This is a genomic window from Salinicoccus carnicancri Crm, assembly GCF_000330705.1.
GTDB classification, from domain to species: Bacteria; Bacillota; Bacilli; order Staphylococcales; family Salinicoccaceae; genus Salinicoccus; species Salinicoccus carnicancri.
The window spans coordinates 1-230,686 of record NZ_ANAM01000001.1 but is presented as its reverse complement, the minus strand read 5'-3'; the positions used below and the strand labels follow the sequence as shown (position 1 = coordinate 230,686).

229 protein-coding genes, 2 tRNA genes, 1 other RNA gene, 3 pseudogenes and 4 riboswitches (1 of these 239 cut by a window edge) are annotated in these 230,686 nt (G+C 45.7%); of the genes and pseudogenes, 127 read left to right on the top strand and 108 right to left on the bottom strand.

The window, feature by feature from the left end; genetic code table 11:
* A protein-coding gene (locus C792_RS0101170; protein WP_017547610.1) for an L-lactate MFS transporter crosses the window boundary here: on the bottom strand, window positions 1-942 show its 5' portion. The gene continues 330 nt to the left of window position 1, outside the view; only the first 942 of its 1,272 coding nucleotides appear in the window; its start codon is at window positions 940-942; its stop codon lies beyond the left edge, outside the window.
* A 152-nt stretch (window positions 943-1,094) separates the two neighbouring features.
* Between C792_RS0101170 and fdhD the strand changes: the two genes are divergently transcribed.
* On the top strand, window positions 1,095-1,892 hold the full coding sequence (fdhD, locus tag C792_RS0101165; RefSeq protein WP_017547609.1) for a formate dehydrogenase accessory sulfurtransferase FdhD: 798 nt from the start codon (window positions 1,095-1,097) through the stop codon (window positions 1,890-1,892).
* 25 nt (window positions 1,893-1,917) lie between these two features.
* On the opposite strand, the gene C792_RS0101160 is transcribed toward fdhD, so the two are convergent.
* The 4 genes from C792_RS0101160 to C792_RS0101145 all read right to left on the bottom strand — a co-directional run bounded on the left by C792_RS0101160 (window position 1,918) and on the right by C792_RS0101145 (window position 3,926).
* Window positions 1,918-2,706: an N-acetylglucosaminidase gene (locus C792_RS0101160; RefSeq protein WP_017547608.1), complete on the bottom strand. Its 789-nt coding sequence runs from the start codon at window positions 2,704-2,706 to the stop codon at window positions 1,918-1,920.
* 76 nt (window positions 2,707-2,782) lie between these two features.
* Window positions 2,783-3,316: an NADPH-dependent FMN reductase gene (locus tag C792_RS0101155; protein ID WP_017547607.1), complete on the bottom strand. Its 534-nt coding sequence runs from the start codon at window positions 3,314-3,316 to the stop codon at window positions 2,783-2,785.
* A gap of 110 nt (window positions 3,317-3,426) precedes the next feature.
* Entirely contained in the window at window positions 3,427-3,609 is a 183-nt protein-coding gene (locus C792_RS0101150) for a hypothetical protein (protein ID WP_040608666.1), read from the bottom strand.
* Between the two features lie 137 nt (window positions 3,610-3,746).
* Complete coding sequence (locus C792_RS0101145; protein WP_017547605.1) at window positions 3,747-3,926, bottom strand: hypothetical protein; 180 nt, start codon at window positions 3,924-3,926, stop codon at window positions 3,747-3,749.
* Window positions 3,927-4,137: 211 nt separating this feature from the next.
* Between C792_RS0101145 and C792_RS0101140 the strand changes: the two genes are divergently transcribed.
* Window positions 4,138-5,496 (top strand): aldehyde dehydrogenase, encoded by a 1,359-nt coding sequence (locus C792_RS0101140; RefSeq protein ID WP_017547604.1) that lies wholly within the window; start codon window positions 4,138-4,140, stop codon window positions 5,494-5,496.
* Here C792_RS0101140 and C792_RS15140 read toward each other — a convergent pair.
* The 4 genes from C792_RS15140 to C792_RS0101120 all read right to left on the bottom strand — a co-directional run bounded on the left by C792_RS15140 (window position 5,474) and on the right by C792_RS0101120 (window position 9,717).
* Window positions 5,474-5,734, bottom strand: coding sequence for a hypothetical protein (locus C792_RS15140; protein ID WP_017547603.1), 261 nt, complete (start codon window positions 5,732-5,734; stop codon window positions 5,474-5,476). The genes C792_RS0101140 and C792_RS15140 overlap by 23 nt on opposite strands.
* Before the next feature lie 35 nt (window positions 5,735-5,769).
* On the bottom strand, window positions 5,770-7,140 hold the full coding sequence (locus C792_RS0101130; RefSeq protein ID WP_017547602.1) for an MATE family efflux transporter: 1,371 nt from the start codon (window positions 7,138-7,140) through the stop codon (window positions 5,770-5,772).
* A 68-nt stretch (window positions 7,141-7,208) separates the two neighbouring features.
* The gene (locus C792_RS0101125) at window positions 7,209-8,519 is read right to left on the bottom strand and encodes a Na+/H+ antiporter family protein (protein ID WP_017547601.1); all 1,311 of its coding nucleotides are present in this window, start codon (window positions 8,517-8,519) and stop codon (window positions 7,209-7,211) included.
* A gap of 202 nt (window positions 8,520-8,721) precedes the next feature.
* Window positions 8,722-9,717, bottom strand: a complete 996-nt coding sequence (locus tag C792_RS0101120; RefSeq protein ID WP_017547600.1) for a YeiH family protein — start codon at window positions 9,715-9,717, stop codon at window positions 8,722-8,724.
* A 101-nt stretch (window positions 9,718-9,818) separates the two neighbouring features.
* Here C792_RS0101120 and C792_RS0101115 point away from each other — a divergent pair, with 101 nt between their 5' ends.
* Entirely contained in the window at window positions 9,819-10,715 is an 897-nt protein-coding gene (locus tag C792_RS0101115; protein ID WP_017547599.1) for a LysR family transcriptional regulator, read from the top strand.
* On the opposite strand, the gene C792_RS0101110 is transcribed toward C792_RS0101115, so the two are convergent.
* Window positions 10,710-11,024 carry a DMT family transporter gene (locus C792_RS0101110; protein WP_017547598.1) on the bottom strand — a complete coding sequence of 105 codons (315 nt, stop codon included), beginning with the start codon at window positions 11,022-11,024 and terminating at the stop codon, window positions 10,710-10,712. The two genes, C792_RS0101115 and C792_RS0101110, sit on opposite strands and share 6 nt — an antisense overlap.
* A gap of 2 nt (window positions 11,025-11,026) precedes the next feature.
* Window positions 11,027-11,362: a DMT family transporter gene (locus C792_RS0101105; RefSeq protein ID WP_017547597.1), complete on the bottom strand. Its 336-nt coding sequence runs from the start codon at window positions 11,360-11,362 to the stop codon at window positions 11,027-11,029.
* 47 nt (window positions 11,363-11,409) lie between these two features.
* A riboswitch (guanidine-I (ykkC/yxkD leader) is annotated at window positions 11,410-11,507 on the bottom strand.
* Window positions 11,508-11,602: 95 nt separating this feature from the next.
* Here C792_RS0101105 and C792_RS0101100 point away from each other — a divergent pair.
* Complete coding sequence (locus C792_RS0101100) at window positions 11,603-12,118, top strand: cysteine hydrolase family protein (RefSeq protein ID WP_017547596.1); 516 nt, start codon at window positions 11,603-11,605, stop codon at window positions 12,116-12,118.
* A gap of 25 nt (window positions 12,119-12,143) precedes the next feature.
* Here C792_RS0101100 and C792_RS0101095 read toward each other — a convergent pair whose 3' ends face one another.
* From C792_RS0101095 to C792_RS0101085, 3 genes are all read right to left on the bottom strand, one after another.
* On the bottom strand, window positions 12,144-13,220 hold the full coding sequence (locus tag C792_RS0101095; protein ID WP_017547595.1) for a YkvI family membrane protein: 1,077 nt from the start codon (window positions 13,218-13,220) through the stop codon (window positions 12,144-12,146).
* 110 nt (window positions 13,221-13,330) lie between these two features.
* A complete protein-coding gene (locus C792_RS0101090; RefSeq protein WP_017547594.1) occupies window positions 13,331-14,071 on the bottom strand; it encodes an alpha/beta hydrolase in 741 nt (246 codons plus the stop codon).
* Complete coding sequence (locus C792_RS0101085; RefSeq protein ID WP_017547593.1) at window positions 14,068-14,337, bottom strand: hypothetical protein; 270 nt, start codon at window positions 14,335-14,337, stop codon at window positions 14,068-14,070. Before C792_RS0101085 ends, C792_RS0101090 begins: the two co-directional genes overlap by 4 nt.
* A gap of 103 nt (window positions 14,338-14,440) precedes the next feature.
* Window positions 14,441-14,537: riboswitch (SAM riboswitch) on the top strand.
* Window positions 14,538-14,609: 72 nt separating this feature from the next.
* On the opposite strand from C792_RS0101085, the gene C792_RS0101080 reads away from it, so the two are divergent.
* Together C792_RS0101080 and C792_RS0101075 are read left to right on the top strand one after the other, a co-directional pair.
* Window positions 14,610-15,887: an O-acetylhomoserine aminocarboxypropyltransferase/cysteine synthase family protein gene (locus C792_RS0101080; protein WP_017547592.1), complete on the top strand. Its 1,278-nt coding sequence runs from the start codon at window positions 14,610-14,612 to the stop codon at window positions 15,885-15,887.
* Window positions 15,888-16,820 carry a homoserine O-succinyltransferase gene (locus C792_RS0101075; RefSeq protein ID WP_017547591.1) on the top strand — a complete coding sequence of 311 codons (933 nt, stop codon included), beginning with the start codon at window positions 15,888-15,890 and terminating at the stop codon, window positions 16,818-16,820.
* 115 nt (window positions 16,821-16,935) lie between these two features.
* On the opposite strand, the gene C792_RS0101070 is transcribed toward C792_RS0101075, so the two are convergent.
* Together C792_RS0101070 and aroF are read right to left on the bottom strand one after the other, a co-directional pair.
* The gene (locus C792_RS0101070; RefSeq protein WP_017547590.1) at window positions 16,936-17,232 is read right to left on the bottom strand and encodes a chorismate mutase; all 297 of its coding nucleotides are present in this window, start codon (window positions 17,230-17,232) and stop codon (window positions 16,936-16,938) included.
* A gap of 20 nt (window positions 17,233-17,252) precedes the next feature.
* On the bottom strand, window positions 17,253-18,290 hold the full coding sequence (gene aroF, locus C792_RS0101065) for a 3-deoxy-7-phosphoheptulonate synthase (protein ID WP_017547589.1): 1,038 nt from the start codon (window positions 18,288-18,290) through the stop codon (window positions 17,253-17,255).
* A gap of 412 nt (window positions 18,291-18,702) precedes the next feature.
* On the opposite strand from aroF, the gene C792_RS0101060 reads away from it, so the two are divergent.
* Window positions 18,703-19,566 carry a prephenate dehydrogenase gene (locus C792_RS0101060; RefSeq protein WP_017547588.1) on the top strand — a complete coding sequence of 288 codons (864 nt, stop codon included), beginning with the start codon at window positions 18,703-18,705 and terminating at the stop codon, window positions 19,564-19,566.
* Between the two features lie 40 nt (window positions 19,567-19,606).
* On the opposite strand, the gene guaC is transcribed toward C792_RS0101060, so the two are convergent.
* A complete protein-coding gene (gene guaC / locus C792_RS0101055; protein ID WP_017547587.1) occupies window positions 19,607-20,590 on the bottom strand; it encodes a GMP reductase in 984 nt (327 codons plus the stop codon).
* A gap of 242 nt (window positions 20,591-20,832) precedes the next feature.
* Between guaC and argF the strand changes: the two genes are divergently transcribed.
* Entirely contained in the window at window positions 20,833-21,831 is a 999-nt protein-coding gene (gene argF, locus C792_RS0101050) for an ornithine carbamoyltransferase (protein ID WP_026090168.1), read from the top strand.
* Window positions 21,832-21,869: 38 nt separating this feature from the next.
* Here the strand turns inward: argF and C792_RS0101045 are convergent, their stop codons facing one another.
* The 3 genes from C792_RS0101045 to C792_RS0101035 form a co-directional block, all read right to left on the bottom strand.
* A complete protein-coding gene (locus C792_RS0101045; protein WP_040608662.1) occupies window positions 21,870-22,511 on the bottom strand; it encodes a hypothetical protein in 642 nt (213 codons plus the stop codon).
* A gap of 81 nt (window positions 22,512-22,592) precedes the next feature.
* The gene (locus tag C792_RS0101040) at window positions 22,593-23,417 is read right to left on the bottom strand and encodes an SDR family NAD(P)-dependent oxidoreductase (protein ID WP_017547584.1); all 825 of its coding nucleotides are present in this window, start codon (window positions 23,415-23,417) and stop codon (window positions 22,593-22,595) included.
* A 339-nt stretch (window positions 23,418-23,756) separates the two neighbouring features.
* Window positions 23,757-24,548, bottom strand: a complete 792-nt coding sequence (locus C792_RS0101035) for a MerR family transcriptional regulator (RefSeq protein WP_017547583.1) — start codon at window positions 24,546-24,548, stop codon at window positions 23,757-23,759.
* 670 nt (window positions 24,549-25,218) lie between these two features.
* Between C792_RS0101035 and C792_RS0101030 the strand changes: the two genes are divergently transcribed.
* Window positions 25,219-26,313, top strand: a complete 1,095-nt coding sequence (locus C792_RS0101030; protein WP_026090167.1) for a PLP-dependent transferase — start codon at window positions 25,219-25,221, stop codon at window positions 26,311-26,313.
* Between the two features lie 2 nt (window positions 26,314-26,315).
* Window positions 26,316-27,443 carry a trans-sulfuration enzyme family protein gene (locus tag C792_RS0101025; protein WP_017547581.1) on the top strand — a complete coding sequence of 376 codons (1,128 nt, stop codon included), beginning with the start codon at window positions 26,316-26,318 and terminating at the stop codon, window positions 27,441-27,443.
* A 46-nt stretch (window positions 27,444-27,489) separates the two neighbouring features.
* Here the strand turns inward: C792_RS0101025 and ssuE are convergent, their stop codons facing one another.
* The 5 genes from ssuE to C792_RS14095 form a co-directional block, all read right to left on the bottom strand.
* Window positions 27,490-28,029: an NADPH-dependent FMN reductase gene (gene ssuE / locus C792_RS0101020; protein WP_017547580.1), complete on the bottom strand. Its 540-nt coding sequence runs from the start codon at window positions 28,027-28,029 to the stop codon at window positions 27,490-27,492.
* A 30-nt stretch (window positions 28,030-28,059) separates the two neighbouring features.
* Window positions 28,060-29,397 carry an LLM class flavin-dependent oxidoreductase gene (locus tag C792_RS0101015; protein ID WP_026090166.1) on the bottom strand — a complete coding sequence of 446 codons (1,338 nt, stop codon included), beginning with the start codon at window positions 29,395-29,397 and terminating at the stop codon, window positions 28,060-28,062.
* 43 nt (window positions 29,398-29,440) lie between these two features.
* Window positions 29,441-30,112, bottom strand: a complete 672-nt coding sequence (locus C792_RS0101010) for an amino acid ABC transporter permease (RefSeq protein WP_017547578.1) — start codon at window positions 30,110-30,112, stop codon at window positions 29,441-29,443.
* A gap of 14 nt (window positions 30,113-30,126) precedes the next feature.
* Window positions 30,127-30,909: an amino acid ABC transporter ATP-binding protein gene (locus tag C792_RS14100; protein WP_017547577.1), complete on the bottom strand. Its 783-nt coding sequence runs from the start codon at window positions 30,907-30,909 to the stop codon at window positions 30,127-30,129.
* Between the two features lie 101 nt (window positions 30,910-31,010).
* Complete coding sequence (locus C792_RS14095; protein WP_017547576.1) at window positions 31,011-31,925, bottom strand: LysR family transcriptional regulator; 915 nt, start codon at window positions 31,923-31,925, stop codon at window positions 31,011-31,013.
* A 173-nt stretch (window positions 31,926-32,098) separates the two neighbouring features.
* Here C792_RS14095 and C792_RS0100995 point away from each other — a divergent pair, with 173 nt between their 5' ends.
* The gene (locus C792_RS0100995; RefSeq protein WP_017547575.1) at window positions 32,099-32,599 is read left to right on the top strand and encodes a ferritin; all 501 of its coding nucleotides are present in this window, start codon (window positions 32,099-32,101) and stop codon (window positions 32,597-32,599) included.
* A gap of 46 nt (window positions 32,600-32,645) precedes the next feature.
* On the opposite strand, the gene C792_RS15080 is transcribed toward C792_RS0100995, so the two are convergent.
* The gene (locus C792_RS15080; RefSeq protein ID WP_281166607.1) at window positions 32,646-32,777 is read right to left on the bottom strand and encodes a hypothetical protein; all 132 of its coding nucleotides are present in this window, start codon (window positions 32,775-32,777) and stop codon (window positions 32,646-32,648) included.
* Between the two features lie 83 nt (window positions 32,778-32,860).
* Between C792_RS15080 and C792_RS0100985 the strand changes: the two genes are divergently transcribed.
* From C792_RS0100985 to C792_RS0100960, 6 genes are all read left to right on the top strand, one after another.
* A complete protein-coding gene (locus C792_RS0100985; RefSeq protein ID WP_017547573.1) occupies window positions 32,861-33,622 on the top strand; it encodes an arylamine N-acetyltransferase family protein in 762 nt (253 codons plus the stop codon).
* A gap of 20 nt (window positions 33,623-33,642) precedes the next feature.
* The gene (locus C792_RS14825; RefSeq protein WP_017547572.1) at window positions 33,643-33,804 is read left to right on the top strand and encodes a hypothetical protein; all 162 of its coding nucleotides are present in this window, start codon (window positions 33,643-33,645) and stop codon (window positions 33,802-33,804) included.
* Window positions 33,805-33,921: 117 nt separating this feature from the next.
* Window positions 33,922-34,281 (top strand): PadR family transcriptional regulator, encoded by a 360-nt coding sequence (locus C792_RS0100975; RefSeq protein ID WP_017547571.1) that lies wholly within the window; start codon window positions 33,922-33,924, stop codon window positions 34,279-34,281.
* A complete protein-coding gene (locus C792_RS14585; RefSeq protein WP_017547570.1) occupies window positions 34,247-34,945 on the top strand; it encodes a DUF1048 domain-containing protein in 699 nt (232 codons plus the stop codon). The genes C792_RS0100975 and C792_RS14585 overlap by 35 nt, the downstream gene beginning before the upstream one ends.
* 228 nt (window positions 34,946-35,173) lie before the next feature.
* Window positions 35,174-36,217 (top strand): ABC transporter permease, encoded by a 1,044-nt coding sequence (locus C792_RS0100965; protein WP_017547569.1) that lies wholly within the window; start codon window positions 35,174-35,176, stop codon window positions 36,215-36,217.
* 1 nt (window position 36,218) lies between these two features.
* Complete coding sequence (locus tag C792_RS0100960; RefSeq protein ID WP_017547568.1) at window positions 36,219-36,923, top strand: ABC transporter ATP-binding protein; 705 nt, start codon at window positions 36,219-36,221, stop codon at window positions 36,921-36,923.
* A gap of 40 nt (window positions 36,924-36,963) precedes the next feature.
* On the opposite strand, the gene mqo is transcribed toward C792_RS0100960, so the two are convergent.
* The gene (gene mqo / locus C792_RS0100955) at window positions 36,964-38,475 is read right to left on the bottom strand and encodes a malate dehydrogenase (quinone) (RefSeq protein WP_017547567.1); all 1,512 of its coding nucleotides are present in this window, start codon (window positions 38,473-38,475) and stop codon (window positions 36,964-36,966) included.
* 337 nt (window positions 38,476-38,812) lie between these two features.
* Between mqo and C792_RS14820 the strand changes: the two genes are divergently transcribed.
* Window positions 38,813-38,989 (top strand): hypothetical protein, encoded by a 177-nt coding sequence (locus C792_RS14820; protein ID WP_017547566.1) that lies wholly within the window; start codon window positions 38,813-38,815, stop codon window positions 38,987-38,989.
* 28 nt (window positions 38,990-39,017) lie between these two features.
* On the opposite strand, the gene C792_RS0100945 is transcribed toward C792_RS14820, so the two are convergent.
* Window positions 39,018-39,347, bottom strand: a complete 330-nt coding sequence (locus C792_RS0100945; RefSeq protein WP_017547565.1) for a hypothetical protein — start codon at window positions 39,345-39,347, stop codon at window positions 39,018-39,020.
* A 75-nt stretch (window positions 39,348-39,422) separates the two neighbouring features.
* Window positions 39,423-40,088 carry an HAD family hydrolase gene (locus C792_RS0100940; RefSeq protein ID WP_017547564.1) on the bottom strand — a complete coding sequence of 222 codons (666 nt, stop codon included), beginning with the start codon at window positions 40,086-40,088 and terminating at the stop codon, window positions 39,423-39,425.
* A gap of 172 nt (window positions 40,089-40,260) precedes the next feature.
* Here C792_RS0100940 and C792_RS0100935 point away from each other — a divergent pair, with 172 nt between their 5' ends.
* Entirely contained in the window at window positions 40,261-40,701 is a 441-nt protein-coding gene (locus tag C792_RS0100935; RefSeq protein WP_017547563.1) for a YtoQ family protein, read from the top strand.
* Here the strand turns inward: C792_RS0100935 and C792_RS0100930 are convergent, their stop codons facing one another.
* Window positions 40,702-41,610, bottom strand: coding sequence for a LysR family transcriptional regulator (locus C792_RS0100930; RefSeq protein ID WP_017547562.1), 909 nt, complete (start codon window positions 41,608-41,610; stop codon window positions 40,702-40,704).
* Window positions 41,611-41,727: 117 nt separating this feature from the next.
* On the opposite strand from C792_RS0100930, the gene C792_RS0100925 reads away from it, so the two are divergent.
* Window positions 41,728-42,831 (top strand): 5-methyltetrahydropteroyltriglutamate--homocysteine S-methyltransferase, encoded by a 1,104-nt coding sequence (locus C792_RS0100925; protein WP_017547561.1) that lies wholly within the window; start codon window positions 41,728-41,730, stop codon window positions 42,829-42,831.
* A gap of 49 nt (window positions 42,832-42,880) precedes the next feature.
* Here C792_RS0100925 and nadA read toward each other — a convergent pair whose 3' ends face one another.
* The 3 genes from nadA to C792_RS0100910 are packed head-to-tail and all read right to left on the bottom strand — an operon-like array spanning window position 42,881 to window position 46,337.
* Window positions 42,881-43,981 carry a quinolinate synthase NadA gene (gene nadA / locus C792_RS0100920; protein ID WP_017547560.1) on the bottom strand — a complete coding sequence of 367 codons (1,101 nt, stop codon included), beginning with the start codon at window positions 43,979-43,981 and terminating at the stop codon, window positions 42,881-42,883.
* Window positions 43,982-44,815 (bottom strand): carboxylating nicotinate-nucleotide diphosphorylase, encoded by an 834-nt coding sequence (gene nadC / locus C792_RS0100915; RefSeq protein ID WP_017547559.1) that lies wholly within the window; start codon window positions 44,813-44,815, stop codon window positions 43,982-43,984.
* Window positions 44,766-46,337, bottom strand: coding sequence for an L-aspartate oxidase (locus C792_RS0100910; protein ID WP_017547558.1), 1,572 nt, complete (start codon window positions 46,335-46,337; stop codon window positions 44,766-44,768). The genes nadC and C792_RS0100910 overlap by 50 nt, the downstream gene beginning before the upstream one ends.
* 84 nt (window positions 46,338-46,421) lie before the next feature.
* Between C792_RS0100910 and C792_RS0100905 the strand changes: the two genes are divergently transcribed.
* Window positions 46,422-47,516: a cysteine desulfurase family protein gene (locus C792_RS0100905; RefSeq protein ID WP_017547557.1), complete on the top strand. Its 1,095-nt coding sequence runs from the start codon at window positions 46,422-46,424 to the stop codon at window positions 47,514-47,516.
* Window positions 47,513-48,037 (top strand): transcription repressor NadR, encoded by a 525-nt coding sequence (locus C792_RS0100900; protein WP_017547556.1) that lies wholly within the window; start codon window positions 47,513-47,515, stop codon window positions 48,035-48,037. Before C792_RS0100905 ends, C792_RS0100900 begins: the two co-directional genes overlap by 4 nt.
* Before the next feature lie 51 nt (window positions 48,038-48,088).
* Here the strand turns inward: C792_RS0100900 and C792_RS0100895 are convergent, their stop codons facing one another.
* The 11 genes from C792_RS0100895 to C792_RS0100845 all read right to left on the bottom strand — a co-directional run bounded on the left by C792_RS0100895 (window position 48,089) and on the right by C792_RS0100845 (window position 58,749).
* Entirely contained in the window at window positions 48,089-49,441 is a 1,353-nt protein-coding gene (locus C792_RS0100895) for an alanine/glycine:cation symporter family protein (RefSeq protein WP_017547555.1), read from the bottom strand.
* A gap of 140 nt (window positions 49,442-49,581) precedes the next feature.
* A complete protein-coding gene (locus tag C792_RS0100890) occupies window positions 49,582-50,604 on the bottom strand; it encodes a PTS sugar transporter subunit IIC (RefSeq protein WP_017547554.1) in 1,023 nt (340 codons plus the stop codon).
* Window positions 50,605-50,643: 39 nt separating this feature from the next.
* The gene (locus tag C792_RS0100885; protein ID WP_026090165.1) at window positions 50,644-51,831 is read right to left on the bottom strand and encodes a M20 family metallopeptidase; all 1,188 of its coding nucleotides are present in this window, start codon (window positions 51,829-51,831) and stop codon (window positions 50,644-50,646) included.
* 244 nt (window positions 51,832-52,075) lie between these two features.
* The gene (locus tag C792_RS0100880) at window positions 52,076-52,894 is read right to left on the bottom strand and encodes a MetQ/NlpA family ABC transporter substrate-binding protein (protein WP_017547552.1); all 819 of its coding nucleotides are present in this window, start codon (window positions 52,892-52,894) and stop codon (window positions 52,076-52,078) included.
* Between the two features lie 26 nt (window positions 52,895-52,920).
* Window positions 52,921-53,607 (bottom strand): methionine ABC transporter permease, encoded by a 687-nt coding sequence (locus C792_RS0100875; protein WP_017547551.1) that lies wholly within the window; start codon window positions 53,605-53,607, stop codon window positions 52,921-52,923.
* Window positions 53,600-54,337 carry a methionine ABC transporter ATP-binding protein gene (locus C792_RS0100870; RefSeq protein ID WP_017547550.1) on the bottom strand — a complete coding sequence of 246 codons (738 nt, stop codon included), beginning with the start codon at window positions 54,335-54,337 and terminating at the stop codon, window positions 53,600-53,602. Before C792_RS0100870 ends, C792_RS0100875 begins: the two co-directional genes overlap by 8 nt.
* Window positions 54,338-54,480: 143 nt before the next feature.
* The gene (locus C792_RS0100865; RefSeq protein ID WP_017547549.1) at window positions 54,481-55,236 is read right to left on the bottom strand and encodes a hypothetical protein; all 756 of its coding nucleotides are present in this window, start codon (window positions 55,234-55,236) and stop codon (window positions 54,481-54,483) included.
* On the bottom strand, window positions 55,220-56,593 hold the full coding sequence (locus C792_RS0100860; RefSeq protein WP_017547548.1) for a sensor histidine kinase: 1,374 nt from the start codon (window positions 56,591-56,593) through the stop codon (window positions 55,220-55,222). Before C792_RS0100860 ends, C792_RS0100865 begins: the two co-directional genes overlap by 17 nt.
* A gap of 4 nt (window positions 56,594-56,597) precedes the next feature.
* Window positions 56,598-57,275, bottom strand: a complete 678-nt coding sequence (locus C792_RS0100855; protein ID WP_017547547.1) for a response regulator transcription factor — start codon at window positions 57,273-57,275, stop codon at window positions 56,598-56,600.
* Window positions 57,276-57,426: 151 nt separating this feature from the next.
* The gene (locus tag C792_RS0100850; protein ID WP_017547546.1) at window positions 57,427-58,050 is read right to left on the bottom strand and encodes a PepSY domain-containing protein; all 624 of its coding nucleotides are present in this window, start codon (window positions 58,048-58,050) and stop codon (window positions 57,427-57,429) included.
* Between the two features lie 123 nt (window positions 58,051-58,173).
* On the bottom strand, window positions 58,174-58,749 hold the full coding sequence (locus tag C792_RS0100845; protein ID WP_017547545.1) for a thymidine kinase: 576 nt from the start codon (window positions 58,747-58,749) through the stop codon (window positions 58,174-58,176).
* Window positions 58,750-58,974: 225 nt separating this feature from the next.
* On the opposite strand from C792_RS0100845, the gene C792_RS0100840 reads away from it, so the two are divergent.
* From C792_RS0100840 to C792_RS0100810, 7 genes are all read left to right on the top strand, one after another.
* Window positions 58,975-59,979 carry an MsnO8 family LLM class oxidoreductase gene (locus C792_RS0100840; protein ID WP_017547544.1) on the top strand — a complete coding sequence of 335 codons (1,005 nt, stop codon included), beginning with the start codon at window positions 58,975-58,977 and terminating at the stop codon, window positions 59,977-59,979.
* A gap of 241 nt (window positions 59,980-60,220) precedes the next feature.
* Window positions 60,221-60,745: an immunodominant staphylococcal antigen IsaB family protein gene (gene isaB / locus C792_RS0100835; protein ID WP_017547543.1), complete on the top strand. Its 525-nt coding sequence runs from the start codon at window positions 60,221-60,223 to the stop codon at window positions 60,743-60,745.
* A gap of 181 nt (window positions 60,746-60,926) precedes the next feature.
* Window positions 60,927-62,354: an aldehyde dehydrogenase family protein gene (locus C792_RS0100830; RefSeq protein ID WP_017547542.1), complete on the top strand. Its 1,428-nt coding sequence runs from the start codon at window positions 60,927-60,929 to the stop codon at window positions 62,352-62,354.
* Between the two features lie 82 nt (window positions 62,355-62,436).
* Window positions 62,437-63,399, top strand: a complete 963-nt coding sequence (gene dhaK / locus C792_RS0100825) for a dihydroxyacetone kinase subunit DhaK (RefSeq protein ID WP_017547541.1) — start codon at window positions 62,437-62,439, stop codon at window positions 63,397-63,399.
* Between the two features lie 15 nt (window positions 63,400-63,414).
* Window positions 63,415-63,999: a dihydroxyacetone kinase subunit DhaL gene (dhaL, locus tag C792_RS0100820; RefSeq protein ID WP_017547540.1), complete on the top strand. Its 585-nt coding sequence runs from the start codon at window positions 63,415-63,417 to the stop codon at window positions 63,997-63,999.
* Window positions 63,992-64,354 (top strand): dihydroxyacetone kinase phosphoryl donor subunit DhaM, encoded by a 363-nt coding sequence (gene dhaM, locus C792_RS0100815; RefSeq protein ID WP_017547539.1) that lies wholly within the window; start codon window positions 63,992-63,994, stop codon window positions 64,352-64,354. The genes dhaL and dhaM overlap by 8 nt, the downstream gene beginning before the upstream one ends.
* Before the next feature lie 134 nt (window positions 64,355-64,488).
* Entirely contained in the window at window positions 64,489-64,881 is a 393-nt protein-coding gene (locus tag C792_RS0100810; RefSeq protein WP_017547538.1) for a hypothetical protein, read from the top strand.
* Between the two features lie 52 nt (window positions 64,882-64,933).
* On the opposite strand, the gene qoxD is transcribed toward C792_RS0100810, so the two are convergent.
* Genes qoxD through qoxA form a run of 4 tightly spaced genes read right to left on the bottom strand, consistent with a single transcriptional unit; the run spans window position 64,934 to window position 68,827 of the window.
* A complete protein-coding gene (qoxD, locus tag C792_RS0100805) occupies window positions 64,934-65,311 on the bottom strand; it encodes a cytochrome aa3 quinol oxidase subunit IV (RefSeq protein WP_017547537.1) in 378 nt (125 codons plus the stop codon).
* Window positions 65,312-65,917, bottom strand: a complete 606-nt coding sequence (gene qoxC, locus C792_RS0100800; protein WP_017547536.1) for a cytochrome aa3 quinol oxidase subunit III — start codon at window positions 65,915-65,917, stop codon at window positions 65,312-65,314.
* Complete coding sequence (gene qoxB, locus C792_RS0100795; RefSeq protein WP_017547535.1) at window positions 65,910-67,856, bottom strand: cytochrome aa3 quinol oxidase subunit I; 1,947 nt, start codon at window positions 67,854-67,856, stop codon at window positions 65,910-65,912. Before qoxB ends, qoxC begins: the two co-directional genes overlap by 8 nt.
* A complete protein-coding gene (gene qoxA / locus C792_RS0100790; RefSeq protein WP_026090164.1) occupies window positions 67,856-68,827 on the bottom strand; it encodes a cytochrome aa3 quinol oxidase subunit II in 972 nt (323 codons plus the stop codon). The genes qoxB and qoxA overlap by 1 nt, the downstream gene beginning before the upstream one ends.
* Before the next feature lie 406 nt (window positions 68,828-69,233).
* On the opposite strand from qoxA, the gene C792_RS0100785 reads away from it, so the two are divergent.
* Window positions 69,234-69,584, top strand: coding sequence for a hypothetical protein (locus C792_RS0100785; RefSeq protein ID WP_017547533.1), 351 nt, complete (start codon window positions 69,234-69,236; stop codon window positions 69,582-69,584).
* Window positions 69,585-69,623: 39 nt separating this feature from the next.
* Here C792_RS0100785 and C792_RS0100780 read toward each other — a convergent pair whose 3' ends face one another.
* Entirely contained in the window at window positions 69,624-70,163 is a 540-nt protein-coding gene (locus tag C792_RS0100780) for a recombinase family protein (RefSeq protein ID WP_017547532.1), read from the bottom strand.
* 110 nt (window positions 70,164-70,273) lie between these two features.
* On the opposite strand from C792_RS0100780, the gene C792_RS0100775 reads away from it, so the two are divergent.
* The 3 genes from C792_RS0100775 to C792_RS0100765 all read left to right on the top strand — a co-directional run bounded on the left by C792_RS0100775 (window position 70,274) and on the right by C792_RS0100765 (window position 72,764).
* Complete coding sequence (locus C792_RS0100775; RefSeq protein ID WP_017547531.1) at window positions 70,274-71,728, top strand: SulP family inorganic anion transporter; 1,455 nt, start codon at window positions 70,274-70,276, stop codon at window positions 71,726-71,728.
* Between the two features lie 18 nt (window positions 71,729-71,746).
* Window positions 71,747-72,160, top strand: a complete 414-nt coding sequence (locus C792_RS0100770; protein WP_017547530.1) for a universal stress protein — start codon at window positions 71,747-71,749, stop codon at window positions 72,158-72,160.
* Window positions 72,161-72,350: 190 nt separating this feature from the next.
* Entirely contained in the window at window positions 72,351-72,764 is a 414-nt protein-coding gene (locus tag C792_RS0100765; protein WP_017547529.1) for a universal stress protein, read from the top strand.
* A 33-nt stretch (window positions 72,765-72,797) separates the two neighbouring features.
* Here the strand turns inward: C792_RS0100765 and C792_RS14085 are convergent, their stop codons facing one another.
* Complete coding sequence (locus C792_RS14085; RefSeq protein WP_017547528.1) at window positions 72,798-74,297, bottom strand: bifunctional ADP-dependent NAD(P)H-hydrate dehydratase/NAD(P)H-hydrate epimerase; 1,500 nt, start codon at window positions 74,295-74,297, stop codon at window positions 72,798-72,800.
* A 99-nt stretch (window positions 74,298-74,396) separates the two neighbouring features.
* Here C792_RS14085 and C792_RS15135 point away from each other — a divergent pair, with 99 nt between their 5' ends.
* The gene (locus tag C792_RS15135; protein ID WP_425413710.1) at window positions 74,397-74,498 is read left to right on the top strand and encodes a CysS/YqeB C-terminal domain-containing protein; all 102 of its coding nucleotides are present in this window, start codon (window positions 74,397-74,399) and stop codon (window positions 74,496-74,498) included.
* Between the two features lie 196 nt (window positions 74,499-74,694).
* On the opposite strand, the gene C792_RS0100755 is transcribed toward C792_RS15135, so the two are convergent.
* Both C792_RS0100755 and C792_RS0100750 read right to left on the bottom strand, forming a co-directional pair.
* Window positions 74,695-75,000, bottom strand: coding sequence for a monooxygenase (locus tag C792_RS0100755; RefSeq protein ID WP_017547527.1), 306 nt, complete (start codon window positions 74,998-75,000; stop codon window positions 74,695-74,697).
* A gap of 12 nt (window positions 75,001-75,012) precedes the next feature.
* Window positions 75,013-75,942 (bottom strand): DsbA family oxidoreductase, encoded by a 930-nt coding sequence (locus C792_RS0100750; RefSeq protein WP_017547526.1) that lies wholly within the window; start codon window positions 75,940-75,942, stop codon window positions 75,013-75,015.
* Between the two features lie 139 nt (window positions 75,943-76,081).
* Between C792_RS0100750 and C792_RS14080 the strand changes: the two genes are divergently transcribed.
* The gene (locus C792_RS14080) at window positions 76,082-76,432 is read left to right on the top strand and encodes a TetR/AcrR family transcriptional regulator (protein ID WP_342661867.1); all 351 of its coding nucleotides are present in this window, start codon (window positions 76,082-76,084) and stop codon (window positions 76,430-76,432) included.
* Between the two features lie 363 nt (window positions 76,433-76,795).
* Here the strand turns inward: C792_RS14080 and C792_RS14815 are convergent, their stop codons facing one another.
* Window positions 76,796-76,966, bottom strand: a complete 171-nt coding sequence (locus C792_RS14815; RefSeq protein ID WP_017547525.1) for a hypothetical protein — start codon at window positions 76,964-76,966, stop codon at window positions 76,796-76,798.
* Window positions 76,967-77,330: 364 nt separating this feature from the next.
* Here C792_RS14815 and C792_RS0100735 point away from each other — a divergent pair, with 364 nt between their 5' ends.
* The 4 genes from C792_RS0100735 (at window position 77,331) to C792_RS0100720 (ending at window position 80,531) form a co-directional block, all read left to right on the top strand.
* Entirely contained in the window at window positions 77,331-78,944 is a 1,614-nt protein-coding gene (locus C792_RS0100735; RefSeq protein ID WP_017547524.1) for a BCCT family transporter, read from the top strand.
* A 121-nt stretch (window positions 78,945-79,065) separates the two neighbouring features.
* Window positions 79,066-79,971, top strand: coding sequence for an acetamidase/formamidase family protein (locus C792_RS0100730; protein ID WP_017547523.1), 906 nt, complete (start codon window positions 79,066-79,068; stop codon window positions 79,969-79,971).
* Between the two features lie 46 nt (window positions 79,972-80,017).
* Window positions 80,018-80,206 (top strand): hypothetical protein, encoded by a 189-nt coding sequence (locus tag C792_RS0100725; protein WP_017547522.1) that lies wholly within the window; start codon window positions 80,018-80,020, stop codon window positions 80,204-80,206.
* 25 nt (window positions 80,207-80,231) lie between these two features.
* A complete protein-coding gene (locus C792_RS0100720; RefSeq protein WP_017547521.1) occupies window positions 80,232-80,531 on the top strand; it encodes a TIGR04104 family putative zinc finger protein in 300 nt (99 codons plus the stop codon).
* A gap of 52 nt (window positions 80,532-80,583) precedes the next feature.
* Here the strand turns inward: C792_RS0100720 and modB are convergent, their stop codons facing one another.
* From modB to C792_RS0100695, 5 genes are all read right to left on the bottom strand, one after another.
* Complete coding sequence (modB, locus tag C792_RS0100715) at window positions 80,584-81,267, bottom strand: molybdate ABC transporter permease subunit (RefSeq protein ID WP_026090161.1); 684 nt, start codon at window positions 81,265-81,267, stop codon at window positions 80,584-80,586.
* Window positions 81,248-82,033 (bottom strand): molybdate ABC transporter substrate-binding protein, encoded by a 786-nt coding sequence (gene modA, locus C792_RS0100710; protein ID WP_017547519.1) that lies wholly within the window; start codon window positions 82,031-82,033, stop codon window positions 81,248-81,250. Before modA ends, modB begins: the two co-directional genes overlap by 20 nt.
* Before the next feature lie 85 nt (window positions 82,034-82,118).
* Complete coding sequence (locus tag C792_RS0100705) at window positions 82,119-82,733, bottom strand: LysE/ArgO family amino acid transporter (RefSeq protein WP_017547518.1); 615 nt, start codon at window positions 82,731-82,733, stop codon at window positions 82,119-82,121.
* An 86-nt stretch (window positions 82,734-82,819) separates the two neighbouring features.
* Window positions 82,820-83,149, bottom strand: coding sequence for an antibiotic biosynthesis monooxygenase (locus C792_RS0100700; RefSeq protein WP_017547517.1), 330 nt, complete (start codon window positions 83,147-83,149; stop codon window positions 82,820-82,822).
* Window positions 83,150-83,258: 109 nt separating this feature from the next.
* Window positions 83,259-83,807: a tubby C-terminal domain-like protein gene (locus C792_RS0100695; RefSeq protein ID WP_017547516.1), complete on the bottom strand. Its 549-nt coding sequence runs from the start codon at window positions 83,805-83,807 to the stop codon at window positions 83,259-83,261.
* A 139-nt stretch (window positions 83,808-83,946) separates the two neighbouring features.
* Between C792_RS0100695 and C792_RS0100690 the strand changes: the two genes are divergently transcribed.
* The 13 genes from C792_RS0100690 to C792_RS0100630 all read left to right on the top strand — a co-directional run bounded on the left by C792_RS0100690 (window position 83,947) and on the right by C792_RS0100630 (window position 101,952).
* Entirely contained in the window at window positions 83,947-84,714 is a 768-nt protein-coding gene (locus C792_RS0100690) for a 2OG-Fe dioxygenase family protein (protein WP_017547515.1), read from the top strand.
* Window positions 84,715-84,830: 116 nt separating this feature from the next.
* Window positions 84,831-85,475: an SDR family oxidoreductase gene (locus C792_RS0100685; protein ID WP_017547514.1), complete on the top strand. Its 645-nt coding sequence runs from the start codon at window positions 84,831-84,833 to the stop codon at window positions 85,473-85,475.
* A 120-nt stretch (window positions 85,476-85,595) separates the two neighbouring features.
* Window positions 85,596-86,459 carry a LysR family transcriptional regulator gene (locus C792_RS0100680; RefSeq protein WP_017547513.1) on the top strand — a complete coding sequence of 288 codons (864 nt, stop codon included), beginning with the start codon at window positions 85,596-85,598 and terminating at the stop codon, window positions 86,457-86,459.
* Window positions 86,460-86,575: 116 nt separating this feature from the next.
* A complete protein-coding gene (locus tag C792_RS0100675; protein WP_017547512.1) occupies window positions 86,576-87,097 on the top strand; it encodes an acyl-CoA thioesterase in 522 nt (173 codons plus the stop codon).
* Between the two features lie 18 nt (window positions 87,098-87,115).
* Entirely contained in the window at window positions 87,116-87,478 is a 363-nt protein-coding gene (locus tag C792_RS0100670) for a hypothetical protein (protein ID WP_017547511.1), read from the top strand.
* 319 nt (window positions 87,479-87,797) lie between these two features.
* Window positions 87,798-88,562 carry a general stress protein gene (locus C792_RS0100665; protein WP_017547510.1) on the top strand — a complete coding sequence of 255 codons (765 nt, stop codon included), beginning with the start codon at window positions 87,798-87,800 and terminating at the stop codon, window positions 88,560-88,562.
* A 170-nt stretch (window positions 88,563-88,732) separates the two neighbouring features.
* On the top strand, window positions 88,733-90,361 hold the full coding sequence (locus C792_RS0100660; protein WP_017547509.1) for a BCCT family transporter: 1,629 nt from the start codon (window positions 88,733-88,735) through the stop codon (window positions 90,359-90,361).
* Window positions 90,362-90,546: 185 nt separating this feature from the next.
* Entirely contained in the window at window positions 90,547-92,478 is a 1,932-nt protein-coding gene (locus C792_RS0100655; protein ID WP_017547508.1) for a fructose-1,6-bisphosphatase, read from the top strand.
* Window positions 92,479-92,733: 255 nt separating this feature from the next.
* On the top strand, window positions 92,734-95,376 hold the full coding sequence (locus tag C792_RS0100650) for a cation-translocating P-type ATPase (protein ID WP_017547507.1): 2,643 nt from the start codon (window positions 92,734-92,736) through the stop codon (window positions 95,374-95,376).
* Window positions 95,377-95,439: 63 nt separating this feature from the next.
* On the top strand, window positions 95,440-95,928 hold the full coding sequence (locus C792_RS0100645) for a CHAP domain-containing protein (protein WP_017547506.1): 489 nt from the start codon (window positions 95,440-95,442) through the stop codon (window positions 95,926-95,928).
* A 42-nt stretch (window positions 95,929-95,970) separates the two neighbouring features.
* A complete protein-coding gene (locus C792_RS0100640; RefSeq protein WP_017547505.1) occupies window positions 95,971-98,229 on the top strand; it encodes an ATP-binding cassette domain-containing protein in 2,259 nt (752 codons plus the stop codon).
* A 130-nt stretch (window positions 98,230-98,359) separates the two neighbouring features.
* On the top strand, window positions 98,360-101,311 hold the full coding sequence (gene fdhF, locus C792_RS0100635; RefSeq protein ID WP_017547504.1) for a formate dehydrogenase subunit alpha: 2,952 nt from the start codon (window positions 98,360-98,362) through the stop codon (window positions 101,309-101,311).
* Window positions 101,311-101,952 carry a helical membrane plugin domain-containing protein gene (locus C792_RS0100630; RefSeq protein ID WP_017547503.1) on the top strand — a complete coding sequence of 214 codons (642 nt, stop codon included), beginning with the start codon at window positions 101,311-101,313 and terminating at the stop codon, window positions 101,950-101,952. The genes fdhF and C792_RS0100630 overlap by 1 nt, the downstream gene beginning before the upstream one ends.
* Before the next feature lie 34 nt (window positions 101,953-101,986).
* Here C792_RS0100630 and C792_RS0100625 read toward each other — a convergent pair whose 3' ends face one another.
* Window positions 101,987-102,463, bottom strand: a complete 477-nt coding sequence (locus C792_RS0100625; protein ID WP_017547502.1) for a nucleoside deaminase — start codon at window positions 102,461-102,463, stop codon at window positions 101,987-101,989.
* 123 nt (window positions 102,464-102,586) lie between these two features.
* Between C792_RS0100625 and C792_RS0100620 the strand changes: the two genes are divergently transcribed.
* The 3 genes from C792_RS0100620 to C792_RS0100610 all read left to right on the top strand — a co-directional run bounded on the left by C792_RS0100620 (window position 102,587) and on the right by C792_RS0100610 (window position 106,802).
* Window positions 102,587-104,188: a glycosyltransferase gene (locus C792_RS0100620; protein ID WP_017547501.1), complete on the top strand. Its 1,602-nt coding sequence runs from the start codon at window positions 102,587-102,589 to the stop codon at window positions 104,186-104,188.
* Complete coding sequence (locus C792_RS0100615; protein ID WP_017547500.1) at window positions 104,181-106,313, top strand: bifunctional glycosyltransferase/CDP-glycerol:glycerophosphate glycerophosphotransferase; 2,133 nt, start codon at window positions 104,181-104,183, stop codon at window positions 106,311-106,313. The genes C792_RS0100620 and C792_RS0100615 overlap by 8 nt, the downstream gene beginning before the upstream one ends.
* Window positions 106,314-106,526: 213 nt before the next feature.
* The gene (locus C792_RS0100610) at window positions 106,527-106,802 is read left to right on the top strand and encodes a 4a-hydroxytetrahydrobiopterin dehydratase (RefSeq protein WP_017547499.1); all 276 of its coding nucleotides are present in this window, start codon (window positions 106,527-106,529) and stop codon (window positions 106,800-106,802) included.
* 52 nt (window positions 106,803-106,854) lie between these two features.
* Here C792_RS0100610 and C792_RS0100605 read toward each other — a convergent pair whose 3' ends face one another.
* Entirely contained in the window at window positions 106,855-107,526 is a 672-nt protein-coding gene (locus C792_RS0100605) for an RluA family pseudouridine synthase (RefSeq protein WP_017547498.1), read from the bottom strand.
* A 729-nt stretch (window positions 107,527-108,255) separates the two neighbouring features.
* Here C792_RS0100605 and C792_RS0100600 point away from each other — a divergent pair.
* The gene (locus C792_RS0100600; protein ID WP_017547497.1) at window positions 108,256-109,752 is read left to right on the top strand and encodes a flotillin family protein; all 1,497 of its coding nucleotides are present in this window, start codon (window positions 108,256-108,258) and stop codon (window positions 109,750-109,752) included.
* 93 nt (window positions 109,753-109,845) lie between these two features.
* A complete protein-coding gene (locus C792_RS0100595; protein ID WP_017547496.1) occupies window positions 109,846-110,919 on the top strand; it encodes a C45 family autoproteolytic acyltransferase/hydrolase in 1,074 nt (357 codons plus the stop codon).
* 25 nt (window positions 110,920-110,944) lie between these two features.
* On the opposite strand, the gene C792_RS0100590 is transcribed toward C792_RS0100595, so the two are convergent.
* Window positions 110,945-111,691, bottom strand: coding sequence for a sulfite exporter TauE/SafE family protein (locus C792_RS0100590; RefSeq protein WP_017547495.1), 747 nt, complete (start codon window positions 111,689-111,691; stop codon window positions 110,945-110,947).
* 377 nt (window positions 111,692-112,068) lie between these two features.
* Here C792_RS0100590 and C792_RS0100585 point away from each other — a divergent pair, with 377 nt between their 5' ends.
* Both C792_RS0100585 and C792_RS0100580 read left to right on the top strand, forming a co-directional pair.
* The gene (locus C792_RS0100585) at window positions 112,069-112,758 is read left to right on the top strand and encodes an aggregation-promoting factor C-terminal-like domain-containing protein (RefSeq protein WP_017547494.1); all 690 of its coding nucleotides are present in this window, start codon (window positions 112,069-112,071) and stop codon (window positions 112,756-112,758) included.
* Window positions 112,759-113,070: 312 nt separating this feature from the next.
* Window positions 113,071-113,820, top strand: coding sequence for an aggregation-promoting factor C-terminal-like domain-containing protein (locus C792_RS0100580; RefSeq protein ID WP_017547493.1), 750 nt, complete (start codon window positions 113,071-113,073; stop codon window positions 113,818-113,820).
* Between the two features lie 81 nt (window positions 113,821-113,901).
* Here the strand turns inward: C792_RS0100580 and C792_RS0100575 are convergent, their stop codons facing one another.
* Entirely contained in the window at window positions 113,902-114,324 is a 423-nt protein-coding gene (locus C792_RS0100575) for a universal stress protein (protein WP_017547492.1), read from the bottom strand.
* 193 nt (window positions 114,325-114,517) lie between these two features.
* Between C792_RS0100575 and C792_RS0100570 the strand changes: the two genes are divergently transcribed.
* The 4 genes from C792_RS0100570 (at window position 114,518) to C792_RS0100555 (ending at window position 117,799) form a co-directional block, all read left to right on the top strand.
* Window positions 114,518-115,144 (top strand): NAD(P)H-binding protein, encoded by a 627-nt coding sequence (locus C792_RS0100570; protein WP_017547491.1) that lies wholly within the window; start codon window positions 114,518-114,520, stop codon window positions 115,142-115,144.
* A gap of 34 nt (window positions 115,145-115,178) precedes the next feature.
* Window positions 115,179-116,801: an FMN-binding glutamate synthase family protein gene (locus C792_RS0100565; protein ID WP_017547490.1), complete on the top strand. Its 1,623-nt coding sequence runs from the start codon at window positions 115,179-115,181 to the stop codon at window positions 116,799-116,801.
* A 168-nt stretch (window positions 116,802-116,969) separates the two neighbouring features.
* Window positions 116,970-117,413 (top strand): LytTR family DNA-binding domain-containing protein, encoded by a 444-nt coding sequence (locus tag C792_RS14075; RefSeq protein WP_017547489.1) that lies wholly within the window; start codon window positions 116,970-116,972, stop codon window positions 117,411-117,413.
* Window positions 117,410-117,799 (top strand): DUF3021 domain-containing protein, encoded by a 390-nt coding sequence (locus C792_RS0100555; RefSeq protein WP_083854806.1) that lies wholly within the window; start codon window positions 117,410-117,412, stop codon window positions 117,797-117,799. Before C792_RS14075 ends, C792_RS0100555 begins: the two co-directional genes overlap by 4 nt.
* A gap of 103 nt (window positions 117,800-117,902) precedes the next feature.
* Here C792_RS0100555 and C792_RS0100550 read toward each other — a convergent pair whose 3' ends face one another.
* The 5 genes from C792_RS0100550 to C792_RS0100525 form a co-directional block, all read right to left on the bottom strand.
* On the bottom strand, window positions 117,903-119,606 hold the full coding sequence (locus C792_RS0100550) for an ABC-ATPase domain-containing protein (RefSeq protein WP_017547487.1): 1,704 nt from the start codon (window positions 119,604-119,606) through the stop codon (window positions 117,903-117,905).
* Between the two features lie 145 nt (window positions 119,607-119,751).
* On the bottom strand, window positions 119,752-120,084 hold the full coding sequence (locus C792_RS0100545) for a branched-chain amino acid transporter permease (protein WP_017547486.1): 333 nt from the start codon (window positions 120,082-120,084) through the stop codon (window positions 119,752-119,754).
* Window position 120,085: 1 nt separating this feature from the next.
* Window positions 120,086-120,793 (bottom strand): AzlC family ABC transporter permease, encoded by a 708-nt coding sequence (locus tag C792_RS0100540; protein WP_017547485.1) that lies wholly within the window; start codon window positions 120,791-120,793, stop codon window positions 120,086-120,088.
* A gap of 22 nt (window positions 120,794-120,815) precedes the next feature.
* Window positions 120,816-121,370 (bottom strand): helix-turn-helix domain-containing protein, encoded by a 555-nt coding sequence (locus C792_RS0100535; RefSeq protein ID WP_017547484.1) that lies wholly within the window; start codon window positions 121,368-121,370, stop codon window positions 120,816-120,818.
* Window positions 121,371-122,067: 697 nt separating this feature from the next.
* A complete protein-coding gene (locus tag C792_RS0100525; protein ID WP_017547482.1) occupies window positions 122,068-122,841 on the bottom strand; it encodes an SDR family NAD(P)-dependent oxidoreductase in 774 nt (257 codons plus the stop codon).
* Between the two features lie 111 nt (window positions 122,842-122,952).
* On the opposite strand from C792_RS0100525, the gene C792_RS0100520 reads away from it, so the two are divergent.
* Both C792_RS0100520 and C792_RS0100515 read left to right on the top strand, forming a co-directional pair.
* The gene (locus C792_RS0100520) at window positions 122,953-123,834 is read left to right on the top strand and encodes a LysR family transcriptional regulator (RefSeq protein WP_017547481.1); all 882 of its coding nucleotides are present in this window, start codon (window positions 122,953-122,955) and stop codon (window positions 123,832-123,834) included.
* 114 nt (window positions 123,835-123,948) lie between these two features.
* The gene (locus C792_RS0100515; protein WP_017547480.1) at window positions 123,949-124,635 is read left to right on the top strand and encodes an SDR family oxidoreductase; all 687 of its coding nucleotides are present in this window, start codon (window positions 123,949-123,951) and stop codon (window positions 124,633-124,635) included.
* 246 nt (window positions 124,636-124,881) lie between these two features.
* Here C792_RS0100515 and C792_RS0100510 read toward each other — a convergent pair whose 3' ends face one another.
* From C792_RS0100510 to C792_RS0100490, 5 genes are all read right to left on the bottom strand, one after another.
* Complete coding sequence (locus tag C792_RS0100510; protein WP_017547479.1) at window positions 124,882-125,265, bottom strand: DUF2255 family protein; 384 nt, start codon at window positions 125,263-125,265, stop codon at window positions 124,882-124,884.
* Window positions 125,266-125,300: 35 nt separating this feature from the next.
* Window positions 125,301-126,041 carry an SDR family oxidoreductase gene (locus C792_RS0100505; RefSeq protein WP_017547478.1) on the bottom strand — a complete coding sequence of 247 codons (741 nt, stop codon included), beginning with the start codon at window positions 126,039-126,041 and terminating at the stop codon, window positions 125,301-125,303.
* A gap of 15 nt (window positions 126,042-126,056) precedes the next feature.
* Window positions 126,057-126,464: a cupin domain-containing protein gene (locus C792_RS0100500; RefSeq protein ID WP_017547477.1), complete on the bottom strand. Its 408-nt coding sequence runs from the start codon at window positions 126,462-126,464 to the stop codon at window positions 126,057-126,059.
* 36 nt (window positions 126,465-126,500) lie between these two features.
* Window positions 126,501-126,821: a carboxymuconolactone decarboxylase family protein gene (locus tag C792_RS0100495; RefSeq protein ID WP_017547476.1), complete on the bottom strand. Its 321-nt coding sequence runs from the start codon at window positions 126,819-126,821 to the stop codon at window positions 126,501-126,503.
* A gap of 166 nt (window positions 126,822-126,987) precedes the next feature.
* Window positions 126,988-127,872 (bottom strand): LysR family transcriptional regulator, encoded by an 885-nt coding sequence (locus C792_RS0100490; protein ID WP_017547475.1) that lies wholly within the window; start codon window positions 127,870-127,872, stop codon window positions 126,988-126,990.
* Between the two features lie 532 nt (window positions 127,873-128,404).
* Between C792_RS0100490 and C792_RS0100485 the strand changes: the two genes are divergently transcribed.
* Window positions 128,405-129,259, top strand: a complete 855-nt coding sequence (locus C792_RS0100485) for a GIY-YIG nuclease family protein (RefSeq protein ID WP_017547474.1) — start codon at window positions 128,405-128,407, stop codon at window positions 129,257-129,259.
* 27 nt (window positions 129,260-129,286) lie between these two features.
* On the opposite strand, the gene C792_RS14070 is transcribed toward C792_RS0100485, so the two are convergent.
* Entirely contained in the window at window positions 129,287-129,700 is a 414-nt protein-coding gene (locus C792_RS14070) for a putative immunity protein (RefSeq protein WP_156811605.1), read from the bottom strand.
* 319 nt (window positions 129,701-130,019) lie between these two features.
* On the opposite strand from C792_RS14070, the gene C792_RS0100475 reads away from it, so the two are divergent.
* The 3 genes from C792_RS0100475 (at window position 130,020) to C792_RS14580 (ending at window position 133,356) form a co-directional block, all read left to right on the top strand.
* On the top strand, window positions 130,020-130,697 hold the full coding sequence (locus C792_RS0100475) for a TVP38/TMEM64 family protein (protein ID WP_017547472.1): 678 nt from the start codon (window positions 130,020-130,022) through the stop codon (window positions 130,695-130,697).
* A gap of 190 nt (window positions 130,698-130,887) precedes the next feature.
* Entirely contained in the window at window positions 130,888-131,646 is a 759-nt protein-coding gene (locus C792_RS0100470; protein ID WP_017547471.1) for an SDR family NAD(P)-dependent oxidoreductase, read from the top strand.
* A 300-nt stretch (window positions 131,647-131,946) separates the two neighbouring features.
* Window positions 131,947-133,356 (top strand): vWA domain-containing protein, encoded by a 1,410-nt coding sequence (locus C792_RS14580; RefSeq protein ID WP_017547470.1) that lies wholly within the window; start codon window positions 131,947-131,949, stop codon window positions 133,354-133,356.
* 270 nt (window positions 133,357-133,626) lie between these two features.
* Here the strand turns inward: C792_RS14580 and rlmH are convergent, their stop codons facing one another.
* Window positions 133,627-134,106 carry a 23S rRNA (pseudouridine(1915)-N(3))-methyltransferase RlmH gene (gene rlmH, locus C792_RS0100460; RefSeq protein ID WP_017547469.1) on the bottom strand — a complete coding sequence of 160 codons (480 nt, stop codon included), beginning with the start codon at window positions 134,104-134,106 and terminating at the stop codon, window positions 133,627-133,629.
* A gap of 156 nt (window positions 134,107-134,262) precedes the next feature.
* On the opposite strand from rlmH, the gene C792_RS0100455 reads away from it, so the two are divergent.
* Window positions 134,263-134,844, top strand: a complete 582-nt coding sequence (locus C792_RS0100455) for a hypothetical protein (protein WP_156811604.1) — start codon at window positions 134,263-134,265, stop codon at window positions 134,842-134,844.
* Window positions 134,845-134,992: 148 nt separating this feature from the next.
* On the opposite strand, the gene C792_RS0100450 is transcribed toward C792_RS0100455, so the two are convergent.
* From C792_RS0100450 to C792_RS0100420, 7 genes are all read right to left on the bottom strand, one after another.
* Window positions 134,993-135,781: an MBL fold metallo-hydrolase gene (locus C792_RS0100450; RefSeq protein WP_017547467.1), complete on the bottom strand. Its 789-nt coding sequence runs from the start codon at window positions 135,779-135,781 to the stop codon at window positions 134,993-134,995.
* 5 nt (window positions 135,782-135,786) lie between these two features.
* Window positions 135,787-136,563, bottom strand: a complete 777-nt coding sequence (gene yycI, locus C792_RS0100445) for a two-component system regulatory protein YycI (RefSeq protein WP_017547466.1) — start codon at window positions 136,561-136,563, stop codon at window positions 135,787-135,789.
* A complete protein-coding gene (locus C792_RS0100440) occupies window positions 136,564-137,877 on the bottom strand; it encodes a YycH family regulatory protein (protein WP_017547465.1) in 1,314 nt (437 codons plus the stop codon).
* Window positions 137,870-139,711, bottom strand: coding sequence for a cell wall metabolism sensor histidine kinase WalK (walK, locus tag C792_RS0100435; RefSeq protein ID WP_017547464.1), 1,842 nt, complete (start codon window positions 139,709-139,711; stop codon window positions 137,870-137,872). The genes C792_RS0100440 and walK overlap by 8 nt, the downstream gene beginning before the upstream one ends.
* A gap of 16 nt (window positions 139,712-139,727) precedes the next feature.
* Window positions 139,728-140,429 carry a response regulator YycF gene (yycF, locus tag C792_RS0100430; protein ID WP_017547463.1) on the bottom strand — a complete coding sequence of 234 codons (702 nt, stop codon included), beginning with the start codon at window positions 140,427-140,429 and terminating at the stop codon, window positions 139,728-139,730.
* Between the two features lie 133 nt (window positions 140,430-140,562).
* Window positions 140,563-140,635: transfer RNA gene (locus tag C792_RS0100425), tRNA-Asp, on the bottom strand.
* Window positions 140,636-140,659: 24 nt separating this feature from the next.
* Window positions 140,660-140,731 (bottom strand) — tRNA-Glu (locus tag C792_RS0100420).
* A 251-nt stretch (window positions 140,732-140,982) separates the two neighbouring features.
* Here C792_RS0100420 and C792_RS0100415 point away from each other — a divergent pair.
* A complete protein-coding gene (locus tag C792_RS0100415; RefSeq protein WP_017547462.1) occupies window positions 140,983-141,708 on the top strand; it encodes a phosphoadenylyl-sulfate reductase in 726 nt (241 codons plus the stop codon).
* A 63-nt stretch (window positions 141,709-141,771) separates the two neighbouring features.
* Here C792_RS0100415 and C792_RS0100410 read toward each other — a convergent pair whose 3' ends face one another.
* The 16 genes from C792_RS0100410 to dnaA form a co-directional block, all read right to left on the bottom strand.
* On the bottom strand, window positions 141,772-143,058 hold the full coding sequence (locus C792_RS0100410; protein ID WP_017547461.1) for an adenylosuccinate synthase: 1,287 nt from the start codon (window positions 143,056-143,058) through the stop codon (window positions 141,772-141,774).
* 115 nt (window positions 143,059-143,173) lie between these two features.
* Complete coding sequence (gene dnaB, locus C792_RS0100405; protein WP_040608654.1) at window positions 143,174-144,544, bottom strand: replicative DNA helicase; 1,371 nt, start codon at window positions 144,542-144,544, stop codon at window positions 143,174-143,176.
* A gap of 39 nt (window positions 144,545-144,583) precedes the next feature.
* Window positions 144,584-145,030, bottom strand: a complete 447-nt coding sequence (gene rplI / locus C792_RS0100400) for a 50S ribosomal protein L9 (protein ID WP_017547459.1) — start codon at window positions 145,028-145,030, stop codon at window positions 144,584-144,586.
* Entirely contained in the window at window positions 145,027-147,003 is a 1,977-nt protein-coding gene (locus C792_RS0100395) for a DHH family phosphoesterase (protein ID WP_026090155.1), read from the bottom strand. Before C792_RS0100395 ends, rplI begins: the two co-directional genes overlap by 4 nt.
* A gap of 5 nt (window positions 147,004-147,008) precedes the next feature.
* A complete protein-coding gene (locus tag C792_RS0100390) occupies window positions 147,009-147,929 on the bottom strand; it encodes a DUF2232 domain-containing protein (protein ID WP_245537498.1) in 921 nt (306 codons plus the stop codon).
* Between the two features lie 62 nt (window positions 147,930-147,991).
* Window positions 147,992-149,269, bottom strand: a complete 1,278-nt coding sequence (gene serS / locus C792_RS0100385) for a serine--tRNA ligase (protein ID WP_017547456.1) — start codon at window positions 149,267-149,269, stop codon at window positions 147,992-147,994.
* A 301-nt stretch (window positions 149,270-149,570) separates the two neighbouring features.
* Window positions 149,571-150,800: an imidazolonepropionase gene (gene hutI / locus C792_RS0100380; protein WP_017547455.1), complete on the bottom strand. Its 1,230-nt coding sequence runs from the start codon at window positions 150,798-150,800 to the stop codon at window positions 149,571-149,573.
* Entirely contained in the window at window positions 150,800-152,458 is a 1,659-nt protein-coding gene (gene hutU / locus C792_RS0100375; RefSeq protein WP_017547454.1) for a urocanate hydratase, read from the bottom strand. Before hutU ends, hutI begins: the two co-directional genes overlap by 1 nt.
* Window positions 152,459-152,603: 145 nt before the next feature.
* A complete protein-coding gene (hutH, locus tag C792_RS0100370) occupies window positions 152,604-154,094 on the bottom strand; it encodes a histidine ammonia-lyase (protein WP_017547453.1) in 1,491 nt (496 codons plus the stop codon).
* Window positions 154,095-154,196: 102 nt separating this feature from the next.
* Window positions 154,197-154,643 carry a histidine utilization transcription antiterminator HutP gene (gene hutP / locus C792_RS0100365; RefSeq protein WP_017547452.1) on the bottom strand — a complete coding sequence of 149 codons (447 nt, stop codon included), beginning with the start codon at window positions 154,641-154,643 and terminating at the stop codon, window positions 154,197-154,199.
* 140 nt (window positions 154,644-154,783) lie between these two features.
* Entirely contained in the window at window positions 154,784-157,348 is a 2,565-nt protein-coding gene (gyrA, locus tag C792_RS0100360) for a DNA gyrase subunit A (protein WP_017547451.1), read from the bottom strand.
* Window positions 157,349-157,366: 18 nt separating this feature from the next.
* A complete protein-coding gene (gene gyrB / locus C792_RS0100355) occupies window positions 157,367-159,286 on the bottom strand; it encodes a DNA topoisomerase (ATP-hydrolyzing) subunit B (RefSeq protein ID WP_017547450.1) in 1,920 nt (639 codons plus the stop codon).
* Between the two features lie 14 nt (window positions 159,287-159,300).
* The gene (gene recF / locus C792_RS0100350; RefSeq protein ID WP_017547449.1) at window positions 159,301-160,398 is read right to left on the bottom strand and encodes a DNA replication/repair protein RecF; all 1,098 of its coding nucleotides are present in this window, start codon (window positions 160,396-160,398) and stop codon (window positions 159,301-159,303) included.
* Window positions 160,395-160,610, bottom strand: coding sequence for a S4 domain-containing protein YaaA (gene yaaA / locus C792_RS0100345; protein ID WP_017547448.1), 216 nt, complete (start codon window positions 160,608-160,610; stop codon window positions 160,395-160,397). Before yaaA ends, recF begins: the two co-directional genes overlap by 4 nt.
* A gap of 193 nt (window positions 160,611-160,803) precedes the next feature.
* Window positions 160,804-161,937: a DNA polymerase III subunit beta gene (gene dnaN / locus C792_RS0100340; protein ID WP_017547447.1), complete on the bottom strand. Its 1,134-nt coding sequence runs from the start codon at window positions 161,935-161,937 to the stop codon at window positions 160,804-160,806.
* Between the two features lie 166 nt (window positions 161,938-162,103).
* Complete coding sequence (dnaA, locus tag C792_RS0100335) at window positions 162,104-163,435, bottom strand: chromosomal replication initiator protein DnaA (RefSeq protein WP_017547446.1); 1,332 nt, start codon at window positions 163,433-163,435, stop codon at window positions 162,104-162,106.
* A gap of 462 nt (window positions 163,436-163,897) precedes the next feature.
* On the opposite strand from dnaA, the gene rpmH reads away from it, so the two are divergent.
* The 14 genes from rpmH to rpsR all read left to right on the top strand — a co-directional run bounded on the left by rpmH (window position 163,898) and on the right by rpsR (window position 174,637).
* On the top strand, window positions 163,898-164,035 hold the full coding sequence (gene rpmH / locus C792_RS14710) for a 50S ribosomal protein L34 (protein WP_082099208.1): 138 nt from the start codon (window positions 163,898-163,900) through the stop codon (window positions 164,033-164,035).
* A gap of 111 nt (window positions 164,036-164,146) precedes the next feature.
* Complete coding sequence (rnpA, locus tag C792_RS0100330; protein WP_026090154.1) at window positions 164,147-164,482, top strand: ribonuclease P protein component; 336 nt, start codon at window positions 164,147-164,149, stop codon at window positions 164,480-164,482.
* A 16-nt stretch (window positions 164,483-164,498) separates the two neighbouring features.
* The gene (jag, locus tag C792_RS0100325; protein ID WP_017547444.1) at window positions 164,499-165,338 is read left to right on the top strand and encodes an RNA-binding cell elongation regulator Jag/EloR; all 840 of its coding nucleotides are present in this window, start codon (window positions 164,499-164,501) and stop codon (window positions 165,336-165,338) included.
* Between the two features lie 15 nt (window positions 165,339-165,353).
* Window positions 165,354-166,733, top strand: a complete 1,380-nt coding sequence (gene mnmE, locus C792_RS0100320; RefSeq protein ID WP_017547443.1) for a tRNA uridine-5-carboxymethylaminomethyl(34) synthesis GTPase MnmE — start codon at window positions 165,354-165,356, stop codon at window positions 166,731-166,733.
* A gap of 13 nt (window positions 166,734-166,746) precedes the next feature.
* Complete coding sequence (gene mnmG, locus C792_RS0100315) at window positions 166,747-168,630, top strand: tRNA uridine-5-carboxymethylaminomethyl(34) synthesis enzyme MnmG (RefSeq protein WP_017547442.1); 1,884 nt, start codon at window positions 166,747-166,749, stop codon at window positions 168,628-168,630.
* Entirely contained in the window at window positions 168,627-169,340 is a 714-nt protein-coding gene (gene rsmG, locus C792_RS0100310) for a 16S rRNA (guanine(527)-N(7))-methyltransferase RsmG (RefSeq protein ID WP_017547441.1), read from the top strand. Before mnmG ends, rsmG begins: the two co-directional genes overlap by 4 nt.
* Window positions 169,341-169,356: 16 nt before the next feature.
* Window positions 169,357-170,169: a ParB/RepB/Spo0J family partition protein gene (locus C792_RS0100305; RefSeq protein ID WP_017547440.1), complete on the top strand. Its 813-nt coding sequence runs from the start codon at window positions 169,357-169,359 to the stop codon at window positions 170,167-170,169.
* A gap of 135 nt (window positions 170,170-170,304) precedes the next feature.
* On the top strand, window positions 170,305-171,129 hold the full coding sequence (locus tag C792_RS0100300) for a ParB/RepB/Spo0J family partition protein (RefSeq protein WP_017547439.1): 825 nt from the start codon (window positions 170,305-170,307) through the stop codon (window positions 171,127-171,129).
* 15 nt (window positions 171,130-171,144) lie between these two features.
* On the top strand, window positions 171,145-172,071 hold the full coding sequence (locus C792_RS0100295) for a mechanosensitive ion channel family protein (RefSeq protein ID WP_040608631.1): 927 nt from the start codon (window positions 171,145-171,147) through the stop codon (window positions 172,069-172,071).
* Between the two features lies 1 nt (window position 172,072).
* Window positions 172,073-172,267 carry a DUF951 domain-containing protein gene (locus tag C792_RS0100290; protein ID WP_026090152.1) on the top strand — a complete coding sequence of 65 codons (195 nt, stop codon included), beginning with the start codon at window positions 172,073-172,075 and terminating at the stop codon, window positions 172,265-172,267.
* A 12-nt stretch (window positions 172,268-172,279) separates the two neighbouring features.
* Window positions 172,280-173,380: a redox-regulated ATPase YchF gene (gene ychF / locus C792_RS0100285; protein WP_017547436.1), complete on the top strand. Its 1,101-nt coding sequence runs from the start codon at window positions 172,280-172,282 to the stop codon at window positions 173,378-173,380.
* 116 nt (window positions 173,381-173,496) lie between these two features.
* Window positions 173,497-173,796, top strand: coding sequence for a 30S ribosomal protein S6 (rpsF, locus tag C792_RS0100280; protein WP_017547435.1), 300 nt, complete (start codon window positions 173,497-173,499; stop codon window positions 173,794-173,796).
* A gap of 25 nt (window positions 173,797-173,821) precedes the next feature.
* Complete coding sequence (ssb, locus tag C792_RS0100275) at window positions 173,822-174,328, top strand: single-stranded DNA-binding protein (protein ID WP_017547434.1); 507 nt, start codon at window positions 173,822-173,824, stop codon at window positions 174,326-174,328.
* Window positions 174,329-174,394: 66 nt separating this feature from the next.
* Window positions 174,395-174,637, top strand: a complete 243-nt coding sequence (gene rpsR / locus C792_RS0100270; RefSeq protein ID WP_156172405.1) for a 30S ribosomal protein S18 — start codon at window positions 174,395-174,397, stop codon at window positions 174,635-174,637.
* Window positions 174,638-174,697: 60 nt separating this feature from the next.
* Here rpsR and pruA read toward each other — a convergent pair whose 3' ends face one another.
* Entirely contained in the window at window positions 174,698-176,242 is a 1,545-nt protein-coding gene (pruA, locus tag C792_RS0100265; RefSeq protein WP_017547432.1) for an L-glutamate gamma-semialdehyde dehydrogenase, read from the bottom strand.
* Between the two features lie 246 nt (window positions 176,243-176,488).
* On the opposite strand from pruA, the gene C792_RS0100260 reads away from it, so the two are divergent.
* Complete coding sequence (locus C792_RS0100260) at window positions 176,489-176,869, top strand: VOC family protein (protein WP_017547431.1); 381 nt, start codon at window positions 176,489-176,491, stop codon at window positions 176,867-176,869.
* A 42-nt stretch (window positions 176,870-176,911) separates the two neighbouring features.
* Here the strand turns inward: C792_RS0100260 and C792_RS0100255 are convergent, their stop codons facing one another.
* On the bottom strand, window positions 176,912-177,937 hold the full coding sequence (locus tag C792_RS0100255) for a general stress protein (RefSeq protein WP_017547430.1): 1,026 nt from the start codon (window positions 177,935-177,937) through the stop codon (window positions 176,912-176,914).
* 353 nt (window positions 177,938-178,290) lie between these two features.
* Here C792_RS0100255 and C792_RS0100245 point away from each other — a divergent pair, with 353 nt between their 5' ends.
* On the top strand, window positions 178,291-178,902 hold the full coding sequence (locus C792_RS0100245) for a YfbU family protein (RefSeq protein WP_017547429.1): 612 nt from the start codon (window positions 178,291-178,293) through the stop codon (window positions 178,900-178,902).
* Window positions 178,903-178,930: 28 nt separating this feature from the next.
* Here the strand turns inward: C792_RS0100245 and C792_RS0100240 are convergent, their stop codons facing one another.
* Complete coding sequence (locus C792_RS0100240) at window positions 178,931-179,320, bottom strand: general stress protein (protein ID WP_017547428.1); 390 nt, start codon at window positions 179,318-179,320, stop codon at window positions 178,931-178,933.
* A gap of 152 nt (window positions 179,321-179,472) precedes the next feature.
* A riboswitch (purine riboswitch) is annotated at window positions 179,473-179,573 on the top strand.
* Between the two features lie 79 nt (window positions 179,574-179,652).
* Here C792_RS0100240 and guaB point away from each other — a divergent pair.
* From guaB to C792_RS0100220, 4 genes are all read left to right on the top strand, one after another.
* Window positions 179,653-181,122 carry an IMP dehydrogenase gene (gene guaB / locus C792_RS0100235; protein ID WP_017547427.1) on the top strand — a complete coding sequence of 490 codons (1,470 nt, stop codon included), beginning with the start codon at window positions 179,653-179,655 and terminating at the stop codon, window positions 181,120-181,122.
* 18 nt (window positions 181,123-181,140) lie between these two features.
* Complete coding sequence (gene guaA, locus C792_RS0100230; protein WP_017547426.1) at window positions 181,141-182,685, top strand: glutamine-hydrolyzing GMP synthase; 1,545 nt, start codon at window positions 181,141-181,143, stop codon at window positions 182,683-182,685.
* Window positions 182,686-182,949: 264 nt separating this feature from the next.
* On the top strand, window positions 182,950-184,872 hold the full coding sequence (locus C792_RS0100225; protein ID WP_017547425.1) for a site-specific DNA-methyltransferase: 1,923 nt from the start codon (window positions 182,950-182,952) through the stop codon (window positions 184,870-184,872).
* A 2-nt stretch (window positions 184,873-184,874) separates the two neighbouring features.
* Window positions 184,875-187,610, top strand: coding sequence for a DEAD/DEAH box helicase family protein (locus tag C792_RS0100220; protein WP_017547424.1), 2,736 nt, complete (start codon window positions 184,875-184,877; stop codon window positions 187,608-187,610).
* 142 nt (window positions 187,611-187,752) lie between these two features.
* Here the strand turns inward: C792_RS0100220 and C792_RS0100215 are convergent, their stop codons facing one another.
* Entirely contained in the window at window positions 187,753-188,691 is a 939-nt protein-coding gene (locus tag C792_RS0100215) for a helix-turn-helix domain-containing protein (RefSeq protein ID WP_017547423.1), read from the bottom strand.
* A 154-nt stretch (window positions 188,692-188,845) separates the two neighbouring features.
* On the opposite strand from C792_RS0100215, the gene C792_RS0100210 reads away from it, so the two are divergent.
* The 10 genes from C792_RS0100210 to C792_RS0100165 all read left to right on the top strand — a co-directional run bounded on the left by C792_RS0100210 (window position 188,846) and on the right by C792_RS0100165 (window position 197,524).
* Complete coding sequence (locus tag C792_RS0100210) at window positions 188,846-189,208, top strand: hypothetical protein (protein WP_017547422.1); 363 nt, start codon at window positions 188,846-188,848, stop codon at window positions 189,206-189,208.
* Window positions 189,195-189,788: a hypothetical protein gene (locus C792_RS0100205; RefSeq protein WP_017547421.1), complete on the top strand. Its 594-nt coding sequence runs from the start codon at window positions 189,195-189,197 to the stop codon at window positions 189,786-189,788. Before C792_RS0100210 ends, C792_RS0100205 begins: the two co-directional genes overlap by 14 nt.
* Window positions 189,778-190,566, top strand: a complete 789-nt coding sequence (locus C792_RS0100200) for an FtsK/SpoIIIE domain-containing protein (protein WP_017547420.1) — start codon at window positions 189,778-189,780, stop codon at window positions 190,564-190,566. The genes C792_RS0100205 and C792_RS0100200 overlap by 11 nt, the downstream gene beginning before the upstream one ends.
* Window positions 190,567-190,658: 92 nt before the next feature.
* Window positions 190,659-191,441 (top strand): rolling circle replication-associated protein, encoded by a 783-nt coding sequence (locus tag C792_RS14060; RefSeq protein WP_017547419.1) that lies wholly within the window; start codon window positions 190,659-190,661, stop codon window positions 191,439-191,441.
* Between the two features lie 81 nt (window positions 191,442-191,522).
* Window positions 191,523-191,735, top strand: coding sequence for a DUF3173 domain-containing protein (locus C792_RS0100190; protein WP_017547418.1), 213 nt, complete (start codon window positions 191,523-191,525; stop codon window positions 191,733-191,735).
* The gene (locus C792_RS0100185; RefSeq protein WP_017547417.1) at window positions 191,722-192,930 is read left to right on the top strand and encodes a tyrosine-type recombinase/integrase; all 1,209 of its coding nucleotides are present in this window, start codon (window positions 191,722-191,724) and stop codon (window positions 192,928-192,930) included. The genes C792_RS0100190 and C792_RS0100185 overlap by 14 nt, the downstream gene beginning before the upstream one ends.
* A gap of 473 nt (window positions 192,931-193,403) precedes the next feature.
* Window positions 193,404-194,930 (top strand): IS21 family transposase, encoded by a 1,527-nt coding sequence (gene istA, locus C792_RS0100180; RefSeq protein ID WP_017547416.1) that lies wholly within the window; start codon window positions 193,404-193,406, stop codon window positions 194,928-194,930.
* Window position 194,931: 1 nt separating this feature from the next.
* Window positions 194,932-195,492: an ATP-binding protein gene (locus C792_RS14055; protein WP_017547415.1), complete on the top strand. Its 561-nt coding sequence runs from the start codon at window positions 194,932-194,934 to the stop codon at window positions 195,490-195,492.
* A 170-nt stretch (window positions 195,493-195,662) separates the two neighbouring features.
* Window positions 195,663-196,499, top strand: a complete 837-nt coding sequence (istA, locus tag C792_RS14050) for an IS21 family transposase (RefSeq protein WP_017547414.1) — start codon at window positions 195,663-195,665, stop codon at window positions 196,497-196,499.
* Window positions 196,500-196,564: 65 nt separating this feature from the next.
* Entirely contained in the window at window positions 196,565-197,524 is a 960-nt protein-coding gene (locus C792_RS0100165) for an IS30 family transposase (RefSeq protein ID WP_017547413.1), read from the top strand.
* A 20-nt stretch (window positions 197,525-197,544) separates the two neighbouring features.
* On the opposite strand, the gene C792_RS0100160 is transcribed toward C792_RS0100165, so the two are convergent.
* Window positions 197,545-199,500, bottom strand: a complete 1,956-nt coding sequence (locus tag C792_RS0100160) for a restriction endonuclease (protein ID WP_017547412.1) — start codon at window positions 199,498-199,500, stop codon at window positions 197,545-197,547.
* A gap of 233 nt (window positions 199,501-199,733) precedes the next feature.
* On the opposite strand from C792_RS0100160, the pseudogene C792_RS14705 reads away from it, so the two are divergent.
* A pseudogene (locus tag C792_RS14705) lies at window positions 199,734-200,685 on the top strand (IS3 family transposase).
* Between the two features lie 79 nt (window positions 200,686-200,764).
* Here the strand turns inward: C792_RS14705 and C792_RS15130 are convergent.
* Window positions 200,765-200,845: pseudogene (locus C792_RS15130) on the bottom strand (site-specific DNA-methyltransferase); the annotation flags it as partial.
* 453 nt (window positions 200,846-201,298) lie between these two features.
* Here C792_RS15130 and C792_RS0100140 point away from each other — a divergent pair.
* The 7 genes from C792_RS0100140 to C792_RS0100110 all read left to right on the top strand — a co-directional run bounded on the left by C792_RS0100140 (window position 201,299) and on the right by C792_RS0100110 (window position 207,271).
* On the top strand, window positions 201,299-202,009 hold the full coding sequence (locus C792_RS0100140; protein WP_017547409.1) for a GntR family transcriptional regulator: 711 nt from the start codon (window positions 201,299-201,301) through the stop codon (window positions 202,007-202,009).
* Window positions 202,010-202,025: 16 nt separating this feature from the next.
* A complete protein-coding gene (locus tag C792_RS0100135) occupies window positions 202,026-203,081 on the top strand; it encodes an NAD/NADP-dependent octopine/nopaline dehydrogenase family protein (RefSeq protein ID WP_017547408.1) in 1,056 nt (351 codons plus the stop codon).
* 77 nt (window positions 203,082-203,158) lie between these two features.
* Window positions 203,159-203,920 carry an amino acid ABC transporter ATP-binding protein gene (locus tag C792_RS0100130; RefSeq protein ID WP_017547407.1) on the top strand — a complete coding sequence of 254 codons (762 nt, stop codon included), beginning with the start codon at window positions 203,159-203,161 and terminating at the stop codon, window positions 203,918-203,920.
* A 19-nt stretch (window positions 203,921-203,939) separates the two neighbouring features.
* Complete coding sequence (locus tag C792_RS0100125; RefSeq protein WP_017547406.1) at window positions 203,940-204,791, top strand: transporter substrate-binding domain-containing protein; 852 nt, start codon at window positions 203,940-203,942, stop codon at window positions 204,789-204,791.
* 91 nt (window positions 204,792-204,882) lie between these two features.
* A complete protein-coding gene (locus C792_RS0100120; protein ID WP_017547405.1) occupies window positions 204,883-205,593 on the top strand; it encodes an amino acid ABC transporter permease in 711 nt (236 codons plus the stop codon).
* 3 nt (window positions 205,594-205,596) lie between these two features.
* The gene (locus C792_RS0100115; RefSeq protein ID WP_017547404.1) at window positions 205,597-206,286 is read left to right on the top strand and encodes an amino acid ABC transporter permease; all 690 of its coding nucleotides are present in this window, start codon (window positions 205,597-205,599) and stop codon (window positions 206,284-206,286) included.
* A 28-nt stretch (window positions 206,287-206,314) separates the two neighbouring features.
* Complete coding sequence (locus tag C792_RS0100110) at window positions 206,315-207,271, top strand: L-threonine 3-dehydrogenase (RefSeq protein WP_017547403.1); 957 nt, start codon at window positions 206,315-206,317, stop codon at window positions 207,269-207,271.
* A 186-nt stretch (window positions 207,272-207,457) separates the two neighbouring features.
* Here C792_RS0100110 and C792_RS0100105 read toward each other — a convergent pair whose 3' ends face one another.
* The gene (locus C792_RS0100105; RefSeq protein WP_017547402.1) at window positions 207,458-208,318 is read right to left on the bottom strand and encodes a DMT family transporter; all 861 of its coding nucleotides are present in this window, start codon (window positions 208,316-208,318) and stop codon (window positions 207,458-207,460) included.
* A gap of 347 nt (window positions 208,319-208,665) precedes the next feature.
* Between C792_RS0100105 and C792_RS14035 the strand changes: the two genes are divergently transcribed.
* Window positions 208,666-209,325, top strand: a complete 660-nt coding sequence (locus C792_RS14035) for an ABC transporter substrate-binding protein (RefSeq protein WP_083854802.1) — start codon at window positions 208,666-208,668, stop codon at window positions 209,323-209,325.
* A gap of 224 nt (window positions 209,326-209,549) precedes the next feature.
* On the opposite strand, the gene C792_RS0100095 is transcribed toward C792_RS14035, so the two are convergent.
* Window positions 209,550-210,527, bottom strand: coding sequence for an alpha/beta hydrolase (locus tag C792_RS0100095; RefSeq protein WP_017547400.1), 978 nt, complete (start codon window positions 210,525-210,527; stop codon window positions 209,550-209,552).
* Window positions 210,528-210,641: 114 nt separating this feature from the next.
* Here C792_RS0100095 and C792_RS0100090 point away from each other — a divergent pair, with 114 nt between their 5' ends.
* Together C792_RS0100090 and rpsN are read left to right on the top strand one after the other, a co-directional pair.
* A complete protein-coding gene (locus tag C792_RS0100090; protein ID WP_017547399.1) occupies window positions 210,642-211,079 on the top strand; it encodes a MerR family transcriptional regulator in 438 nt (145 codons plus the stop codon).
* A 62-nt stretch (window positions 211,080-211,141) separates the two neighbouring features.
* Window positions 211,142-211,356 (top strand): annotated as a pseudogene (rpsN, locus tag C792_RS14700) (30S ribosomal protein S14); the annotation flags it as partial.
* 229 nt (window positions 211,357-211,585) lie between these two features.
* Here rpsN and C792_RS0100085 read toward each other — a convergent pair.
* The gene (locus C792_RS0100085) at window positions 211,586-212,074 is read right to left on the bottom strand and encodes a GNAT family N-acetyltransferase (RefSeq protein ID WP_017547398.1); all 489 of its coding nucleotides are present in this window, start codon (window positions 212,072-212,074) and stop codon (window positions 211,586-211,588) included.
* Window positions 212,075-212,264: 190 nt separating this feature from the next.
* On the opposite strand from C792_RS0100085, the gene C792_RS14940 reads away from it, so the two are divergent.
* The gene (locus tag C792_RS14940) at window positions 212,265-212,423 is read left to right on the top strand and encodes a hypothetical protein (protein ID WP_017547397.1); all 159 of its coding nucleotides are present in this window, start codon (window positions 212,265-212,267) and stop codon (window positions 212,421-212,423) included.
* A 191-nt stretch (window positions 212,424-212,614) separates the two neighbouring features.
* Here C792_RS14940 and C792_RS0100075 read toward each other — a convergent pair whose 3' ends face one another.
* Window positions 212,615-213,148, bottom strand: coding sequence for an isochorismatase family protein (locus tag C792_RS0100075; RefSeq protein ID WP_017547396.1), 534 nt, complete (start codon window positions 213,146-213,148; stop codon window positions 212,615-212,617).
* A 442-nt stretch (window positions 213,149-213,590) separates the two neighbouring features.
* Between C792_RS0100075 and C792_RS0100070 the strand changes: the two genes are divergently transcribed.
* The 4 genes from C792_RS0100070 (at window position 213,591) to C792_RS0100055 (ending at window position 219,711) form a co-directional block, all read left to right on the top strand.
* The gene (locus C792_RS0100070) at window positions 213,591-214,277 is read left to right on the top strand and encodes a phosphoribosylaminoimidazolesuccinocarboxamide synthase (protein WP_017547395.1); all 687 of its coding nucleotides are present in this window, start codon (window positions 213,591-213,593) and stop codon (window positions 214,275-214,277) included.
* Between the two features lie 302 nt (window positions 214,278-214,579).
* A complete protein-coding gene (locus tag C792_RS0100065; RefSeq protein WP_017547394.1) occupies window positions 214,580-215,515 on the top strand; it encodes a hypothetical protein in 936 nt (311 codons plus the stop codon).
* Between the two features lie 69 nt (window positions 215,516-215,584).
* A complete protein-coding gene (locus tag C792_RS14030) occupies window positions 215,585-217,723 on the top strand; it encodes an SNF2-related protein (RefSeq protein ID WP_017547393.1) in 2,139 nt (712 codons plus the stop codon).
* Window positions 217,724-218,079: 356 nt separating this feature from the next.
* Window positions 218,080-219,711: a BCCT family transporter gene (locus tag C792_RS0100055; RefSeq protein ID WP_017547392.1), complete on the top strand. Its 1,632-nt coding sequence runs from the start codon at window positions 218,080-218,082 to the stop codon at window positions 219,709-219,711.
* A 92-nt stretch (window positions 219,712-219,803) separates the two neighbouring features.
* Here C792_RS0100055 and C792_RS0100050 read toward each other — a convergent pair whose 3' ends face one another.
* A complete protein-coding gene (locus tag C792_RS0100050) occupies window positions 219,804-220,694 on the bottom strand; it encodes an SAP domain-containing protein (RefSeq protein WP_017547391.1) in 891 nt (296 codons plus the stop codon).
* A 113-nt stretch (window positions 220,695-220,807) separates the two neighbouring features.
* On the opposite strand from C792_RS0100050, the gene C792_RS0100045 reads away from it, so the two are divergent.
* From C792_RS0100045 to recR, 10 genes are all read left to right on the top strand, one after another.
* Entirely contained in the window at window positions 220,808-221,206 is a 399-nt protein-coding gene (locus C792_RS0100045; RefSeq protein ID WP_017547390.1) for a hypothetical protein, read from the top strand.
* A 97-nt stretch (window positions 221,207-221,303) separates the two neighbouring features.
* A riboswitch (PreQ1 riboswitch) is annotated at window positions 221,304-221,347 on the top strand.
* The gene (locus tag C792_RS0100040) at window positions 221,346-221,810 is read left to right on the top strand and encodes a QueT transporter family protein (protein WP_342661869.1); all 465 of its coding nucleotides are present in this window, start codon (window positions 221,346-221,348) and stop codon (window positions 221,808-221,810) included. Its footprint overlaps the riboswitch before it by 2 nt.
* A gap of 386 nt (window positions 221,811-222,196) precedes the next feature.
* The gene (locus C792_RS0100035) at window positions 222,197-223,108 is read left to right on the top strand and encodes a carboxypeptidase-like regulatory domain-containing protein (protein WP_017547388.1); all 912 of its coding nucleotides are present in this window, start codon (window positions 222,197-222,199) and stop codon (window positions 223,106-223,108) included.
* A gap of 177 nt (window positions 223,109-223,285) precedes the next feature.
* Window positions 223,286-224,737, top strand: a complete 1,452-nt coding sequence (treP, locus tag C792_RS0100030; protein WP_017547387.1) for a PTS system trehalose-specific EIIBC component — start codon at window positions 223,286-223,288, stop codon at window positions 224,735-224,737.
* 21 nt (window positions 224,738-224,758) lie between these two features.
* Window positions 224,759-226,402, top strand: coding sequence for an alpha,alpha-phosphotrehalase (treC, locus tag C792_RS0100025; protein ID WP_017547386.1), 1,644 nt, complete (start codon window positions 224,759-224,761; stop codon window positions 226,400-226,402).
* A gap of 57 nt (window positions 226,403-226,459) precedes the next feature.
* Window positions 226,460-227,191 (top strand): trehalose operon repressor, encoded by a 732-nt coding sequence (treR, locus tag C792_RS0100020; RefSeq protein WP_017547385.1) that lies wholly within the window; start codon window positions 226,460-226,462, stop codon window positions 227,189-227,191.
* Between the two features lie 42 nt (window positions 227,192-227,233).
* Window positions 227,234-227,500: signal recognition particle sRNA large type (ffs, locus tag C792_RS14695), an RNA gene on the top strand.
* Between the two features lie 126 nt (window positions 227,501-227,626).
* The gene (dnaX, locus tag C792_RS0100015) at window positions 227,627-229,270 is read left to right on the top strand and encodes a DNA polymerase III subunit gamma/tau (RefSeq protein ID WP_017547384.1); all 1,644 of its coding nucleotides are present in this window, start codon (window positions 227,627-227,629) and stop codon (window positions 229,268-229,270) included.
* 74 nt (window positions 229,271-229,344) lie between these two features.
* A complete protein-coding gene (locus C792_RS0100010; RefSeq protein WP_017547383.1) occupies window positions 229,345-229,668 on the top strand; it encodes a YbaB/EbfC family nucleoid-associated protein in 324 nt (107 codons plus the stop codon).
* Between the two features lies 1 nt (window position 229,669).
* Window positions 229,670-230,266, top strand: coding sequence for a recombination mediator RecR (gene recR / locus C792_RS0100005; protein ID WP_017547382.1), 597 nt, complete (start codon window positions 229,670-229,672; stop codon window positions 230,264-230,266).
* Window positions 230,267-230,686 lie beyond the last annotated feature (420 nt).

Here is a 230,686-nt window from a genome sequence, read left to right as displayed (position 1 = left end):
GAACAAGAGTGCATGGCCTGCAGACGGCAGAAGCAGGAACAGGACAATCTGGATGATGAAGAACAGCGAGTATAGATTGGGCCTGCCGATGTAATCGGAAATCGATGCCCACACCAGGCGCCCGCCGCCATTGAATACGCCCATTATGCCCACCATTACAGCCGCAGCGCCTGCAGAAAGTCCGGCAATTTCCTGTGCCATTGGACTCGCTACTGCAAGTATCGCTATGCCGCACGTCACATTCAAAAACAGCATTATCCACAGGAAATAAAAGCGCCGTGTCCTGACTGCTTCATTCGCCGTCAACTGTACCACATCTTTTTTGGCTGTCATTTTCTTATCCAGGTCCACACCGGGTGGCGTGTAGCCTTCGGGCGGACGTTCCAGGTAGTGGCTTGACGCAAACATCACTGCAAAATAGATGGCGGCAAGAATATAGAAAGTTCCGGAAATGCTGACATTCACAATTAACCATTCCATTGCCGGGCTGGCGATCATAGCGGCGAATCCAAATCCCATGATGGCAAGTCCGGTGGCCATGCCGCGCCTGTCAGGAAACCATTTGACGAGTGTTGAGACCGGTGTTATATAGCCGATTCCAAGCCCGATCCCGCCAAGCACCCCATAGCCGGCGTACATTAGTGCAAGGCTCTCCAGCTGTACCCCCACCCCTGAAAGCGCCATCCCCGAAGCGAAGAACAATGTTGAAACAAGACCTGACACCCTTGGTCCCCTGGCTTCCACAAAATGCCCCATGAAAGCTGCAGAGAGGCCAAGGAATAAAATCGCAAGACTGAACGTGAAGGAGACATTGCTCAGACTCCATCCCATCTCACTCTGCAACGGTACTGTAAATACACTCCAGGCATATACGGAACCTATCGAAATATGTATCCCCACTCCTGCCAATGCAATAAGCCAGCGATTTTTCTTTGTTTTCAAATCATTTCCCCCGTTTTAATTTATTGACGTAACAAACACTGAATCATGCTATAATATATGCGCGGTCATATGCTGAAGTTCGGTTAATGAATATTATATTGAACAAATAAAGCGCTTTCAATATATAATCTGCAAAAAAGGAGGTCGTTATTTTGGACATCACTTCAGAAAGGAAAATCGTCAGATATGACAACGGGGCATTCGAGGAGACGAACGATGCAATTGCTGAAGAATTCCCTATGACGATCTATATAAATAATATCGAGTTCGCTACACTTGTCTGTTCTCCCGACCATTTGGAGGAACTCATCATGGGCTTTTTGGCATCTGAAGGCGCCATCCGAAAATACAGTGACATCAAGTCGATGAACCTGGATGACCACGGGGGATTCTGTCATATAGAACTGAGCAGCCATGTCCCGACCGATCATTTTACGTATTCCAGGAGAATACTCGGATCCTGCTGCGGGAAGAGCCGGCAGTTCTATTTCCAGAGCGATGTCGATACCGCCAAAGTATCGATGTCAAAAACAACCGTAACGCCGGAGCAATGCACTGCACTGATGAAGGAAATGCAGGACACCAGCACCATTTTCAAGAAGACCGGAGGCATACACAATGCAAGCCTTGGTACCGCCCGGGAGATGATTGTGCACCGCGGAGATATCGGCAGGCATAACGCACTGGACAAACTGTACGGCTACTGCATTGAAAACAGGATACCCGTCTCTGACAAGATACTCGTATTCAGCGGGCGCATCTCTTCAGAGGTGCTGACAAAAGCAGCCAAAATCGGTGTGGGCATCGTCCTCAGCAAATCGGCACCTACAGACCTTGCCATCAGGCTTGCAGAAGACCTGAACATTACGGCAGTCGGCTTCATACGGGGCAGTTCATTCAATATTTACAGTCATCCGTGGCGCGTTGTCCCAACCGGTGACAGCATATAGAAAAGCACTCCGTCTGGAGTGCTTTTTACTCTTTTGTATAATAATCCTTGTGGAATTCACCCGCTGACAATCCGCGTGCATTATAGTGACTCTCCATGATATTTCCGATTTTGACCGCCCAGTGTATATCCGTGGCGTACAGGTGCTCCCCCGGATTTTCAGGATTCCACCGCATCGTGTAAAGTGTATCCTGCCCGTTCGACACATAATTTTCACTTATGAAACGGGCACCTCCCATGATAGCCTTCTCAGGGGTTGACCAGTCAGATTCAGCTGCATAACCGGAGCCTTCCGACACAGCTTTTTTATCAAATGCACCTATGCCGAAGAAATTGTAATAAGTGGTATCCCCCACTTCGATCCCTCCTGCAAGGGAGGACCTGCCATTCCCGGTTTCTATCTGCGCATGGCTGATCAGATACAGGGCATTCAGGCCATATTGTTCCTGTGCAGCGTGGAAGGTCTCTCCCAGTCCTTCGAGGATTCCCTTGCCCTCAAGGGATTCATTCAGCTGTTCAGGTGTCAGATCCGCTGTTTCATCCAGTTTCAGGAACTGGAAATCGGTGCTGCTCCGTCCGATATCCATTGCATTTCTGATATCCTCCTCATCTGCTTCGACTGCACCGTCACCCTCAAGCTTCACATCCTGAGTACTGCTCTCCAGCTGAGCATCCACCGCCGATTCAAAGCTATGGATATATTTTTCCTCCCTGTCCATAAGAGTCGTCTCAGAAATCAGGAAGGCGACGAAGAACACCACCATCACACCCAACAATATAAGGATCGGAATATCCTGCTTCGTTTTTTGTTTCATTTTTCATTTTCCCTTATTTTAAGTTCACTCATTACACCATTCTAGCCCATAACCCTAAAAAAAGTAAGCACCCTGTTCAGATGCTTACCGTTTCCGAATATGTCTGTTTTACAAGTGTGTCTATCATTATGCTCAGACGTTCTCTAATCTGCTCATTTTCGAGGATAAGCCCCTCGTCCGTTTTCACAAAATCCGAGTCGCACGTCGAAGCCTGGGTGGGTATCACCATTGCATGGACGCCTCTCATCACCATTCTCAGCTGCGTAAGTGGATCGGAATTCCTCATGCCGCCGCTGTTGCAGAAGAGGCCGACCGGTTTCATTTCAAATTCATTTATCGAAAGATGATCCAGAGCATTCTTTAAAATGCCCGAATAGGAAGTATGATAATTCGGTGTTCCAATCATCATTGCGTCCGCTTCATATGCAAGACGCTTCAGTTCCCCGACATCCACTGTTTTCCCCTGGCCGAGAACCGGGATGTCCCAGCCGCATAGATCGACCAAGGTCACTTTATGTTCAGGCTGTTCAACCAGGGATTCTATAAGACGGGCAACCGCATTGGTGTGGGAGCCGGGAAAGGCGCTCCCGGATATGACAAGCAGGTTCATTGAAAGTCTCCTTTTCATAGGTTGCTGATTAAATCAATCGTATCATCCCGCAGTTGGCTTTAAAACCATCTAAAGTCGTAATAAAAAAGCTGAGCCCCCGGCCCAGCTGATCAGTTGTTCAATTTATCACTTAACGTCTTGAGTTTTTCAACTGTTTCTTTATCCAACTCTTCATGATCTATTTCTTTATCGATGATTGATTGAGCGTCATCTATGGAAATATCCACCGCACGACTGATCTGATATGCTGTCAGTTTTTCAGTCAGCAATTCTAAATTCAAACCTGTATCCATAATTTCACCTTCCCCCAATCAATTCTCCTGAAGCAAGTTCAATTATACCACATGATGAATTATTGACAATGAAAACGAAAACAAGGGACTGCTACCCAGATCAGAAACCACATGTCCCCCTTTCGAAAAGCGGGACTTTACTGGCCGAACAATGCCTGTTCCAGCATTTTGGCCCTGTCTCTTACCTCCTGATCCAAATCATCGATTTTCAGTTTTTCTTCCAACAGATCGCTTGCCGTCTCAATGCATATCCCCAGTGCCTCACTGATCTGATACGCCGTCAGCCTGCCCTCTGTAATCCTGGATTCCGTCTCCATCACATCACCCGCTTCACATACATAATTCAGTTATATGGAGAAACGGAAAATTTGCAATGTTTTTTCACTAAACCTGTCTTATACCCCGGCATTGAAGGTTTTTCTGCCCTCTGACGGGAACGGTGACTTGCAACACATGCAAACCAAAGGTATTTTACAACATTAAAAGCAGAAGAAATGGGTACCAGTTTACTGTGAGGAGTGGTAAATGATGTATGAATCAATCTATGCCAGACAAAAGCAATTCTATCAATCAGGAAAATCAAAGGATGTAAAGTTCAGGATAGATGCCCTGAAACAGCTGAAGCGCGGAATTAAATACTATGAGAATGAACTGGCCGAAGCTATGCTTGCTGATTTCAACAAACAGAAACCCGACACATACATGACTGAAATTGGCATCGTCTACACTGAAATCAACCACGCAGTAAAGCACCTGGAAGACTGGGCTGGAACAACGAAAGTGAAGACTCCCATCACCCACATCGGCTCAACATCGGCTATATATAAAGAACCCTACGGGGTGACCCTGATCATCGCACCATGGAACTATCCGTTCAATCTGACAATTTCACCTCTGATTGGTGCCATCAGTGCAGGAAATACTGCCGTTCTGAAACCTTCCGAACACACGCCCATGGTCGCAGAAGTCATCACCAGGATCATGGAACGCATCTTTCCTTCCGAATATATATATGCTGCCGAAGGCGGCATAGAAACCAACCAGGCATTGCTCAAACTGCCTTTTGACTATATATTCTACACAGGCAGCACCCATGTTGGTAAGATTGTAATGAAAAATGCTGCAGAAAACCTCATTCCCGTCACGCTTGAACTCGGTGGAAAATCGCCGGCGATCGTCACTGCGAATGCGGATTTGAAACTTGCGGCCAAGCGGATTGCCTGGGCAAAATTTTCCAATGCCGGCCAGACCTGTGTGGCACCGGACTTCGTGTATGCCGAAGAATCCATAAAAAATGCACTGCTGGAGCACTTGAAGTACTATACTCACAGATTCTACAATGAGGATTTCCGGCACGGCAGATATATGAGCATAGTGAACGGCAGTCATTTCGACAGGATCAAACGGCTGATTCAAGGGGATATCGTATACGGTGGCCGCACAGATGCCGTAAACCGTAGAATCGAACCCGCGATAATTGACAATGTGGAATTCGACCATCCGTCAATGCAGGAAGAGATTTTCGGTCCTGTACTGCCTGTCCTTTCCTACGGCAGTCTGGATAAAGCAGTGCTGGATCTGCGTGACATGCAGGATCCGCTTGCATTATACATTTTCAGCGAAAATGAATCTGAAATCGAAACCGTCATCAAGGATGTACCGTTCGGCGGCGGTGCAGTGAATGATGCCATGTTCCACCTGGCCACACCATACCTGCCGTTCGGCGGACGCGGTAACAGCGGGATGGGAAAATATCACGGCAAATATTCGTTCGACACATTCACCCATGATAAAAGCATACTGAAGCAGACCACACGGTTTGATATACCCTTCAGATATCCTGATGCAAAAATCTTCAGGAAGCTCATTCGGTTGATGATGAGATAGAAGAATCCTCCAACAAGAAGTTGGAGGATTCTTTCGTTACTGATTGATCGGTGTCCCGCCTGTAATACCATACACCTGCCCTGTCGTGAAACTCGCACTGTCCAACGCGAACAGCATATGACTCCTCGCCGCAGTCGGGCACCGGATGCATTTTATTCTGCACACCCGGATATGGCTGTTCCTGCTTTTCAAACTTGCCATCGTAATGCTTATATAAAGGGTTACTCATTTCAGCCATTCAAGTATCCCTCCTATATGATACAGAGTACTCTACTATTGCGCGCTTTCCCCCTGTCCAAACATATTTCTTTTCTCAATGGTAAAGAGCCGCATGAAAAATCCGGCAGCTGCACATGTCAGGCCGAGTGAAATGCCAATCCAGAAACCATACACCCCAAGTGCTGTGTATGCCGCCAGGAGATATCCTGCGGTGAGGCCGACGGGCCAATATGAGACGACCGCAATAACGGACGGGATGATGACATCCTTATATCCTCGGAGCACACCGTGGAACAGGGCCTGAAGAGCATCCGACACCTGGTAGATGATGGCGAATAGAAACAGCGGTGAAGCAATGGCCACCACTGCCGGATCATCAGTGTAGAAATATGAAATCTGCTCCCTGAAGATGTACAGCAGCAGGGAAGAGGCAGAAATCAAGGCGAGGCTTGTTGCGAGCCCCATCATTTTATAACGCCTGGCATCATGGAACCTGCCCCCTCCTGCACTGAAACCGATCACGATGGTCATTGCCATCGATATACTCAGCGGCAGCATGAAAAGCATTGTCGTGAAGTTGAGGACAATCTGGTTCGCGGCAATGATATCAGTTGTGAACATGATGCCGATGAGAAGTGTCATCAGTGAAAAAATGCTCGTTTCCACAAATAGAAGCACACCGATCGGGATGCCGATCTTCAGATGGTGGATCATCACTTCCGGTGATGGCACTGCCATCCTCCTGAACAGTTTAAATGCCGCAAGCATTTCAACTTTGAAAGTCATGAATACGGCGATGAAAAAAATGAGCCAGTATGTGATGGCTGTCGCATATCCCGCTCCGATACCACCGAGTTCCGGGAACCCGAAGTTCCCGAAAATCAATGAATAATTGAAGAAGACATTGAGCGGAAGAGACATGGAAATAACGTATAGCGATACTCTTGTAAGCCCCTGCGCATCAATGAAATTCCGCAGCACACTGAACAGGAATAACGGTATTATACCGGTGGACAGTCCAATGAGATAATGATAGGAGATATCATGTACGTCCGCAGCAAGATCCATCATCCTGAGCAGGTCATCAAGGAAGAACAATCCCGAGAGCAGTACGATCACTGCAATGGCCACTGCAATATACATCGCCTGCGTTACAGTATTGTGCACCTTCTCTTTCTCATCCGCCCCCATCAGATTTGCAACGATTGCTGTCACCGCAAGCAGTATGCCGTTGATGCCTGTGGAAACCGGCGCCCAGAAACTGGACCCTATGGCAACTCCTGCAAGGTCTTCGACACTTGCACGGCCGGACATCATCGTATCGATCATATTCATGGAATAAAGGAGTATCTGGGTGATGAGTATGGGCCATAGTATACGCATAAGAATGGCGTACATTTCCCTTTTTGAATCTGTATGATACATTTTTCTGCTCCGTTCCGGTATTTTTCACTAATAGATCCATTACCGCGGTAATGGATCTGTATGTCCGATCATAGGACAATCCCTGCTATGAAACCAGTCACCAGTACAGGAATATTCAAAAATATGAAGGTTGGGACACATGTGTCCCAAATATGATCATGTTGTCCATCCGCATCGAGACCGGCTGTCGGGCCAAGGGTGGAATCGGATGCCGGGGAACCTGCATCCCCGAGAGCTCCTGCCGTACCGATGATTGCAATGATTGCCGGAATAGAAAGTTCCAGCTCTATGCCCATGGGAACGAATATACTTGCAATGATCGGTATCGTCGCAAAAGATGAACCGATTCCCATCGTTACTACCAGTCCGACCAGCAGCATGGAAATGACAATCATTATTTTCTGGCCGGCCAGGGCTTCCGCTATCCCTTCCACCAGTGACATGACATGTCCCGTTTCAGTAATGACTGTGGCAAAACCGTTGGCTGCAAGCATTACTATGCCTATATATGCCATCATCTGTATGCCGTTTATCAGTTCGGCATCCAGACTTTTCCACTTAAACCTGAACGACAGGAAGAATATCATGATTCCGGCGAGCGCCCCGAATATCATTGAATCCGTCATAATCTGGACGGTGAATGTTGCCAGTATGGACAACACTGCCGTAATGACTGTTGCGGTACTGACTTCCCTTTTCTGGTGCGTGGCAAGCTGAATCGTTTCATAATTCCTTTTCTTCCTATAATAAAACAGAGCAATGACGAGACCGATAACAAAGCCGCTGGCGGGAAGGATCAGGTTCGGGGCGACATCACCGAATGCAATGTCTACCCCGACTGTATCAAAACTCGTCACTATCGTATTTTGGAATATCTGACCGAAACCGACCGGCAGTAAGACATACGGAAATGTCAGTCCGAATGTCAGAACGATGGCAATCAGACGCCTGTCGATTTCCAGTTCATTCATCAGACTGAGTATCGGAGGTATGAGGATGGGTATAAAGGCAATGTGTACCGGAATCAGATTCTGGCTCATCACCGCAACTGTGAGCAGTGCGGCAATGATGGAGACCTTGGCGATAATCCTCGCTTTTTTCGACCGGTCTTTATTCAAAGCACCGATGATGAAATCGACCAGTACTTCAGTGATGCCACTGTATGCAATCAGTGCTGCAAATCCACCGAGGAGTGCATAGCTCAGCGCAATTTCAGCACCACCGACAATGCCCCCGGTGAATGTAGTGATGACATCCGCAACCGGCATACCCGCCGTGAGCCCTCCTGCGAGCGCACCGATGAACAGGGCAAGCACTACATTCAGCCTGAGCAGACTCAGGACAATCATGACCAGAACAGCGATTAATACTGCATTCATGATGTTTCCACCTTCCATTTTAATTCAAGCATAATATTGTAATACTAATTATTCAGGGGCCATTTGTCAATCTCAAAAAATATGAATATGCAATGGATAAAGGCAAAGTGTTCCTTATCATGACAAACAATGAAAATGTTGAACAGTACCTTAGATAAGTGACAGTATCAAAGGCCGCTCCCCAAAACCGGGAGCGGATTTTTTATATCATCACGAAAACAAATATTGACAGCATGACAGATACAGCCAGTATCACTGCAAAAGGTTTTGAGGCACGGTGTACCGTATCCTTCAGATCGATGTTCAGCCCGAGAGCGGTCATTGCCATGGCAAGCAGCAGCGAGGTTATGCCTGAAATGCTCTCCATGACCTTTTCGGGGATTGTGATGTAGCCCCCCAGTACATAGCTGTTCAAAATGCTCATCAGCACAAAACCGATGAGGAAATAAGGGAATGGGAGTTTTTTGACACTCTCTTCCCCCTCCCTTTTTCTCATGACGAAAATCAGTACGAAACACAGTGGAATCAGCAGAAATACCCTCGATAACTTTGCAAGCAATGCGATGGCTAATGCGTCGGTCCCGGCAGGTTCTGCTGCGAGGGCAACATGGGCAAGCTCATGCAGACTGAGACCTGCCCAAGAACCGTAATCTTCCGCTGCCAACGGGAGGTAGGGTCTCAGGAAAATGTAGGCGATTGAAAAAAGCGTTCCCATCAGTGCTATGATGCCGATGCTGATTGCTGTATCCTCATCCTTGGATTTGAGTATCGGGGCGACAGCGGCTATTGCCGCCGCACCGCAAACCCCTGTACCGATCCCCAGCAGCATGGAGATATTCATGTCTGCCCTCATCATCTTCGCCAGAATGAATGACATTACAATTGAGAAGATGATGACGATGACAGACTGGGCAAGCAGCGTCAGCCCCTCTGAAAGTATGACATCTATATTCAGCTTGAGACCATATAGTATGATGGCCGCCCGAAGCAGGATTTTTGAAGAAAATTGCACTCCGGATGCAATTTTATACGGATATCCAAAGATCTGACGGTACAGAAATGCAAGTATTATTGCGGTTGCCAAAGGTCCGATGTACTCGAAAACAGGCAGTTCGGCAAGCAGGATTCCGAATACGGCAATCATCAGTGTGAATGATACACCCGCTATGAAACCTTTTGATTTAACAGTTCTCATCATAATAGCACCTCCATAATTCATGATAGCGCCATATGAAAGATAAGTTAAATAGTATATAATAATGACATCTATAACCGTTAAGTTATGAAAGGGGCATGCAGATGATAAACCAGACACTTAAAGTATTCGTGACGGTCGTCGATAAGAAAAGTTTCACCCTTGCCGCAGAATCGCTGCATATGACCCAGCCTGCCGTCTCAAAATATATCAGGAAACTGGAAGAGGAATTCGGCGTCACGCTCATCGACAGATCAGGGAAAATGGTCAGATTGAATCCTGCCGGAGAAATCTATTACCATTATGCCAAAGAGATGATCGGCATCGATGAAAGGATGCAGCATCTTATACAGGACCTGCAGAATGAGTCCAGGGGCCCTGTACACATCGGCGCCAGTTATACATACGGCGAATACATCCTTCCCAAAATCATTGCACAGCTGATTGGAAAATATCCGCGAATCAAACCTGAAGTATCGATAAGCAACTCATCGTCAATCATCAGGATGGTCAATTCGCACGATCTGGATATCGGTATCATAGAAGATGAAGAGCGTGAGACCGATAAAAACCTCAACATCACCCGGCTTATCAGGGACCGGATGTATATCATAGGCAACTGTGACATGCCGGACTCCCTTGATGATAAAGCACTCGGGGCGGCCACCTGGATTGTCAGGGAAGATGGTTCCGGCACAAGAAGCTATCAGGATCAGCTGTTCACCTCACTCGGCATCAGCCCAAAAACCATCACCCTGAGCAGTACCCAGGCTGTAAAAAGTTCCGTGACGAACGGCCTCGGCCTTACCCTGCTTTCACACCACACCATCGGAGAAGAGCTGAAAACAGGTTCTCTCAAGATCATAAACCGGGAAAGCACGGAGCTCTCCCGTTATTTTCATCTGCTTACTCCGGATGTCAAATTCCATTCCAAAAGTACGCGCACGCTGGTTGATATGTTCAATGAGGACAGCATAGAAACCCATCATTTCAAATCATGAAATCAATTTCAGCCCGACGACTGCGAAAATGATGAGCAGGATGAATGCAACCCGCTTCCAATCCCTGGATTCATCATAGAAGAACATGCCCAGAAGCGCCCCGCCGGATGCACCGATACCTGTCCAGACTGCGTAGGCAGTCCCCATCGGCAATGTCTGGAGCGCATAGGCAAGGAACAGGAAAGACAGACCGAAGCTTGTGAGCAATATCAGCAGCGAAGAAATATTTTTATCCCTGTGAAGTTTATTGATCGATAATACACCGGTGACCTCAAACAATCCTGCAATGACCAATGAGAACCATGCCATGATTACTGTACCTCACTTTCGTTGTCATCCGTGACCATCTTAAGTCCGATTACACCCGCAAGAATCAACGCTATCAATATTATCTTCAGCGGTCTGAACGGCTCGCCGAACAATATAATTTCAGACAATACTGTGCCGAATGCCCCAAGACCGACGAACACTGCATAGACTGTACCAACCGGCAGGTATTTCCCGGCGTCGATCATCAGATAGAAACTGGCGTATATTGCGACAAGTGTGAAAACCCATTCATACCAGCTGCCTGCATGGGTCAGGCCGATGACCCAGCCGACTTCGAAGATGCTTGCAGTGACGACTTTTATCCATTGCATATTCATAAAGACCCTCCATAATAATATAAAAAGCCCGGGATGAGAATATAATTCTCTCCCGGGCTTTTTTCCCTCCGTGACATGGCAGCATGCCATGAGCCCCCTCTCGGACCTGGCCTGCAGAAGCAGCGGAACCCTAGGGGACATTTGGTATTCACTTAGTTTCATCTTAATATATTTTCTTTAGAAATACAAGATAACGGGTACCTTATATTAAGAACGCATATAAACAGGAGTGATATATAGATGCTTATTGCCATAGATTTGCAGAATGACACATTTGACGAATCCGGCTCAAGCTACAGTGAGTGGACGACCCGGATAAAGTCCGGGATAACTGAACGCATACAAAAGGCGATTGCTGAGAATGAATCCATAATCTACACTAAGAATCTCTATCCCGAATTCGAGCATGGCAACAGGACAACAGGGAGCATACGGTTTGATGAGGAAATCCATTCCGACTTTTCTGCCCTTCTCGATAAATACGGAGATGAATACGTAAAGACCTTCTACGGAATCCCGCCGGAGGAATCAAAGAAAATACAGGAAACATATATTGAGGAAGTGGAAGCCAATCACATCATTGAATTTGTCGGGGTCGAAACAAATATTTGCATACTCGCCAATATCATGGTCATACAGAATATATTTCCTCATGCAGATATCACTATCGATAAAGGACTTGTCGCCAGCTCGAATTCGTATCTCCATGATATGACCCTTGAAATACTTTCCAACATGCACATAACCATAAAATGAGTCACACCCGGAAGGTGTGCCCGGATCAGACTCTGGTTCTGTTCTTTTTATTGCCGAGAAGGGCAATCCATTTGACGAACAATCCGGCGCCCAGCAGAAGTCCAACATATCCCATGACCGGATAGACTGTCCCCACCAGATCCGCAAAGCCGGCAAAGCTCAGAATATACCCAAGAACAAGCGACACGGGCAGGAGGATGCTGTAACCTCTGCTTTTGGGGGCAAGAAACCTGATCAGGAATGGGTACAGCATCCCAACAGCTGTATTATAGATGACAAGCAGCATCGCTATGCCCAGCAGAATGCCGAGTGCAGGATGTATTTCGCCACCCAGCAGAAGCATAGGCAGCTCGACGTCATTTACAGCGTCAAGCCGTGACAGTATCCCCAGATTGATCATAAGCATCAGTACAAGGATTATGATGCTGCCTGCGATACCGCCATAGCCGGCCACCTTGCGCGATTTGGAGTCAGCGCCCATCATCGTCAGGAAGCTGAAGGCAACCGCGATGGTGAATCCGCTGTAGGTGATTGCATCCCACCACCAGGCACCGTCGACGGTAAGCTCCGGTTTTGCAAACCGGTCCGCTTCGGATAAAGGCATCGGAGAGTTGAAATATGTGACCAGCGCGATGATGATGACGACCACCAGAAGATACGGTGTGACAACACCTAAAGCGATTACAATTTTATTGAAATTCAAATTCAATGTGATATATACAGCAATAACAAGTATGAGTGAGCCCAGCCATGGAGGCGTGCCGAAACTTTCATAAAAGGTAGATCCGGCTCCGGCAATCATTATGACCGCCACTCCGTAAAGGAAAAACGCCAGTATGTAATCTATGAGACGGCCGAAGAAAGGGCCGAATGTGTTCATGATTGAATCCACATGGGATTCGGCTTCGAGGTCGTAACCTACGTCAGCCGTCCATTTTCCCGTGAACAGTATGAGGAATCCTGATAAAAGAACAGCAATAATACTGATATAACCATTATTCGTAAAGAATTGGAGAATCTCCTGTCCGGTGGAAAAGCCTGCCCCGACCACAACACCGGTGTAGGCAAAACCTATTTTAAGGACATCCTTAACATTCGCCAAAATAACCACTCCGTATGAAATTAGAATTTTTTAAATAATAATTTAATGGTACACTTCTTTACTAAACTTTACAAATATCAAACTAAAAAATAGCACTGCCTGCAGCAGTGCTATGCTTCTATGGAATCCAGGAAATGCAGTATATCTTTAAACAGCAGTTTTTTATCCTTCCCTTTCGTCATAAGATGACCGGTATTCGGATATACTTTCATATCCTTCGCCTCTGAACCAGTATTTTCGTATATATGATCTGCACTCTCTTCATACAATGGAGCATCCTTACCGCCATATTTCACTGCCAGTGGCACTGTGATTTCGCCAAGCCTGCTGTGCACTTCCTCAATCAGTGATTCAAATTCCGGCAGGGATGCCATGGGTTCCCTTTCCAGTTCCTTCAGTCGCGCATCGATCTCTGCATCATTTCTGCCGACGAATTCCATGAAATTTTCTGTATAGGATACCACCCTCTTATTGAGGTCTTCGATATCCTTGCCCTGCGGTACAGACATCACAACAGCACCATTTATATCGTCCAGTGAGTAGGCCGCCTTCAGGGACAATATACCGCCGAGCGATACACCGGCGATGAAAATTCTTTCATACCCTTCATCCTTCAGCTTTTCATAACTTTCGACAACGTTATCCCACCATTCGGAAGGGCTTGATTCAACAAGGGCATCCGGCCCCATGCCATGACCTTCAAATATCGGTATGGACACTGCGTAACCGTTCGTATTCAGGTATTCCCCAAGCTCTTTCATGTCTCTTGTAGTACCGGTAAAGGAATGCAGTAGAATGACTGCTTTATCCCCCTCCTCCAGGTATACCGGGTCAGGCTGTGTTATTTTCATCTGTTTTCCTCCTTCTCTTTCATCGCTCTATCAAGCAGGTATGCCGCTTCCCGCTTTCCGAGATTGAAATCCTGCATCAATTTCTCAATTGTTTCATACTTTCCTTTACCTTGCCTGTCATACTCCCAAACCTTCCTGATCATTTCACCGAGACGATCTTTTCTTGTTGAAGACTTCCTGATGTTTGCCAGCACTCCCCGGCTGAATATAAACAGGACTATTACGAGTAACATGAGCAGAATGATTATAAAATCCAGATTTTCCATATCGTCTCCCTCTGTAAACTTACACAAAACTCATTTGTCTTAATGTTTAAAAGTGTTTGACAAATCTGAAAGAAGTTAGTAAGATGATATTCAATTAAATAATTACTTATCAAGAGCGGTGGAGGGACTGGCCCTGAGAAACCCGGCAACCTTTTCAGTAAGGTGCTAACTCCAGCAGGTTTTTTCCTGAAAGATGAGTGACACGGGAGTCTCCTTATCTTTAAAAAGGAAGGCTCTTTTTTATTATTTAAAATTATATGGAGGCGTTAATGATGACTGAAGATTTCCGTTTTGAAACCAAGCAACTGCATTCCGGCCAGGAAGTGGACCCCGCTACAAATTCACGTGCCCTTCCAATCTATCAGACGACATCCTACACTTTTGATGATACCAAACATGCAGCCGATCTGTTCGGTTTGAAAGATGCAGGAAATATATATACAAGGCTTATGAACCCGACAACAAATGCACTTGAAGTACGCGTTGCAGAACTTGAAGGCGGCGTTGCAGGGGTAGGTGTTGCATCGGGTATGGCTGCAATCACCTATGCCGTGCAGGCTGTTGCAATAGCCGGGGACCATGTCATTTCAACATCCAGCCTGTACGGCGGCACCCACACATTGTTTACACACACACTCAGAAAATTCGGCGTAGAAACCACACTCACAGACACTAAAGACCCGGAGAATGTTTCACGTGAAATAAAGGAGAATACTAAAGCGATATTCGTCGAGACCATCGGAAATCCTGAAGGTAACGTAGAAGACATCAAAGCACTCGCCAAAATTGCAGATGATAACGGCATCATCCTTATCGTAGACAATACTTTCGCCACCCCTTATCTCTGCCGGCCTATTGAGCACGGCGCACATGTTGTTGTACACTCTGCCACCAAATTCCTCGGTGGCCACGGAACTTCCATCGGCGGTGTCATCGTTGATGGCGGCAACTTTGACTGGTCTAACGGCAAGTTTCCGGGACTCACGGAACCGGACCCTTCATATCATGGTCTCGTGTTTACAGAAGCATTTGGTCCTGCGGCGCTTGCTTACAAGATCAGGACCACTCTGCTCCGTGACACAGGGGCCGCCCTTTCACCATTCAATGCCTTCCTTCTGACCCAGGGCATTGAAACACTCTCACTGCGCATGGAACGCCATGTTGAAAATTCACAGAAGGTGGCCGAATTCCTCGAGCAGCATGCAAAAGTGGAATGGGTCGATTATGCAGGACTTCAATCCAGCCCGTACCATGAACTGCAAAAGGAATACCTTCCCAAAGGAGCCGGAGCAGTTTTCACATTCGGTGTCAGCGGCGGGTATGATGCAGGCATAAAATTCATAGAATCACTGGAGCTCTTCTCCATGCTTGCCAATGTAGGGGATGCTAAATCACTTGTTATCCACCCCGCTTCAACGACGCACTCACAGCTGACGGAAGATGAGCAGCAAAAAGGTGGAGTAAAACCTGAAACAGTGCGCCTTTCCGTCGGTTTGGAACACATCGACGACATTCTGGATGATCTAAGAAAAGGTCTGGATGCGATATAAATGCCTATTAAAGTAATCGAGGGGTTGCCTGTAAGGGAGCTCCTCAAAAAAGAAGATGTCTATACCATTGGGGCGTCTAGAGCGCACACCCAGGACATCCGTCCGCTCCGGATGCTCATATTGAACCTTATGCCCAAAAAGGAGGAGACCGAACTGCACCTCCTCCGTCTCCTGGGAAATACTCCTCTGCAGATTGATGTCGAATTCCTGTATATGTCCACCCACCGGAGCCGCAACACACCGACAAGTCATCTTCAGAAATATTATAATTCCTTTGATGAAATCAGGAATCAGAAATTCGACGGTATGATCGTCACCGGTGCGCCGGTTGAAAAACTGGAATACGAACAAGTGGATTATATCGATGAATTAAAAGATATCATCAACTGGGCACAGACCCATGTATATTCCCGCTTCTTCATATGCTGGGGTGCACAGTTTGCACTAAACCACTATTTCGGCATTGGCAAACAGGAACTCCCCGCCAAGCTGTTCGGTATTTTTGAATACAGCAATATTTATCCGGATCATCCTCTGCTCCGGGGATTTGATGATATATACAGCGTTCCGCAATCACGGCATACAACGGTGGATTGGAATGCTCTCAGAAATACACCGGACCTCGACGTCCTTACTGAACACCCCGAATTCGGACCGGACATCACTGCATCAAAGGAGAGAAGGGATCTGTTCATATTCGGCCATCTCGAATATGAACGAGATACTTTGAAACAGGAATACGAACGTGATATATCAGACGGTCAGCATATAGACCTCCCCCACAATTATTTCCCTGGGGATGAATCCTCCCGCCATCCCGTATTCAACTGGAAAAGCCATGGCCATATACTGTTCAACAATTGGATAAATGAAACATACCAGAATACGTATTACGACCTTGAGAATATGGTAAAGCAGAAACACTGGCCATGATAGAATGAAAAAAGATACCCCGATATGACAACACCTTCGTTGCTGTACAATGTCCATGTACCCGTCCGAAGGTGTTTTTGTATATTAAAAAGCCGGGCTCGGCCCGGCTTCCTCACTATATATTGTTAATGGGAGATTTGTAATTTTTGTGATTTTCATGCTGTCTTTTCCTGGAGAGTGCCATCAGATGTCTGAAAAATGAATCTGCATGCCGTTCCAGAGTTTTGTCTGTCAGTCTTCCCACATTCTTCTCAACGACTTCCTCTTCCCTTGCTTCATCGAAGATTGGAATATCATTCTTCTGTTTATACTCCGCTATCTCCGAAGATACACGCATTCTGGCCTCAAACAGCTCCACAAGTTCCCGGTCGATGTCATCAATCCTGGTCCTGAGTTTGTCATGCGATTCCATTGGCATCCCTCCTTCAATTCCTATTTCTGAACGATCGCTTCCATACCGGTCTTCTTTTTCTCGATTTCAAGAAGCATGTTGATGGTTGTCATCAGTTCATCGAACTCATCAGGTGTCAGGCACTGCTGGCCGTCACTCCATGCATTTTCAGGATCCTGGTGCACTTCTATCTGCAGGCCATTCGCACCGGACATCACTGCTGCCTTCGCCATGGAAGGGATGATGTGTCTGATTCCCGCAGCATGGGATGGATCTATCACTATGGGAAGGTGGGATTCTTTCTGGATTACCGGCACTGTCTGCAAATCGAGCGTGTTTCTTGTTGCCGTTTCAAATGTACGGATTCCGCGCTCACAGAAGATGACATTTTCATTTCCGCCCGCCATGACGTACTCGGCGGACATCAGCCACTCTTTCATCGTTGCTGACATGCCGCGCTTCAACAGGACCGGTTTATCCGTCTTACCTATTGCCTTCAGCAGGTCGAAATTCTGCATATTGCGTGCACCGATCTGGATGACATCCACCATTTCGACAAAATCATCGAGGTACTCCGTTGACATCAACTCAGATACTACCGGCAGACCTGTTTCCTGCTTGGCAGTCTGAAGAATGCGCAGGCCTTCAACTCCAAGTCCCTGGAAAGCATAAGGGGATGTCCTCGGTTTGAATGCACCGCCTCTTAATGTATTCGCTCCGGCAGCTTTCAGGCGTTTTGCGAGAGCCACCGTATCTTCTTCATTCTCTACTGAACATGGGCCAGCACATACCATGAAATTCTCAGCCCCTACTTTCACACCATCTATATCGATTATGCTGTCGTCTTCATGAAAATGGCGATTCGCCTTTTTGTACGGTGCCGAAATACGGTGTGCATCCTCTACTATCTGGAATCTCTTCATGTCGTTTTCTGTAATTTTCGAAGTATCGCCGATCAGCCCGATGATGGTACGGTTCTTACCGTCTGAACGATGGACCTCGAAACCTGCCTCCTCAATATTTGCCGTCAACTCCTGAATCTCTTGTTCCCGTGCGCCCTGCTTTACGTGAATAATCATAAAATAAAACCTCCCATTAAATTTTGATAATAATAAAACCGCCACTTATATCTTAAATAAGTGGCGGTGGAGTTTATAAAATAATATACAGGTACTCTAGCCACTTATTTAGGATAAATGGCTAGACATCACAAAATGCTTTAGCCATCACTTGATACAAACATAAAGGTTCGTTTTACGTTTGTACTCAATGTGATGGGTACAAACGGTATCAAAAATAGCTAAAGTAAAATCGATTATGCTGTTGTTGTTTAGTGAGTAACATATATAATCGCCTCTTTTGAGATGTGTTGAGAGCAATTATATAGCAGCCATATTGCTTTGTCAATGCAGAATTGTCAGAAATATTGCATTGCGCATAAATTTGTTTACGTTTATACTAATCTAATACATTGGAAGTGGAGGTTCATTCATGAAAATAGTAATTGCAGGACTCGGAAACATCGGGGGCTCATTCGCCCTTGCCATAAAATCGAATGCACCTGAACATGAAGTATATGCCATTGATATCGATGCTGAATCGCTCAGGAATGCTGAAGACAGCGGGTTGATCAAAAAAGGCTATGAAACGCCCGAATCAATCATCCCGCATGCCGACCTGGTCATTTTTTCAGTCTATCCCATGATCCTGAAATCCCTGGTCGCCGAATATGCTCCCTATTTCAAGGAAAATGTCATACTGACGGATGTAACGGGAGTCAAGCGCTCCATCATTGAAGAAATCGAACCACTACTGTCTGATAATGCCGATTTTGTCTTTGGACATCCCATGGCAGGCCGGGAGAACAGAGGTCTTTCATTCGCAAGCGGTGAAGTATTCCGGGGCGCGAACTACCTGTTCACACCCACGCCCGGGAACAAACCGGAAAACATTGAAATGCTATCTTCATTCGTCAGGGAAATCGGTTTTAGGAATGTGACATCCATTACGCCGGACTTTCACGATGAAGTTATCGGCTTTACCAGCCAGCTGGCGCATGTCATCGCAGTATCCCTCATCAACAGTGATGATACGAACCGGGATACGAAAGCGTATACCGGGGACAGCTACAGGGATCTTACACGCATCACCAACATCAATGAGAAATTATGGCCAGAGCTCTTCATCATGAATAAAGACCATCTTCTCAATCATATCGACGGCTTCAAAGAGCAGCTCGACCAGCTGACAAAAGCCATTGAAAACGAAGATGTGGAGACGATGCAGGAAATGATGATAGAATCACGGCACCGCTATCATGACCTTCATAACCTGGATGAATCAGACTGGACATAAGAAACGGGGATTGGCTAAAGCCAGTCCCCGTTTCTTCATATCAATAGACTTTATCCCCATTGAAAATGGAGTTTTTAACCATTACATAATCCACCGTACGGATCGCCTCAAGGGTGTTTCCCCCTGCATAGGAAATCGATGACTGCAGATCCTGCTGCATTTCAACCAGTGTATCTTTGAGGGGCCCTTTATAATCCACGAACATCTTTTTCCCTTCGACGTTTTTCTTCTCGCCTTTTTGGAATTCAGATGCTGAACCGAAATATTCTTTGTATTTCCTGCCATCCCTTTCAACAGTCTCTCCCGGCGATTCCTCATGGCCTGCAAACAGAGAGCCTATCATGACCATCGAAGCACCGAAGCGGACCGACTTGGCGATATCCCCATGTGTCCTTATGCCCCCGTCGGCAATGATCGGTTTTGTGGCAGCCTTTGCACACCAGCGCAGGGCAGCAAGTTGCCATCCACCCGTGCCAAAACCGGTTTTGACCTTGGTAATACACACTTTGCCCGGTCCAATGCCTACTTTTGTCGCATCCGCACCTGCATGTTCCAGCTCACGTACCGCTTCAGGTGTGCCGACATTTCCGGCAATGAGGAATGTTTCCGGTATGTGTTCTTTGATGTATTCGATCATCCTGATTACAGCATTCGAATGGCCGTGTGCGATATCTATTGTCATATACTCAGGGACGAGTCCTTCCGATTGAAGCTGATCGATAAATGCATACTCCTCTTCTTTGACGCCTACACTGATTGAGGCTATCAGATTTTTGGAGTGCATATCATTTATAAAATTGATGCGATCCTCCGGCTGGAAACGGTGCATTATATAGAAATAGCCTTTTTCAGCCAGGGTCAGGGCAATCTTTTCATCAATGATGGTCTGCATATTTGCCGGCACGACAGGAAGTTTGAAAGTATGGTTTCCAAGCGTTATGGATGTATCACATTCCGAACGGCTGTTTACGATACACTTATTAGGAATCAGCTGAATATCTTCATAATCAAATACATTATCCATGGTTTTTACCCCTTTAATACGAATATTATGGCTATAATCATTAATATTTGTTCGCCATTCGGTATTTTAGGTCATTTCCAGGATAAAGTCAATCCATAGCATATATATAATTATTCCCAGTTTTTAATATAATTTTTATGCAATATTTTAAATATTTATTTGATTTTCAGTGTTTTTATTGTATAATAATTTTTAATTACTTTTTTAGGAGATGATTTCTTGGGGCGGCAAAACAATTAAAACTGGTTAACTTTCAAAGCAGAAACTTTTTAAAGGAATATGACTTTGATAAAGAAGAGCTTGAGACGCTTATCGACTTCGCGGAACATCTTAAAACTAAAGAGAAGCACGGTATCCCGCAGCGATTCATGAGCGGGAAGCAAATTGCACTTATTTTTGAAAAACAGTCCACGAGGACCAGATCCGCTTTCACTGTAGCTGCCGGAAAGCTCGGGGCCACTGTTGAATACCTTAATAAGAATGACTTACAGCTTGGAGCCAAGGAGTCCGTAGAGGATACGGCAAAAGTACTGGGTTCCATGTTCGACGGCATTGCCTTCAGAGGCTTTGAACAGCAGACGGTCGAAGCGCTTGGAGAACATTCCGGCATCCCTGTCTGGAATGCACTGACCAATGACTGGCATCCGACACAGATGCTCGCTGATTTCCTGACAATCAAGGAGCATCTTGGTACTTACCAGGGTAAAACTGTCACATTTGTGGGCGACGGCAGAAATAACGTAGCACATTCCCTGCTCGTTACCGGAGCGATACTCGGTGTGGATATCAATATTGTGGCGCCCGATTCCCTGCAGCCCGAAATTTCCGTTCAAAATCTGGCAAAAGAGCTTCAGCAAATCTCCGGCAGTAAATCACTGATCACCGCGAATGTCGAAGCGGGCATCATAGGCAGCGATGTAATCTATACCGATGTCTGGTGTTCAATGGGTGAAGAGGAACAGCTGGATGAAAGATATAGACTTCTGAACACGTATCAGGTCAACCAGGACATGATTGATATGACCGGTAAATCAGATACTATTTTTCTGCACTGTCTCCCGGCCATCCATAACACTGAAACCGACATCGGGAAGATGGTATATGAGAAATTCGGGGAAAGTGGTTTTGAAGTTACTGACGAAGTATTCAGAGCCGGATACTCCAAAGTCTTTGAACAGGCGGAAAACCGTATGCATACAATCAAAGCTTTGATGGCCGTAACATGTGGAGAGGTTTATTAGAATAACTTCCATAAGAATACAAAAATGGACCGTGTCCCTTATGGGAGCTGCGGTCCATTTTCATCCCTCATGCCTTTTTCCGTTGTAAGCAGTACATAGAAGATGCTGCCGAGAATCCACCACTGCATAAGTGTCAATGCCAGTATGCTCTCTCCGTTGAAAATGAAGAAGCGGATGACCATCTGCGCGATGAAAAGCGTTATGAACACCATCAGTATTGCCCTGAACCTGTTCCAGGTAAAGTAGATTGCAATCAGGGCCGCAAGCGATGCGACAGCCATGATGATATACGGCGGCTGCGTGATCAGCCTGAGTTCAAACACTCCATATAACGTTATGAATGCAACACTGAAAATGCTGTATGACTCTGCATAGAACAGGCTGTTGGAACGGTATGCCATATAGATGAACATGACAATCATCCCCATCAGCAGTCCCGGCTGGCCACCGTTATAATAAAATACACTTAAAGGCTCCCCAATGAATGCATTCCAATTGAAGATGATATAGGAGAATTTATATATCAGAAAAAGGATGATTGCTGCATTCAGCCAATGACTGAACAGATGTTTCTTTTCTTCCGAATTCCATATCATCATATAGGAGATCAGGAACGCCGCTGCCAGAGCGACATACATAGATGGAATTTCAAAGGATCCTATTGTAAATGATTCAAGCATTATATCCGTCCTATCCGAAAGTGATGACGTCTCATACATGATGACATTATCCCGCTCTGAAATAAAGCAGTATGCACACACCTATTTCAACCGCTTCATACCTTCTTGTATTATAAAGTCGTAAGCCGCGGCAGGAAGCAGCCTGCTCAGAGCTGTCAGACCGAGTGACCCTTTCGTCGTCCTGTATATGGGCTTGACCTTTTCCCCGACAAGCGCCCTGACCATGACATCCCGTGTCTCTTCAGGCCCCGGTGCCCGCTGTAATGCACTAAGCATGTACTGCTTCACTTCTTTCATCAGGGGGGCATACGCCCCATCCTTTGTATTGATATAGTTTTTGTCAAGGGCTACATTGCCGAAAGGTGTATCCACCACCCCCGGCTCGATCATTACGACATCTATGCCGAATGACTTCACTTCCTGTCGCAATGCAATACCCAAAGCTTTGATGCTGTGCTTTGTTGCAGCATAGTACCCCATCCCCGCACTCGATACATGAGCAGCCGTTGAACTCGTAATGACGATGCGTCCTCCCTTATTCTTTCTCATGCCGGGCAGTACAGCACGAATGGTCTCCAACGCACCGAAAACATTGACTTCAAACTGCCGGAGGGCGGCTTCCTTTGGAACTGCCTCCACAGGGCCATACACCCCGTAACCTGCATTGACGAGCACAGCGTCTATCTCCCCCACCTCATCTTCTATCTTTCGTCTGACCGAGTGCACCTCAACACTGTCCGTTACATCCAATGGAAAGGCATATCCCCCTTCTTCGACAAGGATATCCAACAATTCATGCCTTCTGGCACTGACACAAATTTTATGTTCCGTATTCCTCAGAAGTTGCAGTGCAGTTGCCATGCCAAAACCACTCGAGGCACCGGTTATCCAGATTACCTTTTTCATTTCCAGTTCTCCTCCCCGTTGAAAATTAAAACGCCCTCTTTTAACAAAAGGACGTTCGCCAATAATCATGCTCTGCCGGACAATGCTTTTTAAATACTGATTCTGTAACGTCATATGTCCTTTACATCTGATTTGACTACTGTGTAAAAGGCGTTGCCGATCATAACGTTGGGCGTTGCTTATATTACCACCCATCTGCCTGGGATATCGATCGGATCTGTATCGTCAGAGCACGATCGCCAGTGTGATTAATATCGCCGTTCCTCTCTGAAGCTAATTCTTATCCATCTTATGACCTGCTTCCATCATTGAAATTGCATGACCAATCCCATTCACCTTCTATTTCTTGAAGATGCTGAATAACTTACTGAAGTATCCGCCTTTCTCTTCTTCTTTTCCGGCAGCTGTACCTTCTTCACGATCGTTGTTCTCTCTATTGTTTTGTCCCTCGTCATTGGCATAGCTGCTCATATCAATATTTGAATTTTTGGAATCTGCAGCCATATCCGGTGCTTCATCCGGAATATCTTCACTTTCAGTTTCTTCCTGAGCAACCTCCTCAGCTTCCTCCTGTACAGGATTTTTTTCCTCCGGCATTTCCCCCATGGAACGGCTCTCACCCAGTTCCGTTGAAACCTCTGCGTCTTCCCAGTCCGGGAACTGTTCTCCATCAGAACTGCTGCGATATTCAAGGGATAAAGGTTCGTTATATTTACTGTAGGCTTCGAGCCTTTCAACAAGATGATTTACATTATGCTTCAGTTCACGGTTTTCCTGCTGCATTGTTTCGAGTTTGTCCATCACAGCACCGATCATTCTGTTTATATCGTTATTAGTAACGCTCGCAGGCGCATTTTCCCCTTTCTCATAAACAATATGCGGTACTTTCTCAATGATTTCATCGGCTGCTGTCTCCAGTGTATAGCCGGGCTGTTTTGCAAGCTTTATGAATTCTTTCAGCACAGCGATATCTTCCTGTGAAAAAAGGCGTCTGTTATGTTCATCTTTTGCGACTTCATATTTTCTCTCTTCGAGCATTCTTACATATTTACGAACATTCTGATCGGAAAGTTCCACCATATCTTTTACTTGAGCTGTTGTGTAATATACTGCGTGATTAGTTTCTCTCATATGTAACCAGTCTCCCATTATTTTATCGTTATTTAATATTATAACTTTTATAAGCAGTCTTTTCCACCTTTTATTAAAATCATAATATAACTCAGTTTATAATGATGTTGTTATGATAGTGCGACCGGCGTTGCTTATTTCGATACAAACCCTTTATGAAGGTTTTTAAGGACGATATAAAAGGTTTCAAAAAAATATTTTACAGTTGCTTTTGTAATGTTTGTTAAGCATTGGATATGTTGCCGAAAAAAATGATTTTTGCCGTTTTTCATTGTGCGCATGGCATTATATTCTTTCGTTTCGGATAATTTGAATTTATCAGATAATACCATTGACTTTATCTATTTTAATTTGTATATTAATCTAAACTTACAGTTTAAATATAAACTTAAACGGCATAGATGGGATGAGTAGTTGCCGGGACAATTCACAGAGAGCTGCCTAAGGCTGAAATGCAGCATTGTCGCGGAAATGAACATGGTCCCTGAGCTGCAGCTGATTATGCCGCGGGTCCGCCCAATACAGCGGTACAGTACTGATTGATACTGTGTGAGGCTGGAACAGTGATGTTCCAGTGAATATGAGGTGGTACCGCGATGGGCTTTCGTCCTCCTGATCCTGTTTGAAAGCAGTAGGGATGTCGAAGGCTTTTTATATAAAGGAGGTCGTGATAATGGAAACGAAATTGGCACAAATAGGGCTTAACACTGACCCCACAGGGGCAACCACCAATCCAATTTACACTGCTACAGCATACGAACACAGAAGTGTCGGGGCATCCACAGGCTATGACTATACCAGGACCGGTAACCCGACACGTTCGCATTTCGAGGAGGCATTTGCAGAACTTGAGGAAGGAATTGCTTCATTTGCTACATCCAGCGGTATGGCTGCGATTCAGCTTGTGTGCGGTCTTTTCCGGCCCGGTGATGAAGTATTGGTCAGTTTTGACTTATACGGTGGTACTTTCAGGATTTTTGATTTTTATGAATCCCAGTATGGCGTGAAATTCAAATATGTGGATTTTGCCGATCTTCCTGCAATTGAAGAGGAGATTAATAGAAATACAAAGGCATTCTTCATCGAACCCTTGACAAATCCGTCGATGATAGAAGTTCCTCTTAAACCGTTATATGAACTGGCATACAACCGGGGCATATTGACGATACTGGATAACACTTTTCTGACGCCATATTACTATACACCTCTCAGGGATGGGGCGGATATCGTACTCCACTCTGCAACCAAGTATATCGGCGGCCATAACGATGTACTTGCTGGCGTCGTTACAGTAAAGAATGCACAACTCGCAGAAACGCTTGCAGCACACCACAATATGACAGGGGCAACATTATCGCCTTTTGACAGTTATCTGCTGTTGAGAGGGATGAAAACACTTCATCTCCGCATGGAACGTGCAACAGAGAATGCCAAAATTCTTGCCGAGTACTTTACTGCAGATCAAACAGTAGACAAAGTGTTATATTCGGGCCAAACAGGTATGCTGAGCCTGCGTCTTAATGAGGCATACAGTGCGGCCAGGGTGCTTGAACATATCAACGTCTGTACATTTGCAGAAAGTCTGGGCGGCACAGAAACATTCATCACTTTTCCGTTCACACAGACTCATGCTGATATGCCTGATGAGGAGAAGGTCAAAAGAGGCATTGATGAGCAGTTGCTGAGGGTTTCAACAGGCGTTGAAAATGTGGGAGATATCAAAGCCGATCTGATACAGGCAATAAATAAATCGAAAAGGGGATAGACATGGAGAACTCAATTGAAACAGACATGATCATCGACAATAAACGCGGTCGTGAATATGACACTGCCAACCAGCCGCTTTATTATTCAACCGCATTCATACGCAAGAGCCTTGATGATGAAGAAGCCCATCTTTATGTAAGGAACAGCAATCCGAACAGAGAGAAATTGGAGGAGAAGCTTGCACGGCTTGAAAATGGAAAATACGGGTTCGCATTCAATTCAGGAATGTCGGCAATTGCCGCATCACTGATGACATGCTCCCCGGGAGACCATATCATAATGCCTGTAGATATGTACGGCGGCACTTATGAACTGAGCAAAACCATATTGAAACGTTATAAACTGAGCTTTTCAGAAGTTGATCAAACCTTTCCCGATAACGTTACAGACGCCATTACAGAAAATACGAAAGCAATATATATTGAAACACCTTCCAATCCTACATTAAAGGTGACCGACATCAGAAAAATCATTGAAATAGCACGTAAGAACAACCTGATCACCATAGTGGATAATACATTCATGACGCCTCTTGGACAGAATCCGCTCAGTCTCGGTGCTGATATTGTCGTCCACAGTGCCACAAAATTTCTCGGGGGGCACAGCGATGTGCTGGCAGGCGCAGTCATTTTAAATGACGAAAACCTTAAGACGAGTGTCCAGGAAATGCAGGTCGTCATGGGCACTGGACTCGGGACGTATGATTGCTGGACACTGGGCCAGCATTTGAAAACACTGGCAATCCGCTGGAAGCAGTCCACGGAAAACACGGAAAAGCTTTATCAGTTCTTCGACTCTCATGAAGGTGTCGGCGATATCTACTATCCAGGGAGAGACCCACTTCATCTGTCCCAGGCAAGTCACGGAGGAGCTGTAATAAGCTTCCGGATAAAAGACGAGTCGAAGGCGCAGGAATTCGTGGATAAACTGAATATTCCCCTCGTTTCTGTAAGTCTGGGAGGGGTAGAATCCATATTGTCCCATCCGAGGACCTCCAGTCACCTGGCACTCACTGAAGATGAGAGACAGGACAGGGGCATTACCCAGGGATTATTCAGACTTTCAGTTGGCATTGAGAAGTCTGACGATCTCATTGCAGACATAAGACAGGCACTCGACAGCATATAAAAACGGCATCCGGTCAATTGACCGGATGCCGTTTTTATTATATGTTTCATGGGAAAACTCCTTCAACTCCCATTTTTCCAAGCAGCTCTTCCACCTGAACTTCTGTACGCTGTATCAGTTCCTCATCCTGTATAGGAAAGGCTGAAGTTTTATCAATCTGGCTGTCCAGATAATACACACCCTTCAGTGTAGTGCCTTTCAGCGTCGAAATCAGCGGTTTAAGTGCATACTCCAGGGCCAGCAGATGGGATATACTGCCTCCCGACATTACCGGGAGCACCGGCTTGTCTTTCATGATATCCTTCGGAAGGATATCAAACAGACTTTTCAGCACTCCGGAGTAGGCTGCCTTGTACACCGGGGAGCCAACTATGATCCCTTTTGCATTGCGGATTTTTTCTGAAGTACCGGTTACTTCGGGGCTGTTGAAATTTCCAAACATCAGGTCTTCTCCGGGAATATCCCTCACTGATATATGACCGATGGACAGACCTTTCTCATTGAGCCTGTCACCAATGTACCCGAGTACTTTCTGAGATCTGGAGTCAACCGACGGGCTGCCTGAAATGATTACAATATCATGCATGAAATCTTCCTTTCTGACCAATAATCAGCCTTATGCCTTTACATTTCCGGCTTTTTCTTTTGTATAACGGTTTTCCCTGAAATCAAGCCCCAGATTTTCTCTGAGCGTCTCTCCGGCATATGCACGTGTATAGCTGCCTTCCTCTTCCAGCAAAGGTATGACATGTGCCAGAAATTCATCATACTGGCTGCCGAATATCTGAGGTGTAAACACAAAGCCATCTGCCGCTCCATTTTCTACCCATTCAATCATTTTATCTGCCACCTGCCGGTAGGTCCCGGAAAAAACATCTTTCGGAGACGCTGTTTCCAGCGCCACCTCCCGAAGCGTGGAAGCATGTTCAAAAGCTTTCCTTTTTATATTGTCAGTAGTGGACCGGAAACTGTTCTTACCGATATCCCCGATATCAGGAAAAGGCTCATCCAATGGATGCACACTGAAGTCATAATGATCGAAGAATCTTCCCAGCACTTCCAGTGCCTTGTCGATGGTAATCAGATTTTTGATCTCCTCATGTCTCGCTGCAACGATTTCTTCGGTTTCACCGATAATCGGGGACAGCGAGGGTAGAATCAGCACATCTTCTTTCTTGCGGCCATTCTTAACAGCCTGCTCTTTGATGTCATCATAGTACTCCTTGTTGGTTTCGAACGATTGCGCATGTGTGAAGACGGCTTCGCCATACTTTGCTGCAAACTCTCTTCCCGTTTTTGAAGCACCCGCCTGAAAGATTACCGGCTGTCCCTGCCTGGATCTTTGAATGTTCAGCGGCCCTTTGATATTGAAGAATTCCCCTCTGTAGTCCAACGTATGAAGTTTGTCCCTATCAAAGAATTCGCCGGTCTCACGATTCCTGACAAAGGCATCATCCTCCCATGAATCCCAAAGCCCCTGGGCGACTTCTATATATTCACCGGCCATTTTATATCTGGTCGAATGCTCCGGATGATTCCCTTTGCTGAAGTTGCCGGCGCTGCCTTCAAGAGGCGTTGTAACGACGTTCCACCCTGCGCGCCCACGGCTTATCTGGTCGATTGTTGCCAGCTGTCTTGAAACATTATAAGGTTCGCTGTATGTGGTCGATACGGTACCTGCCAGTCCTATCCTCGAAGTGAGCGGGGCAAGTGCAGACAATAGTGTCAGAGGTTCGAAACGGTTGAGGAAATGAGGTATCGACTTCTCATTGATATGGACGCCGTCCGCTATAAACAGAAATTCAAAACCTGCCGCTTCTGCTCTTCTTGTAACGTCCAGATAGTATTCAAAATTTATACTGCCGTCTATAACGGCGTCATCCGCCCTCCAGGAATAAGGGTGAGAACCCGGTCCCTGGATGAGAAGGCCTAATTTTATCTGTTTTCTGCTCATACTTGAATCACTTCCCATTCATAATTTTTCCTGCTCTTTACCACTATGCTTCATAGGGTTTGTTGATTTTTGCTTCATACCATTTCTGAAGCCAGCTGTAGAGTATGGTCATACACCAATATATTATGCCGACTGCAAGATACGCTTCAAAAAATTGTAACGTTGCCGTAGCGAGGAGTTTCCCCTGTGCCAGCAGTTCTGTAACACCGATTGTGAAGGCCAGGGAAGAGTTCTTTATCAGACCTATGAACATGTTTCCGGTAGCCGGGACTGCATTTCTTATTGCCTGGGGGAGCACAATGCCCCATACCGCCTGGCGATATGTAAGACCGGTAGATATTGCAGCTTCGGTCTGCCCTTTATCCACCGATGTAAGCGCCGCCCTGAATATCTCTGCGAGATAGGCTGAAGTATTCAGGCTGAACGCGATGATTGCGGCATTCACTGCCGATATTGAATTCAGCCATGGGAAGAGCTGCGGCAGCCCGAAGTAGATCATCAGGAGCTGTACAAGAACAGGTGTACCCCGGAAGAAAGAGATATACAGTTTTGACAACTGTACTGCCGCAGGGATCTTATTGACGAGGATCAGCGACAGCGCTACGCCGATGATGACTGCAATGAGCATGGATACTATTGCAAGGTACAGAGTGATTGGAATATACACAAGCAGTTCAGGTATTATTTCAATCATATACCCGATATCAAAATTCATGGGATACCTCCTTTTTAAACTGTTAACAGTTCCAGTTCAGTTCTTTCCTGACTGTCTGCTGCCCGTTGCATATATTTCTTCAGAAATTTCCTGGTCCGCTCATTCTGAGGATTGTCGAATACTTCCGCCGGATGTCCTTCTTCGACGATGTTGCCGTCTGCCATGAATATCACCCTGTCAGCGATTTCCCTGGCAAAATCCATTTCATGTGTCACTATGATCATCGTCTTGTCATTTTTGGATATATCCGAAATCACCTTCAGCACTTCGCCCACCCACTCAGGATCAAGCGAGGATGTAGGTTCATCAAACAATAATGCATGAGGGTCCACAGCCAGTGCCCTTGCTATGCCAACCCTTTGCTGCTGACCGCCGGATAAAGACACCGGATAATGTTTTGCTTTGTCCAGGATGCCCACCTGTCTGAGCAGTCTTTCACCGATTTTCACAGCTTCTTCCGAGCCTGCTTTTTTTGAAGCTGCCAGGGGGTAGGTGATATTATCCAAAGCCGTTTTGTTTTTGAACAGATTGTAATGCTGGAAGACCATTGCGGTCTCCATTCTCAGTCTGTTGATTGTCGACTTCTTCACTTTTTTTGTCTCAGCCGTGACCCCGCCTATGCTTATGAGCCCTGCATCAGGTTTCTCCAAATAGTTCAGGCATCTGAGCAGAGTTGACTTCCCCGATCCAGACGGACCGATTATGGCTACCGTTTCTCCGTCATTCACTTCAAAATTGATATCCTTCAGCACCTCGATATTGTTGAATGCTTTCTTAAGACCCGAGACTTTGATCACAGAACCCCTCCAAATTCCTACCTGAAAAGTATGATTAATGATACCAAGTATACCACCCTGCTTGCTGAGGGACAAGATGCCGTATTATAGTTTTTTCATTTTCACTTATAGAGAGTGTCTATAATTGCTGTTTCGGCTGGCACGTCATAAGCGGTTTCCCCGATGATGCTGATGACTTCCTTTATGCTGGCTGAGTCTGAGTTCTCCCGATAGATCATATCCGTCTTCAGTGCAACGTCGGTCAATTGAGGTATGTCGATTGCATGCAGTAATCCTCCCTCAATTTCCCTCCGGACACTGAGTTCCGGTAAAAACCCAATGGCCGAGTGGTTCAAAATGATGCCTTTGGCTGTCTCCATGCTGTCCACTTCATATTTGATATCAGGCTGTCTTTCCAGTTTCATAAACAGATTATTCACCATTGTCCAATCCATCGATCCGCAGGCAAAAAATACGATTGTGTGCCCACTGAGCTTCTCTGCATCCGGCTTACTTCCTATGAATCCATGTCCCTGTGGCACAATGAGCCTTATTGGACTCTCCAAGGCTCTGTGTATGCTCAATCCGGGTGCTGATACATTGCTTGCAAAACCGAGTTCGGCTTCTCCTCGCGAAACCATGCGTACGACCTCTTCACTCGGTGCAGTAATTATCTTTACATTCAATTCAGGAAGCTCTTTTTTAACTGCGGCAAGAATGTCTGGAAGAAGATAACAGGAAGCCAGACTGGAACTGGCGACAGTGAGCCTGTTGTCATTCCTGCTGTCATCCAGATAGGCTTTTCCTTTTTTCAGAGTATCCACCATATTTTCTGCAAAAGGCAGAAATCCCGAACCTTTTTCAGTCAGTATCAGCCGGCGTCCACTGCGCTCAAACAGCTGTGCACCAAGTTCACGTTCAAGTGATTTTATTCTTGAGCTAACAGAAGGCTGTGACAGAAAGAGTACTTTGGAAGCTTTGTTGATACTTCCGAAATGATTGACATGTACAAATGCTTCCAGATTTTCTATATTCATAGCGACGCCTCCTCAATAATTCTCTACAGGTTTTGTATCCACATTGATATCATATTATATAAATAGGAATTAAAAGTGTAAACAGTTTGATTTTTTTAAATCAGTAGCAATATGGTATATTTGATGATAAGAGGGTATTTATCAAGTAGGCTTTATAGAAGGAGGAATTCAAAATGTTATCTGAGAAATTGAAAGAAGCTTTGAATAACCAGATGAACAATGAATTTGCAGCCGCGCATGAATATATGGCAATGGCAGCATATTGTGAGTCCAGAAGCTATGATGGTTTTGCCAATTTTTATATCCAGCAGGCCAAAGAGGAACGATTCCATGGCACAAAACTTTATGACTACCTGAATGACCGGGGTGTTCACGCGATTTTCAAGGAAATCCCGGCACCTGCAACTGACTATAATTCCATCCTTGATACTTTCAAGGCCGGGCTTGCACAGGAGAAGGAAGTGACGAAATCATTCTATAACATCTCTGATATCGCCACTGATGAAAAGGAGTACGCAACATTATCCTTCATCCGATGGTTCCTTGATGAGCAGGTGGAGGAAGAGGCGACATTCGAACGCCATATCGACTATATCGAAAGGATCAAAGATGATGCCAATGCTCTGTTCATTTATGAAAGAGAGCTTGGGAAGCGGGATTTCAATGAAGCGTAGGCGTCAAAAAATGGACCGGCACTGCCGGTCCATTTTTATATCTCTTTCACATCATTGACAGCTGCATGACAATTTTCCTGAAGCCTTCCTCCTCATGCTTCATGCTGCCCTGTATGGTCGAACCGACTGACGTCTTGATCTGACCTTTCAGAACCTCTCTCCTAAACGAAATTTTCATGGCTGGATGCATTGTACGGCGTAACCATGATTCTGTCCTGTACACTTGTATAATGTTATAATCTGCCTCAGGGAGGCCATACCATGAATGACCTTAACACGATGTTCCGCAAGCGGATCTGTTTACAGACAAATTTCCAGATTGCATTCGAGAACCTTGAAAATGTTCTTGAACTGACGGCAAAGGCAATACCATTTGAAAACACTGCCGTCATGTTCAACCGGACGAATGCCATCAGCCGGGATAACCTGATTGAAAAGATGCTCATACAGAACGAAGGGGGACTCTGCTATGAACTGAATCCACTGTTGCACTTGTTTTTATCGGAAAACGGCTTCGATTCTGCAATGTATTACGGCAGAGTTCATAACGGCACGGACTTCGGTACTAAAACACATGTCATGTTTCTTGTGAAACATGGGAGGAGAGCCTATCTCATCGATACAGGTTTCGGTGGGAACCTGCCGCTCAGACCGGTTCCTATGAATGGTGACACTGTGCATTCCAGAAACGGATCGTTTAAAGTCACTGAAGTGTCAGACGGCCATGTTCTGATGATGAACCTTGCCACATCTCAAAAAGGGTGGACACCCGGTTATAAGTTCTACCTCAACGATCCAGTAGCGGGAATCGGGGAACTGGATCGTGTCCAGAAGATCATAAAAGAGAGCGAAACTTCCCCGTTCAATAAAGAGCCGCTTATTACAGCATTCACAGAAGCTGGCAGACACACGCTTACCGATAAAAATTATACGATCTGGGCGGATGGTCATGTTGACAAAACAGAAGTCCTGCCCGGGCAATTCTACGAACTAGCAGAAAAATACTTCAACCTGAAAATTTAAATCTGATTAGGAGCAGAAACATGAATATGTTTTTCATTTCATTCCTGGTACTGCCGGTACTTGCCTTCATCACCTTATTGCTGCTGACTGACAGCCTGGTCTATGCAATCATTGCATTGCTCATCACAGACCTTGTCTTCACAATATTGTTCATAAAGAACAAAAAACAGATGAAGACGTAGCGGAATATACCATTTGACACATCCCACAAGGTATAGTAAAGTGTACCCAAGCTATTTTGCATAACAAAATAGCTTTTATTCCACCTCGCTATCATGTAATGCAAAGTAGGTGAAGACGTGAACAGAACCCAGATTCTAAAAGGCCTCATGGAAGCCTGCATCCTTAAGATAATCCATGATGATATCGTATACGGATATGAATTATCGGAAAAGCTTCAGAACCTTGGCCTTGCCGATGTAAGCGAAGGGACAATCTATCCCATACTGCTGAGACTCCAGAGAAACAATTATATTTACAGTGAGAAACGCACATCTGATTTCGGACCAAAAAGAAAATACTACTTCATTACCGAGGAAGGAAAAAACGCACTGAAGCTCATGACTGAAGAGTGGGATAGAATCCTCGGTCCAATCGATTCGATACTCAAGGAGGACACACAGCATGTCAGAAAAACCACTGATAAAAGAGAACAATAGGCTGAGGGAAAAACTGAATCAGCACAACAAAGAAGTCTACGAGGATATACTGGTCTATATCAGACTGAATTACACTTCCAAAAATGAAGAGACCGAGGAAATACTGAACGACCTTCTTACCCACATAATAGAAGCTCAGAGGAATGGCAAAAAAATCGAAGAAGTTACCGGAAAAGACTATAGGACATATGCCGACAGCATCATCGAGGAACTGCCCAGGAGGAATGTATGGAAACTTGCCGGAAAGATAGCATTGACTTACCTTGGAATATTATATCTGTTTTCATATTTGATGAGTCTGGCTTTCAACATTATTGATGATGCACCGTTATCCGTCACAATCGATGTTACAGCAGAGATTTTTTACATTGTCATCATGTCCCTGGCCGGAGTCGGATTTGTATTCCTCATTTTCCATGCAATACAGTATACCTTGTTCAGGAATTGGCCCGCATGGAAAGAATATGGATTGGTTTTCATCGGTGGCGCAATCTCTTTTTTGATTCTCATGATCCCGGGGTTTTTGAAAAATGCCATCGATATTGGCCCGTCACTCGAAATGAGTCTTTGGATTCCTGTACTGCTTGGCATTATCCTGTCGGCATCGGGACTCTGCCTGCTTTTCAAGCCTGAAAAAAACGCCGGGCGATACAGAAATAAATAGCACATACCGATACAAAAAGCAGACCTCCGTAATGAGATTCATTACGGAAGGTCTGCTTTTTAGTAATTATTGGAGCTACTTGTCTATACCACCTGCACAACAGTTGAAACATGAATGTGATAACCATCATATCACTGAAAAGTTTATATACAGTTTATCCTATTTTTATATTCGCTTTATACCACGGGTGTACAGTAGGGTTCAAACATTGAGAAAGGAACCCTGAATATGAAGCTCGCATTAAGAGAACTTAAGTTTTACAAATTCAAATATGTACTTGTTACACTGATCCTTTTCCTGCTCGCGTTTCTGGTACTGTTCATCTCCGCCCTTGCTCAAGGGTTGGCCAAAGAAAATGTCTCGGGCGTCGAAGCCTGGAGCCAGGAATATTTTGTAATCTCAGAGGGTGTCGATGATTCATTGACACAATCAAATATCGAAGAGCAGATTGAAGGAATAACAGATGAAGGGCACAGCATAGAGTTTTCAGCAGACAGCCTGATCACACCGGACTCAACCACTGATGTGATATTTACCAATACGGATGAAAGTATTGTTCCTCAGGCTGACGAAGGACGGCTCCCTGAGAATTCCGATGAAATTCTATTGAATTATAAATTGACTGATGAAGGATACAGTATCGGGGATACCGTAGAACTGAAAGATACGGATGTGACATTCGAAATTACAGGCTTCACTGACGACATCATGTATTCCCACACTTCCATGGCATACGTTACAGACGACGGTATGGACAGACTCGAACGTACCAGTATCGCCGCCGTTGCGCTGTCTGAAAATACGAGCGATATTTCCGATGATATCAATGATATCAAAGATGTAAAAATGGTCAGTGAAGCTGACATCAAACAGGCGATACCAAGCTATCAGGCTGAGCAGCAGCCACTAAACCTCATGATTGTCTTCCTGTTCATCATTTCAGCGATTGTGCTGTCTGCTTTCTTCTACGTCATAACGATACAGAAGTCATCACAGATCGGCATTCTGAAAGCGATAGGAACCAAAAACAGTGAGTTGGTTAAAGTGATACTCATACAAGTCATGCTCATCACACTCATCGGAGTCGTCCTGTCTGTGGTCATCATGTTCGTACTAAATAACGTCATCCCTGTATCCATGCCGTTCTACCTCAACACCAGTCTCATGGTGATCGCTTCTGGACTGTTCCTTGTGGTGGCATTACTTGGTGCCATACTGTCACTCGTACGTATCATCAAAATCGATCCATTAGATGCTATAGGAGGAGAATAAGATGGGATTAGTCATAAATAACCTGACGAAATCATTCGGAAAAGGGGATATAGAAACGCAAGTGCTGAAAGGAATCGATATGGAAGTGGGTCAAGGGGAGCTGGTCATACTGAAAGGTGCCTCCGGTTCCGGTAAGACGACACTGCTTTCAATTATCGGCGGGCTGCTCAGCCGCTCCGGTGGTAATGTATCCCTGAACAATGAAGATTATCTTGACATAAAACAGAAGGACCTCACTTCAATGAGACTCAAAGGGATCGGATTCATATTCCAATCCTCCCACCTGATCCCTTATATGAAAGTCATTGATCAACTGGCGTTCGTAGGGGAGCAGGCCGGGCTGACTTCAAAGGATGCCAGACAGAGGGCGGAAAAACTTTTGAAGGAAATCGGGCTCGGTCACAGGTTGAAAGCTTATCCGAATGTCCTGTCCAGCGGAGAGAAGCAGCGCGTCGCAATAATGAGGGCCTGGATGAACGCACCAGTAATGATTCTTGCCGATGAACCGACAGCAAGTCTCGATGCCAAAAGGGCCACAGAAGTGATGGGAATGATACGTGACAATATCAGAGTCAACAACTCTGTTGGGTTGATGATCACCCACGACGAAAGACTTTTCGACTACGCCGACAGGATCTATACACTTGAGGACGGGCACATTGCGCCTGAGCAGAAAAACGAAGAGAAGGAACCGGTATATAACTAAAAACACCCGGCAGTTCGAATGAACTGCCGGGCTTCGTCAATCAGCTGAGAAGGACACCTTCCTCATGTGTATTCAGGCCGAGATTTCTCGAAATCTTTTCGTCAATTTCCCTGAAATATTCCGGGTTGTCGGTCAGTGAAATGCCGAATGAAGGAATCATCTCTTTAATCTTATCTTTCCACTCCGGGAAATCTTCCTTGAAGCATCTGCTCATTACATCAAGCATTACATCAACTGACACAGAGGCACCCGGCGACGCTCCGAGCAGTGCGGCAATGGAACCATCTTCTGAAGTGATGACTTCAGTACCGAACTGCAATGTGCCTTTACCGCCTTTGTCCGTGTCTTTGATAACCTGTACACGCTGTCCGGCGGTCACCACATCCCATTCACCGCTTCTGGCTTCCGGAATGAATTCACGCAGATCTTCCATCCTCTCTTCTTCGGACAACAGCAGCTGCTGAATCAGATACTTCGTCAGACCCATCTCCTTGGCACCTGCAGAAAGCATTGTCAAAACGTTATACGGCTTCACCGAGCCCAGAAGATCCATATTGGAGCCCGTTTTCAGGAACTTGGGCGAGAACCCCGCGAATGGTCCGAAAAGAAGAGACCTCTTACCGTCGATATAACGTGTATCAAGGTGGGGCACGGACATCGGCGGTGCACCCACTTTCGCTTTACCGTATACCTTGGCATTATGCTTCTCAACAACCTCAGGGTTCTGACACACCATGAACAGACCGCTTACAGGGAAGCCACCTACATTTTTTGATTCCGGTATACCGGTCTTCTGCAGAAGTGGAAGGCTGCCGCCTCCCGCACCGATGAATACGAACCTTGAAGTATGGTATTCATGTTTCCCGGTCTTCAGGTTTTTGACCTTGACCTGCCACTCTCCACCTTCTGTCCTGCGGATATCCTCGACGCTGTGTTCAAAATGGATATCGACTTCCTTTTCTCCCTGGAGCACGTCAAACAGCTTGCGTGTCAGGTTGCCAAAGTTGATATCCGTACCCGATTCAATTTTAGTCGCTGCAATCGGTTCTTCCGTGCCGCGGCCTTCCATCATCAATGGAATCCATTTCTCCAGTGTCGCCTCATCGTCGGCAAATTCCATGCCTTCGAAAAGAGGGCTGCCAGTGAGCGCTTTTACGCGCTTTTTCAGAAATTCGACATTTTTGTCTCCTTCAACGAAGCTTAAGTGGGGCACGGGCATGATGAAATCATTCGGCTTTTCAATCAGTCCTCGGTCAACCAGATAGGACCAAAACTGCTTGGAAAGCTGGAACTGCTCATTGATTCTGATCGCTTTCGTAATATCCAGCGAACCGTCCGCCATCTCGGGCGTATAGTTCATCTCACATAGAGCAGAGTGACCAGTCCCTGCATTATTCATCGCATCCGAACTTTCCTGGGCGGTCCTGTCAAGTTTCTCGAACACTTTGATATCCCATTCCGGTTTCAATTCTTTAAGCAATGTCCCCAGGGTGGCACTCATTATCCCGCCACCGACCAGGATGACATCCGTTTTGTTCAATACACTGTTCATAATAACCACAATGCTCCCTTGTATATATAATCAAGACCAGAAGCTCATAAACGTTACAGAAATCACAAATCAGACCGCAAGAACCTCTGTTTCTACAATCAATAGACACCATACCAGAATTAGTATAGCGTATATTGAAGTTTCAAAAATATTTATTACTCTTAATTATACTCCTTTTCACTGAGATATAAAAGAATATTCTCATTAAGTATGACATACAATTTAAAAATGTGTCATACCAATCAGAGAGGGAGGCAATATCACCCAGTCAGAAGCAATGGGTATAAAAGACACTAATCTGTTAAACTGACATTATATTAAACAAGGAGCTTCTTTAATGAGAAATCTAACCGTATTCATCATCGCCCCGATATTCCTGCTTATCTTCCTGCTCTTCATCACTGATGCTGCAAACGCGGCCGGCGGTGTACTGATATTCTATCTCGTCATGCTCGCAAGCAGGGCTTATGAGAAATACAAAAGGGCAAAAGCAGAAAATGACCAGCACCGGTAAAGTTTCTCCGATGCTGGTCATTTGACCTTTATTTCACTTTTTCATTGACGTAATCCGCAAACTCCTGCAGATTGCCCTCTGTAACGTCAACCATGGCCACTTTGCCCATACCTTCGGGGAATTCAATATACAGGGTGTTCTCCTCAACGAGCGCCCGTACAATATCCTGATAACTGAACACCCGCCTGTACGGTTCACCGTTCATATCCACACTCATGATCATTCTCTCATTCGTGGTGATGTAGGCACCTTTAAAATGTGTCTGCTCACCAACTTTGTAGATGATCGTTCCCTCCACGGCCGGACCGATTTTCTCCGTCGGGTACAGCTCATTTTCATCTATGTCAATAAGACTCATATGAAACGCCTCCATTATTTTCCTTATTCATCCATTTTACCATTCCAGACAGACAGGAGCTAATAAAAGAACCGGCTAGTCCCGGTGGATCGTCCAGTTATTTTTGGCTGCGACAGCAAGCAGCTCGGGATCGGGTTTCACTGCCACCGGCCTTCCCACCAGCTCGAGCATCTTCAGGTCCGAGTAGCTGTCACTGTAGGCCTCGCTGCTATTCCAGTCGACCTCCCTGCCCCTGAAGTGATCTCTGATGATATCTATTTTCCTCTCTGCGTGAACGCGTTCGAACTGCGGCTTGACATCCAGCCTGCCGTCTTTGTAGTGCACTTCAGAGCCGACGATGCAGTCAATGTTGAAACCTTTGAATATCGCTTCAAGCAACGGTACAAATGCACCGGATATCAGCATGATGTAGTAGTGGTCCTTCTGCAGCTGCCTGATTTTCCGGACCAGGGAGTCCCTTAACTCCAGAGCCATGTCACTGGCGACATCACTGAAGAACTGCTCTATTTCCGGTTTGGAGTTATGCTTGAAGGAACGGATATAATATTCCATCGCCTTATGCTGCATCTTCGTCTTTTTGACAAGTTTCAATTTATAGCCTATATAGAAAGGAGCAAACTTTCTGATGAACCTCCCGTAGTTCTTGCCGAATTTCGGATGGTGTTTCAGACGCTCCATCAGAATCGTGAATGTTTCATGCGGATACAGTGTGCCATCGAAATCAAATAGGGCAACTTTCATATTCGATGTTCCTTTCCTAATCGTAATCATCCTGTACAAAACACTGGTATACAGTTAGTATTTTATCACAAAACCATTATTCCCAATATATCATTGCCTGGTCAATTTATTATGAAAACGCTGCACTTTTATATATGATTGAATTAACAACTATATGGGAGGGAAAAGAAAGATGGAACTTACAGTATATTTGGCTGGACAGATCCACGATGATTGGCGGGATACGGTCGTACAGAAAGCAAAGGAAAAGGACCTGCCACTGACCTTCACAGGACCCCAGACGGACCACGACCTTTCCGATAATATCGGTGAAAATATTCTCGGCGAGCAGCCCGGAAGTTATTATAAGGACGATGCTGCTTCTGCCATCAATAATCTGCGTACCCAGGTGCTGATGCAGAAGTCCGACGTTGTCATTGCACTGTTCGGCGAAAAATATAAACAGTGGAACACCGCAATGGATGCAAGCACTGCCGTTGCACTTGCCAAACCGTTGATCCTCGTCCGTCCGGAAGAGCTGATCCACCCGCTCAAAGAACTGTCGAACAAGGCGAATGTAACGGTCTCGACAGTGGATCAGGCAATGGAAATCCTTGAATACATTTATAAATGATCAGCGCATATGACGGATCGTATGCTTCAATTCTTCCAAAAAGAGCTTGGCCATCGTGCTGAGCTCTGTTTTTTTGTTGACCACCCATCCGACCTTGATCGTATCCTCGGCCACAAGCGGCACCTGTACAATTTCAGAGTCATCCAGATCATCACTCAGGATACCGGTGGAGATGGTATAGCCGTTAAGTCCAATCAGCAGATTGAAGAGCGTGGCCCTGTCGCTGACCTGTATACTTTTCGGACTCGGCAAGGTGCTGAAAATCTCCTCGGAATAATAGAACGAATTGAACTGTCCCTGCTCAAATGTCAGCCTCGGATAAGCTTCAAGTTCCTCGATTGTCACCGCATCCTTTTTGGCCAGCGGATTTTTCTGGCTGATGAAAATATGCGGCATTGCCTCAAAGAGTTCATTGAACAAAAGCCCCTTGTCCTTCATGAGCTGCAGCAGCACCTTCTCATTGAAAGCACTGATATACATGATACCAATCTCACTGGTCAGATTTTTCACATCATCGATGATTTCATACGTCCGTGTCTCCCTGATTGTAAACTGGTATTTATCCCCGCCGTATTTGCGGATCGTCTCGACGAAAGCATCCACTACGAATGAATAATGCTGGGAGGATACAGAAAACAACTGCTGTGAAGGCTGTTTATTGAAATACCTGCTCTCGAGAAGTTCCACCTGTTCGTTGATCTGACGGGCATAACTCAAAAATTCCGCTCCGTCCTGTGACAGCGAGATGCCGGTGGAGGTTCTTGTGAACAAAGTAAAACCCACTTCCTTTTCCAATTCCCTGATCGCTTTCGACAGTGTCGGCTGGGATATGTACAGCCGGCGTGCCGCTTCATTGATGGAGCCGCTCGATACGACTTCTATAAAATATTTCAGCTGATGCAGTTTCATCGCTTCCCTCCTTTTCCGTTATAGATTTTTGTTATGGCATCCTATGCCATTTAACAGTTAGACTATATCTTACATACATGATAGCATTTAAACAATATTAAAGAGGAGGGGATTCTGATGGCAGTAACGCAGTCAAAAAAAGTATACAGGGCCGATCATGTGGGCAGTCTGCTCCGTTCTGAAAAGATCAGGGAAGCCCGCAGGCTGCACGAATCGGGTGAGCTTTCCGCGGAAGGCCTGAGGCAGGTGGAGGACGAAGAGATTGCAAGAATCGTCCAGAAACAAAAGGACATCGGCCTCGAAGCGGTGACAGACGGGGAATTCCGCCGTGCCTGGTGGCATTTCGACTTCCTTGAAAATCTGGTTGGTGTCAAAGGATACTGGACTGGGGGCGGCATACAGTTCAAGGAACAGGAGACGAAATCCCGGGGCATCAAAGTGGATGGAAAGCTGGATTTCAGCGACCACCCTTTCCTTGCGGATTTCAAATATCTCAAGGGGCAGGCAGGAAGCCACACAGCGAAGTTCACTATTCCCAGTCCGAGCATGCTTCATTTCCGGGGTGAAATCGACAGACAGGTCTACCCTGATGAAAATGACTTCTTCAGCGATCTGGCTGCAGCATATAAAAAAGCCATCCGTTCGTTCTACGATGCGGGATGCAGATATCTCCAGCTTGATGACACAGCCTGGGCGTATCTCTGCTCCGACGAACAAAAATATCAGCTGAGGGAAAAGGGGATGGACCCCGACTATCTGGTTCGAAAGTACCTGGAAACGATCAATGAGGCAGTTTCCGACCGGCCCGATGACCTTAGAATCACAATGCATATATGCCGCGGAAACTTCCGTTCAACATGGATTTCCTCCGGCGGATATGAGCCGGTTGCCGCTCATATCTTCGGCAGTCTCAACATTGACGGGTTCTTCCTGGAGTACGACACTGAACGTGCCGGCGGCTTCGAACCCCTGCGCCATGTTGACAGGGATGACCTCACAGTCATACTGGGACTTGTCACCTCCAAACATGGGAAATTGGAGGATAAGGAGGAAGTGAAGAAACGCATTGATGAAGCGGCAGAATATGTGCCCCTGGAACAGCTCGCCCTCAGTCCACAGTGCGGTTTCGCCTCGACTGAAGAGGGGAACCTGCTGACGGAGGATGAGCAGTGGCAAAAACTTGAACATATCGTTAAAATTGCACATGAAGTCTGGTCGTAAAAAGACTGGTTTAAAGAAAAAAGCAACCTGACGGTTGCTTTTTTTCTTTTTATACGATTGACAGCATGCGCTCCAGACTAACCTTTGAGTAGTGGGCGGTGCGGTCGTCCACTTTGATGATGTTCGCCCGGTCCCCCTGTACAACCTTATCCAGACACCACGCAAGGTGCGGCAGGTCGATGCGGTTCATCGTCAGGCACGGGCACATGATCGGGTTGAGCGATTCCACTTCCAGATGGGTGTAAGTATCCTTCAACCTGCTGACAAGGTTCATCTCGGTCCCGATAGCCCATTTCGATCCCGCCGGGGCATTCTCCAGCATATCGATGATGTATTTCGTAGAGCCGCTGTAATCCGCTTTCTGAACGACTTCAAAAGTGCACTCCGGATGCACCAGCACATTCACATCCGGCTTCTTTTGGCGAATCTGGTCGATATGGGCGGGGAAGAATTTCTCATGAACTGAACAATGCCCCTTCCAGAGGATGATGCGCAGGTCTTCATCGTTGCCTTCATACTCTAGCTCCTTATGGATCGGATCCCAGACTGCCATCTGCTCCAGTGGCACTCCAAGATCATATGCTGTGTTCCTGCCAAGATGCTGGTCCGGGAGGAATAAAATCCGCCGTCCTTGTTCAAGCGCCCACTTGATGACTTTTTTGGCATTGCCGCTGGTCACACACGAACCACCCTGCTCCCCGACGAATGACTTTATTGCAGCGGTCGAATTGACATATGTCACCGGCAATATGCCTTCTTCCAGCCTTGCTGAAAGTCTTTCATAAGCCAGAACAGCCTGATCGATGTCCGCCATGTCGGCCATGGAGCAGCCTGCGTTCAAGTCGGGCAGGTACACCTTCTGGTCATCACCCGTCAGTATATCCGCCGTTTCGGCCATGAAGTGGACACCGTTAAAAACGATATGCTCCGCCTCTTTATTATCCCTGCTGATGCGTGCCAGCTGCAGGGAGTCACCCATTATATCGGCGAACTGTGCCACCTCATCTTTTTGGTAGTGGTGCGTGGGCATGAAAAGTCTGTCTCCCATTTCCTTTTTTATCTCCCTGATTCTTGCTTCCAGTTCTTCATTCGCTGCCTGTATGTAATACTCCGGAATTCTTCTCGGAATTGTTTCTGTTGGATTGAACATTCAATATACCACCTTTAATGAAATATCTAGTGCCTGCTGCTGATGGAAGAGGGCACCGACTGAAATATAATCGACCCCCGATTCCGCATATGCCCGCAGTCCATCTTCAGTTATACCTCCGGATGCTTCGGTGCTGATTGTGTCAGGGACTTTGCCGATGTGCGCTTTGATCCACTCCGGAGAGCAGTTGTCAAACATGATGATGTCCACTTCGTTCCTGATTGCCTCCTCAAGCATCCGGGTGTCTTCTATTTCAACTTCGATCCTGTCCATCGGCCCCTGGATCTCTCTCGACCTTTCCACTGCCCGTGTCATCGATCCCATGAAGGAAATATGATTGTCCTTCAGCATGATGCCGTCATTCAATGTCCTCCTATGGTTCTTCCCACCCCCTGCGGTCACTGCATATTTCTCGAACATGCCAAGACCCGGTGTCGTCTTCCGGGTGTCTATGACAACAGCCTCTGTACCTGCAGTGATGTCATTCAGCCTTTTTGTCATTGTCGCGATACCGGACATACGCTGCACCAGATTCAGAACGATACGTTCCGAAGTGAGAATGGCGCGCACATTGCCCCGGATTCGGGCAATTTCATCACCCTTTCTGATTTCTGTTCCGTCGGCGGTCAACAGTTCGACGGTCATTTTCTGGCCTGTCAGCCTAAAACCTTCTTCAATGATCAAACCTCCGCAGAATATACCATCAGATTTGGCGATCAGGGTCGCAGTCCCCACGGCGTCACTGTCAAAAATCCCTGATGCAAGATCCCCGTAATGATTGTCTTCAATATAAAAGTTTCTGAGCTTCTCTCTGATTTTCAACACGTTCAGCAACGAGTCTTCCTCCTTTCATGAATAGCCGGATTTCTTGATTTCTCAATTCTTCATTCTTTCCCGGGAAATCTATGCGGTTATGGCTGCCCCGGGTCTCCCGCCTCTGTAAACATCCATGAAGCATACTGTAAATGGTCATGATTTTACAATAGCGTTCCCATCCGTACAGATCTGTCCTGCGGGACTCCGCCTGTTCAAGAAGTGCCTGCACTTTATCAAACATCTTCTCCAGTTCTTCCCCGGTTCTCTCAAAACCGATTGTTTCTGTCACTTCATTCAATATTGCATCACACAGCGACGGCTCCAAATATGGAATCTCCGGAAGCATCGGAGCAATATCACCGTGTACATGCCGCTTTGTCCCATTGACGGCCAATGCCGCTTCGTTACCGGTGACCAAAGCCTCGAGCAGGGAATTGCTGGCGAGTCTGTTCGCACCGTGGAAGTTCGTGCTGGCCGCCTCGCCAATGACCCTTAGCCCCGGAATACCGGTGTGCCCGTCGATACCGGCCATGACCCCTCCCATCGTATAGTGCGCCCCTGTTGTAATGGGTATTTCCGAGTCACTCAGCTCGCGCGGGAAATGCTTCTTTGCCGCCCTATATATGCCGGGGAATCTGTTTTTGAAATCCGCAATACTGCTTATATCCAAATGGCACAGATGTCCTTCCCCCTCCTGCCGGTATACTTCAATGCTTGTGACGTCCCGGGGGGCCAGGTCCTTCAAAGGGTGCACAGTATCCATGATGCGCCTGCCCTTATCATTGACAATCACCGCACCGGCCCCTCTGACCGCTTCACTGACGAGTCCGTAAGTCCGGTTCCGTGACCCGAGCAGAGTCGGGTGGAATTGGACCATTTCCATATGGCGGAGCCTCGCGCCGGCACGCAGTGCCAAAATATGCCCGGTGCCCATCGTTTCCGAGGCACCGGAATTCGGGGTGAACAAGCCGCTGTACCCCCCGGTCGCCAGTACTATATCCCGTGAAGTATAACGCCGGGCGTTACCATACGCATCCATTGATACAACGCCTTTTATACCGTCCCCTCCATCTGTCATAATATCGACCACAGTATGTCCGGCACATATTTTCACAGCACGGTTTTTGAGCCTGTCCAAAAAGAAGCGGGTCATCATCTCGCCGGTCCTGTCACCGCCGGCATGAAGAATTCTGGGTATACTGTGTGCGCCCTCCAGCCCATATGCCAGTTCACTTTGTCCATTGCGGTCAAAACTCATGCCATCATTCATGTAACTCTTTATGAGCCCATGACTTTTTTCAATCATCCGCCGGATGATTTCCCTGTCACCCATACAGGAACCTGCTTCGTATGTATCCGACATGTGGCTTCCACCATGATCATCTTCATGGAATGAATAGCAGATGCCGCCTTGTGCGAGCCTGCTGTTATGATCATCAACTCTGTCCTTTGTAAAGAGGAGTACCGTTCTATTTTCATCAAGGGCGTCGATGAAACTGAGTGCCGCAAGCCCGGACCCAACAACAATTACATCATACATATATTTACACCTTTATTTACATTATATTTTACATTAATATTGACACTAAATGATGTTGATTACAATACCAAAGGAGAAAATATAATGATTTATTTGGATAATGCAGCAACTACAAAACCGGATACACATATATTGGAGGCATATGCAAAACTGTCTGAGGATATGTTCTATAACAGCGAAAGCCTCCATGGAGGAGGTCTTGATGCGAACAGTCTCCTGGAACAGGCGAGAAATTATATAAAGAACTATTTTGACAGCAGTAAACAGGTTATTTTCACAAGAAGCGGCTCACATGCGAATGAAATTGCGATACAATTGTTATTGAAAGAGAGGAGACCGGGCTGCATCCTGGTCTCTCCGTATGAACATCTTTCCATCGAAGCAGCCCTGGAACCATATAATGATATTTACAGTCTCACCATGATGCCGCTCGATCGGGACGGGCACATCGACCTGGACAGACTTGAGAAAATGATGGAGGGCTACGTTGCACTTGTCATCATGCAGCATGTGAATTCCGAAACAGGATACCGGCTGCCTGTGGAAGACGTGGGGGAAATGTGCGTTGCCCGGAATGTACCCCTTCACACAGATGGTGTCCAGGGCGCACACAAAGATGAAGTAGGTATCGACCGGATTCCCGGCAGCTACAGCTTTTCCTCCCATAAGATCCATGGCACGAAAGGAACCGGTGTGCTGATGGTCGACTACCGGTATATGAATGTGATCAACAGTCATTTCCATCACGAATCGGGCACACAGAACGGCACCCTGAATGTTCCGGCCATTGGGGTGATGACTATGTGCCTGTCCTCCGCCCCTTGCATAGAACGGATGCAGAACGTCAGACAGTATCTGAAAGAAAAAATGGAAAGCATCGGCGTTATAACGCTGGATTTCGATGCCAATGCACCGCATATCCTTGCATGTATAACACCTTCGATTGAGGGGCAGTATGTAATGCAGGGCCTGTCGAGCAAGAACATATACGTGTCCACCGGAACAGCATGCGGCCAGGGCAGGATGATAAGTAGCGGCCTTGAAGAATTGCTTGGGGGCAGATACGAAACATCAGAAAATCATTATATAAGGATATCGATTTCAAAAAATACGACACGGGATGAGATTGATACACTCGCTTCCCATATGGACCATATACTACAGGAGGTAAGACAATGACCACAGCAGAAAAGAGAAGGGCGGAAATACTGAAACAGCTAAATAACACCGGCGGTTCCATCAGTGGGACAAAACTGGCTGAACAATATGATGTTTCCAGGCAGATAATCGTCAGGGATATTTCAATATTGAAGGCCGACGGCCATCCCATCGTTTCCACAAGCAGGGGATATGTGCTCCGGCCGGCTGAACGGACGGGCAAGCCTTTCAAACGCACGATTGCCTGTCAGCATAACTTTGAACACATGGCAGAGGAACTGCAGATCATCCTCGATAACGGTGCGATGATAGATAATGTATCCATCGATCATCCTGTGTACGGGGAGATGACCGGCGAACTGATGATTGCGACAAACGAGGAGATGACCATGTTCCTCACCCAAATGCATAAAGAGAAAAGCAGGATGCTCGCCAACCTCACCGATAACATCCATCTGCACAGAATATCTGCAGACACAAAAAAAATCCTGGATAATGCCGTCCGTGATCTGATTGAACACGGCTACATCATCCAGGACTGAAATCGTACAAATGCCGAAGGCATCTGCCTTCGGCATTTATGGTCTTTCCTGTCAGCCAAGCTGCTGTTTTTCTTTCTTCCTTATATCGATGAATATCTTCGTCTCTGCTACAACCACACCTGACAGGCCGAGCAGGCCGATGAGGTTCGGTATCGCCATCATAGCGTTGAATATATCGCCCAGATTCCAGACGGTCTGAAGAGACATCGTCGCTCCCGGTATTATCGCCAGTACAAAAATCAGACGGTATAGATATGTGAATTTATCCCCGACTAGATAGGTGAAGCACTTTTCACCAAAGTACCCCCAGCCAAGGATCGTTGAGAAGATGAATGTAAGCAGTGTGACGGCCACTATAAGGTCGCCGTATCCCCCCGGCAGCAGCATTTCAAATGACTGCGCTGTGAGTGCTGCCCCTTCTGCACCAGATGTATACATGTCGGCCATCGTCAGCGATACGCCGGTTATGGAACATACCACTATGGTATCAATGAAAACCTGGGTCATCGATACGAGCGCCTGGCGTGCAGGTACATCCGTACGTGCAGATGCCGCTGCTATACCGCCGGTGCCGAGTCCCGCTTCGTTCGAGAAGAGACCGCGGGCGACGCCCATGCGGATTACAGTACCAAGTGCACCGCCGGCAACGGCCTGTCCTGTAAATGCATCTGTGAAAATAAGTCCGAAAGCAGCCGGGACTTTATCAAAATGAAGAATGAGTATGGCAATACCTGCAATTAAGTAAAATGCGACCATGAATGGTACGAGTATGCCCGCTGTCCGTCCGATGCTCTTGACCCCGCCGAGTATGACCATTCCGACAAGGACAGCCATCACCACTCCTGTCACCCATGTCGGTATGCTGAATACATCAAGTGCAACATCAGACGCTGCATTGGCCTGGATCATGTTGCCGATACCGAATATCGCTGCGAATACTGCAAAGAAGGCGAACAGGACACCGAGCCACTTCTGTCCGAGACCGTGTTCCAAATAATACATCGGTCCACCGGACATTTCACCCTTGTCGTTCCTCTGACGGTATTTTACCCCCAGAACCCCTTCCGAATACTTCGTCGCCATCCCAACCAGCGCAGTCATCCACATCCAGAATACCGCCCCAGGGCCACCGAGGACGACAGCCGTCGCTACCCCGACGACGTTACCGGTACCCACTGTTGCCGCAAGAGCGGTCATCAGTGCCTGGAAGTGTGATATATCCCCCTCACTCTTATCGTCCGACTTGCTGAAAGCCATTTTCAGCGAATAGGGCAGCATCCTGAAAGAAAAGAATGTCAATCTGATAGTCAGGAACAGACCAGTTCCCACAAGAAAGATGATAAGGGGAAGCCCCCATACAAAGCTGCTGACATCTGCTGTAAAATCCGTAAACCATGCACCCAATGTTTTCCCTCCCTTTATTTTACAATATGCTTAAAATTTATATGAATTTTCTGATAAAGTCAATATAAAATTAATCCCTTGTGTTAAAGGAAGAGATCTCTATTAATCCCAGTAATTTAAAAACCGCTCATCGAGCGGTTCTAAATTTTACCTGTTGTGTCAAAGTCACTTTTACGGACCCGGTAATTTCTGAAGATATAGCTGCCTGCAAGACCGGTTATTCCCGAAATGACTGCGACAATGACAGCGTATAACACCACCTGTGAAGCCGGATTGAAACCGAACAGGACAAGCAGTCCCGCAGTCGGAGTCGCTGTACCCGGCGCATCGTTGATGAGGCCGGAATAGGCGATGACCATGCCGCTTAAGGCTCCCCCTATGAAATTCGTTGCATAAACCGGAACCGGGTTCGCACTGACAAGATCCGCCTTGGACAGAGGTTCTATGGCTACGGAAATGACAGATTTCAAATCACCGATTTTCAGCTTATGGAAAATCACGCTATTCATGAATGCAGAACCGAACGCCGCAAGGCTGCCGACGGCCATAGGTATGCCTGTAAGACCGAGCAGGGCGGTAAGTGCCATCGAACTGAGCGGCGAGGTACCGACGACGGTGATGATACCGCCGAGCATCAGCCCCATGATGAGCGGACTTGTATCGGTGGCTGTTTCAATGATGCTGCCGATCTGGAGCAGGGAAGCATCCACCAATGGCGAGATGCCCATCCCGATCAGACGTGTAAGCGGCACCAGTAAAATGACGACCAATATGAAATCCAGACCGTTTGGAATCTTCTTTTCAAAAAATTTAGCCGCGAATGAAACTATGTATGAGGCAATCAAACCCGGAATGAGTCCGAGTCCCCCCATGGACACCGCAATTATGGCGGAATTCTGCGCATTGACCTTCATGGTCAGCGCGACAAGGAATGCAACAATCACCCCGCTGAGAAGTCCTGCTTCAAGCCCTGTCTCCTGGAAGAATTCAATCCCGAAAATATCTCCAATGACGAATCTCTGCAGAGCCTCGACCAGAAACGTCGCAATTGCGGCTCCGGCCAGTGCCCCCATGACATCCGACCCGTAAGGTGCGTAATAAGTAAATATGGTAAAGAACACAAGTATCACAAGAAGCAATAATATTCCGGTTATCTGTTCCATTAATGTTCCCCTATCGAAAAAGCATACAGCAAAGAAGGATTATTCTTTGCTGTCACCATTCAAGTAATTTATCGCGGCACTTCCAACCGCCTGTGCTGCAATGAGCAATGCATCCTCGTTGATGTCGAATTTCGGATGATGATGCGGGTATACGTCGCCGTCCGGTGCCGCACCAATGTAAATGAAGCAGGAAGGCAGTTCTTTCGTATAATAGGCAAAATCCTCAGATGGCGGCTGCGGCTCACATTCCTCCACAGAAGTGACAGTGGGCAGATCTGCCGCTTTTATCGCCGAAGCAATCTGACGTGTAAGTGCCGGATCATTGTAAAGAGTAGGGTAGTCATCCTTATACTCGAGTACATTCGTAACACCGAAAGTCTCTTCCAGGCCAGAAGAGATCCTTTTGATTTCACCCTCTATGGTTTTCTTAGTCCTATCCCCCATTGCCCGGACATCACCTTCAAGCACCACCTGATCCTTGATGACATTGAAAACACCTTTACCATCAAATGATCCGATGGTCACCACACCGGACTCGAAGGGATTCAGTCTCCTTGAGACGATCGTCTGGATTTCAGACACAAAATGGGCCCCTGCTACAATCGGGTCATTGGCAAGATGCGGCGAAGAGCCATGGCCCCCGGACCCCTTTATCGTAAGCTTGAAAAATCCGCGTCCCGTCATCGATTCCTCTTCCCGGTATAGAACTTTCCCAGTTTCCATGTTACTCATTACATGGGCTCCAAGCACATTGTCCACACCATCCAATACACCGTCGGCAATCATCTGCTGGGCCCCGCCCGGCGGAAGTTCCTCGGCATGCTGATGGATGATGACGATCCTGCCATGAAGTTCATCCTTCATTTCTATCAGAGTCTCTCCCAGTATGAGCATATATGCGGTATGTGCATCATGTCCGCATGCATGCATGACACCTTCATTTTTGGAGGCGAAACCCAGGCCGGTATCTTCAACGATTGGCAATGCATCAAAATCTGCCCTGAGAGCAAGTGTCCTGCCGGGTTTTCCGGTATCTACCGTCACCTTGATTCCATTGCCGCCGACCCCTGTCTCGACTTCGGCATCTTTATCCTTGTAAAAATCAGCGATATATCTGGCAGTTTCAGTTTCCTGAAATGAAAGTTCAGGATTTTCATGCAGATGCCTCCGTATGCCGATCATACGATCTTCCTTTTCCTTCAGTCGCTCCAACAGCTTTCCAAGCATCATTAAACTCCCTCCAACCTTATGATTATCCCTTTTCTAATACATATTAATAAATAATTTAGTTCTAAAGCAAAACTTTCGACATCAATGTAAACAACAATATCAAAGTCCAGCCTATAAATACAGTAAAAATACAAAAAATTCTTAAATATGAAATTTTATATCAGAGAAAACGGTTAAAAATGATAATGAAAAACATCATACAAAAAAGCCGGAGATTTTCATCCCCGGCCATCGTTTATCTCTATTCAATTTCAAATGCAGGCTCCAAATGCCCTTCCTCTTCAAGCTCGGAAAGGAAGTCGTAGACTTCCTGCGACGTGAACGCTTCTTTCGCTGCCTGGACCGCTTCGCTGTCCTGATTATCTTCACGGGCCACAAGCTGTATTGCGAATGTATTATCCTCATCTTCCTCAAGGAAGACGGCGTCATCCGGTGTCAGTCCGACACTTTCTATATAGGTGGGATAGTTGAACACAAGCTCGACCCCGTCTTCGTATGCTCCTGTCAGGTTAAGAAGATCGATATGTGTGAATTCAAGATTATGTGGGTTCTCTTCAATATCATCCACCGTCGCCTCATGGCTGACATCCGCAGACAGGGTGATCAGATCATGCTGTTCAAGTATCATCAGTGCACGTGCTTCATTCGTTGCATCAGCCGGAATCGCCACCTCGGCACCGTCCTCGATATCCTCGATGGAATCATATACAGGTGAGTAATAGCCTACAATCGCATTATAGATCGGCTGCAGTGCAACAAGGTTCCCGTCTTTTTCATCATTGAAGACTTCCATGAAAGGCTCGTGCTGGGCAAAACTTGCATCCACCTCTTCATTCAGAAGTGCCTCATTGTATTGAATGTTGTCGGATACTTCAACAAGTTCAATCTCGTAAGGCTCCTCGATCGCATCACCTGCAATCTCAACAACATCCGTCATCGGCGGAAGGTGTGACGCGACTTTTACCACATTATCCTCTTCGGAGACATCCTCTTCCCCGCCTCCGCCGCAACCTGCCAGCAATAGTGCAACTCCTGTGAAAAACAATCCTTTTTTCAACATATATAATTCTCCTCTTTAAATTTGATTTATCTTTTATCCAGCATGGCTGCGAGTTTGAGCCCCAGCCACTGGGCAATGATTACAAATACGATGATGACGGCGATGGCGCTGTACATGATATCCGTCTCATAGCGCTGGTAGCCGTAGCGGATCGCAAAATCACCGATACCGCCGCCGCCGACTACACCCATGATGGTGGAGTAGGATATGAAACTGACGAATGCAGTGGTAAAACCGATAATAAGGGAGCTCCTGGCCTCCACATAAAGGAATTTCCAGACGAGCTGTGGCGTTGTCACACCCATGGATCTTGCCGTTTCAAGCACTCCTTTCGGAATATCATGGAGGGACTGTTCCACGAATCTTGCATATAATGCAATCGCAATGAGCATCATCGGGAATGATGCGGCCACAGGATCGCCTGTAGCGCGTCCGTAAAAATAGCGGATCAGCGGCTGCATGACCACTACAAGCAGCAGGAACGGAAATGAACGGACGATATTGACGAAGATGTTCGCAGCCTGATACAGGAATTTATTTTCAAGCGGCTTGCCTTTGGATGCCAGATAGAGCAGGGTGCCGAGAGGCAGTCCGAGGATAATTGCAGCGACCATGGCAAATATCATCATTATACCTGTCTCGTAGAGGCTTTCGACAAGCCGGGGGGTGTATTCGATGATGCGTTCTATGTAGACTTGTATCGCTTCAGCCATCCTTCAGCACTTCCAATACACGTTCATGGTAGGACAATTCCGGACGGCCTCTCACCGATCGGTTCACGTCAATGGTGTCAATCAATCTGCCACGCTCCATTACCGCTGCCCGCCTGCACAGCTGCTTGATCACCCCAAGTTCATGCGTAACGATGACCACCGTCATATCAAACTCCTCCTGTGCCCGTCCCAGAACATCCACAATCTCATCGGTTGTATTTTCATCGAGGGCTGAAGTGGGTTCGTCACATAGCAGTATTTTCGGCCGTGTCACCAGAGCCCGGGCGATCCCCACGCGCTGTTTCTGTCCACCGGACAATTCCGCCGGGTAGCTGTCCCGCTTGTCGTCCAGGCCGACAAACTCGATCACCTCATCGACTGACAGGGGTGTTTTATATTTGTGGAGTGTGAGAGGCAGCCTGATATTATCCTCGACTGTCTTGTTGCCCAGCAGATTGAAATGCTGGAAGATCATGCTTATATCCTTCTGGTGCTTCCGCAGGTCTTTTTTACCGAGCGTAACGACATCTGTACCGTCTACGATCACCTGTCCCGAATCCGGGGTTTCAAGTGCGTTGATGAACCGCATCAGCGTAGACTTCCCGGCACCACTCTCACCGATTATACCGAATATCTCCTTGTTTTGTATCGACAGTGTAATGCTGTCGACTGCTTTAAAATCTCCGTTTTTACCGGCAAAAGATTTTGTTGCCGCTTTAATATCAATCAAACCACAACCACCTTCCGTTACTGTTATCCAATTGATACTCAGTATCATTTATAATATCACATCCGATTACTTTGCGGTCACTCCACAGACAGAAAATACCCGGCCGAAAGTATGAATTTCGCAAACCGGGTCCTCATAAAATTCTAATCATCGTCATTGTCGTCTTCGTCGTCATCTTCTCCAGAGCTTCCATCTTCACTGTCGTCGTCAAATTCTATATAATGGTTGTTCTGATACTGCGTGCTGTACTCCTGGAGCTGGCGGGCAAATGCTTCAATATCAGCGATTTCATTGAAATCTGCCTGAAACCATAAAATGTTCATCGCTTTCCCATCCATTGCATCCACCGTCACAAGTGCACCTTCGTCATCATCCTCGACCAGCTGGATGATCTGATACTGCTGCGGATGCGTCTCCTGATTCAGCGTCAGATGAACGAATTGTCCGCCCACTTCACCAGATGCAATATTTTTCGCCTCATCTTCTGTAATCAGTGCATCTGTCTTTTCTTCCTCTTGCTGGTCCCTGTCTTTTTTGGTGTCTGTTTTTTCTCCGGCAGGCTTTTCTTCAGATGTCTCCGTGGAAGCATCTTCCTCGCTGCCAGATGCCGTATCTCTATTCCCATCTTCATTTTTTTCAGTTACGATACCCTCAATGCCGGCATCTTCGGCGCTTACTGTAATCTCATACCGGTATTCCTCATTCGCCAGGGTTACAATATAGGATTGCCCGTCCTCCGTCTGGGAAATATTTTCGATTTCTCCGCCGTAACGGTCCGTGACCATGGCACTCACTTCTTCTTCACCGATACTATCACCGCCTGAGCGACTTACCAGCAGAATGCCGACAGCAATCCCGGCAATGACAGCCGCTATCAGAAGCTTACTCAGTCTCTTCATTTTTCTTCACCTTTTTAATCGTCAATTTGAACGTTGTCCCCACATTCATCCGGCTTGTAACGTCAATGGTGATATCATTTAATTTTGCCAGTTCCTGTGCAATGGACAGACCAAGACCGGAGCCGCCCGTTTTCCGTGCCCGTGCCTTGTCCACGCGGTAAAACCTTGTGAATATATGATCGATATCCTCTGCCGGTATGCCTATGCCTTTGTCAGCTATCGTTACTTCGACATTATTTTCCAGTTCCCGGATATTGATGGATATATTATCCGAACTGTATTTGTAGGCATTATCCAGGAATATCTTTAACAGCTGGTCGAATGTCTCCACATCCACGAGAGCCAGTACCCCTCTATTGTCGAAGGCAAGTTCCATCGGTCTGTCGTATACCTTTTCAAGACGCGCTGTCACATTCCCGATCAGTTTCACGATACGGATCGGCTCCAATTGAAACGATTCATCCTCCCGGCTCACCTTCGCAAAACTGAGAAGCTGCTCAGTCAGATATTGCATCCTTTGTGTTTCATCGCTGATGGCATGGATACTTTCATCCAATATGTCCTCACGCGTTTTGCCGAAACGTTTGAGCATCTGGCTGTACGAACTGATGACGGTGATCGGCGTCTTCAGTTCGTGGGAGGCATTCATGATGAATGCCTGCTGGTTCTCGTCATGCGTTTTCAGATCCAACATCATTTCATTGAATGCCTCGGACAGTTCCCTGAGCTCTTTCGTGTCTTTTTGGTTTATATCGATCATCGTATATTTACTTGTATCATCGGTTTTCTTCATCTTGTCGATCAGCTTGTTGACCGGTTTCAGGATGGCATTGGTGATGACCCGGTTCAGGAGGAAAATCACGGTCAGTATGATGAGTGTCGAAACTACCAATATCCATTTCAGCACTTCGAACGTGTCATAAAGGAAATATACATTTTCATAGATCTGAAGGCTGTGCACCTGTCCGTCATCCCATATGACAGGCAGGGAGACCATGACAAACTCCATGCCCTCATGGGATACGGACTTTTTATACTGGCTCGTGCTGTAAGGTTCAGCCAGACCTGCATATTCTGTCTCGGTCGCGATACGGACCACGGGATTCCCTTCGCTGTCAACGACCCTGACATAGCCGTCCGACAGCAGGAACGCCTGCAGCACCGCTTCACTGTTGACATTATTTGCATTGGCTTTCTGGAGTTCCTCCATGATATTCGCTCCGCGGTTTTCGAGCTGGTCCATTTCCGCATTCAACGAAAAGTTCTTATAGGAATAATAAACGAACAGATTGATCAGTATGACGACAATGACTGTCATGACCGTCGTATATAATTGTATCTTCGTCCCCAGTTTCATCCTGTCAGTCCTTCACCATATATCCAATACCCCTGACACTCGCGATAATGGATGGTTTTTCACGGTCGAGCTTTTTACGGATGTATCTTACATAGACATCAACGGTATTCGTATCTCCATAATAATCAAAGCCCCATACCGCTTCAATTATCTGTTCACGTGAGAGTGCCTGATTTTTATGCTCGATCAGAAAATACAGCAGATTATATTCTTTCTGGGTCAGATAGACCAGTTCCTCACCGATATAAACTTCCCGCGCCATCGGAACAACTCTGAGATGACGGTATTCGATATCCTCCAGCACCGGCTCCGAAACCGCAGACTTCTGTTTCAACTGCGTGCGTATGCGGGCAAGCAGCTCTTCAATCTCAAACGGCTTCGTCATATAGTCGTTGGCACCGGAATCCAGTCCGCTGACTTTATCCATTACAGCATCCCTTGCCGTGAGCATTATGATTCTCGTATTTTCATCCTTCTGTCTTACCCTGCGGAGCACTTCCAGGCCATTCAGTTCCGGTATCATGACATCAAGCAGTATCAGATCGAATGTATCGCCCTCATAACGCTCCAGCGCTTCCTTTCCCGTGTAGGCAACTGCCACTTCATACTCTTCAAACTCCAGCTCCAGCTGGATGACGCGTGCAATCTTTTCGTCATCTTCAACAATCAATATCTTACCCATATGTGATTCTCCTTATGACAGTCACTGTGTTTATGAATACCATTACACCGATTATAGCATGACGGGAACATGGAACTTCGCCAGAGAATTATTAAAATTCAATTAAAAAATCCGGGAGCATGACTCCCGGATTCAGCGTTCGAGGCGGGTACTAGTCATCTGTGTCAACAATCTCCCCGGTTTTCGCATCCAGTTCAACTTCAACCTCTTCGCCATCCGCTTCCAGTTCCACTTCATATTCAGCATCGTCATCGTCAAAGTCCCATTCGACAGCCTGTCCCCCGGTTTTTTCTTCTGCGATCTGAACCGCTTCTTCAGAGGAGATCATACTGCTGTCTGCTCTGTCCTGATCATTTTTGTCATCGTCACTGCCTTCAGCGTCTTCCCCGTCTTCTTCATCACGTTCTTCCGCATCATCTCCGTCTTCATCACGGTCGAAATCTTCTTCAAGAATTTCCAATGTTTCTGCATTGATGTCCACTTCATATTCTTCTTTCCCGTTTTTCATCTCTATTTCGTAGTAGTATATCCCGTCTTCTTCATCCAGTTCGACATCTATAACTTTGCCGTCAAAATTCTTCTTCGCCTCTTCCACTGCCTTCTGCGCATTCTGCTCCACCTTATCCGTCTCCACTTGCCCGGAGGTTACTTCAGCCGTCCCCTCTTTGCCGTCTGCTTCCCAGTCCATATCCGTATCCGCACTGACGCTTGAACATGCTCCCAATAGCAGTGCTGATACGATACCGCCTGCCAGTAAATATTTCTTGTTCATCATTTTAACGCCTCCTGTGTTATTTGTTAATTTCATTATAGGAAGCAGCAGCTAAAGGAGGGTTAATGAAAAATTAAAAAACGGTTAAAGAATGGAGTGTTTTCTTTAACCGTTCGAATACTTCTATCATTTCACGAGTTCGAGCCGGGCTTTGTAGCATTTCCGGCACACAGGCACATATTCCTCATCACCCATCTTTATCGTTTCACCGACGTTGATCGGTGCCCCGTCCAGCATACGCATATTCATCGTTGCCTTCTTGTTGCAGAACTGGCATATTGTCTTCAGCTCGTCTATTGCATCCGAAAGCTCCAGCAGCACTTTGCTGCCTTCAAAAAGCTCTCCCCGGAAGTCGGTCTTGAGGCCATAGCAAATGACCGGGATATCCAGGTAGTCCGCAATATCACTCAGGTTATGGATATCCTCCCTTGAGAGGAACTGGGCTTCATCCACCACAACGGCATGGACTCTTGCTGTTTCATTTATATCTCTCACTTCATTATAGATATGTTCATGTATATACTCACAGACCAGTTCAAGTCCGACTCTGGACCTGATCTTTTTGAAGCCGCTCCGCGTATCTATGGGTGTCGTATATGCAAGGCACTGCTTTCCCTGCGTCGTATACTGATGGTGTGTCGTTATGATCTGATTGCTTTTATTACTCTGCATCGTGCCGTATCTGTAATAGAGCTTTGCCATGGAATGCACCGTCTTCCCTTATGTATTGCTTCATCATTTTCTATTTTAGACGGGATTTTATCCCCGGAAATCATGATATCACATTTCTTCTTCCCTGCCTCCCGGGAAATATGCACTTTGCAGAAATTAATTCCCACTTTACAAGTCGGGATGATTGACGGGGATTGCCCTCAGTTATACAATCACTCATATATTCAGAAAAATTTAATACATAGGAGTGGTGTCATGGAGTTCAGCATATTAAATCAGAGCCCTGTCCTTGAAGGCGGGGATGTTTCTTCCTCCCTCAATGATACAATCGAACTTGCACAAAAGGCCGATGAGAGGGGCTACAGGCGCTATTATGTTTCAGAACATCACAATGAACCGCTTGCCGGTACCGCACCAGAAATCATGATTTCCCATCTGCTGGCTTATACAAAGCGGATCAATATAGGTTCAGGCGGTGTGATGCTCCAGCATTACAGTCCCTTCAAGGTGGCGGAACAGTTCCAACTTATGAGCCACCTGGCACCCGGGAGGGTGGACCTCGGTATCGGCAAGGCACCGGGAGGACTCCGTCTGTCCACGGCTGCGCTGCAATCCGGATTTGCGGAGAACGGACCATCCTTTGATGAGAAATTCAAAGCACTGGCCGGGTTTGTGAACCAGACACAGACGGGTGAATTCAAAGATTTGAAGACTTCCCCGGACAGTTCAAATCCACCGGAACTTTTCCTTCTCGGCTCCAGCCCGGATTCAGCACTCTTTGCCGCCCGTGAAAATGTCAATTTCATTTACGCACATTTCATCAGCAATGACCAAAAGAAACTTGAAGACAGCATCAGTGCTTACAGGAAGAACAACGGTAAAGGCAGCTTCATTGCTGCATTGTCCGTTGTCGTCACTGACGATAAAGAGGCCCAAAGGCGCCTGAAGGAAGAGAACACCCTGTATGAACTGCATCATGACAGCGGAAAAATACTGAGGGTCAAAGGCGAAGTGCGGGCTGCGAGTGCAATCGCAGCCTCAGAGGAGCCTGTAACAGCAAAGAGGGTGGAGGCGGATATCATCGTCGGCACTAGAGAAGATGTGCTGCAGAAACTTGGATGGTATATCGAAAATAACGGCATAGATGAACTGATGTTCCATCTACCCACCAATGATAAAAAACTGCGTCACCAGACAATCGAGGCACTGGCACCCGTCGATACCCTCCAAAAAAGCCTGGAAATGCCGGCTGCAAAATGAATATTACCCGGGAAATCAGGTCTCCTTTCAATGGAACACCCAGAACAAATGAAATCGTCCACGATTTCCTGAAATGACCTTCGACTTATAAGGAGCATAATGCTCCTTTTTCACTTGTGTAAATATAATTTCTTGTAAGTGCAAGTTATAAATCAATTGATTTCATATATCAAATGTTGTAAAATTCCAATAACAGTAGAATAGCCAGTCATAAATACCACCCAAAAGGGAGGTGAGTTTAATGAGTAAGATAGTCAAAATGCTGCTCACAGTCTGTGTTGCCTTCGTCGCATTCGCAGGGGCAGCCGGTGTTGCCGAAGCCTCTGAAGATACATCTCAGCAGTCAGAGGGAGCATATTACTATTATAACGGCTATACGGGCTATGGCGATGATGGAAGATTTATTCTCGATGAGACATTCATCAACGCAATTGCCAGCAATAACTTCAAACTGAACGGCTATCAGATTGATATGACGGAAGAGGCATTTTTAGAACACGGGAATGAAGCAGCAATAACAGCTGTTTATGATCAGCACATCCATGTAGTCGGTGAAGGCGCAGTCTTCGCAGACATGCCGATCAACCCCGGCGCAGTCACAGAAGCTGAAGTGTTTGACGTATACGGTGACCCTGCCCACTCCAATTACGGGGAACAGGGCGACAACACCCATTATTATCAACTGAAGGGCATGCAGATTACGTTCAATGTCAACGACGGTTACGTGACCTCCGTTTCAGTCGGCGGTACACATGTCACGGAGTAAAACCTAATATACTTGGAACACAAAGAACCGCACTCCGACAGAGTGCGGTTTCTTCATTGTGTAACAATTCCATGTTCCTACAGACAGTCTTTTCAAACGTGATAATTTTTATCTTCAATTGTGATTAAAGAGGGGCGTTTAAGGATACAGTATAATATTACGGAATAAAGGAGAATCATGAATGAAAGATCATACCAGACAATATATAAATGGCGAATGGGTGGAAAGTTCAAGCGGCGAGACGATCAATGTCATCAATCCCGCGACGGGTGACGCTTTCGGCAGGATTGCCAAAGGGAATGCCGCCGATGTGGATAAAGCTGTGAATGCGGCCCATGATGTTTATATAGAATTTCGTAACACACCTGTAGAGGAACGCCGCGAGATGCTCGACAGAATTGTCAATGAGTACGAAAACCGCAAAGATGATCTGATAGAAGCAATTACCGATGAACTCGGTTCTCCAATAGATAAATCTGAAAAAGTCCATTATCAGATGGGGCTGAACCACTTTGCTGCAGCACGTGATGCACTGGATTCTTTCGAATTCGAGGAACAGCGCGGTGAAAACCTGGTGGTCAAGGAAGCAATTGGTGTTGCCGGCCTGATTACACCGTGGAACTTCCCGACCAACCAGACTTCACTCAAGCTGGCGGCTGCGTTCGCGGCTGGCAGCCCGGTCATTCTCAAGCCTTCCGAAGAAACACCGTTTGCCTCTGTGATACTGGCTGAAATCTTCGATAAGGCCGGTGTTCCGAAAGGTGTCTTCAACCTCGTGAACGGTGACGGCGAAGGAGTCGGCAACCCGCTCAGCGAACATCCCAAAGTGCGTATGATGTCATTCACCGGCTCCGGCAGGACCGGTGCGAAAATCATGGAGAAAGCAAGCGCCGATTTCAAAAAAGTATCCCTTGAACTCGGTGGTAAATCGCCGCTGATCATTCTGGATGATGCAAATGTGGATGATGCAGCCTTCACAGCTGTACAGAAAGTTGTCAATAACACCGGACAGGTGTGCACAGCCGGCACACGGACACTGATCCCGGAATCCATGAAAGACGAATTCCTGGAGAAAGTAAAAGAGAAGATGGAAGATGTGAAAGTTGGCAATCCGCGTGAAGAGGGCGTCAAAATGGGACCTCTCATCAGCAGGAAACAGTATGATACGGTCCAGTCCTATATCAATAAAGGTGTAGAAGAGGGGGCCACGCTCTACCACGGCGGCGCCGACCAGCCCGAAGGGCTGGCTGAAGGCTTCTATGTCAAACCGACCGTGTTCAGCGACGTGGATAATAAGATGACCATCGCCCAGGAGGAAATATTCGGCCCCGTCATGTCGGTCATCACCTATAAGGACCTGGATGAAGCTATTGCGCTTGCAAACGATACAAAATACGGCCTCGCGGGATACGTCTTCGGGGAAGATCCTGAAACACTCAAAAAAGTGGCTCGTTCCATTGAGGCGGGCACTGTGGAGATCAACAATGCCAAAGGCGGAGCCGATCTGCCGTTCGGCGGTTACAAGCAATCCGGCATCGGCCGCGAGTGGGGCGATTTCGGCATCGATGAATTCCTCGAAGTAAAATCGATCAAAGGATACTTCAAGTAGTTGCCGTGAAATAATCACACCCCAACCCTGTCCATCAGGGTTGGGGATTCATTTATGACAATCATACGAGGAGGAGACAGTTTTGAAAAAACTCATTAACGAAAAAGAGCACTTCCTGAAGGATATGCTGGACGGCCTGAAGTTTCACAATGGACGCGTGGATGTGATCGAGGATACCGTTGTCGTCAGAAAGCATAAGAAGGAAGAGGGGCCTGCGCTTGTCTCGGGAGGCGGAAGCGGGCATGAACCGGCCCACGCCGGCTATGTGGCCGAGGGTATGCTGGATGCCGCAGTGTGCGGGGAAGTGTTCACTTCCCCCACACCGGACAAGGTACTTGCAGCAATCAAACACGTGGATAACGGTGACGGCGTACTGCTGATCATCAAAAATTATGCCGGTGACGTGATGAATTTCGAAATGGCCCAGGAAATGGCTGAATCAGAAGGTCATAAAATTGCCTCGGTCATCGTCAGGGATGACGTGACCATAGAGAATGTTGAACAGCGCCGCGGGGTGGCGGGCACGGTGATCGTCCATAAATACGCCGGATACCTGGCATCACATAACGTCCCCCTTGACCAAATCAAAGAGCAGGTCGAAAAGATGATGGAATCCCTTTATTCCGTGGGGATGGCTGTACAGCCATGCATGGTCCCGACGACCGGCGAATATGGTTTCGAACTTGGTGAGGATGAGATGGAAATCGGCATCGGCATCCACGGCGAGAAAGGTATATACCGGGAAAAACTCGCTTCTGTGAATGAAATCGCAGACCGGCTGCTGGATGAATTATTCAAGTATACAGACAGCGAGACACTCATTCTCATGATCAACGGCATGGGCGGCACGCCTGACAGTGAACTCAACATTGTGACAAAGTATGTGATGGAATCCCTTGAGAAACGAAACAGGAAAGTATCCAAACTGCTCGTCGGCGACTATATGACCGCACTCGATATGCAGGGCTTTTCACTGACGGTTGCAGATGATGATGAAGAACTGGTCAAGGCAATCAATGCGCCGGTGGAATCAAAACACTTTTAAGGAAGAAGGATATATATGGATGCAGAAAAACTTCTGGCACAGCTCCATGGCTTAAAGACAGTATTCGATGAAAAGGAAAGTGAACTGACAGCGCTTGACCGCGAAATCGGTGACGGCGACCATGGCGTAAACATGAAGCGCGGCTTCAATGCTGTGGATGAAAAGGTGTCTGAAGGCAGTACAAAAGAGATATTGAAGCAGACCGGCATGACATTGATGAGCTCAATCGGCGGGGCAAGCGGACCGCTGTACGGTTTCAGTTTCGTCAAGATGAGCGATGCTGCCGCTGATGAAATTGATGCGGACAATCTGGCCCAAATGCTGGATATTTTCACCGAGACCGTCGCTGAAAAAGGAAAAGTCGAAGGCGGAGAGAAAACCATGTATGACGTCATTTCGAAATCCGCCGGCGTTTTACGTGAAACAGGCGGCTTGAAAATGGAGGATGTACAGAAGCTCGCCGACGACACAGAAGATATGATCGCCACCAAGGGGCGGGCTGCATATTTCAAGGAAAAATCCAAAGGGACGGTTGATCCGGGCGCACAAAGCGCAGTCTACATCATCCATGCCCTTGGAGAGGGTGTTGACAATGGCTGATATTCTTATCATAAGCCACAGCAGCAAAATTGCCGAAGGGACGAAGGCCCTGGTGGGACAGATGGCTAAAGATGTCACCATCCATGCTTCCGGCGGAGTGGACGGAGAAATTGGTACAAATATCGACCAGATCAATAACATGCTCGGATCAATTGGAAATGATACCATCTGTTTCTATGATATCGGCTCCAGTCTGATGAACCTGGAAATGGCTGTCGAAATGTATGACGGTCCGTACGCCGTACACATATCCAAGGCGCCGCTCGTGGAAGGGAGCTTTCTGGCAGGGGTCGAAAGCAGTGTGGGCACCGAGACGGAATACATTCTGGAAAAACTGAATGAGATGAAAAAATAAAGGAAATCCCGGACCGCATTGATCCGGGATTTTTATGAAGACATTTAAGAATTATTTAATATTCATTTTAGAATTTGATAATTTTCATACGGTATATTGGTCATAGTCAATAATCAGGAAAAGAGGAACAGACTATGACCAATAATACAAAGCACCTTAACCCCGGGTTGGTCCTTACACTGGCGCTGATTGCGCTGATCAGGCCATTCATGAGCATAACGGGCATTTCGGAGGCCATTGGATCTGGTGCAAGCGTTACGGCGACAGTCCTCATATCAATCATCTGGGTGGCCGCTACCGTCATACGCAAAGAAGCTCGTCCTGTACTTACACTTGTCTCGGCAGGGGTTGCGTATGCAGTGTTTGCAGTCATCATCAGTGGAGTAATGTCCCCGATTTTGACAGGGGCCCTCCAGGGACCTTTGACCAGCCCTTTTGCAATTATCAGTGTGCTCATGACCAATATCATATGGGGATTCGCCACAGGATGCATCGCCGCAATACTTCTGAATTTAAGACGACAATAAAAGCCGCAATCCGGTTTCTGGATTGCGGCTTAACTATTTCCCGGGCAATACATCAATGCCCTTCATGATCGTCATGTGATTCTTCGTGTGATTCGGCGCCGCTTTCATCATGGTGATCCCCGCCGCCGTGATCATGCGTGAAGCCGAATGACATGGTGAAGAGGGAGCCCGCCACAACGATTGCAGCAATGACAAAGGCATGGAACATCATATTCCATGGTGCATGTGTGGCTCCCCTTTCCGTGATATGCATGAACATGAACAGCTGGATGCCGGCCTGGATGACTGCCAGCGCCATGATGGCAATGATAATCCACATGACAGGCAGGTCCGATGATAATGCTGTCCACGCCGCAACTATGGTGAGCGTGATGGACAGGGCAAAGCCGATTATATGATTGACTGGGTATTTATTCTGTTTCTTTTCCATTTAGACCACCATCCCAATCATGTAGACGCTTGTGAAGATGAAAATCCAGATGACATCAAGGAAGTGCCAGTACAGGCCGACGATGAATACTTTTCTGGTTGTCACAGCAGTCAGCCCGCGCTGTTTCAGCTGGATAAGAATCGCTATCATCCAGCCGACACCCAGTGTAACGTGGACACCGTGCGTACCCGTCAGCGTAAAGAAACCTGACCAGAAGGCACTGGAACCGATTGTTGCACCTTCATGTGCATAATGTACGAATTCGTATATTTCAAATCCGAGGAATCCGAGGCCGAGCAGCAATGTGATGCCGAGCCAGATCATGAGACCTTTAAGTGAACCTTCCCGCATATTATGGATGGCGAGGCCGCATGTGAAACTGCTGGTAAGCAGGATGAATGTCATGATAAGCACCGTACCGGCTTCAAATAATTCGGCCGGCTCAGGTGCGCCTGCGGTTCTTCCGAACAGCACGGCATATGTTGCAAACAGTGTGGAGAACAGCGAGATTTCCGCAGCAAGGAAGATCCAGAACCCGACGATATTCATCTGTCCCTGGTGCGTGCTGTACTCGAGAGCTACATCATCCGTTTTTTGTTCACTCATCGGTCATCCCCCTCGCTTTCTTTTCGGTTTCTATGACCTCATCCACTTCAATATGATATCCTTCGTCGTAATCGAAGGAGCGGATGATCATCATGACGATGATGCCGGCGAGACCGATCACTGCAAGTGTAATCCATTCGAACACCAGCGCGAAACTTGCAAAGAACATGATGGCCGCCATGATGAACGGCTGTCCTGTGTAGCTCGGCATATGGATCGGCTCAAGCTTGTCCCTGTCGAAAGTGGTCTGTCCTTTTTCCTTCATATCAATCAGGGCATCGTGACTTTCAATCTCGGGCAGAGTGGCAAAATTGTATTTTGGAATCGGTGTAGGCGTCGCCCACTCCAGTGTCCTGCCGTAACCCCAGGAATCCCCTTCGATGTTTCTTGGACTGAAGCGGAAACTGTAGATGACACAGTGAACAAATACGATGAAACCGAGCCCCATCAAGAATGCACCCATTGTCGATACGAAGTTCAATGTGAACCATTCCGGTCCGACGGTGAATATCCTTCTGGCCATTCCATCAAGTCCCAGGAAGTACTGAGGGAAGAAGCATAGATGGAAGCCGATAAGGAACAGCCAGAATGCCCATTTGCCGATACGTTCATTGAGTTTGTGTCCAAACATCTTCGGATACCAGAATATCAGTCCCGCAAAGCAGGCAAATACTGTTCCCGGAATCAACACATAGTGGAAGTGGGATACAAGGAAGTATGTGTTGTGATACTGATAGTCGGCCGCTGCCATACCGAGCATTACTCCCGTGACACCTCCGATTGTGAAACTCGGGATGAAGGCAAGCGACCAGAGCATCGGTGCCGAAAATATTATCTTGGACTTATAGAGTGTCGCCAGCCAGTTGAATATCTTCACCCCGGTCGGTATCGCAATCATCATGGTCGTTATCGAGAACACGGAGTTCACGAATGCGCCTGCACCCATCGTAAAGAAGTGGTGCACCCAGACTACGAAGCTGAGGCCGGCGATGATGACAATTGCTCCCACCATGGCTTTATAGCCAAAGATCTGCTTCTGGGCGAATGATGCGATAACTTCCGAAAATATGCCGAATGCAGGAAGTATGACGATATAAACCTCAGGGTGCCCCCACATCCAGAACAGATTCGCCCACATCATCGGCAGTCCTTCGCCGGTCAGGGTGAAGAAGTGTGAGCCGAATATCCTGTCGATGGTCATCAATGCCAGAGCGATCGTCAGAATCGGGAAGGCGAAAATGATGATGAATGTCGTAATGAGGGTGGACCAGGTGAAAATAGGCATTTTCATCAATGTCATCCCCGGTGCTCTCATCCTCAGTATCGTCACCATCAGGTTTATGCCTGTTGCCAGTGTACCAATACCTGATAATTGAAGACCCAGAAGGTAGAAGTTGATACCCGGCCCCGGACTGAGTTCCGAACCTGCGAGCGGTGCATAGTTCGTCCATCCTGCATCAGGTGCTCCTCCTATTACAAAAGACAGGTTGAACAGCAATGCACCAAAGAAGAAGGACCAGAAACTGACTGCATTCAGAAATGGAAATGCAAAGTCCCTTGCTCCAATCTGCAACGGTACGATGATATTCATCAGGCCAATCAGAAACGGCATCGCCATGAAAATGATCATGATCGTACCGTGTGTCGTAAAGACTTCATTATAGTGCTGTGAATTTAAAAAGTTCATATCCGGGAAGGCGAGCTGTGTTCGCATCATCAGTGCATCGACTCCGCCGCGGAATAACATTGCGAGTGCTGAGAGTATATACATGATACCGATTTTTTTATGGTCGACCGTCGTCAGCCATTCATTCCAGAGCCATTTCCATCTTTTGAAATAGGTCAGCAGAAAGATTACTGTCGCCGATACAAGTACAATAGACACCATACCCGCATAGATCAGCGGCTCACCGGTAACAAAAAATTCGTCTAATTGCATCACTGCCTACCTTCTTTCCCATATTGTTGAATTTCATCAGGAGCCCATCCAGGTTCATTTTCCAGATGAAGACCCTCGTCATATTTATCCCCATGGCGTTCTACAGAATAATCCCTGCCTTCGTTTGAACCATGGTCGACCCATTCAAGATGAGTGGATGAGAAAGACATCGTTTCCTCCAGTAAACCGGGAGCGAGTATTTCATCATATTTATCCTGGGTCAGTTCCGGTGATTCCTTGCTGACAGATGCGGCCCAGTCATCGAATTCATCTTCGGCTTGGGCGGTGACGTTGAATGTCTGCCCTGTGAAGCCTTCACCGGTGAAGTTGGCATTCCTGCCTTTGAAGACGCCTTCCTCATCCGCCTGAAGATACAGAGTATTTTCCATGCCTGCCATGTTGTATTTCTGCCCACCGAGCTGCGGCACCCAGAATGATGCCATGGAGTCAGCGGAAGACAGGCGGAATTCAATCGCCCTGTCCGTAGGGATATGAAGATAGTTCACCGTCTCGATATCCTGTTCAGGGTAAGTGAATATCCACTTCCAGTCAGCTGCCGTGGCGTAGACCACAAGCGGCTCCTTCTCCTGACTGGATTCCGGAGGTTTTTCAAGATCGTACAGCGTCGTCACTGTCGGAATGGACAGTGCAGTGACAATCAGCACGGGAATTACAAACCAGACGACTTCGAGCTTCACATTACCATGATGGTCCGGTCTGTAATCCTCCGGTTTCCGGTTCGGGTTGTTTGCCCTGTATTTGAAAACCACAATCGCAAAAATGGTAAATACCACCACAATGATTCCCAGCATAAAAATGACAGCATACAATATCAGGTTCTTCTGGCTTTCACCTGCAGGGCCCGCAGGGTCAAGCACAGCCATTTTATCGCATCCTGTCATCAATATTGCCAAAAGAACAGGGAGTAGAGTGAACCATTTCTTTTGCAATGAAACTTTCTTTCCTTTCATCCCAATCACTCCAAGTTAAGTAAAGTACATACAAATATAATAAGATTCATAGCTCATGTATCGTCCTACTGTAACAAAAATATCGTGTTTAATAATTCGTTAGCAGCAAAGTTCATACAATTTTTACTTAATCGTAATAATTTATGAAATAAATCGACAAATTTCTTCCTGAATATTCCTCATTTGCCTTCTGTCCCTCAAATCAGGGGGAGGTCATGCACTCTGTGATCCATACGTCTCTCCATTTTGATACATACATACCTTTTTCCCATCCTCCATGTTTTTAACACACGAAACAGGGATATATTTTAACTGAATGCCTCATTACAAGGATAAACAGTAAAAATATGCTGTTTTTTCATCATTTCCGTAATGGGATCATCCATTTTGAAAGGAGTGCTTTATCATGCTTCACTATCTGTTCAACGCATATATCGGTAAATCGATGATTGAAGGTGGGATGCAGAAGATCGAGAATGAAGGGCATATGGGGGAAGACTTCGAAACGGTTTTCAATGTCGACTCAAACCAGATGAAGGTCGCGGGCTATCTGGAGACAATCGGATCTCTGTTTCTCCTGGCCTCGTTTCTGGGCAAATCGTTCACCAGAATGGGAACCATCATGCTGAACATTGTCCTCGGTGTCGCAATCATCAAACATCTGAAAGCCGGTCATGGATTTGAAGGAAGCAAGAAAGCCCTCAGACTATTCGGTCTGAACACTGTCAGCTACCTCGAGACCTACCGCAAAAAATAACCATCAAATGAAAAGCGCATCCCTGCAGGGATGCGCTTTTCATTTATCCAGATGACGATATAACGTCGCACGGCTAATATTTGTCACTTCTTTAATCTCGTCCAGAGTGTACCGCTTCGACATATACATCTCAATGGCACGTTTAATATTCTCATCACTCCGCCTCGGACGTCCCATCTGTTTCCCTTTGCCGACGGCTTCTGTCATTCCCTGCCTGGTCCTGAACTTTACAACATCGCTCTGGAAATCGGAAATGTGTTTCAGCACTTGTATAAATGACAGATTCCCCGATCCATCAATCGCAAGTTCGAGATTGATCACATATATCACAATACTGTTCTCTTCAGCCTGTCCGATGATATCCAGCAGGTGCTTTGTCGAATCCGCCAATATGCAAAGATCAGTCACGATAATTGTATCGCCCGGCGTTACTTCCTCATCAATCAGCCTTTTCAGTTCTGTGCGCCTTTTATTATGTGCGTGTGCCTCTATAATTATATGATCGCTATCGGACATTTTTGCCATTTGCTGCGCTTCTGTTTCATAAAGGTCAAAAGGCCTTATATAACCATATTTCATCTGCCAACACTCCTGTCAATGGAATTATACCACAATTCCCGAAATGGGGTATACTTATGAAACTTTTCTGTTATAATATCCATAGTCAATTTATGAACAGGAGCGTACAAATGTTAGAAAATATCAAAAAAGAATGGTTTACACAGCCGGGTACCAATATACTGGCCGGCATCGTCGTCGCACTCGCTTTGATCCCTGAAGCGATTGCTTTCTCAATCATCGCGGGAGTAGACCCGATGGTGGGGCTTTATGCCTCTTTCATCATCGCGGTTGTCATATCCTTCACCGGAGGCCGTCCTGCAATGATATCCGCAGCTACCGGGGCAGTCGCTTTAGTGGTCACTCCACTCGTCAGGGAACATGGTGTGGAATATCTCCTTGCAGCCACGATACTGATGGGAATCATCCAAGTTACCCTGGGTGTTTTGAAAGTTGGACGCCTGATGAAATTCATACCGAACTCGGTAATGATTGGGTTCGTCAATGCACTTGCCATCATGATATTCATGGCCCAGCTTGAACACATCTTCGGAATCTCGCTCGACACATACGTATATTTGGCCATCACACTGCTGATTGTCTATATCTTTCCAAGACTGGTCAAAAAGATTCCGGCACCTTTGGTCGCCCTCGTCGTATTGACCGCAGCCTATCTGATGTTCGGTCCGGATGTCCGGACAGTAGGGGACCTGGGGCAGATAGAGCGTTCCCTCCCGGGCTTCATCATTCCTGATGTGCCCTTTACTATGGAAACACTCCGGATCATCCTTCCCTTCTCGCTGTCCATGGCAGTAGTGGGGCTGGTGGAGAGCCTGCTCACAGCAAGGATTGTTGATAATGCCACTGATTCATTCAGCAATAAAAACAGGGAATCCCGCGGACAGGGAATCGCCAACTTCATCACCGGCTTCTTCGGGGGCATGGGCGGATGTGCGATGATCGGACAATCTGTGATCAATGTAAGATCAGGCGCCACGACCCGCCTGTCCACATTTACTGCAGGTGCATTCCTGATGTTCCTTATCATCGTCCTCGGGGACTTGGTGGTACAGATACCTATGCCGATCCTGGCCGGCATCATGGTCATGGTTTCCATCGGAACATTCGACTGGGGGTCGTTCAAATATGCACTGAAAGCACCGCGGACTGATGCATTTGTCATGATCCTCACTGTCATCATCGTCTTGTTCACAAGCAACCTGGCTCTCGGGGTCATCATCGGCGTCATATTCAGCGCATTGTTCTTCGCCACAAAAATCTCCAGAGTCGACGTTCATACCGAAACAGCGGGAAGCAGCATCTATTATCTCTTCCAGGGCCAGATATTCTTTGCATCCATCGATTCGATGATGAATCAGCTCGATTTCAATATCCATGACAAAAACATCGAACTGGACTTCTCAGGTGCGCATCTCTGGGACGATTCAGCTGTGGAGGCGATTGACACAGCCGTCAAGAAGTTTGAGGAAAAGTCAAACAAGGTATATGTTAAGCAATTGAACGCTGACAGCAGAAAAATAGTCCGGGAACTGAGCAGATTAAACGAGCAGCATCTCATGCAATAATTAGTTGGAGGGACTTTTATGTACAAAACACTTCTGTTGGCTGCAGACGGCTCGGAGAACAGCTTCAGAGCAGCTGAGGAAAGCATGAATTTCATTGATGAGAATACACGTGTCACCATACTCAATGTTATTGGTACCGATGATGTAAAAAACGAGGTGTTGCATGGTTCCCAGTCGGGAAACGTCACAGCAAGGAGAAAGGAAAAGCTTTCCCGGATCCTCGACTTTTACGAAGAAAACGGAATAACGTATGAAGTTGTCTTCGAACACGGATCGCCCGCCGATACTGTGGTCAATGTGGCAAACAACGGCGCTTTCGATGCCCTCGTCCTCGGTACAAGGGGCTTGAACAATTTCCAGGAAATGATGCTTGGCAGTGTCAGTCACAAAGCGGCAAAGCGTGTGACCATACCTGTACTGATTGTCAAATAGGAGCATGGGGCCCTTTTGGCTCCTCCGGATATTACAGCAGGGCAAATGGATGGTTGGGCTGCACCGTACAGGGTAAATAAATATTGAGGAGGAAGTTTTTACTTCTGCAGTCTTAAAGCTTCAAAAATGCGGATGAGGCGACAGGGTCAGACGAAAATGCCCGCTTAATATTTATAAAGGAGGACCATTTATGTATGAAACCCTATTGTTCGCAACCGATGGTTCTGACAACAGCTTCAGAGCGGCGAAAGAGTGTTTGAACTTCGTAGATGAACAGACGACCGTAACCGTTTTGAATGTTGTCGATGCAGACGATGTTGATCAGGAGATGCACACAAGCGGTGTCCCGGAAGGGATGTCTTCTGACAGGAAAGAGCGGTTGGCCAGGCTGGAAAAATTGTTTTCAGATGAAGGAATTTCCTATGAAATCCAGTTTGAACGCGGAGTCCCCAAAGAAACAGTAGTGAACTATGCCAACAGCGGTGACTACCAGGCTTTGGTCCTGGGTTCAAGAGGACTGAATAATTTTCAGGAAATGGTGCTCGGCAGTGTCAGCCACAAAGCAGCCAGAAGAGCGAAAATACCGGTGATCATAGTTAAATGACCAGAGCATGATGCATACCTGCATCATGCTTTTTTACTGTCCATACATACCATCAAGGATGTTAAAAGTCGTTTCCATGTGATCGATGATCCCGGAAGCGGTCATGGATGATGCGGCAATACCACGTTCAAGGAGATGATCAGCAGTATAGCCATGCATAAAGACCGCGCTCGAAACCGCGGGCTGTACATCATCATACTGTGCCAGGAAAGAGAGGATGATACCTGTAAGTACGTCTCCTGTCCCACCTTTTGCCAGCCCTGAATTGCCCGTGCCGTTGACGAATGTTCTTCCATCTGGTGTTGCGACGATTGTATATGGGCCCTTCAGGACAACGTAGATGCCATTATTCCGGGCATATTTTTCTGCAGTTTCAAACCTCGCCCCATTTACCCCGGCCGGTGTCGAACCGATCAGCCTCGCCATTTCACCTGGATGGGGTGTAATGACAGTCGGTGCCTTCCGGCTTCTTACAAGCGGCAGTATGTCCCCGAACTGATTCAGACCATCTGCATCAATCAGAAGCGGTCCATCGAAGTTATCGACCAGTTCCACAACCATTTCCCTTATCGCAGGGCCTGTACCTATACCGGGGCCCACAGCCACGGCATCTTTCCCTTTATAAAATCCTTCAAGTGATTGGCCTCTGTCATAGAAGACTGCTTCAGACACCTGGGAAGCAATGACGGGGACGGCACTTTTCACCGTATTGACCATTGTCAGACCCGCACCGCTTTTGACCACAGCACCGGCAGATATGCCTGCAGCACCGGGCATCATTTCATTTCCGGCGATGAGCCCCACTTTGCCGTGGTTTCCTTTATGCGACGAAGCAGACCGTTTCAGCCATTTCTTCCTGGTGTCGGCCAAAGTCCATTCAAATCTGTAACGGTGTGCCACCGCATCGATCGCTCTTTTGGGAATTCCGACCTGCACGACTTCACTGTCACCGTAATAATCACGCGCAGGATAGAGGTAAAAGCTCAGTTTCGGCTGCTGGAGTATGATTGTATGATCTGCCCTGAGCGCAGATGCCGGAACCTGTCCTTCTGCTGCGGGAACACCGCTTGGAAGATCGATGGAAACGACCCGTTTTCCTGAACTTGTGACATCTCTGATGACAGCTAAGTACGGCTCCCTGATTTCACCGTATAATCCGGTACCGAGCATCGCATCCACGATGATATCCGCCTTTTCCAGGTCCTCCCTCTCATACCGCTTCCATCCAAAACCCGACTTTTCCAATATCATCTTATGATACACGGCATCTTCGCTGAACCTGTCTTCACCGGAAATGATGCATACCGTCACCTCAAACCCAGCTTCAAGCAACGTGCGGGAAATTACGAAACCATCTCCTCCATTGTTTCCACTGCCGATCAGGACAGTAAATTGCCGCCCTGCATAATCTTCCATCAGCCTGCGTGCAGCAGCACGTCCCGCATTTTCCATCAAAATCCTGCCGTCCAACCCGATATGATCCGTCGTATATTGATCTGCGTTTTTCATCTCTCCGCCCGTAACGATCCTCACCTGATACCCCTCCTGTAAATGGCTGTCTTTTGCATTGATTCAGACACTTGTGAATAATATATCTATAGCCTTTTCCCGTAATTTCCATCATCAAATCTTTTGAGGCGGGATCTGATGGAAATCGGCATAGTGATCAAAGATAAAAATGGGAGACAATATGTACGTATCGCAAACAGGCAGTCTCAAAAAGTCCAACGGTAAGATCATGAAACGCATCTTTTCCTCCCGATCATCCCATCAGTCTACATGGGCATATGGAGTGCAACGCTTGTCCTCGCCCACATCATGGAAAAAGACAGATGGCAGGTCCCTTGGAGAAATTGATGCGGAACCTCACTTACAGTGTCCCAAAATAATATGAGGCGGCCGGGATCCCAGCCGCCTTGTTTTATCCGGTCTAAACTGCCGGACCATCTGTAATTTTTGTCAGTTGCCGATTGATATCAAATATTTTGGCATTCACTTCATCGATACCGAAAGATTTGAGCCTCTTCGCATGCATATCCAGATATTTCTGTGCGTTTTCCTTCGTATCAAACACATAGATACCGCCCGCCTCTTTGTTATCTGCATCCTCTGTCCAGATTTTCCACTGGAAGCCGCGCTCTTCATTGATACTTTCTGCAAGCTCTTCGAATTGCGATGCCATTTCCGAGCCAAAAGGCCCCTCCATGCTGAAATCCACCTGAAGTATAACAGACATCTGGCTTCCTCCTTATTTCAACGTGATATAAAGTTCGCCCAGGGCTTCTTTCCTTTCATATTTTCCATCCTCCAGTTCACTCTCGATGAATGGTTCAACTTCGGATTGCTCCAATCCGTAAAGTTCCTCGATCTCTTTGGAGAAAATCACTTTTTCCCGTTTGAGAACACCGGTAAGGGAAGGAATGGCTCCGGGTTTCACTTTCTCTTCAAGCATACGCTCCAAACCTTCGACATAAGTTTCCAGCGGACGTGCCCCGGCAATTTTAACATCCTGGTTATCTTCATTGATCATGACAACCGTCGGAAACCCACTGACACCAAGGTTTGCTGCCTGACTGAAATCCTCATCCAGCAGGGTTTGTGCATCCGCTGATTTTTCAACTATCGATCGACCTGAAAGCCCGATTCCATCCACGATCCCGGACAGTACCTCATCTCTTGAGATATTTTTATTGAGTACGAATACTGCCTCTCTTGTACGACGAAGATATTCGGTTGCCAATGCGTTTCCATGCTCCTTCTGGATCACTTTGAAGACTCTGGACGCGGGGAAGGACGACTGTACAGGGTCATCGATCATTACGCTCCCGTCAATCGGCATTCTGGAATGTTCCCCGACTTCCCTCCAGTGCGGAGCCACATCCGCTGGCTTGTATATACCGTTTGCCGGGTCGATGGGGCCGTCGTGCCATTTCTCAAGCAGGCCGCCCATAACTTTGTTCACATTCAGATATCCGCCGTACAGCTCAATGAACTTATTGAAGACCGGCTCTATCGCCCAGCAGTGTGAACACATCGGGTCCGTCACATAATAAAGGTCGATCTTCTTCTGTGGCTTGTTAAAATCCATCATTTCAAGCGCGCCACTTTCTGCAGCGCCATCCGCAGGACCACATATGCCTGTCTCCATATCACAAACCATGTTTTTGTTATCGTTCATCCATGTTTCCTCCTCAATATTTCTCTACCTGATTCAATGGTAAGCCATGATACAAGGAATTAATACCAATTGATTTCATGAATGTGTTGTAAAATCAAAGATATGAGAATCAGGAAAATTTCTGAAGGGAGGGAACAGCATGGCAAAAGAAAAGATCGACCCGCGTGTAATGCGGACGAGAAAACTCATCACGGATTCCTTCATATCACTCTCGGGAGAAAAAGAATTCAAGAACATCACCGTCAAAGACATTACAGAAAAAGCGATGATAAACAGGGCGACATTCTATTATCATTTTGAAGATATATACGACCTGCTTGAGATGGCCCTGACCGAAGTCCTCATGGTAAACCTCGGGCGGAAAGCCTATGAAGACAGCATTGTGGAAAGCAGCACGATTGCGGACATCTTCCAGGCAGTCACAGATTTCCAGGAGTCACTGTCCAGCAGATGCCACAGGGGATATGAAGAGATCAGATTGAGGTCATAATATATGATATGCTGCTCAATCAGAATGGGGGACATGACGGGGAACTGGGGAGCGTTGCAGTCATGTTCAGCTGGGCACTGTACGGAGCCTCCGAAGAATGGAAGAGACATTTGCACAAAACCGACCCGAGGGAGTTCATCAAAAACGCAGTGCCTCTTCTGGGGGAAAGCATCAGTATATGACTTCCTGACGCACCATGTCATAACGCCTGGCGATATAACAAGAACGTTGACAGGGCAGTGTTTAAAACACATAACATAACGCCAGTATAACGCTCGGGGTGCAGTTTCCGCACTGCCGGGAAATGACCTGACAAGGTCGCGATGATATAATATGATATTGCAGAAAAAAGTGACCCGCAGGTCACTCATTGGAACTTAGAAAATCTGAAAGTTTATCCGACAGTGCGTTCACAGAAACTATGAACACCGGCGGAATGATAAAGATCAGCGATACTGCACCAAGTATCGGTGTCAGGAAAATCAGTGCAAGTACTGCTCCGAAAATGATTAGAATTGAAGTGCTTTTCTCCATCTCTGCCTCCTGCATTGCTCTGTAAGCTGTTTTGCGATTATCAATGACATGGATGTCTTTTCTTAAAGTTGATATGTAAGCTGTCACATTATAATGTATCATAAATAAAAAGATATATCACGACAACATAGGCCTATAATTTAATAACGGTATGCGATGCTATATAAAACCTTTGGGGCCGGTACCCAAACAGTTCAACGGAGCGAATGGGCAACGCTCTTTTTTACGTATTTAACCCCCTGAATTCCAAAACACAAATTGCACTCGGGGTGTAAGTTTGGTATTCTCAATAGGTTATTCTTTTACAGGCAAATATAAATAATGGGTATCACACGGTATCCTGTAAATATTAAGGAGCAGATCAATGAAGGATCCTTCAAATACCACCGGTAACAAATCCTCAAAAGTCTTTATGTATTCAGTAATCGTAGTCGGACTGCTTGTAGTCATCGGAGCGATCAATCCGGACAGCTTCGGAGCTGTGGCCGGCTCCATTTCAAACTGGGTCAGCAATTATTTCGGGTGGTACTATCTGATCATCACCTCCGCCATGGTGTTCTTCTGCATCTTCCTTGTCTTCAGCCCCATAGGGAAACTGAAGCTCGGCAAACCGCATCATGAACCGGAGTTCAGCACGCGTTCCTGGCTTACCATGCTATTCAGTGCCGGCATGGGAATCGGGGTCGTTTTCTACAGTACCTCCGAACCTATTTCACACTTTATCGCACCGGCTACAGCCGATCCCGAGACCGAGGAAGCCATACTCGAGTCCATCAGGGCCACCATTTTCCATTGGGGCGCACATGCATGGGGCATGTACGGTGCTGTAGCACTGGCGCTTGCCTACACCCAGTTCAGGAAAGGCGAAAGCGGACTGCTTTCCAAAACTCTGCGGCCGATACTTGGTAGTAAAGTTGACGGCCCGATCGGCATACTCGTGGATATACTCACAGTGTTCGCTACCGTTATAGGGGTCGCAGTATCACTTGGTGTCGGTACGACACAAATCAATGGGGGACTGAATTACTTATTCGGTGTGCCAATCAGCCTGACAGCCCAGGGGCTGATCATCACTGTGGTCACGATATTGTTCCTTGCCAGTGCCTGGAGCGGTCTCAGCAAAGGCATCAAATATCTCAGCAATATAAATATGGTACTGGCATCGATACTGCTCACCTGTGTCCTGATACTAGGCCCGACGATGCTTATATTGAACATGCTGCCGACAGCAGCAGGGGACTACCTCAATACATTTGTTGCGAGTACACTGGATGCAGCACCTCTGAATCAGCAGAAAAATGACTGGCTGCAATCGTGGACCATATACTACTGGGCATGGTGGCTGAGCTGGAGCCCATTCGTCGGCATCTTCATCGCCCGTGTATCCAGAGGCCGTACCGTCCGTGAATTCGTCATGGCACTCCTGATTGTGCCGACTACAATCGGCATCATCTGGTTTACTATATTCGGCGTCACAGGTATAGAAGTTGCCAGCCGCACGCCGGAGATATTCAATTTCGGACCGGAAACACAACTGTTTGCAATCTTTGACGAGATGCCGCTGAGTATACCGCTATCTATTTTAGCAATCATTCTCGTATCGTCATTCTTCATCACATCTGCTGATTCTGCAACATTCGTGCTGGGCATGCAGACATCAAATGGGTCGCTCCACCCATCCAGAAGAACGAAAATCATCTGGGGGATAGCCCTTTCATCCATCGCCTATGTCCTCCTCCTGTCAGGTGGGGAGACCGGACTTGAAGCATTGCAGTCCGCTGCCATCATTGCAGCTCTGCCATTCAGTTTCGTCATCATACTGATGATGATTTCGTTCTATAAGGATGCGAACGAAGAGAGGAAGTACCTTGGACTCACTATCACTCCGAACAAGCACCGCATGCAGGAATATCTAGATAAAGAGGAGAAAGAGTACAGGGAGCAAAAAGAAGCAGGTGTGGATGAACGGGAACTTTAATCCACACCGTCAGGCATCGGGACCTCCCGGTGCCTTTTATTATGATTGGAGCTTTTAATTGCACTTTCCGGGCTTATGCATAACAATTGAGATGACAATAATTTTAGTGGAGGGTGTTAACATGTTCCATGAACTCAGCAAGGACAACTATTTCTATGCCATGTCAAAAGATAATGAACCGAAACTGAAAGTGGATATTGGTGATACTGTCAAAATAAGTTCCCACGATTGCTTCACCGGTCAGATCACTTCCGAGGAAAATGCATTCGAAGGATTTTCCTGGGACAGGATCAACCCCGCTTCCGGCCCCATCTACGTCAATGATGTAAAGCCGGGTGACGTGCTGAAAGTCACGATAGAAACAATCGATATCGCAGATGCCGGCGTCATGGTGACAGGACCCGGTATGGGGGTCATGGGGAACAGGCTCAGAGACATGAATGTACGGAAATTCGATGTGGATAATGAGAAAGGCACGGTGGATTTTGACGGTCTCCAATTACCGGTCAATAAAATGATCGGGGTCATCGGAGTCGCACCGCCCAATACTGCCGTCAACAACGGTACACCCGATACGCATGGCGGGAATATGGACTCTGTAAAAGTGACGGAGGGGGCAGTACTCTATCTTCCCGTGTATCACGAAGGTGCACTCTTCGGGCTCGGAGACGTGCATGCCGCCATGGGGGACGGGGAAATCAGCGTATCAGGGTTGGAAGTCGAAGCGGATGTTACAGTAAAGCTCGAAAAAGCGGAAACACTCAAAACCTATCACCCCGTCATCACAGACCAAGACGGCATCTACATGATGGTGTCAGACAAAGACCTCAACCTCGCCGTCGACCAGTCCGTCCATAAGATGACAGATTTGCTGCAGCCCCACACCAATCTGCCATTGTCAGAACTGACCATGCTCATGAGCCTCGCCGGCCAGACACAGATCAACCAGGTCGTCGATCCGAAGAAAACCGCACGGTTCTTCGTTCCACGGTACATTCTCGAACATTACAATATTGAATTGAAATAAAATCATGAGACAATTGATGCAAATCAACTTTTTGGGAGAACAATAAATGAAAGTAACCATAGTAATAATACTGATGTCGGCAGCAGGACTCCTGCCTCTGGCAGTAAACTTCATACCGGCCATACCGGAAAGCTTTTCCACAGCCGCATGGACAGGAACGATCATCTTGTTATTCATCGCTGCAATCGTCCTGGATAAGCATAAAAGGCAGAAAGAAAAGAAACAGGATTCTTAAGACATTTCATCAGGAGCGGATAATCATGGCTACATGTACAAATTGTGAGACTGAATGGACTTTTAAAGACAAAGCAAAAAAATCGGCCTCTTTTTCTCCGGCAATGCCCTGTCCATATTGCGGGGCAGATCAATTTGTTTCGCCGAGTTATAGAGAGAGAAGTGTTTCAACAACTTTTATAATGACATTCGTCTTCTTCATTCCACTATTTTTTAATGTTCCATGGCAGATTCATATCCCTTTAGCTGCTCTGACATTTATCACTATTCTTATATTTCAGGTTTCACTCCTTGAGTTACACAGCAGGGAAGAATACCCCTTCTGATATTTTTCACGCACAAATAAGTGCTCCCGGGAATTCCCGGGGGCACTTATTATCATGAGTTGGCTTTTACTCTTATGAACATCAGCATCAGAAAGGATATTACAATGATTGTGATGACCCATGCCCAGGCGAGGGCCATATTCCCGGATTGTAACGCTGTGTATATCGCTGTCGGCATCGTCTGTGTACGGCCGGGGATATTGCCTGCCACCATAAGTGTGGCACCGAATTCACCGATTGCACGGGCAAAGCTCAGTATCGCCCCTGTTATAAGTGAAGTTGTTGACAGGGGCAGGGTTACTTTTATGAATGTCTGCAGGCTGTTTGCCCCGTCGACTTTTGCGGCGCTCTCGATATCTGCATCCACATTCAAAAAACCCGCTTTCGCCGACTGGTACATCAGCGGAAAAGCGACGACTGTGCTGGCGATGACGGCTGCATACCATGTGAACATGATGGTACTGCCAAAGAGAGTCTGATATAGATTACCGGTGAAACCATTATTTCCGAATATCATTATAAGCAGAAAACCCACGACTGTCGGCGGCAGCACCAGAGGCAGCATCAACAGTGTCTCGATTATGACCTTGCCCCTGAATTCCGCCCTTGCCATGAATCGTGCGGCTGCGGTTGCAAGTACAAAAACAATCAGGAGGGCAATTGCCGCAACCTGAAGTGATAACAGTACCGGCGTTATGAATTGTTCAGCTGTTAAGTTACTCAATAACAAAACCATAATCTTTAAATACCTCTAATGCCTCTTCAGATTGAAGGTAGTCATAGAACTTTCCGGCAGCTCCCGGGTTTTGCGACTCTGTAATCATGCCTGCGGGATAAACGATCGGGTCATGGGTATCGTCCGGCGCTGTCTCTATGATTTCCACTTTATCACTCGTTTCAGCATCTGTCCTGTATACGAGTCCGGCGTCCACATTGCCTGTTTCCACATAGGTAAGCACCGCCCGGACATCTTCAGCATAGACAAAGGCCCCTTCCAGATTTTCCATCAGTCCCATGGATTCAAGGGCCTCGGCACCGTATGCGCCCGCCGGGACGGATTCAGGAGTACCTATGGCTATCTGTTCCGCTTCACTGAGCCCATCAAATGATGTCACCGCATCGCTTCCTTCCGGAGTAATAAGCACCAGCTCATTCCTGAGCAGCTCCGTTGAGTTTTCCTCGTCTATAAAGCCTTCATCCATCGCCGCCTGGAAATGTTCCTGCGACGCCGATAGGAACAGGTCTGCCGGTGCACCCTGGACAATCTGCTGGCTCAGGGCACCCGAACCGCCGAAATTATAGTCCACCTGGACTTCCGGATATTCTTCCATGAATTTTTCAGCAATCTCATCCATCGCATCCGTCAGGCTTGCCGCTGCTGAGATGGTGACAGTCCCTTCAACGGTCTCTTCCGACCCGGAGCCATCCACTCCTTCATTGCCGCACGCTGTCAAGAAAAGCATGAGTACTGCCAGTATCCCTGAAACTCTCCTCGCCGACATCCCTCTTCCTTCTTTCCTGTTATGACTTTTATATGTATTATACCAGTAAATTGCCATGCAGATCTTTCAACTTGTTGAACATATTTCAAACGTCATAAAGCTGGAGTCCCAGGTAGATGGCAACCCCCCAGATGATGAGTGCCGATATTTTGTTTATCCCCAGAAGAAGCCTCCCCTCGGTATCGAAATTGCCGACTGCCCTTCCCGCAACTGCAAGCCCGATGAACCACAGGCAGGAAACGGCGATACAGGAAGCTGTAAAGAGAACCCTTTCGCCACCTGCATAACTAAGTGAGCTCGTACCGATTACTCCGATCGTATCCAGAATCGCATGGGGATTGAGAAGGGAGACAGACATGGCGAACAGTATCTGTTTTCCGGTCGGGAACGCCGCTTCTTCTTTATCGAAGCCGGGAGGGGCGCTGTTCCATATCGACCAGCCCATGTAAAGCAGAAAGATGATGCCAACAGAGAAGATGACCATCTGGAGCACCGGGACAGTGAGTACAATGACCGAAACACCCAAAACGGCGAGAAGTATGAGCAGGGCATCACACAGCGAAGCGGTGATGATGACGGGGACCGCTCCCCTGAATTTTGGCTGTGATGCGCCCTGATTGAAGACGAAGACATTCTGGGCACCGAGCGGGAGAATCAGCCCAAATGCCAGAATGATACCGTGTATAAGTGCTGCTGTCATAAATCTGCCCTCCTGGAAACTTAAATATACCATCCTTGAATATTACATATTAAGACACCACTCCAACATGGAATGGTGTCTTACAGTCATTCTGCCGGATGATGCTGTACATGAACTTCATATGTGGTCAGCTCTGTACCGAGGATCGGGCTTTCCGCTTTTCCGTCTTTCGGGTTATTTTGGGATTCATGCGCTTTCCTTGTGGCCCTGCTATCCCGCCATGCTTCAAAGGAAGAATGGTCTTCCCACGTTGTGCAAACCTGGATTTCATCGAATTCCCCGGTATTTTCCTTAATGAGTACTTCCATAAACACGAAGCCGTCGAACGTGTGAACGGATTTGGCCTGATTGAACTTTTCGGCTACTTCATCCGCCATGCCTTTTTTAAGACGTATGGTATTTACAGCTTTGATCATTTCGTATCCTCCTGTTTTCATATGTGACTATGCACCCATTATGATAGAGTAAATGCGGTTGTTCCACCATGTATTCAATTCGAATGCTGGGTGGCGTTTTTGCACGGCATCAATTGGATTTCTTTCTCATATGCTCCTGGTATTCGTAAAACACCTGGAAGAGCAGAATTAAAAGTGCAGGGTCAAGGCTGTCGTCTGTAATTTCTATATCATGTCTCGAAGCGAGCTTGAAAAACTCGGACTTCGTCGTCATTATTTCACGCCCGCCACGGTCTGTGACGGTAACTGAACGCGAAAAGAAACCGGACTGGAAAAAAAGACGGTTCCCGTCATCACTTTCGAATGTCATTTTCGGACGGAATGCCATCTTAGTCGTGAATTCACCGATCACCCCGCCGTCTTTCATCACGTTCCAGACGGTCCTGAAGGGAGTCCTGAACTTTCCTTCAAAGGATTTCTCCTGTTTTGTGGCGTATCCGGCATTTCCGCCTTCGATTTTAAAGTTATGCTTCTGCCGGCCCAGATAGGCGAACGTCTTCTGCCTTTCAGAAGTATAGTAGAGGCTGAGAGAATATTGTGGGGCCTCCCTGTCATCATAGACATCTATCGCTTTTGTTGATGAATCAAAAAAGTTCTCCCTGTAATGAAAATTTGCCATGCTCATCCCCCCAGTAAGTTCATTCTGTTTATACAATACTTCTAGTAACGGCACTTGTACAGCAATATCCAGTGTCTGTGATAAAATGGAGAATGGATTCGATAATAATTCTTATACGACAAAAGGTGAGGGAACTTTAATGGGTAATTTGAAAGAAAACGGTTATGAAAAATATGATATGATGCACAGTCTGCATTACGACGGTATTGAGGAAGACTACAGTGAGATACTCAATTATTTCGAAAATCTGCCGGAGGATGACTATGCCCCGGGCTTAAATAGATACAGACGATATTCAAGGGCGCTTGTCCTGCCATCATCGGGCGGCATCGAATGGCTGCCGACCGTAAAACGGAATGGCACCGAGTATGCCGCCTATTTCCAGGGCAAATTCAACCCCGAGCACAGCGGCTCCTACAGGGAGTTCCATTCCATCGATGAAAATATCCGTAATAATAGATTGCTCCGGGAAATCATCATGGCGAACTACCACGAAACTTTCTGGAAAGAGGAAGAAAAGATCATGCCGATCCATGTCGGTGTCCATTTTGTAAAGCTTCTGGTCAGCCAGGATGCCGAGAAAGCCGTATCATCACCCGACTGTCTCCATCAGGACGGAGAGCCATTCACTTTTGCCCATCTCGTAAAGCGGGAGAATGTAAAAGGTGGTACGAATGCAATCGGCATTCCTGCGGCCAGGGGCAGCAGGCCGGAAGATGTTTCCAGGGAAGACATTCATGAAATCTTCGAACTGGAAAATCCTCTTGAATCATATGGCGTCTACGATTCCAAAGTCAGCCATTACGTAAGTCCCGTAGAGAAAGGCGACGGACCGGAGGATACAGGTGTCCGGTCCATCATCCTGATCGACTATCAGCAGACGGTCGTGGCGGACATGGATGAATAATACGGGGTTATTTCCCGGGAAACTTTCGACAGGTTGGCCCTGTAAAACAACTTCCTTTGCCGTTCCCGTGTCCCGTGATAGCATATTCTTTATACAGCAATGGGGAGGAATGCATTATGACAAGAGTGCTCGTAGTCGGTGCAAATGGCCAGGTGGCCAGACACCTGACTGAAAAGCTCAAAGAAAAAGGCCTTGATCCTGTAGCCATGGTGAGGAAAGAGGACCAGGTTTCCCATTTTGAGAAAAATGGAATCGAAACGGTGCTCGCAGATCTTGAGAAGGATTTCTCACACGCATTTGACAATGTGGATACTGTTGTCTTTGCGGCCGGATCCGGCCCGCACACAGGACCGGATAAAACAATCATCATCGATCAGGAAGGTGCAATCGAGACCATCGATAACACGGTCGCGAAAGGTATCAAAAACTTTGTCATGCTGAGCGGCCTGCCGTCAGATGGTCCGAAAAACACTTCAGACAATATGAAGCACTATTATTACGCCAAACACAGGGCGGACGAATACTTGAAGGGCACCGACCTGAACTTTGCAATATTACGGCCTGGCCGTCTGACAGATGATGCTGAGACCGGTAAAGTCCGGATAGATGAGCATGCCAATGCGTCATCCGAGTCGACTGACGGCAGAGTGCCGCGACAGGACGTAGCCGAAGTCCTTGCGCAGATTGTCGACAGGAACAACCTGTCCGGCCAGACCTACTACCTGATCGGTGGGGACACTGCCATTGAAGATGCATTGTAACTCAAACAGCAGAGCCATCCAGCCGGTGGCTCTGCTGTTTTTTATCAAAAATCGGTGCTTCAGTCTATAATGGTACTGACACCGGCCTGAAAGGAAGTGATTGCCATCGATATCAAACATATGCGGTATTTCGTGGCTATTGTAAAATACGGCAGCATGACCGAAGCTTCACAACGGCTCTACATATCCCAGCCGACGATCAGCAAAGCGATACAGGACATTGAAACAGAACTCGGCATGTCTTTGTTCGACCGCAACAAAAAGAAAATCGCCCTGACTGATGCCGGCAGAATCTTCTTCGACCAGTGCGAGGAGATCCTCCGGCTCCATGCAGAGTTGCCAAACGACCTTAAAAATATGGTGGGGATGCGGCAGGGCCATATAAAAATCGGCCTGCCCCCCATCATGGATGCAGGCAAACTGATGGCAATCATCAGGGATTTTCACGACCTGTATCCAAAAATCACTTTCCAACTCATAGAAAGCGGCAGCCGGACAATCGAGTCCCGCCTGATCCAAAATGAAATCGATGTCGGCATAACCGTCCTGCCGACAGAAAGTGACCACTTTGACAATTTCAATTTCATCAGTGAATCACTATGCCTTGTAGTACATGAGAACCATACGCTGGCCCCAAGACAGTCTGTACATTTGAGAGAGTTGAAACATGAGAGTTTCATCATGTTCAGCGAGGACTTCTATCTGAATGAGATCATCACCTCCGCATGTAAAAATGCCGGCTTCGTACCTGACATAATATCGAAGACTTCCCAATGGAATTTCATCGAGGAAATGATCGACCGGGAGCTGGGTATATGCATCATGCCTCAAAGTGTCGCGGGGCTTCTCAAAAGCTCCTCTGTCACAGTGGAGATTGACGATCCTCCGCTGAATTGGCGTCTCGGTCTCATCTGGAACAAAGATAAATATATAAATTTCATCACCAAGGAGTGGCTCAGATTTTTTCAGCATCACTATACCTGATGGATTGGCGCCGCTTTCATAGTTTTTATGCATACTTCCCATGAAATACCGCTATTTTTCTTAATCCGCTGCATCCCCCATACTGGCTTTATCAGACGAAAGAAAGGTAGAGCAAAGTGGCAGAAACAAAAAACCCCAGAGACAGCAGAGTAACCAGTATCGACCAGGTGTTTGCAAACGACCTGAATAACTATGATACGCTTTTCGGCGGTGTACTGATGAAGCGTATCGACAATGTTGCATCCCTTGCGGCCAGACGACATGCGAGAGTCCGTGAATGCGTGACCGCTTCAATCGATTCCATCGATTTCCTCCATCCGATTACCCAGTCGGAATCGGTATGCATAGAGGCCTTCGTCTCTTCGACAGGGAATAAGAGCATGGAAGTTTTCTGCAAAGTGGTCACCGAAGATATGATTACCGAGAACAGGAAGGTCGCCGCAACAGCTTTCCTGACATTTGTGGCGCTGGATGACTCCAAGCAGCCGATACAAGTGCCCGGTGTTGCACCGGAGACCGACGAAGAGAAATACCTTTACCAGTCCGGCACACAAAGGGCGGCGATGCGAAGGGAAAGGCGCGTACACAGCAAGGAGCTCACACAAAAAATCAGTGTCGATAAACCATGGGACAAGTAGACGAAAGGAGTGGTTTTCATGTATGCCAGCCAGAAGACAGTACACGTAATGCAGCAGGAACTGGACTATATAAGTCACGAATACCCCGAGCTTTACGCCCGTATTCAGCACGTAACAAGCTTTGCCAGGCAGCTTCAGGTGAAGTACAGGTACCTGGCGGATCTGATGACCGGAGAATCCATCGAGCCGGAACCGAAATTCATCAAGGCCTCCGTCCTTGAACTGCTGATTGTGGAGGTCGGTAAGTTGAAAGCAATGCCGCAGTTCGAAGTGTTCCTGAAGATCCTGAATGACAATGATCATGCTGACGCTCCGGAAATATTCCTCCTGATACTTGGTGCCGGTGAGGACACCGTAGTGAACAACGCCATCATCAGCTGATGTACAGTGCAATCCCCGCAGTCCGGGGATTTTTTCATGTCTGTATTTCCTTGGGGATCATCCAGGATGACGGCTCTGGAAACAGTATAAGAGGTTTCAGCATCCCACCTCCGGTAAACTCGGTCTGATGTTTATCAGCCACGTCTCCATCTTCTTCTTAAAATATTCCTCCATAGTAAATAATAAGTATCTTTCCATCATCTCCGGGGGAAAAGTTTATTAAAAAAATGTGCGGGTATACCCCTAATACATGCAGAAGTAATACATCAAACAAAAAACAATGAGCTATAGAGAATTCAGATAAAAGGAGGCATTGATTATGCGTAATATTGAAACGTTTGCCACCGAAGAAGAATTGAACGGCAGAATTGAACAGCTGAAAGCAGAAGGCGTCAACGAAGATGATATAACAGTCGTATCCAGGGAGGGGCTTTCAGGCAGTGCAGTCGGATATACAGGCGTCAACTTCAGAACATCGGAAGGGAATGCCTGGGATAAGATTGTCTCGTGGTTCTCCGATGAAACGCCGGAAGACCGCGTCCTGACAGATCTGGATGTGGACTCACGCGAAGAAGCGGGATACAAGGAAGCACTGGACCGGGGCGATATCCTCCTTCATGTCAAAAATGGCACAGATCGTGGCACAGGCATATATCCGGAACGCGGCAGAGGCTTCTATCCCAAAGATGACCCCGCTGAAAACGCTGAAGCTGAGCACACCACAGGAATCTATGCAAAAGATGATGCTCTTGAAGATGATGAGACACTGCATACGACCGGCGACAGCCCGGACGTCGGCAAAGGCGAAGCTGCAGAAGAGCAGCATGAGCAAGATGTGATGGATACACACAGGGACGATCCGGCCGGAGCCAAGGAAGGCGGCTACAGCGTCGATGAAAGGGCACTGAACACCGGCAGCGGCCTTGAAGGCGGTACGGATGATGGCTATGATTACGATGAAAGCGAGATCAGGGACAGTGAAATCGGCGGCAGTGAGCGTAAAGAAGCGGAGGACCGGGATTCCGAGGGTAACATCGACGACGAAGACAGGGATTTCCCGGGAAATGATCATTACAGAAGATAATAGAGTATCGCTGATGGGGTCATGGTTAATGCCATGGACCCTTTTTTTATGAGTTTTTCCGGAAATGGGCACTTGAAATGGAACGCTAATATTGTTATTCTCTTAATGTTTGTAAATTACTTTATAAAAATTCAGTAATTTTGATGCAATTCAACTAAGGGGAGAAAATGATGAACAATAATCCGAAAGACCGTAAACGCACTGTCTCCAACGTATTCACATACTCTGCAGTCATCGTCGGCATACTGGTGGTGCTCGGTGCTGTATTCCCGAATCAATTCGGTGACATTTCCGGCTCAATCTCGACCTGGGTCACTGAATATTTCGGCTGGTACTACATGATCCTGACCACGCTGCTGGTATTCTTCTGCGTTTTCCTGATGCTGAGCCCGATTGGCAAGCTGAAATTGGGAAAACCGGATGACAAGCCGGAATTCCGGACGATTTCCTGGTTTGCCATGCTGTTCAGCGCAGGTATGGGTATCGGCCTCGTCTTCTACGGGGCATCAGAACCGGTATCGCACTTCATAGCACCGCCTTCCGCCGATCCACAGACGAATGCAGCTGTTCTGGAATCTATGCGCTCCACATTCCTGCACTACGGCTTCCACGCCTGGGCGATGTATGGTGTTGTGGCACTGGCGCTTGCATACTCCCAGTTCAGAAAAGGGGAAAGCGGACTTCTTTCCAAGACACTCCGTCCGATATTCGGGAACCGGGTCGATGGCGTCCTGGGCACCGTTGTTGATGTCCTGGCAGTATTCGCCACCATCATCGGGGTCGCCGTATCACTCGGCGTTGGCGCGCTGCAGATCAATGGCGGCCTCAATTACCTGTTCGGTCTGCCGAATAACATCATCGTACAGGGCGTCATCATCGCTGTCGTCACCTGTCTGTTCCTGATCAGTGCATGGAGCGGTCTGAGCAAGGGCATCCAGTATTTAAGTAACACCAACATGGTCTTTGCCGGCATATTATTTGCGACCGTACTGATAGTCGGTCCGACAATGATCATCCTCAACATGATGACCCAATCCACAGGCCTCTATCTGCAGACATTCCTGGAAAACAGCTTTGATGTCGCAACGCTGAATGAACAGAAGAGCGCATGGCTCAAGGACTGGACCATATATTACTGGGGCTGGTGGATGAGCTGGAGTCCGTTTGTCGGCATTTTCATCGCCAGAATCTCTCGCGGACGCACCATCCGTGAATTCGTCGGTGCCGTGCTTTTCGTCCCGACGATTGTCAGCATCATCTGGTTCAGCGTGTTCGGCATGACCGGCATCACAGTCGGACAGGATACACCGGGCATCTTCGACATGGCTCCTGAAACACAGCTCTTTGCGATATTCAATGAAATGCCTGTGGGATCACTGCTTTCCATTGTCGCCATAATACTTGTCTCAGTATTCTTCATCACATCTGCAGATTCCGCTACTTTCGTTCTCGGCATGCAGACGACATTCGGGTCACTCACGCCGCCTGCCATTGTCAAGATCGTATGGGGTATTTCGCTCTCTTCAATTGCCTACATCCTTCTGTTAGCCGGAGGGGAGACTGGGCTCAATGCCCTTCAGTCGGCTGCCATCATTTCCGCACTGCCTTTCAGTATCGTGGTCATTCTGATGGTTGTCGCATTTTACAAAGATGCCAATACTGAAAGAAAATACCTTGGTCTTTCCATCACACCGAATAAAAAGCGCATGCAGGCTTACCTGGAAAGTACCCCCGAAGAACACCAGGAAGATATTGAGACATACGTTGAAGAAAAAGAAGATGAAACAAAAGGTATATAGTCGAATGAGCACAGACCCCCGGTCTGTGCTTTTTTGATTCCATACCTGTTAATTCACATGAGAATAGATGTTATTCTTATTATGGAAGCGTTTGATTGACTAAATCTAGTATAATGTTAGTGATACATCATATTCGGCCGCCTGAGAATTCACCCCGGCCGTCAATCAGAGGAGGATATGCAGTCTTGGAAACAAAGTATTTGGATTTACTTGCTGAAAAATTTGACCAGGAAGAAAAAGTGGCCACGGAAATAATCAATTTGGAAGCCATTCTCGATCTCCCCAAGGGGACTGAGCATTTCGTCAGCGACCTGCACGGGGAGTTCCAGGCATTCCAGCATGTTTTAAGAAATGGCTCCGGGAATGTCAGGCAGAAGATCACTGATATTTTCAAAGACACACTCAGCGAGGAAGAGATCAGCCAGTTTGCGGCGCTGGTCTACTATCCTGAAGAAAAGCTCCAACTGATCAGAAACCAGTTCGAATCGAAAAAAGACTTGGATGCGTGGTACGTCACGAAGATTGATCAGATGATCGAACTGATTGCGTATGCTTCGTCCAAATACACCCGCTCCAAACTCCGCAAGGCGCTTCCGGAGCAGTTCGTCTTCATCATCGAGGAGCTGCTCTATAAGAGCGACGAGTTCAGCAATAAAAAACCATACTACGAAAAACTTGTCCAGCAGATCATCGCACTCGGCCAGGCCGACAAGCTGATCATCGGCATGTCATACACGACCCAGCGTCTCGTCGTCAACCACCTTCATGTCGTCGGTGACATATATGACAGAGGGCCGGAGCCGGACAAGATCATGGAGACCCTGATCGATTACCACTCCCTTGATATACAATGGGGGAATCATGACGTGCTCTGGATCGGCGCATATGCGGGTTCCAAAGTCTGCCTGGCCAACATCCTCAGAATATGCGCCCGCTATGACAATCTGGATATCATCGAGGATGCATACGGCATCAATCTGCGGCCGCTGGTCAACCTGGCGGAAAAATACTATGGTGACAACCCTGCCTTCCACCCGAAGAAAACCGCCGATCAGGAGCTTTCGGATGTGGAGAAGCTACAGATTACAAAAATACATCAGGCGATCGCCATGATCCAGTTCAAGCTGGAAAGCCCGATCATCAAGCGCCGGCCGTACTTCGACATGGAGGAAAGGCTTGTACTGGAGAAAGTCGATTACGACAGGCAGGAGATCACCGTCTACAACAAGACGTATCCGCTTGAAAACACCTGCTTTGCCACCGTGGACCGGGAAGACCCGGCCAGGATGCTTCCGGAGGAGGAAGAGGTCATCAACAAGCTCCTGCTTTCCGTACAGCAGTCCGAAAAGCTCAGGCGCCATATGAATTTCCTGATGAAAAAGGGAAGCCTGTACCTGAAGTATAACGGCAACCTTCTCATCCACGGCTGCATCCCTGTGGATGAGAACGGTGAGATGGAACAGATGGAGATCGACGGTAGGATATACGGGGGCCGGGAGCTGCTGGACCAGTTCGAGGATTATCTCCGCAAGTCTTTCCAGGACAAAGAGACGACAGATGACCTGGCGACCGACCTTGTCTGGTACCTCTGGACCGGGAAATACTCCTCCCTTTTCGGCAAGCGCGCAATGACCACATTTGAACGCTATTTCATCAAGGACAAAGCATCCCATAAGGAGGAAAAGAACCCATACTACCATCTGCGGGAAGATAGCACCATGTGCCGCAAGATGCTCGCAGAGTTCGATCTTGACCCGGACCAGGGCAGGATCATCAACGGCCACACGCCGGTGAAGGAAATAGACGGGGAGGATCCCATCAAGGCGAACGGCAAGATGATCGTCATCGATGGCGGCTTTTCCAAAGCCTACCAGTCGACTACGGGAATAGCCGGCTATACACTGCTCTATAACTCTTTCGGTATGCAGCTTGTCGCCCACCAGCATTTCAACTCCAAGAAGAATGTCCTGCTTGACGGTGCCGATGTGCTCTCTGTAAGACGTGTTGTCGATGAGGAGCTGGAAAGGAAGAAAGTACGCGACACCAATATCGGCGAAAAACTGCAGGAGGAAATCAGGATGCTCAAAAAGCTGATGTCCTACAGGTATATCGAATAATGCAGGGCAGTCGCTATTTTATCAATTTGAAGATGGACGTGTTATAATCCAATTAATAATATTATTCTTTGACTGACCGTCAAAGGGGAGTAGCGTTGGAAAAGGTGTATCCTTTTTCAAAATAAAGCCGTCATTTCATGGAGGATTCCATCGGTTTTATTGGCAGATATTGCTCAGCGAGACCTTTGCCCCCCGGGGTGAAGGTCTCGCTTTTTGTCACTCTTCCCATATCCCAAAAGGAGGAAACAATCATAAATGACCATTTACCAGAAAAGCATTGAAGCAGTTTTCGATGAAGTGGATACATCAGAAAAAGGTCTGTCGAAACCGGAAGCTTCAGACCGGCTCGAAGAATACGGCTATAACGAAATCAAAGAAAAGGAGAAGGCTTCTACCCTGAAACTCTTCCTGGAGACTTTCAAGGATGCGATGGTCATCGTGCTCCTTGTTGCAGCAGGTGTCCAGATTGCACTCGGTGAAATTGCGGAATCCGCAATCATCTTCCTGGTGCTGCTTATCAATGCCGTCATCAGCGTCGTCCAGACAAAAAAGGCGGAAAACTCACTCGAGGCATTGCAGGACATGTCTGCTCCGGAGGCAAATGTCCTCCGGGACGGCACAAAGATGACATTGCCGTCAAAAGAGCTCGTGCCGGGGGATATCGTATTCCTGGAGGCGGGCGACTATGTGCCTGCCGATGGCCGGATCATCGAGAGCGGCTCACTCAAAGTGAACGAGGGAATGCTCACCGGTGAGTCCGAAGCAGTTGAAAAAGGCATAGAAACCATCCGGGAAGAGGCTGTGCTCGGAGACAGGCACAACATGCTGTTTTCGAGTTCCCTGGTCGTATACGGTCGCGGCACCTTCGTCGTTACCGGCACTGCCGAACAGACCGAGATCGGCAAGATTGCTGACATGCTCTCCACTGCGGAACAAAAACAGACACCGCTGCAGCTTAAGCTGAACAGCTTCAGTAAAAAGCTCGGCATTGGCATACTTATGCTCTGTATATTGATTTTCGCCGTACAGGCTGCACGCATCTGGTTTGGCGATAGTAACGTCGATACAACAACGGCATTGCTCAACGCCCTGATGTTCTCTGTGGCCATAGCCGTTGCCGCCATACCGGAGGCACTGCAGTCCATAGTGACCATCGTACTCTCAGTGGGAACGAACAAGATGGCAAAACAGCATGCCATCATCAGAAAGCTGCCGGCGGTTGAAACACTGGGTTCAACGAGCATCATCTGCACGGACAAGACAGGAACACTGACACAGAATAAGATGACAGTGACGGACCTCTTCATACCGGGCAGCTCCAGGGACAGCCTGACGGATAATCCTGAAGACTGGAGCACGTCCGAAAGGCTGCTTGTCAATATCGGCGTACTCTGCAACGACTCATATATCAACAAAGCTGGCGACCCGATCGGCGATCCGACCGAGGTCGCACTGATCAACTTTGCAAATGCCAAAAACGGGGATTATGAAGAGATACGAAACAGATACCCGAGAGAGTCGGAACTGCCGTTTGACTCCGACCGTAAGCTCATGTCCACGGTCCATGAGATCGACAGCATCCCGATGATGCTCGTCAAGGGCGGACCGGATGTCATATTCGAACGTGCGGGATATGTCCTCATCGACGGCGAGGAACGCCCGCTTGACGGAAATATGCTGCAGAAGTTCCAGGATGCATATGAATCATTTTCAGAGCAGGCACTGAGGGGGCTTGCGTTCGGCTACAGGAGACTCGACTCCAAAGATGCCGCAATCACTCATGATGATGAAACTGACATAGTGCTTACCGGTCTTATGGCCATGATGGATCCCCCGCGCGAAGCGGTATACGGCTCCATCGAAGAATCCAGGAAGGCCGGCATCCGTACCGTCATGATAACGGGTGACCATAAAATCACCGCCCAGGCAATCGCCCGTGAAATCGGTCTGATGCAGGAAGGTGATATCGCCGTTACAGGCAGGGAACTCGACGATATGACAGAAGAGGAGCTTGAAGATAAACTGGAAAGCATCTCTGTATACGCCCGTGTATCACCGGAGAATAAAATACGCATCGTCCGGGCATGGCAGCGCAGGGATGTCATTACAGCCATGACCGGTGACGGCGTCAATGACGCCCCGGCACTGAAGCAGGCAGATATAGGCATTGCCATGGGCAGCGGCACTGAAGTCGCCAAGGACTCTTCTGCGATGATACTGACAGATGATAATTTCGTCTCGATCGTAAATGCCGTCGGCGTCGGCCGGACAGTGTTCGATAACATTAAAAAATCCATCGGCTATTTATTCGCGGGGAACCTGGGCGCCATCATCGCCATACTGTATGCTGTAACGCTTAACATGCCGAATCCATTCACGGCGCTGCAACTGCTTTTCATCAACCTGGTCAATGATTCACTGCCGGCGATTGCACTCGGCATGGAAAAATCCGAACCGGATGTGATGAACCGCAAACCGCGGGATGTCGACGAGGGAATTTTCGCAGGCGGAACGATGAAAGCCGTCGTCACCCGAGGCATCCTGATCGCTCTCGCCGTCATCATCTCCTTCCATACCGGACTCGGTTCCTCTGTGGAAATCGGCGTGGCAATGGCATTTACGACTCTGATCCTGTCCAGGACTCTCCAGACATTTGCGGCAAGGTCCAATACACAGACGGCGTTCGGCGCCGGATTTTTCCATAACAGATATGTCATCGGTGCGGTGATACTCGGATTTGCCCTCTATGGTATGACAACACTGCCTCTCGTGAGGGAAATCTTCAATATCCCGCCGGAATTCGGCATCATGGAATGGCTGTATGCAACAGGACTTGCCCTCCTGTCCGTCATCATGATGGAAGTTATGAAAGTGGTTCAAAGCCGCATGAGCAGATAGATTAAAATACCGTGCTTACCCGTGTATAATATCAGCCAGTAAAATATAAGGGCAGGAAAATGAATGAAAAGGACAATTCTTACAGCAACCATACTGATTCTTTTGGTGACAGGGTTCATCGCCTTCAATGACCATTCTGAAGAAGGGTTTGTAAAAGAGATTCAATATACCATTACCCCCGACCCGATGAAGTACAACAGATATGATGAAGGCCAGTGCACCCATTATATTTTCGAACAGGTGAAAACTGATGGAAACATGATAGAAAAAAGCTGGAGTGACGCAGAACATTGGGCGGAGAAGGCCGCAGAAGACGGCTATATGGTCAATGCAGAGCCGGCTGAAGGGGCGATCCTCCAGACTGAACGGGGGGAGCTCGGGCATGTCGCCTATATCGAGACTGTGAATGATGACGGTTCAATTGAGATTTCCGAGATGAACTTCGCTGAAGCATATGAAGTCACCAGTCGGACAATCGATGCCGGCGATACGGATCAGTACCGATACATCCATCCGAAAGAAAATCCCCATGGCGGCGGAGAATCCGCATAGATTTTTGCCGGATGGGAAAATACATCAAAGAGGTGAATCCCCATGTCAGAGATACGCATAATCGGCGCCAAACAGAACAATTTAAAAAATGTGTCAGTGGATATACCAAAGCATCGTCTCACAGTGTTCACCGGCCGTTCCGGTTCCGGAAAATCATCCCTTGTATTCAGCACACTCGCAGCCGAATCAGAACGCCTGTTGAATGAGACATATTCCAGCTATATGCAGTATCAGCTGACCCGCTTCGAAAAGGCGGATGTCGACCATATAGAAAATCTGCCGGTGGCAATGATCATAAACCAGAAAAGGCTGGGGGGTAACTCCAGATCGACGGTGGGCACCATTTCGGATATATACTCCACGGTCAGGCTGCTCTGGTCCCGCATCGGAGAACCGTTCGTCGGCTATTCCAATGTATTTTCATTTAACAACCCGGTCGGCATGTGTGAAAAATGCCAGGGGCTCGGCTATGTGGAGGACATCGATCTTTCCGAGCTGCTGGATTTTGACCGTTCACTCAATGAGGATGCCATCAGATTTCCATCTTTCAGGCCGGACAGCTGGCGGGGAAAACGTTATTTATACAGCGGTCTCTTTGATAACGACAAGAAACTCAGAGACTATACAGAGGAGGAGATGGAAACTTTCCTCCACACCAAACCGAGGAAACTGAAGAACCCGCCTGAAAACTGGCCGCGGACCGCAAAATTCGAAGGACTCATCCACCGTTTCAGGCGCTCTTTCCTCTTGAATGACAACTTCGAAAAGAAGCGCTTCCTGGAGGATGTGGATCGGGTCGTCAGCTCCCGTAAATGTCCTGCATGCGATGGTAAAAGACTCAATCCCAAAGTACTCGGCTGTAAAGTAGCAGACCTGGACATTGCCGAATTTACCGCCCTGTCCATTGATGATGCCATTTCATTCCTTGAAACGCTGAAAGATGAGAAGGCGGTATTCATCATCAAACCGCTGCTCGAACAGCTCCGGTCCCTTTCCTATGTGGGTCTGAACTATTTGACGCTCGACCGGGAAACACCGACACTGTCGGGCGGTGAGTCACAGCGGATAAAACTGATCCGTCATCTGAACAGTCCGCTTACAGATCTTGTCTACATCATCGATGAGCCGAGCGTCGGACTGCACCCGGAGGACATTGAGAAGATCAATGGCATCATGTGTTCGATACGGGATAAGGGAAATACCGTCCTCGTTGTCGAACACGATCCTGACGTCATACGCATTGCAGACCATGTCATCGATATCGGGCCCGGCGCGGGAAGGCACGGGGGAGAAGTCATCTTCAGCGGCACGTATCAGGAACTGACAGAGTCGGAAACACCTACCGGTGAAGCGCTGAGACGGAGTCACCGGCTGAAGGATACTCCGCGGCAGCCGGATAGTTTCATCAGTCTTGAAAATATCACGCGCAACAATCTGACGGATGTATCAGTGGATATCCCCAAAGAGGCGCTGTCCGTCATCACGGGTGTTGCCGGTTCCGGAAAGAGCACACTGCTTGCCGCAGGACTCAGCCGTTCACCGGAAAGCATATTCATCAATCAGAAGCCGGTGCACGCTTCAAGCCGTTCCAACCTGCTGACATACATGGACCTCTTCGACGACATCCGTTCTTTCTTCAGCCGGCGGACCGGCCTGAAAAAAGCCAAGTTCAGCTATAACTCGGAAGGGGCATGTCCGGAATGCGGTGGCAGGGGTGTCATCAGGACCGAGCTTGCATTCATGCCGGATTTCTCCCAAATCTGCGAAGTCTGCGGCGGTACACGTTACCGTCCGGAGGTCCTTGAAGCGAAAGTGGAAGGATATTCCATCGCAGATGTGCTGGCATTGACCGTCGAAGAGGCATTGACAGTGTTCAGGCAAAACATCGGTGTCATTACCCGTCTCAGACACCTCGAAGCGACAGGCCTTCATTATATGACACTGGGACAGTCACTTGATACGCTATCCGGCGGGGAGATCCAACGCATTAAACTCAGCAGATATATGGACAGCGAGGCAACAGGGCAGATTTTCATCTTCGATGAACCTACGACCGGGCTTCATGAGGATGATATCCCGAGACTGCTCGCATGTTTCGAACAGCTGATCTCACAGGGCAATACAGTCATACTGATCGAGCATAATCTCACAATGATGACCCATGCGGACTGGATTGTCGACGTCGGCCCGGGACCCGGCGCACGCGGCGGCAGCGTGATGTACAGCGGATTCCCGGGCGGACTTCCCGGCATCAGCGGCTCGCCCACGGCAAAACACCTCGGCAGGTACATCAGTGAATGAAGGAAACGGGCTAAAACGTCCGTTTCCTTTATTATTCTCACTTAATCTCTGAATAATCTGATATTGATGATTTAAACGGATGCAAAAGGGGAAACATGAAAGATAAAGACTCGGGAAAGGAGATATAGACATGAATGACCATCTTGAAATTACGCTGAACGGAACAAAGCAGAGCGTTCAGAATGACGTTATGCTTTTGAGTCATCTGAAGGAGAATGGGACAGAGCCGCCGCACCTTTGCTACCACGAAAGCCTCGGTGCCCTTGAAACATGTGATGCATGTATCGTCAAGGTCAACGGTGAATACGTCCGTTCCTGTTCCACTACCATAAATGAAGGGGATGTGGTGGAGACTGTCGGGGATGATATCCACGAAGCGCAGCTCATCGCCATGGACCGTATTTTAGGCAATCACGAACTCTATTGTACGGTGTGCGATTTCAACAACGGAAACTGTGAAATACATAACACGGTGAAAGAGATGAGGATCAGCCACCAGGATACGCCGCACACAGGAAAGGACCATGAAGTGCAGCGGAATGCATTCTACCGCTATGACCCTGACCAGTGTATCCTGTGCGGGCGGTGCGTCGAGGCATGCCAGGACCTCCAGGTGAATGAGACCCTCCTGATTGACTGGACACTTGAACGGCCGCGCGTCATCTGGGATAACGATACTACGATAGATGAATCATCATGTGTGAACTGCGGTCATTGCTCCACAGTGTGCCCGTGTAACGCGATGATGGAAGTCGGCATGGAAGGGGAGGCCGGTTTCCTGACCGGAATGGCTGAAGAGACATTCCGCCCGATGGTCGATATTACAAAGGATATCGAAACGGGATACGGCTCGCTCATGGCCGTCTCGGATGTCGAAGCGACAATGCGCGAAGAACGGATCAAAAAGACGAAAACCGTCTGCACATACTGCGGTGTCGGCTGTTCATTCGATGTATGGACGAAAGACCGTGAGATCCTGAAGATCGAACCGCAGGAAGAGGCCCCGGCAAACGGGATTTCCACCTGCGTCAAAGGCAAGTTCGGCTGGGACTTCGTAAACAGCGAGGAACGTCTGACAAAGCCGCTGATCCGCGAAGGTGATGAATTCCGTGAGGCGGAATGGGAAGAAGCCCTCTATCTCATCGAAAAGAAATTCAAGGAAAACCGGAGGGAAAAAGGACCGGACTCACTCGCTTTCATCTCATCTTCTAAATGTACGAATGAAGAATCCTACCTGATGCAGAAACTTGCAAGAGGTGTCATCGGAACCAACAACATCGACAACTGTTCAAGATACTGCCAGTCCCCGGCAACAATGGGATTATGGCGCACCGTCGGGTACGGCGGGGACTCCGGCGGCATCGGTGACATCGCACAGGCGGATCTCGTCATTTCTGTAGGGTCCAACACCGCAGAATCCCACCCGGTGCTTGCGACACGTGTGAAACGTGCGCAGAAACTCCACGGACAGAAAGTCATCGTTGCCGATCTACGTGAAAATGAACTGGCAAGCCGTGCAGACCTCTTCGTCAGACCCGCGCCGGGAAGCGACCTGGTGTGGCTGTCAGCCGTGACGAAGTACATCATCGACCAGGGCTGGGATGATAAGGCATTCCTCCGCGACCATGTGAACGACGTCGATGAGTACATGGCAAGCCTTGAAAAATACACACTGGAGTATGCTTCTGACATTACAGGAATGACGAAAGAGGAACTGATTGAAATCGCAACATCGATACATGAAGCAAGGACGACATCCATCCTGTGGGCGATGGGGATTACACAGCATGGCGGCGGCAGTGATGCGAGTACCGCAATCTCCAACCTGCTGCTGGTAACCGGGAACTATATGAAGCCTGGTGCCGGCGCATATCCGCTCCGCGGACATAACAACGTCCAGGGGGCAAGCGACTTCGGGAGCATGCCCGACCGTTTCCCAGGCTACCAGTTTGTGACGGATGATGACGTACGCGCACGTTTTGAAGAGAACTGGAGCGCAGAAATACCAACAGAACCCGGACTGAACAACCATGAAATGGTCGATGCCATCCACGAGGGTAACCTCGATGTACTGTACCTGAAGGGCGAGGACATGGGCATCGTGGACTCCAATATCAACTATGTCCAGTCCGCATTTGAAAAGCTGAAATTTTTCGTGGTGCAGGACATTTTCTTCTCTAAAACATGCCAGTACGCCGATGTGGTACTGCCTGCCAGTCCGAGCCTGGAAAAAGACGGCACATTCGTGAATACGGAAAGGAGGTTCCAGCGTCTTTATAAGGTGATGGACCCACTCGGCCAATCGAGACCGGACTGGGAGATCATACAGGAAATCGCCAACCGCATGGGGGCAGGATGGGACTACAGCCATCCGGGTGAAATCATGGATGAAGCGGCTTCCCTGACACCGCTTTTTGCAGGGGTAAGCTATGACCGTCTTGAAGGATATGACAGCCTGCAGTGGCCGGTCGCTGAAGATGGTACGGATACGCCGCTTCTGTTTGAAAAGGAATTCCCACTGCCTGGAGGCAAAGCGCAACTCTGGCCGGTCGAGTGGACAAAACCGCTCGAATTTGAAGACCAGTATGACCTGCACGTCAACAACGGCAGAATTCTGGAGCATTTCCACGAAGGGAACATGACATACAAATCCGATGCCATTACAGGGAAGACTCCTGAAGTATTTCTTGAAGTATCACCGCAGCTTGCCGGGGAGCGCAAACTTGAAGACGGCACCAAAGTCCGCCTGACCTCCCCTTACGGCAGTGTCAAAGTGAGTTGCATTGTCACAGACCGCGTATTCGGCAAACAGCTGTATCTGCCGATGAACACAGCCGGTGAAGGAGCGATCAACTACCTTACAAGCTCCCACTCCGATAAAGACACGGATACGCCTGCATACAAAGAGGTCTCCGTAAAAATGGAAGTGTTGGAACCCAAAGGCAAAAGCCCGCTTCCAAAAACCAATCACCGTTACGGCAACCCGCAGCCGCAAATCGGTGTAAACGTGGAAGAGAAATGGGCACGCCCCGACTATATCTTCCCGGGAGACATCGTCAAGGCGAGAAGGGGGGATAAATAATGGCCAAAGCAACGAAAGTGATCCATAGAATGGAAACCGACCCCGAAGTGCAGCACGAACGTGAAATCCGGGAGCTGGAGCAACTTCTGACGAAGCATAAGGAAGTCCTCGGAGATATCCTGTCGATAGCGGACAAGATGAAGGACCGCGACTTGCTGGATATGATGGATAGCGGTCTCGGCCAGAGTGACAGGATCATCCACCGGATAGTGACCGCCCTGAATGATTCCGAGACACCACAGTCCATCAAGAATACACTTCTTTTGTTCCAGCTTCTCGGCACTGTGAATATGACTGAGATTGAACCGCTCGTACTTAAGATCAACACCGGGGTTTCAAAAGCGGCGGAATACGAACACAGTAATAAGAAAGCAGGTTATAGAGGCCTCCTCGGGGCATTGAAGGACCCGGAAGTGGTGGAAGGCGTCAATGTCCTACTTCAGATATTGAAAGGCCTGGGAACCGGGGTGGATGAAGGGGAGAACATAAGGCCCCAGACTGAACGGGTACAGAACTCCGAACGTGAAGTGGATGAACAGAAAAGTAATTATGAAGAAGATAAAAAAAAGCCGTATGGCTACGCTTTGGCGGCCGGTGCCGGTGCTCTGATGATGATTCCCCTCGTATTGCTGAGAAAGTAAAAGAGGTCCCGAAACGGGACCTCTTTTTCTGTTCCTATGATTTCTGATAAGTGTACTGTAATTTCCGTACTGCTTCCGATAATTCTTCATCGGGACCATCAACTTCCACACCGCGTATCACTTCAGGTATCGAGAGCCCCCGGAGATTTCCCGACTCGACACCCAGATCCTCATGCCAGTGTTTCAGCTGTTCTGATGAACTGGCATATACTATGCGGCCAAGAGAAGCGAGCCCGTGGGCGGATGCACACATCGAGCAGTGTTCCCCCGAAGTGTAGACCGTTGCACCACACCGTTCCTCTTCGCTCAGATTCGAAGCAGCCCACCTGGCAATCTCGAATTCCGGATGCCGAGTCTCGTCACCTCCGGCGTTTCTGTTATGATCCTCAAAGAGAACTTCACCGTCACGGGATAAGAGCAGCGAGCCGAAGGGGGCATTGCCCTTTTCAAGCGCCTCCTCAGCCAGTTCCACACAGCGTTTCAAATAGACCCTGTCCGTCTCATTAATCATGTATTCGCCCTTTCCCAGGTTTTTAACCACCTGTACGTTTATCGTTTTTCTTTTAGTATATACTTAAAGTAATATAATATAGTATAATCCTCAAATGAATGAGGCTAAGACAAGGATGATTTTATGAAACCCAGGATTATTTTTCTACTTAACTCCATAGATGTCAACAAGGGCGGGCTCACACATGCATCCTTGAGACAGGCAAGCACTTTTGCTGATGCAGGCTATGATACCCAGATACTGACATTCAGCTATGAACCACGCTTCCCCATCATCTGTCAGAAACTCAAGAAAATGGGCAAAGTCAGCAGTAAAGTGGTCATACGTAACATGTTTGAGGATTTGGCATTATACGGGAGAAAAGATAAGATCAATATCCGCAAAATGAAAATAGATCTTTCCGATTATACGGGGCGATATGCTGTAATCCAGAGAAAGAATTACAATGCCTACAGACTTTATAACAACGGTATATATGAAAAATACATCGCGCTCCGGGATGATGACACTCTCGATTTCACAGACTACTTCAATGAGAATCGGTACAGGATACGGCGGGAGAACCGCAACTACTACGGACAGGTGAGCAGGGTGCAGTACTTCAGCTTTGAAGAGAATAAGGTCAGACAGGAAGTATTCTTTGATAAATCAGGCACCGCCTTTCTGAATTTCTGGCATGAACCCTCCACTGGGAAAGTCAGCCGGATCACCCATTTCGGTTCGAATAAGGAAGTGCTCAGTGAAACGACCGGCGATGCGGTGCCCCATAAACTGCACTGGCTGAAAAGTGTCATAAACGAAGCGGATTCCAGAGTCGTGGCAATTTCAGACACACGCACCACCGATGAGCTGCTCGTCAAACTGGATCATCCACTCGCAAAAACTGCACTACGCCCTCACAGCAACCACCTGAGAAATCCGGATGATCCTGATTCCGAACTGAATAAACGGAACAGATATGCGGTGGAGAATATAGGAAATGTCGACGCACTCATCGTTCTGACAGAAAAACAGAAAGATGACATAGCCAGCCGTTTCGGCCATGAGGATAAAGTGTTTGTCATCCCAAACTATTATGAAGTGAATGTCCCGAAAATCAGAGGTGTAAGGTCCTTTGTCGCCAATGTAAAACATTACAGCGGTCAAAGCGGAAGGGACATGTCCAAAGTGTCAGTAGTCTCAAGATTCTCAAGTGTCAAAAACATCGACCACACCATCAGGGCATTCAAAAATGTCGTCAGGGAAGTACCAGAAGCCAGATTGGAAATATGGGGGTCCGGAGATAAAAAGGAAGAGTATGCCGATTTGATAGACTCACTTGACCTCGGAAATAATGTACTGATCAAGGGATATACCCAGAACCCTGAAAAAGTATACCAGGATGCTGCCTTATCCGTCGTTACCTCCAACGCCGAAGGCTTCTCCCTTTCCGTCATGGAAAGCATGGCGAATAATACTCCCGTTGTCAGTTATGACATAAGATATGGCCCTTCTGATATGATTGAGGACGGGACAAACGGTTTCCTCATAGAAAAAGGGGACATAGATGCCTTATCAGAAAGAATCATCCATATGCTGAAAAACCCTGAAGAAACAAGGCGTATGGGCAGTGAGGCAGGCAGGACAATGCAGACGAAATTCAGCAAAGAAAACTATCAGGATCTATGGTTCTCGCTCGCGGATAAGCTGCTGGAAGAAGGAGAAAGGAGCAATATCTATGAATAATAATTTGATTTCTGTAATCACGCCGGCAGAAAAAAATGAGGAGTATATCAATACTGCCTTGGAATCATTGAGAAAACAGGCATACACAAACTTTGAAGTACTGGTCCTCCATTCAGATACAGAATCATTGAAAAAAGTGACTGACGATGCATACCTGGATGATGACAGATACAGGTTCATCGATACACCTGCAGATCTGAATGTGGGCGCTGCGCGCAATATCGGTATCGAAGAAGCAAAGGGAGATTACGTATACTTCCTGGACAGTGACGATTATATATCCGAGAACATGCTGCAGCTCCTCAGCGATAACATCGGTGAATTCCCAATGATCCGCGGCAGGATGAAATCGACGGACTTCAGTTCAAGCTCTGTAATCATACTGCCGGGTACGAACAAGATAAAGATGTATTCGACAAGAAGATACAACCTGCTCAGGACAAACTCGGCCATCAACTTCATGATTTCAAAAGCAGTCATCGATGGCATGAACCTGCGGTTTTCCGAAGAATTCAAAACGTATTCAGATCTGACTTTCATGATTCCGCTGATGGAAGAGATTGAAATGATACCCTATTCCTATGAAGCAATATACTTCAGAAGGAGAAGGAATGATCCAATCAACAATCCGTCACTCAGGCAATCTCCCCTGGAACAGCTGACACCTGACCTCTTCGGTATATATAATCAGCTGAGGACAGAGGAACTCAGTGAGGAAGCCCAGAAATACCTGGATGACAAACTCCTCAACTTCTACAGGAAACGGCTGGTGCCAGAATTCAAGGACGATTCCACCATCGATCGATATTTTGAAGGCCTGGTGGAAAGTATAAAGAAAATTGATCCGGAACGACTGGAAAATAAAGACTTCATACTGAAAAATGATGTAAAGGCGATACAATCGAACAAAAAAAGCATCTTCCGGAAACTGAGCAACTTCAACCATCTGCTGAGGGACATCAAAAAAGGCATGGCTTCCAAAAAAGGCCGCAAGGAACTGCTTTATAAACGCGTATTTAAAAATATGGATTTCCAAGACAATCTCGTCGTTTTTGAAAGTTTCCAGGGTAAATCCTATTCCGACAGTCCTAAATATATATATGAGTACATGCTTGAAAACAAAAAGGACTATAAATTCATCTGGGTGATGAACAAGCCGGTCAAAATACCAGGAAACCCTGAAACTGTTAAACGTTTCTCCCTCAAGTATTACTACTACCTTGCGAGGGCGAAATATGTCGTCAGCAACGTCAGGATGCCTAACAGCTACATCAAAAGGGATGGCCAGTCATATCTCCAGACATGGCACGGCACACCACTGAAAAGACTTGCGGGAGACATGGCCGATGTCCATATGCCCGGCACAAATTCTGCCCGGTATAAGAGGAACTTCAACCGTGAAACCGATAAATGGGATTATCTGATTGCTCCCAACCAGTATTCTTCTGATATTTTCAGAAGAGCGTTCTGGTTCAACAACACGATGCTCCAGACCGGATATCCGAGAAACGACATTTTGACGAACCGCAATGATGATGAAACCATCAAGAAACTTAAAAGAAGGATCTACTTGCCGACCAACAAGAAAATCATCCTTTACGCACCAACATGGCGTGATGACGAATATTACAAAGTCGGAAAGTACAGATTCGATCTGAACCTCGACCTGCACAGGATGAAAGAGCAATTCGGGGATGAATACATCATCCTGCTCAGGATGCATTATGTCGTCGCTTCCAATATCGATCTGACAGATCTGGAAGGCTTCGCATATGATGTATCAAAATACAGTGATGTCAGCGAACTGTATCTGATGTCCGATATTCTCATCACAGACTATTCATCGGTATTCTTTGATTATGCCAATCTGAAACGTCCGATACTGTTCTACACTTACGACATTGAAAAATACCAGGGACAGTTGCGCGGCTTCTACATCGATATGGAGACAGAGCTCCCCGGGCCGCTGCTAATGAATAATGACGACGTAATGGATGCGATTGAAAATATCGATGAAGTCAGCGAGAAATACAAGGAGCGATATGAGAAATTCCACGAAAGATTCTGCAGCTGGGATGACGGAAGGTCATCAGAAAAAGTTGTGGATGCAGTATTTGAAAAATAATATGTTACTGAAACAGGGCTGATACAAATCAGTCCTGTTTTTGATTAAAACACATTATAATGCCATGCGTTATTCATCCAAACCGTTGATATGAAAGCATTCAGTAAAATTATAACAGCCTATGTAACGCCCGGCGTTATTCCTGGATGCGACAGATTGACTGCACTTGAAACGGGGTAGAGAGGATTACAGGACATTTGAGGAGGATTGCTTATGGAAGATGTAAAGGCACAGGCGGAAAAAATGGATGGATGGTCCGTCGAAAATGAAATGGTCATCAGGAAGTTCAAATTCGTTAAATATCTTGATGGCATTTCTTTTGCAGAAAAGATCGGTACCTATGCCGAAAGCGTGCAGCACCATCCTTTCATTTCAATCGATTATACAACGGTCACCGTTTCATGGACGACACATTCCAAAAATGCACTGACTGAAAAAGACATCGCAGCTGCCAAAGCGTGCAACAACCTGTATCGTTTGTTCAACTGATCAGAAAGCCCATCCAAAAGTCCCGGATGGGCTTTCTGAATTGATATGCGGTTCAGATAAATGCCGACCACGGATATTTGTCCGGCGGCGGACAGTCGACAGTGACCCTCTCTTTTTTGGTCGGATGTTTGAGACTCAGACGTGATGCCCAGAGAGCAATCTGCTGTCCGGGCTTATTTACATGCTGCCCATATTTCTGGTCTCCGTAGAGAGGCGTCCCCTGATTGGAAAGCTGAACCCTGATCTGGTGTGAACGACCGGTCTGAAGTTCAATTTCCACAAGGCTCCCGGTGTCATTATTTTTCAGTACTTGATAATCCAACACCGCTTTTTGGGCGTCTTTTTCATTCTGTTTCACTACGCTGACGATGTTCTTTCTGCGATCTTTTCTCAGATAATCCGCCAGTCTTCCGTTCTCCTTTTGCAGATGCCCTCTCGTTACAGCAAGATACTTTCTGTAGATCTCATGCTTCCTCAGTTCATCCGCCAGACGGGAAGCAGCTTTCGAAGTCCTTGCAAACACCATCGCACCGCCGACAGGACGGTCAAGCCGGTGTACCAGCCCCAGATAGACGTCACCCGGTTTATTATACTTCTCTTTTATATACTGCTTCAGGATGGTCAGAAGGTCTTTATCTTTTGAACTGTCGCCCTGCACCGGAACATTGACCGGTTTCTCAATAATCAGCAGGTGATTATCCTCATAAAGTACATTGATATGCACTTGATTCACTCCTATTTTATATATGCACATAGTTAATGCCCGGCCGCAACAGATTGCGCCGGACACTGGAAAAACTTTAACATCCAATATAACATCTATACGAATTAAAGAGAATCAAGTTCTCCGGAATTTCATTTGTGTTTCACATAAGCCGCAGACAGGAAAGAAGTTCGGCATCGGTAATAAGATACAATCACCGCTCGGGGAAGGGCTTTTGACCGGCAAAATTACGAGTCATCGGAAAGCGCATCCGGGCACACGTCAGGGCGAAGTCTGGTCCGAACCATATATCAGGGACAAGAAACCGTTCTATGACCTTGTGAGCTGCTCCAGGATATGGCATCCACACATGATTCCACGGTGCCGATAGGTTCGGTAGCACTGTTGTGCCTGCGCTTTATATGTATTGTTTTACGTGAAACTCTGTTTTATTACGAGTCCCCTGCTGAACTGCCGGAACCTCTGTGGAAACAACTTTACAACGGTTTCTATCCGCTTCCGCGGGCTGACGGGCAGCAGCAATTGAAATGACCTCGTTTTAAATCACTCATCCATCATGAGTGCTTTTTATACTGCACGGAATAAAGTAATGGATGATAGTAAGGATATATATAAAATTACGCATTTATCATTGCAGTCGCTTCCCCTTTATAGAATACTTGGGGGAGGGCAGGTTTGACCTTACTATTCAGCAGTTGCGCAAAAACGAAAATGAACAGGAGGCTACATATGTTTGAGATTACAGGTACTTTACTTGCGATAATCTTCGTTATCGCTGTGCTCATTATCGCCGCTGTCGGCTGGTACTTGTTCATGAAGGCCAGATACCGTACGGTTCCTTCCAACGAAGCGCTTATCGTCACGGGCCCGAATCTGGGTGATGAGACGAAGGAAACAAACATCTACAAGGATGACCAGGGACGTTACATGAAGGTCATACGGGGCGGCGGCCACAGGCTCAAGCTGTTCCAGACCGGCACGAGGGTGTCGCTCAAATCATTCCAGCTGCAAATTTCCACCCCGAAAGTCTACACGCTTGAAGGTGTTGGAATTTACGGTGAGGCCGTGGCTACGGTAAAAGTGGCTGACGATCTCGACGGCATCGTCAAATATGCCGAACAGTTCCTGGGCAAGGACCAGAAAGATATTGAACATGAAATTTCTGAAGTCCTGAATTCGAATCTCCGTGCAATCCTCTCCAAGATGACGGTGGAGCAGATCAACAAGGATCGGGAGAGTTTCAACGAACAGGTCCGGGAGATTGCACAGGATCAGCTGAACAGGATGGGGTTCAAGATTACCTCACTTGGCCTGTCCGACTTGAGGGATGACGAGAATTACCTGGAAAACCTGGGACGTCCGCAAATTGCCCGGGTGAAGAAAGAAGCAGAAATTGCCGAGTCCGAAAACAGACGTGAGACCGAAATCCAGCAGGCCAAAGACAACGAGACCATCTCAAATGAGCAATATAAACGGGAAATGAATATTGCCGACAGCCGTAAAGAGAAAGACCTGAAGGATGCCCGCATCCTCGCTGAGACCGAGAAGGAGAATGCAGCAGCAAGAGCAGCCGGAGAACTCGAAGAAGAAGAGCGCCGGCTTGAAGTCGAGCGGCAGCGTCTGGAAATACGCGAGCAGGAGAAACAGAACGAATTGAAGCTGCGGCAGATGGAACGTGAAAATGACGTTCAGCTCGAGAAACAGCAGGTTGAAGTACGCAGGCAGCAGGCAGAGGCGGATTACTACGCCCAGACTAAAGATGCCGAAGCAAAAGCCGAATCCCGCATGGCTGAAGGTAAAGCGGAAGCGGAAGTCATCAGGGAGAAAAGCCTGGCCGAGGCTGAAGCGATCGAACGCCGTGCCAAGGCAATGGCGGAACACAAAGACGTCATCATCCTTGAAAAGCTCATCGGAATCATGCCGGAATTCGCCAAGGCTGTCAGCGACTCCATGAGCAACGTTGAATCCATCCGCATCCTGGACGGCGGCAGCGGCGACCAGTTGAAATCACTGCCGAATACTGTCACCGGAACAATGGCAAAACTGCAGGAGAGCATGGGCCAGATGACAGGATTCGACCTGGAAAATTTCCTGGGAAATCTCTCCGACGATGAAGAAGCGGATTTCAGTGAAGTGGATGAAGCAGAAGAAAAAGATCAGGAACCATCCGGGGATAAATTCACCGGAGATAATGACAACCATGATGATATCGATGATGTAAAATAGTATCAGGAACAACTTCCAGCCAGGGGCAGCTTCATTGTTAATGAGGACTGCCCCTGGCCTTTTCAACAAGGACGGCCAGAGGAGGTAAGTACAATGAAGCAGTTTTACAGTGATATCATTCAGTTCAGGGGCACCCATTATGATTTTGGTTATTACCAGGGTGAGATATTAAGAGACAGTCCGATTTTGCCCAATCGTGAAAAGCAATGGGGACCTAAAAGAGACAGGCATTTCATCATCGATCCGGAAAGATATTTAAGGATTATAAAGGAGATTGCTCCCGCCATCCTCGATGAAATTCACGGCCTTGCCGACGCACTCGATATGGATATGGAAAGGGCATTCCGTTCATTTGGCGGATATTATCTGGATTTCAAAAGGAGCGGCTGCTCCATTTTCACAGATTCAGACTACATGATACGCAATTATGACAGCCATCCGCGGGCGTATGAAGGCCGTTATGTATTCTATGAGCCAAGTGATGGGGGCTATGCCTTTATAGCACCCTCCATGCAGATTACGGGACGTATAGACGGCATGAACGAAAAAGGATTGGTGACGGGATACAACTTCACCCACAGCAAGATGGCGGGTGATGGCTTCATGTGCAGCATGATTGCCCGGCTCATACTCGAGACATGTGCAGATGTAAAAGAAGCCATTTCTTTATTGGAAAGCATTCCCCACCGGCACTCATTCAGCTATGTCCTTCTGGATCCGGGTGGTGAAACCTACATCGTCGAAGCTTCACCGCGAAAAGTTGCAGTCAGGCAGTCCAATGTATGCACGAACCATTTTCATATACTTAATGAAGAAAATCGCTACCGCCAGGAAGAGACAAGGCGCAGAGAGCAGACGATACAGACCCGGCAGGAGAGTTCCACGAATGCCTATCAGGCATTTAAAGTGATGAATAGTACCGCAGAAGGTGTATTCTCAGAAAAATATGATGCCGCAGCCGGGACAATACACACCTCCGTATACCTCCCCCGAGAACTGAAAGCATGGTTTGTCATCGGGCCTGACAGGGCACCGGTCATTTTAGACTTCGCCAGATGGCTGCGTGGAGACGATGTCAACGTTACACGTATAAAAGGCATGCTCCGGTATGACAGTCCATTTGTGAATATGGAGATGCCCGGACCGAAAAAGAACAGCCCTCAGTAGAGGGTTCCAACGCAGTATTTCATGCCTATCTTGCGAACAATATTAAGGCAAAGAAAATGATGGCAACAATCAATATCCTCTGCAGCAGCTTATCCGGAAGCACACTCGCATACTTACCACCCAGGGAACCCCCTATGGCTGAGCCGAGTGAGAGAGCCACAGCAAACTTCCAATCGACCAGTCCGTTGAATATGAAGACAAAGGTTGAAACAGAGATATAGATTGTCACAACCAGGGTCTTGATGCCATGCATCTCACCCATTGGAATCTGCGGTACCAGTAAAAGCAGCGTAAGGATGATAAAGAAACCGACACCAGCCTGCAGTGCTCCGCCGTATATACCTATAAACACGAAGGCAAGAAATAGTAGTACTATAGATATTTTCGGGTTGAATCTACTTTTAATGTAACGCTGGGGTTTAAGGATGAGCAGCACTGCGAATATGAACATAAAAGTCGCAAGCAGTGTATCGAACGTGTTATGAGCGATGTCAACAGCAAGCCTGGCACCATATATTGAAGCGACCGTTGCTGGAAGAGCAAGCAGCAGACCCAACCGCCAGTTCAGGTGGCCCTTTTTCTGAAACTGATACAGGGCAAACACATTCTGGACCATGATTGCGATTCTGTTCGTTCCATTTGCAACGTTCGACGGCAGACCGAAAAAGATAAGCAACGGCAGCGTGAGCATCGAGCCGCCGGCTGAGACAATATTGATGAAGCCGACTACTACACCCACGAGCAATACAGCAATGATTGATAGTATCTCCATGTGTTCCTCCCTGGTTCTTCCACTTTATATAACTTTCATATTAGAATATATTAAAACAAAAGACCGTATCCGACAAAGATACGGTCTTTTGCTATAAAGGATAGTCAAACTGAGTATACACCTCAATTCAAAGAAAACCCCTGCAATATGACGAATTTTCAGAAATAATACGGAAATAATACAAGAATATCTCAATATTACATAAGTAACCGGGTTTTGTAACTTCTTTATTATTAGGCTGTAACACACTATGTATTTTTTTATGATATATTGTTCATTGTCTTGAAAAAAGTAAAGCTTAAACGTGTTCTTGCACATCACGATATAAAAAACAATAACTATTATATAAAGTACAATTACTGGAGGAAGTAAAAGTTATGAAGAAAACAATCTTAACTACAACACTTGCATTAGGTTTGGGAGTAACCGGTGTCGTAGCAGACCAAAACGCAGAAGCATCCGAAATCAATAAGGCCGAGCTTGCTCAGATGGCCCAGTCCAATTCAAGCGAATTGAATAACGCGCCAATCCATGAAGGGGAGTACAGCTATAACTTCACAGTTGACGGTGTCAATTATAGCTTCGAATCCGATGGCTATAACTACACATGGTCTTATGGCGGCTATAGTAATGAACTACCACAAAATGAACCTGCTCAAACAGAACAGGTTGAAGAAGCACCTCAGGTAACTGAAGAAGTAAAGCAGCAAGAGCAGACTCAGGAGGCACCTCAGGTTGAAGAAAGCTATGAAGAGCCAGCTCAGCAAGAAGACGTACAGGCAGCTGCGCCTGCAGAAAGCACACAGTCAACTGGCGGCTCCACTAAGGAACAATTCCTTAATGCCGGCGGCACAGAAGCTATGTGGCAAAGCATCGTTATGCCTGAATCAACAGGTAACCCGAACGCTGTAAGTCCGAATGGCTACCAAGGCCTCGGACAGACTAAAGAATCATGGGGTACTGGTTCCGTCCAGGAGCAGACTCAAGGTATGCTCAACTACGCTAAAGAGCGTTATGGTTCAGTTGATGCTGCCATCCAATTCCGTGAAGCAAACAACTGGTGGTAAGATCAGCCAGCTGATATACAAACCCGTATTATCCGGTCAGCCCGGATCGTACGGGTTTTTCTTATCCTCAAAATTGGATACACCTGCCACTAAAAACAATTTTCAGAAATAATACAGCAGTTTACCAATATTACACACCTTTACAACCAATGCAGGTCTATGTAATTGCATTATTATTTGAGTGTAACCTACAGAGGAAATGTATGTGATATATTAGGCACTGTCTTGAAAAAGCAAGGCTTTGAAATGTACAGCTTATAACGAACCAAAACATCCAAGATCATTATAGATTATCTGGAGGAATTAGAATTTATGAAGAAAACAATCTTAACTACGACACTGGCATTAGGTTTGGGAGTAACTGGTGTCGCAGCAGACCAGAACGCAGAAGCATCGGAAATCAATAAAGACGAGCTTGCACAGATGGCTCAGTCCAATTCAAGCGAATTGAATAACGCGCCAATCCATGAAGGGGAGTACAGCTACAACTTCACGGTCGACGGCGTTAACTATAATTTCGAATCCGACGGCACTTACTACACATGGTCATATGGTGGCTACAGTGTTGAAATGCCGCAGAATGAAACTGCTCAAACAGAACAGACACAGGAAGCACCTCAGGTAACCGAAGAAAATACGGAACAGGCTCAGCAGCCTGCAGAGAACACTGTGCAGCAGGAAGCTGCACCTCAGGTAACCGAGGAAAACGCAGAGCAGACTCAGCAGCCTGCTGAAAACACTGAACAGCAAACTGAAGATATCCAGGCAGCTGCACCTGCAGAAAATACTCAGTCATCCGAATCAGCCGGCGGCTCCACTAAGGAGCAATTCCTCAATGCCGGTGGTACAGAAGCCATGTGGCAAAGTATCGTGATGCCTGAATCAAGCGGTGACCCGAATGCAGTCAATGAACTGGGCTACCAAGGCCTCGGACAGACTAAAGAATCATGGGGCACTGGCTCTGTTGAGAAACAGACAGAAGGCATGATCAACTATGCTCAAGAGCGTTATGGTTCAGTTGAAGAAGCCATTCAGTTCCGTGAAGCGAATAACTGGTGGTAAGATCTTTGCCATCTGAATTAAAGCCCTGTATTGCCCGGGAAATCCGGACAATGCAGGGCTTTTCTATTACATAAATCCTTATTATTTAATGATCATTACAGGTGTATTCACCCGTTTGGCAATTTTATGCGTCACATGCCCAAGCACGTGCTTAATTTCTCTTTTCGAGCGTCTGTTACTCATCAGGACGATGTCGTATTCGTTTTCTCTTATCTCTTTCAGCAGTTCTGTAATTACACGCCCTGCCTCGAAGCGCACTTCATAATTCAAGCCCCGTTCATCAAGTTTGTCCGTGAACGGTTTAAGCTTGTCGGCTCTTTCTTTGGTGATTCCACTGAAAGATTTACCATTGAATCTGACATCTCCGGACATTTCGCCATCTGTAACAATATTAAGAACAGTGATTACAGCATCGTCATTATTTTCCGTCAGTTTTACCAGCTGGTCAGGCACGTTGTCGAATGTATTCGTGAAATCATACGGCAGCAGAATCTTCTTATACATATATACACATCCTTTTCTTCCTGATGGATAAAGGGCTAAGCCTCTTATACAGAAGTATTTCCGTTAGCATAGCAGATTCCGGCTGCTTTGGATACAACTTTCTGCACGTTAATGCCTGGTTCCCCACGCAGGGTTTCAACCAGACTGAATAGGGAAACAGAGGATATAAATGTATCAGATGGAGGGGGATTGGATGAAGGTATTTGTTTTTGGCGGCATCGAAGGTGTAGGGGAACATGTTTTTAAGCAGCTTGCTGCAGAAGGGCATGAAACCGTGACTGTTGCGGAAACTGACAACAGAGCAGAGGCACTGAGGATGCTGGGGGCGACTGATGTAGTCGTTTCAGAGAAGAATGAAAATTTCACCGGGGGCATCGATGGCTCCGATGCAATCATCTACATTGCGGGATCCAGTTTCGGTGCAGGGGAAGACCAGGAAATACTGGTTGATTACGAAGCAGTGATAAAATCGCTTGAAGAAGCGCAGCACCGGAAAACCGAACGTGTCGTCTACTTGAGTCCTGTGCGTACGGATGAATCAGAGGAATCCAAAGAAACCGGTGGAAAGTATAAAGCCGAGGAGTGGATCAGGAAAAGCCAACTGATCTACACAATAATCCGCACGGCCAAGAAAGTCAGCAAGCCGGGAAAAGGGACGATAAAAGCAGCAGAAACGATTGCTGCAGCTGATGACGAGATTCCTCATGAAGATGTCGCTTCGGTTCTTGTTGCTGCAATCAACAATCAGAATACATTCAGGAAATCATTCGATATAACCGAAGGCAAATCTTCGATAAAAGACGCCCTGGACTCACTTTGAAATACAATAATGACAAAACTGAAAGGTGGTTCCCATGGGGAAAATTTCAAAATATCTGCCGTCAGCCATTATGAGCACTTCGGTGGCGGCGCCGCTTGCTTACATTGCCTATATCTACCGGAAGGATGACCGTCAGAAACAGCATGCAATCCTGCGTAACTTTCCACTGCTTGGACGTGTAAGGTACATGGCAGAACATGTTGGCCCGGAACTGAGACAATATCTGTTCTCGGACGACAATGAGGGAAAACCATTTTCAAGACTGCAGTACCAGGACGTCGTGAAAGCCGGGAAATACAATGAACGGCTTCTGGGTTTTGGTTCCAATCGTATTTTTGAGGAGAATGGCTATTATATACGGAACAGCCTGTTCCCGAAACTTGCCACTGAAATGAGAGTCGACAATACACAGAAAACAAATTCCTATAAATATGTCGTCGATAATGAAGGGCTGTTTTCCCGCAAAGAACACCACGAGGAAGCACAGATTGATCCGTATTTTCTACGCGATGAAGATGCGGTTGTACTGGGGGAAGGAAAATGCCGCGAGCCGTTCCATGCCAAAGGTCAGGTGGGAATGTCTGCGATGAGCTATGGTGCCCTTGGGGAACGGGCGATTACAGCACTGTCAAAAGGGCTTGCTGCTGCCGGCGGCACATGGATGAATACGGGGGAAGGCGGTATATCCGACCACCACCTGGCCGGTAATGCCGATCTGATCATGCAGATCGGACCGGGATTGTTTGGTGTCCGGACACTTTCCGGTGAATTCTCGTGGGAGGCATTCAAAGAAAAATCTGAAATGAAACAGGTGAAGGCCTTCGAAGTCAAACTTGCACAGGGCGCCAAGACCCGCGGTGGCCATCTCGAAGGACAGAAAGTCACTGAAGAAATCGCAAAAATACGCTTGATTGAACCCGGGAAGACAGTCAACAGCCCGAATCGTTTCGTCGACTATGATTCTTTTTCATCATTGTTCGATTTTATAGAGGAACTGCGGGAAGTCGGTGGAAAACCGGTGGGAATGAAAATAGTGGTCGGAGATGTTGAAAAACTTGATGAGATGGTGAAGTACATGAGAGATTCCGGTAAGGGACCGGACTTCATCACAATTGACGGCAGTGAAGGCGGTACAGGCGCCACTTATCAGGAACTTGCAGATTCTGTCGGCCTGCCAGTTATGACAGCTTTGCCAATCGTGGATGAACTGCTCCGACAGCATGATATCAGGGATCGTGTCAAACTGATCGCCTCCGGCAAACTGATCACTCCGGACAAAGCGGCAATCGCACTTGGCATGGGGGCGGATCTCATCAATATCGCCCGGGGTTTTATGATCAGCGTCGGCTGCATCATGGCTGAAGTGTGCCATACGAATACATGCCCGGTTGGTGTCGCAACGACAGACCCCGAACTTCAGAGCGGTTTAATAGTGGATGAAAAACTTTACCGGGTCACCAATTATGTGACATCACTCCGTGCCGGTCTGTTCAATGTTGCCGCAGCCGCCGGTGTCGATTCGCCGACAAAACTGGAACGGAAACATCTGGCCTACAAAGATGACCGCGGCCGTGTCTCATCTGTAGGAAGCATGTTGCACGAAGTCCAGCAGGCCGAAGCGGGACAGAAAGATGTGGATTCACTTCCGGATAAATAGCCTGGTTCTATATAAGAACACTTAAACCTTGTCACCCTTTGACAAGGTTTTTTTGAACGATACAAAATCACCGGTTGCGATGGATCATAGACCACTTGCGGAAAAACCACCCACTGGATAATTGATTCGTTATATACTGTAAAAAACAACTCAGAGGGGAGGCTGATTATGAATACCGAATTGATTATTGATGAACAGTTAAATGATGATGAGGTCAAAATCCACACTAAAACTGCAACAACCGGTGCACGGATTTTATCTTATATAGATCACTTTACGACGGATAAGGAAAACCTGGTCATCCGCTCAGAGGAAGAGTTTCTGATGATACAGAAGTCCGATGTCATCTGTGCAGAAGTACGGGATAAGACGTTGACAGTCTACACGAAGACGGACCGGATCGTGACCTCAAAAAGTTTGAGTGCCTTTATGGAGGAAATGAAATCTGAAACGTTTTTGAAAGTGTCAAAAGCAGAAATGTTAAACACCCAGATGATCGACCGTGTAGAGCCTTCATTTTCAGGGAATTTAATTGCACGTATGAAAAACGGTAGGAAAGTCAGTATTTCAAGACGCTACGTTTCAAAACTGAAGGAAAGGCTGGGAATATGATGTTACAGAATCTATTGAAAAGTCTCGCTCTATCAATAGGTATCGGGAGCTTTATCTATCTATTGAATGGTGTTTTCGGTCCACTTAATGAGATTCAGCCGGAAGAAATCATTTCCGTATGGATTGCATCCGCACTTATAGGTGTTGCATCTACGCTGTACTATACAAAAATTTCAGAGTTACTCGTTACAGTAATCCAGTTTGGGGTGGGCATCACGGCATTTACAGCCGTTGCATTGCTGAATGGATGGATAACAATCGATCCGTCGGATATCTTCTTCTATGCCGGTGCAATATTTGTCATTATGCTCATCATCTTTTTCGCATTCTATCTTCTCTCTCTGCTAGACAGCAGGAAAATCAATGAAAAATTAAAAGAGAAATAGCATATCAACAAAGCACTCTTCGAATCTGATCGGAGAGTGCTTTGTTAACGTCATCATTCTGTTATTCATACAGTCTAATAGCAGGTAAGCATGTCTGACAGCATCACATTATCCTGAATCCGCGATAACGGTTGAGCGCACCCATGAAATCCTGTTTCCTCGGCAGCGCCATATTGCCGGGATGGCCGGAGTGGGGTGAAATGGAATCCATACCGTTCTTATCTATATAGTCATATATTCGGTCCGCCGCCTGGGATAATGTCAGTCTGTCATCCAGGACTTCATTTTTCAGATAGTCTATCATCACCGAGATGCAATTGGTCTGGCTGTCGTCGACAAGCTGTTCCAGGCCAGCGATTTCAATCGGTTCCCGACCGTACATGATGACAGTCCGGCCCTTTGCCTTCAGTCTTGCATCTTTGCCTGACTTCCGGAACCCGGATTTCAAAGGGATTCTCGGTGTAATGTCTCCGAATATGCGGCCTGACTTACCTTCTTTTCTGTGTACATCAGTATCGGCAATTTCCTTGGCAGCAGTGGTTACATCCTTCAGCCTGTATTCATCCATCATCAGGATGCGGTCGGCGACATCGAAATAATCTCCGGATCCGCCGACAATCAGGATTGTTGAAACACCCTTGTCATCATACAGGGGCTTCACCTTCTCCGAGAATGGTGTGATAGGTTCCTTGTCGGGTGCGATGAGTTGCTGCATGCGGGCATCCCGTATCATGAAGTTGGTCGCTGAAGTATCTTCGTCAATCAGCATAAGTCTGGAACCGGATTCCAGCGCCTCCATCACATTTGCTGCCTGCGATGTACTGCCGCTCGCATTTTCTGTCGAAAACTTAACGGTGTCTTTCTTTGCCGGCAGATTATTGATGAATGTGCTGATATTCACTTTTTCAATATTACGACCATCCTCAGCCCGGATCTTCGAAGCATTGTCCCGTACGATGACCAAATCACGGCCGTCACCCGGAATATGGTTGTAGACACCGCGTTCCAAAGCCTGAAGCAGTGTGGATTTGCCGTGATAGCCGCCGCCGACGATCAGGGTAATCCCCTCAGCAAGTCCCATACCTGAGACTGTCCGCCCGCTTGGCAGGCTGATGTCGGTTTTGAGATTGTCAGGACTCGAAAATGGAACGGCATCTTCCATGGGTTTATCCGACACACCACTGTGGCGGGGAAGGATTGCACCGTCTGCAACGAATGCGACGAGATTCCTCTGCTCCAGTTCCCTGCGGATATGCACCTGGTCCAGCATGAGAGCCACCTGTTCCTTAAGCCCATTCTGATCGAGGTTCTGGTAGAGCAGTGCATCATCGGCAATTTCAGGAAGTATGCCGATCATGGTGCCGGCTGCCGCTTTACCAAGAATCTGCCGGCCTGCAGCAGGCAGACCGACTTCGAATCGTACCTCCAGTTCACTTTCGCCAATGACAACGGATGTCCGCTCCAAAATTTCCTGGCCGGGGCGGTCAATCAAAATTTTGATATTTTTACTGTTCGTTTTAGCGGCATTCTTCTGCTTTTGAATGCTTTCTCCAAATGCACGTGTCAAAAAATCTGCCACTGCCGTGATCTTCTCTTTTGAATCCAGCAGTTCAGCCGGGATCCCGGCCGTTTCCCGGTTCATGATGACCCGCATCTTGGATGGCGGGGCATATGGGTCGACCTGTATATGATCAATCGCCAGTTTGAAACGTTTGAACTGGTAAATACCCTTCAACTGCTTGTAGGCACCGTATTTCTGTCCGTCCAATTTATTCAGTACAGCTTCAAGTTGTTTAGCGTCCTTCATACATATGCTCCTTTTGGAAAGTATGTGTTTACGATACACATACCAGTTTAACAAGGGAACCGGCTGAGTTATAGGGATGTGTTTCAGTCATTACTGTGGCAGGAACAGAAACAACATCATGCTTGTACAAATTTTCCATGCGGGATCAATATATGAAAACAAACTGTACCAGAATCATGTAGAAAATCGTGCCGCCTGCTATTGAAATAAGCATATTTTTCTTCCAGTAGTGCAGGATGACGATCAGTCCGACTGCAAGAGATTCAGGTAAAAAACTTCCAAAACCGGTAAAGGAAACATTTCTTAAAGCATAGACGACAAGGAGACCAAATACTGCAGAGGGGAGCACATAACCCAGATATTTGATATACTGCGGTGTCTCTTTATCCTGAGAGAAAATAAGAAACGGCAAAAATCTTGTGATCATTGTCCCGGCTACAACCACGACGATAATGAGAATCTGCTGTGTTACCGACATCTCAGGAAATCACCTCCCGCTTTTCCAGTATTCTTTTAATGGCGGATAATGCAACCAGTATCAGTATCATGGCCGGTATGATGAAATTGTCCGGGCCGAATAAAGCCAGGCATAAAACCGACGAGGTCACACCTATGACTGAACTCACATGATAACGTTCCTTCATCCACTGATCCAAAAAAATGACGACAAAAAGAGCAACCATGACGAATTCGAGTCCGTCGGTGTTAAATGAAATTGCCGAACTGAAAAGGCTGCCGAGTGTTGTACCGCCCACCCAGTAGATCTGGTTGAGAAATGTGACATAAAACATGAACCAGCCCTTGTTTATGTATGCAGGCACATCTGTCGTACTGTTTATGACGAATGATTCATCGCACATGCCATATATCAGGTAAGTTTTTTTCCTTCCTGTATCTTTGAATTTATCCAACATGGCAATGCCGTAAAAAAGGTGCCTCGCATTAATCATCAAAGTCAGAAAAAACGCACTCAGCGGACTGAACGGTCCCAGAAGCAGGCTTCCGGCTACAAATTCCATTGAACCCGCGAAAATGAATATGCTCATCAATATTGCATATGCCGGTCCAAAACCCAGAGAGTTCATATAAATACCATAGGATATACCGAGGAACATGAAACCTGCCAGTATCGGTATTGTTTTAGGAAAGGCATATTTCAGTGTTGCGATATGGTTGTCAAATGTCATAGAAAACACCTCCATCGGGAAACTATTTCCTGTAAAATAGTATGTCTTTAAACTGCGCCGTACCATTTCCGGCATTTTTGTAGGTATGCGGCTGATTGCCGTCGAATATGACCGCATCATCCCTGTCCAGCAGTATTAACTGCCCGTCTATAGTCATTTCCAGAGTGCCGGAATTTACAAAAATATGTTCTTCCACTTCCGGGCCATGCGGTTCTGCCACATGGACTGCCCCCTCTGTCAATTCAACAGAGAATACTTCAAAATGCCTTTCAGGTGAAAAGGGAACAATATTCCTCACCCTGTAGTTCTGATCGTTTTCAGTGATCAGAACACCCTCGTCCTTTCTGATCACCTGGGCTTCTCCCTTTTGATCATAGATCAATGATGAAAAGGAAACTTTGAATCCAGCGGCAATTTTCCATACAGTTGTAATTGTCGGCACCGAGTCACCGCGTTCAATCTGAGCAAGCATGCCTTTACTCACTCCGGTGATTTCAGAAGTTTTATCAAGGCTGAGACCGCGCTCCTGTCGTAATGATTGGAGGTTACTGCTGATGTTACTTGAGACATTCTCCATATTTATCCCCTTATTAAAAGATAACTTCGATTTATAACATTATAGCATTCATATGTATTTTATGACATACAAAAATATTTATATCATAATCACTTTAAAAAATGGAGTTTTAATTGGCAATTAGACTGTGATAGTGTGGCCATAGAGGCGCACATATTCTTACTGTTTTCTTTTAAAAAAAGATTAACACTGCATTTAACTTAATATGTCAATCAGCACTGTTGAAAGGTGATCTTTATGAATTATTTATATTCCTTCTTATTGGGCATTCCATTCTCAATTATATTTTTCATTTCCATAGCTTACCTCAATGACAACAATATTATATTTATCATAAGCATCTTAATCTGCCTAGCATTGATCAGAGCGGTTGCAAATCCAATACTGAAAAAATTGGCTGGTCCCGAAGGTAACGAAACCGGTAATTCATCCCTTTTCATATTAGGTTTGGTACTCCCACTTTTCGTTGGATTGATTCTTATTTAGCTTTTGATATAGACAACAGACCGGACAACTTTATCCTCATGCAAAAAACACGCCGTCTCTGCAGAAAATCGTCTTAAATACATCAGTACCCTGAAAAATTAAAAGGCATGTCTACTGTAAGATACAGTAGACATGCCTTTAGAGTACAGGGCCACTTCCCGTGTTCTCTGGCGTATTTCCCCTATGGTCATCAAGCAACAGTGCAGGATGCCTAAGCCATCATCCCACCATCAATAGAATACTGACTTCCTGTCACAAACTTGCTGTCATCTGATGCAAGGAACAATACCAGATCTGCTATGTCAGAGGAGTCCGCATAACGGTTCAATGGGATACCCGACGTGAATTTCTCACGAACTGAAGCCGAATTCTTCTTATCCCTGCTTTCTTCAACATGTGCCATCATCGGCGTATCTACTGGTGCAGGATGAATTGAATTCACTCTGATATTATGCCCGGCAGCCTCCACAGCTGCTGTTTTAGTCAATCCGACGACGGCGTGCTTAGTTGCAGAGTATGCTGACTGTTCCGGGGAACCCCTGAACGAATCCACAGAGCCTGTATTAATGATCGAACCTGGCGTTCCCTGTTTTATCATTTGTTTGATGGCATGTTTCAAGCCAAGGAATACTCCATTCATATTCACACCGGTAACGGCCTTGAAGTTATCATACTCCTGATCAACAAGTGATCCGACTTTACCGATGATACCGGCATTGTTGAAGAGGACATCTACTTTTCCGAACTTTTCAACAGTCGCTCTGATATAGTTTTCAACGTCTGCTTCGTCACTCACATCTGCCTGGACAGCTAAGACTTCACCTTGTCTGCTCAGTTCTTCCCGGGCAGATGTTAAAGATTCTTCATTGATATCAACAATGGTGACTTTAGCGCCTTCCTGTAAAAATTGAAGAGCTGTTTGCTTACCAATGCCACCGGAGCCGCCAGTGATGATGACAACCTGACCTTCAAACCTATTGGACATAGACTAATCCTCTCCCTATTTCTTAAGTTACTTTAAGTGTATAACCTTTAAACAATAATGTATAATACTAATAAATGATTTATAAATAACTTCAGGTTATGAGTGATGAGAATGGATTTATATAAATTGGAATACTTTCAAGTCGTTGCTGAGATGGAGCATATGACTAAAGCAGCAGAAAAATTACATATTTCACAGCCTGCTTTAACAAAGGCTATTAAGCAGCTGGAAGAATCATCAGGTGTGAAACTCTTTGACAGGAAGGGCAGAAAAATCACTCTGAATGAATATGGTGAAATTTTGTATAAACATGTGAACAGGGCATTTTTAGAAATTGAAGAAGGTACTCGAATTATTCAGGACAAGTCGGGGCTGAAGACTGGCGAAATTAGAATGGCAGTGACATTTCCACATGTATTTCCGAAACTCCTCTCCAAATTTGTCAAAGATTTTCCGGAAGTAAAAATTAAGCAGATACAATGCCCAGAGGATCAAGTGATCAGTTCTCTGGAAGGTCAGCAAATTGATTTTGCAATATCAACTGTTGAGATAGGGCGTCCTAATATCATGTGGGAGCCGATTTTAGAAGATGAAATATTCATCACTGTATCCAAACAGCATCCCCTGGCAAATAGAAACAGCTTGAACCTGGAGGATATCGCTGATGAAAAATTGATTGGCCTTGTAGAAAACTACTCATTCAGAACATTGACAGACCAGTATTTTGAAACAGCTGGTATCAAGCCTGATTACTTCATAGAACTGGAAGAGTCATCTTCAATTTTGCAGTTAGTTCATCAGAATTATGGTATTTCACTGACCCCGGGTCAGAGTCTGCCCGCCTTTGGAGATGATGTGAAGGCGATACGCATCGGATACCCTAAATGCGAAAGAGTGATCGGCATCGCTTATCAGAAAGACCACTATTTCTCAGAGGCATCTCAAGCCTTTATGAAGTTTGTGAAAGATTACCTGCGTAAAAGTAATGAATAGGGATGGTTAGAACAACTTGCGGAAATGGTAAATAAGCAAAGTGTCTCCTATCAAACGTAACCTAATAACTTCGTACAATCAAAAATATTGAAGAGGGCTTTTAAAATTGCTAATATGAATGTTCATATATTTCAGAAAGGGGGTTATATTATTAATATTTTAGTTATTGGCGCAAATGGTGCTGTAGGTAAAAAAGTAATCAGCCAACTGAAAGATACTGAGCATACATCTATTGCATTAGTGCGCAAGGAAGAACAGGTATCGGATCTTGAAGATATAGGTGCTGACAAGGTTGTAATCGGAGATCTGGAAAGTGATTTTTCTCATGCTTTTGAAGGTGCAGATAGCGTTATATTTACAGCAGGTTCAGGAGGAAAGACAGGCGCTGACAAGACAATCCTCGTTGACTTATGGGGCTCTAAGAAATCGGTGGACTTGGCAGAGAAAAACAATGTCAGAAGGTTCATTCAACTAAGTGCCACAGACAGCCCTAATCCGGACGGTGAATCAGATGTGATGCGGCCATATGCTGTAGCAAAACACGTATCTGATTATTATATTAAAAACTCTAATCTGGATTATACAATCGTTCATCCAGGTCCATTACAAGATGATGTTGGAACGGGTAAAATCGAAGCATCCCTTACAATAGAAGGAGATCCTAATAGCTACACTATACCACGTGAGGATGTAGCTAACGTACTGATTAATGCATTACAAGTTGATTCATTAAAGCGTGAAGCCATCTTCATAAAATCAGGAAATACTGAAATAAAAGATGCTCTTAATGAACTTAAATAATGTGATATATAACAGTAAGAGTGCATCAGGTTAATTCGCTGATGCACTCTTACTATTTCATGAAAATTCAAGGTTTAATAGTCTGCACTTTCTGGTCAGGCTATGAATACAATTAAAATCTAAACCAGACTCAACAGCTTCTACAAGTATAGGTATTACAATAATTCACTTTGATAGGTCTTCAACAATAAAGAAAACTACTGCCCTGCGTGTAAACAGGGCAGCAGCTTATAATTTGCAAGCATTCTATTGTGGCAGGATTTCAACTGTTGCGCTTACGGGACCTTCTTTAAGCATGGGCGGAAGATATGGACTTTCCCCATACTTGTCCTGATAGGCCCGATTGATTTCCTCATCCAATGTCTTATCATTTTCAACAGGTTTGAATTTCACATCGAAAGTTTGCTGAGCTAACTGTATCTGGCCAGCTTGCTGAACTTTTGCTGATTGATACCATCTTGAGTCCTGTCCATTATACGCTCTCACATATAAATGCCCCTCAACGACTACCGACCAGATCCAAGTAGGTGTCCCCAACGTTCGTCCGTCATTGTAAAAGGGGGAGACATGCATATCGTCTGCCTCTTTAAATTGTTCCAATTGTTCTGTTCGCCACAACTGTTCAGACATATTTAACATCCTTTCTGTTCTTCATTACTATCTGCTTAAGGTATTTGGCGTGTAGGTCGAATCACAAGTTCATTAATAGCTGTTGATTCATCTGTATCGATTGCTGTAACGATTGTTTGCGCAATTTCTTCCGGCTTAATGGCATCTTCATACACAGATGCCATGCCTTCTTTCAATTCATCATTTGTGATGTGATCTAATAGTTCTGTGTCAATTGCACCTGGCGAAACGATTGTTGTACGAATGTTTGTACCCAAGATCGCTTCTTCCTGTCTTAAGGCTTCTGTCAACGCACGGACACCGTATTTAGTTGCACAATATACTGCGCCGCCAGGATTCACCTGATGACCTGCAATTGAAGCGATATTAATAATGTGTCCGGACTTATTTTCTCTCATAGCTGGAACTGCTGCACCAATACCATAAAGTACGCCTTTAAGGTTCACATCAATCGTTTGATTCCATTCTTCAATTTGATTGTCTCCCAAGAATGATTGAGGCATCAAACCTGCATTATTAATCAGGACATCAATTCTGCCGTATTCGCTTAAAGCTAATTGTATCAGGCTTTCTACCTCTTCAGGCTTTGTAACGTCTGTCTTCTGTATAACTACGCGGTCCTTTAAATCTGATTGTACAGTTTCTAATTTTTCAATTCTTCTTGCGCCCAGAACAAGCTTGGCGCCCTTCTCGTGTAGTAATTGTGCCGAAGCTTCACCTATACCACTTGTTGCGCCAGTAATAACGATGACTTTATCCTTTATATTTTGAGCCATGGCCGTTTCCCCATTCTATAAATTATTGTATTGTTCATCGCTTACAGGCTCTAAAAATTCAGATGGTCCGGCTGTAATAGCGATGTGTTCAAACCAACTGTTTTCAGTAGCCCCGTGCCAGTGTTTAACACCTTGATGTGTAACAACGACAGACCCCGGAACAAGTTTCCGGGCTTCCTGTCCATCTTCTTGATACCAGCCTTCACCACCTGTTACAAGTAAAATCTGATAACCGTCTGTATGAATATGCCAATTATTACGACAAGCTGGTTCAAATGTCACGTTACCGACAACTACATTTACATCACGCTCGTTGACTAACACGTTCAAATAGCTTTGTCCCGTAAAGAAATCTGCAAATGCGTTATTTGGCTCACCGCTTGAAAAGATTGTACCATTCTTAACATCTTGATTTTTAACCATTATCCTGCCTCCTTAGTTTTTTATATGCAGGGTCTTCTAGTCTTTGTATACTTCCTTAGCAATATTGAATGCAGACCATGCTTTTGGCCAGCCAACATAAAAAGCTAAGTGTGTAATCACTTCAGATATTTCTTCCTGAGTAATACCGTTCGCTTTCCCCATGTTCAGATGGGCAGACAGTTGTTCATAGTTACCAGCTGTAATCAATGCTGAAATTGTAATAAGACTCCTCTTATAAGGTGCAAGATTCTTCTCTCTAGACCATACCTCGCCAAACAATACATCATCATTCAACTCTGCAAACTTAGGTGCAAATTCACCCAGAGCGTCTCTGCCGGCTGTTTGTTTTTTAGTCATTTTACATCTCCTCTTTACAGCATCTGTATAATTTATATACCATTCATCGTAGCCCTTCTAAACATATACGTCCAATGCTCAAAAACAACCCCCATATGCCTTCAGGGCATATGGGGAGTTACGTGTTGCAATATAAATTCAGCAGATGAAGTCATACTTCCTTTGATCAATTTGCCATTTCCCTGAAACGTTTGATGAATTCTTCTAATAATGAGGTCAGGATGCGATTCCTCTTCCAGGCGAGAACGCAATGTGTCTGTAACTCCGGCTGCAGTGGGATAAACTTCAAATATTCCTCTGCTTTTCTATTTGCAATCGCCCCTTCAATGACGACTGCTGACCCCACGCCATTCTCAACTAATGAAAATGTATTAAAAATCAAATTATATGTTCCGACAATCTTCAATCCGCTCACGTCAAATTGACACCAATTTGAGATCATTTTCTGTACTTCTTCTCTCCCGGAAATCATCAAGCGCGTCTTCCTTAAATCTCCCGGCACTATGTATTCATTCTGTGCAAGGTCCGAATCACGAGATACAAGCAATCCCCAGCGCTCTGAACGCGGAAGTGATATCTTTTCATATTTATCTACCGAAATGGGTTCCAACAAAATCGCGATATCGATCAATCCCTGGTCCAGCTTATTTGTAATTTCGTCGCTGGTGCCACTGTTAATATGAAACGTAACTAATGGATAGTCTTTAATCAATTCTTCCAGGATCATCGATAGCGTATCTGAATTATCCGCTTCTACACACCCTATAGAGATATTTCCGCTTATTATTTTATTCTTCTTATGCTCGAATTCCTGCTGTGTCTTATTCGTCAATGCTAAAATCTCTTCCGCTCTATTCTTTAAAAATATTCCCTCAGGTGTCAATATCAATCCCTTCTGATCTCTTTTAAACAATTCTACACTCAGTTCCATTTCTAATTTTTTTAACTGTCGACTTAAGGTCGGCTGCGTAATACTTAATTCTGATGCAGCTTTGGATATAGATCCCTCTTCAGCTACAGTCCAAAAATATCGTAAATTTCTTAATTCCATAGAGCACCCCTTCCTCCGCGTAACAACACTTATATGATAAACACTTCATTTCTGAAAAACCCTCGGGCATCAAAGACAATATCATTCCACAATTCAGTTGGAGCCTTCCAGTAACCATATAAACTTGAAAACGCAGGCCAGTGATTTGTTACGGCGACCTTTGCCGATCGCAGTGTGTTCTTCGTTTCTGATAGGAGAATTCTGCGTTCTCAGCTCTATATTGATGTCCGGTGGCATTGCGTCTGATTTCCCGGGAAACCATGGATACACTCCGGTAGGCTCCCCGGCAATGGCCCAAATGGACAGGCCGGCAGCACACAGCGTTTCTATACACGTCCGTTCGAATGTGGTAAGATGTTGGCTAGCTCATGACAGTCCCTACGTGTCGATGCTAGGTAGGTTATCTACATTCTACACGAAATTGTCATGGGTGTTTTTTATACCTTAATTCAAGCATTGCACTTAAATTGACGATTCGTCAGTACAAGAATGAACAGGATAGAACTTTACTAATAAAATATGAGGTGGAACAATGATAAAACTATCAGAATTTATCAAAACTCCAAATGATGCGCATGCAAAAATAAAATTTAACATGAATCCTGCCGATCCAAATCTAAGGGCTTGGAATCTATTATTAGAAGATGACCCTGAATGGCTCACTATGAATAGTTGGAAGACAAAGCAACCTAATAATAATCTTAATCATGCCGAATACTTAATTGCAATGGCTCAATATTATCCTTATGGACCAGAATACTTTGCTTTTGGTGGACTCTATAAGGTTGAAAAGAAACTTCCTGAAGTTTTTAATGATATAGGTTATAAATTAACCTTAATGGAAGAGTATCAAGAATATATAAAAAGATTGATTATTAAAATTGACAAACCCATCGGCAGAGATGTGTACAATCGTCGATACCATACAATTCAAGACCAATTAAACCCTGAAGTATATGAAATCGCCCCTAATATTAAGCTAGGACATTTCCCTGGTTATCAAAATGTCCGTATGAACCATAAAGAGATGCAACAAGTCCTCTTAAGAGAAGATCCCAGTTGGAAATCTGCTCTTAGCTATGTTAAAGGTGTGTATGTAATTTCTGATTTAAGTAATGGCAAACTATATATTGGTTCTGCTTCTGGTAATACTGAGGGGATATGGCAACGATGGTCAGGGTATGCCCACTTAGGGAACTTGACAGGGGGAAATAAAGAATTCAAAGATATTCTATTAGAGAAAGGCAAGGATCACATTCAAAAACACTTCCAGTATTCTATTCTTGAGATTTTTGATACAAAAACAAAGAGTGAGGTTGTTATTGAAAGAGAAAATTATTGGAAGAATGTATTCAACACAAAGAAAAACGGTATGAACCATAACTAATTACATCGAAAGAGATGTGCAGTATTTTTAGTTTTTCATTTTATATGCCAAACCAATTTGCTTATCCCGTTCTTTAATAATTGAATTACGTTCATTCTCGTCTTCTAAATTCACTACACGTATTGCATAATCAGAAGAAGCAATAGCATGACCGCGCATATGGCCTGTAGCAATAGCTTGTGCAAAAACACGTGCTGCATACTTACTGATTTCTGACTGTGATTTCTGGGATAACTTATTTGCCAGGAAGCCAGCTTGTCTTAAATCATAAGCACTCGCAACTCCTTCCTTTCTCTCATTTAAAGTTTTTTCTGCACCTGAAATGATTTCGTTTTTTAAGTCATTGTCTCCAATATCTATATAGCCCGTATATCTTTTGGCATTTGTCACAGCCCATTCTGCCAACTCTTTCTGTGTAAATGTCTCCAAGACTTTTTCCAAATGTATACTTTTATTTATTTGATAACATTTTACGTGTTCTGGAGAAATTATATCTGTTCCTGCTAATTAGTTCTCATCGTAATTACACGAGTTTTTGAAGTTACTTATAATATTGCTCCCTCCTCATCTTGTTTCCCTTGAATACCTCCTCAAAAGCATGACTTTCATCATTTAGTTGAGGTAGGCAAGGGGATCGAAGTTGATTTCTTGGTCACTTCGTCTTTTGACCGCTTCGCCAATCTTTCCCTTTTAATTTTGACATAGTTAAAGTTAAAGTAATCATAACAGCTAATAAAATACACAGGAAAGAGGAAACACTATGCGCTCAGATAAAGATCATGCAGATGCATTTTCCCCACGATCAATACTTTCATTATTATCTTTAGTAATTGTCATTGGGACCTTAATATGGCTGAGTTTTAATGTTGATGTCCCTGAACCTGAAGTGTTAAGGAATATGATTCAAAGCTATGGTTGGGCAGGTTGGCTGGTCTTCATTGGAATCACGGCATTGATTGCCATTACACCCATTCCAGTAACGATTCCAACACTAGTTGCAGGTTCTTTATACGGCATCATTGCAGGCAGCTTATTCTCCTTTACAGGCGTGCTGATTGGTTCATGGCTAGGTTATTGGTTGGCCCGACTTACCGGCCAGGAACTTACATTCAAACTACTTGGGCGTCATGGCAGCACTGTCAAAAAATATTTGAGTAACGCCGGCTTCTTGGCCATGTGTACAGCAAGACTCATGCCAGGCTTACCATATTGGCCAATCAACTATGGTGCTGGTGCACTGGGCATCAATCAGTATACCTTTTTATCAGCAACCTTCATCGCTTCCATTCCAGGGCAGATCTCATTAGTTGCACTGGGCGCTTTCGCAGCCAATCAGTCCCTCTTTAACGGTGTCATCCTTGTCAGCGCCTGGATAGTAGTATTGGTATCGACTTGGGTATCATACCGATATTGGAGAAACACACGTGAAAATGATTAAATGACGGTTCTGTAACCGCAATATCTTTCCTTATTCCTAGTCTCAGTATTCAGTACTAGCGTCAGAAGGAATTACCTCACTTAAAATCACATACTGATATAGTACCGCCTTCCTGATAAGTCAATATTTTGATTATTCCGTTTATTATTACTATGCTTGAATTACTGAATGAGAAAGGAGACCTGAAATAATGACAAATAAGATTGTGCTCATTACAGGTGGCGCTGGTGGTATTGGTCAAGCTATTGCGAAAGAACATTTAGATAACGGTAATACTGTTGTACTTGTAGATTTAAAAGAAGATTCGTTGAACATAGCTAAGGAAAACCTGGGTGGTAACAATATCGAAATAATTGTTGGCGATGTCACTGACGAAGGGGACGTTAAAAATTATGTAGATAAAACAGTTGAGAAATTTAGCCGTGTCGATATTTTCTATAATAATGCCGGTGTTAATGGCCCATTCAAGCCAATAAAAGATTTAGATAAAAATGAATTTGAAAAAATCATGGCTATCAATACTACAGGTGTGTTTCTTGGGCTGAAATTTGTTCTTCCACAAATGGAGAAACAAGGATTTGGTAATGTTGTCAACACTGCTTCAAACGCTGCGTACATTGGCTCCGCGGGCATGCCCGGATATATTGCCTCCAAACATGCAGTCGCCGGGTTGACTAAGACTGCCGCACTGGAAGTCGGAGATAAGAATATCAGAGTCAATGCTATTGCTCCTGCCGCGATAGATACAGATATGCTGACCGATATTCGTAATAATCTGTCTCCTGGTGAACCAGAAAAATCAGGTGAAGCTCTGAAACAGGGCATACCATTCGGTCGCTTCGGAACACCAGCCGAAGTTGCAAAAGTTGCTTACTTCCTGGGTTCTGAAGATGCTTCATTCGTTACCGGCTCACTTTATAATGTTGACGGTGGTATGCAGGCAGACTAAGGGATTTTCAAAACTCAATATACGTGAGTACGCCCCCATGACTGGTTTTGGAACCAAGCCATGGGGGTGTACTTTATAGCATGCAGTTCAATGTTCTTCAATTCAATATATATCTTATCTCTAATGAATAACATTCTATGCAAGTAATAAATGTATTCCCTGCTTTTAATTACGGTTTATTTCTATTCCTGTCAAAAAATAAATTTACAGAATTTTTACAATTAAAATCCAGAATTTCAGGTTTTCAAAAAAATTATAGGCTATACTTAAATAAAATTAGAAATTTACAAGGAGTTAATGATGAGAGTATTTTTGCTTATGGGCCTGTTTATGATACTTACCGCGTGCAGCACAACGGAAGAAAACTCAGATGAATCGAATGAGAAAGTAGGGAATACAGGGGAAAGTACAGAAGACGAATCTGCAGAAGCAGAGGCCAGCTCTGAAGAAAATGAAACTACAGAAGAAAGCACGGCATCAAATGAATCAGAAAATATTGAGATGGAAATTTCTTTAGAATCTGTTCTTGAGGAAGAAGAAGGGACAATGATAGACGCCTCTAGGCAGGAAATTGAAGATGAGTTAACGGCATTCATTGAAGAAAATGATGGTGATGTCACAGATGAGATGGTCTATGAGAAGTTACTGGAAATGTTAGGTGGTCACCCTGACATGCAAGAAGGAATTAAGTACTTTCAAGACTTCTCTGCTGAGTTAGTTGACTTAACTGACCAGCCCGGTGGTTTAAAGGTTGAGGATGGTGAGTTGTCTCTTAGAAACAATGTCTATATTTTAATGGATAAAAGTGGCAGCATGGCTGATGAAATAGATGGCAAGACTAAGATGGATGCGGCAAAAGAATCCGTTAATCAATTTGTTGAAGATATGCCAAATGGTACTCAAGTGAGTCTGATTAACTATGGTTTCAGTAAAGACAACAATGGGGAAGATGATTCATGTTCTGCAGTTGAAGAGACCTTCCCAATTGGTGAGTATGAAGAGAACGAATTTAATGAAGCTCTAAATCAATATGGCAGTGAAGGTTTTACACCGTTAGCACTTGCGATTGAAGAAGTAGGTAAGGTGATTAAAAATAGTGAATCTACTGGCAGTCATACAATTTACGTTGTCAGTGATGGACAGGAGACTTGTAATGGAGATCCTGTCGCAGCTGTTCAAGACCTTCCAGAAGATGAGAGCATCGAAACAGTTCTAAATATCATTGGTTTTGACATTCAGGACGATGAAGTACAATCATTAGTGGATGTTACAGAAGCTAATGGCGGAGAATACTTGTCAGCAACAAATCCAGATGAATTATCTGAAATATTAAAACGTGAGAAACTGAACTTATTTATTAAGTACCGTGATTGGTCAAATGAGAATCTTAAAAATATAACTCAGGCAAGCAACAACAAACATCTTGATCGAACTCAGGTGGTTAATGCGGCAAATACCGCAAACCGTCAGACAGATAATAGCATGAATGGTGTCTTAAATGATGTATCGTTCAGCAGCTCTCAAGAGTTCCGTTATCCAAAAGCCAGAGAATGGTCAGAAGAGAGATACTTGATTATCAGAGACTTCTTAAGTGAGAATTATGAGGTCGCTGGAGATGATATTGATTCGGAGAAAGAAAAACTCCGTGATTCTGTGAACCAGGAGTTTGATGAAATCGAAAGGGATTATAAGGAAGATATTGAAGAATAATGGAAGTTCCCCTTAAGTTAGGAATAAATCTAACTTAAGGGATTTTTCAGAGTTAAGTTTCTCAAAATAGTCCTACTTAAATTATATTTTAATTTTAAAATTTTTTGAATCAAGGATATCACAAATTCGCTCTAAAAGTTCACCAACTCTAAAATTTAAAAGTTAGTCTCTCTTGAAATCTTTCTTCCATATTCAGTTTAAACTATTCGGTTTTCCGGATAGTTCGATTCTCGGTAAGCTCATGTTCATCATAGATATTTTTAATGTGTTCTATTTATGGTAATTCTCATTCCTCAATATCTTATTCACTCTGAAAATCTGCTCGAGCAGCATGACTTTCATCATCTGGTGGGGGTAGGTGAGGGAACCGAAGCTGATTTCCTGGTCGGACCTCTGCTTTACGCTGTCTCCTATGCCGTTGCTGCCGCCGATGATGAAGGCGACGTCACTTTTTCCCGTGTTCATCCATTTCTGATATTCTTCGGCGAGTTTTTCACTGGTGTATGCTTTGCCCCTGATTTCTAGTGTGACGACGTGCTGTGTGTCTTTTATTTTGGCGAGGATCTTCCGGGCTTCTTTTTCCTTGATGATATCTATGTCCTTACCCCCGGCGTTGCTGGGTTCTTTTTCATCCGGTATTTCAATCAGTTCGAGTCTGGCATAGGCGCTGATGCGCTTTTTGTATTCTTCGACAGCCTGTTGCCAATATTTCTCTTTCAGTTTCCCAACTGTGATTACAGTGATTTTCACGATGTTTCCTCCTTTCGTCCTATTTGTAATAGCTTGACTGTTCGTGTAAATTGTTAAATAATTAAGGTGACATTCAAAATATGTAAAAGGGGTGTTCTTATGCCGATTCTTGCCTATAGTATACTTAAATTTCATGAATTAGACGACCTAAATCATATGATAGATTTCGCTTTCAACAAGGATGACGAAATGGACTTCAATGTGATCGAAAAAGTCCCGGAAGGGCTTGAAATCCACGCCGCACCTTATCAGGATGCCGCTATTGCTTCTTATTACAATACACTCGATGACGACGATAAGAAAAAGCTGGTCGAGGATCTTGAAGGCAGTGATTTTGTCGATCTTGATGAAACGTTAAGTGAGGCTGCTGTGCAGGAGCAGGAGCAGATCCTTGTTGCTGAGGAGCGCATTGATCTGGGCGAGAAATACTATAAAAATCTGATTGAATTCGGCGTGCCGGATGCTTATGAGTGGACGAAAATACACTGGGGCATGAAAGGGTATGCGATGGATACCAGTGTGGATGAGGATAAGCTCGAAATCAGCTTCATGACGGCCGGAAAAGGGGTACGTGCCCTGATGTATAAACTTTACGAGAAAGCGGGCATTCCTTTCGTCTACCGGTACACCGACAATGAATTCACTGAATACGGGGAGATCGTATTCAGTGAGAATGGCATCAGCGAAAATGATGTGGACGGGTCCTGGGTCAAAGAGACGTTTTCCGATAAACAGTAAAACAGAGAGGGATACATCTGATTGTGATGCTCCCTCTCTGTTTTTGTATCTGTTTTCCACTTTTCCACCGGTTGTACACAACTGCACCGGAGTTATCCACGTTATTGTAACGTTATCCACATGTTTTTGTATATAAGTTGTGGATAACTCATACTGTGTATATCTTCGTTGGTGCTTCCTTGTCTGTATCGCACAGCATTATTTCATCTTTTGTATCGATATCATATTGGTTGAGAACCTGTTCCACGCTCATCTTTGCCAGCTCTTTGATATTATTGTCGAGACTCAGATGACTGAGATAGATCCGTTTGGTGCGGGCGGTTATTACGTCACGCATCGCGTGTGCGGCGTCTTCATTGGAGACGTGCCCGACATCTGATAGTATCCGCTGCTTCGTTACCCACGGATATCTTCCCATGCGCAGCATGTCGACATCATGGTTGCTTTCAAAGACGAAACAGTCGCTGTCTTTGATGATGCCCTTCATGTGGTCGGAAACGTACCCTGTATCGGTGATGACCGATATCTTCTTATCATTCCGGGCAAATGTGTAGAACTGTGGGTCTACCGCATCATGGGAAACGCTGAATGAATTGACATCCATGCCCACGATTTCTTTCTCTTCAAACGGATTGAAATGGAACTTCTGCCCGGGATTGATTTCAATCCCCTTTTTTTCTATCTGTCTCCATGTATTTTTGTTCGCAAAAATAGGGATGTCATACCGTTTGGCGGTCACTTTAAGCCCTTTGATATGGTCCGAATGCTCATGTGTGATAAGTATCGCATCTATGTTACTCAATGAAGTCCCCAATGTATTCAGTGCTTCCTCTATCCTCTTACATGAAAGTCCGACATCTATGAGCAGGCTGCCTTTCTCTGTTTCGATGTACGTGCTGTTCCCTGTGGAACCGCTGGCCAACACGCTCATTTTCATTGCTTTCACTCACTTTCGATTATATCTTCTGTTTCACTGATGGCATCTATATAGATTGTCTTCTCCACACCCTGGTCGGAAATCCTGAATTCCCATTTCGGCCTCAGCATGACCTGATCCCCGTCGTTCAATATGACGTAGTAGCCAAGCCGCGCATTTTCAACCACGGCTTCCTCTGAAATCCTGTCGCGCTGATACAGGTCGATGACACCCTGTTTGGGATTCCTCACCGCAGCCGGAGTGGAGTATGAGTTCTCTCTCAGGTTTTTCAGGTATGCCTGTTCATACACTTTTGCCTCGGGTCCTTCCCCGCGGAAGATGAGCCTTGCTGATTCATGATTGAAGATCGGCAGATCTTCGAACTGCTGGTTGAATATCCGCCTACCCACTTTGCTCATCACTTCATCATACTCGTATTCCCCGCCCCTGTAAACACTCTCCGACTTATATTGCTCAAGCGATTCTGGCTCCATCGACGGGGCGGAGCCGCCTTCCTCGAATTCGATAACGAGACTGTGGCTGTTCTCGGACGATTCTACATCGGATGTGTCAACTCCCTCCACATCTTCAAAATCCTCCGCCTCTCCGGTCAGCACGTTAAGCTTCTTTGGCTCATGATCAGGGACAGCCGATACGTCTATACCGGTCTCTTCGAGGACGCCCGGTGCATCCTCGATCTTTTTCACGCTGTCCTGCTGCTTGTTGTAGAACATGAAGACGAGTGCCAGGTTGATGATCAGGAATACCAGTATATAAAGGGATTTTGTCAGCTTCCAATCCATCTAATAAAGACCCCCTTCATCAAAACGCATCCACTCACCGTCATATTTCACAAACCACTCAGGTGTGAACTCCAGCAGGTTCAGCTCTGTCTGGCTTTCTGCAAAGCCCATGTCATAGCCAATGGTGATCTTGGATACCTTTTGAAGATCCAGTTCCTCATTCAGGGCAATCTGATACCTGACATTTTCAAGCGTGGTCAGCTCCTTCGTCTGGTCCCCGGGCACATTTGCATCAATGTGCAGCTGTGGCCGTTCATATTCATATACCGCATTATTGCCGTACTTCACTGAAATGGTATTCTGCATTTCACCGCTGAACACGACATAGCCGTTCATTGTGAACCTGTAGATGGATTCATTCGATTCCTCTTCATAGTCGAACAGTATATGTTCGTTGGCCAGTGCCGTATGTGAATTGAGAAAATCGAAGCTCCGCTGTATCGTATGATGCGGATTCCTTCCGGAAGAGAGCGTTTCATCCAGGTTCGTATACGAATAGCTGTAGGTGTCACTGCTGTATGTTGCGATATTGCTCTCACCCTCATACACATAGACATCTTCGTTGCGCGTGGTCGATATTTCATCATCCATGAAGAGGATATCATTCACCACATCCACACTGTGCTGGGTGGAGAGGAAGTTCTCGACATTGACTTCACCCGGGTCATTAGGACCGTAGATGGCCGTCTTGTTATTCGATGTCTGCTGATTGGTGATGATACCTGTATAATCCTCGAACGAATCCTCATATCTTTCAACGATGGACAACAGATACTCACTTTCTATATCGGTATTTGCTACAGCGACTTTGTCCAGTGATTCATTCAGCATGAAAAACGTCACATTCTCAGAAGCGATGTCCACAATGATGCGGTCAAAGCTGTAGTCGGGGAGGGCACCGTCATAAGTAAAACCGAGCACCTGGAACAGTGATTTTGCGGGCATTTCGGACGGATAGTCCACGATGAGGAATTTCTCATGGCCGTCCTCGCCTACAGCAGGATCGAGCCTGTTCATATTACTGTAGACATTTATGTCCTGTATTTCAGTACCCTCAAGAAATTCCCTGACACCGACAACAGCATCTTCCTCTATCGTTCCCCGGACGTCACTGCCATCGACCCAGATGAGCTGATAGGCACGCATGACATTTTTGAATGATACCGTTTCACCGCCGCCGATATTCGGAGTGGATTCCACGGATGTATCTACCTGTGAAAACTCAGGCTGGTAGCTCCATACCATGTAGGTCAAGACGGCACTCGTTATCACCAGCACGAACAGAATCACTGATTTGGCTGTTTCCCTAAACATCCCAGACATCCTCCTCAAGCGTTTCACAAGGCAGATTGATGAAAATCGTCGTACCTTCATTCTCTACGCTGTTCGCCCAAATCCTGCCGTCATGCGCCTCGATGATCTCTTTGGAAATGGCGAGGCCGAGGCCTGTACCGCCCATCTTGCGGGCACGGCCTTTATCGACGCGGTAGAACCGCTCGAATATGCGGTCCACTTTGCTGCCGGGAATGCCGAGTCCGTTATCTTTGATCTGTACCGTCATGCGGTTGTAGAGACGGTTCTGTTTGACATGGAACTCGACTCTCTTGTTCTCGCTGTTGGAATATTTGATAGCATTGGAAATGACATTGTCCAGCACCTGACCAACTTTATCCATCGCAATTTCAGTGAATATGGCCGTATCCGGAATATTCCTGACAAACTCGACATCATCCTTATGAGTCATTTCAAAACGGTCGATGGTACGGTTTAAGAACATATTGAAATCGACGATTTCCTTGGTCAGTTCCTCTGCCTCATTATCCATCCTGGACAACTGAAGCAGATCCTCGACCAGCCGGATCATCCGGTCGGTCTCTTCACGGGTCACACCAAGGAATTTCGGTGCCAGATTCTCATCCTGCCATGCTCCTTCCTGCAGCGCTTCGAGATAGCTCCGCATGGATGTCAGCGGGGTACGCAGTTCATGGGAGACATTTGCCACGAACTCCCTGCGCTCGTTGTCGATCCGCTCCTGATCCGTAACGTCATGAAGTACGGCGATATAGCCGTTGATGAATCCCGTATCCTTCACAATGGTCGAGAAGTTGATACGGATGGTCGTCTCCTGATCATCTTTTTCGGGGAACATCAGCTGGCTTTCATTCATCTCCTGAATGTCCTCGAGGTGCATGTCCTGATCGAGTCCAAGCAGTTCGAGCATGCTTTCCCCATATATGTCCCCGCCGCGCATATTGACCATATCAAGCGCCATATCGTTCACTACGCGTATACGGCCCCGCCTGTCGGTCGCGATGATGCCGTCCGACATGTGGGTGATGACGGAATCAAGGCGTTTCTTTTCGCTCTCAGTATTCGCCTGCGCCTCCTGGACACGTTTTGAAAGTATGTTGAATGAGCCTGCAAGCTCGCCGATTTCATCATTACTGTATATTTTAACGCGCGATGTATAATCCCCTTCGGACATCAGGAGTGCCTGATTCCTCATATCCGTGATCGGGCGCGTGATTGTGCGCGCGATGAATATACCAAGTATGCTCGTAATGATGAGCGATATCAGGGTCGCGATGATGAAAGTGTTGTTGATCGCTTCAAGCTGCTGATACACGGTTTCGATATTCGAGGAAACATAAATAGCACCGAGAATCTGGCTGTCCTGGAGAACGGGCTGGTTCAGAAGCCATATGCGCTGATGGTCCTGTTCGACGTTGACATAGATCTCGTCGTTCCTCGTTCCCGTTGAGATGGACTCCTCGGTGAGTGGGGCATTTATCCTGGAACCGATATTGGATTCATTGGATATTTTGCTCGTTGCCACGAGCAGGTTATCTGAATTGACATAACGTACTTCTTCGATTTCCGGACGATTGCCGTAGTCGGAGAGAAGCTTCTGGATTTCTTCCTGCATTACCTCGCGGTCATCCCCATATTCCGTATACAGTTCATTGATACGCGTATCGATGAGGCTGACCTGTGTTTCGATATTGTCCTGGAAGTTGCCTGTAAGTTCCTTCTCGAGCGTATTCGTGAAATAAAGGCCGATGATCTGCATGCCGATGACGATGAGAAGGACATAGATGATGACAAGCTTTATATGGAGGGACTGAAGGTTCCTGAAAAACTGCTTCATTTACGTGTAAACTCCTTTATTCATCACCCTGGATATAATACCCCACGCCTCTGCGCGTCATCAGGTATTCCGGATGGGATGGATCATCTTCAATCTTTTCCCTCAGTCTTCTGACTGTCACATCGACTGTCCGGACGTCTCCGAAATAGTCGTAGCCCCATACCGTCTCAAGCAGATGTTCCCGCGTCATCACCTGTGACAGGTGCTTCGCCAGATAATGGAACAGCTCAAATTCACGGTGGGTGAGTTCAATATCCCTGCCGTGCTTTTTAATTGCAAAGGAATCCGGCAATATCGTGATGTCTTTTATCTGTATATTGTTTGTCTCCACTTCCTTCTCTTTCGGGGCGGTTTCCTGATTCCTTCTCAGGTTCGCCTTGACGCGGGCGATCAGCTCGCGGGTGGAGAACGGCTTCGTAACATAATCATCCGCACCGAGTTCAAGACCGAGCACCTTGTCGATTTCGGAATCTTTGGCAGTCAGCATGATGATGGGCATCTCATGCTTCTTGCGGACTTCACGGCATACTTCCATGCCGTCCATGCCCGGCAGCATAATATCGAGCAGTACGATATCCGGCACAACCTCGAGTATCAGCTCGAGTGCATCATTACCGTCATAGGCGCAATGCACCTCATATCCTTCCTTTTCAAGGTTGAATTCCAATATATCCGCAATGGGTCTCTCGTCGTCCACTACAACAATTTTTTTAGCCATTTCTTTCCCTCACTTTGCTTCGGAGTCACGTTTTTCATAGTTATCCATTACAAATGTATCACTTTTTACTATTTTTATCCACGACGGTACAACAAAAAAGCCCCAGCTTTTCGTATGCTGGAGGCTCTCTTAGCGGTCCCGACGGGAATCGAACCCGCGATCTCCTGCGTGACAGGCAGGCATGTTAACCGCTACACCACGGGACCATGTTGATGTATTAGAATGGAAAGTGACCCGTACGGGACTCGAACCCGTGTTACCGCCGTGAAAGGGCGGTGTCTTAACCGCTTGACCAACGGGCCATATTGAAATGTCTGTTTGACACAAACATTATTATACCATGAGGTAAATTTCAATTTCAACTGAAATTTTAAGCAAAAACCAATTTAATGTGGAAATTTCCCAATCTCTGATAGCGGCACTATAACATGTAAAGATACAGTAAATCCGAGTATAATGATATAGTTTTCCTTTGACACGAAAATCACTATCATATAGGCTAATCATCGTAGTTATATATTTTTAGACATTATGCTCGAAAGGGGAATGGAACATGGCGGAAACGAAGTTGAGCTATGAAAAATTTACAGTTGATCCTTTTCAGTATTTCTCTCCCGATGATGAAACAAAAGGGGCCGACCGAGTCCTGGAATGGGCCTATGGACACTTTGGTGAATCACTCATTTATGCCTGCAGTTTCGGGGCTGAGGCCATGGTTCTCATAGATCTTATTTCCCGGGTGAAAAGAGATGCCAAAATCGTCTTTTTGGATACAGCTCTTCATTTCCGGGAAACCTATGATCTGATCGACAGGGTGAGAGAAAGATATCCCGGGCTCCGCATCACTTTGAAAAAACCGCATCTTTCCCTTGACCGGCAGGCAGAAGAATACGGTGATGCACTATGGCAGAAAGATCCGAACCAGTGCTGCTATATACGCAAGATAAAACCGCTTGAAGAGGTTTTATCAGGTGCTGATGCCTGGTTATCCGGCCTGAGGAGGGCGCAGTCGCCCGGGCGCCGGAACACCGATTTCGTCAATCGGGATGAACGCTTCAAATCCATTAAAATATGCCCGCTGATCCACTGGACATGGGAGGATGTATGGGACTATATCACTGGTCACAACCTGCCCTATAACACGCTCCATGATTCCAGCTATCCGAGCATAGGGTGCATACCGTGCACTTCGCAGACCGCATCAGGCGGCGACTCCCGCGACGGGAGATGGGCCGGGACCAACAAGACGGAGTGCGGCCTGCATTCCTCAAGCGACTAGACGGGGGGACAGTCAGGCACAGCAAAAAAGTTCGGCCGGACATTGTCTGTCGGCCGAACTTTTTTATGCCCAGAAATCTTTGAGGAGATTGGTCTGACTGCGGTCAGGTCCGACAGAGAAGATTGAAATCTTCACGCCGGAAAGCCTTTCGATCTCTTCAAGATAGTTCCGTGCATTCCGGGGGAGGTCTTCAAGGCGTTTCACGCCGGTGATATCCTCGTTCCAGCCCGGCATCTCCTTGAAGATTGGTGTAGCACGCTTCAGTGCATCGAGTGTCGCCGGGTATTCTGTGATTTCCATGCCGTCGATTTCATAGGCGGTACATATCTTTACAGTATCCAGACCGCTCAGTACATCGATCGAATTCAGTGACAGGTCTGTAATGCCGCTCACACGTCTGGAATGGCGCACCACTACGCTGTCGAACCAGCCCACGCGTCTCGGACGTCCTGTCGTCGTGCCGTATTCACGGCCGACTTCTCGTATATGGTGTCCGCTGTCATCGAACAGTTCTGTCGGGAATGGCCCGTCCCCAACCCTTGAAGTGTAGGCTTTGCATACACCGACGATGTTTTTGACGGACGATGTACCAACACCGCAGCCTACAGTCACGTTGCCCGCAACAGGGTTGCTGGATGTAACGAATGGATACGTACCGTGGTCGATGTCGAGCATGACGCCCTGTGCACCTTCAAACAGTACTTTGCCATTATCCTGGAACGCATCATCCAGGACTTTTGCCGTGTCTGTGACGTAGGGAGCCAGGCGCTCAGCCGCTTTTTTATATGGTCCGTATATTTCATCAAATGTGAACCCGTCACGGTTGTACAGTGCTTCGAAAGTGTGATTCTTTATCCTGAGGTTCTCCTCAAGCCGCCTTCTGAATGTCTCGTCGTCGATGAGGTCCGCCATGCGGATGCCGATGCGCTGTACTTTGTCCACATAACTTGGGCCGATACCGCGTTTTGTCGTGCCGATCTTATTTTCACCACGTGCTTCCTCTTCCAGCTCATCCTGGAGCAGGTGATAGGGCAGGATAACCTGCGCACGGTTTGAGATCCTCAGGTTGTCCACTGAGATTCCGCGTTCGATCAGACCATCCAGTTCCTTGATGAGAGAGAGCGGATCGATGACGACTCCGTTTCCTATCAGGGATATCTTGTCATCATAGAAAATTCCCGACGGTACAAGGTGCAGCTTGTAGGTCTCACCGCCGAACTGTATGGTGTGTCCCGCGTTATTCCCTCCGGAGAAGCGTGCAATGATGTCAGCATCCTCAGACAAAAAATCAGTGATCTTACCTTTACCTTCGTCGCCCCATTGTGTTCCGACTACTACTGTTCCAGACATTTGATTGTCCCCCAATTTCTTCTTTGAAATACCGTAACCATTCTACCAATAGAAGATAAAAATTGCAATGAAAATACGAACGTTTTTATATGCACCATATAAAAACATTCGTAAATTAGTTTGGCGGGATGTACCCGTCCCCGTAGTCCCTGTTGTCCTGGTCAAAGAAGCTGCTGTAGGACTTGTTGAATATCAGTTTGACCGTGCCGGTCGGGCCGTTACGGTGTTTTGCCAGGATGATCTCTATCTCGTCCTGTTCTTTCTGTGCCCCCTCGGCGTCATCCTCACCGTCGCCGCGCACATAGTAGTCCTCACGGTAGAGGAAGGAGACGATATCCGCATCCTGCTCGATGGAGCCTGATTCACGAAGGTCACTCATCATCGGACGCTTGTCCTGTCTGGTCTCCACGCTTCTTGATAGCTGGCTCAGTGCAATAACCGGACATTCCATCTCACGTGCAAGTGCCTTGAGCATCCTGGATATTTCGGATACTTCCTGCTGGCGGTTGTCACTGCTTTTATTGCTCGAACCCTGGATCAGCTGCAGATAGTCGATGATGACCATGTCGAGGCCATGCTCCTGCTTCAGACGCATGCACTTTGAACGGATATCGTTCACACGGATGCCGGGAGTATCATCGATGAATATCTTCGAGTCTGCGAGGCTGCCGATGGCCGTGGTGAAGTTGTCCCAGTCATCATGCCCCAGGTTCCCCTGGCGCAACTTGGTTGCATCTATCATCCCCTGGCTTGAGATCATCCTGGAAACGAGCTGGTCCGCTCCCATCTCAAGGGAGAATATGGCGACGGTATAGCCGTCGGCGGATGTTCCCACGTGGCCTGCGATGTTCAGTGCGAATGCCGTCTTACCCATGGACGGACGGGCGGCGAGTATGATCAGATCATTACGGTTGAAGCCTGAAGTCATGAAATCGAGATCACGGTAGCCTGTCGGTATGCCGGTCGTACTGGATGTCTGTCCGGCACGCGCCTCAACCTGTTCGTAGACTTCGTGCACAACGGATTTCATCGATTTGAATCCTTCGTTCCTGCGGCTCTCCGAAATCGACATGATCTTTCCCTCTGCTTCGGTCAGCAGGTCCTCGACATCGGTCTCATCGGAAAATCCTTCGCTCGCAATCTCTTCGGCAGTCTGTATCAGGGTCCGTTTAAGCGAGTATTTCGAAACGATATTGACATAGAAACCAACGTTGCGGCTTGTCGGGACAACGTTGGAGAGTTCGGCAAGGTAGCGCGGCCCGCCGATCGTGTTGAGCTGTTCCATGCTTTTCAGCTGATCGATCAGGGTCACTACGTCTATATTCTCATGATTTTCACTCAGAATTCCCATCGCGCGGTAAATATGCTGATGTTCTCTTCGGTAGAAATCTTCAGGGGCCAGGGTTTCAGCCGTTGAAATGAAGATTTCGGGATTGATCAGTATGGCACCGAGAACAGACTGTTCCGCCTCCATATTATGCGGCATCTGCTGATGTATATCCAAAATCAATCCCTCCTTTACAGTCTATTGTTCAACGACATGAACCCTGATGACCGCTGTCACTTCCTGATGCAGTTTGACTTCCAGCTTGTGGTAGCCAAGACTCTTCAGCGGCTGGGGCATATCGATTTTCCTTTTATCCAGTTTGATGCCGTGCTGCTTTTCATACGCTTCTACAATCTGTTTGGAACTGATGGAACCGAACAGTCTGCCGTCATCACCCGATTTGGTTTCTATTTCGACTTCTTTCTGTTCTATCTCATCTTTCAGCAGTTTGGCGTCCACAAGTTTCTGTTCCGCTGCCGCTGCTGCTCTATCCTGCTCTTCCTTCAGCTTCTTCAGGTTGCCCGGTGTCGCTTCCTCTGCAAGCCCGTTCTTGAAAAGGTAGTTCTGTGCATAACCATTGGGCACTTCCCTGACATCGCCTCTTTGTCCTTTGTTCTTGACGTCACTTAGAAAGATCACTTTCATTCCTCTTCACTCCTATTATCAAGTACTTGATCTATTGCGTTTAAAAGTTCATCGTACAATTCGTCCATCGACCTGTCGGTGACACGTGTTGCTGCGTTGGACAGATGGCCGCCGCCGCCCAGTGATTCCATGACGATCTGGACGTTGATTTCACCCAGCGAGCGTGCGGAGATGCCGATGGATTCATCTTCCCTGATGGCCATGACGAACGAAGCTTTGACTCCTTCGATCTGCAGCAGCTGGTCCGCAGCCTGGGCAACCGTGACCGGATGGTAGGTCATGGATGGATCCGCCTTGACGATCGCCATGCCGTTATCACGAATTTCTGCGGATTTGATCAGGTCACTGCGTGCGATATACGTATCGATATCGTCTTTCAGGAACGTCTGGGCGAGCACCGGATCCGCACCATTGCTCCTCAGGAAGCTTGCCGCATCAAATGTCCGTGATCCGGTGCGGAGCGTATAGTTACGCGTATCGACGATGATCCCGGTAAGCATGATCGTCGCTTCCAGACGGGAGAGCTTCTGCTCTTTATTCTGGTATTCAAGCAGTTCCGCTACAAGTTCGCTCGCACTTGAGGCATAGGGCTCCATATAGACGAGCAGGGGGCTGGATATGAAGTCATCGGCACGCCTGTGGTGGTCGATGATCACTTTGCGCGTCGCCTTGTTCAGTATGACTTCATCGAGCACCATACTCGGCCTGTGGGTGTCCACGACGACCACCGTCGTCTTGGTGCTCATGAGATCCCACGCCTCATCCGACGTGACGAAGAGATCCATTAGCTCCTCGCGTTCCTGGACTTCCTTGAACATACGCTGGAGCGTATCGTCGATATCTTCATCATTCAATATGATGTTGGCCTTGATGCCGTTCATGGTGGCGATCCTTGCCACACCAATCGCCGAACCGAGAGCGTCCATATCGGGATGCTTATGCCCCATGATCAGAACATTCTCACCTTCAAGCAGGATATCCCGCAAAGCGTGGGAGATGACACGCGCTTTGACGCGTGTCCGTTTTTCCATCGGATCCGTCTTGCCGCCATAGAAACGGGCATTGCCGTTCACAGCTTTGATGGAGACCTGATCCCCGCCGCGTCCGAGTGCAAGATCGAGGCTCGACTGGGCAAGTTCTCCGACTTCGATATAGTCGCTCGAGCCTTCCCCGATTCCGATGCTCAGCGTAATCTGCACACCGATTTCCTGGGACCGTTCGCGCACTTCATCAAGAAGATTGAAGCGTGTTGCTTCTATCTCTTTCAGACTCTTGTTGTTCAGGACTATGATGAACCTGTCCTGTGAGAATCTGCGGATATAGATGTGATGGTGATTCGCCCAGTCGTTGATCGTGTTTGTAATCGAGTTGTTGAGCTCGCTTTTTACCGCTTCGCTCATATTCTGGGTCACATCGTCATAGTTGTCGAGGAACAGAATTCCGATGACCGGCTTCTTGTCCTCGAGTTCAAGCTCCCTGTTGCGCTGGCTGGTGATGTCCAGAAGGTGGAGTGCCTGGTGATTCTCATCCCAGTAGATTTTATAATGGTGGTCGTTGAAGGATGATTCCGTCATCTGGATGTTATTCGCCTTCAGTGTCGTCATGATGTTCGGGAACAGCTTGTTGATCGGCTCATCCACATTGTCTGCCGGAACCACTCTGCCCATATAGTCATTCATCCATTCGATTTCATCCGCATCATTGAGCAGGATGAGACCCATCGGCAGATTGTCGATGGCATACTGCTTGCTGCCGGCCACATCCAGGGCCATCTGCCTGAATTTGATTTCGCTCACTTTGAGCGAGCGGTGGAGATACATAAACAGCAGCGTCAGAAGGATGATGCTGACAACAAAAAATAACAGGCCGGTATTAAAATGATTGACCGTAATGAAGATATTCATTACGAGAACGTGGAACGCCGCGATACCAAACGGTATGAATATCATTCTTTTGTCCAGCACGTTGTACATCATCATCACTTCCTCTTAAGTTCTATTATCGTCCTCAGTCTGAAGATCATTTCAAATATACCAATCAGCAATGTCAGGGGCTTGAGTATGATCAGTGGAATCAGCAGCAGAACCGACAGTGCCACATGCATTCTCTTTTCCCTGAAAAAGAAGTAGGCGAAACTTAAACCATGTAAATATAATACCCATTCCAGCACGATGATTATATTATTCATCGTCGAGAAGAACGTCGTCCCTTCGGTTGTAAAGAATGATACTATAAATGAAATCAAAAATAAATACAGTATGAAGCGCGGGAATTTCCAGTCTTTGAATGAACGGTACTCCCAAAGCTTCACTTGAGATGGCTTAAGGATGAGGCGCAGCATCAGTACAGTGTACAGTGCCAGCGCAAAGGAAATCAGCGTGATGTATGCAGGCAGGCTGATGAAAATCTGGTCCAGCGTCTGACTGATCAGTCCCGTGTCCATCTGCGAGGCAGCAAATTCACCGTACATGTCGAGCTGTCCCATGTACCAGTCGCGGAAATTCATATAGACATCGGACAGGGGCCTTATCGCACCCGTCCACTGCATGATGTTCAATCCGCCGAGCGTGCCGAGTGCGAGCGCCGCCGTTACATAGAAAAGCGTGAGCTCCTGTGACATATTCTGTGTGAGCGTGCGGTGCAGCACCACTGCGAGCAGATAGAGCAGCAGGTACCAAAGCCATACAGTGGCCGACAGCAGGAACACTGCAGGTATGAGGAAACTGACGAATGTCAGCCAAAAATGATAGTTCGACTCATGCTTCAATTTTACCAGGAAATAGACGGTAAAGGGGAGGATGACGCCGCCCAGGATGAGGCTGATGTCAGTCAGTGTGATGAAAACGAACACCATCAGGAGGGCGATCATCATTTGAAGCAACGAAACTTTATTATTCAATATTTCACTCCTCCAACCATAAAATAAAGCCCCTAAATGAATAGGAGCATCCAGTATTACTATTATAACGCTTCAAGCTTTTCCTGACCACTCATATACGGTCTTAAAACTTCGGGCAGCGTGACAGTGCCGTCTTCGTTCTGATAGTTTTCAAGCAGTGCAGCCATCGTACGGCCGACGGCAAGGCCGCTGCCGTTCAGTGTATGGAGCAGTTCGGGCCTGGCAGCCTTATCACGTTTGAATTTGATGTTGCCACGCCGCGCCTGGAAATCGGTCATGTTGGAAACAGAGCTGATTTCCTTGTAGTCATTGTAGCTCGGCAGCCATACTTCAACGTCGTACGTCTTGGAAGAGCCGAACCCGATGTCCCCGGTGCAGAGCAGCACTGTACGGTGGGGGATGCCCAGAAGGTTCAGTATGTTTTCGGCATGGTCCGTCATCTCTTCCAGGGCATCCCAGGAATCTTCAGGACGCTCGACACGGACCATTTCCACTTTGTTGAACTGGTGGAGGCGGATCAGCCCCCGCGTATCCCTGCCGGCAGAACCGGCTTCACTTCTGAAACAGGCTGTCTGAGCAGTGAACTTCACCGGCAGTTCCCCGTCATCCAGTGTCTCATCCTTGTGGAAGTTGGTCAGCGTCACTTCCGATGTCGGAATGGTGTACATGTCCATGTCTTCCACTTTGAAGAGGTCCTCTTCGAATTTAGGCAGCTGGCCTGTTGAGAACATCGCTTCCCCGCGCACGATCTGCGGTGTCATCATTTCTTTATAGCCGTTTTTGTTGTGCACATCGAGCATGAAATTCATCAGTGCCCGCTCGAGTCTCGCACCGTCCCCGGTATGGTAGACGAAACGGGCGCCGGACACTTTCGCCGCACGTTCGAAATCGGCGAGTCCGAGACTATCCAGAAGGTCCCAGTGCGCTTTTGGTTCAAAACTGAACTCCCTCGGTGTGCCTTCACGCCTGATTTCAACATTTTCAGTGTCATCCGCACCTTCTGGCACATCATCGTGGATCAGGTTGGGTATGCGGTGCATACGGTACTCATACGCCTCTTTGACTTCCAGGAGCCTGTTATCGATTTCCTTGATTTCATCGCCGACCCGGCGCATCTCCTGGATGACATCATCCGCATCTTCCCCGTTCTTCTTTTTGGACGCGATCTCTTCGGACACTTTGTTGCGCCTGCCCTTCAATGTCTCACTCTGTTGGATCAGTTCCCTGCGTTCCCCGTCAAGATCCAGAATCTCATCGATGACGACAGGGTCCATCCCCCGTTTTTTTGTCTTCTCCCTGACACTCTCTCTGTCATTCCTGATTTTTTTGATATCCAGCATTGCGACCGCCTCCATCGTTGTAGTTTTTATGAATAAAAAGATACCACGCCCCGAAAGGGACGTGGTATACGCGTTGCCACCCTAATTTGATGCCAAAGGCATCATCTCTTCACTGTTAACGGTATGGATAAAATACCGGCCCGTCATCTGTGAAGGATGGAAATTCATGATACTTTCCGGCCATTCCCACCAACCATGGCCTCTCTGTCATCAAGTCATCATTACTGCTTCCTTCTGACGGCTTCTATTCAAGTTAAAAACCATTCTAATACGAATCCTGTAAAAAGGCAAGGGGAGGGACTTACAGCAATCCCGGTCGTTCGTAGACCACTCTGCCGTCCGCCATGACCGTGTGGGCATGATTGACACCGTAGTGATAGGGGATATATTCATGGTTCGGCGCATCCCAGATGACAAGGTTCGCCGCATCGCCTTCCTGGAGTGTCCCCCGGTCTGCACCGATTGCATGCGCGGCATTGACCGTCACCGCATTCCAGATTTCATTCGGTGTCATTCTAAGTTTCAAACCCGCGATGGCCATGATCATCTGGAGGTTGTCCGTTACACAGCTGCCCGGGTTGTAATCAGTCGCGAGGCTCACTGCACCGTCGTTATCCAGCATACCTCGGGCATCGGCGAACTTGTCCTTTCCGAGATAGAATGTCGTCCCCGGAAGCAGTACCGCCACCGTGTCCGAATCCTTCAGCATCGATTTCCCCGTTTCGCTTGCGGCAACCAGGTGATCCGCACTGATGGCATCCTGTTCGACCGCCAGCTCAAGGCCGCCGAGCGGATCGATTTCATCGGCATGAATCTTCACACGGAGGCCCTTTTCATTTGCCGCTTCCATGTACCTTCTGGACTGGTCGATGGAAAACACGCCCGTTTCACAGAATATGTCCGCAAAATCGGAAATGTCCTTCACTTCATCCAGCAAGCCGATCATTTCGTTGAGGAACGTTTCACTGTCGGCCTCTTTCGGGATGGCGTGCGGTCCGAGGAATGTGTGTTTCATCTCTATAGGGAATTTTTCCGCTATTTCCCGGGAAACATTGAGCTGTTTAAGCTCATTTTCGCGGTCGAGGCCGTAGCCGCTTTTGCTTTCGACCGTAAGCACGCCGTGCTGGATCATGCGTGTGATATTCTTTGATGCCTTGTCGAACAGCGTTTCATGTGTCGCCTTTCTCGTCTGTTCGACCGTATTCAGGATGCCACCGCCTTTTTCAAGTATCGTCAGATAATCCACCCCCTGACGCTTCAGCGCCATCTCATGTTCACGGGAGCCCCCGTGGACGACATGGGTATGCGGATCGACGAGGGCAGGGGAGACAATCATTCCTGCTGCATCTATTGTCTCTTCACCCTCATATCCGCCGGTCTCCACTCCCGCATAGACGACTTTGCCGCCATCGATGACGACCATCGCATCATGTATGATGTTGAGTTCATCCATCTCCCGTCCCCTGAGCGGTCTGTCCGTCTTTTCAGGCAGGATGAGTGATTTTATATTTCTGATTACAGTGTCATTCATTATCCATTCTCCTTTAACATTGGTATGTTGACGCCTTTCTCCTTCGCTGTTTCAATCGCAGTGTCATAGCCGGCATCGGCATGCCTTACAACACCCATACCCGGATCGCTTGTGAGTACACGTTCCAGGCGGCGTTTCGCATTTTCGGTGCCGTCCGCCACAACAACCATGCCTGCATGGAGGGAATAGCCCATACCCACGCCGCCGCCGTGGTGCACGCTGATCCATGAACCGCCTGCTGCCGTATTTACAAGAGCGTTCAGAATCGCCCAGTCACCGACAGCATCACTTCCATCCTTCATGCTCTCTGTCTCGCGGTTCGGACTCGCTACAGAGCCGCTGTCCAGGTGATCCCGTCCGATGACGACCGGTGCCGAGATTTCACCGTTCGCCACAAGTTCATTGAGTGCAAGCCCCATCCTCGCACGCTCGCCGTAACCAAGCCATGCAATTCTTGAGGGCAGCCCCTGGAACGCAATCTTCTCCTGGGCCATATCGAGCCAGCGCAGCAACTTTTCATTGTCCGGGAAGAGTTCCCGCATTTTTCGGTCCGCCACTTCTATATCCTTCGGGTCACCGCTCAGTGCCGCAAAACGGAAAGGACCTTTGCCTTCACAGAAAAGCGGGCGGATGTAGGCCGGTACGAAGCCCGGGAAATCAAAGGCATTATCCACACCGTCGTCAAATGCCACCTGGCGGATATTGTTGCCGTAGTCGAAGACGACGGAGCCGCTCTGCTGGAATTCAAGCATCGCTTCCACATGTTTCGCCATGGATGCTGAGGACAGCTTCACATATTCTCTGGCATCGGATTCACGCAGCCTTGCCGCTTCCTCCAGGCTGTATCCTTCCGGGACATAGCCGTTCAGAGGATCGTGGGCCGATGTCTGGTCCGTCACAATATCAATCTTGAAGCCGCTCTTCAGTATTTCATGATGGATTGCAGCGGCATTGCCGAGCAGTCCGATGGAGAGCGCCTCACCTTTTTCCCGCGCTTCTTCAGCCAGTTTCATCGCTTCTTCGAGCGAATCCGTCTTCGTATCGAGATATTTCGTATCCAGGCGCTTCTGGATACGCGTCTCATCCACTTCGACACAGATTGCGACCCCGTCGTTCATCGTCACGGCGAGCGGCTGCGCACCACCCATGCCGCCCAGACCGGCAGTCAGTGTAACCGTACCCTTAAGCGAGCCGCCGTAGTTCTGGTTCGCAAGTTCCGCAAATGTCTCATAAGTTCCCTGGACAATGCCCTGGGAACCGATGTAGATCCAGCTTCCCGCAGTCATCTGACCGTACATCATCAGACCTTTCCGATCGAGCTCGTTGAAATGCTCCCAATTCGCCCATTTCGGCACAAGCACAGAATTCGAAAGCAGCACCCTCGGCGCTTCCTCATGTGTCCTGAAGACAGCCACCGGCTTGCCCGACTGGATGAGCATCGTTTCATCCTTTTCGAGATTGCGGAGCGTATTTTCTATGGCTTCGAAGGATTCCCAGTTGCGGGCAGCCTTTCCAATACCCCCGTATACTACAAGATCCCCGGGTCTTTCAGCCACTTCAGGATCCAGGTTGTTGTAGAGCATGCGGAGTGCCGCTTCCTGCTCCCAGCCTTTGCATTCGATTTCCAAACCTTTTTTTGCAGTTATTTTCCTGGACATAACATCCACTCCCTGTATAAGAATTTTTAGCATAAAAGTGACGCGGCCGGTATGACAATGACGGGTGACAGCACTGCCCTTATGAACCAGACAGCCGCCAATGTCTGAATGCGATGCTTTCATGGCTGTTGGACCATTGGTTTCCTCAGCCGACCACCCTGAGTGCGTCCGATAATATTTTTATGTCTTTGCTGAAATTGCGGTCGTGGCCGATGAAATCCACGATTCCCCTGTAAGTGTCGAATTTCTCCCGAGTTTTAGGTGACAGGCCGCAGATCCCCTTGATCTCGACGGCTGTCAGCGCGATGAAGAGCTCTGTTGCCAGAACATTGCGCATGTTGTCGATGATATCCCGTGCGTGCCGCGATCCGATCGTCCCCATCGATACATGATCCTCCTGGTTCGCCGATGACGGTATGGAATCGACGCTTGCCGGATGGGCGAGCGTCTTATTCTCGGACACCAGGCTCGCAGCTGAATACTGCAGGATCATAGCACCCGACTGCAGCCCTTCCTCCGGACTGAGGAATGCCGGCAGATCACCGTTCAGATTCGGATTGACCAGACGCTCGATGCGGCGCTCTGAGATGTTCGCAATCTCTGCCGTGCCGATTTTGAGCAGATCCATGGCGATGGCGATCGGCTGACCGTGGAAGTTCCCGCCGGAAATGACCTCCTCCTCCCCGAAAATGAGCGGGTTGTCATTTGCCGCATTCATTTCGATCTCAAGCTTGTCCTTTACATAGGCGAGTGTCTGCAGTGATGCACCGTGCACCTGCGGGATGCACCTGAGTGAATATCCGTCCTGCACCCGCACTTCACCCTGCCTCGTCGTGAGGGATGATCCCTCCAGATAGCTGCGGAGCTGCCTGGCTACCTCCATCTGCTCCGGATAGCCCCTTGAATTATGCACCTTTTCATTGAACGCGTCCGTGATGCCGTTCAATGCCTGATGGGTGAGTGCAGCAATCCAGACACTGTCATCCATCAGCTTCTCGGCCTCGATGCAGTTGATCAGCCCCTGTGCCGTCATCGGCTGGGTACCGTTGATCAGGGCGAGTCCTTCCTTCGCCTCCAGAGTGAGCGGCGTGATACCGAGCGATTCCAGCACGCTTTTAGATTCACGAAGTTCCCCTTTATGATAGACTTCGCCTTCGCCGATGAGTGCCACCGCGAGGTGGGAGAGCGGGGCAAGATCACCCGATGCCCCGAGAGAACCCTGTTCGGGCACTTTCGGGATGATGCGTCCATTGATGAATGCCTTCAGCTGATCGACAAGCGCGACGGTCACACCGGAGTGCCCCTTGAGCAGTGTATTCAGACGCAGCACCATCATGGCGAGCACCGTGTGTTCACCAAACGGCCTGCCAACTCCGCATGAATGGGAGCGGATCAGATTGACCTGCAGATCCTGTGTCCTGTCCCTTGAGATCCTCACATCACTGAACAGTCCGAATCCCGTTGTAATGCCGTAGATCGTCTTTTCATGTTCTATGATATCCTCGACGATCCTCCTTGAGCGCCGCACATTTTCATATGCTTCCTCCGATATTTCGATTGTACTGTCTGCATCCGCAAGAAATGATTTCATCTTGTCGATTGTCAGACCGTGTCCTTCCAAAGTTAAAACTGACATTATGTCTCCTCCTTTTTGACAATAAAAAAAGACACAATAATCCCTTTACGGGATTCCAGTGTCTCTAAAAGCTGAAGTCTGTGACATGTATTATTCCATTGTCTAGATATGGTTGATTCCGAGGCCCAGGGTTTCGTGTTCCTTCCCCTTGATCGGTGCACCGATGGTGCCGTAGAAGCATACCGCAAGCCATTCTCCCTCATGCTGGTCTTCATACGGATATCCTCTGACGACGGAGAATGAAAGTCCGACCGTCCGCATGACTTCGCCGACGCTCAGTTTTCCGCGCGTCACACCTTCGGCCGCCTCGATGATCGCATGGTAGAGTGCATGCGTTTCCCGGTAGATGCCGGGGTCGATGAGTTCATTGCGTTTTGCCGCCGTTTCAACGGATGAGATGACTTTTTTCAGGTCCATCGATCCGACTTTGCCCGTGACCACGCTGAATTCCCTATGGTCAGGCATCAGTTCGAGCGCCGCTTTCTCACCCAACAGGGCCGAAAGCGTTGCATATTTCCCAAATGCTTTCTGGTGTGTTTCATTGCTCATCGGTAATACCTCTTTTAAACCGGCTTGTTTTCTATGGGTGATTATGCTGAATTCACTAATGACTGCTTTCATTATAGCGCTTACACGGATAATTGGCAATGTCCAAAAAAACCCGCAGCACGGGGCTGCGGGATGATGGATCATTCTTCTGTTTCATCTTCGGAAAGGTTCAGGGATTCTTCTGCGGTCAGTGTTTCCTGTGTAATATCTTCAGCCGCTTCCTCCGACGCCTCTTCATTGTCGAGAGTGAGCTCTTCCTCTTCGATTTCCTCTTTCACTTTGGCGACAGTCGCCACCTTCTGGTCACCGGACAGCTTGATCAGCCTTACCCCCTGCGTGTTACGGCCCAGAATGGACACCTCTTCCATCACAAGGCGGATGATGACACCGTGATTGGTCACAATCATCAGATCCTCATCGCCGTTTACAGAGGCGATGTAGATCAGTTCGCCGACGCGGTCGGTGAGGTTTGCCGTCTTGACGCCGACACCGCCGCGGTTCGTAATGCGGTATTCTGCTTCGGGCGTCAGTTTGCCGTAACCGTTGTCCGTTACAACAAGGATCGACTGGTCTTCCACAAGCACATCAAGGCCGACGACTTCGTCATCTTCACGGAGCCTGATCCCTTTGACACCGGCAGCTGTCCGTCCCATCGTGCGGATCTGCTCTTCAGGGAAACGGATGAGGGCACCATCCTTTGTACCCAGGATGACTTCTTTCGTGCCGTCTGTCAGCCGTACTGCCAGAAGTTCATCATCTCCCCTGAAGGAAATCGCAATCTTGCCGTTTTTGTTGATTCGTTCGAAGTTCTCCAAGCCGGACCGTTTGACGAGTCCGTTCTTCGTGGCGAATACAAGGAACATATTCTCGAATTCCTCAGGATCCTTATCCTTCACGGCAATCATTGTGCTGATTTTTTCATCTTTGTCGATTTCCAGCATGTTGACGATCGGAATGCCCTTGGACTGTCTGGACAGTTCAGGCAGTTCATAGCCTTTCAGACGGTACACTCGCCCTTTATTGGTGAAGAACATGATGTAATCATGCGTGCTCATCGTCACGATCTGGCTGACGAAGTCATCCTCGATCGTGTTCATGCCCTGTACTCCGCGCCCCCCGCGATGCTGGGCGCGGTACGTGGAGGACGGCAGACGTTTGATGTAGTTGTTGTGGCTGAGTGTCACAACAATCTGTTCTTCAGGGATCAGGTCTTCATCCTCGATGTCGGAAAGGTTGCCGAGGGTGATTTCCGTGCGGCGGTCATCGCCGTATCTATCCCTGATGTCAAGCAGTTCTTCGCGGATGATTTCAAGGAGTTTCTCCTCATCCGCCAAAATGGCCTTGAGTTCTTCGATGGTCCTGAGTATTTCATTATATTCGTCCTCGATCTTGTCACGTTCAAGTCCGGTCAGGCGGCGGAGACGCATATCCAGTATGGCCTGCGCCTGGCGTTCCGACAGGTCGAAATTCTCCATCAGGCCGCTTCTCGCCGCTTCATCATTCTGGGATGCCCGGATCAGTGCGATGATGGCATCGATGTTATCAAGCGCAATCTTCAGACCTTCCAGGATATGCGCCCGGTCTTCCGCACGCTTCAGATCGAACTTCGTCCGTCGGAGGACGACGACTTTCTGGTGCTCGAGGTAGTGATGCAGTACCTCTTTTAGACCGAGGATCTTCGGCTGGCCTTTGACAAGCGCCAGCATATTGATGCCAAATGATGTCTGAAGGGGCGTTTGTTTGTAGAGATTGTTCAGGATGACATTGGCATTCTTATCCTTCCGGATCTCGATGATGATCTTGACGCCTTCCTTGAGGCTCGTCTCATCACGCAGATCGGTGATACCCTCGATCTTCTTGTCCCGTGCCAGTTCGGCAATCTTTTCAACGAGCCGCGCCTTGTTGACCTGATAGGGGACTTCAGAGACGATGATGCGTTCCTTGCCGTTCTTCATCATTTCGATTTCGCATTTTGCGCGCATGATGATGGAGCCCCTGCCCGTTTCATAGGCCTTGCGGATGCCGCCCTTGCCGACGATGAGGCCGGAAGTGGGGAAGTCCGGACCCTTCACGTGTTCCATGAGCTCAGGCAGGGTGATCTCATCATCTTTTGACAATGCAAGCACCGCATCGATCACTTCTCTCAGATTGTGCGGCGGGATATTCGTCGCCATGCCGACGGCAATACCGCTCGCCCCATTGACGAGCATATTCGGGAAGCGGGCGGGGAGGACCACCGGCTCGCGTTCGTTGCCGTCATAGTTATCCTGGAAATCGATGGTGTCCTTGTTGATATCCCGCATGAGTTCCATGGAGATCCTGCTCATCTTCGCCTCTGTGTAACGCATCGCCGCAGCCCCGTCGCCGTCCATGGAACCGAAGTTGCCCTGGCCGTTGACGAGCGGATAGCGGTAGCTGAAATCCTGCGCCATGCGGACCATGGCATCATAGATGGATGAGTCGCCATGCGGATGGTATTTACCCATGACATCACCGACGATACGTGCGGATTTCTTATACGGTTTATCAGCGGTCATGCCGTTGTCATGCATACCGTGAAGTATTCTCCGGTGCACGGGCTTCATACCGTCCCGGACATCGGGAAGCGCCCTCGAGACGATGACACTCATTGCATAATCCAGGAATGACGTACGCATCTCCTTGCTGATATTGACCTGCTGCAGTCTGTCTTTTTCGTCACTCATTCATATTTACCTCCATCTTTAAACATCCAGGTTCTGTACGTACATTGCATTCTCTTCGATAAAGGTCTTCCTGTGCTCGACGATGTCGCCCATGAGCATTTCAAAAGTCTGGTCGGCATCCACAGCATCCTTCAGCGACACCTGAAGCAGTGACCGGAAGCCGGGATCCATCGTCGTCTCCCACAGCTGGTCGGCGTTCATCTCGCCGAGACCTTTGTACCTGGAGAGAGAAATCTTCGGTGTATCCTTGAGCTCATTTTTGAGCCGGTCAAGTTCCTTGTCATCGAATACGTAGTGCTTATTCTTGCCCTGCTCGACTTTATAGAGCGGCGGCTGGGCGATATATACATATCCCGCTTCTATCAGCGGCTTCATGAAACGGTAGAAGAATGTCAGAAGCAATGTGCGGATATGCGCGCCGTCGACATCGGCATCCGTCATTATCACGATCTTATGGTACCGTGCCCTGGAAAGGTCGAACTCCTCACCGATGCCCGTACCGAGCGCTGTAATCATTGAACGGATTTCATTATTGTTGAGGATGCGGTCAAGGCGGGCTTTCTCGACATTCAGTATTTTCCCGCGGAGCGGCAGGATCGCCTGTTTGGTCGAATCCCGGCCGGATTTCGCCGAGCCGCCCGCAGAATCACCCTCGACGATGAACAGTTCACTTTCCGCCGGGTCCTTGCTCGAACAGTCCGCAAGTTTACCCGGCAGGCTGGATATCTCAAGTGCGGATTTCCTGCGTGTCATCTCCCGTGCCTTTTTCGCAGCAAGCCTTGCGTGCTGGGCTGTAATCCCTTTTTCAACGATGACTTTGGCGACCGGTGGATTTTCCATCATGAAGCGTTCGAAACCTTCTGTGAAAAGCTGATCGGTGATCAGTCTGGCTTCGGAGTTGCCGAATTTCGTCTTAGTCTGTCCTTCAAACTGCGGGTCGGTATGTTTGATGGAAACGACTGCCGTCATCCCTTCGCGCACATCTTCGCCGCTCAGCCGGTCTTCGCCTTCTTTGATGATCTTGTTGGTGACTCCGTAATTGTTGATCACTTTCGTCAGTGCACGCTTGAACCCGTCTTCGTGCGTACCGCCTTCGTAAGTGTTGATGTTGTTTGCATACGACAGCAGCGTGGTCGTGAAGCCGCTGTTGTACTGGAGCGCGATTTCCACTTCGATGTCATCTTTTTCACTGTGCATATAGATTACATCATCATGGAGCACTTCACGGGTTTCATTCATCTGTTCGACGTAGGACTTGATGCCGCCTTCGTAGTGGTAGCTGAATGTTTCATCCACTTCGCCGCGTTCATCGGTCAGATTGATCTCTAGCCCCTTGTTCAGGAATGCGAGCTCCTTGATGCGGTGCTGCAGGATATCCAGTTCATATTCTGTCGTCTCGGTGAATATTTCCGGGTCCGCCTTGAAACGGATCATCGTGCCCGTCTTGTCCGTCTCACCGATGACTTTGAGGTCAAACTGCGGCACACCGCGCTTATATTGCTGATGATGGATTTTTCCATCGAGGTGGACGTACACTTCAAGCGTCTCACTCAATGCGTTTACGACGGAGGAACCGACACCGTGCAGTCCGCCGGAAACCTTGTAGCCCCCGCCGCCGAATTTACCGCCGGCATGGAGCACTGTCAGGATGACCTCGACAGCCGGACGGCCCATCTTCTCCTGTATGTCCACCGGAATGCCCCGGCCGTTGTCGGTCACTTTTACCCAGTTGTCCTTTTCAACCGTCACGTTCACGCGTGTGGCATAGCCGGCCATCGCCTCATCGATGCTGTTATCGACGATTTCCCACACCAGGTGGTGGAGCCCCTTCGATGCTGTGGATCCGATATACATACCCGGACGCTTTCTGACCGCTTCCAGGCCTTCCAGTACCTGTATCTGACTGGCGCCGTACTGTTCTTGATTTGTTTCAGCCATGTTATCACCTTCCGCTATACATTAACTTTCCCGTCATCTATCGTAAATGACTGCATTTCATCCATGATTGTATGATTGATATCGCTGATCGATGTCGTTGTGACGAATGTCTGGACCCTGTTGCGGATCGAGGTGAGCAGATGGGACTGCCGCGTCTCGTCGAGCTCGCTCAGGACATCATCCAGAAGAAGTACCGGATATTCCCCGATCTCCTCATGGATCAGCTCGAGCTCCGCCAGCTTCACCGACAGGGCGGTCGTCCGCTGCTGCCCCTGGGAGCCGTATGTCTGGACATCGAAATCATTGATATAAAACGATATGTCATCCCTGTGCGGGCCTGTCAGGGCCTGTCCGCGTTCGACTTCCTTTTCAAGCGTGTCATCGAGCAGCGACTTGATCTCAAGCTCCAGGGTTTTTTCATCTTCCGATTCGAATTTGATATTCGGCCTATAGCGGACTGCCAATGATTCATTGCCGTTTGAAATATCCCCGTGAATCCGGCTTGCATACTTCTCAATGGTCCGGATGAACTGCTGCCTTTTTAAAATAATTAAACTTGCATATTCTGCAAGTTGTGCGTTCAGGACATCAATCATCACCTGATCGACATCCCTCTGTTTCAGATAATTGTTCTTCTGGGCCAGGACTTTCTGATATCCGCTCAGCATGTTGAGGTACACCTTCGAAATCTGTCCGCATTCCATGTTGATGAATTTCCTTCTGACCTGGGGCGATCCCTTGACGATATTCAGATCCTCCGGTGCAAAAAGGACGACATTCAGATGGCCGATGTACTGGCTGAGCCTGGCAACCTCCATATGGTTCACTTTCGCGCGCTTGCCCTTGGAGCTCACGCTGATCGACAGGGGGAGGTCGCTGTAGGCAGTCCTGATGCTGCCGTTGACGAAAGCCTCCTCCTGTTTGAAACGGATGAGTTCCTTGTCCTTTGCGGTCCGGTGGCTCTTGGCCAGCGCCAGAAAGTAGATGGACTCAAGCAGGTTCGTCTTGCCCTGGGCATTCCGGCCGATGAAAACATTGAGCTTCGGATGGAATTCGAGGTCCAGCGATTCATAGTTTCTGAAATTTCCCAGATGTATATTTTTCAGGATCATTTCGGGTATTCTATCCTGTAGCGCCCGGCATCCCCGAGGTCCAGTTCATCACCGTCATGAAGCTTCTTGCCTCTGCGGTACTCAGGCTCGCCATTCAGGAACACTTCGTTTTCCTGGAGGAACCATTTCGCTTCCCCTCCAGTACCGATTATCCCTTCATGCTTGAGGAACTGACCCAGCGTAATGATTTCATCGAATTGGATACTTTCCATTCACTCATCCTCCTAACTCTCACTTCTATATTATACTACATTTTTGGATAATTTTCACTCCAGAAGGGCAAATAAAGCCTTCAGAGCGTTTTATAGTCTTTTTAGGGTTTTCCCCTTTGAAAACAAAAAAGCGACTGAGAAGCCCTGTTTTTAAATTTCTGGGCCTCAGTCGCCATTTATAAGATTTTTATACCTAATACGTGCGGATCGGCAGGATCAGCTGGATGACTTCGTCGGAATTCGCGGCGCTCAGTGTAAATGGGCGCATCGTACCGAAGAAATCGATCGTCACTTCATCATCGTTGACTGCTTTCAGTGCATCCATCATGTACTTGGAGTTGAATGAGATCTTAAGTCCTTCGCCCTCCACGCCGTTTGTGTTCACATCTTCATTCACCGTGCCGACTTCCGGCGAGTTGGAGGACAGTTCAACGTTGCCATCCTCCACCGTCATGCGGATGACGTTGTTGCCGCCTTCCCGTGCCAGGAGGGAGACGCGGTCGATCGCATGATAGAAGCCCGAATTGTCCACAGTGACCTTCGTTTCGTAGTTTTCCGGGAACAGTCTTGAAGTATCCGGATAGTTCCCTTCAAGCAGCCTTGAAATGAAACGCATGTTGCCGTAGCTGAACAGCACCTGGTTCTGGGAGAAATGGATTTCCACTTCATCATCTGAATCAGTGATGATCTTATTCAGTTCGGACAGTGATTTTCCGGGGATGATCGCATTCATGGTTCCCATGGAGAACTGTTCGCCGCTGAGTCTGCGGAGCGCCAGCCTGTGTGAATCCGTTGCCGTGAATTTTATGCCTTCTTCATCAAACTGCCAGTTCACACCTGTTAAGACAGGGCGTGTTTCCGACATGGAAACCGCGAAGTTGGTCTGATTGATGATTGTTTTGAGGACTGTCGATTTCAGTACGATGCTTTCGTCATCATTCACTTCCGGCAGCAGAGGGTACTGGTCTGGATCATTGCCGCTCAGGTTGAATTCGGATTTTGAGGCAGTGATCTTTGTCTGGAATGAATCATTCGTTTCGAGCTGTACAAAATCACCGGAGAGTTTTTTGATGATGTCGACAAAGAATCTGCCGGACAATACGACAGCGCCGGGTTCATTAATTTCCAGGATTTCTTCATTATCAATTTCCGTAGGTATTGTGATTTCTATGGATATCTCTGAATCACTGCCCGTCAGGAGCAGCTGATTGTCCTTCACTTCCATCTTTATACCATTGAGGATGGGGAGCGTCGTCCTTGGTGATATCGCTTTTAGACAATGATTCAATTGTTCAATGAAATACTGGCGATTAATGCTGATTTTCATATGATAATGACTCCTTATTATATATATTGATAGTTAAATAAAGTAATAATAACAGTAGGTACTGTGGATTTGTGGATAAGTCGGGAAGAGCTTTGATGTGTAAGTTATCCACATGTGCATAATCTGTTGGCTCCAGTGTAACATTTATCCACACTGTGCACATCCGTCAGCTGATCTTATTTTCTATCTGTTTCAGCTCCTGCTTGAAAATTTCATCCTGGTTCAGCATCTTGGAAATCTTTTCATGCGCATGGATGACGGTGGAGTGGTCCCGTCCGCCGAAAACTTCACCGATTTTCGGCAGTGAGTAGTCGGTCAGCTCACGTGCAAGATACATTGCAATCTGCCTTGGGAAAGCGATGGATTTTGTACGTTTCTTGGATGAGAATTCCTCAATCTGGATACCGTAGAAGTCAGCGACGGCCTCCTGTATGTCAGCGACCGTAATCTTCTTCGAACTGGACTGGGTCACGAGATCTTTCAGGGCTTCTGAGACCATCTCCGGCGTCAGCGGCTGGTTCACCAGCTTCGAGTAGGCTGCGACACGCGTGAGTGCCCCTTCCAGTTCACGTATATTCGTCTGTATATGGTTTGCGATGTAGATCATCGCTTCATTAGGTATTTCGACTTCTTCCTCTTCGCATTTTTTGCGCAGTATCGCAATGCGTGTTTCGAGGTCGGGAGGGGTGATATCGGTGATAAGGCCCCATTCAAAGCGGGATCTCAGCCTGTCCTCAAGAGTCGGGATCTCCTTTGGTGTACGGTCGCTCGAAATGACAATCTGTTTGTTGTCTTCATGCAGCGCATTGAACGTATGGAAGAATTCCTCCTGTGTCGACTCCTTGCCGGCAAGAAACTGTATGTCATCAATCAGCAGCACATCCACATTCCTGTACCTGTTCCTGAAATCTTCGGTTTTGTTGTCCCTGATGGAATTTATGAATTCATTCGTAAATTTTTCACTGGACAGGTAGGCGACTTTCGCATTCGGCCGGTGTTCCAGTACATAATGTCCGATGGCATGCATCAGATGTGTCTTGCCGAGACCGACCCCTCCGTATATGAAAAGCGGGTTGTATGCTTTGGCCGGCGCTTCGGCGACGGCGAGTGAAGCGGCGTGGCTGAAGCGGTTGCCGTTGCCGATGACGAATGTCTCGAATGTGTTGTTGACATTGAGCTGGTTATGGACCGGGAAATCAGGTGTTTCCTCAGGTTCTTTTCCAACAGCCTCCGTCATTCCCTTTGTCTGATCATCTTCGGTGACGATATGAATGTCCGGTTTTTCCCCCATGACTTCATACAGCTGTTCCTGAATCAGCTGGCTGTAGTTTTTTTCAAGCCAGTCACGCTGGAACTGGGATTCGGCTTTGACAACCGCCTGGTCGTTGTCGAGATGGGTCATTGATGTTTCCTTGAACCATGTCGAATAGCTGGCGGTGGCAATCTGTTCTTCTATCCCCTTTAATGTATTGTTCCATATATCATTTAAACTGCTCATTAGGTTTGTCCTCTTTTCTTATTCACATAATCACAGGCTGTGGATAAAGATTTTCCACGAACATTGATAACTGTCCACAACTTATCAACATTCTGTGGATAACATTCGCATTCAGGACGTTTTTCCACAATTACGTAAACAGAATTATATCGAATTCACCGTATAATATCAACAGTCCAGGAGAGATATGCACAAATCCACGAGTTATCCACAAGCATATAGTTCACATCTGTTCATCTGGGGATAAACTGGCGCATAACCTGTGGAAAATATAAAAACTCCGGATTATTATCCACAGCGGGTGTGTATGATGAAAGTTATCCACAGAAATTTCCGGGGGGTTAAAAGTGAAAATTGTGTTGAAATCAGGGGGTGTTTCTGTTATTCTTTAATAGTTACAATTTTAGAAGCTTAATTTAGAAGCTATATACAGGCAGAAGTATCATGGAGGTGTATTTTAAAATGACAAAACGTACTTACCAGCCAAATAAACGTAAACACAGCAAAGTGCACGGTTTCCGTAAAAGAATGAGCACAAAGAACGGACGTAAAGTTTTGGCCCGTCGCAGAAGAAAAGGCAGAAAAGTTCTTTCAGCCTAATACCCCAAGATCATCTGAACAGGTGATCTTTTTTTATGTATATGGCGGGATATTTTATAAATGTCGCCGGATTTTGTATAATGGAATATCATATGAAAGAGCGTATTGATGATGAAGAAAAGATACAGAATTAAAAGGGAAAAAGATTTCCAGCTCGTCTTCAAGAAAGGGAAATCTTTTGCAAACAGACAATTTGTAGTCTATCTGACAGACAATCCTAAAACAGATCATATGCGTCTTGGGATCAGTGTATCCAAAAAGCTCGGCAACGCTGTGAAACGCAACAAGATCAAAAGGCGCATCCGGGTGTTTTTCCAGAAGCATCGGAATTCACTCAACCCGAGGGAATATGTCGTGATCGCCAGGCAGCCTGTCAGCCGTATGGACTACCATCAGATGGAAAAATCATTATTGCATGTGCTGAAAATCGCGAGATGTATAAAATGACACGGGGGTCACTGCCATGTACAGGATTTATAGGGAAGAAACCGTCGATCGTGCAATCGCCAGAGGTCTGGAAGAACTGAAAGTAACTGAATCGGATATCAGGATAGATGTCGAAGATGAAGGAAAACGGGGAATTTTCGGTTTCGGCAAAAAGGAGGCGGCCGTCAGACTGACTGTCATCAACCCGGAACTGAAGGCGCATGGAACCATAGAGGCGCTCATTTCAAGGGATGTTGACAAAGTCGACAGCGTCACAGCGGAGGCACCTGCTGAAAAGGGAGCAGCGCCGGAAGATACCACGGGCCCTCCTATGGAAAAAAACGGCACAACCACGGTGGAACCGTCTGGGGAAGGGACTGTGGATGATTCTGATACCGGTGCCCCTGCCAGGGACAACAAGGTACTTATGCGGGAAGCGGCGGAAAGAACAAAGTGCTATATAGACGATATCATCAGGGATATGAATATTGAAGGTACAAGCAGGACGGATATCAATGGCAATGAAATCCGGATAGACATCGAGTCGCCGGCAGCCGCCAAACTGATCGGCAAGCGGGGCGCGACACTGAATGCACTGCAGGAAATCGCCCAGAATTACTTCAATTCCATCCACAGGAGTTACGGCATCATCATCCTTGATGTCGGGGACTACAGGGAAAAGCGCAGGGAAACTCTCGAGAACCTGGCGATGAACATGTCAAAAAAGGCGCTCAGGTCAAACGGCCCGCTCAGGATGGAACCCATGCCTTCATTTGAACGCAAAATCATGCATCATGTGCTCAGTGACATTGAAAATATTGAAACATATTCAGAAGGTTCCGAGCCGAACCGCTATTTAGTGATAGAAAAGAAATAAAAGGAGTACTGCACTATGCAATTAGAAACTATATCCAGTATCTCGACCCCGGTGGGCGAAGGTGCGATCGCGATTGTCCGTCTGTCAGGCATAGATGCCGTGGAAATTGCCGACACCCTCTACAAAGGGGCGGGACCGTTGTCATCGGTGGATTCCCATACGATTAATTACGGGCATATTGTTGATCCCGAAACTGGTGAATCCGTGGAGGAGGTCATGGCGGCTGTAATGCGCGCGCCGAAGACCTATACCAGGGAGGATATAGTAGAGATCAATTGCCACGGCGGAATCCATACCGTAAACCGTGTGCTGCAGCTCACTTTGAAACATGGAGCCCGCATGGCCGAACCCGGAGAATTTACAAAACGCGCATTTTTAAATGGCAGAATCGACCTTTCGCAGGCGGAAGGTGTCATGGACTTCATCAGGTCGAAGACAACCGAGGCATCCAAGGTGGCCAACCAGCAGATGCAGGGGAGGCTCAAGACATATGTCGAAAGCCTGAGGCAGAGTATTCTGAACATCCTTGCCCAGGTGGAAGTGAATATAGACTATCCGGAATACGATGATGTCGAAGAAGCGACAACATCGTTTCTTCTGGAAGAAGCGGGAAAAGTGGAAAAGGAAATTGAAAAACTTCTGAAAAGCAGCTCGCAGGGAAAGATTTTGCGGGAAGGTCTGAGCACCGTCATCGTCGGCAAGCCGAATGTCGGTAAAAGTTCACTCCTTAATTATTTCATCCAGGACAACAAGGCGATCGTCACGGACGTCGCTGGAACAACGCGGGACATTTTGGAGGAATACGTCAATGTCAACGGCATTCCGCTCAAACTCGTCGATACGGCGGGAATCAGGGATACTGACGACATCGTCGAGAAGATTGGTGTGGAGCGCAGCCGTCAGGCACTCATCCAGGCTGAACTGATTCTGTATGTGGTAAACAACAACGAATCGCTTACAGATGAGGATATCGAAATCCTCGATTCCGTATCCGACCAGAAAGTGATCGTCATTGTGAATAAACTCGATCTCGAAACGAAGTTTGATACAGAGGATCTGGGCAGGCGCTACCCGGACATGCCCGTCGTCGGGACATCGATCATAAACAGCACGGGTGTCGACGAACTGGAGGACAGGATTGCTGAGCTGTTCTTTGAAGGCAGCATCCAGTCCACGGATTCGACTTACGTATCCAACAACAGGCACATCGGCCTGCTGGAAGATGCGAAGCGGGCAATCACCGACGCAATTGAATCAGCGGAGATGGACGTACCGGTCGATATCATACAGATCGACCTTGTCAAAACTTGGGAACTGCTTGGGGAAGTCATTGGTGAAGACGTCAGCGAACAGCTGATCGACCAGCTCTTCAGCCAGTTCTGTCTTGGAAAATAAGAGGAGGAAAACTATGACAGGAAATATGAAATATGATGTTGTGGTCATTGGTGCAGGACATGCAGGCGTCGAAGCGGGACTTGCCTCTGCGCGCAAAGGGCTTAAAACATTGATGCTGACCATTAACCTCGACAATATCGCATTCATGCCATGCAATCCGTCTGTCGGCGGCCCGGCCAAAGGAATCGTCGTCAGGGAAGTTGATGCGCTCGGCGGACAGATGGCAAAAGTGATAGATAAGACGCACATACAGATGCGGATGCTGAACACAGGGAAAGGGCCTGCAGTGCGCGCACTCCGTGCACAGGCAGACAAGACGCTGTACCAGCAGGAGATGAAACGTGTGCTCGAGGATGAGCAGAACCTGGACATCCTGCAGGGCATGGTTGATGAGATCATCGTGGAGGGTGATGTCGTCAAGGGTGTAAAAACGAACATCGGCACCGTCTACGATGCCGGAGCGGTCATCGTTACGACAGGGACATTCCTGCGCGGGGAAATCATCCTCGGGGATCTGAAATACTCCAGCGGACCGAACCACCAGATGCCTTCCGTGCCCCTTGCCGATCAGCTGAAGCAGCTCGGATTCGATATCGTCCGCTTCAAAACGGGGACACCCCCGCGCGTCAATTCGGATTCCATCGATTATTCGAAAACTGAAATCCAGCCGGGCGACGATGTGCCGAGGGCGTTCAGCTTCGAGACCACAGAGTTCATCATCGACCAGCTGCCGTGCTGGCTGACATATACTTCAGAGAATACGCACCGGATCATCAATGACAATCTGCATCTCTCAGCGATGTATTCCGGGAATATCGTGGGCACCGGTCCGCGCTACTGCCCGTCAATCGAAGATAAGGTCGTGCGTTTCAACGATAAGCCGCGCCATCAGATTTTCCTGGAGCCAGAAGGCAGGGGGACGAAAGAAGTCTATGTACAGGGGCTTTCCACAAGCATGCCTGAAAATGTCCAGCGCGATATGCTCGCTTCCGTTCCGGGCCTTGAAAACGCGCGCATGATGCGCTCCGGCTATGCCATCGAGTATGATTCACTTGTGCCGACACAGCTGTGGCCGTCACTTGAGACGAAAAAAATAGAGAACCTCTTCACCGCGGGCCAGATCAACGGTACGAGCGGGTATGAAGAGGCGGCGGGCCAGGGGCTCCTCGCCGGCGTCAACGCCGCAGCCAAGCTGCTCGGCGAGGAACCGCTCATCCTGAGCCGTTCCGATGCCTACATCGGCGTACTGATCGATGATCTCGTCACCAAAGGGACGAATGAACCCTACCGTCTGCTGACATCCAGGGCGGAACACCGTCTGCTGCTCCGTCATGACAACGCGGACCTCCGTCTGACTGAAAAAGGCCATGAAATCGGTCTGATCGGGGAAGCCCGCTACGATGCGTTCCTTGTAAAGAAACAGAATGTCGAAGCGGAAATCGACCGTCTGAGGAATATCCGCATCAAGCCGAACGAAAAAGCACAGGCTGTAATCGAGTCAAGAGGCGGAACACTACTCAAGGACGGCATCCTTGCATTCGATCTGCTCAAACGTCCGGAGATGGACTATGAATCCATCATGGAGATTCTGGAAGAGGACATCAAGATTTCCAAAGAGGAGTACGAACAGGCTGAAATCCAGACGAAGTATGACGGCTATATCGCCAAGTCCCTTGCCCAGGTCGAAAAGATGAAACGCATGGAGAACAAGAAGATTCCGGCGGACATCGACTACGACGCGGTGCATTCCCTGGCGACAGAGGCGCTTGATAAGCTGAAGAAAGTCAAGCCTCTGGATATCGCGCAGGCATCCAGGATTTCAGGCGTGAACCCGGCGGATATCTCAATCCTTCTCGTCTATATCGAACAGGGCAACATCAAAAGGGTAAACGCATGACGGAACAACAATTCGTAGACGCACTCAGAGCGCAGGGCATCGAGCTCACACAGCACCAGATCAGCCAGTTCAGGACATATTTCGAGATGTTGGTGGAATGGAACGAAAAGATCAACCTGACGGCTGTGACCGGGGAAGAGGAAGTGTATCTGAAGCATTTCTATGACTCTCTCACACCGCTGTTCAACATCGATATCAAGCAGGATGCGGATATATGCGATGTAGGCGCCGGGGCAGGTTTTCCGAGCATACCGATGAAAATCGTCCGTCCGGATCTGAAAGTCACAATCGTCGATTCGCTCAACAAACGCATCGGCTTCCTCAATGAACTGGCGGCTAATCTGGATTTAGACAGGATGCACCTTGTCCACGACCGGGCAGAGACGTTCGGGCAGGGCGCCCAGCGACACAACTTTGATATCGTGACAGCGCGTGCGGTTGCACAGTTGAATGTCCTTGCCGAACTCTGTCTGCCACTGGTCCGGACCGGGGGCGGCTTCATAGTGATGAAGGGCAAAAGGGGGCTTGCGGAGCTTGAGGAGAGCAGCTTTGCACTCGACCTGCTCGGCGGCCGGGTGCGGGAGACTTACAGTTTCGTGCTTCCCGAAGAGGACAGTGAACGGTATATACTGGATATAGAAAAAATACGCAAGACACCGAAGAAGTATCCGAGAAAACCGGGTACACCAAACAAGTCACCATTAAAATGACAGGCAGGTGAGGCAGATGAAAAAGCCTTTTTCAAGACTTTTTGGACTCATTGACAAAAGTGACGAGAAAAAAGAAGATGTGTCACTGCAGCTTCTTCCGCTGGAGAATATCGTCCCGAACCGTTATCAGCCCCGTACAGATTTTGACCGCGACCGCATAAAAGAGCTTGCGGACTCCATAGGGGAGCATGGTCTTCTGCAGCCGATCACTGTCAGACCGATCGAAGAGGGCATGTATGAAATTATCGCGGGGGAGCGGCGTTTCCGTGCGTTGAAGATGATGAACCGCGAGGAAGCGGAAGTCATCGTGAAGTATCTGACGGATACCGAATCAGCTGCAATCGCCCTCATCGAGAATATACAGCGTGAGAACCTCTCGGCCATCGAAGAGGCGAGGGCATACCAGAAGCTGCTCAAAATGGACGGCATCACACAGAAGAACCTTGCTCAGAACCTTGGCAAGAGCCAGTCGTTCATCGCCAATAAGCTGCGCCTGCTCAAACTGTCCGATGACGTGATTGGAGCGCTGCAGCGTCAGGATATTTCAGAACGTCACGCGAGAAGCCTGCTCAGTCTGGATGAAGAATCGCAGACAGAAGTGCTCGCAGATATCAAAGGCGGGAACCTGACGGTGAAGGATACAGAAACAGCCGTCAAAAACCGGCTGAAACATGCGAATGGGGAAATTGATTTCAAGGATGATGTGTCATTCATGCTGAATGACCTGAACCGTGAAATTGAAAAACTCAGAAACAGGGGCATGGATGTATCCTATGATACTTCAGAGCAGAAGGAATTCCATGAAGTGAATATAAAGATATTCAAATAAGACACTCACAGGCACTGACCCCGGTGGGTGTTTTGTTTTGGTGTCACAAATGCCGTCAGGCTGATATAATATTATGTGTGATTCCAAACAGAAATGACGGCAGTACTGCCGTTTCAGATTATGGAGGTGAAGGCATTGGCCGGAGAACTTGATGGAAGACATGGAACCCCGGGGGACGATGAAACAGTCTTCATGCTGGACATGACGGAAATCCGCCGTAATCCATATCAGCCGAGGACGGAATTCGATCCCGAAAGACTCAGGGAACTTGCCGACTCCATATCTGAACATGGTATAATCCAGCCGATCATTGTGAGGAAATCAGTCAAAGGATACGACATAGTGGCCGGCGAACGCCGGTTCAGGGCAAGCAGTCTTGCAGAGAAGGAAACCATCCCGGCCATCATCAAAGAGCTGTCGGACAGGCAGATGATGGAATTTGCAATCATCGAAAACCTGCAGCGTGAGAACCTGAATCCTCTGGAAGAGGCAGGGAGCTACCGTGAACTGATGGATGAACTCGGGCTTACACAGAGTGCCGTCGCAGAACGGCTGGGCAAATCGAGGCCGTATATCGCCAATATGCTCAGATTGCTCAACCTGCCGCACCGTGTCAGGCAGATGATCAGCGCCGGGGAACTTTCGGGGGCACATGGCAGGACTCTATTGCCGCTCAAAGATCCGCTGCAGCTGGAAACGGCAGCAAAAAGGGCAGTGGATGAGAAAATGAGCGTCAGGGCGCTCGAATCCTATGTGAAATCGCTGTCCGGACCTTCTGTAAAGAAAAGTAAGAAGGCCCCGGATAAGCCGGCTTTCGTCAACAGGTACGAAACGAGGCTCAAAGAGCGCTTCGGAACAAATGTAGAGATCAGCAGACAGCGGAAAAAGGGGACGATCTCCCTTGAATTCAGGAACGAAGAGGAATTCAAAAGGATCATTGCAATACTTGAAAATTCATAGAATGGATGTGTAAATTTGTTTTCTTTACTGGGTAACACAACAGAGGAGCCGCTTACAGTGGTTCAGCAGCTGATGACGGACTTGACAGATCCGGAACTCTGGCTTGGGCTGGGGGGGAAAGTACTTACTGCGGTTGTTCTGGTCATCGTTGCACTGATTCTGGTCAAAATTGCCAACCGGGTCATAACAAACTTCTTCAGTTATAAATCGAAGTCGAAGACCAAGATCAAGGGCAGCGAGAAACGCAACAAGACACTGATCAATGTGCTGCAGAACGCTGCCACGGTGATCATATGGTTCGTCATTGTCATGATGGTGCTTGAAACGTTCAACCTGCCGGTGCGCACACTGCTCGCCGGTGCCGGTGTCGTCGGTCTGGCTGTAGGTTTCGGTGCACAAAGCCTGGTGAAGGACATGATTACAGGGTTCTTCATCATTTTGGAAAACCAGTTCGACAAGGGAGATTTTGTCAGGATAAACTCAACAGGTACACCAATCGGGGAAGGCGAGGTCATCGCCTTCAGCCTCAGATCCACGAAAATACAGGGCTGGGAAGGCGAGCTGATAGTCGTGCCGAATGGTTCAATCAGTGAAGTGGTCAACTTCTCACGCTATAATGCGATATCCATGCTGGATATCAATCTGTCGCTTGATGAGAACATTGATGAAGTGGAAAGTATTCTCAGAAGCTATTTCGAGGAAAGCTGGAGGGATGAGGAGACCCTCGTCTCCATGCCGGAAGTCCTTGGCCTGCAGGGCATCGAAAATGGTGAATCCATCATGAGGGTAATGCTCGAAACAGAACCGATGGAGCACTTCGGGGCAACAAGGCGCATGAGAAAAAGGATTAAAAATCATCTCGCAACCAAAGGCATATATATTTCCGTTCCTAAAATGGACATTCAGGATTTCGAGGTGAATGACAAAGCAGTGGGTGATTGATATGGAAAAAGAGTACGGGATGAATGACATAGTAGAGATGAAAAAGCAGCATCCATGCGGCAGCAGACTGTTCCGTATCACACGTCTCGGCGCCGATATCAAGATCAGATGTGAACAGTGCGGCCGCGTCGTCATGATGCCGCGGCGTGATTTTGAAAAGCGGATGAAATCAGTGAAGCGAAAAAATGAAGTGTAAAGGTGATTATAAATGGCTCTGACAGCAGGAATCGTAGGATTGCCAAACGTTGGGAAATCCACATTATTTAATGCAATAACAAAGGCAGGCGCGCTTGCCGCAAATTACCCGTTCGCAACGATCGACCCGAACGTCGGTATCGTCGAGGTGCCGGATGAGAGGCTCAACAAGCTTACCGAAATGGTCGAACCGAAAAAGACCGTCCCAACAGCATTTGAATTTACGGACATCGCCGGCATCGTCAAAGGTGCATCCAAAGGTGAGGGGCTCGGCAATAAATTCCTGGCCCACATCCGTGAAGTGGATGCAATATGTCAGGTCGTCCGTGCATTCAACGATGAGAATGTCACGCATGTATCAGGCAAAGTGAGCCCTGTTGATGATATTGAAATCATCAATATGGAACTCATCCTTGCCGACCTTGAAAGTGTCGAGAAAAGACTGCCGCGCCTGGAGAAGATGGCGAAGCAGAAAGACAAGGATGCGATGGCGGAATCGGCCATACTCCAGAAGATCAAGGAAGGGCTCGAGAACGACCGGCCGGTACGTTCGATGGAGTTTTCCGAAGAGGAAGCGAAATATGTAAAGAACTTCCATATGCTCACACAGAAGCCGATGCTCTATGTTGCAAACGTGGCGGAAGAGGATATCGGAGGTACGGAGGACAACGTACACCTTGAGAACATCCGGGAGTATGCCGATCAGGAAGGGTCCGAAGTCATCGTCATCTCGGCAAAGGTCGAAGAGGAGATTGCCGTTCTTGATGAAGATGAAAAAGAAATGTTCCTTGAAGAGCTCGGCATCAGTGAATCCGGCCTGGATAAACTGATCAAGGCCTCCTATGATCTGCTCGGCCTTGCAACATACTTCACTGCAGGCGTGCAGGAAGTGCGTGCATGGACATTCAAAAAGGGTATGACGGCTCCCGAATGCGCCGGAATCATCCACACCGATTTCAAGAAAGGCTTCATCCGTGCAGAAACGGTGAGCTATGATGACCTTGTGGCAGCAGGAAGCGAAGTCAAAGCGAAAGAAGCGGGCAAAGTCCGCCTCGAAGGAAAAGAGTACATCATGAAAGATGGCGACGTCGTCCATTTCAGATTTAATGTGTAATATATATTGTAAAATGACTAAAACACTGGTATAATATCGGATTGTGAGTAATGAAAATTATTCCTTGCCTGTTTCCATTGAAACAGGCCGTTAAAGACCATAAGGAGGTGTAGAAGATGAGAGCATATGAAATTCTATATGTAATCCGTCCAGATATTGAGGAAGATGCTAAAAAAGCACTCGTTGAGCGTTTTGATAATCTATTGGCTTCAAATGGCGCGGAGATCGTCGAATCAAAAGAGTGGGGCAAACGTCGTCTTGCGTATGAAATCGAAGATTACAAAGAAGGTTTCTACCAGATCATCAAATTGAATTCTGAAGTTGAAGCAACGAACGAATTCGACCGTTTGGCCAAGATCAGCAACGATATCATTCGTCACATCGTTGTCCGCGATGAACAAGCAGAAAACAAGTAATTAAAAACACAATGGAGTTGATTACATGCTGAACCGTGTTGTATTGGTTGGTCGTCTCACAAAAGACCCCGATCTTAAAGTCAGTCAAAACAACATTTCCGTAGCAACTTTTACTTTGGCGGTTAACCGCCCGTTCACGAGTTCGAACGGCGAACGCGGTGCCGACTTCATAAACTGTGTTGTATTCCGCAAGCAGGCGGAAAACGTCAGCCAGTATTTGAAAAAAGGAAGTCTTGCGGGTGTTGACGGAAGACTGCAGAGCCGTACTTATGACAATAAGGACGGTCAGAGAGTTTTTGTAACTGAAGTAGTGTGTGACAGTGTACAATTCCTCGAACCGAAAGGGCAAGGCGGTAATCAACAACAGCAGTACAATAATAATTCTGCAGACAGCTATACGAATGCATATGGCAACCAGTCGACGGGATCAAGACCCGCACCACAGCAGTCCCGACAGGACAGGGCTGAGGAAAACCCGTTTGCAAATGCAGACGGACCGGTTGACATCAGCGACGACGATCTACCATTCTGATAGTATAGTGTCCGGAAATGATCCAAGGAGACGGGTCAGCGATAAAATAATCACAGAGGAGGAAAAATCATGGCAGGTCCAAGAAGAGGCGGTCGCCGCCGTAAAAAGGTTTGTTACTTCACAGCCAATGGCATCACGCACATTGACTACAAAGAAGTAGACCTTCTTAAAAAGTTCATTTCAGAACGTGGTAAAATTCTTCCAAGACGTGTGACAGGTACTTCCGCGAAGTATCAGCGCCAGCTCACAGGAGCAATCAAGCGTGCACGTCATATGGCACTACTCCCATACGTAAAAGAAGAACAGTAATACTACAAAAAAACTCCAGGTCACTGACCTGGAGTTTTTTTAATGTCCAAATATATTTTTCTAGAACATCTCTGAGACGACTTTCTGTTCAAGGAAGTTGAGCATATAGTCAGGGCTTCCTGTCTTCTGGTCTGTTCCGGAGAGTTTGAAGCCGCCGAATGGATGATACCCCATTACAGCTGCAGTACATCCACGGTTCAGATACAGGTTGCCGACATGGAATTTCTTCTGTGCCTTAATCCAGTTTTCACGTGTATTCGTGATGACTGATCCTGTCAGGCCGTATACAGTATTATTGGCAATTTCAAGCAGTTCGTCAAAGTCTTTCGCTTTTGCGAACGCAACGACCGGACCGAATATCTCTTCCTGCATGATGCGTGCCTTCGGATCAAGGTCTGCGAATATCGTCGGCTGGATGAAGTAGCCTTTTGAATCATCCGTCTCTCCGCCGATTTTAAGCGTACCTTCCCCTTTGCCGATATCGATATAGCCTTTGATCATGTCGAACTGTTTCCTGCTGATGACCGGTCCCATATACGTTTCATCCACCGGGTTGCCTACGGTCAGTTCTTCTGTCAGTTCAACGGCCTTTTTCAACACTTCGTCATACACATCTTCATGGATGACTGCACGGGAGCCGGCTGAACATTTCTGTCCCGCAAAACCGAAAGCGGAACTTACGATGGAATCTGCCGCAAGGTCGAGGTCGGCTGTTTTGTCCACGATGATCGTGTCTTTACCGCCCATCTCTGTAATGACTCTTTTCAGGAAATGCTGTCCTTCCTGAACGACTGATGCGCGCTCGCTGATCCTTAGACCGGTAGACTTGGAACCGGTGAAAGTGATGAAGTGGGTCTTATGGTGGTCGACCATATAGTCGCCGATCACTCCGGGATCCCCTGTAACAAAGTTTACGACACCTTTTGGCAGACCTGCCTCCTCAAACACTTCCATCAGCTTATAGGAAATGAGGGGTGTATCTTCCGCCGGCTTCAGCAGGACGGTATTCCCGGCGATGATTGGTGCCACAGTCGTTCCTGTCATGATTGCGAATGGGAAGTTCCACGGAGAGATAGTAACGCCCGTGCCCATCGGCTGATAGAAATATTTGTTGTGTTCCCCTTCGCGGTCGAGTACCGGCTTGCCGTCAGCCAGTTCCATCATCGATCTGGCATAGTATTCTATGAAGTCAATGCCCTCGTTCGTATCACCGTCAGCCTCGTTCCATGGCTTACCTGCTTCATGAACCATCAATGCTGAAAATTCATGTTTGCGCCGCCGGATGATTGCTGCAACCCTGATGAGAAGTTCAGCGCGATCTTTAGGATCCCACTCGCTCCATGTTTCAAATGCCTCTCCCGCAGCCTGGAATGCTGCATCGATGTGGCCCTGTGTCGCCTTTGAGACGTGTCCGACAGCCTGTTCCTTATCTGATGGATTATAGGAAGTGATCTGGTCGTCCGTTTCTATATGCTCGCCGCCGATGATCAGCGGACGTTTGACGCCGAAGTCATTTTTAGCGTTTTCCAAAGCAGCTTTGAATGCTTTTTTGTTTTCCTCCTGTGTAAAATCTGTAGCTGGTTCTGCACTGTAAGGTAGTACCATCTATGAATCCTCCTCATTATTTTGCATATACTTTTCAGCAAAGTACTGAATTGGCTATTTGGAAGTATTTTTATCCCAAAACACTATTCATATACCCGATTTCAGGAAATTTATTTATCAAATAACAGATCAACTCAAAATCTAACGTAAAATAATTGTAATTTGTTATCTTTTGTATATATTTATATTTTCTTTATAATGAAGTTGAAAACGCTTTATAAAAATTATGTCTGGAGGTATGGAAACGTGATCAAAAAATTGGCCGGGGTGATGCTTTACGTGGACAATCAGGAAGAGGCTGTAAAGTTTTGGAGAGACGGACTCGGGTTTACGGTCGTGTCGGAAGAGGAGCTGCCGGAAGGGTACAAAGCGGTTGAAGTCGCACCGGATGGAAAATCTGAAACATCCATCACGATTTTCGAGAAAGCATTCATCAGAAAGTACAGCCCGGAACTGGGGATGGGCACACCTTCTTTGATGTTTGAGACGGAGGACGCCGGGGCACTGTATGAAGATATGAAAAGCAAGGGGATTACAGTAGGTGAGATGACGGAGATGGCCGGCAGCAAAGTATTCAACTTCAAAGATGGGGAAGACAACTATTTCGCAGTATCGGAATCTGACTAGAATATGAAAGAGGCCGGTCAAAACTGATCGGCCTCTTTCATATCATCGTTCCTCATCATTGAGTCTGATGACCTGTTCACCATCAATATCTCTTTTGAAACTGTAGTCCCTGTCTTTCTCATCAGGGCTTTTATCGATCAGTTCACGGCTGTCCTCTCCGGGCCTTTGCTCTTCTTCAGGTGAAACCTCTTCAGCCAGCTCGGGATGGTTATGGGTGTCGACCAGATGCTGGTTTCTCCGGTCGTCCATCTTGTACTCATTGATGACCGTATCCTTGTTGCCGAAGTTGAAGTCATCCCGGCTGTTTTTGAGATAATCCGGTTCCATACGGTGTTCGATTTTTTCTGCATCGGTTTCCTCCCTGTCGGTTTCGACAGACGGATCCACTGTGATGTGTTCATCGGTGCCTTCGCCGTATGCCATCTGTTCATCGTCCTCAATCAGTTTTCTGCTGTGGTCATGAGTTTCACGCGATTTGTCCAATGTGACCCCCTCCTCGTTTCCCGGATTGTGAAACTGTCCGGAAGAATCTTTACTGTCATTATCCTCATTTTCCCGGGAAATATCCTGTCCGGATGATCCGCCATTTTCTGTCCTGTCTGCAATGTCATCGTGTGCTGTAACCCCTGCAACACCGGCAGCACCGGCTGTGCCGCCCGCCGTCATATTCGCAGCATCCTCCCTGTCCTGTTCGTCAGGCTCCATCGCATCAGGAGTATCATCCACCACAGGTTCTTTGGCAATTGCCCCCGAACCCTGCCTGTCCACATAGAGGAGGATGTTGCCGCGGTCGAGTTCACCTCTGAATTTCTGTTCACTCTGATGGTCGAGGTCTAAATCTGCCATGACCCGTTCTTTTGCATCATCTGATGAAAAGAACGATACAATCTTGTCCCATGCCGTGCCTTCTGCTGATTTGATATTGATGTTCGTGTATTCGAAAGAAGATTTTTCAAGAGGATTTTTGGAAACGACGGTGATGGTTTCTTCCTGTATACCATCGGTTTTCAGTTGTTCTATCCTGCCGAGCAGCTCATCTTCACTTTGGTATGTTTCAATATTATGCATGATAGATTCCTCCAATTTTCATCATAATGTTCATCTTCGGATTTCAATTCATATATTAAATATCTACCCTGAACCGCTCAATATAAACTATCATGCAGTATTGCAACCCTGCTGCCGGAATATAGCAGAAGCTTGATATCAAAAAGAATATTTTGCCAAAATTGATCTTATTATGTAAAAAAGGATATGAATACTGGTATTAATAATTCAGTTGATATACTATTAAAATGTAATTACTGTTCACTCATCAAAAAAGGAGATATTTGAATGCTGGTTTCAGGTTTTAACAATTTAAATTGTGAAGGCGGAGAGGGAAAGTGCAAAGTCTTGAAAATTCAGCAATACGTCTATTAATGTTCAATCAGTACAAAATCATGAGTCTACTAAGCAGTAACGATGAAGAGGATTCTTATGATTACTACCAGGACATCATTGTGAATGGCATTGAAAAGAAATACCCGGTTCTTCTGGAGTCTATAAGTTTCGGCGGGGATGGCGTTCCGATCAAAGTATCGGAGGATGTGGAACTGATTCTTGAGATTTTTTGTAAAATCCAGGGTTCGATGCGAAAACTGGATGCTCGAATACAAAGGGAAATCAAAAAGGAATATCACGTATACTTTGACGGATTTAATGCCTGTAATGATATCGAACAGCCATATTATACCTATTATGAGTTTTTACAGAAATACAAAGAAGTGAAGCTGCCCCAGAAAGGGAACGGACAGGGCGGGCTGACGCTCCACCATTACAATCAGATGATGAACAGTTACATGAAACACGGCTCAGATGAAACATTGGACGAAGCTGAAATCAGGAGCATATGCATCCAAAAAGGGCAAGAGGCTGGAGTTTCGGAAGCCATACTCGTGGATTTTACGGATCCGGGGTACCCGGTTCCCCTCCAGCTGGTCAAAGAGGATAAAGCATATCACCTGGAACCAAAACAGGCCGATACGGAGTAATATCCGTACGGCCTGTTTTCTTTATGGATTACCTGTCGTGGTTGTCTGTCAGATCGGCCTCTGAGGAAGCGGTGGTGCCTTCAGCCTCCTCGGCGCGTGTCTGCAGGATATCATCGTCATAATAGATCAGGTAGTTCCCTTCGCTGATCTTGAACAGATATTTCTCAATCTCATCTTCACCGAGGTCGAAGTTGTTGAGGAAACGTTCGGCAGTTTCATTATTGGAGAGAATCTCCCTCAGGCCCCTTTCATGGGTGATGTGGGAGTGGAAGTTGACCTCTGTGTAATCCAGGGCCTTGAACTCCATGTCGTCGCGTCCGAGAAGGTGTATGTCCTCTTCATAATAATCGTCGTACTTCAGCTGTTCAATCCGGTCAAGTACAGCCTCCTGATCATCATACAGCTCAAAATAATTCATAAATGCGCCCTCCTGTGAGACTTCTGTTAAGTATAGTGGACTATTCCCCCGGCCCTTTACTTCCAAACACTCCGGGACTATGGTACAAAGTGTAAAGAAAGCCGAAAACTTTGTTGTAACCGCGCCGCTTTTTTGTTATCATTTATAATTAATTATTTTATTTCATTTCATTTCATATAATCATAATAATATGGATTATGAGTTTCTAGGCTTTACCCTAAATGAAGCTACTATGAAATCACAATTGGATACGCGGTCACTGACTGTATTTTGATTGTTCCTATCATATATCTCTTTAAGGGTGCAGGATTAAAAAATAGGAGGCAATAAGAATGTGGGAAAGGAAGTTTGAAAAAGAAGGGTTGACATTTGATGACGTGCTGTTGGTACCGGCACATTCGGAAATACTGCCCAAAGAGGTTTCGCTGTCTGTACAGCTGTCAGAGAGCATCAAGCTGAACATACCGGTACTCAGTGCAGGCATGGATACAGTCACTGAATCTGCCATGGCGATTGCAATCGCGAGAGCGGGCGGGCTCGGTGTCATCCATAAAAATATGTCCATAGAGCGCCAGCGTGATGAAGTCGAGAAGGTCAAACGTTCGGAGAACGGTGTCATAAAAGATCCGTTCTTCCTGACGAAGGAGGAGCAGGTGTTCGCAGCCGAGCATCTGATGGGCAAATACCGTATTTCCGGTGTGCCTATCGTGAATAACCCGGAAGAGAAGAAACTGATCGGAATCATCACCAACCGTGATCTCAGGTTCATCGAAGACTACTCAAAACCGATCGACGATGTCATGACCAAGGAAAACCTGGTTACTGCGGGTGTCGGCACGACACTTGAGCAGGCTGCTGAAATACTGCAGAATCACAGAATCGAAAAACTTCCGCTTGTTGATGAAAGCAACATTTTGAAAGGGCTCATCACAATCAAAGATATAGAGAAAGTCATTGAATTCCCCGAAGCAGCCAAAGACAGCCAGGGGCGTCTGCTTGTCGCTGCGGCGATTGGCATCGCAAAAGAAACCGAAAAACGTGCAAAAGAGCTCGTTGAAGCGGGTGCGGATGCACTCGTCATCGATACTGCACACGGCCATTCCGCCGGTGTCCTTTCAGCCATCAGAGACATCCGTGACAAATTTCCTGAAGTCACATTGATTGCAGGAAATGTAGCCACTGCTGAAGGTACACGGGCATTGATAGAAGCCGGCGTGGACGTTGTCAAAGTGGGAATCGGGCCAGGTTCGATCTGTACCACCCGCGTCGTTTCAGGCGTCGGTGTGCCACAGATTACCGCCGTCTATGATGCTGCCACAGAAGCGCGCAGACACGGCAAGGCGATCATCGCCGACGGCGGCATCAAACTGTCCGGGGACATTGTCAAAGCTCTGGCAGCCGGCGGACATGCAGTAATGCTCGGCAGCCTGCTCGCAGGTACGACGGAATCACCGGGAGAAACGGAGATCTTCCAGGGAAGACGCTATAAGACATACCGGGGAATGGGGTCACTGGGGGCCATGGAGCAGGGCTCCAAAGACCGCTATTTCCAGGAGGATTCAGAAGCGAAGAAATTCGTTCCGGAAGGTATCGAAGGACGCACGGAATACAAAGGTCCGCTCAGCGATACTATCTATCAGCTTATGGGTGGTTTGAAATCCGGTATGGGTTATACGGGTTCTAAAGATCTTGAAGCATTGAGGGAAGAGGCACAGTTCATCAAGATTACAGGTGCGGGTATGATCGAAAGCCATCCGCATAATGTACAGATCACTAAAGAATCTCCAAACTACACTAGATAAGAAGGGAACAGTTGAAAGATGGAAATGGCGAAAGAGCAGGAACTTATTCTAGTCATCGATTACGGCAGCCAGTACAACCAGCTGATCACCCGCCGTATCAGGGATCTCGGGGTCTACAGTGAACTCCATAATCCAAGCATTACAATCGAAGAGATAAAAGCACTGAACCCGAAAGGCATCATACTCTCCGGCGGACCGAAATCCGTGTATGCAGATGATGCATATACCGCAGACCCGGCGATTTTCGAGCTGGGTGTGCCAGTGCTTGGCATATGCTACGGCATGCAGCTTTTGACCCAGATGCTCGGCGGTGAAGTTGTACCTTCAGACGAAAAGGAATTCGGGTCTACGGAGATCAATATCAATACAGAGTCCACGTTGTTCAAAGGCCTCTCTGAGATGGAGACCGTGCTCATGAGTCACAGCGACAAAGTGACACGCATCCCCGATGCATTCGAGCAGATTGCCCAGACACCGCTTTGCAAATATGCAGGAATCAGGCATAAGGAAAAAGACATCTACGGTGTCCAGTTCCATCCGGAATCCAAGCACTCTGTAAACGGTGATACATTCCTTAAAAACTTCATCCGCGATATTGCAGGATGCCATGGTGAATGGTCCATGGACAACTTCATCGACATCGAAGTCGCGAAGATCCGTGAACAGGTCGGCAACAGCAAGGTCATCTGTGCCATGAGCGGCGGTGTAGACTCCTCCGTTACAGCAGTGCTGATGCATAAGGCCATCGGCGACCAGCTGACATGCATCTTTGTCGACCATGGCCTGCTCCGCAAAGGTGAAGGCGACATGGTGATGGAACAGTTCGGAGAAGGCTTCAACATGAACATCATCAAGATCGATGCCAAAGACCGCTTCCTCGGAAAGCTCAAAGGAGTCTCCGATCCGGAGCAGAAACGCAAGATCATCGGCAATGAATTCATCTATGTATTCGACGACGAAGCCGCAAAACTAAGAGACGCGGATTTTCTGGCACAGGGCACACTCTATACAGACATCATAGAATCCGGTACAGAAACCGCAACGACCATCAAATCACACCATAATGTCGGCGGACTGCCGGAGGAAATGCAGTTCGATCTCATCGAGCCGCTCAACACTCTATTCAAAGATGAAGTCAGGCAGCTCGGCATCGAACTCGGCATCCCGGAGCACCTCGTGTGGAGACAGCCATTCCCCGGACCGGGGCTCGGCATCCGCGTGCTCGGGGAAATTACAGAGGAAAAACTGGAAATCGTCAGAGAAAGCGACTGGATTCTGCGTGATGAAATCGCAAAAGCAGGACTCGATCGCGAAATTTGGCAGTATTTCACAGTCCTCCCCGACATCCGCTCCGTCGGCGTCATGGGCGACTACAGGACATACGACCATACAATAGGCATCCGTGCTGTAACCAGCATCGACGGCATGACAAGCGAGTTCGCCAAGATCGACTGGGACGTCCTTGAGCGCATCTCCAAACGGATAGTGAACGAAAGCAAGCACATCAACCGCGTCGTCTACGACGTAACAAGCAAGCCACCGGCAACAATCGAGTGGGAATAAAGTAATAATACAAATTGAAGTGAAAACGTTGATTTAACAGCATTTTAAGCTTTTTAAAATGGATAGAAATTATTTATATCTACTTGATTCCCCACCAAAATTCCCACCAAGACGTGTGGGGATTTTTTTGATTAATTATATATAAAAAGTTATCATAATTTTAATGGCATTAAATGTTATAATAAAAAGTTTTAATTGATTTGTTTATCATTGCCAGCATATTAATGATAAAGTAGCATAATAGATTTTTAGTGAGGTGTATTTATGGATACAGTAATAAATGATGAGATAACAAAAGTGTTAGAAAGTTTTAATGATAAATATTACATAGATAAAGAGATAAATAAGAATAAAATCATTCAAGATTTAAACAATTACGATCATGACTTAATAATGTCAATATTACAAAATGAGACTTTGGATAATTTGTTTACGCAAAAGATTATGGATACAAAAATACTGAAAATTAATAACTTAATAAAAGTATTTGAAATGGATCAATATTGGAAAAATTCTTATACAAAATATACAAAGAAAATTGGCTTAACTAGTAGTGGAAAGTTTTTGGAAGAAACCTCAGATGTGATATTGGATTTTCCTTATAAAGATACTGTGTTAAAAGCGAGTATGACTAAAGAAGATAATGATAAAAATGATTTAACTCCAAGTGAACCCTTTTTAAACGAAGTTATAGCTAAAAATGAAATAGATGTTTTATTAGATAAGAAAATTTTGTCAAACGCAAAAAAATATAGTGAAGAAGGAGCAGAGGAGGTAAGTAGTTATAATGGTGAGAGTTTACTTATAAAAGGTAACAATTTATTAACGTTGCATTCAATAAGCAATAGATTCTTAAATGATTTTGATGTGATTTATATTGATCCACCATACAACGTTACATCTTCAAATAATACGTTTTCTTATAATAATCGTTTTAATCATTCAAGTTGGTTAGTGTTCATGAAAAATCGCCTTGAGATTGCAAAAAAATTATTAAAAAAAGATGATGGTGTGTTAATTATTGCAATTGATGAAAATGAGGTGAACTATCTAGGTGTTTTATTAGATGAATTATTCCCAGATTATGAAAATCATTTAATCACAGTAATACATAATCCAAGAGGTGTTCAAGGAACAAATTTCTCATATAGTAATGAATTTTTATATTTTGTATTTCCTGAAGGCAAAAAGGTTATAGAAGATCGTAAGCTTTTAGATAGTGAAATTAGTTTGTCGAACTTAAGAAACTGGGGAGGAGAATCTCTGCGGACAGATGGCAGAAATACATTTTTCCCAATACTAGTTGATTTAGATACAAATGAAATAGTAGGTTTTGGAGAAATAGTAGAAGATGATACACACCCTAAACAAACAGAAATCAAAGAGGGCGTAGCTTATGTCTATCCTATTGATACTAAAGGTATTGAGAGAAAATGGAGGTATGCTCGACAAACTATTGAAAGTATACAAGAAATGCTTCATGTAGTGAAGAAAAATAATAATAGATACGAAATTATGTTAGGAAAGAACTTTGGACAATATAAGACAGTTTGGCAATCTCCACTCTATGATGCTAGTGTCCATGGTAAGCAACTATTAAAGAAATTGGTTCCTAATGCGGACTTCTCGTTTCCTAAATCAATTTATTCAGTTTATGATGCATTATATTCTGTAATAAAATATAAAAAAAATGCTAAAGTATTAGATTTCTTCTCTGGGTCAGGCACTACTGCACATGCTGTTCAGATGTTAAATAAAGAAGATAGAGGTAATAGAACATTTGTGATGATAGAGCAAATGCCTTATATAGAAACTGTTCAAATACCTAGATTGTTAGCTAAAGATGAATCTAAGAAAGTAACACCTTTTATATATATCGAATTAATGGAGAAGAGTAGAGGTTATATTCAATCTATAATGGATGCAGAAGATACAAGCGAGTTAATAGATATATATTCTCGTATGTTGGATAATGTTGATTTAAATTTCCAAGTTGATTTACAAGAGATTCAAGAATCATTATGGCAGAACCCATTTAAAGAACAAAAGATGATACTTATAAAGATTATTGATAAAAATCAACTTTATTACAATTATTCAGAAATTGATGACGCAAATGTACGTGATCTAATTTCAAATAGTGATTATGCATTTAATGACTCATTTTATAGTGAAGATGAGGTGTAAAGATGGTGATTAAAAAAAAATATAAAAAGAAATTATCTTTACCTTTACTAGAAGAATTAGAAAATTTAAATATGAGCTTATTCAATAGTAATTTAGATTGGGAATATCCATTTTATTTACAACAGAATATGATTCATTCATTTAGGGGGTATCAACAAGAAGCATTGAGATACTATCATTACATTCAAAGTGATGAAAATTTTAAATATAGAAATATTAATCATGTATTATTCAACATGGCAACGGGGTCAGGAAAAACGGACTTGATGGCAGGATTAATTTTATATTTATTTTATGAACACGAATATCAAAATTTTTTATTCTTAGTTAACACCAATAGTGTTTTAAACAAAACGATTGATAATCTCACTGAGACCGCATCAAAAAAATACCTATTTAACAATCCAATAGAAATTGATGGTAAAAAAATTACTATTAAAACGGTAGAAGTATTTCCTAAAATTCAAGAGGAAAACACTATTTATTTAAAATTATCATCAGTCCAACGTGTTGCTGGAGATATTTATACGCAAAGTGAAAACTCAATGAGTGAACAAGACTATGCTAGAAATAAGGTAGTAATCTTAGGCGATGAAGCACATCATTATTCTGCCTCAACTAAAGCAGAAAAAGAATCAGAGCGGTCATGGGAAAAGGCGATTAATACGATTCTGCATGCCCGTAGAGATAACCAGCTCTTAGAATTTACAGCCACTATTGATTTAGATAATAAGAATATTTATGAGAAGTATCGAGATAAGGTCATTTATCGTTATGCTTTAGATCGATTTATACATGATCGATTCTCAAAAAATGTGAAACGTATTCAGTCGGGTAATACAGATGAACAAAATATGTTAAGAGTCATTCTATTAAGCGAGTATAGACGCCGTTATGCTTTGGAGCAACACGATACTTATATAAAGCCAGTAATCATGTTTAAATCTCAAAAAATTAATGATTCAAACGAAGCAGAAACACTATTTAATCAACTTATAGAAGAATTATCAGTTGAAAAAGTAATTAACTTTTTAGAGAGACAAGGGCAAATGAGTGACGATGTTTCTAGCGAGACACTTGCAATGGCCCGCGAATATTATTTAAGAAATAAAGAGATATTATATGAAATCATCCAAGACATTAAAAGGGAATTTTCATCGAATCGTGTTATAAATGCAAATGATAGTGATCGTGGTAAAGGTATGTTAGAAAAAGGACAATACGAAGCTTTAAATAGTTTAGAAAGTCCTGAGAATCTCAATCGTGCAATATTTGCGGTTGCTAAGTTAACAGAAGGTTGGGATGTTCTTAATTTATATGATATTGTGAGGATTAGTAATCCATCAACAGTGAAAGGGAATAAAAAGTCCACAAACTCTGAAGCACAACTGATTGGTCGAGGTGCTAGGTATAATCCTTTCTTTCTTAACAACCAACAGTCATATCAAAGAAGATTTGAAGATGATAGTAAAGATAGTCTTTTATTAGAAACCCTCCATTATCATACACTTAATGAACCTCAGTATTTAAAAAATCTAATTCAATCACTCGATGATATAAATTTACCAACAGGTGAAGATAAGAAAAATCCTCTACTTGATGTGAAAGTTAAGAAAAGCTTTAAGGATACAGATGTTTGGAAGTATGGGTATATATATTATAATAAAACGGTTCAGTTGAGTGCAGATGATTTTAATGGTTTAGATAAATATGGTATTGATAATATTAATGATATTTATATTCCTTGGTTCTCTTCTGTTCAGGAATTTGGATATAGTGACAAAACAATATATGAGGATACAGAAAAAACTACTAGTATTAAATTATCTATAGATAAAAGATATATAAAAAAGGCAATGAGCAAAATTTCTTTTTATCATTTTAGTAACCTTAAAAATTATGTACCCAAAGTTGCCTCTAAAGAAGAATTTTTATCAAAGAAATGGCTAAATATTTACAATAGAACAATTTATGTTACTGGACCTGTTACAATGTCAGAAAGTGATATAACACCATACCAGAAATTAGAAATTTTAGAGCGCTATTTGTTGGAAACTGCTCAAAAAATTAAAAAAGGCTATTCATATAAACGAGGAACGAATCAATTTATTGGTTATCCAATCAAAGACTATATTTCTAATTATAAAAAGAGAGTACCTAATTATGATACTTCACAGTTATATTTATCCAAAAGTCCTCAACATGTCGAAAGATATGAAATTAAAGAAGATTTCTATGCATATGATACCGCAATCATTAATCTGACTGAGAAACAATTAATTGATCGTATTAGTGAGCGTGTTGAAGAACTTAAAAAAGAATATGAAGAAGTTTATTTAATCCGAATGGATGAAAATATGCATAGAGAATCTGCGAAAAATCATAAATTAATGTTACATCAGTTTGATTATACAACTTATGAAATGAATATAGAGGGATTTCAACCTGACTTTATACTTTATTTAAAGAATGCCGAATTTTTTATTCAAGTGTTTATAGAACCGAAGGGGCCAGTGCACCTCGAAAGAGAACAGTGGAAAGAAAAGCTGTTAAACTACATTAATGAAAATGAGGCAGAAATTATAATTGATGATAATGTTGAGGGGGTTAAAATTAAAGGGCTTAAATTTTATACTATGAATGACGGCCGTGGGACCATAAAACAATTAGGACAAATTACTTTAAGTAAAAATTTTGAAGGACTCACAATGTATCAACAAGAAGATTTTGATATTTAAATTTTGGGGGTTAATAATGGCGCTAGAACATCATCTTAAAGCAGAGATTTGTGAAATTCGTAAAAAGTAATATAGAACCAATGGAATAAGGTGATTGGGTAAATATGAAAGAGATTGCTAAATAAGCAACCTCTTTCTTTTTTTATGAATATACTCTTAACGTCATTTCTTGTGACATTGCGCGATGATATAAAGCGACAGTATTATCTTGTACCCTTTCTTCATGTCTGCTTATATGTTCTTGTCCCTTCCAATCTGCTCTTACTATATTTAACAAGTTATTATCATAATCAACATTAAATTTTAAATAATCAAGTATATCCTCAATATGATCGTATAATTCCTCTGATATTTCGTAACCAAGTCCGTAATATGGGACAGTTTTGTAAAAATCTTTTATATTTAGTATTAAATTTCTCAAATCGGTATTCACCCATTTTTCTACAAGTAAGTTTTTGAATTTTTTCATATTAATTTCTTTTTGACCATTCCAAAAATCTACAAAACTTTGTACTATTTTATCTTTATGACTTGTCCAAAAAAAATAAATTAACTTATCATACTTCTTCTGAAACTTTTCAATATCTTTATTAGTGAAGTGTTCTTTTTGCTTTCCAGATTTAAAAATATGCTCAATATATAATCGGAAAGATGTATATAAAGCACTGAACTGTAAAGTGGATTGTAATGCTATAGAGCAATCGTTGATATTAGAGTCTGTGTTACAATATTCATTCCAATATATTTCACTAGGAATAGTTATCAAACTATAAGCAACATATTGATAAAACTTGAAAACTAACTTGTCAATTTCTTCAGAAGATTCACCGAAAATAATTTTCCCACTTTTTACATTAAATACTTTGCTTATTATTGATAACTCATTATCTGTTATAAATGTTGTTCTTGTTTTAAAGAGTTTTCCATTTTCTATTGCGCTCACAACATCTTTACTAATAAAAGTTAATTCATCTGAACCTAAGTCAGATTGAGTTAATCCCCTTTTTTTTCTCATATATTTAATACGTTTTCCAATAATTCTATAAACAATATCTTCTAATGATTCGTATCTTCCATTCATTATTAATCACCTCTAAAAATTTTCGGAACAAATATAAGCAAAATTCACAAAATTTATTCTGATTACAAAAATACTATGACAACTTAGAATAAAAAGTAACAAAGATAAGCGCTTATCTTTAAATTAACAAAAAAGAAAGGACTAGAGTAAATACATGACAAAAAAACTATTAGAATTTCAAAATTTTGAGGCAGAGCGATTTTTAAAGGATAAAACGTTGTTAGCGATGAAATCAGAAGTACTAAAAAATCAAAATAGAGAAAACATTGGAGCAAAATATACAATTATAGTTTGGGAAGATAATACTAAATATAAGGATGAAAGTGTATCTAATGTAGGTGACACCTATAATGTCAAAATTGAAGGTAAAGAACCTTTGGATATTGACAAACCAGTGCAGGTAAAACTAGTGAATCCTGTTGGCAAGGTCTGGGGGGATTTTAACAGTAATTTATCTTTGTCTGCTTCTGATCTTAGATTCATTGAAGGTAAGGTGAAAGATGATGGCACATCTTAAACGAAGTTTGAATGGCGGTCCTGGTCTGAAGTTGGTACCAAAAATTATTTGGATTAGTTTAATCATAGCAATTGCGATTACTATTCTAAAAAAAACAACTATGATTTTAATAAATGAAGTAAGTTATGAACCTATTATAAATTTGTTGAGTTATGTGATTCAAAGTGCTTTCTGGATTCAAATAGTAAGCTATTCGTTAGTGTTTATTTATATATTCTGGATCTACATTAGAGAGATTCGATTTTATATAACAGAAGACCCCGTTTATTTAGTAATCAATCGCAGGCTGGATTATTTTCTACAGAATGTAGGCATATATATGAAATACAGCAAAAATAAAGTTATGATACCAAAAGTTAGGCGTGTTAAAGAAGAGAATATAAAAGCCTTTGAAATTGAAATAATTGGTGATAAAAAAGAAAAAATGCTAGCGCTTAATAGCTCCTTAAATTCATATCTATCTCAAAAGCATGCAGAGTATAAAATCATTGAAAGCTACGAAAAAGAGGGATGGGTGCGTTATATCTTAGCGCCTGATTATCTTGCTGATCAGCTAGAGGGTGATTCGGTTGGACTATAAAATACCGCTTACTAAATCAATAGAATATGATTGCTCAACACATATCAATATACTGCTAGCAGGTTCTAGGGGCATGGGTAAGAGCTGGTTTGGTATGTATTTAATATTGAAACTAGCTCAACTGGAACCCTCGACACAGATTCATGCAATTGATTATAAACAAAGTGATATTAGTCGATTGCACGAGATTTTGCCTGAAGAAAGAGTTGCAATAACTAAGGAGCAAATTTTCTCTTTGCTAGAAAATTTTGTTTCATTGATGAAAAAGAGGGCTGACTTTGTTAACGATAGTACTAGTTTTGGCTCTACAGCTAACGATTTAGGTATGCCATTATTTTATTTAATTTATGATGAATTCGGGGCATTTACTCAAACTTTGACTAGTAAAGAAAAGAAATATCATGATGATTTAATTAGTCAAATTGTACTATTAGGGCGTCAATATAACTTTGGACTATTGGCTATTATGCAACAAGCGTCTGTAGGAAATTCTGGATTGAATTCAAGTATTAAAGAGCAATTTGGATTAATAGCACATATGGGGTCTGCTTCATCTGCAGCGTATAGGCAAACCTTTGGTGAATCAATAGAAGTACCAAATTTAAAACTGGAACGGGGACATGGGTTTCTATGGTTGCAAGGTTTAACTACTAACGGCAATGTTTATCCGTTTGCATCACCAAATTTATCGAAAATTGATTTATGGGAAACTTTTAAGAAGTCATTTTATTATCAAAATACTATTGATTATTTAACCTTGATTGAAGATAAGACCTGATTTTTAGAGCGGTGTGGCGAGAGCCACAACCGCTCAGGCCGATAGGCCGTTAACTTGATAAACGTCATACAATAGAATCAAAAGGTGAATAGATGACAGAGGACAAGAAAAAGTTCCCCAATAATATTCCTAAGATTTTTGAAAAAACATTAGTGAAATCTTATCGATATGGTGAGACGTTAGAAATGACAACTTCAATTGGTAAGCAGACAATCATGGTGCTACCTGGTAAAAGGTATGTGGTACTTGAAACTGGAGAGATAAAAGATATGGATGTTTCTTCAGAAAGTAGACAAGACAATTTAAAATCTGTAAAAAATACAATGAAGAAGTTGAGAAGACTAATTGGTCATAATTTTCATGGTAGGAAAAATGAATTATGGATTACCTTAACTTATAAAGAGCATATTACAGATACTGAAAAAGCTTATAACCATTTCAAAGTTTTTATCAAAAGAATGAGAAAAGCATATGGGAAATTGGAATACATTTCAGTAATTGAACCTCAAGCTTCTGGGAGATGGCACTATCATGTGTTGCTTAAGAAAGATGACGAAAGTGAATTATATATACCAAATAAAGAGTTATCTTTATTTTGGGGAAGGGGTTTTACTAAAACTAAGAGATTAAAAAGTTCAGATAAAGTAGGTAATTATGTGGTGGCTTACTTGTCAAATTTAAAAATACCAGAAGAAAACGCAACGGAGGATAAAAAGTATATAAAAGGTGCTCGTCTTTATTTATATCCTAAAGGATTAAGGATATACAGGTGTTCGAGAAATATAATACAACTTTATGAAGAGACGGGGATAAAAGAAAGTATTTTAAAAAAGAATAACGTAAATCTAGAAAAAAATCAAATTATTCCAAAATGACTAAACATCTGAATCCAGTAGGTAATGAGATTATCTATGTCACGGAATTTTATAATGATTTGAAAGATTGAGGTGAATCTCATGAATAAAACAGTCACTAAAGATGATCTTATAGAATTAGGCTATCCGACACACACGTCTATCACTGTTATTAGACAAGCAAAAGATATTATGATACAAAAAGGGTATCCATTTTACAATAACAAAAGGCTCGGTAGGGTGCCTGTAAGTGTTGTTGAATCAATTTTAGGTGTTTCACTTCACAAGGAGACATCGAAAAATGGGAAAAACTAAATATGCATGTGTTTATACTGATGATAAAGGGAAGTTTTATTATCAAACAGAGCTGGGTATAGATCGAATTACAGGAAAAAGAATTAGAAAAAAAGGACGAAAAGATCAGTATGGTGTTCCTTTTAAAACTGCGAGAGATGCATATCGAGAGCTGACTAGAATTAAAAATGAGTTTCACCAAGTTAAGAGTTACTCTAACTATAATATGACTTATCGACAGTTTATGAATGATGTATATATCCCAGCGTATAAAACTGAAGTAGAGGAAAGTACGTTTATAGTAAGAAAGAGAGCATTTCATCATTTACTCGAACGTTTTGGAGATATTCCATTGAGGTCTATTACTATAGACCAAGTCCAAAGTTTCAAGACGTTTCTGCTCTCCAAAGATGCTTGTGGTTATTCACAAAGTTATGCTGGATTGTTGTTCGGAACACTTAGGCAATCCTTGGAGATGGCAGTGAACTTAAACTATCTTGATTATAATATCTCAAAGAAAGTTAAAGCAATCCCTAAAGCTCGAACAGTTACAGATTATTGGACAAAAACAGAGTTCGAAAAGGTAATTAACACTATATACATTGACGATTTTTATGAGCATCTTAATTTTGTCATGCTGTGGATTTATTTTATGACAGGTGTGAGAGTAAATGAGGGTACTGCTTTATGGTGGGATGATGTTGACTTTGAAAAAAAGAGATTGAGAGTGCATCATATGCTTATCGTGAAAAACAAAAATAATTGGAAACGTAACAATTATACAAAAACGACTGATGGAAAAAGAACGATTGCGCTTGATGATGATACTATAAAGATTTTAAAACAATGGAAAGAACGTCAAAATGAGATTGGAATTGATGATTTCATATTTAGTTATGATGGATTACCAATGCTTAAATCTACTGTGGCTAGAATTATAGCGAGATATTCAAAACTAGCTGGTATTCATAAAATTCAAAGCAAAGGATTAAGACATTCACACGCCTCTTATCTAATCAATGAGTTTAATGTATCAGTGCTTGTATTATCTAATCGCTTAGGTCACTCAAGTCCAGAGATCACATTAAGACATTATGCTCATATGTGGTCGGGCTTAGATGATGTGATAGTTGAGAAAATGACTGGCAATATAAAGATAGACACACCAACTTTTAGTAGTGTAAATTTTAAAGGTAATCAAGCGATAAAGAAATAATACCCACCAAAACCCCCACCAATAAGTTTAGAATTTGGTTAAAACATTGATATATTAAGGTTTAAAACCTACTATAATCTTATTGAGTGGGAATAACGATATATAATACTAAAACCCTTTAACTGCAATTGTTAGGGGGTTATTTTAATGAGGTTAAACATATTAAATAGAAAAATAAGGTGCATTGATGTGAATGGCAGTAATAAAGTGTAGGAAATCGGCAATTGAAAATTGTTGGTTGACCTACATTTTTTAATGAGTTCCTATGACATCGAAGGAGGGTATTCATGAGAAAAGATGTACGTTAAGAAGTCAGAAAGTGTAACTGCTAAACTAGATTCAACAGTTTTCCACAATTAAGATTAAACAGTTCTCTACAAATAAGATTCAACAGTTTACAAATCAGAAAGCCGCTTTTAGATATACTGAATGAAAGTATATTTAAAGGGAGAGAACAAGGAGTGGAAAGATGGATGATCTATCAAGAGATACACCGCTTAAAAAACATTGGATTTTCTAACAGTAAAATCGCAAAGCAATTAAAAATCTCAAGAAACCGGGTCATTGATTATTTGAGCATGACACCGGATGAGTTCGCAGAGTTTATGGCATCACTGCATAACCGAACCAAGAAGCTGGATCCCTATCAACATGAGATATTGACATGGTTAAAAGCATATCCGGATGCCACCAGTGCACAAATCTATGACTGGCTGCAAGATCACTTTGATATTCAATCCGTGGCTGAAAATACAGTACGAAACTATGTCAATCATTTAAGGGAACATTATCACATACCGAAAGTCACCGTGGCGCGGGTCTACGGCGCTGTGGATGAACTGCCGCCGGGCCAACAGATCCAGGTCGACTTTGGAGAAATCATGGTGGATACATCGTCAGGTGGCAGACAGAAACTGTATGTGGCCGGGTTTATCTTATCGCATTCCCGGTTCAAATATGTGGAGTGGCTGGACCGACCCTTTCGAACGGATGATTTAATCCGGATACAGGAGAATGCATTTCAATATTTCGGGGGCATGACCGAAGAGATCGTTTATGATCAGGACCGGTTACTGGCCGTCAGTGAGAATGCCGGCGACTTGATTCTGACTGAATCATTTACTCAGTATCAAAGATTCAGGCGGTTTAAAGTTGAACTCTGTAGAAAAAGTGATCCGGAGTCTAAAGGTAAAATTGAACAAGTCATTAAGTATGTGAAAAACAATTTTGCCCAGCATCGAATCTTCGATCACTTGAACACATGGCAGCAGGCCGCTCTGAGGTGGCTGAAACGGACGGGGAACTATAAAATCCATCATAATATTAAAAAAAGACCATTTGAAGTGCACGCCCTGGAAAAGCCGCATCTTCAAACAGTCTCTGGAAACTACAATATTGAATCGATTTCATATACTAATATAACAAGAAAAATCCATAAGGACAATGTCATTCGCTTTGAAGGGAATCGCTACAGTGTGCCGTTGGGAACATTTCAAAGTGACAGAGAGAATATCGCTTATGTCTCCGTCACAGATACCCATTTGAGTATTTCCTTACAGCCGGATACTCAACCCATTGCCAGTCATCAAATATCTGAAATCAAAGGGCAAGTCATTTCAGACCCGAGTCATCGACAGCGAGCACAAACGAAAAGAGACCGGCAAATCGCACAAGTGTATGAAGCAATGGATGATACTGAACTGGCAGCCTGGCTGGTGGACACGCTGCAGCGTCAATATCCGAGACACCTGACCGATCAATTGAAAATTGTACTGAAATCTGCCGAGCAATATCCACAACATATCAATACGGCGGTGAAAGAATTAAACCGCCTCGGATTGACCAGTGCGAATGATCTCAGAGATATTGCGATCTCGTTGGATATCCAGGCTGGCAGACACCAGTCCAAGCCAGCTGTCATAAATGAGAAATATAAAGATATGACAGCCCCGGAACGCAATCAAGAAATCTATTTAAAAGTGCTTCAGGGCGGCCAGTAATATGACAAACACTTATCATGACTTACAACAAAAATTCCGGAGCCTCCGGCTGGCAGAAACCGCAAAGGAATTGCCGAACATGCTTCGGAAGGCGGAATCACAGAATTGGACCTACTATGAGTTGATGGACCAGATCCTGGGTCATGAACTCGGCTGTCGAGAAGAAAAGAATCGGGCCAAATTGATGAAATGGGCGGAATTCCCGCAATATTTGACCTTGGATAAATTTAGATTGGCAGAACAGTCGGCGATTGGAGAGAAGCAACTGAATGTATTAAAGGAGCTGTCCTGGGTGGAAGAGCATTTTGCATTAATTATGATGGGACCCTCGGGCGTGGGTAAAACCCACCTCTCGACGGGTCTCGGCATTCTCGCTGTGAACCAGGGCTACCAGGTCTCGTTTGTCCCGATGGACCACCTGGTGTACATACTGAAAACACGGGAGTATATCAGCAAGTCCAGAACCCGATATAAACGTATGGCCGCCTCGGATTTAATCATCATCGATGACATCATGTATATGGCTTATGAACCGCAGGATGCACAGCTATTCTTTCAGTGAATATTGCATTCCATTTGAGCCGGCCATGCAGACTTTTGAGCCACGGAGTGCATTGAATTGAGCCACTCATTGCAGCAATCTGGTGCCACTATGAAAAATATATCAGTGCCTCCTGTATACTAATGGCGCACACCTATGGTGTGACATTAGTACACAGGAGGTTTTTTGATGTGATTCAATATCGAAAAATACTAGAACTCTATAAGCAAGGGATGAGCCAACGAACCATCAGTGCATCGATTGGAAGTTCAAGACAGACAGTCAGTAAAGTGATTAACCGGGCGAAAGAAAAGGAGATTACAGTACTGACAGATGAAATGACAAATGCGTGGTTAAAATCTCAGCTGTTTCCGTCTCAGACACCCAGAGGACGGGGCTTCGTTGAAGAAGACTGGCGCTATGTGCATGCGGAATTAAAAAAGAAGCATATGACCCTACGGCTGCTGCACAAAGAATACGAGATGCGGGCGGCCGATGAACAGCGTTTGGCCTATTCATACCGGACCTATTGTCAGCACTACAATGACTATGCCAGAACGCATCGGTTGACCCTGCCCATCAAGCGCAAACCTGGAGAACTGTTGGAAGTGGATTGGGCCGGAGAGACATTGCATTTGAAAGACCGAATGTCTGGCGAGGCGATCACTGTATATGTCTTTGTGGCATCTCTGCCATTCAGTCAGTACAGTTATGTCGAGGGGTTTTTAGATATGACCGCAAAGAGTTGGGGATTGGGGCATATTCATGCCTTTGAGTATTTTAAGAGTGTGCCTGAGGTGCTAGTGCCGGATAATTTGAAAACGGGCGTCACCAAGGCCATACATGCCGAGCCTGTACTCAACGAAGCATATCGAGAACTCGCGGATTATTATCAAACCGTCATTGTGCCCACCCGTACAGTAAAGCCGAAAGATAAGGCCAGTGTTGAAGGCAATGTGGGCTATGTCAGCCGACAGATTATTATGGGATTGAGAAACGCCGATTGTAAAATTAAGCTAGACACATAAAGAAAGCCACTCGTGATACACTCAAAATGTATTTCCGACCAAAGAAATCATAGGAGTGATCACGAATGACCTACACCCATCTTAGCACGGATGAACTTGTAATTATAGAATCTTATTTCCATCAGAATGCCTCTGTATCAAAGATTTCAGAACAGATTGGCCGAGCACGTCAGACCGTCCACAATGTGGTCACTTTCCTGAAAGACGGTCACACCGCATTGGATTTCTATAAGCGCTACAAGGCAAACAAGCAGCGTTGCGGTCGAAAACAGACGGTGCTGTCGAATGATCAACGCGCATATGTGGCAGAAAAGGTCGCGCAAGGATGGACGCCGGATGTGATTGTCGGTCGCCGTGAACAGCCGATCAACTGCTCCAGCCGCACATTGTACCGCATGTTCAAGCGCAAAGACTTTGATGTTTCCACCTTGCCGATGAAAGGAAAGCGAAAACCCAACGGCCATAAGGAACGCCGTGGGAGACAGGCTTTCAGACGGAAACTCTCTGACAGAAAGACGGACTACCCAGCATTCAAAGAAGCATTTGGACATCTGGAAGGCGATACCATTGTCGGCATCCATCATAAAAGTGCCGTTGTGACACTTGTAGAACGGCTGTCGAAAGTGATCATTACCCTCAAGCCCGAGGGCCGGACTGCAAAGGATATTGAAACAGTCATCAACGCATGGTTCCATCAGATTCCCAGAAATGTGTTCAAATCCATTACTTTCGACTGTGGTAAGGAATTCTCAAATTGGCAGTCAATGAGCAACCGAAATGATATTGATATTTACTTTGCCGACCCGGGCACGCCTTCCCAAAGAGGATTGAATGAACATTCCAATGGACTGCTTCGGAAAGACGGCCTGCCCAAGCATATGGATTTCAACACAGTGGATCAGAGGAAGGTTGCTTCAGTAGCCTCCAAGAGAAACCACATACCCAGAAAGTCTTTGAACTACCAGACACCGCTGGAAGCATTTATGAGTTACATGGATGTAGGCAGGCTGTCTAGCTTATTTTGACAAACGAAGCAGTATAAAAATTAAAGATTTTTCATAAAGAAATTAAATTTTTGCTTTAAATCTTGGGAAGAACCTAGGGCTCTGTATCCTTCTTTCTTTTTTTCTATACATGCAATAAATGGAGAAGATAAAAATAATAGCATATCTTCAATCTCTAATTTACTAAATTTTGATACATTTTCTTTATTAACATTTATTATCCAATATAGATCCCTTGATGTGAGCAACTCATCCTTATTATTAATAAATGCATCCATTATCGATAACATTAAATTGGCAATACCAATCATTTCATTTCTCTTATTATCTAGAACTTTAATATCTACCACACCTGGTTGATTAAAAATATTTATATATTCTTCAAATGAAAGTGGAATTTCCATATGCTTTTTATATAGTTCAGACAATAATTCAATATCTAGTAAAGCAACATTATGTTCAATTGCTCTTTTAGTTAATCTACTTTCTGAATTAAATGTATTTGCAATTATAACTATGTAGTCTGCATTGTGTTTTCTTTTATGTTCTTTTAAAGTATCAAAATCAACCATACTATCTGTTACCGCCCCACTATAAGTTGATTTTGCATCCACACAAACTGTATAAGAATATTGTGCTGATCCAGGTGACTTTAATAATACATCAGTATTTCCAGCCCCCCCAATCAACTTTGAATCAAATCCCATTTCTAAAAATATATTTCTAATAGCTTTTTCAAAGTTGGTAGGGTTCATTGAATCTCTGGATGTTTTATTAAGATCATTCAACAAAGTAAAATGTTCGCTTTTTTCTTTCTCATTTTTCCGATTTCCAATTATAGATGGTAGCTCTAATTCAAAATGGGTAATAAATTTTTCAGCACCTTCTGTAAGATGATAATTGTTTTTATAAAAGTAAATTAAACCAGCTTTCTCTAGAAGGTGAAGTCTATGACTAATATTAATAGATATATTTGATTGAATCTCATATGATAAAGAAGCTATTTCGGTCAATTGTTTCCTTGTTTTTGGTTCTTTTAGCTCTTCTAATAACTCGAGTATAAATTTATAACTATTATTATAAAAAACAACCAAATCAAGTATATTTTTTGATTCTAATAATAAGATACCTTGATTAGTTACTTCATAGGAAGATAATGAGACACGTTCAATAAGTTTTAAATTCATTAAATGGTGCAAGAAACTTCGAGTTGAGGTAGACTTTATTCCATAAGAACTTTCATAATACTTATATATTACTCTCTCTTCATTATTTTTATTAATAAATTCTAAACATTCAAAGATTGTATTAAATAAATCATTGAGTCCACCTGGGATATATCCTGTACTCACTTTCCTTTGAACTAATAGTTCTTGACTATGAACTATACTATCTAATGCCATGTCAGATAAATTAATGTTTAATTGACGATTAACTTCATTATCATAATTTACTTTAATGACAGGGACCAATTTTAAAATTTCTTTTCCTCTTCCATTTGTTTTATAGCAATGTTTATGATCTATGTATTCAATGGAACCTATATCCCTTAACCATTTAATTCTATCAAGAAATTGACTCTTTCCTTTCCATTCTAAATCATATTCATTTTTTGCATATTCTATTATATCTTGCAAAGTTCTTTCTATTCCATTACAGAAATCTAGAATTTCAACGAAAAATTTTAAATTACCATTAATTATACTAGTCAAAAATACATTATCATTATTTATTACCCATTCTTTTATCTCTTCAGAAACTTCCCATTTACTATTAAGTTTTTTTACTATCCCTAATGGCCTAATTCTAATTAGAAGTTCTTCTAAGTTATTATTCGTCTTACTTCCTGGTACAACAATCTTTTCATTGGTTGGAGTTCCATTTAGTACGTGATTTAATATAATTCTTAAAGTATGTGTATATCCACTGTCTCCTCTAGGTATCCTTGGTGATGCTAAAACTCTTAACTCCCACTCTCTTTGCTTTGCTAATTTCATATTTACACCTTCCTATTACTACATATTTAGTTTACTACTTAGATGAATATCCATAAGGATATAGTAAGATATTCAGGATCAATTTTGAGTCTTAATTGTTTAGTTATAATCTAATTTAAACACTAAAGTACTTAAGATACCAAGTTTTATTATAGATAGGCTACACTTGGTTGGACAGTTTCGTTAAGGTCCGTTACACTTTACGAAAATCGAACGCCGAGGAGTGCCAAACCATGACCAAGCGAAACCGTCGTAGCTTCACCTCTGAATTCAAGAAGCAGATCGTTCAGCTTTACGAAGGCGGCAAGCCAAGACAGGAAATCATCCGAGAGTATGGGCTGACGTCTTCCTCTTTCGACAGGTGGGTCAGTCAGTATCATGATTCCGTTTCGTTCAAGGAAGCAGATAACCGCTCGCCGGAAGAGAAGGAATTGATCAAGCTTCGTAAAGAGACAACGTCTCAATATGGAGAACGACATTTTAAAGCAAGTGGCGGTGACCATGGAACGAAAGTAGATGTGATCCGGAACAACCGTCACAACTATTCGGTATCAGCCCCCGAAGAGCACGTATTATTATGAAGCAAAATGAAAAGATACATCCGAAGAAGATGAGCTGACAGCCCGGATTGTAGATATCTTTCACCGAAGCAGGAAGAATTTCGGAACCCGTAAAATCAAGCATGCGCTTCAAACAGAAGGGCGCAAGGTTGTCGTCAGCGATTTGACGTATGTACGCGTAGGTACCCAATGGAACTATATCTGTGCCATTCTCGATTTGTATAATCGTGAAACCATCGGGTACAGTGCCGGTGCCAAAAAAGATGCAGCTCTTGTCCAGAAGGCGTTCGCTTCGATTCAGGGTGACTTGCGTGACGTTCAACTCTTTCATACCGACAGAGGAAACGAGTTTAAAAACCAGGCCATCGAAGAGCGACTTGAAACCTTTGATATTGATCGTTCCCTGAGTGAAAAAGGATGCCCTTATGACAATGCCGTTGCCGAAGCGACCTATAAGGTACTGAAAACAGAATTCATCTATGGAGAAACATTCGAGAACCTTAAGGAATTAGAGCTGGCCTTATTCGATTATGGCCACTGGTACAATAGCATCCGCATTCACGGGACGTTAGGCTATCTTACGCCGGCCGCTTATCGTCGGAAACACCTTAACGAAATGGTCTAGTTTTGTGTTGACGATCCAGTCTTCTTTAGCTATAACATTATAATAATAAATGTCCTTCTATCTTATATCCTCTTTAGCCCATTCCACCTTCTAAAACAGAATCTTTGTGTGGAAAATCGAGTACGACATCTGTATTGTATTTAAGATATTTTCCTTCGCTCATCTTTCATACACAGGATTCATGTCGATGTGACTGGGTGAAAACCTAAATAGCTTCTGGTCGCTGGCAAAGATGTACATTATTATTAAGTATTCTACTTCCTCTTTCAAATTTCTTTCTTCCTGTTTGTCAGCACTCCGCTTACCATGCTCACTTTCTAATCTGATTTCAAACCATGTCACTAGTATTCCTTTGACTGAACGACCATAAAAAAATGCTCTAATAGAGAAATGAGTAGGTACGTATAGTTCGATTTCAGTGGTGACATCAAAATGCTATAAGGACATTTTTCGTACAAAAATTAAAGGGCTCAATTATAAAAACATTAGAGTTGCCAAACTTGTTGCAACAAACGCTACGACTATTAATATAACTGAAAATTATAAATATTGCTTGTAATCTGAAATATATACGTTATAATATTTGTATACAATTATTTAGGTATACAAAGAGGTGATTACAATTTATGAATCAACAGACACTCATATAAGCAGGATATCGGCAAAAGATATAGCATATGAGCAAATTAAAGAGAAAATTATCAATTGTATTCTTAAGCCTGGTGAACCAATCATAAACGGGAAGTTAGGTGAGGAACTTGAAATAAGCCGTACTCCTTTAAGGGAAGCTCTGCAAAGACTGGAAGTAGAAGAGCTTGTAACTAGAAACTCTAATGGAACATTTCGAGTCGCCCCTATATCACCTAAAGAAGTTAAAGAGTTATTTATAATGAGAAGTAAACTAGAAGGGATTCTTATAAATGACGCAATTGATAACCTCACCGACCAAAATATAGAGTATTTAACCTATTTAACGAAGATGGTAAAGATCACCTCTAGATTAGAGGATTATGCTGATTCTGAAAATTTTGGGGGGAAATTTCACTCCGCTATCTACTCAATCAGCCAAAACTCAACTGTTGTAAACATCATTTATCAGTTGAATGATCGTATTAATAGATACAGAAGGTTGGCACATAATCATTTTGAAGATATAAAAGTCTCATCTGAAGAACATGAATACATTTTAGAACATATGATTAAAAGAGATAAAAAGAGCGCTGAACGTGAAATTGAAAAGCATATAATTACAGCTATGAAAGTAGCAGTTAAAGCTATTGAAGAATTTGAAAGCGCTATCATTAAGAAGGAAGATAAAATATAAACGTAGGGGTGTTTCTATGACTTATGCAGTAATTGGTGGAGGTAATACAGGTCAGGCAATTTCTGCTTATCTTTCATTAAACGGAGAGCAGGTACGCTTGTTTACTCGAAATCAGAACAGAGCCAAAAGAATCTCTGAGCACGGTTTAGAAGTTAAAGGTATATACTCAGGACACGTTGATTTTGAAGTAAGCACATCAATAGAGAAAGTTGTGAAAAATGCCGAGTATATAGTGATCTCAACGACGGCGGTTGGTCATAAACCTATTCTCAGGGCATTGAAGCCATTATTGGAACACAATCAATCGATAATTTTTATACCTGGTTATTGGGGAGCATTGGAAGCTGCACAAATATTGAAAGAAGATGTAGCTGATAAAAATATTACTATAGCGGAAACAAGTGCACAGCCATTTATCAGTAAGAAAGATGATCAAGGCTCTGTAACAATACCTAAAATTAAAAATAATGTCCTTGTGTCTACGCTGGTTACTCAAAATCGGCAACCTGAATTATCTCCAGAATTTTTAGATCGTTTTCCTCATCTGGTGACTTCAACAAATATTTTTGAAACTTCTCTTAATAATTCAAATGTCGTAGTTCATGTACCAATCTCAATATTTAATGGAAGTAGAATCGATAGCGCACAGCCATTTGAGTTTTATCCAGAAGGTGTTTCGCCCTTAACGGTAAAATATATCGAGAAATTGGATGAAGAAAGAAGGAAAATAGCAGATCTATTCCATGTGAAAACAAAGGATATACTCACTATTTTGAATAATTTCTATGATACTAATTATACGAACTTACATGATGCATTACCTGGTTTGTTCGCTTCAGGAGCAGGGCCGACTACTGTGGAGCATAGATATTTTACAGAGGATATACCTTTCGGCCTTGTAGCTATTTCTGAGATTGCAAAAAAGTCGGATATTAAACTTCCTTATACAGATTCATTAATCAATACATCTTCATTATTTTCAGGCGAAGATTATAGAAACACAGGAGTCAATCTGGATAATATATCCTTTAATGAATTGTTTAGTTTTGGCGGTATTACCGAAAGAATTTAATAAGTAACATTGTTAAAACGCGAAGCAAATAAAGTAAGTGGCCTAATAGTATTTATATATAAAGGGGAAGGGATTTTATGCTAAATATACAAAACTTAAAATTATCGTTTGGGGAGAAAGAAGTATTGAAAGGCGTAGATCTTAATGTGAACAAAGGGGATGTTGTTACTTTTATAGGGCCAAGTGGAACAGGTAAGACCACCATATTAAAGTGTATTAATTATCTTGTGGAGCCACATGAAGGGCAGATGCAGATTGGTGATATTAATATTGATTTTAAAAATATAAACAAAAAGGAGACACTCAAGCTCAGACGTAATACTGCAATGGTCTTCCAACAATTTAATCTTTTCAAAAATAAAACTGTATTAGAAAATGTTATGGATGCCCAGATTGCAGTACAGAAAAAATCAAAAAAAGAAGCCTACGACAAAAGTATCGATTTATTGGGAAAGGTGGGTTTGTTAGATAAAGAGAAAGATTATCCTTCTAAATTATCTGGAGGTCAGCAACAGAGAGTGAGTATTGCCAGAGCATTGGCAGTGGAGCCAGATATAATTCTTTTTGATGAACCTACTTCTTCACTTGATCCTGAGTTGGTTGATGAAGTGCTTAAAGTTATTGAGAGAGTGGCTAAAACAGGCGTAACAATTTTATTGGTTACTCACGAGATGGATTTTGCACGAAAAATCTCGAATAAAGTTGTATTTATGGAAAAAGGCAAAGTGGTTGAAGAAGGTCCACCACAACAAATCTTTGAAAATTCACAGAATGAAAGAACCAAAAAATTTTTAAGAAAATTTTATGCTAAAACCAATGAAATGGTAGAGGCGAAATAATAAAAAGGGGATGCGTTAAATGAAAAAATTTTCAATGTCTTTTCTTGCACTCAGTATGACAGTATTGTTGGCAGCATGTAATGGTGGGGAAGAAGGGGAAGCAACTGCGGAAAATAAAACAAATTCTGATGCAGAAACAAGAACAATTACAGTCACAACCCCACCGACTTCGAAAAATCTAAGTTGGCAAGAGACTGATGGAGAAATATTAGGTTATGAGCCGGACGTTCTTAGAGCTATAGATGAAAAGTTGGCAGCTTATGAGTTTGATATTCAAGCAGTTGCAGATAGCGCCCAAGAAACAGGAATAAAATCAGGTAGATATGAATTGAATGTGGGGGGATTTTATCCAACTCCTGAACGTGAAGAGCAATTCCTGGTACCTGAAGAAGCTACAGGAAGAAGTTTAATTAAAATGTGGGTAAAAGAAGGTAGCGATATAGAAACTCTTGAAGATCTGGAAGGAAAAGATATAACACCTTTTACAGCAGGTGGGGGTACTCTTCAAGTGGTTCTGGATTGGCAGGAAGAGAATCCTGAATATGAGCTCAATTTAGAAGAGTCCAGTGGGGATATTCCTTATGCACAACGTCTTAAAGAGATAGATTCAGGAAAATACGATGCATTTATAGGTCCTGCTAACCTGGGACAAAATGAAATCATTGAAGAACAGGGACTGAATGTGCGTGCCACTGATCCTATTTATGTAGGAGAAACTATAATGCTGATCAATGATTCTGAAGAAAATCAAGATCTACTGAAGCAGGTAGATGAGGCATTGGTTGAATTGAAAGAGGAAGGAACTTTGTCAGAAATTTCAGAGGAATATTATGGAGAAGACGTATTCCAATATGATTTGACAGAGGAGTAGATTAATCTATAAGGGTGTCATGCCACATCATAAGTATATGAAACACTTATGACGTGGCATGAAATTTATAACAAAGGGGAGAAAAATCTAAATGGTTGAAGCTCCAAGTACAATTGACATAATATCACTATTATTACAGGTTGCTCACATTACATTATATATTTTAATAATTTCAGCTGTACTAGGATTGTTACTGGGCTCATTTTTGACGATGATCATTGTCAAAAATATTCCAATACTTAAGCAATTAACAACAGTTTTGTCTTCTTTTACAAGAAGTGTGCCGATTATAATACAATTATTTATCGTTTATTACGCTATACCACCTCTTCTTTCGAATTTTGGTATCAATGTGAGTAATTTGAGTGCAGTTGCTGCCTCAATAGTAGCATTGACACTATACCATGGAGGATATCTTACGGAAGTTTTAAGAGCAGCTTATAAAGCTGTAGATAAAGGACAGCATGAAGCTGCAGATAGCTTTGGTTACACGCCTATACAAAAATTTTTCAGAATTATATTACCTCAAGTTGTACCTGTAGGATTGCCCGGTTGGGGGAATGCATTAATTCATTTGATACATGATACTTCACTAGTTTTTGCGCTTGGTGTTGCCGATATCATGGGACGCGCAGAATTGATTGCGGCTGCTTCATATGGTATGAATCAGGTTCAGGTATTTATTATTGTAGCTGTCATTTATATCGTTGTTACATTTCTTTCTGACGGATTGGTTCGTTTGCTTGAAAAAAGAACCAAAAAATATAAACTGGATTCTGGTTTAAATGCAGGGGGGGCATAGAAATTGAATATCGAAATCTTATGGCAGGACTTTTTAGGCATACTTCCAGTAGTTCCACAGACTATTGCTTTAGCTGTAATAATATTTTTATTATCAATATTAATTGGAACAGTAATGGCACTGATACAAGAATATAACGTGCCGATACTCATTCAGATTGTAGTATTGTTTAAATTATTTTTAAGAGGCACACCGCTGATTGTGTTTATATTTATAATGTACTATTCTCTACCAGGTATAGTTAATTTCTTCACGAATCTTCTGAGCCTGAGTTATAATGCCAACAATATATCACCGATGATAATACTTATAGTTGCTGTATCCTTGACTGTGTCATCCTTTCAAGCTGAAACAATAAGGGGCTCATTTCTTTCTGTAAGTCATGGTCAAATCGAAGCTGCCAGATCTTTGGGTTACACCCCCTTCCAAGCTTTCACTAGAATAATCACACCTCAGGCCCTTGTAGAAGCATTACCAGAATTCGGGAGTGCATTCTTAGTAGTTATGAAAGCAATCTCTCTTGGTTTTATGATTACTGTTGTGGATATATTTGCTCAAGCCAGATTGATAGCGTCATCCAATTCGTATTATATAGAAGCCTTTGTAGTTGCTGCATTAATGTATTGGGGAATTGCAGTTATAGTTGTAAAACTTACTAATAAATTTGAATCACGTTTGTTGAGTAGAAGTTGATTTATAATATAATTATAAGGAGATATATATGAAAAGAATTATAATTACCGGGGCGCTTGGTCAGATCGGTACGGAACTTACCTTGAAACTGAGAGAGAGATATGGCGAAGAAAATGTTTTGCCAACGGATATAAAAGAGCCGGCAGATGAACAGCTCAAAGGGAAGCCATTTAAAATACTGGATGTGCGTGATATGGATCGGCTGAAAGAGGTCGCTGAAACTTTCAAACCGGATACGATCATGCATATGGCAGCGCTGCTCAGTGCGACGTGTGAGAAGGATCCCCAGCTTGCATGGGACATCAACATGGGCGGCCTTGTAAATGCACTGGAACTCGCAAGGGAGTTCAATCTTCAGTTCTTCACACCGAGTTCAATAGGCGCTTTCGGTCCGTCCACGCCTAAAGAGAACACGCCACAAATCACTGTACAGCGTCCGACGACAATGTACGGAGTGAACAAGGTCGCAGGAGAATTATTATGCGACTACTACTTTGAAAAATTTGGTGTGGATACCCGCGGTGTCAGATTCCCCGGCCTCATTTCACATGTGAAGGAACCGGGCGGCGGGACAACGGATTACGCAGTGGAAATTTATTTTGAAGCGATAGGAACCGGAAGATATACTTCATATATTGATAAAGATACGAATATGGATATGATGTATATGGACGATGCAATCGATGCAGTCATCAAACTGATGGAAGCAGACGGATCGAGGCTTGAAGACCGTAATGCATTCAATGTGACTGCGATGAGCATCAACCCGGAAATGGTTGCGAATGAAATCAGAAAGCATATCCCGGCATTTGAAGTGGATTACGATGTCGATCCTGTGCGTCAAGGCATTGCAGAGAGCTGGCCAAATGCGATTGATGCAAGTCATGCAGTCCGCCAGTGGGGTTTCAATCCAAAATATAATCTTTCTAACATGACTGCAGTAATGTTGGATGCAATAAAAGAAAGAAATTTTTCAAAAATTTAATTATTGATTTATAATGTAAAGTAGCCTTATTGATATGACTCTAATTTCGTTTGATATTCATCAACTAGTTTCCAGGTTTTATTGATATGTTACAAATAAAAAAGCCAGCACTGGTTTGATTTCTGAAACAGTGCTGGCTTTAAAATCGTTAACTCGGGTTAAAAAGGACATACATAAAAATTTACATCACATAGTCGATTTGGGTTTACGGTTTTTCATAAACATATAATAGCTGGCCCCAAATATTATGAAATAGCCCATAATAGAAAGGAAGTCCGGTACTTCTTCAAGAATGAATATACTTAATAACGCTGTGAATAATATTGAAGAGTAGAAAAATATTGAGATTTCCCGGGCAGGTGCAAAACTATAAGCGATAGTTATTCCAAATTGACCAACCGATGCAAATATACCTGCGAGTATCAGTATAAAAAATTGTTGTACAGTCATTGGTTCATATTGGTAAATAAAAAAAGGTAAGAGTGCGATCGTAGAAAAAGCAGAAAAATAAAAAACAACTGTAAAGAATTTCTCGCGATCACCAAGCACTCTTAGAACAGTATATGCAGCTGCAGCGAACAATGCTCCCAAGATACCAATGAGCGCAAATAAAGTATCGCTGGACATAGATGGTTTAATAATAAAAATCGCGCCGACAAATGCGATTACAATTGATATAAACTGGTACTTTCTTATATATTCTTTTAAGAAAATTGCACAAAGAATGATTGTAAAAAAGGGGCTTAACTTATTAAGTATTTCAGCATCGCTGAGTACCAGTCGATCAATTACATAGAAGTTAATAAGAACACCCATAAGTCCGAAAGTAGATCTTAGTAAAAGGAGACCCTGATTTGCTTTTTTACCAAAAAGCTTTTCCCTATAATATATGACTAAGACAAGTGAAATTAGCATTGAGACAAAATTTCTAAAAAACGTCTTCTGGACAGTCGGTAAATCTCCACTGTATTTCACGAAAAAAGACATAAGAGCAAAACCTAATGAAGAGATTAATAGTGCCATTACTCCCTTTGTTGTGTTACTCACTTTAGAATACACCTCATTTTATTTGAAACCATAATTTCATTTATATATTGTTCTATTATACCCCAAGCTACCGACTATATATAGGTATTGAATAGGTTGCATTTTTACGAACGAAATGTGTATGGCAAGATAAAAAGATTTTTATATTAGTATGATGAATTTTAATATTAAGTGCAACATCTGAATGTCACTTTCAATTTTATTTTGCACTGATTTAGACAATAATTTGCACTATAGTTGAAAAGCCCAACTTATCTTTTTACGAAGACAGTTGGGCTTTAAAGCTAGTTATGCAAAATTACGCTTAAAAACAGGTGCAAATTATCATATGAAGTGACAGGCAGGCCATCTCACATGTCGTAGATAAAGACGAAATCATCAATGGTGTCTACAATGGCACTGGCAGAGTATTGGATGGACCGATCCAGCCTGAATTGCTCGGCTACGATGAAGAGATAGAAGGGCTTGACCAGGACATTGACAGGGCACAGCAATTGATGGAAGAAGCCGGATATGAAGATGGATTTGACATCAATATAGTAACCAATGATGCACCTGAAAGAGTGGATGTCGCCATATATCTGCAAGAAGCATTACAGGATATCAATGTAAATGCCACCGTAGACCAGATTGAATGGGGTGCCTACCTGGAAGAGACGAGTACAGGTGATCATGATATTTTCATACTGGGATGGCCCAATCCTACAGGAGACCCTGACCAGTCTGTATGGCCACTGTTCCATTCATCCATGGAAGGCAGCCAAGGCAACAGGACATTCCTTGAGAACGGCAGAGTAGATGAACTGCTTGAAGCCGGCAGGATGACTACAGATGAAGATGAACGTGCAGAAATATATGAAGAACTGCAGGAAGTGCTCGTGGAAGAGGCGCCGATGATCTATATGAGACAGGCACTCAGCATGAATGCACAGCGCAGCGAAGTGGACGGTTTATATATCAATAATTATAATAAGCCTGATTTCCGTGATGTCACATTGAGTGAATAAGTTATTTTGATACAAAGAACGCCACCTGGAGAATTTCTCAGGTGGCGTTGACTGTCAATTTTGACGGTGAATTGCATATATTCTACGTGTTATTTTGCATAACCAAATTTAAAAGTCCAGCTGTCTTCAACAAAAGATAAGCTGGACTTTTAACTATAGTGCTAATTATCCTAAATCAGTACAAAATTGACAATCAGTATAATAGCATCTGTAATATTAGTATATTATAAATGTTTCTTTAAAAATTGTTCTATTTCTGCAAATGGTATGATATCAGTTTTGTCATATAAATCAGTATGCACTGTATTAGGGAGTATGATCAATTCCTTATTTTCGCCGACTAAATTTTTATATGCATCCTCACTGAAATAGGTAGAATGTGCTTTGTCACCGTGGATTAAAAGCACTGCACTACGAATCTCATCGCTATATTGGAGGAGTGGCATGTTCATGAATGATAAAGGTGTTGTAATTGTCCATCCACCGTTTGAATTTAGAGATCTGCTGTGATATCCACGATCTGTTTTGTAGTAATCAAAGTAATCTTCGACAAATTTTGGTCCTTCTTTCGGTCGAGAATCTGGTAGGCCACCGTCTAACCCGTATTCTCTGTCTATGAAGTCTTTTGTTCTTTGTGCATTCAGCTCTTCTTTTCTTTCATGTCTCTTTTCTTCACTATCTTCATTGTCAAAATAACCATTTGCATTTACGCGAGTCATATCATACATAGTAGATGTCACTGTTGCTTTAATCCTTGTATCAACAGCAGCGGCATTAATAGCCATTCCACCGAAACCACAAATTCCGATAATACCAATTTTATCTGGGTTTACATCATTATGTGTTACAAGGTAATCTACGGCAGCTTGAAAATCTTCTGTATTTATATCCGGAGAAGCGACATTTCTGGGTTTACCACCACTTTCCCCAGTGAATGACGGATCAAAGGCTATTGTAATAAACCCTTTTTCTGCCATTGTCTGAGCATACAAACCAGATGATTGTTCTTTGACAGCCCCGAACGGTCCACTTACAGCAAGTGCCGGCAACTTGTCACTGTCTTTATTAACTGGCTGGTACAAATCAGCTGCGAGTGTTAAACCATATCGATTAACAAATGTTACCTTACTGTGCTTTATACTGTCGCTTTTAGGAAAGGTTTTATCCCATGATTCTACTAAATCCAATGTCTCAATGTTCATAATTATTCCTCCTTTGATTATATGTTGCATTGATGATATATTTTTAATACTAATACCTAAACCTGACTTCAGGTCAAGAGATAAGTTGAAAATTTAAAAGTTGGAGGTTTTACATTGTATTCTATAGGACAAGTATCAAAAATTTTTCAGTTACCCATCTCCACTATCAGATATTACGATAAAGAGGGGTTATTACCAAATTTGAGAAAAGATAACTCAAACACACGCAAATTTGATGAAGAGGCTGTTGAAGCAATTAGAGTGATTGAATGTTTGAAAAAATCTGGGACATCTATTAAAGGTATTAAAGACTTTATGACTTGGTGTGAAGAAGGGCCGTCAACCTACGGTAAACGATTGGAATTATTCGAAAAACAAAAAAAGCAAGTTGAAGATGAGATTAAAGAACTGGAGAATACATTAAACATGATCAAATTTAAGTGTTGGTATTATGATAAAGCCATGGAGTATGGAAATGAGGATTTTGTGGAAGAAATTCCTGAAATACTGCCGAATGAAGTTAGAGAAAGTTATATAAAAGCTCACAGTTAGAGAAGGGGATGGGAACTATTACAGCAAAAGCATGAAAACTGGTCGCACAGTATGCAGCATGAAGAAAAGAGCTGAAAGCAAAAGGGGGCTGTGAAGGGCTTTGCAAACTGCCAAGGGATTCTTCGCTGACACGTTTAAAAATCGTTGCGGGGTGACAGGCAGACCGCGGGGTATAGGAGAGAAATTCAATATGTCTCGCATTGCGTTTCGTGAATATGCCCATAGAGGACAGATTTCAGGTGTGAAAAAATCAAGTTGGCAGGACAGTGAGATATAACGGGTTTTTGAGGGAGGAAAACGATGTTACTGTACTAGAGAGTCTGAGACTGATGGCATCCATCAGTTTACTGGCGGTGCCAATTCCAGATGTTTTTTCTCTGCCGGCTGATTTTCATAGCTTCGAAAACATGTCTTGATCATATTGAATGAGCGGGGCAGACTTCTGCCCGATTATCCCCCGGCGCAGGCCATCGGCACTTTTGTCCTTGATGCTTCATTGCTCAGCCCTACAGGCTAATCTCCATCATTAATTGTGTACCATATTCCGTTACCTCTTCGTCTATGGTTTCAAAACCTTGTTTTTTCCACATTCCAACAGCCGGTTCATTTTCTTTGACAACACTGAGCCGGATCTTCCGCATGTCTCTTCCTTTAGCATAAGCAACAGCGTGATTGTATACTTTTTGACCAATACCATGCTTCCTATAACTTTGATCGATGACCAAGTAACCTATCATGCAGATGTGGCTGTTGGGATAATTGAACAGGATGTCCAGAAAGCCGATAAGATCCTCTTCCATATAAACGCCGTACACTTCTTTATTTTTTATATCTATGCCGGGAGGCACATCCAATAGGAATTCTTCTTTAACTTCATCAAAAGATGGGACTACCGTACTATAATCCGTGAAATGATCTGTATTTCTCATGATGAAGTTATAGAAGTGATTAAATTCATTCTCCGTATCAAGTAATTTTAATTTAAACGGTATCATTCAACTTCCCCCACTAGAATTAATTTCGACTGATAATTTTATAGATAACCTTTTTGGAATTATTTTAGTTTTGATTACTTTATATCTAAACAAAAAGTTTCCTTCAAGTAAAGATTTGAAAGATTAACTAGGAGGATACCAAGATACTGCTTAAACAGATCGAGATGGAAGATGAGGGGGCTGTGAGCGCATGGATAAAGAAATCGATACGCTGATGAAAGACGCTATCGATACGCAAATCGTCAAAGAACGCCTAAAAGATACAGATGTGAAAACATATAGTGTTGAAAAAGCAACAGGTGTCAATCTCGATGACATCACACTCGACGAGAACGATGGCTGCGAATAATAGAGCATCTGGCGGGCACATGCCTGTCTTTTTTGTTCAGGGCGAGACAAACATGCAGTTCTGGTGAAAAAGACTAATCCCCGGTGACCTGCTACTTCCTAAGTTTAGAGATGAAATAAAAGGGTCTGTAAACCTGAAGGGGGATTTTTAGGGGTGCCATTGCTTGCCATCAAAAATAGAGCTACAAGAAATTATAATTCTTTGTAGATTTCAACATATTCTTCAAAATCCAAGACTTCAATAATTTCAGACCAATGTAGGACTGTGCCTATAAAATCTTTAATATCTAAGCCTTTCATTTCGTATGTTTCATCAGTATTAACAGTCCCTGTAGCGTCTTCAATAAAAGTGACTTTATAGCCTCTATCGAATGCTGAAATAGCGGTAAACATACAACAAAATTCTGTGTTAAAGCCAGTGATGAAGAGGTGATCTACATCTAACAAATCCAACTGTTTTTGGAGATTCGTATTAAAAAAAGAATTAGGTGTTGCTTTTTCAATTACATGGTCAGGATATTTTTCCAGAGAAGAATGAATCTCAGCACCATTTGAACCTTTATGTAATGGACTTTTTTCAATTTCATCCAAATGTTTCATGAAAATTACTGGGAGCGCCTTCTCTTTGAAATCTTTAATAACCTGTTCAATAAGTGGCATTTCTTCTTTAAAGTCTTTGAAATTAATAATTCCATTTTGAGCGTCAATCACTAATAAGGCTTTCACTTATTTTCTCCCCTTATATGCGTTTTTTAAATTACTACGTTGTAATGTATGTTGTAAGTGTCCAAAAAAATATGGGGTAAGGTGCAAGATTTTTGTATATTTCTTAAAGAAAAGGATACTTATATCATGGAAAATTGTACAGAGAAAAACTCCCAAATCAACTGTTACAGACGCTGATTAGTAGTCATGTGAGTGAAAAGACGTTGGAACGGATGGCCCTAAATAGACATTCCAGGGATATTGAGTCCACTGGTTTCAGAGTGTGCGGTCAGGCTGTTTGGTAAGTTCATGCCACATAAGCGGCTTATTCGAAAATGCTGAGGCTTAGTATGTTTGGAAACTGGCGTTTCTATAACAGTAGATTGGAATTTTTTATTTTACAGGTAAGGCCCTCGTCACTCTGTTAAAATGAAAATTAACTAACTGAATGGGGTGGATACATATGGAGTTGATTTATAAAGGCAAGACCAAGGATGTATATCAGGATGACGACAGGCAGATTGTACTGTATTTCAAAGATGATATGACCGGCAAGGATGGTGTGTTCGATCCGGGCGAGAATCAGGTTGGACTCCAGGTTGAGGGTTCCGGGAAAGCGGGACTTCAGATGACGAGTTTCTTCTTTGAGAAACTGAATGCTGCGGGTATTCCGACCCATTATGTGGATGCGGATATTGAAGCGCGTGAAATGCGGGTTAGAAAAGTATCTGTGTTCGGGGAAGGGCTGGAGGTCATCTGCCGTTTCAAAGCTGTGGGCAGCTTCACCCGCCGTTATGGTGATTATATTGAAGAGGGTGGGGAACTGCCGGCCTATGTGGAAATGACTCTGAAGGATGACGAGCGTCAGGATCCGCTGATCAATGAAGCTGCCCTGGAAACCCTTGGTATATTGAAACCGGGTGAGTACGGGGAGATTGCGGAACTGACTGTGAAGATCAGCGAAGTCGTCAAAGATGAACTGGCACAGCGGGGTCTTGATTTGTACGATATCAAATTGGAGTTCGGACGGGATGATGAAACCGGTGAAGTGCTGCTGATCGATGAGATTTCCGGCGGCAATATGCGTGTCTATAAATCCGGTGAATATATAGAGCCCCTGAAATTGAATGCGATCCTGTTTGATGCGTGATCAAGGGCATTAACAGCTGTTGTGAATGTGGTCCGAATGCCGTCCGGTGTTCGGACTTTTTTATGTGTGGCGCATGTTATACTGTAGGTGAATACAGTAAATATAAAGGGAAAACAGTTTCTCTATGAAATCTGAACAGATCACGGTGTCTACTTTGGGACACGTCAGTTTTGAAAAAATGACTGAAAATTTCACCAGGGCCAAGGGCAGTCGCCAACAATATAATTTAATTAAATATTCAGATTCATCCTATAATATTGTATGATTGATTTAAAGCATGTTTAGGGGCAGGGGTGAAAAGGATGAGACTCTTATTATTTGTAATACTGAGTGGCATCATCCTCGTTGGATGTAATCAGGAGCAGCAGTCAGAGGATGAGAATGCAACCCTCAATGAGACATCTGAAGAGGACAGCGCAGAAAATAATACATCAGAGGAGGAATCTTCAGAGGAATCGGAAGCGCCGGCTGACTCTTCTGACGAGTCGGAGGATGACAACACCGAAGGTGACGGCAGTCCGGAAGAGAGTGAAGAGGAGCCTCCGGAAGATCTTCTGGGCGGGGCCTCTTTCAAGGAAGGATACTGGATAAACTACAAAGGTGAGGATGATCCGCGTGATCATATGATGCGGTCAGATTACATCGACTATGATCCGGAGACGGATTATACGGTCACAGTGGCTTCATATGTTTCCTATTATTACGGGGAGGCGTTCATCAAGACCAACAACTACGGCCACGGAGGTCCCAAGGTCATAGAAAAGGTGCCCGAGGCGGACCGGGTGGTCATCAGTGTCGAAAAGGTGAGGTCGGATGAGCTTGAATTTTATGATGCCGCAATGGAAGGGGCCGCCAAGGGCGAGGAAGTGAATACGACACCTGAAGAATTTGTCGGAAGGGGCAGGCTTGTCGAGGAGAACCTCTCGGGGCAGATCATGTTCGGCCAGGAATTCCTTGCGGAGGAGAACCTGATGCGGGGTGAAGTCATCGATGAAAATGGCAATTTTGTCGAGGAAGAGGATCATGCTGTAACCGAGGCGCTGGAATATGACCCATCAGCAAGTTATGCCATTACCGTACCCGCATCAATCAGCTACTACAGAGGCAGCGAATTCATGGAGACGATGGAAATTGAAGATGCACCGGCATATATTCCGGCGGTGGACGGAGCGAACTACATCAACATCAGCTTCGATGAAGAGTTCATATACGAGCTGAATGTCATTGAAGTGGAATAGCTTTTCATAAAGTGAATTTTAAATCCAAATATTCCGCAGGATAAGCAGGACAAATTTCGCGAGGGCACTATGATCAACAATAAAAAAGATGTCATAAAAATTGAAAAAGAGCTTGAATCGAAAACGGCAGAACTAAGGAAGTATGATGAGGATTATTTCAATCCGAAAATCAGCGGACTGTGGCAGCAAGTCAAAATGATTATTGCGCGGGATAAGCTGCAAGGGATGCATATCGATACGATTTCAACGATTGAGAAGGGTATGCCGATCAACAACCTGATCGATGCGGGTTTCAAATCCATACAGGATGTGGCGGACTATACGCCGGAACAGTTCATGCAGATTCACGGCGTGGGGAAGAAGTCCGCCTATCCTCTGGCTGATGCGGTCTCAAGGATAGCTCAATCCGTCCATGCCCGGGTACAGGGAAGGATCAACCCGGACAATCTGTCAAATCTGGATTACGAAGTGCTGAGGGCCATCTATTCTAAGCAGCGGATCCTCATCGACAGCGAGCATTTATTGGAAGAGATCGATCAGTTGAAGCAAAGGTTCACCGGACAGTTTGAAGTCATTAAGGAACAGCGGAATTTCTTCATGGGACTCTTCCAGCCCAGGGAGGAAAAACAGAAAATTTCCCGGGAAATCGAAGCTGTGAATGAAAGTGATCTTTCTGTGAAGCTTGGTGATATCAGGGAGAGGTATGATGCGGTCGTCCGATTTGATGTCAGCGACGAATTTCTCCGGGAGGACTTCATATCCAATAACATCAAATACTATACTGAAATCGAGAATGTGACCGGTTATACACGGAAAAAGATGGCGGATGACATACCATCTGAAATCGTGGAGTCGGTGAATGCCTTTCCGTTGGATAAGGCAGGTCTGAAGAATTTGACCCTGCGACATTACCAGGAGTTTGGCGCGAAATATATCCTTTCCAATAAAAGGATACTACTTGGAGATGAGATGGGGCTCGGGAAGACGATTCAGGCACTTGCGGCAATCAATCATTTGAGCCGGGAAGGAAAACCATATTCGATTGTCGTCTGTCCGCTCAGCGTTGTTGCCAATTGGAAGCGGGAAGTGACAAAGTTTTCGGATATCAATACTTACATTTTCCATGGGAAAGGCAGGGACGAAGCATTTGATGCCTGGCTGGATCATGCGGGAGTGCTGATTACGACTTTCAGCCATACACGACGCATGGATAAGGAGAAGATTGAAAAACTGGATATGCTGATCGTGGACGAGGCACATTTTGTCAAAAATCCCGGGGCGAAGCGGTCCCGGAGTGTATATGAGCTGTCGGAGCGGGCGGAATACGGCCTATATATGAGCGGCACTCCTCTTGAAAACCGGCTGGGTGAGATGAAGCAGCTCTTGAGTGTGCTGCAGCCGGGTGTAGCTGCCAGACTATCAAACGAACTGCATCTGCTTGAGCCAAGGAAATTCAAGCGGGAGATTGCACCGGTCTATCTGCGCCGTAACCGGGAAGATGTACTGGGTGAGCTGCCTGAGCTTGAAGTGATCGAACGGTGGTCTGAATTCAGTGAAGCGGAACAGAAGATATATGATGGTGCAGTCGCATCCGGAAACATGATGAAGATGCGGCGTGCGGCATGGGCAGGTGGCAGTCCTGAAGCGTCTCCCAAACTTGAATCTCTCTTGGATATTTGCGGCGAGGCAAAGGAAAATGGTCACAAGGTACTGGTGTTCTCATTCTTCAGGGATGTGATCGATGTTGTCCAGGACCGTTTGACTGGGCCGTCATTCCCCGCAATCACAGGAGATATACCCAATGCCGAAAGACAGCATATCATCGATGACTTTACAGCAGCGGAACCTGGAGCGGTGCTGGTATCTCAGATTACTGCAGGTGGTGTGGGGCTGAATATCCAGGCTGCCAGTATCATCATTTTATGCGAACCCCAGTGGAAGCCGTCTACGGAGGAACAGGCGATAAGCCGGGCATACCGCATGGGTCAATCCCGTAATGTGGTGGTCTACAGACTGCTGACTGAAGATAGCATAGATGTGAGCATGATGGAACTGCTGGATGAAAAGTCGCAGCTGTTCAATCTTTACGCGAGGGATTCTGAAGTGGCGGAAGTTGCACAGGACAGACGTGAAGAATCGGAGTCTTCACTCCAGCAGCAGGCGCTGGGGATTGAAAAGAGACGTCTCGCTGAAAAACAGGGAGTGTGATGAAAGTATATATCATCATGAGGAGTACCCAGCGGTGTCCTCTCATCCTGAAGTTGTATAAATACACAAAAAATAATTGGTAAGCGGATTCATTTCGTGAGAGGTGTTCTCTTGGTAATATTTCCATGTTACGCTATATAATGTTGTAATTATTTCTTTTTTCCTATATAAACTAAGTGATGTCCGGGCTCAGGGTTGAAACGGCATTTTGAGATGCACTCGATACAGAGGTCTTTTTTACAGGAAGTTTTACACTTCATGTTATCATCCGCAACTATGACAGTCTCTGAATGCAGGCCGGGGTTTGCTTACTTAGGAAAAACACTCAATACAAATCTATTCAGGAGGGTTTATCAATGATCAACAAACCAAAGGTCACACCGGTCTTTTATGTCTCTCTGTCCATAGCATTTGTATTCATATTATGGGGAGCATTTTTCCCCGCAAATGTTGGGACAGTGTTGGGATATATCAATGACTTCATCTCAAACAAATTCGGCTGGGTCTATATGCTGGCAATGACAGCTTTTGTCATTTTCGCGGCGTTCCTGGTCATCAGTCCGTACGGTAAAATCAGACTGGGCAAACAGAATGAAAAGGCGCAGTATAGTTATTTTACATGGTTCTCATTCCTGTTTACAGCGGGTATGGGTGTCGGCCTCGTCTTCTACGGAGTAACCGAGCCGCTCACTCACTATTATAATCCGCCTGTTACAGAGGGCGAAACTGCTGCAGCTTCACAGGAGGCGCTGCAGTATACGCTATTCCACTGGGGATTCCATCCTTGGGCAGTATATGCAGTGGTCGGGCTTGCCCTGGCATATTTCAACTTCCGTCATAAGGCACCATTGCTGATGAGTTCAGCGCTCACACCGGTCCTTGGCAACAGGTCAAACGGCTGGTTGGGGTCAAGCATCGATGTTTTAGCCGTATTTGGCACAATTTTCGGTATCGCGACTTCCCTTGGACTTGGTGCGACACAGATTACGGCTGGTTTAAGCTACAGCTTTGATGCTATAGAGAACAATCTGTTTACTCAGACATTAGTCATCATTTTCATTACTATAGCGTTCATTCTTTCAGCATCTACAGGTGTAAACAAAGGTATACGCTATTTGAGTATGGCGAACGTAGTGACAGCTATTGCACTGATGGTGTTCGTCTTCATCTTTGGTTCATCCATACAGATGATCGAAGCATTCATGACGAATACAGGTAATTACGTGCAGAATCTGGCAAGCATGACATTCAACATGAATTCATTTGTCGGCGACAGGGAATTCCTGAACAGCTGGACACTGTTCTATTGGGCCTGGTGGATCGGCTGGGCTGCGTTTGTCGGGAGTTTCATTGCCCGTGTATCACGGGGAAGAACAATCCGTGAGTTCATCCTGGGCGTGACCGGTGTACCGGTTCTCTTCAGTGCCATCTGGTTCGCCATCTTTGGTGTTGCAGGCATTGAATCGGATAATATCCTCGGCGGAGGACTTTACAGCCTTCTCGATTCACAGGGCAATGAAGTGGCGTTGTTCGCATTCCTGGAAAACTATCCGGCAGCGGCCCTTGTCATGGGTATTGCAGTATTACTCATTGCTTCGTTCTTCGTCACGTCTGCAGACAGCGGTACATTCGTACTCAGTATGCTGACAACAGGCGGCGGCCTGAACCCGCCACTTAAGATCAAAATGATCTGGGGAGTCATCCTGGCGGGTACTGCAACTGTACTACTCTGGTCAGGTGGCCTGGGTGCTATACAGATGGCTATGCTTATTGCGGCATTCCCGTTCACATTTGTTGTCATACTGCTCGGCATATCACTGTTCAAAGCCCTGCGCAGTGAACATGATATTCTCGAGCTTGAAAGAAAGCAGCTTGTATATGAGCCGAGCTACAGAGAAGAGACGCAAAAAGAACTGGAAGAAAAACGTGTCGCTTTCGAAGAGACACTTCCGGATGAAACAGCGCCGGATACAGAAGAAGAAAAATAGAAGCATAAGAAAGCATGAAAGAGCAGCGGTTGCCTGGAAAATGGCAGACGCTGCTCTTTTCAATTCTGTAATTTTTTCAGACTGATGACAAATCATTCTCCATCATCCAGAAGGCTTCTCAGCTTGATTTCAGCATCCTCATCCCCCATCACATAATCTGTGATGAATCTGGCTGCCCTTTTCCGTGTCACATATGGATAGGGGAGGAATTCAGTATCTTCCACGAGTGAATGATACAGCGTGTAAGGTGTCATCTGACCGGTTTCAAGCAGGTTTCTGTATTTGTCAGCAGTGAAGTTATCAATGTTGAAATGGCTTCCGGAAAGCATTACTTTGTATGTTGGATAGCTCATTATGGAGTGGAGTATGATGAGCATCGTGAAATTGTTGAGATAGAATATTGCGGCCTCCGTATCTTTCATCTCCTCCTGATGAAAGTGGGAAAGGAGCTGGAAAGATTTGATTGCATCGTATTTATTTTTATCGTGTATGGTGTTTTCAATCTTTTCACTCAGGACGCCGGTGACGACTGCGTCCGGAGATTTTTCAGGATGTGCCCTGTAGTAGCCATAGGCTTCATATATACTGATGTGCCCATTGAAATGGAAGTAGTCCATGAAACGTGTCCGTTCAAGGAGATCCGCGCAGTCAACTTTTACAGTATAGACACTTTTAAGGTTTTCGTCTCTGAAATCTATGATGTGTCTGTTGTATGTGATTCTTTCAATCAGTGCATTCTTGTTTCCGGAGACCTTCATACCACTGCGCTTCAGCAGATTTTTTAGCTCCGGCACTTTCAATTTTTTCAAAGTGACCGGCAAATCGTCATTCCTGCAGATGATATCTCTATCCATAAGGCTTTCAATCAGACTTTCGGCTTCTGCCCCATATTGAGTCAGCCAGAAGTCATGCATCACCGCTTCATCATGGGTCCTGCCGTTGACGAAATGCATGAACAGGACTTCAACCGCATCCAGCTTCATTACTCCCACATCCTTTAAGTACAGTTTACCCGCACAGAAGTAATGTATGGAATTTTTTTATGCCAATGATGTAAAGTGTATTAGAGCTAAATTTGAAAAAGGAGCGGATATGGATGGGATTTTTTGATTTTTTCAGGAAGGATAAAAATCAACGTCAGGAAGATACGGTGCCTGCAGAAAAGTACTGGCTGCTGGCGGGTGGTGATGGAAAAATTGTGGAACCTGACTGGCCGCAGGTTGAACAAGCGGTGAAGACTGCTGCAGATGGTTCTGCCGGGGAATTTATATGTCTGAGCTGCCTGAATTCAGATTTGGAAATTGAGAGCCTGCAGGCTTTGGGTGAAGATGGTCTCTACCGTGTTGAGGCACTGCCGCCTGAGGGTTCCGACGATTATGGGAAGATCTATGTGAACGATGGGGTCGTGTATGCGGATGCGCTGGCTTTCTTCAAAGAGTTCTGGGAAGAGGAAAGGGTTGTCGGTTTCAGAAGCTGGGATACTGAGAAGTTGTAGGGAGGTGGTTCTGCGGTCTTCCTGCATATTTCCAATTTCATATTGTAAATTGATCATTTATGGTATAGAATTTATGAGGTTAAATTTGGAATTGTTTTTATCACAGGTTCGCAAACTCCCTGTATAAAAAACTAAGGAGATTGATATTATCAAAAACAGAACACTGGTATACAACGCCCTGCTTGCGGCAATCTATGTTGCGCTGACGGTGGTCAACCCCATCGGTACGATGGCGATACAGATCCGGGTCAGCGAGATGCTCGCGGTCATCCCGTTTTTCAACCGTAAATACATTCCGGGAATCATCCTGGGTGTCGGTATCGCCAATCTTTTTTCCGGGCTCGGTGTCATGGATGTAGTCGTCGGTGTCGGGATTGCCGTCATATCATATACGATCAGCTACTTCATAAAAAATGCCTGGGTAAACGACGCGCAGTACAGCCTGCTCTGCGGTGTCTTTGTCGGCCTGATGCTGTGGCTGGTGGCCGGTATCCCATTCTGGTTCAGCTTTGTCACCATTACCATTTCGACACTGATAACGACGTTTATCGGTACGTTCATATTCGCAAGGATCGGCGACAGGATTCTGCCTGCGCTGAAATAAAGATTGTATCAGCCCCGTGCCGCTTTGAGGGTTCACTCATTTGTGGCATGGGGCCTTTATAATTTCCCGGGGAATAACTATTTTTTCAACGCTTTCATCCCGGCTCTGGCTCAGCTTGTATGCCGCCCGGACTTCCGTGACTTTCACCCTGGAGCCAACGATGCCCTGAATCTGCTTTCTGGTGTCATCGGATGTGTTCTTCCGTACAGCATCGTTTTTCTTGTCCGATTCGTATGGGGGTGTTTCATTTCCGCTTCAGGCGCCAGTATTGGGTCCGACACAACGGATGATGAAAAAACTGGTTATTTAGTTCTGAAAGCAACTATAGGTTGGCTCTCAAAAATCTGGTATATTATAGTTTATCAGAAAAATTTTAGGAGGCTGTCATGGAAAATATCATCAGGCGGTCGGCGGCGGTACTGTTGCTGCTGTTGCTCGTTCCGGCTCATGGAATATTTGCGAATACCGAGGACGACTCGGAGGTGGAGGAGTCGGCGGAACAGCCGTCGATTGAAGACTCCACAGAGGAGTCTCAATATGAGGGGTCCACTGAAGAATCAATAGAGCAGTCTCAATATGATGAGTCCACTGAAGAACCGGAGAACAGCTACAACAATGCCGAAGAGGAGTATTCGGAGGAATACACACCTCCGCAAAATGAACAGTCCCGGTCTGAGGATACGGCTGAAGATTCCTATCAGAGCTATGAGGAACCCACAGTGGAATATTACGAAGAACCTTCCGGGGAGCAGCCGATTGAAGAGACGGTTGAGGAATATTACGAAGAACCGACTCAGGAAGTGACGGAGGAGCAGATTGATGAATCCGGCGAAGAGGTCTATGCAGAACCTGAAACGGCAGAGGAACCGGCTGAAGTGACGATCAATCACGAAGAGATGGAAGCATTCTCGATAACAGGCGAGGTTGTGGAAGGTGACACAGGGATGGAAAATGTCACTGTGTTACTGTCGGGAGACGGAGAGAAAGAAGCGGTAACCGATGAAAACGGCAGGTTCTCATTCAAGAAAATGCCTCCCGGAGATTATGAGCTGAAGATGGAAGTACCGGACGGATATACCGCAGAAACAGAAAAAATCAGTCTGGCGATAGAGGACCGGGGCAAGCGGGGGGTAACATTTGTGCTCGAGGAGGCACCAGCGGAAGAGAGTGTGGAAACAGGTGAACGTGTCATGTCGGATGCTGACGGCTCTATGGTTAACATGTCACTGATTGTAACAGGTGCTGTGCTGCTTGTGTTTATGTTGATATTATTAGTCATAAAGGCTTTGAGGAAATAGGATTCAGATATTTTTGACCGCCCCTCAGGGCGGTTTTTTAATATACAGTCAGTTTTTTTAACCCGGATCAAACAAAGCGTGAATTACTTTTCACAATCTTTGTAATCCTTTACACTACTGTATAGACATGTTATAGTTAGGGCGATAATTATACAAAATAGAAGGAGTGTGGGAAGAATGGCGGTAAACCGTGATGAGGTCAGACAGATAATCGATGCAATCGGCGGCGAGGAGAACGTCAATGCAGCGACACACTGTGTTACGCGACTGCGCCTGGCATTGGATGATGAGTCCAAAGTGGATAAAGAAAAGCTGGATTCCATCGATCTGGTCAAAGGCTCATTCGCAGCGAACAACCAGTTCCAGATTGTTATCGGTCAGGGGACGGTCGACGAGGCATTCAAGATTTTCGAAGAGGAGACCGGCAAAGGCGGCGGTTCGAAGGATGAGGTCAAAGCTGCGGCCGCCCAGAAGATGAATCCGCTTCAAAGATTCATCAAGATGCTGGGGGATATATTCATCCCGATCCTGCCGGCCATTGTTACAGCAGGTCTCTTGCTCGGACTGAACAACCTGCTTACACTGGAGGGGCTTTTCTGGGAAGCTGACTCGGTCATCACACGCTTCCCTGGCATCGAAGGCATCGCGAGCATGATCAACTTCATTGCCGTAGCACCGTTCATCTTCCTGCCGGTGCTCATCGGCTGGTCTGCGATGAAAGTGTTCGGCGGGAACCCACTGCTCGGCATCGCTCTTGGTGTGGCCTTATGTCACCCGGACCTTGCAAGTCAGTACGGGCTTTTCGACAGTGAAGCCGGGGAACTTGCGGATATTCCTACGTGGAACGTTTTCGGGCTGGAAATTCAGCAGCTGAACTACCAGGGACAGGTCCTGCCGGTACTTGTGGCGACGTGGGTGCTTGCAAAAGTTGAGCTGTTTCTGAACAAACGTGTACACGACATGTTCAAACTGCTTGTGGTTGCGCCTGTTGCACTTGTTGTTGTCGGCATTCTTACTTATACAATAATCGGTCCGATTACGCTCTGGGGCAGTACGCTCATTACAGACGCAATCATCTGGCTGTTTGAAACTGCAGGCATTCTGGGCGGAGCGGTATACGGCCTGTTCTATGCGCCGCTTGTAATCACAGGCATGCACCATATGTTCCTGGCGGTGGATCTGCAGCTCATCGGCACAACAGGTTCCACATTCCTGTGGCCGATACTGGCAATTTCAAACATTGCACAGGGTTCTGCAGCATTCGGGGCATGGATGATCTACCGCAGCCAGAAAAAGAAAAAAGAAGAAGGTCTGGCAATGACTTCCGGCATCTCCGGCTGGCTGGGTGTCACTGAACCGGCGATGTTCGGTGTGAACCTCCCACTGAAATATCCGTTCCTGGCCGCGATCCTCACGACATCTGTCGTTGGTGGTATTTTCGGGGCAAACATGCTGACAGCATACAGTGTCGGCGTCGGCGGCGTACCAGGGGTCATCTCGATTACTGACGGCTTCTGGCTGCTGTTCACGATCGGCATGCTGATTGCCATCGTGGTGCCGTTCCTGCTGACACTTCTGTTCTCGAGGTTTGCCAGGGATAGAGCGAAAGACATGGTGGACGTAGACTAACTATATAAGGGAGTTTTTAAATTGGCATCCAATGACTGGAGAAAATCAGTTGTTTATCAGATCTACCCGAAATCTTTCAACGATACGACCGGAAGCGGAGAAGGAGATATTCCGGGTATTATAGAAAAGCTGGATTATTTCAAGACGCTGGGTGTCGATTATATATGGCTGACACCTGTCTATAAATCCCCGATGAATGATAATGGCTATGATATCAGCGATTATTATGAAGTGAATCCGCAGTTCGGGACGAAGGCGGATTTGGAAAATCTGCTGGAGGCGGCACACGCCCGTGGACTCAAAGTGATGATGGATATCGTTATCAATCATACGTCGACATCCCACAACTGGTTTGTCGAATCCAGGAAATCCAAAGACAACCCATACCGTGATTACTATATATGGAAAGACGGGAAGGGCAATGCCCCCCCGACCAACTGGGAATCCAAGTTCGGCGGCAATGCATGGACCTACGACAGTACGACCGGGCAGTATTACCTGCGTCTTTTCGATGTGTCCCAGGCAGATCTGAATTGGGAGAATGAAAATCTCCGCCGGGAAATCTATGAGATGGTCAACTACTGGATAGATTTCGGTGTAGATGGGTTCCGTTTCGATGTCGTCAACCTCATTTCAAAAGGGGCATTCGAGAATTCCGACGGTCCAGGCAAGGAATTCTACACTGACGGCCCGAAAGTCCACGAATATCTCCATCAACTCAATCGCAATACTTTCGGGGACAAAGAGATCATGACCGTAGGTGAAATGTCCTCCACGACAATTGAACACTGCCTCAAATATACGAATCCTGAGCGCAATGAGCTGAATTCCGTGTTCAACTTCCATCACCTCAAAGTCGACTATCCCGGCGGAGAGAAATGGACGTTTGCGGATTTCGACTTCATCGAACTGAAGCGCATCTTGATGGACTGGCAGGTAGCGATGGATGAAGGCGGTGGATGGAACGCAATATTCTGGTGCAACCACGACCAGCCGCGCATCGTTTCCAGGTTCGGTAGTGATGATACAGAAGAGAAACGTGTGAGGAGCGGCAAGATGCTGGCGATTGCCCTCCACGGTCTGAAAGGCACCCCCTATATCTACCAGGGTGAAGAGATTGGAATGACCAACCCTAAATTCACACGTATTGACCAGTACAGGGATGTTGAAAGCTTGAACGCATACAGCGAATTGAAAGAGAGGGGTATGGATAATGCCCACGTTCTGAGGATCCTCGGCACAAAATCACGGGACAACGGCAGGAGTCCGATGCAGTGGAATAAAGACCGCCATGCCGGTTTCACATCAGGTGAACCATGGATGGATATCGCTGAAAACTATGAAAATATCAATGTCGAATCAGCGCTCGAAGACAAAGACTCTATATTCTACACGTACCAGAAACTGATCAGTCTGCGCCATGAAATGGACCACTTCACATACGGGAGCGTTGTACCGCATCTCATGAAAGACAACGCGCTGTTCGCATATGAGCGTGTATACAATGAAGGAACGGTAACGGTGATCGCGAATTTCAGGGACGAAACAATTCCGTACCCGGATGGACTGGATGCGACAGGCGACATACTCATTTCAAATTATGATGACAGGACCGGGGAACTCAGACCTTTTGAAGCATTGATGCTGCATGGACAAAAGAAGTGAACAGATGTATCATAGGCTGTGATTTCAATAACGCCGGAAAGTGACAGGGTGAGCGACATGAGTTTGAACAAATACAACCAGATTTACCGCGAAATATCCAATGACATACAAGAAGGCAGATATGAAAAGGATGACGTCCTGCCATCTGAACACCGGTTGGTTGAAACGTTTGATGTTTCCAGGGAAACGGTGAGGAAAGCCCTGAATCTTCTACAGGAAAATGGTTTCATACAAAAGATGAAAGGCAAGGGCTCTGTCGTCATCTATGATTCTTCGATGGATTTCACGGTCTCCCATCTGACAAGCTTCAAAGAGATCCAGCAGCTGAAAACGAAGAAGTATACCACTACAGTAGCGGAGCTTGAACAGTACCCGGCTGAACAGTTCCCCCGTGTGATGCAGGCTCTGGATCTGTCGCCGGAAGACCGGGTCTGGCAGCTGATAAGGCAGAGGAAGCATGGAGGGGAGACCCATATTGTAGATATGGATTATTTCATCGTGGAGATGATGCCCGGCCTCAGCGCCACAGTTGCAGAAGAATCGATCTATGAATATATAGAAAAGAGACTGGGTTTGACGATTGCCTATTCCCATAAGGAAATCACATTCGATACCATGACGGGGGAGGAGACGGAACTCTTCGGTCACAGCGTACCGCCTTATGTGGCAACAGTCCGCTCCGTCGTGCACCTGAATGATGCAAGACCGTTCCAGTACAATATATCCAAACATCTTGCGAGTGAATTCAAATTCGTGGAATTTTCAAGACGCTTCCACGGCGAGTGTTAATTTCCTTGCATTGGAGTTTTGATTTTGGTATGATTTAGTGTGCCGTGCTAAGTGGGGAGGTAGCGGTGCCCTGTACCTGCAATCCGCTCCAGCAGGACTGAATTCCGTTTCCGAGGATATTCGGTGTGAGGACTGCCTCAAACTCACCGGTGTTGAGATTCCGGTCCTATGCAATAGAACGTCATGAACCATGTCAGGTCCGGAAGGAAGCAGCATTAAGTGGCCCATTCTATGTGCCGTAGGGCAGCCGGAGTTGAGCTGGTGGTTTGAGTAACGCTTGTGCCGGGTGTTCAAAGAAACGGTGCACGGTTTACATATCGAATGACTGTATCTGATGATGCAGTCATTTTTTTATTTGCACTGAGTTATTAGGGGCGGAGTGTGACATGTGATATAATAATGGACAGAAAATACTAATTACGGAGGTGCTGTTGAATGGAATATCAGGCTTTGTACCGGGCTTTCAGGCCGCAGACATTCCAGGATGTCGTCGGACAGAAGCACGTGACCAAAACATTGCGCAATGCCATCATCAGGGATAAGGAATCGCATGCCTATCTGTTCAACGGTCCCCGCGGAACCGGTAAGACGAGTATTGCAAAAATATTTGCGAAAGCTCTCAACTGCCGTTTTGGTTCCGAGGGTGAGCCCTGCAATGAATGCGACATCTGCATGAGCATTACCGACGGTTCTGCCAATGATGTGATAGAAATCGACGCCGCCAGCAACAACGGCGTCGATGAGATCAGGAATATCAGGGAAAAAGTCAAGTATGCCCCTTCTGAAGCCAGATATAAGGTATACATCATCGATGAAGTGCATATGCTGACGACCGGTGCATTCAACGCGCTGCTGAAAACATTGGAGGAGCCGCCCGGCCACGCTGTCTTCATCCTGGCAACGACGGAACCGCACAAAATACCGGCAACGATCATTTCAAGATGTCAGCGCTTTGATTTCAAGGCGATTGAAATCGGTGAGATCATCGGACGGCTGAAATACGTCGCCGATGCGGAATCCCTGGAATATGAAGACGAGGCGATCAATTATATTGCACGTACATCAGAAGGCGGAATGCGTGATGCCCTCAGCATCATGGACCAGGTCATCGCATACAGCAGCGACCTGATCAAACTCGATGACGCTGTAATGATTACCGGAGGCATAAAATCCGAGGAGCTGAATGACTGGCTCAAATTGATAGAACAGAAGGATTCCAGGGAAGCTTTTATCACCTATCACCGGTTTATCGATGAAGGGAAGGACCCCACCCGTCTGATCCATGAACTTGTCTACTATATAAGGGATATCATTCTGATGAAGCACTCGGGGGAAGCGGACGAAGGTGTGGCATTCTATCATACAGAGGACAAAGTCCTCTATGAAATGATAGATGTTCTGAATGATGCCATGGTAATGATGCGTTTTTCTGTGAATACGAGCGTCCACCTTGAAGTTGTAATTGTGAAACTGATACAGGTGCTCAACCGGAATGACCAGGCGGTTCAGGTGCAGGACGTCGACCTGTCGCACATTGAACAGAAGCTGACTGAACTTGAACGCCGCCTGTCCAGTCAGCCGCAGACGAATGCGGCGCCGGTGCAGGAGAAGACGGAGACGAGAAACGCCTCTTCGAAAGGATTCTCCCTGCGTCAGATTGAGAAAGTACTCGACCATGCCAACAAGGAAGACCTTGTGAAACTGAAGGATGCCTGGCCGAAAGTCTATCAGCATGTTGAAGAGAAAGGCTATCATTCACTCAGATCCCTGATCAAGGATTCGGAACCGGTGGCAGCAAGCGACACGCATGTGCTGCTCAAGTTCCAAAGCGACCTGCACAGCGACCTGATCAATAAGGATGAGAAGAAGCGGGAAGAACTGGAAACACTCATTCCCACCATTATAGACAAAACGGTCAAAGTGGTCGGGGTGCCGGATTCCAGCTGGCTGCAGGTCCGTCATGACTATATCCAGGAGAAAAAGGCCGGAAAAGAAAAGAAGGAGACTTCCGATGAAAGAAAGCCGTCTGATGTCGCCAAAGAGATATTCGGCAATGATATAGTAGAAACGCGGTCATAATCGGTTTATTAAACCAGTTGTTTCATATATAATATATAGATGATAATTCTAAACACATTTGGAGGAGAATATATATGCGCGGCGGAATGAACAATATGCAGGGTATGATGAAACAGATGCAGAAAATGCAGAAGAAGATGCAGGAGGAGCAGGAGAAGCTCAAAGATGAAAAAATTGAAGGTACAGCAGGCGGCGGAATGGTCAAAGTGACGGTATCAGGACATAAGGAGGTCATCGATGTGGAAATCTCCGAAGAAGTAGTCGATCCGGATGATATCGAAATGCTTCAGGACCTGATCATTGCTGCGACAAATGAAGCGATGACGAAAGCGGATGAGCTCTCAAGTGAGCGTCTGGGCAAGCACACTAAAGGCATGAACATCCCAGGTATGATGTAATATGCATTATCCAGAACCAATATCCAAGCTGATTGACAGCTTCATGAAACTGCCGGGTATCGGGCCGAAGACAGCCCAGCGCCTGGCATTTTATGTTCTTAATATGAAGGAAGACGACGTCGTCAACTTCTCGAGGAGCCTTATGGAAGTGAAGCGGGATCTTCAATTCTGTTCAGTCTGCGGGCATATCACGGATGTAGACCCCTGTTATATATGCAGCGATAAGAATAGGGACCGGAGTGTCATCTGTGTTGTCCAGGATACAAAAGATGTCATTGCCATGGAAAAGATGCGCGAGTATAAAGGGCTGTATCATGTACTGCATGGTGCCATCAGCCCGATGGACGGCATCGGTCCGGAGGATATCAATGCATCAACATTGATAGAACGTCTGAAGGATGATGAAGTTAAAGAGATCATCCTTGCCACCAACCCTAATATCGAAGGTGAATCGACAGCGATGTATATTTCGAGACTTGTCAAGCCGATCGGTATAAAATCGACCCGGCTGGCCAGCGGACTTCCGGTAGGAGGCGATCTGGAATATGCAGATGAAGTCACTCTGTCCAAGGCGATAGAACACCGGACGGAACTTTAGAGCATCATTTATGACAGAGCCGGGCGGCTGTTTTCATCGGTCGCCGTCCGGCTCTTGAATTTATTTAAAGAAATATCAGAAGCGATGTTATAAAAACTGATTAAAGGGTATAAATACACTATCCGATTTTTTGAATCTGCTCAAAAACGCTGTTTACTGCTGGTAATCACAAGCGGACTGAATATAACGAAAAGCTTTGAACACTTGCCATATAAGGCTTTTGCAAAGACGGCGCAAAATTAAACAGTAAAAAGCAAAACTTTTTTTGAAAAAGGGTTGCACAAATCAAACAAACCCTGTATAGTAATATCTTGTCGGACGAAATAAAGCACCGACACAACAAATGTTACTGGAAGCATTAAAAAATGTAAAAAAGGTGTTGCATCCGAATTACATTCGTGCTATACTAGTAAAGCAGTC

Bases quoted from the DNA above. Each gene is read 5' to 3' on its own strand.
- C792_RS0101160 (WP_017547608.1), bottom strand. From the start codon at position 2,706: ATGAAACAAAAAACGAAGCAGGATATTCCGATCCTTATATTGTTGGGT.
- C792_RS0101155 (WP_017547607.1), bottom strand. From the start codon at position 3,316: ATGAACCTGCTTGTCATATCCGGGAGCGCCTTTCCCGGCTCCCACACC.
- C792_RS0101150 (WP_040608666.1), bottom strand. From the start codon at position 3,609: ATGGATACAGGTTTGAATTTAGAATTGCTGACTGAAAAACTGACAGCA.
- C792_RS0101145 (WP_017547605.1), bottom strand. From the start codon at position 3,926: ATGGAGACGGAATCCAGGATTACAGAGGGCAGGCTGACGGCGTATCAG.
- C792_RS0101140 (WP_017547604.1), top strand. From the start codon at position 4,138: ATGTATGAATCAATCTATGCCAGACAAAAGCAATTCTATCAATCAGGA.
- C792_RS15140 (WP_017547603.1), bottom strand. From the start codon at position 5,734: ATGGCTGAAATGAGTAACCCTTTATATAAGCATTACGATGGCAAGTTT.
- C792_RS0101130 (WP_017547602.1), bottom strand. From the start codon at position 7,140: ATGTATCATACAGATTCAAAAAGGGAAATGTACGCCATTCTTATGCGT.
- C792_RS0101125 (WP_017547601.1), bottom strand. From the start codon at position 8,519: ATGAATGCAGTATTAATCGCTGTTCTGGTCATGATTGTCCTGAGTCTG.
- C792_RS0101120 (WP_017547600.1), bottom strand. From the start codon at position 9,717: ATGATGAGAACTGTTAAATCAAAAGGTTTCATAGCGGGTGTATCATTC.
- C792_RS0101115 (WP_017547599.1), top strand. From the start codon at position 9,819: ATGATAAACCAGACACTTAAAGTATTCGTGACGGTCGTCGATAAGAAA.
- C792_RS0101110 (WP_017547598.1), bottom strand. From the start codon at position 11,024: ATGGCATGGTTCTCATTGGTCATTGCAGGATTGTTTGAGGTCACCGGT.
- C792_RS0101105 (WP_017547597.1), bottom strand. From the start codon at position 11,362: ATGAATATGCAATGGATAAAAGTCGTCACTGCAAGCATCTTCGAAGTC.
- C792_RS0101100 (WP_017547596.1), top strand. From the start codon at position 11,603: ATGCTTATTGCCATAGATTTGCAGAATGACACATTTGACGAATCCGGC.
- C792_RS0101090 (WP_017547594.1), bottom strand. From the start codon at position 14,071: ATGAAAATAACACAGCCTGACCCGGTATACCTGGAGGAGGGGGATAAA.
- C792_RS0101085 (WP_017547593.1), bottom strand. From the start codon at position 14,337: ATGGAAAATCTGGATTTTATAATCATTCTGCTCATGTTACTCGTAATA.
- C792_RS0101080 (WP_017547592.1), top strand. From the start codon at position 14,610: ATGACTGAAGATTTCCGTTTTGAAACCAAGCAACTGCATTCCGGCCAG.
- C792_RS0101075 (WP_017547591.1), top strand. From the start codon at position 15,888: ATGCCTATTAAAGTAATCGAGGGGTTGCCTGTAAGGGAGCTCCTCAAA.
- C792_RS0101070 (WP_017547590.1), bottom strand. From the start codon at position 17,232: ATGGAATCGCATGACAAACTCAGGACCAGGATTGATGACATCGACCGG.
- aroF (WP_017547589.1), bottom strand. From the start codon at position 18,290: ATGATTATTCACGTAAAGCAGGGCGCACGGGAACAAGAGATTCAGGAG.
- C792_RS0101060 (WP_017547588.1), top strand. From the start codon at position 18,703: ATGAAAATAGTAATTGCAGGACTCGGAAACATCGGGGGCTCATTCGCC.
- guaC (WP_017547587.1), bottom strand. From the start codon at position 20,590: ATGGATAATGTATTTGATTATGAAGATATTCAGCTGATTCCTAATAAG.
- C792_RS0101045 (WP_040608662.1), bottom strand. From the start codon at position 22,511: ATGCTTGAATCATTTACAATAGGATCCTTTGAAATTCCATCTATGTAT.
- C792_RS0101040 (WP_017547584.1), bottom strand. From the start codon at position 23,417: ATGAAAAAGGTAATCTGGATAACCGGTGCCTCGAGTGGTTTTGGCATG.
- C792_RS0101035 (WP_017547583.1), bottom strand. From the start codon at position 24,548: ATGAGAGAAACTAATCACGCAGTATATTACACAACAGCTCAAGTAAAA.
- C792_RS0101025 (WP_017547581.1), top strand. From the start codon at position 26,316: ATGGAGAACTCAATTGAAACAGACATGATCATCGACAATAAACGCGGT.
- ssuE (WP_017547580.1), bottom strand. From the start codon at position 28,029: ATGCATGATATTGTAATCATTTCAGGCAGCCCGTCGGTTGACTCCAGA.
- C792_RS0101015 (WP_026090166.1), bottom strand. From the start codon at position 29,397: ATGAGCAGAAAACAGATAAAATTAGGCCTTCTCATCCAGGGACCGGGT.
- C792_RS0101010 (WP_017547578.1), bottom strand. From the start codon at position 30,112: ATGAATTTTGATATCGGGTATATGATTGAAATAATACCTGAACTGCTT.
- C792_RS14095 (WP_017547576.1), bottom strand. From the start codon at position 31,925: ATGAATATAGAAAATCTGGAAGCATTTGTACATGTCAATCATTTCGGA.
- C792_RS0100995 (WP_017547575.1), top strand. From the start codon at position 32,099: ATGTTATCTGAGAAATTGAAAGAAGCTTTGAATAACCAGATGAACAAT.
- C792_RS15080 (WP_281166607.1), bottom strand. From the start codon at position 32,777: ATGAAAATTTCGTTTAGGAGAGAGGTTCTGAAAGGTCAGATCAAGACG.
- C792_RS0100985 (WP_017547573.1), top strand. From the start codon at position 32,861: ATGAATGACCTTAACACGATGTTCCGCAAGCGGATCTGTTTACAGACA.
- C792_RS14825 (WP_017547572.1), top strand. From the start codon at position 33,643: ATGAATATGTTTTTCATTTCATTCCTGGTACTGCCGGTACTTGCCTTC.
- C792_RS14585 (WP_017547570.1), top strand. From the start codon at position 34,247: ATGTCAGAAAAACCACTGATAAAAGAGAACAATAGGCTGAGGGAAAAA.
- C792_RS0100965 (WP_017547569.1), top strand. From the start codon at position 35,174: ATGAAGCTCGCATTAAGAGAACTTAAGTTTTACAAATTCAAATATGTA.
- C792_RS0100960 (WP_017547568.1), top strand. From the start codon at position 36,219: ATGGGATTAGTCATAAATAACCTGACGAAATCATTCGGAAAAGGGGAT.
- mqo (WP_017547567.1), bottom strand. From the start codon at position 38,475: ATGAACAGTGTATTGAACAAAACGGATGTCATCCTGGTCGGTGGCGGG.
- C792_RS14820 (WP_017547566.1), top strand. From the start codon at position 38,813: ATGAGAAATCTAACCGTATTCATCATCGCCCCGATATTCCTGCTTATC.
- C792_RS0100945 (WP_017547565.1), bottom strand. From the start codon at position 39,347: ATGAGTCTTATTGACATAGATGAAAATGAGCTGTACCCGACGGAGAAA.
- C792_RS0100940 (WP_017547564.1), bottom strand. From the start codon at position 40,088: ATGAAAGTTGCCCTATTTGATTTCGATGGCACACTGTATCCGCATGAA.
- C792_RS0100935 (WP_017547563.1), top strand. From the start codon at position 40,261: ATGGAACTTACAGTATATTTGGCTGGACAGATCCACGATGATTGGCGG.
- C792_RS0100930 (WP_017547562.1), bottom strand. From the start codon at position 41,610: ATGAAACTGCATCAGCTGAAATATTTTATAGAAGTCGTATCGAGCGGC.
- C792_RS0100925 (WP_017547561.1), top strand. From the start codon at position 41,728: ATGGCAGTAACGCAGTCAAAAAAAGTATACAGGGCCGATCATGTGGGC.
- nadA (WP_017547560.1), bottom strand. From the start codon at position 43,981: ATGTTCAATCCAACAGAAACAATTCCGAGAAGAATTCCGGAGTATTAC.
- C792_RS0100910 (WP_017547558.1), bottom strand. From the start codon at position 46,337: ATGTATGATGTAATTGTTGTTGGGTCCGGGCTTGCGGCACTCAGTTTC.
- C792_RS0100905 (WP_017547557.1), top strand. From the start codon at position 46,422: ATGATTTATTTGGATAATGCAGCAACTACAAAACCGGATACACATATA.
- C792_RS0100900 (WP_017547556.1), top strand. From the start codon at position 47,513: ATGACCACAGCAGAAAAGAGAAGGGCGGAAATACTGAAACAGCTAAAT.
- C792_RS0100890 (WP_017547554.1), bottom strand. From the start codon at position 50,604: ATGGAACAGATAACCGGAATATTATTGCTTCTTGTGATACTTGTGTTC.
- C792_RS0100885 (WP_026090165.1), bottom strand. From the start codon at position 51,831: ATGCTTGGAAAGCTGTTGGAGCGACTGAAGGAAAAGGAAGATCGTATG.
- C792_RS0100880 (WP_017547552.1), bottom strand. From the start codon at position 52,894: ATGTTGAAAAAAGGATTGTTTTTCACAGGAGTTGCACTATTGCTGGCA.
- C792_RS0100875 (WP_017547551.1), bottom strand. From the start codon at position 53,607: ATGGCTGAAGCGATACAAGTCTACATAGAACGCATCATCGAATACACC.
- C792_RS0100865 (WP_017547549.1), bottom strand. From the start codon at position 55,236: ATGAAGAGACTGAGTAAGCTTCTGATAGCGGCTGTCATTGCCGGGATT.
- C792_RS0100860 (WP_017547548.1), bottom strand. From the start codon at position 56,593: ATGAAACTGGGGACGAAGATACAATTATATACGACGGTCATGACAGTC.
- C792_RS0100855 (WP_017547547.1), bottom strand. From the start codon at position 57,275: ATGGGTAAGATATTGATTGTTGAAGATGACGAAAAGATTGCACGCGTC.
- C792_RS0100850 (WP_017547546.1), bottom strand. From the start codon at position 58,050: ATGATGAACAAGAAATATTTACTGGCAGGCGGTATCGTATCAGCACTG.
- C792_RS0100845 (WP_017547545.1), bottom strand. From the start codon at position 58,749: ATGGCAAAGCTCTATTACAGATACGGCACGATGCAGAGTAATAAAAGC.
- C792_RS0100840 (WP_017547544.1), top strand. From the start codon at position 58,975: ATGGAGTTCAGCATATTAAATCAGAGCCCTGTCCTTGAAGGCGGGGAT.
- isaB (WP_017547543.1), top strand. From the start codon at position 60,221: ATGAGTAAGATAGTCAAAATGCTGCTCACAGTCTGTGTTGCCTTCGTC.
- C792_RS0100830 (WP_017547542.1), top strand. From the start codon at position 60,927: ATGAAAGATCATACCAGACAATATATAAATGGCGAATGGGTGGAAAGT.
- dhaL (WP_017547540.1), top strand. From the start codon at position 63,415: ATGGATGCAGAAAAACTTCTGGCACAGCTCCATGGCTTAAAGACAGTA.
- dhaM (WP_017547539.1), top strand. From the start codon at position 63,992: ATGGCTGATATTCTTATCATAAGCCACAGCAGCAAAATTGCCGAAGGG.
- C792_RS0100810 (WP_017547538.1), top strand. From the start codon at position 64,489: ATGACCAATAATACAAAGCACCTTAACCCCGGGTTGGTCCTTACACTG.
- qoxD (WP_017547537.1), bottom strand. From the start codon at position 65,311: ATGGAAAAGAAACAGAATAAATACCCAGTCAATCATATAATCGGCTTT.
- qoxC (WP_017547536.1), bottom strand. From the start codon at position 65,917: ATGAGTGAACAAAAAACGGATGATGTAGCTCTCGAGTACAGCACGCAC.
- qoxB (WP_017547535.1), bottom strand. From the start codon at position 67,856: ATGCAATTAGACGAATTTTTTGTTACCGGTGAGCCGCTGATCTATGCG.
- qoxA (WP_026090164.1), bottom strand. From the start codon at position 68,827: ATGAAAGGAAAGAAAGTTTCATTGCAAAAGAAATGGTTCACTCTACTC.
- C792_RS0100785 (WP_017547533.1), top strand. From the start codon at position 69,234: ATGCTTCACTATCTGTTCAACGCATATATCGGTAAATCGATGATTGAA.
- C792_RS0100780 (WP_017547532.1), bottom strand. From the start codon at position 70,163: ATGAAATATGGTTATATAAGGCCTTTTGACCTTTATGAAACAGAAGCG.
- C792_RS0100775 (WP_017547531.1), top strand. From the start codon at position 70,274: ATGTTAGAAAATATCAAAAAAGAATGGTTTACACAGCCGGGTACCAAT.
- C792_RS0100770 (WP_017547530.1), top strand. From the start codon at position 71,747: ATGTACAAAACACTTCTGTTGGCTGCAGACGGCTCGGAGAACAGCTTC.
- C792_RS0100765 (WP_017547529.1), top strand. From the start codon at position 72,351: ATGTATGAAACCCTATTGTTCGCAACCGATGGTTCTGACAACAGCTTC.
- C792_RS0100755 (WP_017547527.1), bottom strand. From the start codon at position 75,000: ATGTCTGTTATACTTCAGGTGGATTTCAGCATGGAGGGGCCTTTTGGC.
- C792_RS0100750 (WP_017547526.1), bottom strand. From the start codon at position 75,942: ATGAACGATAACAAAAACATGGTTTGTGATATGGAGACAGGCATATGT.
- C792_RS14080 (WP_342661867.1), top strand. From the start codon at position 76,082: ATGGCAAAAGAAAAGATCGACCCGCGTGTAATGCGGACGAGAAAACTC.
- C792_RS14815 (WP_017547525.1), bottom strand. From the start codon at position 76,966: ATGGAGAAAAGCACTTCAATTCTAATCATTTTCGGAGCAGTACTTGCA.
- C792_RS0100735 (WP_017547524.1), top strand. From the start codon at position 77,331: ATGAAGGATCCTTCAAATACCACCGGTAACAAATCCTCAAAAGTCTTT.
- C792_RS0100730 (WP_017547523.1), top strand. From the start codon at position 79,066: ATGTTCCATGAACTCAGCAAGGACAACTATTTCTATGCCATGTCAAAA.
- C792_RS0100725 (WP_017547522.1), top strand. From the start codon at position 80,018: ATGAAAGTAACCATAGTAATAATACTGATGTCGGCAGCAGGACTCCTG.
- C792_RS0100720 (WP_017547521.1), top strand. From the start codon at position 80,232: ATGGCTACATGTACAAATTGTGAGACTGAATGGACTTTTAAAGACAAA.
- modB (WP_026090161.1), bottom strand. From the start codon at position 81,267: ATGGTTTTGTTATTGAGTAACTTAACAGCTGAACAATTCATAACGCCG.
- modA (WP_017547519.1), bottom strand. From the start codon at position 82,033: ATGTCGGCGAGGAGAGTTTCAGGGATACTGGCAGTACTCATGCTTTTC.
- C792_RS0100705 (WP_017547518.1), bottom strand. From the start codon at position 82,733: ATGACAGCAGCACTTATACACGGTATCATTCTGGCATTTGGGCTGATT.
- C792_RS0100700 (WP_017547517.1), bottom strand. From the start codon at position 83,149: ATGATCAAAGCTGTAAATACCATACGTCTTAAAAAAGGCATGGCGGAT.
- C792_RS0100695 (WP_017547516.1), bottom strand. From the start codon at position 83,807: ATGGCAAATTTTCATTACAGGGAGAACTTTTTTGATTCATCAACAAAA.
- C792_RS0100690 (WP_017547515.1), top strand. From the start codon at position 83,947: ATGGGTAATTTGAAAGAAAACGGTTATGAAAAATATGATATGATGCAC.
- C792_RS0100685 (WP_017547514.1), top strand. From the start codon at position 84,831: ATGACAAGAGTGCTCGTAGTCGGTGCAAATGGCCAGGTGGCCAGACAC.
- C792_RS0100680 (WP_017547513.1), top strand. From the start codon at position 85,596: ATGCGGTATTTCGTGGCTATTGTAAAATACGGCAGCATGACCGAAGCT.
- C792_RS0100670 (WP_017547511.1), top strand. From the start codon at position 87,116: ATGTATGCCAGCCAGAAGACAGTACACGTAATGCAGCAGGAACTGGAC.
- C792_RS0100665 (WP_017547510.1), top strand. From the start codon at position 87,798: ATGCGTAATATTGAAACGTTTGCCACCGAAGAAGAATTGAACGGCAGA.
- C792_RS0100660 (WP_017547509.1), top strand. From the start codon at position 88,733: ATGAACAATAATCCGAAAGACCGTAAACGCACTGTCTCCAACGTATTC.
- C792_RS0100650 (WP_017547507.1), top strand. From the start codon at position 92,734: ATGACCATTTACCAGAAAAGCATTGAAGCAGTTTTCGATGAAGTGGAT.
- C792_RS0100645 (WP_017547506.1), top strand. From the start codon at position 95,440: ATGAAAAGGACAATTCTTACAGCAACCATACTGATTCTTTTGGTGACA.
- C792_RS0100640 (WP_017547505.1), top strand. From the start codon at position 95,971: ATGTCAGAGATACGCATAATCGGCGCCAAACAGAACAATTTAAAAAAT.
- fdhF (WP_017547504.1), top strand. From the start codon at position 98,360: ATGAATGACCATCTTGAAATTACGCTGAACGGAACAAAGCAGAGCGTT.
- C792_RS0100630 (WP_017547503.1), top strand. From the start codon at position 101,311: ATGGCCAAAGCAACGAAAGTGATCCATAGAATGGAAACCGACCCCGAA.
- C792_RS0100625 (WP_017547502.1), bottom strand. From the start codon at position 102,463: ATGATTAATGAGACGGACAGGGTCTATTTGAAACGCTGTGTGGAACTG.
- C792_RS0100620 (WP_017547501.1), top strand. From the start codon at position 102,587: ATGAAACCCAGGATTATTTTTCTACTTAACTCCATAGATGTCAACAAG.
- C792_RS0100615 (WP_017547500.1), top strand. From the start codon at position 104,181: ATGAATAATAATTTGATTTCTGTAATCACGCCGGCAGAAAAAAATGAG.
- C792_RS0100610 (WP_017547499.1), top strand. From the start codon at position 106,527: ATGGAAGATGTAAAGGCACAGGCGGAAAAAATGGATGGATGGTCCGTC.
- C792_RS0100600 (WP_017547497.1), top strand. From the start codon at position 108,256: ATGTTTGAGATTACAGGTACTTTACTTGCGATAATCTTCGTTATCGCT.
- C792_RS0100595 (WP_017547496.1), top strand. From the start codon at position 109,846: ATGAAGCAGTTTTACAGTGATATCATTCAGTTCAGGGGCACCCATTAT.
- C792_RS0100590 (WP_017547495.1), bottom strand. From the start codon at position 111,691: ATGGAGATACTATCAATCATTGCTGTATTGCTCGTGGGTGTAGTAGTC.
- C792_RS0100585 (WP_017547494.1), top strand. From the start codon at position 112,069: ATGAAGAAAACAATCTTAACTACAACACTTGCATTAGGTTTGGGAGTA.
- C792_RS0100580 (WP_017547493.1), top strand. From the start codon at position 113,071: ATGAAGAAAACAATCTTAACTACGACACTGGCATTAGGTTTGGGAGTA.
- C792_RS0100575 (WP_017547492.1), bottom strand. From the start codon at position 114,324: ATGTATAAGAAGATTCTGCTGCCGTATGATTTCACGAATACATTCGAC.
- C792_RS0100570 (WP_017547491.1), top strand. From the start codon at position 114,518: ATGAAGGTATTTGTTTTTGGCGGCATCGAAGGTGTAGGGGAACATGTT.
- C792_RS0100565 (WP_017547490.1), top strand. From the start codon at position 115,179: ATGGGGAAAATTTCAAAATATCTGCCGTCAGCCATTATGAGCACTTCG.
- C792_RS14075 (WP_017547489.1), top strand. From the start codon at position 116,970: ATGAATACCGAATTGATTATTGATGAACAGTTAAATGATGATGAGGTC.
- C792_RS0100555 (WP_083854806.1), top strand. From the start codon at position 117,410: ATGATGTTACAGAATCTATTGAAAAGTCTCGCTCTATCAATAGGTATC.
- C792_RS0100550 (WP_017547487.1), bottom strand. From the start codon at position 119,606: ATGAAGGACGCTAAACAACTTGAAGCTGTACTGAATAAATTGGACGGA.
- C792_RS0100545 (WP_017547486.1), bottom strand. From the start codon at position 120,084: ATGTCGGTAACACAGCAGATTCTCATTATCGTCGTGGTTGTAGCCGGG.
- C792_RS0100540 (WP_017547485.1), bottom strand. From the start codon at position 120,793: ATGACATTTGACAACCATATCGCAACACTGAAATATGCCTTTCCTAAA.
- C792_RS0100535 (WP_017547484.1), bottom strand. From the start codon at position 121,370: ATGGAGAATGTCTCAAGTAACATCAGCAGTAACCTCCAATCATTACGA.
- C792_RS0100525 (WP_017547482.1), bottom strand. From the start codon at position 122,841: ATGTCCAATAGGTTTGAAGGTCAGGTTGTCATCATCACTGGCGGCTCC.
- C792_RS0100520 (WP_017547481.1), top strand. From the start codon at position 122,953: ATGGATTTATATAAATTGGAATACTTTCAAGTCGTTGCTGAGATGGAG.
- C792_RS0100515 (WP_017547480.1), top strand. From the start codon at position 123,949: ATGAATGTTCATATATTTCAGAAAGGGGGTTATATTATTAATATTTTA.
- C792_RS0100510 (WP_017547479.1), bottom strand. From the start codon at position 125,265: ATGTCTGAACAGTTGTGGCGAACAGAACAATTGGAACAATTTAAAGAG.
- C792_RS0100505 (WP_017547478.1), bottom strand. From the start codon at position 126,041: ATGGCTCAAAATATAAAGGATAAAGTCATCGTTATTACTGGCGCAACA.
- C792_RS0100500 (WP_017547477.1), bottom strand. From the start codon at position 126,464: ATGGTTAAAAATCAAGATGTTAAGAATGGTACAATCTTTTCAAGCGGT.
- C792_RS0100495 (WP_017547476.1), bottom strand. From the start codon at position 126,821: ATGACTAAAAAACAAACAGCCGGCAGAGACGCTCTGGGTGAATTTGCA.
- C792_RS0100490 (WP_017547475.1), bottom strand. From the start codon at position 127,872: ATGGAATTAAGAAATTTACGATATTTTTGGACTGTAGCTGAAGAGGGA.
- C792_RS0100485 (WP_017547474.1), top strand. From the start codon at position 128,405: ATGATAAAACTATCAGAATTTATCAAAACTCCAAATGATGCGCATGCA.
- C792_RS0100475 (WP_017547472.1), top strand. From the start codon at position 130,020: ATGCGCTCAGATAAAGATCATGCAGATGCATTTTCCCCACGATCAATA.
- C792_RS0100470 (WP_017547471.1), top strand. From the start codon at position 130,888: ATGACAAATAAGATTGTGCTCATTACAGGTGGCGCTGGTGGTATTGGT.
- C792_RS14580 (WP_017547470.1), top strand. From the start codon at position 131,947: ATGAGAGTATTTTTGCTTATGGGCCTGTTTATGATACTTACCGCGTGC.
- C792_RS0100455 (WP_156811604.1), top strand. From the start codon at position 134,263: ATGATAGATTTCGCTTTCAACAAGGATGACGAAATGGACTTCAATGTG.
- C792_RS0100450 (WP_017547467.1), bottom strand. From the start codon at position 135,781: ATGAAAATGAGCGTGTTGGCCAGCGGTTCCACAGGGAACAGCACGTAC.
- yycI (WP_017547466.1), bottom strand. From the start codon at position 136,563: ATGGATTGGAAGCTGACAAAATCCCTTTATATACTGGTATTCCTGATC.
- C792_RS0100440 (WP_017547465.1), bottom strand. From the start codon at position 137,877: ATGTTTAGGGAAACAGCCAAATCAGTGATTCTGTTCGTGCTGGTGATA.
- walK (WP_017547464.1), bottom strand. From the start codon at position 139,711: ATGAAGCAGTTTTTCAGGAACCTTCAGTCCCTCCATATAAAGCTTGTC.
- yycF (WP_017547463.1), bottom strand. From the start codon at position 140,429: ATGGCTAAAAAAATTGTTGTAGTGGACGACGAGAGACCCATTGCGGAT.
- C792_RS0100415 (WP_017547462.1), top strand. From the start codon at position 140,983: ATGGCGGAAACGAAGTTGAGCTATGAAAAATTTACAGTTGATCCTTTT.
- C792_RS0100410 (WP_017547461.1), bottom strand. From the start codon at position 143,058: ATGTCTGGAACAGTAGTAGTCGGAACACAATGGGGCGACGAAGGTAAA.
- dnaB (WP_040608654.1), bottom strand. From the start codon at position 144,544: ATGCCGCATAATATGGAGGCGGAACAGTCTGTTCTCGGTGCCATACTG.
- rplI (WP_017547459.1), bottom strand. From the start codon at position 145,030: ATGAAAGTGATCTTTCTAAGTGACGTCAAGAACAAAGGACAAAGAGGC.
- C792_RS0100395 (WP_026090155.1), bottom strand. From the start codon at position 147,003: ATGTACAACGTGCTGGACAAAAGAATGATATTCATACCGTTTGGTATC.
- serS (WP_017547456.1), bottom strand. From the start codon at position 149,269: ATGCTGGATATCAAAAAAATCAGGAATGACAGAGAGAGTGTCAGGGAG.
- hutI (WP_017547455.1), bottom strand. From the start codon at position 150,800: ATGAATGACACTGTAATCAGAAATATAAAATCACTCATCCTGCCTGAA.
- hutU (WP_017547454.1), bottom strand. From the start codon at position 152,458: ATGTCCAGGAAAATAACTGCAAAAAAAGGTTTGGAAATCGAATGCAAA.
- hutH (WP_017547453.1), bottom strand. From the start codon at position 154,094: ATGTCAGTTTTAACTTTGGAAGGACACGGTCTGACAATCGACAAGATG.
- hutP (WP_017547452.1), bottom strand. From the start codon at position 154,643: ATGAGCAATGAAACACACCAGAAAGCATTTGGGAAATATGCAACGCTT.
- gyrA (WP_017547451.1), bottom strand. From the start codon at position 157,348: ATGAGTGACGAAAAAGACAGACTGCAGCAGGTCAATATCAGCAAGGAG.
- gyrB (WP_017547450.1), bottom strand. From the start codon at position 159,286: ATGGCTGAAACAAATCAAGAACAGTACGGCGCCAGTCAGATACAGGTA.
- recF (WP_017547449.1), bottom strand. From the start codon at position 160,398: ATGATCCTGAAAAATATACATCTGGGAAATTTCAGAAACTATGAATCG.
- yaaA (WP_017547448.1), bottom strand. From the start codon at position 160,610: ATGGAAAGTATCCAATTCGATGAAATCATTACGCTGGGTCAGTTCCTC.
- dnaN (WP_017547447.1), bottom strand. From the start codon at position 161,937: ATGAAAATCAGCATTAATCGCCAGTATTTCATTGAACAATTGAATCAT.
- dnaA (WP_017547446.1), bottom strand. From the start codon at position 163,435: ATGAGCAGTTTAAATGATATATGGAACAATACATTAAAGGGGATAGAA.
- rpmH (WP_082099208.1), top strand. From the start codon at position 163,898: ATGACAAAACGTACTTACCAGCCAAATAAACGTAAACACAGCAAAGTG.
- rnpA (WP_026090154.1), top strand. From the start codon at position 164,147: ATGAAGAAAAGATACAGAATTAAAAGGGAAAAAGATTTCCAGCTCGTC.
- jag (WP_017547444.1), top strand. From the start codon at position 164,499: ATGTACAGGATTTATAGGGAAGAAACCGTCGATCGTGCAATCGCCAGA.
- mnmE (WP_017547443.1), top strand. From the start codon at position 165,354: ATGCAATTAGAAACTATATCCAGTATCTCGACCCCGGTGGGCGAAGGT.
- mnmG (WP_017547442.1), top strand. From the start codon at position 166,747: ATGACAGGAAATATGAAATATGATGTTGTGGTCATTGGTGCAGGACAT.
- rsmG (WP_017547441.1), top strand. From the start codon at position 168,627: ATGACGGAACAACAATTCGTAGACGCACTCAGAGCGCAGGGCATCGAG.
- C792_RS0100305 (WP_017547440.1), top strand. From the start codon at position 169,357: ATGAAAAAGCCTTTTTCAAGACTTTTTGGACTCATTGACAAAAGTGAC.
- C792_RS0100290 (WP_026090152.1), top strand. From the start codon at position 172,073: ATGGAAAAAGAGTACGGGATGAATGACATAGTAGAGATGAAAAAGCAG.
- ychF (WP_017547436.1), top strand. From the start codon at position 172,280: ATGGCTCTGACAGCAGGAATCGTAGGATTGCCAAACGTTGGGAAATCC.
- rpsF (WP_017547435.1), top strand. From the start codon at position 173,497: ATGAGAGCATATGAAATTCTATATGTAATCCGTCCAGATATTGAGGAA.
- ssb (WP_017547434.1), top strand. From the start codon at position 173,822: ATGCTGAACCGTGTTGTATTGGTTGGTCGTCTCACAAAAGACCCCGAT.
- pruA (WP_017547432.1), bottom strand. From the start codon at position 176,242: ATGGTACTACCTTACAGTGCAGAACCAGCTACAGATTTTACACAGGAG.
- C792_RS0100255 (WP_017547430.1), bottom strand. From the start codon at position 177,937: ATGCATAATATTGAAACATACCAAAGTGAAGATGAGCTGCTCGGCAGG.
- C792_RS0100245 (WP_017547429.1), top strand. From the start codon at position 178,291: ATGTTCAATCAGTACAAAATCATGAGTCTACTAAGCAGTAACGATGAA.
- C792_RS0100240 (WP_017547428.1), bottom strand. From the start codon at position 179,320: ATGAATTATTTTGAGCTGTATGATGATCAGGAGGCTGTACTTGACCGG.
- guaB (WP_017547427.1), top strand. From the start codon at position 179,653: ATGTGGGAAAGGAAGTTTGAAAAAGAAGGGTTGACATTTGATGACGTG.
- guaA (WP_017547426.1), top strand. From the start codon at position 181,141: ATGGAAATGGCGAAAGAGCAGGAACTTATTCTAGTCATCGATTACGGC.
- C792_RS0100225 (WP_017547425.1), top strand. From the start codon at position 182,950: ATGGATACAGTAATAAATGATGAGATAACAAAAGTGTTAGAAAGTTTT.
- C792_RS0100220 (WP_017547424.1), top strand. From the start codon at position 184,875: ATGGTGATTAAAAAAAAATATAAAAAGAAATTATCTTTACCTTTACTA.
- C792_RS0100215 (WP_017547423.1), bottom strand. From the start codon at position 188,691: ATGAATGGAAGATACGAATCATTAGAAGATATTGTTTATAGAATTATT.
- C792_RS0100210 (WP_017547422.1), top strand. From the start codon at position 188,846: ATGACAAAAAAACTATTAGAATTTCAAAATTTTGAGGCAGAGCGATTT.
- C792_RS0100205 (WP_017547421.1), top strand. From the start codon at position 189,195: ATGGCACATCTTAAACGAAGTTTGAATGGCGGTCCTGGTCTGAAGTTG.
- C792_RS14060 (WP_017547419.1), top strand. From the start codon at position 190,659: ATGACAGAGGACAAGAAAAAGTTCCCCAATAATATTCCTAAGATTTTT.
- C792_RS0100190 (WP_017547418.1), top strand. From the start codon at position 191,523: ATGAATAAAACAGTCACTAAAGATGATCTTATAGAATTAGGCTATCCG.
- C792_RS0100185 (WP_017547417.1), top strand. From the start codon at position 191,722: ATGGGAAAAACTAAATATGCATGTGTTTATACTGATGATAAAGGGAAG.
- istA (WP_017547416.1), top strand. From the start codon at position 193,404: ATGATCTATCAAGAGATACACCGCTTAAAAAACATTGGATTTTCTAAC.
- C792_RS14055 (WP_017547415.1), top strand. From the start codon at position 194,932: ATGACAAACACTTATCATGACTTACAACAAAAATTCCGGAGCCTCCGG.
- C792_RS0100165 (WP_017547413.1), top strand. From the start codon at position 196,565: ATGACCTACACCCATCTTAGCACGGATGAACTTGTAATTATAGAATCT.
- C792_RS0100160 (WP_017547412.1), bottom strand. From the start codon at position 199,500: ATGAAATTAGCAAAGCAAAGAGAGTGGGAGTTAAGAGTTTTAGCATCA.
- C792_RS0100135 (WP_017547408.1), top strand. From the start codon at position 202,026: ATGACTTATGCAGTAATTGGTGGAGGTAATACAGGTCAGGCAATTTCT.
- C792_RS0100130 (WP_017547407.1), top strand. From the start codon at position 203,159: ATGCTAAATATACAAAACTTAAAATTATCGTTTGGGGAGAAAGAAGTA.
- C792_RS0100125 (WP_017547406.1), top strand. From the start codon at position 203,940: ATGAAAAAATTTTCAATGTCTTTTCTTGCACTCAGTATGACAGTATTG.
- C792_RS0100120 (WP_017547405.1), top strand. From the start codon at position 204,883: ATGGTTGAAGCTCCAAGTACAATTGACATAATATCACTATTATTACAG.
- C792_RS0100110 (WP_017547403.1), top strand. From the start codon at position 206,315: ATGAAAAGAATTATAATTACCGGGGCGCTTGGTCAGATCGGTACGGAA.
- C792_RS0100095 (WP_017547400.1), bottom strand. From the start codon at position 210,527: ATGAACATTGAGACATTGGATTTAGTAGAATCATGGGATAAAACCTTT.
- C792_RS0100085 (WP_017547398.1), bottom strand. From the start codon at position 212,074: ATGATACCGTTTAAATTAAAATTACTTGATACGGAGAATGAATTTAAT.
- C792_RS14940 (WP_017547397.1), top strand. From the start codon at position 212,265: ATGGATAAAGAAATCGATACGCTGATGAAAGACGCTATCGATACGCAA.
- C792_RS0100070 (WP_017547395.1), top strand. From the start codon at position 213,591: ATGGAGTTGATTTATAAAGGCAAGACCAAGGATGTATATCAGGATGAC.
- C792_RS0100065 (WP_017547394.1), top strand. From the start codon at position 214,580: ATGAGACTCTTATTATTTGTAATACTGAGTGGCATCATCCTCGTTGGA.
- C792_RS14030 (WP_017547393.1), top strand. From the start codon at position 215,585: ATGATCAACAATAAAAAAGATGTCATAAAAATTGAAAAAGAGCTTGAA.
- C792_RS0100055 (WP_017547392.1), top strand. From the start codon at position 218,080: ATGATCAACAAACCAAAGGTCACACCGGTCTTTTATGTCTCTCTGTCC.
- C792_RS0100050 (WP_017547391.1), bottom strand. From the start codon at position 220,694: ATGAAGCTGGATGCGGTTGAAGTCCTGTTCATGCATTTCGTCAACGGC.
- C792_RS0100045 (WP_017547390.1), top strand. From the start codon at position 220,808: ATGGGATTTTTTGATTTTTTCAGGAAGGATAAAAATCAACGTCAGGAA.
- C792_RS0100035 (WP_017547388.1), top strand. From the start codon at position 222,197: ATGGAAAATATCATCAGGCGGTCGGCGGCGGTACTGTTGCTGCTGTTG.
- treP (WP_017547387.1), top strand. From the start codon at position 223,286: ATGGCGGTAAACCGTGATGAGGTCAGACAGATAATCGATGCAATCGGC.
- treR (WP_017547385.1), top strand. From the start codon at position 226,460: ATGAGTTTGAACAAATACAACCAGATTTACCGCGAAATATCCAATGAC.
- dnaX (WP_017547384.1), top strand. From the start codon at position 227,627: ATGGAATATCAGGCTTTGTACCGGGCTTTCAGGCCGCAGACATTCCAG.
- C792_RS0100010 (WP_017547383.1), top strand. From the start codon at position 229,345: ATGCGCGGCGGAATGAACAATATGCAGGGTATGATGAAACAGATGCAG.
- recR (WP_017547382.1), top strand. From the start codon at position 229,670: ATGCATTATCCAGAACCAATATCCAAGCTGATTGACAGCTTCATGAAA.